The organism is Cohnella sp. WQ 127256, from assembly GCF_024519285.1.
In the GTDB taxonomy this organism is placed as follows: Bacteria; Bacillota; Bacilli; order Paenibacillales; family Paenibacillaceae; genus Cohnella.
In genome coordinates, this window is sequence record NZ_JAMZCY010000001.1 from 922742 (window position 1) to 1153427 (window position 230686).

Below are 230686 nucleotides of genomic sequence, written 5' to 3' on the forward strand. Positions count from 1 at the left end.
TGAGGAGAACCTGAATGTTCAGGAGCAGTTTATTGCCCATATCGTTGGTCAGGTGCTGAGTAATTGCAAAGCTGAGCTGACGGTGCTGGAGCGCGATATATCCGCATTGGAGAGCGTGATGCCACCCTTCCCACGTATCACTTACGATAAGGCGCTCGACTTGCTGAAGGAGATCGGGATGGAGCTACCGTGGGGCGAAGATTTTGGTGCGCCGCATGAAACAGCGATTGCCGAGAAATTCGACCGTCCTGTATTCATCACTCACTACCCAGCGAGCTTTAAGGCTTTCTATATGAAGCCTGATCCGAATCGTCCAGAGGTCGTTCTGTGTGCGGACATGATTGCTCCTGAAGGCTATGGGGAGATCATTGGGGGATCACAAAGGATCGATGATCCAGAATTACTGGAGCAGCGTTTCGCGGAGCACGAGCTATCCGAGGAAGCCTATGGCTGGTATATGGACTTACGTAGATATGGTACAGTGCCGCATTCTGGTTTTGGCTTAGGTTTGGAGCGGGCTGTTGCATGGATTTGCGGGTTAGATCATGTACGTGAGACAATTGCGTTTCCGCGTACACTATATCGATTATATCCGTAGAGTTAGTGTTAATTGGATTATTTATTGGGGAAAGAAAGCAGGTGAATTCAAGGAATGAATGATCGTAATTCACTGGCTAGAGGAATGGCGGAGGCGTTCATGGATGGCTCCGTCAGTATTCCTTACGCATTACTTCGAACTTATCGAGCACTCAAGCTTAACGATACAGAGGGAATGCTGTTGCTTCATCTTATTGCTTATCGCCAGCTGGAGCAGAATGAATTTCCAACGATCGAGCAGCTTCAGGAGAGACTTGGATGTTCACCAGTGATAGTGGGGCAAACTCTACAGAAGCTGTTGAAGCTTAGCTTTATTACCATTGATGAAGTGTTCGATCCTCAGACGGGTGTACAGTCTGAGAAATACAATTTATCCGGTCTGTTTCAGAAGATTGGGGAATTGCTCGCCGCAGGTGAGCTGCCAACTCGAAGCGGTAACACACAAGACGATGATCAACAGTACTCTCCCGAGCCTCCACGAATTGCTCCGGTGTTGAATGCTGCAGGCACTCATAATTTGTTTATTCTGTTCGAACAGGAATTTGGTCGTCCGCTAACGCCAATGGAATATGAGACGATTAACGGTTGGTTGGATCAAGATCAATATGCCGAGGAGCTCATCCGATTCGCGCTTAAGGAATCCGTGTTTGCTGGTAAGCTTCATTTCCGTTACATTGACCGTATTCTTTTAGAGTGGAGCCGCAATCGCGTAACTAACGTCGAGGAAGCCCGCCAACATGCACAGAAATTCCGCGCCGGTCGATAGATCCGGTCCAATGTAGGTGAGTTCATGAGCCTTAACATCAAACCGCTACTTAACCCTTTAGAGGCTCCATACGAACTCTTATTGCTAGCGGATCCTTCCAGAAGATTGGTTGAGGAATACATCAAAAGAGGCGATTGTTTTGTTGCTTATAGCGGGGATGAACCCGTAGGTGAATTTGTTCTAATCCGTACACACCCTCAAACCGTCGAGATTGTGAACATCGCAGTGAAGGAACACTATCAAGGACAAGGTATTGGACAGACACTAATTGCAAGAGCAATTGAAGAAGCGAAGAGGATGGATGCGAGAACGCTTGAGATTGGCACAGGGAATTCAAGCTTTATGCAGCTCAAGCTATACCAGAAATGCGGCTTTAGGATATTTGCAGTAGATATTGATTTTTTCATTCGGAATTATGAGGCAGAGATATTTGAGGACGGTATCCAGGTTAAGGATATGATCCGGCTTAGAATGGATTTGTGAGTTGTAAGCTGGGGTGTTTAGGAGATTAATGAGACTAGGTAAAAATATGAGGATTTTCCATCTGAGTGATGGGGAGTCTCTTTTTTGTTTTCCATATTCTAGGATTTGTTGATAGAATGAGAGGGTGGTGGATAGGGGTGGAATTTATGCTGGGGAAAGATATTGATTATTGCTCATCCTTATAAGTAGCAACTGGTCATTATTAGATCATTTATTCGTGGTGTAGTTCAGTAATTCTGTATTGAATCTAGTATTTTTGAACTACACAAACATCACATTAGTACTGGTATTTGTGAAGTTCGCAGAAGAGAAGTTATATGAAACCGGCGAAGAGCTATACAAACCAAACAATTTAACTAAAAGGATGATGAGTATGACGCAATATACAGTTGCTGATATGATGCGTGCGTATGCAGAAGATGCTTTAGATCTCGCAAACCAGTTAAATATTGAATTGAATTTTTCCGAAGAGAGCTTAACTAAATTAGATCAGATTCTCGAAAAATATCATCAAGGTATCCCTAAGGGATTCAAAAAAATCTTCACTAAAGGACCATCTGAAGAACAAATCAATCAAATGGCAAAGATTTGGGGAGGATATTTAGGGGAAACAATAATTAAACAATTAGGCGGAGAATGGGCAATGAGCAATGCATTTAAAAATGCAATTGCAATAAAAATAGGAGAAACTGAAATATACCCACCTGCAAAAATATATAAAAGAATCATGAATGGATCAGAAGACAATGTAAATACATATTTCAAAGTATTCAAACAAGATTTAGCTAGTTAAATCGAGAAGTCGCCGGCAACATATAACACCATATTCACGCATCGAGCCATTCGGCTCTCGGTCCGGCAGAAGTCAGAAGTGGATTCAGGGGGTAATGGGCAGTAGCAGGGAAGCGGAATCAGCCGGACACATCCGCACCGACTAACTGCGTAAGCGCAGCCGGCGACTTTGTCGCCTTAAGTCGGTGGGACGTCGTGAACACATGAACGTTATCTGAAATTCCCTTTAGTGCTGGGTAGACCTTGTTCAATTATCAAGGAGATGAGGAGATGAGTGTATGATTATCAAACCAAATGCCCAAGAGTTAACTAATACCAGTAGCAATTTAGGTATAGAAGTATTTGTGTTGGATGACAGAGCCTCAAAAAAATTCATTAGAAGAGCAATCGAAAAATTTAAACCAAATAAAGTCACAGGGCACTTATCAATTGGAAGAGATTCAATAACTATCCCTTTGGAGAAATACGAGTTTACATACTCTAAGTCATTATACAGTGAGTCTGCTTTCATTTTCTTTGATCAAGAAAGTGGTGATAGGAATACAGTTGTAGAAGTGAAGGATGCTAGATTAATTGGTGATCTAATGGAAAACTCATATGGTATGGAGTACTTTATATCCAATAATAATCTGGATTACCTAATTGCGATAAATTGGTATGTGATAGAAGTTTCGGGATCTATTATTAAATTCTTTTCAAAAATTAATGAAGTCTAATAGGTCAAGAGCAGGGAACTTCAGATAACACCATGTTCACGCTTCGGCGGTCAAGCCGCCTCGGTCCGGCAGGAGTCCGAAGTGGATTCGGAGAAGTAATTGGCAGTAGCAGGGAAGCGTAGTCAGCCGGACACATCCAACTCCCTAACCGCATCGCGGCCGCCCTCCGGGCTTAAGGGAGTTGGACGTCGTGAACACATTAACGTTAGATGAAATTATTGCAAAGAGTGGTGATAACATGCTTTTGTTTTCGGATTCAGTATCAAACATATTCATCCCTTTTTATTGTGATGAATATTCAATAAGTGATTTTGAAATCTGGACATATTCATCTCCAACCATAGAGACAGAATTACAAAATAATTACATAGATTTAATTTCCTTTGATTTCAATAGTAAGGATGCAAAGTATAGGTTAAAGAAATTAATAAAGAATATATACCGAAATCATCAGATAGCCATTGAAGAAGAGATTGTTTATTGGCTGGTAGTTAATATGTCAAATGATGAGTTCGACTTAATTACCGGATGTGAACGGCTCGCAAGATTAGCACTAAACGACATTTCGGATTATGATTTCAGTTTCATACCCAGAGAATATATAGGCTTAGAAAGTCTAATAGAAGATCTAGGCTTTTACTACAATCCTAAAGATCAAAATGATGTTATCGAAAAGACAAAATTAATAGAAGACTATAGGAATCAGATTAAAGATCTCAATAAGGAGTTTTTTCTGAAGCTGATTCGAAGAAGGCAATAACTTCATCTAACACCATATTCACGCATCGGGGCGTTGCCCCTCGGTCCGGCAGGGGCTGAGGAGGATTCGACTGGAGCGAACTCAGGTTACAGGGAAGCAGAATCAGCCGGACACATCCAACTCCCTAACCGCGTCGCGGCCGCCCTCTGGGCTTAAGGGAGTTGAACGTCGTGAATACAAAACGTTAGCCGAAAGAAGTTCTTAGTTTAGGAGGAATCTATATGATATTAGAAAAAGTTATAAATAGAATTGTAATACAAAGTGAATATAAGGATTTTGTTGATAAGTATATAGATAATATACTTACCGAATTTAAAGGTAAGATTCATAGCATTTATATGTGTGGCTCGATTCCAAAAGGAACTGCTAAACCTTTTAAGTCAGATGCAGACTTTACTATTGTATGTGTAAACCCCAAAGATGTTGATTACGAAAGATTGTCAAATATTAAAGACAGGCTTTTGGAAGAATATCCAGTAGTAACTAAAATTGATACGATAATTTGCTCGATTGACGATGTATTAAGTAAACCGAATGAGTGGGGTTTTTGGGTTAAGATAATTTGTGTTTGCATATATGGTCATGACATTGGTGAAAAAGTACCACCGATAATTATTTCTCCAGAGTTCATTTTAGACTTAAATACAGAGACCAAGGAGGAAGTAGATCGTATACATAGTTTACTTTCTAATGCTAGTGATAACACAATGAAAACTAGATATATTAAAGGTTATTCTAAGAGATTAATTCGTGCATTATACTCATTGGTTTTAGAAGATACAGGTGTATGGCAAGATGACATTATTAAGATGAAGAATGCCATATTAAACTATTGCGAGATTGACTCCGCTTTAGTTGATTATCTGTATGCTTGTTACTTGGATAGTAATGTATTTGTTGAAGAGTTTCTGGGAATTGCGGATGAAGTATATAGCTATTTTGAGAACGCCTTAAATACAATGGCTGCTTCCAGAACTTCCTTCGGCTAACATCATATCCACGCTTTGGGGCCTTCGGCTCCTCGATCCGCCCGAAGAGGATTAAGCTGGGAAGTGGAATTAGGCGGACAAATCTGCACCGACTAACCGCATCGCGGCCACTCCCCTTGGTCGTTTAAGTCGGTGGGACGTCGTGGATACGGGAACGTTATCTGAAAGATTGACAATAGCATAAATTACATAAAGATTGAGGGTGTTTGTCATATCTGTTGAACTCAAACATCTGGAGATATCAAATAACGGACACATTGAAGCATATGAAATAGCACTCAATGATGAAGTATTAAGCCCAGAAGATCATGTTAGTATTGAACTCACTATTCATGGTGAACAATTCTTATGCATACAAGTGAACTATTTTGAAGCACTATTAGAATTAAGATCCAAACTAGAACCAAAGGGAATTCAAATATTATGTAACGGGGCAGGCCTTAATGTATATCCTTCTAGAATGCAATTAAATATGGGGTATGGTGACACTGCTTATAAATTGAATAAAGGCAAGCAAGGTAATTTAGCTGGTATTATTAATATCTTTGATCAAGATAAGGACATTGAATTTGTAGATGTAATGAGACAAGAGAAATTCTATGAAGAATGGTTAAAGAGCTTATAAATAAAGAGACTTTGTAAGTAACTCGGAGAAGCGTCAATCCTTCAGATAACACCATATTCACGCATCGGGGCATTCGCCCTTTGGTCCGGCAGAGGCAGAAGAGGATTCGACTGAAGTGAATTCAGACACAGGGAAGCGTAATCAGCCGGACACATCCAACTCCCTAACCGCATCGCGGCCGCCCTTCGGGCTTAAGGAAGTTGGACGTCGTGAATACAAGAACGTTATCAGAAATCAATGCAAAGGAGAATAACATGGGATCAAGAGTAATGCACTACTGTATCGCTGAGCTTCTAGCGAAAGAATTAGAAATAGAAGACGATCAATTCATCTTAGGTGGTATTGCACCCGATGTTCATAAAAATATGAATGAACCAAAAAGTAAATCCCATTTTGTAAGAACAAATTCTGGTGGCACATTTTTTGCGGATTACTTTGGATTCCATGAAAAGTACCTCAATCACATGAAAGATCCTTTTTACTTAGGATACTTTTATCATTTGATATCTGATGTGATATGGGTAGAAGAAATTTATAACAAGAAGATTAAGTGGTTGCCTCAGCCAGAAAAGAAGGAAGCTCAACAAAAATATTATAGAGATTTTTGGAGATTGAATGGAAAACTAATAGACCATTATTCCTTAGTTATTAAGCCGATGCAGGTTAGAACAATTCATATAGATGAAATCAATTATAGATTTCTACCAGAATTAATAAATGATTTAGAGAACGATTTTGAATTAAAGGATGAAGCGAAAGAACAAGAACTTGAAATTCTTGAATTTGATGAAGTAATTGAAATTCTTGAAAGATCAGTTAGGGAATGTGCAGCAATTTCAAAGAAGGCATAGATATCTGATAACACCATATTCACGCTTCGTGGCTTCGCCACTCGGTCCGGACCGATGTAGAAAAGACGTAGGTATATTCAGCCTGACACACCCGCACAACCTAACCGCATCGCGGCCGCCACTTCGTGGCTTAAGGCGGAGGGATGTCGTGAACACGGAAACGTTATATGCAATCGGGTAACCATTCAAAACCAAACCAGTGGGAGGTTTCATCGATGCATTCAATAACTCAAAAACCAGTAAAAGATGATATTAGGAAGCTGCACAAGGATTTATATGGGCTATCAAATAAAAGTAAAGAAATAAGGATTTTGAAAATCCCAACTATGAAATACATAACCTCAGTTGGAATTTTAAGAGGAAACTTTTATAACATCAGGAGCATTGAAGAATGTAATATGATTTTTGTTTGTAACAATAGAATTAGGTCATACACCGTAAAGGAACAGAACAAAAACTTTGTTATGAGTCCTTTTGAATTAGAGTGGGGCAAGCAGACTGAACAGGGAAGAGAAATGAAGGTTAGTTTATGGGTTCCGGATTATGTTACTCAGTCCGAGCTGAAAATAGCAATGCTTGATTGTCTTGGAAGTAGTGAACACCCCCTTTACTTGGAACAAAGTACAGAAGGATTATGCGGTCAATTATTACATACAGGTTCATATGATGAAATTAGTCAGACCATAGATAGAATTAAGGAATACATAGAGGAACAAGGATATAAAGCTAATACCAATCAATACAAGGAAATTCATTTAAGTCATGTAAGTATTGGATGGCCAGAAAAGACAAATATGATAATTAGAATACCAATCATGTAGTTGATCTTGAGGGTCATTTCTAGGAAGACCCGACAGCATATAACACCATATTCGCCCCTCGGTCCGGCCGAGGGATTTCGAAGAAGCGGAATCAGCCGGACACATCCATTCCCCTAAGATAAGAGATATCTAAGGGGAATGGACGTGGCGAATACAAGAACGTTAGCTGAAAAAGTTGCAAAAACTAAAGGAGTGAAAAAATATGCAACTCTATGCCGTTAAGTTCGGCGAATCTTCTTTGAACTCTAAATATATCTATCGTGATGTATTTTCTGAAGATTTAATACGCATCTCATGGTCATACTACATTACTAAATATAATAATAAAACGATATTATTTGATGTTGGATTTCGTGACCCCGTTATCGCAAAAAATTGGGGCATAGATCTTTTTAATGTCGATAAAGAAATTAAGCATATATTTAACTTTAATCATGTTGATGTTGTTTTTATTACTCATAGCCATTTTGATCACATTGATAATCTTGATTTGTTTCCTGACTCACAAATAGTTATTGGTTACGATGAGTATCTACATGCCTTAAAAAATGGGAGCTCATCTGTAAAGGAAAGACTTCTCAAAGAAAATGTAGTTACAGTTAAAGATGAAATAATATTTGATAATAAATTTAATTTCAAAGTCATAGGGGGCCATACAATCGGATCATCAGTAATCTACTTTGAACACAATGAAAAGAACTTTGTAATTACTGGAGATGAATGCTACAAGTGCGATAATCTGATAACGAAAAAACCAATTGGCATCTATTCGAATACCGAAAAAAACGAATCTTTTATCAACGATGCTTTTAATAAGGGATGTATTCCATTGCCGTATCATGACTTAACAATTTTTCAAACTTACAAGGAAATTTCAAGAAATATTGTTCAGATCATATAGGAGTAAACATGATGAACATTAAAATAAGAAATATGATTTTGTTTTTTATAGTAATTGTCGGGGTTGTTATAACAATAACTTGGAGAATTGGATTGCTTGGTTTATGGAATGAAGGGATGTCATATATAGTTAATAACACAAAGGATTATAGCGATAAAGATGGCCGTATAATTCAAGAAAATTATACTATTTCGATTAATCTTTCAGATCTAAAAAGTAATATTGGAAAAGTTTTATACGATGATGGAAATCATAAGATTTATATAGCATGGGTTAGCAATTCAGGCAATATAAACTCAGGGGGCTATAGCATTGGTTTTAGATCAAGCGGTCAATATTCATTGTCAGGTGCTACACTGATTTCTGGAGTACATCATATTACATTAGGGGATCATTCATTCACTTCAGAAATGTCAGCACAAATGACGGCAGAATATAAATCTAAGAAATACTCCAGTTCTACATCTGGCATAAGTGGTTTGAACTACAAAGATGGGGATGACTTTTCATTTTATATTTTTCCGTTAACGGCATATGAAACAAATGAAGTATCATTAAATGAAACAGGAGAAGTGAATATTACAATATCCAACCTCTTTAAAAATATCTGGATTAAAAGTTAAAATTGTAACTGACGAAGGATTTAGCCAAAGAAATTTATGATATTTCTTATTGGATAGGCGAATTTATTTTAAGATCGGGAAAAGTCTCGAAAGAATATTTTTACAGAAAAGAACATCCTTAAACAAATTTACCTTGAACTAGTGGGGATATGGTAAAATGTTCCTTAGAAGTGTAGTGTGAACTCCTATTAGAAATGTCATTTCGGCCTTTATGGTTCCCGACTCGTAAACAGATGAATCCAGTCCGGCAAAAGCGGTCAACTGTTTAACGGAAGGGAACCTTTTTATATGTCCGCCGTTACGAAGTCTTTTGGAGAAAGTAGAATTGGAGGTGTTACGATGAAGAGAATTAGTACTTTACCGTTCATTATTATACTAATCGTAATCTGTTTAATTGGATGTACTAACGGAGTTGACACAATATTAGATGAAGTAAAACAACAAAAACTGAACAAAGATGTTCAGACCTTTATAAACAATACCCAAGATAGTAATGGTTTATATCTTTATTCTCCAGTAAATGAAAATCAATTTATAATTGTTAAGTATTCAAATGTACTTCAAGGAGAAGAGGCAAAGTTTCTTAATTCTATAACGGGAAAGTTAACAGATAAAACCATGATGATTAATATTGAAGAACTTGGAACCCATAATTACCATGACAAAAGATTAAAAGACATAAGAATATTCAAATTAGGAAGTGCTCAAGATTATGAGAAAATACAGATATTCAAGAATGGTGAAGAGATAAATTTTGAATTAGTGAGCGGATGAAGAGGGTCTTAAACTTCTGATATTTGATGAGAAGTTTAGAGCGGTGCTCTAGTAGCCATAACCCTTATACATTTGTACATGAACATTTTGAGAGGAGAATTGTATGTTTATTAGACTTAAGGAAGAAGATTTGCAACAAGACAATCTTAGCTGGGTATGTATTGAACCTATGTTACTTTCAGTACGTGGAAAGAATTTGGACGAGAAATCAGCGGTGTATAATCAATTAAATGAGGGGCAAAAAGCATTATATTTGTTTTATGCTTATAGTAATCATGTACATACCATCTCGGAGTTCTATTGGTTTTCTACCTATTTTATAAGTGAACTTAAGGCGTGGAATGGTTTGAAGTCTGGAGTTCGCTTTTTCAAGGGTCATGAATTATTAAATATATTAGAACATACGGAAAGAGTAATAGAAAACAAGAATAAAGTTGCTGAAGGGATATGGAAAGATGCATCACCCTCCGATCTTGAAACAGATAATGAATTACTTGAGTCGATAAAGCCTTTGTTCAACGCTTATCAAGGTTTAGTACAAGAATTAATTCGAGAGATGAACTCTTATATAAGGAACAATAAAGAAGAGTTTTTAGAAATTGAGAGTTAAATTAGTCCGTGGAGAGTGAGGAGAAGGGCATAGAAGGAGAAAACATGACTTCAACGTTGTTCCACGGTTTTATCCTCTCTTTGGGTTTAATAATCCCTTTAGGTGTTCAGAACATGTTCATCTTTTCACAAGGAGCAGTTAGCAAAAAGTTTAGATATGTACTACCGATAGTTATAACAGCAGCTATTTGTGATTCTCTTCTCATTTTGTTTGCGGTATTAGGTGTGTCGGTAATTGTATTTAGTTTCCTGTGGATGAAGACGGTGTTAATCGTATTTGGTTCATTGTTTCTGATCTATATGGGTTTAATAACATGGAAGGCAAAAACAGAGAGTAATCCTGAACAAGTTAAAGACAGCGGTATGAACACTAGCAAAGTCGTAAGCTATACGATAATGATATCCATCCTTAACCCACATGCTATTTTAGACACGGTCGGCGTAATCGGAACCAATTCATTGAACTATCAAGGGTACAGTAAATTCATTTTTACATGTGCTTGCATTTTGATTTCATGGGCTTGGTTTTTTCTGCTGGCATTGTTAGGGCATTATGTGGGGAGTAAAGATAAATCAGGCTATTTTACAGGCTACATTAATAAAATATCGGCAGTCATCATGTGGGGCGTGTCTATTTACTTGATTAGTTCGTTATGATGAATCTCTAACTAGTTTATAGTCGAAAGGAGAATTGAAATGGACGAACAATTAGGCGATAAAGGTGTTAAACTCGGTACAACAATTCAAGTACGCTTGGTGACAGACCTCAAGAAATCGCAGCTATTTTATCGTGATGTTCTCGGATGTAAGATAGATGACTGGGGACATGCGGAACGTGACGGAATGGTTTTTATTTTGCAACAAGCAGCTAATGCTGAGGATGTACGACCAAATGCTCCCTCCCAAAAACGATCAGATTATCCAACGGAATGGGAAGGCCCTGAATACGGATGGGATACCTTTGTTCATGTGGACTGGAATGACTTTGACTCAATAATGGAAGAGATTCAAAGCAAGCTAGGTAGTGTTGCAATAGAGGTGCTTACTGGCTCTCACGGTAATTGGGAGTTTATGAACGCCTATATTCAGGATCCTGATAAATATAATATTGTGTTGGGTGCCATGCGGCAGGTGAAAATACAAATCTAATCCTACAAAGAGGTTAACTATGAGCATAGAAATAGTCACCCCAAGATTAATACTAAAGTCTATTGATGAATCTAAAGTGGATCAAGTACTTGATTATGTATTGCGGAATAAGGTTTTTTTAGAAGAGTGGGAAATCAGTAGAACAAGCGATTATTTTACAGTAGAAATGCAGAGGGAAATGCTAGTAAGTGATAACTTTAATATCGAAAATGGACAATTACTTAAAGTTTGGATGTATAAAATAAACGAGCCAGATAGAATTATTGGAACCATTACTTTAAATAACATTGTAAGGGGAGCCTTCCTATCTTGTCATCTTGGATATCGATTAGATCTTGAAGAGCGGAACAAAGGCTATGTGACAGAAGGATTATCACAGGTGATCGACTTTGCTTTTAAACAATTACAATTGCACCGAATTGAAGCTAATATCATGCCAAGAAATGCAGCCTCCATTCAAGTTGTGGAGAAGCTTGGATTTTTGAATGAGGGACTTGCAAGGAAGTATTTAAAGATTAATGGCAAATGGGAAGACCATTTCCATATGGTATTGCTTAATGAGGGGCTGGAATAGGAGATTAGGAGACATATACGATGATTTTTATCAAAAAACATGAAATATCGATTAGAACACTAGAGCCCGAAGACGCAGAATTACTTGTAAAATGGCTCTCGGATCCAACCGTGCTGGAGTATTATGAGGGTCGTGACAGACCGCATGATTTGGAGCTCGTAATAAAGCATTTTTATGAAGATAGAGAGGGAATAACCCAGTGCATTATTCAATACAAGGAAGTTGATATTGGGTTTATTCAGTTTTATTTAATTGGTGATGAGGAATTAGAAATCTTTGATTACAAAGAGTACCCAGGCAAGATCTATGGTATGGATCAGTTCATAGGGGAACCGAGTTATTGGAACCAAGGAATTGGATCACGATTAATCCAAGAAATAGTTAGCTATCTAGTTGACCAACAAGGTGCCAACAAAATTGTGATGGATCCTCAAGCATGGAATTCAAGAGCAATTAGGGTTTATGAGAAAAATGGATTCAAAAAGAAGAAATACCTTGAGAAACATGAAATGCATGAAGGAGAATTGAGGGATTGCTGGCTAATTGAGTTTGACGTGGAATCGGGGGTTAACTGAGGTATGGAACATTTACGTTTTCCTATGGGTCATTTCGTTCCGAATCTCAATCCAACTATTGAAGAGCGAACAACTTCCAAAAATCAAATTCCTGATATTGTGAATACTCTTAGAGTGATGTTGAAGGATCTCACTTCCGAGCAATTGGAAGTTCCCTATCGTCCGGATGGATGGACCATTCAACAAATCATACATCATTTAGCGGATAACGATATGAACGCTTATTTACGTTTTAAACGGGCACTAACGGAAGATGAACCTTTGTCGGATTCCTATCGTGAGGATTTATGGGGGGAACTTAACGATTACAAGGATGTCCCGATTAAAACCTCAATTTTACTTCTAGAAATGCTCCACAGTCGCTTTCTCATTCTACTAAATGGGTTGAAACCAGGCGATTTTAATAGAAAATTAAAAACCCAAGTATTAGGCAAGATATCTCTTGATACTGCTCTGCAAAGGTTTGTTTGGCATAATCAACATCATATTTCGCAAATCAAATCATTAATAGAACGTAAGGGTTGGTAGGGGGGATGTCTATGGGATATATTATGGAATTGCGGAAGGTTGTTGGAACGAAACCGTTAATTATGGCTGGATCTTGTGTATTAGTATTTAATTCTGCAGGACATCTATTACTCCAAAGACGGACGGATAGTCTCGATTGGGGAACAATCGGTGGAGCGTTAGAACCAGGAGAGTCATTAGAAGAAGCGGCAGAACGCGAGCTTTATGAAGAGGCTGGATTAAGCGCAAAGTCATTCAAATTTATTACTGTTTTATCTGGAAAAGAAATGTATTACAAGTATCCTCATGGTGATGAAGTCTATAATGTAATGGCAATTTACGAGGCCAAGGATGTAAAGGGCCAACCAACCATTAATGATGATGAAGGACTTGGACTTCTATATTTTTCATTGGCGGAACCAATCCCAAATTTAAATCCATTCACAGAACTTGTTCTAAGGAAAGCTGGATACATTCTATGGTGAATAAAGTAACTAAAGGAATAATCGGATTATGACTAGGTTAGGAAAGTGACAAAAATTTTAACGACAATTTCGATAGCGCTCTTAATCTTTCCGATTTGGATGAATTAAAAAACCACTCTCGAGCTGCCATGGGGCAAATTCGAAGAGTGGTCTTTTTGGTTCTAAGCACTACTTGCGGTTCTTGAGTAATTCCCACCGGTACACGTATTCAAACAAAAATTCGAATGCTTCGAGATGACGTTTGGCTTCGAAAGCATCACGCCCCCAAGCGTAGATACCGTGCTTGCGAAGCAGAATGCCCGGAATGCGGTCTGCTATGCGCTCCGCGATCTCGGGTACTATACGTGGAACTTCGGTGAAGTTAGACAATATCGGAATGTTGATCACAGCTTCTTCTTCCCAAATGTTCAAGCCTTTGATAAGCTCTACGCCTTCAACCGGCACTGCACGTTGCTCCCAGAACAATTCCGAAACAAGGCTGTTGAAAATAGAATGGATGTGAAAAATAGCGCCGCAGCCCGTCAAGCGATAGATCTCGTTGTGGATGACGGTTTCCGCGGACGGTTTAAGCGTTGTCGCTTCACAAGGTTTCCCGTTCTGATCAACGAATAGGAAATCCTCCGGCGTCGATTTGGATTTATCCTTGCCACTGGCCGTTACGGCGAAGTAGAACTGCTCCGGCGAATAATCTCCAACACGCATGGACAGGTTCCCGCTTGTGCCAGGGAAAAATCCCCGAGCTGCGAAATCCGCCTTAACCGTGGAAAGCTCACTGATCACATGCTGCTTCTGTTCAGTAGTAATGGTAGCAAAACTCAAGATTGCTGACCTCCTTGATTGAGATGTCGGATAATATCGTGGAAGGTTTCAAACGCGATATGCGGAAGACCTAGTTCTTGGCATTTCTCCGTTAAGTGGGAGCGGGAGAATACAAGATCAACAAGCTTAGCCCCAGCAAAATCAGTGATGCTATCCCCGATCAGAATGCGGTAAAAGTTGTCCGAAGGGAACCTGCGAATAACAGCTGTCTTGCACATCCCGCAGCCGCCATGGTTACAATCGTCATCACAAGGGTGTGGCCAAGTGATCTTGATGTTGTTACCGCTAAAGTCGCTGCCATTACAATAAATATGATCCATTGGGATGCCGAACGGCTCTAACAAAGGATAGATGAAGAAATCAATTCCTCCGCTTGTTACGTAGAAAGGAACTTCATGCGTCTTGCACCATTCAAGCAACTCGGGAAAACCAGGGCGAATCCCTGCATTGTTCACGATAAAGGCAGTAATTTCCTCCTTTTGCGAAGAAGGGAGGAGCGCGAACATATCGCCTACGCCTTGTTTAATGGATTTTTTTTCACTAATAATATCCTTGATAATGGCTTCACAGCCTGGTGGGTTGAAATGAGTCATTAAAGCGACAATGTTGTCTTCGAGAGTGATGGTCCCGTCGAAGTCGCAGAATAGAACGGGTTTACGTGGAAACTGTGATGTCGTATTGCTCAAGATGTGCGTACCCCCCAGCGTTCGATGGCAATGCGTAATTGTTCATGATCTGTTGCGTATTGTTCAAGTGTCAATCCAGCTTTAACTGCATCAACGGCTTGTCTGAAAGCACGTCCTCCATCAGCAGATCCTCCAGGATGTCCATGTACGCCACCTCCGGCATTAACGACCACCTCTGGTCCGAAGTCACCCATGATCAAAGGAACTAGTCCAGGGTGAATGCCCGCAGATGGAACAGGGAATGATGGCTTTTGCGGAAGTGATGGGGTTAACAAGGCTTCCATAACCGCAAGATTCTCATCTCTAGGCATGACAACGGAGCCGTAAGGAGAAGGGAAGAGGGAGAGATCCGCTCCGGCAATTCTCATTAGCTTCCCAAGTAATAGTGGTGCAGATATCCCGTGATGCAAGGAAGGGTATAATGCACCAGCCATAGCTGGATGTGCGGCAATTGGAACATTAATTTCCGGATCCGCCGCTAGCTCGGCAAGAGCGTCGAAGCCATAAGCAAGGACGTTAAACAACAAACCGTTAGCACCTGCAGCAATTGCACGTTTAGCATTTGCTTTTAGCTGGAAGGTAGATCCGGTTAGGTTAGTGAAATAAAGTAGCTTCTGACCCGTTATTTGCTCCGCCTCGCGCGCTGCACTCATACAGGCTTTAACACGTTCTTCTAGTGGTGTGAGAGGGTTCTCGAATAGAATTTCATCATCTTTAATAAGATCTACTCCACCAAGCGCTTGCTGAAGAAACTGTTCGCGTAGGTTGGTGATATCATGACCAATGACAGATTTGAAAATACTCATTACGAGCGGACGATCATGCACTCCTAGTAAATCACGAACGCCCTGCACACCGAATTTAGGACCAGGGAAAGCACTTAGAAAGTCTGCAGAAGGAGCAATATCTAATAGCTTGATTTTACCATCCATAGATAACTTACCGAATGCCGTCACAAGGAAAGCGGGGATATCACGGCTAAAGTTAACATCTGGATAAGCGATTGTAATATCGGCATAACGTTCACCAGGCTGAACACCTTCAGGTTCATGGACTTCCACAGAAACAACTTGTCCTAGATGCTTCTGCATTTGTTCTTTAGCAGCTTCCGGTAATTCAGTCCAGCTACCCACGGTTAGTCCAACCGCAATTCCTTGAGCTTTCTTCTGAAAATCAGCATTATCATCGTATAGACGGTAAGTCGCATTGCTATAGGAACCGGTCAAGTGTATACCCTTCTTTCTATCTTTGAGCCTAAGTAATGTGCTCTAATCATTATTCAGCTTTGATGGCTTCAGCGCGGATCGCGTCGCCCATTTCCCGTGCTCTCTCTGCACAACGAACGATTGCTTTGTTCATGCCTTCCTGGAAGGAAAACTCGTCCAGTGTCTCGATCGCAGCTTGAGTCGTTCCATTCGGAGAAGTCACCTTCCGGCGAAGCTCTCCAGGGTTCTCGCCTGTAGAGAATACCATTTCCGCGGCGCCACGAACGGTTTGTACAGTAAGATCCTTAGCGGCCTCGGGGGTAAGCCCGAGTTGAACGCCGGCATTGATCATGGCTTCCATTAAGTAATAGACATAAGCCGGGCCGCTTCCAGATACACCATTAACCGCTTCGATTAGCGGCTCTTCAACAACAGCTGTTAATCCTATGGCGTTAAACATCGCAAGGGAAAGCTCGCGTTGCTCTGAAGTTACAGCTTCAGAGTAGCTGATACCTGTTGCGCCAAGACCAATCGTGCTCGATGTATTAGGCATCGTGCGAACGACTGGCTGGTCGCGACCAAGCAACTGATGAATCGTGGATATGGATAATCCCGCAATAATAGAGATGACAAGCTGTTCCGGGCGAAGGAACGGCTGCAACGCTTTAATGGCGTTGGCAGAATCCTTCGGCTTCATGCTAAGAATAACAACGTCAGAGGATGCTAAGGCTGAATGTTTCATCGCCTCTGTTGTTGCTGGCACAACCCCATATTGTTGTTCTAGCTGGAGGAGGCGGTCCGCATTTTGTCGGTTTAACACTGTTATATTTTTAGGATTCGTAAGCTGAGCTTCTACTAGGCCTCGTAAGATTGCCTCTGCCATAGAACCGGCACCGTAGAAGCAAAGAGATACGCCTGCGAGTGAAGAGTTTGAAGTTGTGTTGTTGTCAATCATCGTTAGCACACTCCTAGGATCTGATTTGACCTGAGCCGACAACGCGATATTTGGTCGACGTTAAAGCTGGGAGCCCCATAGGACCACGCGCATGTAATTTCTGTGTGCTGATCCCGATCTCTGCTCCAAAGCCGAATTCGAATCCGTCGGTAAAGCGAGTAGAAGCATTGTGATACACGGCAGCCGCATCGATTTCTTGAAGGAAGCGACTTGCGTTATCTTGATTTTCTGTGACAATACATTCCGAATGCTTCGTTCCAAACCGGCTAATATGTTTCAGAGCTTCATCTAGATCTTTTACAACTTTAAGGTTAAGAATGTAATCATTATATTCCGTAGCGTAATCTTCATCGCTGGCAGCCTTCACCCAAGATACCATTTCACGAGTGCGGTCACACCCTCTAAGCTCAACGTCAATGCTACGGAACTTATCCGCAATCGCGTTAAGATGCTTCTGGGCAAATGATTCATGAATCAATAACGTTTCCATAGAGTTGCATACGGAAGGGCGCTGCGCTTTAGCATTAACAGCAATCGCTTCTGCCATTGCATATTCGCCAGTCTCATCGATATAAGTGTGGCAAACGCCCGCGCCCGTTTCGATAACAGGTACAGTTGCATTCATGACTACATTTTGAATGAGGGAGGCTCCACCTCTTGGAATGATAACGTCTAATAGCCCATTAAGCTTGAGCATTTCGTCGACGGAGCTGCGGTTGGAATCCTCGATGAGCTGTAGCGCATCCGCAGGAATTGCAGAAGCGGATAACGCATCCCGCAATACAGCGATAATGCTGCGATTGGAGGAAATAGCTGCAGATCCTCCACGTAGCACAACGGCATTACCTGACTTGAGACATAATGTCGCGGCATCTACGGTTACGTTAGGCCGTGCTTCATAGATGATGCCGATTACACCAAGAGGGACGCGTCTCTTCTCAATAAATAGGCCGTTAGGACGGTGATCGGAATCAAGAAGATCCCCAACTGGATCAGGTAATTCAACGATTTGCTTGACGGCGTCAGAGATATCCTTCAATCTTGCTGGCGTCAGCTTCAAGCGATCCAATAAGGAAGATGAGGTGCCGAGTTCCTTACCGCGGGTAAGGTCCTCCTCATTAGCAACTAAGATTTGGTCCTGATGGGTAATTAACGCTTCTGCCATTAGAAGTAAAGCATCATTTTTCTCAGCTGTTGTTAATCGATTAAGGACGGTTGCGGCTTCTTTGGCTGCACTGGCTTTGGTTACAACTTCACTCATGAATGATTGCCTCCTTAAGGTTTGTTGTGCTTACCCATTCATCACGATGGATAACTTCTACACGGTTGACTTCGACACGTTTCATAACCTCTTCACTTGATAACCCGGCAACTGCAATAATCTGCCATGCGGCATAGTGTGTTATTCCCCGACCAAGAATGCGTCCTTCCACATTCACGACCTCAATGACTTCTCCAGGATGGAATTCACCTTCGACAGTAACGATTCCTGCGGGGAGTAGGCTACGCCCACGGTTTAATAAGGCATTCTCTGCACCAGCATCGACAATGATTCGTCCTTGAGGAACGGCGAGAAAACCAAGCCAATGCTTCTTAGCGGACATTGAATGGAGAGAGGAAGCAAAATAAGTACCTTTACCCGTTCCATTCACTGCAGCTTGTAGATCTCCTGGCTCGGTTACTTGACCCACAAAGAGTGGAACACCACCTTGCATGGCGATATGTGCTGCATCAATCTTGGAGCGCATGCCGCCTGTCCCTACGGATGACCCAGCGCCACCTGCAACTCGATATAATTCCTCAGTGAGAACCTCAACTCGTTCAATGCGAACGGCATCGGGAACTTTGCGAGGATCTCCGGTGTAGACTCCGTCCATATCCGTCAGAATGTATAATCCGTCGGCTTTAACAAGATTGGCGACCAATGCGGATAAAGAGTCATTTTCTCCGAATTTGATTTCGTCGACTGCGACAGTATCATTCTCGTTAATAATAGGAACGGCATGCTGCTTCAGTAATTCATCGATTGTTCTAGTTGCATTCTGCGCACGTCCACGATTACTGAAATCCGGACGAGTAAGCAGAATCTGCGCTGCAGTAATTCCTTTGGCGATCAGTGTCTCCTGATAAGCTTCCATTAGTAATGCCTGCCCAACGGCGGCCGCAGCCTGCTTCTCATGAACGAGCTTAGGTCTACTTGTATAGCCAAGTCTACGGAATCCCGCCGCGATTGCCCCAGAAGTAACGAGCAGAACTTGATGTCCGCTTGCATGTAAGGAGGCGATTTCGCCAGCGAAGAAACGTACCTGCTCGCGATTGAGTCCACCTTCTTCTGAAGTAAGTGAGCTGCTTCCAATTTTTACAACGATCCGTTTTGCCATAAGTCCAACCTCCCATCAAGCCATAAAAAAAACTCCCGCCCTCATAAAGGACGGGAGATTAACTTCCGCGGTGCCACCTTAATTGACGGCGCCTATAGGTTATAGGCAATCCGTCCGCTCATGGTCCTGATAACAGCAGGAACTGTACGGCTCTTCACCGTCCGCTCAAGGATAGGGGAGGCGGGGGACAGGGTAAATTCTCTCAGCCTGGAAATTTACTCTCTGGTCATGTCCGAATCCGCTTCGTTTCCCGTCATTGCGTTCATATGGTTGCGCCGAATCAAATCTGATCGGCGTCGAATTATCCTAAGAATACCATGCGTCAAAAGGCTTGTAAAGGAATGAAATACGTGTAAATGCATCTTTAGAACAGTCCTAATCGACCTATTCGTGCCGCGACCTCGCGTAACCTATCTTCGGTAGTCAGTAAGCCGAGTCGAACATACCCTTCACCACTCGTTCCGAAGCCGGAGCCTGGCGCAACGACGACATCAGCTTGCTCTAGTAGTAGATCCGCGAAGGACATGGAAGTATATCCCTCGGGAACAGGAAGCCAGCAGAAGAAGGAGCCTGCAGGCTTGTCCGCTTTCCAGCCAATCTCGTCCAGCGCGTCATAAAGGGCATTGCGTCTGCTTTCATAAGTAGCCACGAGATCATACACGGATTGCTGGGAGCCCGTAAGTGCTTCTGCCGCCGCTTCTTGAATTCCACCAAATAAGCTGCAATACATATGGTCCTGAATCAAGTTAATCATTTCAATGATTTGCGGATTACCGATCGCGAAGCCAACGCGCCATCCGGCCATGTTATAGGATTTGGACAATGTGTAGAACTCGACACCAACATCTTTGGCACCTTCGGTTTCCATGAAGCTGATCGGATGCTTGCCATCAAATCCAATGGCACCGTATGCGAAGTCACTGGCGACAACAATCCCATTCTCTTTAGCGAAAGCAACGGTTTGCTCGTAAAACTCAGATGTCGCAGTCGCAGCAGTTGGATTGTTCGGATAGTTCAAGAACATGAGCTTAGCGCGACTAAGCTCATCCGATGTAATAGCTGCATAATCGGGAAGAAAATCGTTCTCTTCCTTCAGAGACATGAAAGTCATCTCTGCACCAGCAAGTGCAACACCTGACCAATAATCTGGATAACCAGGGTCTGGAACGAGACACACATCACCAGGATTCAGTAACACTTGACTAATCTCGATTAAACCCGATTTTCCACCGAATAAGACGGCCACTTCCGTATCTGGATTCAATTCGACGCCATAATCTTCTTTATAACGCTGTGCTACAGCTTTTTTCAGGAAAGGGAATCCACGAAAGGGTGGATATTTGTGATAAAGCGGATTTTCTGCGGCCTGTTTAAGTCTTTCTACAATCGCTGGAGGCGTTGGTAGATCCGGATTGCCTTGTCCAAGATTGATAACATCGTGGCCCATGGCTATACGCGCATTGGCTTTAGCGACGAGTTTAGCGAAAAATTGTTCAGGTAAAGATTGCAACCGCTTAGCCGGAGTTATATTAAAAGACATGCGAATCGTTCACGCTCCATCATACGTAAAATTAGGATAGGATGAATGTAGCATAATGAAACAGACTCGGCAACGGATTGGACGTATGTTTTGAAAATAAACAGGGTAAATAGGTAGGAATAATGAGCTGCAAGCCTTTTGTTGCCGGAAAAGGTGCGATGAAGTACGATATATAGCATGTTATGTGACGCATAGGAGTGGATCATTATGACAACCCCATTACGTATTGCACTCATTCAAATGAATATAGAGGCTGGAAATCCAGAAGCCAATTTTGCGAAAATGGAAGCTAAGTTAGCTGAGGCAGCGGCTCTTGAGCCAAAGCCTGATCTGCTTGTCCTGCCAGAAATGTGGAACACGGGTTATGCCCTGACGGAAATTCAAACCCTCGCGGACCCAGATGGTGAACGTACGAAGTCCGTTATATCCGCATTTTGTCGAGAGCAGGGGATTGCAGTCCTTGCAGGCTCTATTGCGCAATTGCGTGGAGAAGTGGTTACGAACACCGTACATATCTTTGATCGGACAGGAGCAGAAATTGCCGAGTATAGCAAAATCCATCTCTTCCAATTGATGAATGAGCATTTGTATTTGGAAGCGGGCGATGTGCCCGGTATCTTTGATCTGAATGGGGTTCCAGCGGCGGTTATGATTTGCTATGACATTCGGTTCCCTGAGCTTGCCCGCAAGCTAGCGCTTGATGGCGCCCAAATCTTATTCGTTCCCGCGGAGTGGCCACATCCTCGTTTGCATCATTGGCGGACACTGCTACAAGCCCGGGCAATTGAGAATCAAATGTATGTAGTGTCTTGTAATACCGTCGGAGAGAGCGGGGGTTCAAGCTTCTTCGGACATTCTATGGTTATCGATCCTTGGGGTGAAGTGCTGGTGGAGGCTGGGGAAGAGGAAACGATTCTCGTAGCGGAAGTTTCTCTTCCGCTAGTCGATGAAGTGAGAGGCCGCATCCCTGTGTTTGCGGATCGCAGACCTCACCTATACGATTAAACGCCAATCTTCTCGATGATCTCACGAAACGTAGAGATGAAAGCCTCTGCGGCATTAGACAGGTACCGTCCTTTGCGATAGGCAATGACTAACTTTCTAGTCGGGTTTCCTTCCAAGGTTAAATAAACGGGAGCGCGGCCTTGCCAATCGTTACGAGTGACCATTTTCGGTAAGAAGGCAATGCCCATTCCAGCGGCGACAAGGGATTGTACAGTCTCGATATTCCCACTTTCGAACACGACTCGCGGATCGTAACCGGCGGATTGGCAAATATCATGAGCAATCGCTCTGAAGCCCTGTCCCTTCTTTAATAGAATGAACGGTTCCTCCTGTAACCGAGAGATAGGGATGATGGTATCCTTGTATTTCGGATCCGCGAGCTCGTGATCGGGCGGGACAGCAAGGCAGATTCCTTCTTCGATAAGCGGCAAATAGGCGAGTGATGGCTCAATGAGTGGAAGCGACAATAGGCTGACATCCGTACCTCCGTTTGCGGTCAACTGCTCTAATCGCTTAGTGGATTCTTCTATAAGTACAATTTCGATATTGGGATAAGACTCACGGAAGACAGGGAGAACATGTGGAAGGACGTGGGAGCCGGTCATAGGTAAGCTTCCGACGACCAAGCGTCCTTTACGCATATCGGCAATATCCTCCATTTCCCTGCGGAGCTGGTCGGTCATATCCACGATTTGCTGGGCTTTCTCCACGAAGACAGAACCCGCGTACGTAAGCTCAACGGAATTCGTACTTCTCTTAAATAGTAGCACTCCTAACTCTTTCTCAAGCTTAGCGAGCTGCTGGCTAAGAGACGGCTGTGCGATATGCAGCTTCTCGGCAGCGCGCGAGAAGTTTCTCTCGGTTGCAATTTGTATCGTATATAATAGTTGGCGAAATTCCATGTGAATACCAACCTCTCTTCATAGTTTTGAACTATTAACCTTATAGATATTATATCTTGGAACAATGAAAGAGTACATGTTAAGATGAATGAAAGTTAATAGAAGTCCTATTGGGGTGAATGAGACATGAGTAAACAAACAATGTTCGAGAAAATTTGGAACAACCACGTCATCGTCGCTGAACAAGGTAAGCCTAGCATCCTTTACATCGACCTGCACCTGGTACATGAAGTAACATCTCCACAAGCTTTTGAAGGTCTACGCTTGTCCGGACGTAAAGTTAGACGTCCAGAGCTGACATTTGCAACGATGGATCACAACGTACCAACGAAAGACCGCTACAACATTTCTGATCCGATTTCCAAGCAGCAAGTTGACACATTGACAACCAACTGTCAGGAATTCGGCGTAAAGCTCTATGACTTGAACACGATTGATCAAGGTGTTGTTCACGTTATGGGACCTGAGCTGGGCTTGACTCATCCAGGTAAAACAATCGTTTGTGGCGATAGCCATACTTCCACGCACGGCGCTTTCGGAGCATTGGCTTTCGGAATCGGTACAAGCGAGGTTGAACATGTACTAGCTACACAATGCTTACAGCAATCAAAAGCGAAGACAATGATCATTCGCTTCAACGGCAAACGTAAGCCGGGCATTACAGCCAAAGATATGATTCTCGGCTTGATCGCTCAATACGGCACAGATTTCGGAACTGGCTACGTTATGGAGTACACAGGTGAAGCTATCCGTTCGCTTACGATGGAAGAGCGTATGACGGTATGTAACATGTCGATCGAAGCGGGTGCTCGTGCTGGCTTGATCGCTCCTGACGAAACAACCTTCGAATATTTACGCGGACGTGAATATGCTCCACAGGGTGCTGCATACGACGCTGCTGTAGAACAATGGAAAGCATTGTGCTCTGATGAAGGCGCAGAATATGATACTACGCTTGACTTCGACGTAGATTCCTTGATTCCTCAAGTTACTTGGGGCACAAGCCCAGGAATGGGAACGGGTATCACTTCCACTGTTCCGGTACCGGAAGAGCTTCCAACTGAGAACGAACGTAAAGCTGCGACTAACGCATTAGACTATATGGATCTTAAGCCAGGCACTCCGATGACCGATATCGAGATTGATTATGTCTTTATCGGTTCTTGCACGAATGGTCGGATCGAAGATTTGAGAGCGGCTGCTTCTGTGGCTCGTGGACACAAGGTTAGCTCTAGAGTAACGGCTATTGTCGTTCCTGGTTCCGGTCGTGTTAAAATTCAAGCGGAAAAAGAAGGCTTGGACAAAGTATTCACAGAAGCGGGATTCGAATGGCGTGAAGCGGGATGCAGCATGTGCTTAGCGATGAACCCAGACGTTCTTCAACCTGGCCAACGTTGTGCATCGACGTCCAACCGTAACTTCGAAGGTCGTCAAGGCCGTGGTGGACGTACACATCTAGTGTCTCCGGAAATGGCAGCAGCAGCAGCTGTTCAAGGTCGTTTCGTTGATGTTCGCACATGGGATTTCAAATCCGAAGTGAAAGCGTAAGAGGAGGATTAACCAACATGGAAGCATTTGTTAAGTTAAATGGACTTGTCGCCCCGGTTGACCGGGTTAACGTAGATACGGACGCAATCATTCCTAAACAATTTTTGAAAAGAATCGAGAGAAGTGGATTCGGTCAGTTTCTATTCTTCGAATGGAGATGGGATGAGCAAGGAAACGTCATTCCTGAGTTCAATTTGAACAAACCACGTTATCAAGGCGCTTCCGTCTTGCTATCTCGTGCCAACTTTGGCTGTGGTTCTTCTCGTGAGCATGCTCCATGGGCGATTGGCGACTATGGCTTCCGCTGCATTATCGCTCCATCTTTTGCAGATATTTTTTACAACAACTGCTTTAAAAACAGCATCCTACCTATTAAATTAAGTGAAGAGCAAGTGGATGATTTGTTTAAGCGTACCGAAGCTAAAGAAGGCTACACCCTGAATGTTGATCTTGAAAACAAGGTGATCACAGACGGAGAAGGCCTGCACATTCCGTTTGACTTAGACGAGCATCGCCGTCAATTTTTACTTCAAGGTTTAGATGATATTGGTCTAACGCTTCAGCATGAAGCATCGATTACAGCATTCGAAGCGAAACGTGCTGCAAATGCTTCTGCATAACCTTGATATACCCTTTGTGTAGCTGTTTATGCAGCTAGGAAGACCCTTTGTACCCGATTCGGCAAATTTCGGGACGAAGGGTCTTTTTTTCCTTACATACGCAACTTTTCCTCGTTTTTTACGTCTAATGATTTGTGAATAGGCAGTCGTCTACTACATAATTTGACAGCGTTCACAAATTTATTTTTACATCGAGGTGAAGCATGAAGAAGTGGTTGCTCTTGTTGTCCGTCGTTGCGTGCATGTTTTCAGTCCTAACTTGCATGCTGTTCCTGAATGCGGATATCGCTAGCGCCGCCAAAACAGAAGTTCAAACCCCTAGACTAGTCGTGGATGGCCATGTTTTACAGCCTAAAGTTCCACCGGTCATCATTAAGAGCACGACGATGATCCCTGTACGGATCGCGGCTGAGAATTTGGGCTACAAGGTTGATTACAACAACAAACAAAAACAGGTCACTGTATCGAAAGGTACGAAGCAGCTTGTCATGACTTTGGACAAGTCTACTGCGTATCTCGATAAAGAGCCTTTGCAGATGGTCTTGCCCCCTATGGAAAAATCCAGTACTACTCTTGTACCCTTAAGATTCCTAAGTGACGCATTTGGCGTTCAAGTGGTCTGGGATAACAAAAGTAAATCTGCATTTCTCTTCTCTAACAGTGACACTGACAGTAAACCAACAGAACCTTCAAAGCCACCAACTGGTGGAGATGATATTGGTATTGTCGATGGTACGGATAATACTGATGGTGGAGGTACGGGCTCTGTCCCTCCTACGGATAACACCGAGGTGCCACTTCCGCCTGTTAATCCAGTGGTGACAGGAAATCTATATGAAGTGAATTATAGTATGGACACCGTTGTTATCAGGTATGAAGGAACGATTGCTCCCAAAGTATTTAAGCTGAATAGTCCTAATCGGATTGTCGTTGATTTCCCTAATACTCAGTACAGAAGCAATTTCTTTCCTGCTATTGATTTCACGAGCGTAAATGAAGGTAAACTTCTTGTTTCTGAGAATGCTGCTTTGACATCCATCCGTTATTCGATGTTTGGAGAAGCCTTGAACAAAGCACCACGGTTTGTGTTAGACCTGAATCAGCCTTGGGATTACGAGGTTGTTGATGACGCTACTGTCGGAGAACTTAGAATATTATTGAAGCAGCCCCTACCTGATAAATCTTTGTTCACTGTCGTTCTTGACGCAGGTCATGGAGGTAGTGATCCGGGAGCGGTCAGCATCACTAAGAAGGCTGAGAAAGTCTTTAATCTATCAGTGATTCTGAAGGTAAGAGATTTACTAGCAGGGGACGAGCGTCTCAAGCTTGTGCTTACCCGTGAAGATGATTCTTTTCCAACTCTAGCAGACCGATATAAGCTAGCAAATGCTATTCAGGCAGATCTATTCGTATCTGTTCATGCTAACAGCTATAATCCTGACACGAATGGTACAGAAACCTACTATTCCAGAGATGATAGCAAAGCATTTGCTGACTTGATGCACTCCGTATTCGCACCATCTACTGGGCTCAAGGATAACGGTGTTCGTAAGAAGAGTCTTGCAGTTACGAGGGAAACTGTCATGCCAGCGATATTACTAGAAGCAGGTTATCTATCTAGTAAAATCGATGAACCGCAGCTATGGACGGAAGATTTCCAGAATCGAGTTGCACAAGCTATCGCAACGGGTATTAAGCTTCAGTTGAAATTATATTAAGAAGTTATAGTAAACCATCCGGCCCTCTTTATGGGGGTCGGTATATGTGTATATTGGGGAGGGGACCATATGTCGATGAATAAAAGTTCAAAAGTATTAACAGGGATATTGGTAGCATCGATGATTGGGACAGTTGGAACATGGACATCGTCCACAGCGTCTGCGGCTTCACCTTTTAGAGATGTTAAGACGAATTATTGGGCAGAGAAGCATATTACAAAGCTTGCTTTGCAAGGGATCTTAAAGGGTGGTACTGGAGCTTCAGCGGGAACATTTAGCCCAGGCAACGCCATTACACGTCAAGAAGCAGTCATTATTGCCATTCGATTCATGGGTATTGAAGATGAAGTGATGCCTTCGAATGTCCTTGTATTTCCAAGTGACTTGGTCATTAAAGAAGATTATAAGCCATACATAAAGTTAGCTACGCAGAAAAAGATATTGAACCTCGAGGAAGAACAATTGTTAGTTGCAAGTGAAAAGGGCAAGGAGTGGGGAAGCAGCCCTGCGACTCGGGAATGGATGACTCGTCTACTTGTTCGCGCGATAGGTAAAGATGCAGAAGCTAAGCTAGCTGCTTCGCAAGCAACCACATTTGGTGATGATGCACAGATCAAATCCCAATATAAAGGCTACGTAAATGTAGCACTATCCTCCTCATTGGTAACCGGTGTATCAGCGACTAAGTTTGACCCTTCTGCAACTGTTACACGTGAGATGGCTTCCACACTATTTAGCCGTGCTGAGTCCTATATGACTGGGGTTGCTTATTCGGGTCAAGTAAAAGGTGCACTCATAGCCATCGATGCTAATAAACTGACTGTCCTTCATTCGGATGGCGTACAGAAAGAATATAACTTATCGCCAACTGCTGCGATTTACGCCTATCAGTCTGAGCTAGCTTCATCAGTTGCTAGTTTGAAGCAGTATGGTGAAGTTCTTATGATTAGCAATACCGATGGAACTATTGGTTACGTAGAGCAAACAAGTGATACTGCTAAAGTGAATAACTATGAAGGTACGTTAACTAGTGTAGTGGAAGCAGAGCAGAAAATAACAGTCCAAGTCGGTGCGGAAAGCAAGACGTTCTATTATGATGCTCTGAAGCTGCCTACGATCAAAGATGCTAGCGGGCAAACATTAACGATAGCCAATCTTCCGGTTAACGTTCCTGTGAAGCTGAGTGTTGATGCATTTAGACCTGATGGCAAAGTACTGTCCCTCACAGTAAACCAGGTTGTCGTCAACAAAACGGGTGCAGGCACGATCGAGGCATGGACGCCTACGACTTTGTCACTTCAAGTTAAAGATGCAGCAGGCAAATCGGAAACTTATTCGGTATCCGATAAGCTCACGATTAAACAAAACGATGTGATTTTAACTCAAGATCAGCTTTTGGTTGGTGATGTCATCTCCTATGAAATTAAAAATGGAGTCTTAGTAAGCATGATTATTACGAAGAAGGTCATTCCTCCGATTAACGGTGTGCTTAGCTTAGTTGACAAAGTAGGGAAAACGATTCAATATACGACGGGCAACAACGAATTAGGCGCCAAATATATGGCCGATAACGTTGTCGTGAAGATCGAAGGACTAGCAGATGTGTCTCTGGATGATATTTTCAAAGGAGATTCCGTATCCTTAACGCTTAACGAAAGCGGGAAAGTTTCAGTCATTACTGTTCAGGGCAGATCAGTGAACTTCCTTACGGGTGTGACTGTTTTCTCTGCTGGGATGACGGACGATATTCTAATCGTAACGGATACAGCAGGCAAAAAGGTTCCGTTAATCATTAACGAGTCCACAAGGTTTGATTTGAATGGCGCGAAGATTACTAAGGTAGAAGCCGCTCAATATGTAATCAAAGGCAAAAAAATCAATGTTGGGTATACAGGATCCAATGTCGCTTATATTTCCATCGTATCTCAATACACAGGAACTGTGCTTGAGAATAATACGACGGCAAGAACATTGAAATTGGCTTTGGATGTTTCTAATTCCATCACACTTCCGTATAGTACGTATGCGCCTGCAGTTGATATCTATGGGCAGAATGGTGCATCGTATTTAGACATTCGTGTTGGGGATCGTGTTACAGCGATTATGGATCCGAATAAGCAAGAGCAAATCATCGTTGTTAATGTTCAGAAAACGCTCCAACTTGAACTCGTATCCGTAGATCTAGCGCAATACAAATTGCGTGCCAAACGTGCGGATGGCTATGTAGATGAATGGAGCATGAATACTTATTCTTCCCCAGTTGCTCTACAGGATGAGAACGGGACATCGATCAGCTTAAACTCGCTTAATCAAACAACGAACAATACCGTTCTTAATGTAACATTCAAAGGAAAAACACCGACAATAATCAAAGTTATTCCTACGACTTACGGAAGAGTTTCGTCTATTAATGCGTCCAACTCCTCGATTGATATCGTAACCGGAACTGGTGCTGTCGTGACGAAAACTTTCCTCACACCTCCGATTGTCGTTCGTGACAATGTTACATTGGGCTCGCTATCATCACTTAAGGCAGATGATCGCGTTGAAGTCCGTAGGGATGAGAATGATCGTGTAATCATTCAGATTATTCCAGCATTAACGAAAACCGTTCAGTACACGGATAGCGTTAAGAAAACATTGAACGTATTTAAATCATCGATCAATGATACTACGCCTAATTCGTTTACACTCGATTCTCAAGTTTATATTCATCAAGGGATAACGACATTAACGTTGTCCAACTTAAAGACAGATGACGTAGTCACTTTGTACGTCCTCCGTGGCAAGCTTATTGAAATTGTTAAGTAAATTAGAGTAGGCATAAGAGCAGCACCCTAGTCATTGGACTGGGGTGCTGTTTTATGGTGGAATCAAGCCCTAGCTATAAACTAAAAGGCGTATAACCTTGATCGTGCAGTGCCTCGGCGATAACTTGATATCCACGCGCATTCGGATGAAGATGATCGATCCATAAGAGCGCGCGCTCTCTTCCTTTAAAGGAGTTAAAAATATTTGCGACCTTCATATTCCCATCCTCGAAGCTCTCGAGATGCTGATTAAACCGTTTGACCCAGTAATCCGATTCCGGTAAGGAGGGAGATGGATTATATAGATCGACAGCTCTTATTAGATAGGGATTGCGGCCGGATTTTAATTGTCTAATCGTCGATAGAATACCAGCGAAATTATGCTTACAATTCACAAGTGCTTGTCTGAAGGGTTCGTCGTTCTGCTGAACGGCAAAAGCTTTGGCAGCATCAACGAGATCGTTGCCACCAACCGTTAAGGTAATAATATCTGCATGCTGTAGAATATCCCTTACCTTATTATCGCTACGGATGACAGTTAGAATATAGGCTGATCTTGCTCCTGGAAATCCAATTTTGTCGTAGGTAACTGGCTGCTGAATGGCTTCTTGAATGTACCGACCATATTTCGGAACAAATCCGCCACCAAACAGATCTCCCACACCTGCGGTCAGAGAGTCTCCAATTGCAGCATAACGAATCACTATCGCATCTCCACCTTTCCGTGGACTTATTTCTATTGTCAACATATGATTTCAATAAGCTTTCAGTGCCGCACATATTGCCGCAAAATCAAACTTCCGGTAAACTTGTAATGAATTTCGGAAAATGAAGGAGCGCCTATGAACGCTGTAACGATAAGGCACGTGTTGGACACGATGGCTGAGATGTTTCCCGATGCTCATTGTGAGCTTAATCACCGCAATCCGTTTGAGTTGACGATAGCAGTCCTGCTCTCCGCGCAATGCACGGATGAAACAGTCAATAAAGTGACTGTTTCATTATTCGATAAATACCGCACACCTCAAGATTATTTGAACGTTCCCTTAGAGGAACTGCAAAATGATATTCGCAGAATTGGCCTCTTTCGCAATAAGGCGGCGAATATTCAAAAGCTATGTACACTTGTCATTGATAAGTTTGGCGGTGAAATTCCCCGTAAGCACGAGCAATTGATAGAGCTACCTGGAGTCGGAAGGAAGACGGCTAACGTCGTTATGTCTAATGCCTTCGATGTACCCGCGATCGCAGTGGATACCCATGTCGAACGTGTCTCGAAGCGGCTTGGTATTGCTAAAGCTGACGATTCCGTTCTTGAAGTTGAGAAGAAGCTCATGCGCAAGGTTCCACGTGAGGAGTGGACGATTACTCACCATCGTCTTATTTTTTTTGGAAGATACCATTGTAAAGCCCAAAACCCTAAATGTGATGTGTGTCCCATACTAGAGCATTGTAAGGAAGGTAAAGCTCGTATGAAGGCAGCCTTAAAGAAAAGGAGCGTTACCTCGTGAGTCCAATTGACGTTAGTGCTCCAATGATGAAAGATCAGCAAGCATCCGATATCCCTTTATTTCTTAATTCCTTAGAACAGATGAGCTTGCGTGTGGCAGCCCATCAGGATTCCCTGCAAGGGGAGAAGTTCAGAGAGCTGTCCGAGAAGCTTCGAATCGGTCGATTGACAGTCGCATTCTGTGGTCATTTCTCTGCGGGGAAATCAACGCTAGTCAACACACTATGTGGAGCTTCTTTGCTCCCGGCTTCTCCTATTCCGACTAGTGCTAATGTTGTAACTGTTGTGAATGGCGAACCTTCAGCGGAAACGATATTCAGAGATGCGGAAGGTACGGTATTTCCAGCGCGCCAAATTCCGGTGGAGCAGCTACATGATTTTGCCGTAGACGGCGAGGGCGTAACCTCTATTCAGGTATCCTATCCGATACCGTTGCTTGGCGACCGGATGGCCATTGTAGATACCCCTGGAGTGGACTCGACAGATGGGGCTCACCGTGCTGCAACGGAGTCTGCGCTTCATCTGGCGGATGTGGTTTTCTATGTCACGGACTATAATCATGTTCAATCTGAGGTGAACTTCCGATTCTTGCGTAGCATGGCGAGATGGGGCAAGCCAACGTACTTAATTGTTAATCAAGTGGATAAGCACCGTGAGGAGCAAATTGCTTTTACAGAATTCCGTGACAGCCTAGGGCAAGCTCTTCGCAATTGGGATATTGAGCCAGCGGCTACGTTATTCTTATCGCTTAGAGATCCGAGCCATCCCCTATCTCAGTGGGAGCAGCTGCTACAGCTCATTAGAGATCTTCAACCTTTGGCTGAACCCTTAATGCTGCGAAGTGCAGAACGTTCTGCACATCATCTCGCAGAGCAGTACAAGGATACCCTACATCAGCGCAACGAGGATAAGAGAGAGTTGCTAGCTAATAAACTAGGTGAAGACGGCGAAGCGGATCAACGGCTGGCTTTGAGAAGCTCACTTGAGCAGAAACTGTCAGAAATCGAATCGACTGGAGATAGGCGCAGACAGCGAGTCAGAACTGAATTGGATAAGCTGCTCAATAATGCGAATCTGACGCCAGCGGAAACTCGTGAGAAAGCAAGAGAAGTGCTTGTGGCTATGCAACCGGGATATAAGTCGGGTTGGCTGGCTAGCGCGGCTAAAACGGATGCAGAGAAGCTAGCGCGGTTAGGGCGGCTTGAGGATGACTTCAACCGTCAAGTATCGGCACACGTCACAGGGCATTTGAAGGAGATATTGCGTAAAGAAGCTGAGGGCTCTGGTTTGGATGGCGAGCACTTAGAGTTAATCTTATCGGCATGCTTCAAGCCTATTACGTCGGATTGGCTTAAGGATCAAGTAAAAACAGGTGCGGGTGCAGATGGTCAAGTGACTTTGCATTATTCAGCTGAAATAAGCGCTGAGCTGAAATCGAACTATCGTAAAGCTGCACTCCAGTGGGTTGATGAAACTCAGCTTAGATTCCAACCGGAACTAGATACACAATTGCAGGCTCTGCAACATCAATTAGCAGCGCTATCCGTGAAGGATGAAGCGGCTAGAGCGATCGAACGGCTTGAGGAGGAGGAACGATCTGAAGAGTTAGAATTGCTCTCTTTATTGCCTGCTACGATAAGCCATTCGATGCTTGTATTGCCATCTCCCGTTGCGGTATCTGATGAACGGATAAATAGCATAACGATCCGATCCCAAGAAGATCAATTGAAATCTTCTTTATCGTTAAAATCCCTAGAGCTACAATCCACATTAGCAGGTATGACAGAATCGGATTCGTCTTCAGTGTCCGAAACGTCGCAGCAGTTAGAGCAGCTTGGTGCGCCACGTGGAGCTGCGGACATGCTGGAGCGCTCTGCGGCATTGCTGTCAACGGTACCCGCACTACGTAGCGTCGCTAACGGGCTACAAGCGAAAGCGGAGCGGTTTAAGAACAGAAGCTTCACAATTGCTTTGTTCGGAGCTTTCAGCGCGGGTAAATCCTCCTTTGCGAACGCTCTTGTTGGGAAGTCTGTATTACCGGTGTCTCCTAATCCAACAACAGCTACGATAAACCGGATTGTCGCTCCGACAGGCGAATATGAAGATGGAACCGCGCTCGTCACGATGAAGTCTGCAGATGACTTCTGTGAAGATATCCGTCATTCGCTGAAGCGAATCGGTGTTAGCAAGGAGAAGATAACGGACGTTGGAAATGATATCCCTCGGTTACTTGCCCTTAAAGATCCTATTTCCGCTAGTGAGCTTCATCCCCGTGGTCGTCCGCATTTAGCCTTCCTGTCGGCTGCGACTAAGGGCTGGGACTTCTATGGCCAATTGCTTGGTCAGAAGCTTAAGGTGGAAGAGGAGGAGTATCGTCGGTTCGCAGCAGAAGAGCAAGCGTCCTGCTTTGTGGCGGAAATTGACTTATTCGTAGATTCTCCAATTACACGGAGCGGTGCCGTACTTGTGGATACTCCGGGGGCTGACTCTATTAACGCGCGTCATACCGGTGTCGCCTTCCAATATATTAAAAATGCGGACGCGGTCTTGTTCGTGACCTATTACAATCACGCGTTTACAGAGGCAGATCGGGAGTTCTTGAATCAGCTGGGTAGTGTGAAGGATGTATTCGAGCTCGATAAAATGTTCTTCATCATTAATGCTGCGGATCTTGCATCATCGGAAAGCGAATTGGATGGGGTACGTACCCATGTGGGAGATCAACTCCTTAAGCATGGTATTCGTAAGCCTAGGTTGTTCGCGGTTTCTAGCTTGAACGGTTTACAGGCGAAGCAAGCCAATAGCTTGGAATCACTTCGGTCATCCGGTGTTGCAGCCTTTGAAGGGGCCTTCCGTACGTTCTCTGAGGAGGAGCTCGGCGGATTGGCGCTTGCCTCGGCGAACAAGGAATTGGATCGCGTAGAGAAGCTGCTGGAAAGCTGGCTACAGTCGGCTAATGCAGATGCAGCTACGAGAGAGTTGAAAGCACAACGTCTAAGGGAACAAGCGCAGCGATGGAGCAATGAAGGCTCAGACAACGTTCCAGCGGCGACAGTCCAGCCACTGCATCAAGAAATTAGTGAGCAGCTGTACCATTTACGCCAAAGGCTTAATTTCAGGTTTAAGGAGCATTTTCAATCTGCGTTCCATTCTTCAGTGCTTCAGGACGATGGACGGGATCTGAAGAAGCTGCTGCAAGCTTGCGGAGAGGACCTTAAGCGTTCTCTCCATGAGGATCTCCTTCAAGAGCTTCGCGCAGCAGGCTTGCGCTTGGAAGGCACGATTCACACGATGGCGCAGAAGGCACTTAACGCGTTATCAGGATTATCAGAGATGGAGCAGGAAGGCTTCACGCCGGAGTCGATCGACAGAGTGTTGTTGGAGCTACCTTTACCTGAGGTGTTCGCTAATGGCCCTGCCATCGAGACAAGGCAGCTATGGAGCATGTTCCGTTCTCCGAAGCATTTCTTCGAGAAGGAAGGCGCGGCATCCCTGCGAGAGGTTCTGAGCGAGCTTCTCTTCGGAACAATGGATACCGAGCTGGAACGGTTAAGACAGCAATGGGATTCCATTGGCGAGGCCACACTCCAGAATACGGTGCAATCAGCAGCCCATCAATGGTCCGAACAATTAGCCTCCTTCGCGTTAAGTATGAGTCAAACTCTTCTTGAGCCAGGCGAGGAACGGTTGTTGTCGAATTTACAAGAACAATGGCGAATAATAAGGCAATAATTCTCAAAATCAGCCTTCTTCCATCATCTTCGTGATGGAAGGAGGCTTTTGCTTATAATGTCTTAATTTCCCTCCCATAAGCATATCAACTTGGGGATATCGGGTATGTAAATCGACGATTTAGGAGATATACGGTGCATGCGACGTACTCATGGCTCTAGCTTCCACATGAGGGTCAAATAGGAGCAAATTGCGTTGTTGCTGGGTGGATATGATTGCGCTAAACTGCCGTAGAAAGCAGAGAGGGGAGGACCATTTTTGGATATTTTTCGGGAATTGAAATCGTACTACTGGCAAGATAAGGGGTTTCTTTGGGGGTCCGTTATAGGACTTGCGATTGCAACTGCACTCGGATTGGTATACCCTCTACTGCTGAAAACGCTAATCGATGACATGATTAATCCTGGTAAGTATGAAGGAGTTCTCGGTCTGTCATTAGCGGCGATGGGCATTATTATCGTTAAAGCCTCATTTCAGTATGTTCACGGATTTTGCGGAGGGAGACTAGGTAACCGTCTGGCGTATCGGTTACGCAACGGATGCTACGAGAAGTTACAGCAATTATCCTTTTCGTATTATGACACTGCAAAAACAGGGGACTTGATGTCGCGGTTAACAGCTGATATCGAGGGAATGCGTAACTTCATCGGTTTCGGCTTCGCCCAATTGCTAAATACGGCATTCCTGCTCGTATTTGGATTCTCAATGATGATGTTCATTGATTGGCAGCTAACGCTAATGACGATCGCGATTATTCCGGTTATCGGATATGTTGCGATTCGTTTCGAGCAGAACATCCATCCCGTATTTCGTTCCATACGTTCAGCTGTCGGACGTTTAACCGTGCGAGTGCAAGAAAATATTACAGGCGTAAGAACCGTCAAATCGTTCGCTCGTGAGCCTTTCGAAATTAATAAATTCGTAAAGGAAAATGTAGATTATCGAGATAATCACCTCCATCTGGCTGTCGTGTGGGCGAAATATTTTCCACTGATCGAATTTATCGCTAACTTGAGCGTTGCGGCATTGCTGTTAGTTGGTGGATGGCGAGTCATTAATGGGACTTTAACTTTAGGTGATTTGGTTGCGCTCTCAGGGATGCTTGGCCTAATCGTTGCACCCCTATGGAATCTAGGTTTCCAAATTAATAACTACACACAATCAAAGGCATCTGGAGAACGTTTGCTTGAATTATTGAATCAACCTATCTCAGTAAAGAGCGTTAAGAATAGCCTTGAGCTTGATGAGAAGGTCGTGAAAGGTCATATTCGTTTCGAAGACGTCAGCTTCCGTTATACGAACCGAGATGATTTGCCATCAGCATTGCTAGGCTTTAATTTGAATGCTCCTACGGGTTCAGTAATTGGCTTGCTTGGGGGCACCGGTTCTGGAAAATCGACAGCAGTTGGCTTGCTACTTAGGGCATATGATGTAGGTGAAGGCTCGCTTACTTTAGATGGGGTGGATGTTCGTAACATCGAGTTGTCCAGCTTGCGGAGTCAGATGGCAATCGTCTTTCAGGAGTCCTTCCTATTCTCTGCAACCATTAAAGAGAACATTAGCTACGGCTGCCCGGATGCAACGATGGAACAAATAGAAGAAGCTGCACGTTTAGCTCAAGCGGCGGGATTTATTGGCGAGCTTCCTCTGGGCTACGATACGATCGTTGGAGAACGAGGGATGGGGCTATCGGGAGGTCAGAAGCAAAGGGTCGCCATTGCTCGTGCCTTGCTGAGTAAGCCGAAAATTCTTATTCTTGATGATGCGACGAGCGCCTTAGATATGGAAACGGAGCATGAGATCCAAACCGCGATTAGAACGGTTATGGCGGATCGGACAGTATTCATGATCGCGCATCGAATCTCAACACTTCGCCATGCGGATGAGATCATCGTTTTGGATCGGGGACATACGATTCAAAGAGGAACTCATGATAAGCTCGTGCGTCAACCAGGCTTGTATCGTGAAACCTATCAGATTCAATATGCCGACCGACCTGAGGAGTTGGGCTCACAACTCGATGGGTCCAATAGCACGACAGAAAGACGGGTGACGGGATGAGTCGGAAGTTCGTATATCAAGATGACGAATTGATTGAAAAGCCGTTTAACTGGAAGCAAATCGGCAGATTGTTCACTTACGTTAAACCTTATCAAAAAGCAGTAACTAAGGTCACGTTCGTTATGACGGTATTCGGAATGCTATCGCGACTTGCGATCCCGTTCCTGATGAGTTTAGCGATTGACCGTGCAATACACCCCGCAGACGGGAATAGCAGCGTATCCCTGCTCGTAAGCCTTGTAGCTGCTATGCTCGTTATGTATGGTATGCGATGGTGGGCTCAGAAGTACACGATAATGAAGACGAATGAGATAGGTCAGAAGGTTATTTTCGATCTTAGGGCTTCGTTATTCCGTCATATTCAATCGTTATCGTTTCGTTTTTTTGACAAACGTCCTGCGGGCTCCGTACTCGTTAGAGTAACGAATGACGTTAACTCCTTACAGGACTTGTTCACTAACGGAGTTATTAACTCCGCCATTGACATCGTACAATTAATCGGAATTACGATCATTTTACTTGTGATGGAGCCGAAGCTGGGACTTGCCATAATGATTACGGTACCCCTTATGATCATCGTGTCGTCCGCTTTACGCAAAAAGATAAGGATGGCTTGGCAGGTCGTACGGATTAAGCAATCTCGGATTAATGCTCACTTGAATGAAAGTATACAAGGGATCCGGGTTACGCAAGCTTATGCTCAAGAAAAAGAAAATATTGGCTTCTTCGATAAAATGAATACGAGTAATATCCGTTCATGGAACATGGCTTCTGCATTGAATCATCTATTCGGGCCTGTTATCGAAATCACGTCCGCAATAGGAACGTTGATCCTGCTCCTCTATGGAACCTATCTCATTCAGTCTGGTGTCATGACTGTCGGTATTCTCGTCGCATTCATAACTTATGTAGGTAGCTTCTGGGAACCGATCAATAGATTAGGGAATATGTATTCTCAATTACTGATTTCGATGTCTTCAGCAGAACGAATCTTTGAATTCATGGATGAGAAGCCTGCTGTTCCGGAGAAGGACAAAGCGATACGGCTTCCTGAGCTAGAAGGAAGTGTAAAGCTCGAGAACGTAACCTTTGGTTACGAATCTGATCGTCCAGCGCTTAAGGGAATTAATCTCGATGTGAAAGCAGGCTTATCGGTCGCATTGGTCGGTCATACTGGCTCGGGGAAAAGCACAATCGTGAACCTACTCTGCCGATTCTATGATACGGTAGAGGGACGCGTGTTATTAGATGGGATAGATGTTCGAGATGTTACGATTGAAAGCTTACGCTCACAAATCGGAATCGTGCTACAGGATACGTTTATCTTCTCGGGTACGATCAGAGATAATATCCGTTACGGTCGAGCTGGGGCAACGGATGCCGATGTAGAGGCAGCAGCGCGCGCAGTTCGTGCACATGAATTTATTGTTAATCTACCGAACGGCTATGATACGGAAGTAGAGGAGCGTGGGAATGCACTTTCCGTTGGTCAACGTCAGCTGTTGAGCTTCGCCCGTGCATTGCTCGCCAATCCACGCATTCTCGTACTGGATGAAGCAACGGCAAGTATTGATACTGAGACAGAGCTGCGGATTCAAGAGGCGCTTGCAACGTTATTGAAGGGGCGAACCTCCTTCATCGTCGCCCATCGCTTGTCTACAATTCGTCATGCCGATTGTATCGTTGTGCTGGATCATGGACAAATCGTGGATCAAGGAAGTCACGATGAACTGATGAAGCGTCCAGGTCATTATCGTAATCTTGTCGATGCGCAGTATCGGTTTTTATCGGCGTAATTGTGTAGAATATAGTCATAAAATAACCGTTCAATTGGCGAAGGATTCGCTGATTGGACGGTTTTTGAACATATCAGAAAGGTTAAAATTCTCGATACTTTTCTGATAGGTCTCCGACATATACGTTCCCCCGCCATCCCTAAGGACGGCAGTAGCCGTTTATGCTTGCGATGGGATATTTGAAAAATTTCGCCAGAAACGTTATCGTTGCTAGTAGTAGGTAAAATCCGGTGCTTGACATCGGAGGATCCGGAATGGGGGAAATCACATGAAGTCATCTTCCTGGTTGTGGAAAATATTAGGTTGGACCACGCTTATATGCCTTGTCGTTATGATAACCGGATTTGGTTGGGCGTTGAAAGATACGTGGTTTCCTAAGGATGGACTTGCTTTGCCGGAGGCTTCTAAACCTGAAGCGGCGACAGGCGGGGACTGGAGTGCTAAGAATGAGCTGTTCATCACCACTCTAGGAGATTCGCTAACTAAGGGAACAGGGGATGCAACGGGTGAAGGGTATGTGAATAGAGTCGTAAAGAGTCTATCGAAGCAGCTAGACAAGCCGATAAATTTAGTCAATAACATGGCCATTAACGGGCTAACCGCAGAAAAATTAGTAGATCGCTTGGACGAAAGTGGCTTCAAAAACGCGATCGCTAAAGCCGATATCATCCTCATGACAATTGGTGGCAACGATCTGTTCCAGATTGCTCAGAGTGGCGGTTCTTTGGCTGAGGGCGGAGATTTATCTCCTGAGCTCGTGTTAGAGCAGTTACCGCAAGCGCAACCAAATCTTAAGGCTGTTTTCCATAAGATCAGGGAGCTGAATCCCCAAGCGCGAATCCTTTACGTCGGATTATATAATGCTTTCTATGATTTGCCCGAAATGAGACAGGTTAGCACAGCGGTGGCGGAATGGAATGATTATGCTTTTAGCTTAGCGAAGTCGGATGGTAACGCGACGGTTGTTCCCACCTATGATCTGTTTGAGTTCAACGTTAAGGCGTACCTTTCATCCGACCATTTTCACCCGAATGCACAAGGTTATACTCGAATATCAGACAGAATCGTTCAAGCGCTTCAATAATACGGCTGGAGGGGGGAGGGGTAAGCATTATGGCTATGGCCAAAGAAACCGTATTGTCTGTTCAGGGACTTAAGAAAACGATCGGTCGCAAGCCTATTATTCATGAAGTATCATTTGAAGTTTACGTAGGGGAAATATTCGGATTCCTCGGACCTAACGGTTCAGGTAAAACAACAACAATCCGTATGCTGGTCGATCTCATTAAACCTTCGGCGGGTAAAATTACCGTGTGCGGGGAAGATATCGGGATTCATCCGGAACGAGCGCTTGCTCATATCGGATGTATCGTGGAAAATCCTGAAATGTACGGCTTCATGACTGGCTGGGAAAATCTTGAGCACTTCGCTCGTATGCAGGATGGAATTACCAAAGACAGAATTACGGAAGTTGTTGAAATCGTAGGTTTAGACCAGAGAATCCATGACAAGGTGAAAACCTACTCCCTAGGCATGAGACAACGGCTGGGTATTGCTCAAGCGTTATTGGGTAAGCCGAAGCTATTAATACTGGATGAGCCTACGAATGGACTTGATCCCAAAGGGATTAAGGAGCTGCGCGAATTCATACGTAAGCTTGCGGAAAGCGGAATGAGCTTGTTCATTTCCAGCCATCTCTTAAGCGAAATTCAGCTCATGTGTGATCGTGTTGCGATTATTGCGCACGGGGCAGTTATTGCAGTCGGAGAAGTAGATGAATTGGTGTCGCAAGCAGCTACATACACGGTGTGGCAGGTGAATCTCCCTCAGGATGCAAGAGTTATGCTTGCAAATCATTCCGACATATTAGTGATAACGGATAACGAGCATCAAATAGACGAGTCCTTATTGACAACCCTTCATGATCCCATCATTACGATAATGGATGAGAGTCTTATTAGCACAATGGTTAACAAGTTCGTAGCTTCTGGTATTTCTATTCATTCCGTTCAACGCGTTGCTCCTTCCCTGGAAGAGCTATTCTTGAAGCTGACGGAGGGTGATAAGATTGACTAATATGCTAGCTTTGATTCAGAATGAGATGCTAAAGGTTTGGAAAAAGAAGCGTTTTGCTGTCGTCGTGCTTATATTGCTTATCCTTATTCCTATCTTTGTCTATGCTCAGATGAAAATCGCTCAGAATACCACAGAGAAATTCAACGCAGATTGGCGCTCAGAGCTACAAAGTCGGATAACGGATAATACAAACGCCCTTAGCAGTGATCGAATTCCGGAAGAGTGGAAGAAGTGGCGGCGTGCGCTTGTACAGCAGCTGCAATATTATCTGGATCATGATATTAATCCGCAGACTCCGAACGCTGTAACCTTCACAAGAACGTTTATGGATAACTCCGTATCGCTATTCATCCCTTTGATGGTGCTCGCCATTGCTTCGGATTTAGTGTCCTCGGAGCGATCGACAGGTACAATTAAGATGCTGCTAACCCGTCCGGTGCGAAGATGGCGAATATTATTCGCCAAGCTATCTGCCCTGACCTTATATGTCTCGCTCATCGTTATTACGACAGCGCTGCTCTGTTATTTGATTTCTGGCTTAGTGTTTGGCTACAAGGGCTGGGAAGAGCCGGTGTTCGTCGGGTTTATGGTGCAGGGGGCTGATGTGGACACAACGGGAGTACATGCGGTTACTCAAGGTGTATATTTGCTTATGCAGTCAGGGCTTATCTGGTTTTCGGCTATGATCGTTGCGATTATCGCATTGATGATATCTGTTCTCGTTCGAAGCACAGCGGCTAGCTTTGTGACGATGATGGCGACCATTATTGCGGGAACGATATTATCGAGCATGGCTTCATCTTGGACAAGCGCTAAGTATTTATTCAATGTTAACTTGGAATTATCATCCTACTTGCGAGGAACGCCGCCTCCAGTTGAAGGCATGTCGCTAGGATTTTCACTAGTGATATTAGGGCTTTGGGGTGTTGCTGCGCTTATCGTTTCATTCACTGTCTTTACGAAGCAAGACATATTGAATTAGAATGTCCCGAATCTCCAATGCCCTTACTGGCACTAGGTATTCGGGACAGCGATTTAGAAATATCACATAATATCTCACAATTCAATAGTTATGCACAGATTTTTTGGTTTTTTTGTCACCCAGACGAGCTTCCACATCTGCCACACTAAAACCATTGGATAATAAAAAAGTTGCATGAGCATGACGTATGCCGTGAAGAGTGGACAGTGGAAGTTCACTCTTTTTATTATCTTTCAAAAAATGATCGGAAACCATTCTGAGTGAGTAGAAATCACCAAAGTTATCGAAAACTCATAATGCTCCAGGTAAATGTATTTCACGATGAGCTTTCAATGCATCAATCACATACTGTGGTAAGGTGATCGTTCTTCTGCTGTTTTGTTTTTTTAGTAAAGGATACGAATGTACCCTTTACAACAGTGTACTTGATATACTTATTGACGGCTAAACGAGAGTTGTCAAAATCTATGTCAGGCCATTGTAAAGCTAACATCTCACCTCTACGCATTCCTGTAGCCTCTGCAAGCGTGTATAAGGCGTGAAATTCATTTCCAGCAGTAACTCTTGAGGAAGTAATCTGTTTGCTGTGGAGTCCATATAACCTTCTCAGGAGGGGTGTAGAATGATCTGTCCACGAGATTCATTGGATTCTCTTATATCTTTCGATTTTTCAGGCAACAATTGAAGAACTTATTTAGGATCATATTTATCGAGGATATCATCATTTATACGATCAACAAAATGGTGTCCGATGTGTGGGATAATATACTGATAAGCAATACGCCACTGGTTTAGGATATGTTGTCTCAGAAACTTACTCTTTGACAACCCTCTGGAAATACTCGGTCATATAATCTTTTAGCTTTACAGAGTTAAAGCTACGCCCCTTTTCAACCTGTTCCTTAATCTTCTCGGCATAAGAACGAGCTTGATGTGCATGTTCGAACTTTTTTCCTCGATCATCTTTACTGAATGTCTTCTGATCACGATCCCCGTCAGAACCTACATCTATGACAAATAACCAGACATCATGGTATAATTTGGGTTAAAACCACGGAATGAGGAATATTATGAAGAAGATTATCATTTCATTTGTTATGGGTGCGGTATTAGCAACGGCAGGTTCTGTATATGCGGAAGATATTAAGAGTTTAATAGGCAAATCTGTACAAGATGAAGTGAATGTTAAGGTGGATGGCGCACTTCTTGATAAAAAAGCAGTCGTCATAGACGGCTTAAGTTATCTTCCAGTACGCGCAATTGGAGATGCACTAGATATGAATGTTAGCTATAGTGCTAAAACAGGTGTCGAATTAAAGCCAAAGGTGACTAAGAAGGTGGAACAACCACAAACGGAACCGACAATTGATTTTCCAAAAACGATGACACCAGAAGATATCGTGAATATTAAAACTTCAGAAGAACAAATTATCATTTCGGAAAAAGGAATTCTGAAGTATACAGAAAAGATAAAAGAACTAGAAGTGGAACTAAAGGTTGCTGAAACTAAACTAAGCGTAGCAGCTGATCAATATGAAAAGCAAACGGCTGAGATGAACGTGTTGAGTATTAAGGAGTCTATTAAAGGAGCTAAAATCTCTCTGCAATCAGCTAAAGATGATATTCCACTCCAACAAGCATTCATCGAGAAGATAAAGAAGAAGTACGAGGAGACAAAGGAGGAACCCATTGCTACAGAAACTCTAAAAGAACTAAAAACAATGACACCAGCAGATGCAGAATATATAAAAGGAATAGAAAAACAGATTGAAATAGCTCAAAATAGGATTAATGAACAATTAACGAATATACGTGAATATGAATTATCACTAACATCCGTGGAAAAGAGCCTATCTACTGCAGCAAATCAAGCTAATAGTGAAGCATATACTCGTAACATAATTGAGTTAAAAAAATTAATTGCTCTTAAAAAAAATCTTATATTGGTTGATCAATCCGTCATCGACTCAAGTAAAGAAACTATCACTAAGATAAAAGCTAAGTACGAATAGAACATAAATAAAGAGACGCCTTCGCGGGCGTCTTTATTTTGAAAATTTTTAGAAAAACAATCTAACAATAGAGGCAATTGCCCTTGGTAAATTACCCCTAAATCAATATTATTGTTTTGGCACAACTGGTTAAGAGGTGCAAGAGCAGGGTGGAAAGGTACGAATGTCGACGGGATTGAGACACAGTATGACCTGGGCGAGAGCATACAACAACACTTTAGGTGAACAAGCGAAACTGAGGGCTTTGAATGAAGGGAATTGAGGAGATAAGGAATTGATTGCTAAATATATTCGTGAAGCTGATGACAATATAATGAAACTGGCTGACGAATACGGTAGATATTCCACTTTCCAAGACAACAACGCTATTTCAAAAGGACTTGTAGCGCTCAAAAAAGGTATGAACTTGAAAAAAGGATTTCGGTATGGGAGATCTTGTCCTAAAGTATCCAAAAACTCCTGGCGCTCTATTGCACAGGGCTTTGGAATATTATTAAGAAAAGTAGTTAGATCAGGATTACATAGGGATGTTGGTTCTAAAGGGAGAATCATTTTATTGGGCAGAAAACTACCGCAGTGATATTCAATACCTCCTATCCAAACTAGAGATAGCAGAGAAGGCTCTGTTGGAGTTTTCAGGATTTAACGGTAAATATCCTGACGGTTACGAATGCGGAAATATAGCCAAGCAAGCTCTCCAACAAATACGCGAATAAAAAAGGGGCAGCTCACACCGTCCCTATATTTGCATATGGATCTCTTCCAGGTGCTTCTATTATATGTCTGGTTCTCACGATCGAATCCTCAATCAGAAACTCTCCACACAGTGTATCTAATGTAACGATCAAAGGTCGATAAACTTTGGAAAGGCAATTCAAACAAATTAAGGGTATATGGAATCTTTGGACAACAATTATATTTTGAATTAGAATAAACAGAGTGCGTTCTGCAAATGTAGGCGCAAGAGATCAGCAAGGGGGTCCATTCGTGGCCGAAGAAATCGATTTGTTCACTGAGAGTGCATCAATTGCTGGAAGTGAATATAGTGCAGACGATATTCAGATTCTGGAAGGCTTAACCGCGGTCCGCAAAAGGCCGGGGATGTATATTGGGAGCACGACGGCATCAGGTCTACATCATCTGCTATGGGAGATCGTGGATAACGCTGTCGATGAGCACTTGGCTAAATTCTGCTCGCGAATTGATGTCATCGTTCATAACGACAATTCCATTACGGTAATCGATAACGGGCGAGGTATTCCGACTGGGATGCACAAAAGCGGCATACCGACTCCTCAAGTCGTCTATACGATCCTGCATGCAGGGGGTAAATTCGGTGGTGGAGGCTACAAGAAATCCGGTGGCTTGCATGGGGTAGGCGCATCTGTAACGAATGCCCTTTCCGAGTGGCTCGAGGTTGAGATTTACCGTGAAGGTAAAATACATAAGATGAGATTCGAGACATGGGTTGACGACAAAGGTTTAGAGCATGTCGGTGAGCCTGTTACGGGTCTTGAAGTGATCGGCAACACGAATAGAACCGGCACGAAAGTAACATTTAAGCCGGATACTAAGGTGTTCCATGGTCACATCAGCATGAACTATGATACACTTTCGGAACGACTTCAGGAGATCGCATTCCTTAATTCGGGGTTCAAGGTTAACATTAAGGACGAGCGTAGCGGTAAAGCAGACACGTATCATTACGAAGGCGGAGCACGTCAATTCGTGCAGTTCTTGAATGAGGGCAAATCGGTATTGCATGACGCTATCCACTTCTCTTCCGAGAAGGACGATATCGAGGTCGAAGTGGCTTTGCAGTACAACGACGGCTATACAGAGACGATCGCTTCTTTCGTCAACGCGATTCCGACTCGTGGCGGTGGTACGCATGAGACTGGCTTTAAGACCGCTTATACACGGGTATTGAATGAATATGCACGCAAGACCGCCCAGCTCAAGGAGAAAGAAAAGAACCTTGAAGGAAATGATCTTCGTGAAGGCTTAATGGCTGTTATTAATATTAAAATGTCAGAAGTAGAATTTGTTGGCCAGACGAAGGATCAGCTCGGAAGCGCATCTGCTCGTAGCGTGGTCGACGCGATCGTTGCGGATAAAATGACCGTATTTCTGGAGGAAAACCCCCAAGTCGGTCAGCAGCTTATTCGCAAATCCATTCAAGCTTCGAAAGCACGTGAAGCGGCGCGGAAAGCCCGTGAAGAAATTCGCAGTGGGAAAAAGCGGAGTGAGAGTGCGAGTCTCGGTGGAAAGCTATCTCCAGCACAGTCCAAGGATAGCTCACGTAATGAGCTGTTTATCGTGGAAGGGGACTCAGCGGGCGGTTCTGCCAAGCAAGGACGGGATTCCAAATATCAGGCGATATTGCCGCTTAAGGGTAAGCCGATGAATCCCGAGAAATCTAAGCTTGCTGATATTCTGAAGAACGACGAGTACAAAGCAATCATCGCAGCGATTGGTGCAGGTATCGGATCGGAATTTGATGTAGAGGAATGTAACTATTCTAAGATTATCATCATGACGGATGCGGACACGGACGGTGCACATATCCAAGTGCTTCTGTTAACCTTCTTCTACAGGTACATGAAGCCATTGATCGACGCGGGTAAAGTTTTCATTGCACAGCCACCATTGTATAAACTGACGAGGAAATCCGGTAAGCTAGTAACGGTGCGATATGCTTGGACGGATGACCAATTAAATAATTATTTGAAGGAAATCGGCAAAGGCTCGGAGCTGCAACGGTACAAAGGATTGGGCGAGATGAATCCGGATCAGCTTTGGGAAACGACGATGAACTACGAGACACGTACGCTGCTTCAGGTACAGATCGAAGATGCAGCTAAAGCTGAACGTCGCGTATCTACATTGATGGGCGATAAGGTTGATCCTCGTAAGCGTTGGATAATTGAGAACGTGGATTTCACGGAGCTTGAGGAGTAAATAGGGCTTGGTGCGCTGTAGGTGCGGAGGGAAAGGATTGCCCCTGGAAAGTTTACGTCCGCCTTTAAAATCAAGTTGCCACCTCAAAAATATAATAAAGGCAATCTTGATTTTAACAGCGGTGGAAGGGGTAACCTTTTTCGTAGTACCGGATTTCGCGCTAGCCATCATTTAGGGGGGAACGGAGTTGGGCCTACTTGAACAGTTTTTACCGGCATTTCTGGAGGAGGTCGTAGGCGACCGCTTCGGACGTTATTCTAAATATATTATCCAGGACCGCGCGATTCCCGATGTACGCGACGGTCTGAAGCCGGTTCAACGCCGGATTCTATATGCCATGTACGATTCGGGTAACACACCGGACAAGCCTTACCGTAAGTCCGCTAAGACGGTTGGGGACGTCATGGGTAACTATCACCCACACGGTGACTCATCCATCTATGAGGGTATGGCACGTATGGCACAGCCTTGGAAAATGGCGCATATGCTTGTCGATGGTCATGGGAACTGGGGTTCCATGGACGATGATCCACCAGCAGCGATGCGTTATACAGAGGCCCGTTTGTCTACAATTGCGATGGAGTTATTGCGCGATATCGAGAAACGGACTGTTCTGTTCAAGGATAATTTCGATAATACGACGAAAGAGCCTGTCGTTCTTCCTGCACGCTATCCTAATCTGCTAGTTAACGGCGTATCGGGTATTTCTGCCGGCTTTGCAACCGAAATTCCGACGCATAATCTGCGTGAAATTATCGATGCCTGTGTCGCTGTCATGAATAAACCGGATATGAGCGTTCTAGAGCTGATGGAAATCGTTAAAGGTCCTGATTTTCCTACTGGCGGTCTCATTATGGGCGGAGAAGGTATTCGCGAGGCTTATGAAACCGGCAAGGGCAAAATTTATATCCGATCAAAAACAGCTATAGAAGATATGCGTGGTGGCAAGCAGCAGATCGTCATTACTGAGGTTCCGTATCAGGTCGTCAAGTCTAAGCTCGTAAATGCCATCGATAACCTCCGTATGGAGAAGAAGGTGGAAGGCATTGCTGAGGTTCGCGATGAGAGTGGACGGAACGGACTTCGCATCGTCGTAGAGCTGAAGAAAGATGTAGACGCTGAAGGTATTCTGGCGTATTTGCTCAAGAAAACGGATCTTCAGACGGCTTATAACTTCAATATGGTTGCTATTGTGAGTAAAGCTCCTCGCCAACTGGGTATTAAACAGATCCTAGAGGCGTACATTGCCCACCAGAAGGAAGTTGTGACGAATCGTACCCAGTATGACCTGGAGAAGCTGGAAGACCGTGCACACGTACTTGAAGGCCTCGTTAAAGCACTGAATTTATTGGATCAAATTATCGAAACGATTAAAGCCTCCAATAATCGGATGGACGCTCAGAATAACCTGGTGGCCAAATACGGATTCTCAGAGCGTCAAGCAGATGCGATTCTGACCTTGCAATTATATCGTCTAACCAACTTAGAGATTACACAGTTAGAGAAAGAGCATGCCGATGCACTGAAGAAAATTGCCCTTCTTAAGGCGATTCTCGAAAGTCCGCGTAAGCTGATGAATGTGATCAAGGAAGAGCTGCTGGAAATCCGCAATAAATATGGGATCGACCGTCGTTCTATCATTCAAGGTGAAGTGGAAGAGATCAAGGTTAATCTTGAGGTCACAGTACCGGCGGAAGAAGTACTTGTCACGCTTAGTCGTGAGGGTTACGTCAAGCGGACTAGCTTGCTATCCTTTACACGCTCTGGTGGGGAAATTGGAAGCGCTGGTGTGAAGGATGGCGATGTTATCCGCTGGAGTATGGGGCTAAACACGTTAGATCCATTACTGCTGTTCACTCAGAAAGGTTCCTACTTCTTGTTGCCTGTCCATCAGATTCCAGAGTTTAAATGGAAGGATACGGGGACGGCAATCGTGAATCTACTGCCACTTGCTAAGGATGATCGAATTGTGGGTGTGATTCCGGCTAAAACAGTCGAGTTAACCCCTCCGACATCTGAAGAAGATCCAAGCGGAAATGCGGGTCCAATGCTAGTCTTTATTACAAAGCGTGGACAAGTGAAACGAACGGCTCTCATTGACTATGCGACGTCACGTAGCATGGCGATCGCGGCATGTAAAGTGTCGGATGGCGATGAGATTATTAAAGTGTTCAGAGCGGACCAAGAGGATGATCTGCTGCTTGTGACGGAGCAAGGCATGAGTATTCGCTTTAATCAAAGCGAGGTAAGTGCGCAGGGCAGAGTTGCGGGCGGGGTTAAAGGAATCACGCTTAAAGAGGGCGACCAACTGGCCGATGCCGTTCCTGTTCAAGGGGATGAAGGGGAAATTATCGTTCTATCTGATTACGGCTATGCGAAGCGTACATTATTGCTGGATTATCCTCAGCAGGGTAGAGGCGGTAAAGGGATCCAGACGTTCGAGTTCAAGGAAGGCAAACGGGTTCGCCCGAATGGAACGAAGCTTGTCGCCGCGTTCCATGTCAGGGAAGCCGTTAGCTTGCTCACTTTAACGACGAGCGGCTCCTTGTCTGAATTCTCCTCTGAGAATGCTCCATTAGATGATCGCAAAGGTCAAGGTAAGCTGATGACTGCGGTTGACCGTGGAGATGTGCTTGCTGAAGCGTTCATTAAGCCTCTGTCAACTTAACTAAATGGGGCTTAAGTAAAAGCATCCTTTTTATTCAATCAAAGGGGCGACCGTTACCAGATTCTGTTTGGTCAATCCATCGTAACAATAAATCTAATACGACCCATAGTGGCACCGGTTCATTGAGCCGTTCTAGCCATTGTGGGTCTTCTATTAGGCCGGCATCCTGTGCCATTTGACCAATCATTTTAATTTTTTGTTCTGAAGGGGTCATGAGCCTCGCCTCCTTGATACGCTTCATTCTCCGCATTTACCCATTTTTCGTAACCAGTATATGTCATCAATTGTCACAACGTTCGCTTTTATGAAGGCCTCTGTCGGAAATATTTAATCGCATTAATCTATCTTTCGACATAGGGTCTGAGTATAATTAAGGAGAAGGCAATGTTCGGGATAAGGAGGCTAACCAATGGATAATGCGGCGGATTTTGTGAAAAGCTGGACAAAGCTCACTAAGGAATGGAACGCGCAAATGGAAGCGGAGTTAGCTCCGCAATTAACGGTTGGTCAGTTAGAAGTACTTGAGCTCATGCAGGCGTATGAGCCGATGAAGCCTTCGGATCTGCTTCCCCATCTAGAGACGACACCTGCAGCGATCACGACGTTATTAGATCGCATGGAACGCGCAGGCTTAGTCGAGAGGAACAGAGATGAGGGTGACCGACGTATTGTGTGGGTTACGATGACGGCGCTAGGACGCTCGGAGGTAGAGCGTGGCGTTGAAGTGCGAAGTGTGATTGTGAATCGCTCTCTGGAGCATGTATCGAGTCATAACAGGCAGCTGCTCGTCTACTTGATTGGTAAGGTAGCGGGTACGAGGGAGCCGCAGTCAAGCGCAGCGACTGAACGAAAGACAACCGAGACTGAGGCAACAAGTGGCGCTCAAGAAAGCAATGTTGAATCTTCGGCAATCTAATTCTAATGAACAAGAGAACGCCCCTCACAGTATCCATATCCTGTGAGGGGCGTTCTCTTTATCTTGCCTATTATTAGGTTTTCGTTTGAAGCTTCACGAGATGCTTGTTAATCCCGTTCAAGAGAGTTTTCATTTTACTGTAGTCCTTAGCGGTTAAGCCAGGTATATTTTGCTCGGATAAGGCAGCTTTCATAGGGATTATCGTATAATAGCGCTTTTGCTTTTTCCACAGGATATGCACCCAAGTGGGCTCAGTCGTGATTTTGTCCCACTCTGTAGAATAGGAGCCATCAGGGAGCCGAGTTTTGACCAAGTGTACTCCGAAAATTAATCCAACATCCTTCCAATCTTCCGTTTGGTTGGATATGAAATTTCCTAGCGAGTAGATCACTACACCTCGATGCGGCGCACCGTTATAGCTCTCAGACGCAGGGATGTTGATCTCTTCGTAAGGTTGTACAACGTGGGGGTGAGAGCCAAGAATAATATCGGCTCCAGCTTTCACGAGCTCATGAGCTAACTTCGTTTGTTGCTCATTGGGTAAGCGTTGATACTCTACTCCAAAATGTAAGGATACCGTTACAACGTCCACTTCAGCTTCGCGAAGGCGAGCAATATCCTTCTTAATCACTTCAGGATCGATTAAGTTAACAGCAAAGGCTTTGTCCTTCGGTACAGGGATTCCATTCGTTCCATAAGTGTATGCTAAGAAGCCCATTCGGATCCCGTTTCTTTCCTCAATGACCATTCGCTGCTGCTCTTTGGCGGTGGCAGATGAACCAATGGGAACGAGTCCGGCTTTCTTCACATTCGCAAGTGTTCGCTCCACGCCTGGAAATGCCCGGTCCATCGTGTGATTGTTAGCCGTAGAAACCAATTGGACGCCTGCATCGACAACAGCTTCCGCTAACTCATAAGGAGCATTAAATCTTGGAAATCCCGTGTATTTCAAATCTTGACCTGCAATGGGTGCCTCAAGGTTACCAATGACCCAATCTCCTTGCTCGAGAATCGGCTTTACTTGTGAGAACCAAGGCTTGAAGTTATAGCCTTTGCTAGTGCTATTATAATAAGCCGGGAGCTGTGGCATATGGACCATGATGTCGCCTATCGCAATTAGGGTTGCTTCACGTTGCTCAGGTTCAGCAGGAAGTGATGGTGAGGGCTCAGGACTTTCAGATACAGACGGGCTAGGTGATGGACTAAGCTGTGATTCCGTAGGCACCGGCTTTGGTAAAGAAGGTGTAGCAGATGATGAATCATTCAAACAGGCTGTTAGCATTAATGCTAACAACCCTAAGCTTAGTAAAAGAGAAGCCTGCCGTTTCATTTATCCAGTACACATCCCTATAGTGGTGAATAGTCGATTAAGATTCACTTTCCCAGCGGCCGTATATCCCGCAAGGTAAGGTCATTCCGCTTCGAGTAATCGGCAAACCGATTTCTCCACAGTCCAGAGTGCCTCCGAATTTGCGACGAAAGGAAAGGTTCAACAGGTTGCTTAGAACAGTAGGGGATAGCCCCGTTGTATAGGAGTTTACTAGCACGAACAAAGGCTTGTCAGAGAGAATGGCCATACACGATTCCAAGAACGGGAACAGGTTCTCCTCCAGCTTCCACATTTCGCCATTAGGGCCACGTCCATAGGAGGGGGGATCCATAATGATAGCCTCATATTGACGACCGCGTCGCTCTTCGCGCTGTACGAACTTGAACACGTCATCTGTGATATAACGAATGGGGGCTGAACCCAGTCCGGAAAGCTCGGCGTTTTCCTTAGCCCACTGCACCATTCCCTTTGCAGCATCTACATGGACGACATCTGCGCCTGCGGATGCAGCCGCTACTGTTGCTCCACCTGTATAGGCAAATAAATTAAGCACGCGTATAGGGCGGTCTGCCTCGCGAATTTTATTCATCATCCAGCTCCAGTTAACGGCTTGCTCAGGGAATAACCCGGTGTGCTTGAAGCTAGTCGGCTTAATGTGGAACTTCAATGGACCGTAGGCAATATTCCATCGCTCTGGAAGGGTATTCTTATAGGTCCATTGTCCACCGCCGCTGCCACTCCGGTGATAATGAGCATCAGCTTGTTTCCAGTCTGCATTCTCAGCTTTAAGCGGCCAAATAATTTGCGGATCAGGACGACGTAAGATGATGTTTCCCCAACGTTCGAGCTTTTCACCGTTTCCTGTATCAATTAATTCGTAATCTTGCCAATCTTGAGCTTGTTGCATCATTGTCTTATCGTCCTTTTTATCGTCAATTTAGGGTTGAGCAATTGTTTCTTCGCAGTTGTTTGTTGGACAGAACCTGTATCCGAAGCCTCGAACGGTTTGCACCCAGCGTGGGCGAGTAGGATCCATCTCCAGTTTTTTTCTCAAGTTGCTAATATGTACCATCAGGGTACGGGTGTCACCCATACTATCCGATTGCCACACTCGTCGATAGAGTTCCTCCAACGGGAACACCCGATTTGGATGACGAGCGAGAACACTTAACAACTCGAACTCCTTGGCGGACAAGGCAATATGCTCTTCATTCAAGCGCACCTCTAAACGATGGAAGTCAATCTCAAGACCAGAGAAGCTTAAAGAAACAGCTTGTTCATCCACTATTCTTTCTCGTGTTCTGCGTCTACGGATATGAGCTTGTATTCTTGCCACGAGCTGACTAGGGCTGAATGGCTTCGTAATATAATCGTCTCCGCCTTCAGATAAGCCGCGAATAATATCGCGATCTTCAGATTTGCAGCTTAGAAAGAGGATAGGGACATCCGCACAAGCTCCCTGCCGCAAGGATTGACATACTTCGACTCCATCCATCCGACCAAGCGAAACATCCAATACGATTAAATCTGGAATTATCGATTCAGCGATATGAAGGGCATGAACGCCATTATCAGATGTGTGAACTGTGAACCCTTCTCTTTCTAAGTATAGGGTTATTAATTCTGTGATTTCGAGCTCGTCATCAACGACAAGAATTGTACCCTCCGAGCTGTTCATTTCTAACGATTCCCCCCTCCAACTTGAAGAGTCTTAAAACCTTATTATAACGAAAGCGTTGACGACTAATCAATGCACCGTTACAATGACGTTCGAATACATATTTTGCGGAATCGATTTAAGGTGAGCGGGGGAGAGGGAAAGTGGTGTCCCGAAACGCGTTGAAGCCATTGTGGAATAGGCGTATGGGAATAAAAATAAGTATGATTCTCTTCTTTCTTGTGGTTGTTGCAAGCGGGTGTTCAGCCACTTCTAAAGAAAATCATCTTGTTCCCAAAGCTGAGCGGGGGGTCATTGATCTACAACAGTGGTCATGGGTTGAGGATGGAATCGTTCCATTAGATGGACAATGGAATTTCGAGTGGCGTATTCCTTCTGGGGTGGACAATCAAGAGTTCAGCTTTGAATCTTCGACACTGGATGTGCCAGGAACCTGGGGCAAACTGAAATCAGGCAAAGGGACTTCTCTAGATGATCAAGGCTTGGGAATATATCGCTTAACAATCTTACATCAAGCACAGAGAGATATGATGGCGATACGATTGCCGAACATTTCCACGGCTTTTGAATTTGCAATAGATGGAAAAGTTGTTCTCACCAGAGGAAAGCTGGACAAACAGACTTTGCAGGTCACACCTTTTCAATTGCCTGCTACGGTGTACTTTACTGCAGATGGAACGAAGACAAATCTCGTACTAACTGTGGCTAATTATGACCACAGACACGGTGGCGTTCGAACCGCAATTGTGATGGGTAACGCCGATCACATTCAGAAGCTTCAGATTAGGCATGCTGCGCAAGAATTGATCCTATTAGGTTGTTTTATCATGATTGGATTTTACCATCTGGGGCTATTTCTGCTAAGACGCAAAGAGATTGCGAATGTATTATTTGCCTTGCTCTGTCTATTTGTAGGTCTTCGGATGGGGTTAATTGGAGAAGGGTTTATTGTACAATGGGTCGAGTTCATTAATTGGGATTTGGCGATCCGAATTGAATATATAGCCTTTGTGATGAGCGGATGGGCGGGGTTTGCTTATTTTCAATCGATGTATCCACTTGAGATCAGACGGGTATGGTTCAAGATTTCAAGCACAATAGCCGCGCTGTTAATCCTGTGCGTAATCTTTAAGGAGCCTTTGCAATTTACTTCGTGGATCCTTGCCTTTCAAATTTACATTTTATTTTTTAGTGCTAGGGCTCTCATTGGTTTAGTTCAATCCGCTCTTCGTAAGAGAGAAGGAGCTATTCTGGCGCTTATAGGCGTAGCAGGTTTTGTCTTAACGATTGTGAATGACATGCTATTCTATAACGGCTGGTGGCGTTCCTTCGACTTGTTACCCTTTGGCCTACTGTTTCTTATCGTGATGAATTCCTTTATTATTTCATTACGATTCTCTTTAACCTATGAACGTGCGGAGCAAATGTCTGAGGAACTCATGGAATGGAACAATTCATTGGAGGAACGGATTTCGGAACGGACGATTGAGCTGCAACGGATGGAACAATCGCGCGCCCAGCTCATCAGTGATATTTCACATGACCTGAGAACACCTATTACTTTGCTCCAAGGATATCTAGAAGCATTAAGGGATAATGTGATATCTGAGCCGTCTCGACGAGATCGCACCATCCGTTCGATGCTTACGAAAGTAGAGGGGCTAAATTCCTTAATTCAGGACTTGTTCGATTTATCCGTTCTAGAAGCAAGGAAAGTTGAATTATCGCTTGAGGATATTCCACTCGAAGGTTGGAAAGAAAGATTAACAGTACAATATAGCTTGGAAATGCAAACAAAGGGAATTTCTTTCGTATGTAAGCTTGAAGATGAATCAGCCATACAAGCTATGGTGAATATTGATATTCGTCGAATGGACCGAGTATTTGCTAATTTGTTATATAATGCACTCAGATACACACCCGAGGGTGGAGCCATTACCATTACAATGAGAACGCAGATAAACAACCCTATTGCTGAGGTTCTTGTTGCCGACAATGGAATAGGAATTGAACCTGATGACTTGCCTTTCATTTTCGATCGCTTCTACAAGAAAGAGAAATCACGTAATTCTTCCACCGGAGGCAGCGGATTAGGACTTTCGATTGCGAAGGAAGTTGTAGAACTGCATGGTGGTCAAATCAATGTGTATAATTCAACAGAGGGTGGTAGTGTTTTTCGGATTCAGTTGCCTGTAAAATGGAGCTGATAAATCATATTGCTAGCCACTGCCGTTCACTCTTCGCTCAGTAAGCATGTAATCCGTAATCAGAGAAATCGTTTTCGTTCTTTGTTCTTGACTCATATGCTGAAACAAGCTCAGGATTTCCCGTGTATCCGTCGTGACAGATAACTCAACCTTGGCAACAGGAAGAGTCCCCCCGATGATGTAGTCTAAGGAAACGTCGAAGTATGCGGCTAGTTTAATCAAGGTTTCATATACCGGTTGCCTATTGTTAATCTCGTAATGACTATAAGCCGAACGGGTAATACCGATATGTCGTGCGACTTCTTCCTGCGATATTTTGCGGCGAAGGCGCAATTCTCGCAGGCGTTCTCCCATTTTCATAAGTTATATCTCCTTGACACTAGATAGAGTATCTATTAGTAATTTATGATACAAAATGTATCGTGTCAAGAGAATGTTGTTTAATATTAATAATTTATTAATAAATTTCTATCGAGAAACAAAGAAGTATTGCATTATTTAGATACGAAACGTATCCTATTTCAAGGGGGTGAAGGTGTGAAGGTGAATATCATTAGCGCAAAAATGAGCCAAAGTGAGGATGCGGGCTTCGTTGGTCATGTTCAATTTGAAGTGGATCAGCACAAGCAACCGTACGAGGTTACGATACAGAGTAATAACGGCAGGAACAATTGGAGTTATGCACTGAATTTCAGTAGCCAGCCTGGAAGTGAAGAAGAAATTCAAGCCGTTGATGAGCAGCTTGAAGAAGATGATGCTTTTTTTGAACAATTTGTAGTCGCAGCATATACAAAGCTGGAAAAGTAGTGCGTAGCATTACATAATAAGCAATACAAACAAGGGGCAGTTCATGGAAGATCAATAATGATCTTTTATGAACTGCCCCTTATTGAATCCTATCAAGTTAATCTTTGTTCCGGTAATCAATCTCCAGAAATGAATCAACTTCCACAATCCATCGTTCATTTACAAACTTCTCATGTAGTGGATGGACGTTATACGCTTCGTAATCGTTCTCATTAGCAAATTCCATCGAAAATCCGAAATCGAAATCATTTTTTGGACTGACCTGCTGGTAGACTCTGAAATTTTGGACAACAGGAATTGATGAGAGTATAGATCGGCCGTCCTCTATGAAACGAACTTCTTCAATAGAGCCCTGTTCGTGCTTAAGTTTAAAGATGACTGAATGAATAATGGACTGATTATCCATTGCATTTCCCTCCTTATAAATCATTTCATTAATGAATAGAAGTCAGTTATTTCAAAAATTGAAAAGAGCTTAGTTTAATTCCGTCCTTAAGCACCAAGCAAACACTTCGGCTACCGTCAATCAGCTCGACTTCGCCATTTATTGTCTGCCACGCCCCTGATGGTGTTCCAGGAACAGCGCAGCAACCCGCTAGAGGACCTTCAGGGCCATCTAAGCGTATCTCTATAGTGTGATCCACTGGAGATGAGATACGGACCTCGATAGCCTTAATATCCGCACTTAGAGCCATATCATCAAAGCGAATCCATGCAGTTGGGGCTGATGCGATAACACTATCGCCACCTTCTGTATTTTCACCGATAATCACACCTTCGTAATCATCGTAATTAACAGCCTTCGTGAGTTGAAGTGGAAGACGTGCTGGAATGGTCTCCCCGATGACCATTATCGTACGATTCATATGAATGTTTGAGGAGGAGGAACCAATCATAAGCGTACATTGGCCATTTTCCAAACAGAATTTCTCACGTGTAACATCCCAGAAAACGAGATCGCTAGCGTTCAGCTCAAAAGTAACCTCTGCCGCTTCACCAGCCGCTAGCGCTAGTCGCTTAAAGCCTTGGAGCTGTCTAAGCGGACGTTTAACACGAGAGGAGTCTGTATGAGTATACAGCTGAACTACTTCTTCACCATTGATATTTCCGGTATTTTTTACGCATAATCGGACAACGATTTGTCCACCCTCAGAGATTTGATCCGTATCCAGTTGAAGATTATCGTATTTGAATGTCGTATAGGAAAGCCCATGACCAAAAGAATACAGAGGCTTGCCAGCAAAATATTGATACGTGCTTTCGCTCTTAATAATGTCATAATCCATAAAATCACCAAGTTGATCAACTGATTGGTACCAGGTCATGTTTAAGCGTCCTGCAGGGTTGTAATTGCCGAACAGAACATCTGTAAGCGCGGTACCGATCTCATGACCTGCGTGAGAACAATAAACTACGGCAGGAATATACTCGTTAACCCAGTTAATCGCATAGGGGTAGCTACCGATAATTACGACGATCGTATTGGGATTGGCAGCAAACACCTCCTTGATAAGTCGCTCTTGGGAAGCTGCAAGTGTGAGGTCAGGGCGGTCGATCGTTTCTTTCCCATTAATCAAAGGATGATTGCCGACGAATACGATAGCTACCTCTGCTTCACGAGCAGCATCTACGGCATCAGTTAATCCATCTATAACCTTCTCGAATTGGAAGGAGCTTGCATCGTTAGTCTTTCCATCCTGAACGTTAAGAGCACCTGTGTGGGCATCCACAGTGACAGGACGGTCATTCCAGGTCGTCAACCTTGCTGCATTGTTGTCGTAACGAACATGGAATACTTCCTTCGTGAACCACTCCCAAATATGTTCTGATGAGGCGGTTACCTGTGTGTCATCTGTTGTTACATAACGTTCATTCGAATTGGCGATCAAAGTGTGGCTATCCCAGCCCCAGTCGGACACTTCGAAGATCGTCGCATGATCGGAGGATTGCTGATCGGCTACAAGTGGCTGTTTATCTTCCTTCGAAAGTGACACATAATTACCGTTAGAAACAGCTTTCATTTTAACGTGATCACAGCCACTAGCGAATCGTACAGCTTGTCCCTCTGCAGAAAGCTGCTTAATGATCCCGTCTAGCGGTGTAATTGCATAAGGGAGAGAACCACTGTACCAGTCCCGATAAACTTTGCCACCGAGTGGTCCAATTACGGCGACCTTTTTCAATTTATCTTTTTGAAGTGGAAGAGCGCCATCATTCTTAAGCAGGACAACGCTTTTCCTCACGGCTTCGAGGGATAGGGCAATATGATCGGGCTGCAAAATGACGGATTCGTCAATATGTGCATAGGGATTACGAGAATCCGGATCGAACTCCCCAAGGCGGAAACGAACGCGGAACGTGTTGGTGAGTGCAAGATCCAGATCCTTCTCGGACAATAAATCCTCTGCGAGAGCATCGCGAATCGCTTGCTTCGAAATATCATGATCATCCGTAATACTATCAACGCCGGCTTTAATCGTTAGAGCGACGGCTTCTTTGTAGGTTTCAACAAATTTATGCTCATTAACTGTACCGAGAACGTCACCCGCATCACTAACAACAAACCCATCCATGCCCCATTCTTGCTTCACAATCCGGTTTACGTCAGGGTTCAGGTTAGCGGGAACCCCATTCACAGAATTGTAGGCGGTCATCATCGATTGGGCTTTGCCTTCCTTGAATGGAATTTCAAAAGCTTTCAAATAGTATTCTTTCATGTTTCTAGGGTCGATGCTGACAGAGCATTCCCCGCGGTCAATCTCATTGTTATTTCCAATGAAATGCTTCAATGATGCTACGGCCTTCAAATAGAAGGGATCATCACCCTGTAAGCCGCGAATGAGCGCGGAAGAAAGCTTACCTGTCAAATGAGGGTCTTCACCATAAGCCTCTTCCGTACGACCCCAACGAGGATCGCGCTCCATATCCACTGTTGGTGCCCATAGGCTGAGACCGTTAATGGCGGGATTTTTCTTATAAAACCCTCGAGCTTCATCTCCGATTACATTCCCAATCTGATGCAAGAGCTCAGTGTCCCAAGTGCAAGCTAGTCCGATGGGTTGGGGAAAGGAGGTTGCTTCCCCTAGCCAAGCCATACCATGCGCAGCTTCTGTTCCATGCTTATAAGCTTTAATGCCTAAGCGAGGGACTTCATCTTGATACTGGCACATGAGATTAATTTTCTCATCAAGGGTTAACAGAGAGATTAGATTACTTACTCGCTCTGCGAGTGATAGGTCGGGATTTTGGAATGGGAATTCGATTTTATGTGACAATATATTCAGCTCCTATTCAGGTTTAAATGGCCTGTTTTCTTGATTCTAACATGAGATAATTAGCAAATATACCCGTTTATCGAATAAAATAAAACGTTTTCTATTTTATCTATTTCCTTTACAATGTGTATATCTGAATGAATGATTATCCAGGAAGGTGAGTAGCGAACAATGTCGATTCATAACGAGGAATGGAAGCTGTGGTACAAGCAGCCTGCATCCGTTTGGGAAGAAGCTTTGCCTATTGGAAATGGAAGATTGGGTGGAATGGTATTCGGAGGAACGGATGTCGAAAGAATTGCCTTGAATGAAGATACGCTATGGGCTGGATTTCCCCGTGATACGATGAATTATGAAGCGCGTCGACATCTCAATCGTGCAAGAGCGCTAATCTTCGAAGGCGAGAATGTGGAAGCCCAGAAGCTGATTGAGGCGAAGATGCTTGGTCGTGATTGCGAGCCTTATCTCCCCCTTGGCGACCTTATGATGGCCAGAGTTGACTCAAGCGGCACCAGAACAAACGAAGCCTATTCGGATTATAGACGTGAGCTAACCTTGAAAGATGGAATGGCAGCGGTTACTTTTCTTTCGGGGCAGGTGCAAGTGAAGGGTGAGTATTTCGCAAGCGTTCCTGATCAAGTGATTTGCATTCACTATGTGTCCCAAGAAGGACAATTAAACTATGATATTTCGCTAGAGTCCCCTCTGCGAAATAACATTGAAGTTATAAACAATAAGCTAGTTATGACTGGGCGTGCTCCTAGTCACATTTCGGATAACTATCAAGGGGATCACCCTGCTTCAGTACTCTATGAGGATAATTTTGGCCTGCCATTTGAGGCCCAAGTATGGGTTGATACGGATGGGCTTCTCCGCATGGGAGACGGTAAGCTGGAATTGAGAGAGGCTGGTTTCGTTACCGTTTATTTGGCTGCAGCGACCGGATTTGTTGATTTTCAAACCTCACCGGAAAGTCGTGAGATGTCGGACCGTTGCACGATGCAATTGTCTGCTGCGGTTGAACTCGGTTATGAGAAGCTAAAGCAAAACCACAGCGCCGAACATCAGCAATTATTTAATCGAGTGGATCTACGATTAGGTTCTAATGAGGGTGTAGATGGTGTCAATTTGCCAACTGATTTACGACTAAGCGCGTATAAAGAGACAAAAAACGACCCAGGGCTAGAAGCGTTATTTTTCCATTATGGACGTTATTTGCTCATGGCTAGCTCAAGACCAGGGACAGAGCCTGCGAATCTCCAAGGCATATGGAATGCACATGTTCAGCCGCCATGGAATAGCGATTATACAGTGAATATTAATACGGAGATGAACTATTGGCTCGCAGAGGTTTGTAACTTAAGCGAGTGTCATGAGCCATTGTTTGATATGCTGGACGACTTGAGTGTGAGCGGAAGCAGAACGGCTGAAATTCATTACGGCTGCCGAGGTTGGACAACAAATCATAATGTAGATTTATGGAGAATGACGACTCCGACTGGAGGGAGTGCTTGTTGGGCTTTCTGGCCGCTTGGGGGCGCTTGGATGGTTCGCCATCTATGGGACCGCTATTTGTTCGACCTAGATATTCAATTTTTACGTGAGCGTGCCTATCCGATCATGAAGGGAGCGGCTCTATTTTGCCTAGATTGGTTAGTTGAAGGACCGGACGGGCAATGGGTAACGAATCCATCTACTTCACCCGAGAATGCTTTTCTAACCGCGGATGGCCAGTCGTGCAGCGTGACGCTAGCTTCAACGATGGATATTGCGATTATTCGTGAGTTGTTTACTAATTGTCAGGCAGCTATTCGAATATTAGACAAAGATGAAGCATTTGATTTGGAGCTTAAGAAAGCTTTGGAGAAATTGCCAAATTACCAAATCGGTCGCTTCGGACAAATCCAAGAGTGGGTTGAGGATTATGAGGAAGCGGAGCCAGGGCATCGACATATTTCTCATCTGTATGGTCTTCATCCAAGTGATCAGATTCATGAGGGTACACCAGAGTTATTCAGAGCTGCAGCAGTTACACTTGAGCGTCGTCTTGCACATGGTGGAGGACATACGGGCTGGAGCTGCGCTTGGCTGATCAACCAGTTTGCTCGGCTTAAGGATGCAAGTCAAGCCTATAGTAGTGTTCAAACCTTACTATCCAAATCCACTTACTCCAATTTATTCGATGCTCATCCACCGTTTCAAATCGATGGGAATTTCGGAGGAACAGCGGGGATTGCTGAGATGCTGCTGCAAAGTCATTTGGGATATATTGAGCTGTTACCTGCGCTTCCACAAGCTTGGAAGGAAGGTAGCGTGAGCGGAATTAAGGCAAGAGGTGGGTTCACTATCGCTATGACATGGCAACAGCAACAGTTAGATGAGGCCATTGTATTAAGCGAACGTGGTGGGAAGTGCACGCTAAGCTACGCTAAGTCGGATCTTGTCATAACGAGCGAGCAAGGAACTCTTGTAGATGTGGTTGAAGGACAGTTTGAAGCGACAGCAGGAATCAAATACATTGTAAGGGTTAAATGATCTCTGAAACATAATCGACGACATTTACGTTAATAAATGGAAGTCGAATAGGTCAGGGGAGATACAGTTGAAAAAAATAGTAAATTTACTAGTCATCTTTACCGCATTCGTATGCTCCAGTTGTCAGAATGGAAATACTGTAGAGTCAGTCGAGCATCAACGAGAATATACGTTGGCCGATCTTGATACGCGAATAGTTGAAGCCTCGAATCGATTTGGTCTTACTCTATTCAGTGAATTGTCGAAGCAGAAATCAGACGATAATGTGTTCATATCGCCTCTGAGTATTTCATCTGCTCTTTCATTAGTCAATGAGGGTGCAACTGGGGAAACAACTAAGGCGTTGATGAAAACGCTTGAATTAGGCACGATGTCCAAGGAGGAAGTCGGTCAAGGATACCGTATGCTGCTTGATTTGTTGAGGAGCTCAGAGGATCGTGATGTAGAGCTTAATGTCGCTAACTCCATATGGATGCGCGAAGGTCAAAAGTTTCACGAAGCATTCGTGCAACGTAGTCGCACCTCCTACCATGCGGAAACCAACCAGCTTGATTTCAATAGCCCCTCAGCGGTCAAGAAAATGAACAACTGGGTGGATCAACAAACGAATGGGAAAATTAAAGAAATGGTGAAAGTCATTCATGCCCGATCTATCTTATATGTTTTGAATGCTGTGTATTTTAAGGGGGCATGGTCGCAGCCTTTTCAGCCTCAGGCTACGTCCGAGGGTAAATTTCATGTGCCGGACTCAGAAGCGGTTTCCATTGAATTGATGTCTAAGAGCGGACACTTTGAATACACCAAACAGCCCGAATATGAGGCGATTCGCATTCCTTTTGGCAAAAAGGAGTCAGCATCCATGGTCATCTTCCTCCCTGAAGCAGCAGAGGGATCGGTTAACCAAGTTCTTCAGAAGCTAACCGCTGATTCGGAGCTGATAACCAAGCCTTTCGAGCTGCGCCAAGGTAGGGTGGACTTACCCAAGGTTAAGTTTGACTATTCAATAAGCTTAAATGACGCGCTTCAGGCAATGGGTATGGGTGAAGCATTCGACGAGGTCCGGGCGGACTTCTCCCTTATGGCCCCACAGCCTCCCAATATATTCATTAGTAAAGTCGATCATAAGACAACACTAGAAATTAATGAACAGGGAACGGAGGCAGCCGCAGCGACTAAAGTAGAGATGCTTGCTGGAAGCTCGGAGCCTAGTGATCCCTTCCATATGACGATTGACCGGCCTTTCATCGTTGCTATTGTTGATCAAGTCACGAATAGCATTCTGTTTATTGGAACAGTTGTGAATCCGAATCCAAAACATATTGGATAGAAAATGCAAAGGGGTGCCCCAGAGAGTTATAAATGGGACACCCCTTTTTGACGCATTGTGACAATGCCAGATACCAGTTTACTTGATTAGCCTTCAGAATCTTTATCCAAGAACAAGGATTGTTCATATTCTTCAGGGGTATTCACATTGATGACAAAGTTTGTATCTATTTGGTTATCCAGAAAGGTTGATTTCTCCACGCTAAGATGCGGAATGATATCTAAGAAGCCCCCGACTCGATATTGTCCTTTATTTAATAGACTCGGAATCAGGTTAACACTCCTTTTATCGTAGATGCCATGAAGCGGATGAAGCCGACCATCGATGTAAGGAATGACTGCGTCGTTGTCTGATTGTCGTTTCAAGTCTAACATGAATTGAGCAGCACGAGCGGAAAGGAATGGCATGTCGCAACCGACTAGCCACACATCGGGATATTGGGCTAAGGATAGTCCGGCATGTATGCCAGCAAGCGGACCCTTGTCGCAATAATAATCAGTAATGATTCTAACATCTGAATCTATTAAGGGTAAAAATGTTTTAGGCTCGTTCGTTACAAGAATGATCTCATCGCAAATCTGCTTCAATTGACGAATTTGTCGATGTATCAGTCTCTCATTTTGAAATAGAAGCAAGGCTTTATGGGATCCGCCCATTCTCCGATTTTTACCGCCGGCAATAATGACCCCCGACAGCATAGACGGCTCCTCAGTACGTACCAGCTTGGCTATGTCCATCATCTTAGGCCCCCACATCATCATTGAAATAGTTGCATGGCTTAATTATAACTTGATTATCGCTCCAACGCTCCTCTAGCTCTATGATCAATCTCACAGCTATCACTTAAAGTTCATATTGTTGTCATTGTGATGACGATCACATTTATTGTTCACCATGACGCACCAATGTGAGACTGATCACATTTCTACAGGAACTGCTTTTGTTATAATGACTCCAATGGATAAGGAGGTGCCTGAGATGGAAGCTGTCCGTAATTTGCCAGAGGACTCACAAATTCGGAATTCCTCCTACTTCACGAGTGGGAATTTAGAGAAGATGAAACAGATTATGTATTCCTATAAATTCAATTTGGATACAGCCGTCTTCCATGAGGGAGATGCTGCCGATAAGCTGTATTTCATCCTTTCTGGAAGGGTTAAAGTAACGAAGTTTTCCGAAGAAGGCAAGGAATATATTATGTCCGTCTATCATGCGGGTGATTTTTTTGGGCAACTAGATCCTTTTCACGAATCCAAGCATAGCTTTACTGCACTTACGATGGAAAAATGTGAAATTGGTATTATTCAAAGAAGTGATCTAGAAATTCTCATATGGCAGTACGGAGATTTGGCTATCGAGTTCATGAATTGGATGGGTTACATGCAACGATTATCGCAATCGAAATTTCGTGATCTCATTATGTATGGCAAACCAGGGGCGCTCTGTTCAACGCTCATTCGATTGTCGAATAGTTACGGCTCTGTTGACGAGAATGGGATCCATATTTCACTGAAGCTGACGAACTCTGAATTGGCGGATTACATCGGTAGCGCGCGAGAAAGCGTGAATCGTATGTTAGGTGATTTGAAAAAAGCGGGCGTGATTTCCATGAACGATGGAACCATTACGATTTTGAATTTGAAATATCTACAGAGTGTATGTAAGTGTGAACAATGTCCTAAAGAATTGTGCAGAATCTAATTTGAAAATCAAAAAGTACTAGGGGCTCCTGACTGCATCTGAGGATGTAAAAGGGAGCCTTTACTTGTTTAAATGGCCATGAGGATGCAATTGGCATTCCCTCTTTTGGTGATTATTGTCACATTATGTTTGGTATCCTTGTGATAAAGTTAGCCACGTATAAAAATTTGGAAAATATGAGGGGTTTTGTGAAAGTCGGTTCTGTAAGAGACATCCTGATTACTAGATGAAGTTAGTGTACACGACCAAAATTTCTAAATCTGGATGAGGGGGAATTCATGTGAAATTAGGAATTACTGGGAAAATATCGCTCATAACCTTATCCATTGTTTTAGTTAGTATCGGGTTGGTCACGACTGTTAGTTATTTTACAAGCTACAATCAGGTGAAGGAAGCAGCAGGAGTTGAATTAATCGGCTGCGCTAATATCACTACTGGGCTTATTAATGCTGGAGAAATTGCTAAGCTGGCGAATGGGGACATGTCGAATGTTACCAAGGTGGAAAATGAGATCAGTAAGACGGTTTCCAAAAAGCCGATTTTCGAAAGTCATTACATAATCTCATTGGACGGAAAAATTTTGGCAGCGGACAAGTCATTACAAGCGGAGGGGTATAAAGCAGGAGATAGCTTCTATATCGATACAAATGCTCTTGAGATGATTGTTAAAATGAAACACCCGGAATATACGGATGTGTATGAATATGGTGACATCAAGAGAATGACTGGGTACGCTCCGATCTATGAGGATAATGATTCCAATAAAAATTTAATTGCATTAAATGCTATTAATTTCGATGCAAGTATCTTAAAAGAACGAACTTGGCAAATGGTCAAAGCAACGATAATCATTGGCAGTTTGCTTCCATTTCTAGCTGCATTAATTACGTTCCTGGTCGTTAAAGCCATTATGCATCCGATCAGAAGAATGAATGAGCATGTCAATCGAGTAGCTAACGGGGATCTAAGTGTCGTTTCATTGGATGTTAGAAGCAAGGACGAGATCGGACAGCTGTCGGCCAACTTCAATAAAATGGTCAACAATTTATCGATGCTGATTAAGCAAATGAAGTTGAGCTCTGATCAGCTTAGTCGCAATAACAATGATCTTACTAGAATAGCTGAACAAACTGGGGCATCTGCTCATTCGATTACGATGGCAACCGATGAAGTAGCCAGTGGCGCGACTCAACAAGCGGGCATAGCCGGAAATATGCTGAGTTTAATTGAAGATACGATGCGCAATGTCATTTCTGGGGATAGCAAGGCTAGGGTGGCACTTGAGATTGCAAGTGGATCAACGAAACAAGCTCACCGAGGAGAAGAAGCCGTCAAGAGTGCAATTGATCATTTGAGTACAGTGATTCATACGAACTCGTTAGCTGCCGATTCCGTACAAGTTCTGAACACACGATCGACTGAAATTGGTGCAATGATTATTGTGATATCAGAAATATCTTATCAAACCAATATTCTTTCACTGAATGCAGCAATTGAAGCCGCTCGTGCAGGCAACATGGGAAAGGGGTTTGCGGTCGTTGCTGAGGAAGTACGCAAATTAGCTATTAAATCTAGTAAGGCAACGGAACAAGTTACAGCGTTAATCAATCAAATACAAGAAGATATCGAGAATATGACTATAAATATGGACAGCAACTTAATTGCAGTTAATCAGCAGGCGGAGAAAATTCAAGAAGGAAATGATGCATTAGGAAAAATTGTTGAGCAAGTCGTTCGTACTGAACATAGTGTGAAAGAGATGCAGATGCTCTTTGGTGAAGTAGCTACGCTGTCAAAAAGTGTACTGTCGGGGATCGAAACTGTGGCGAGCATCACTCAACAATCGGCCGCATCAACAGAAGAGGTATCTGCTTCAGCTCATGAACAGTCCTCACATGTCGATAACATGATCCATCATTTCCAGTTGATTTCAGACATCATTAATCGCCTTCGTGAAGAGGTTAATCATTTTAAAGTTCAGTAGGGTAGTTTGCGACTTGGAAGGTAGGGAATGAGCGGGGAAGAAGCGGACACGACGATTGTTGGAACGGTGGGTTTAATGTCGGAAGTGTCCGCTAATCCACCAAGCTACTTGGGGACGATTAAATTAATCTTGGTTCCTTGGCCGGGCTCGGAAATAATGGTGAATTGACCCCCAACACTGCGGGCCCGTTCCTCCATGCTAAACAAGCCAACGCCACGTAAATCTGCAACACGAGTAAACCCTTTACCATCGTCTTCAATGCTTGCTTTTACGTGAGTATCGAATTCGTGTAAGGTAACTCGCGCCTCAGCCACATCTGCATATTTCCCAATATTCGTAAGCGCTTCTTGAATGATACGGTATATTGTCGTTTCCTTCGTCGAATCTAGTCGCTTGCGTAAGTTACAATCGAAATAAACTTGAATGCCGTAATGTTCGGCATAATTCTCGATATAAGAGCGGATAGCTGGAACAACACCTAAGTCGTCCAGAACAGAGGGACGAAGCTCCCAAGCCATACCACGTACTTCTTCGATAATTAAAGCAACATTGCTTCGAATCGTTTCAAGCTCCTTAAGCTTCGTATCACTGATTACTCGATCCATTTGGATTAATAAAGAAAATAAGCTCTGGCCGATACCATCATGAAGCTCTCGCGAGAATCTTCTGCGCTCTTCCTCTTGAATGTTCATGACATTCGTCATCATCTGCTGTAACTCGACTTCAACCTTCTTAAGCTGGGTAACCTCATTTCGGATGGCTAAATATTGATAGGGACGTTTGAACTCATCAAGAAAAGGCACGATGGTCGTATTCACCCAATAGAATGAACCATCCCTTGCCTTGTTTTTGATTTCACCATGCCAAACACTACCAGAGGAAATGGTGTCCCAAAGCTTCTCCATAAACTCCTTGCTATGGTAACCAGAATTAATGATACGGTGATCCCGTCCTATTAATTCATTCCGATCATATTGAGATATTTGGCAAAATTTGTCGTTCACATATTGAATGCGCCCACGGTGATCGGTTACAGCCACAATTGAAGATTCATCTAAGGCAAATTTAACGTCTGTGAGCTCTCTTAAAGACTGCTTTAATTCGTCGCGAAATACCGAGTCGATGATATGCTCATCGATTTGTTCCTGTAGACGGGTAATATTGTGGCCAATGCCTTCAGGATACGCCTTATCGGTTTCGTTATTCAAAGCTCAACAATCCTTTCTTTAAGGCGTATTTGACTAGATCGGGTCTTGTTTTGAGACCAAGCTTGCCCATCAGATTGCTTTTGTGTGACTCGACAGTTTTAACGCTAAGTATCAGTTGCTCGGAAATTTCCTTGTTGCTATACCCTTTGGCGATAAGAGCCAATACTTCCTTCTCTCGGTCGGAAAGCGTTTCGTAAGTGCTTGGAGTCTCACCTTTTTTAATTTTCTCTATATATTCTGTCATAAGTCTTTTCGTTGCAATAGGGTAGAGGTAGGCGTTGCCAGTTGCTACAGATTGAATCGCGGTTACCAATTCTTCATGGGGAGCGCTTTTTAATATATAACCTGAAGCACCGGCATGAATGGCGCGAAATAAATACTCATCATCATCGTGCATCGTTAATACGAGAACAGCAACATCCGGAAGAAGCTTCTTAAGCTCCGTTGTTGCGGTTAGACCATCTTTGCCATGTGGCATATTTAAGTCCATTAATACAACATCTGGCCGCAATTCCATTGCAGTCTGAATCGCTTCGTCTCCATCAGCGGCTTCACCGATTACAGACATGTCGTTCTTGCCATCAAGAAGCAATTTAAGCCCCGATCGGACGACTGCGTGATCGTCTACCAATAATATCTTGACCATGGGTATGCCCCTTTCATTTACATCATCTATCCTATCATACCAAATAAAAAAGAATCCCGACAATCACTGTCATAGGATTCACTTATTCGAATTCATTTGTAAGCGATATAGAGTCTAGTTCATCTTGTATAGCGTGGATATCACTAGATTCATAGGGGAGTGGTGATCGACGTGCAACAAGTAAAATAGCCTGTATTTGTTCACCCATTGTGAGAGGGAAGGCAGCGGCACAACGAAGTTGCTCAGCCATCATTAACGGACATTCTTTACGGAATCCAGTAATAGGCGGCGAGCGATCATCCCAATTGATTACTTTTCCAATCCTTAAAGCTAATCCTGCAGGACCCGAACCTGGCTTCAAAGTCATCTGCCTATATTTCTCGCTTCGACAGCCAACTGCATAAGTCCAGCGATAGCAGTGTTCAGTAGATCGAGTAATCGCGAGGGCGGAAAAATCACTACAGGATAGTAGGCGGAAATTTTCCAGTACTTGTGTAATATTGCGATGTATCAATGACATCTGGATATTCCCCTTCCCTATGTTCTCTGAATGATAAACCTGCCACATTACTATTGTAGTGGTTTTGTGCGAATTTGTAATTCAGGGAACCCCCCTAAATTGAGGATCAGGGAATTCCCTATGTGACATTGATGAACCGGGAATAGTTATTCTTTTTTTATTGTTTGATGATGTTGAGGCTATAGGATAATGTTATAATTCGTGGGAATTCATTTTCTAATATTTGCTAAGAGGAGTACTTACAAAATGCGGATTTTGACAACTGTGGTTTTGATGTGTTTAATGCTTATTGGCTGTGCAACGGGTGATAAAGGGGATTCACAGTATACTGACTATATTGAGAAGGGGAAAGACGCGTACATCAATAATGATTTTGAACTCGCAATTTCCTTATTCGGTGAGGCGAAGAAAATAAATCCAACAAGCGAGGCGAATGACTTATTAAATAAAGCGATTGATAGCCATGCGAAAGAGAACAAGAAGGCTACTACCGTTAACACAGCTGAGGCTACCGAGTTATCCAATAAGCTGCTTGGAGAATGGGGACAGGTTCCGAGCTCCAATAAGGGCTATTATTATATTAACATTCAGAATAAAGATGCGGACTCGGTAAATATTGAAATGATATTTACACAAGATCCTCCTGCGAGCAGATATGCTTCCATTGAAGTAGAAGCCGTGTTCTCTAATGGAGCCTATCATTTTGAATATGAGGATGATGGATGGGGCAACAAGGGAAATGGAGCAGTGAAGTGGATTTCAGAGGATGAAATTAAGGTGGATATTAATCAAACCTATAGAAATCCTGAAGCGAATTGGTCACTAAATACGAGTGATTCGTGGCCCAAAATTACAGAACAAATGAAAAAGCAAGCCGCATTAGCGGAATCAACATTGGAACACGCGGATACTCCTTCGGAACTCATTCCTAAAGATTCACTGGGGCTGACAATAGAGCAATTCACTGAAGCCTTTAATCAATACGCGGACATCGGTGGAATGGAATCAAGAATAAGCGATGTTTCACTATCTGATCAACTAGGAAACTCACAAAAGTCTTTTGTCCTTCTGCTAACTGATTCACTATCGATTATTGGAACTTTGAATACGACGAATGATCTCATTAAAGAAGTAGTCATCGGAAATCCAATAAGCTATAAGAGTGCTGAGGATAATAGTGAATTTTTCTTAGCTAAGGCTTCGATGGTTGGAGCCGCAAATCCAGAGCTCCCTTCTGATCAAATCAGTGAAGTACTTACGGATCTAGGCTTGTATGAGGCGATCCAAAGTGAAGATAAATCAGAGGCGAAAGTCATTCGTGGAAGTGTGAAGTACCAATATTATTTTCAAGATGAACATTTGATCTTGATTGCTTCGCCAAACAAATAGAAGTCAACATATTTTCACCTCAAATAAGACGTATAAATTAAGGCTCAAAGCCTTCTTGGCTCACATAAAGCTGATCTTCGGAAAAAACCTGTTTCAATCGCTCATAGACTAGACGATAGGCAGACGGGTGATACCATTCCTCTAAGCCTAACTTTGTATACAAATTCTGGATGCCTAAACTACGCGTTCTTTTGCCTCCGCTGCCGTCTCCCATGAAATAATCATCCACACACACTCGATTGACGAGTGGATGCAGTATTTCCGCAAACCCCTCACTGCTTGGCAGCATTGGAGCAATCGCAACCTGTGTAGGCACGCCTGCTTCAGCCAATAATTGAAGTGTCTTTAATCTTGAGGCTATGGGGGGAGCGTCGGGAGCAAAATGCTTGCGGATCTCTTCAAGGTCTGTCTCTATCGTCATACTGACACGCACTTTATCCTTTAAGTGTACGAATAAATCAATATCTCTACGAACAAGCGGGCTTCGGGTTTGGACAAGCAAGAAATCGGGAGGGTGTTGAGCCATGACTTCCAGTAATGAACGGGTTATTTGCTCTTTATATTCAATGGGTTGATAAGGATCAGTACTCGATGACATGAAGATGGTTACGGGACCTTTGGTCTTGGCACGAAGAAGCTCCTTGCGGAAAATATCCGATGCCTCTTTCTTAATGTCAACCCAAGAACCCCATTCTGCGTTACGGAATGTTGAGACAGGCATACGCCGTACATAGCAATACGAACAGCCAAAAGTGCATCCCGTATAAGGATTTAACGAATGACTATAGCCTGAGAGGAAACCTGTACCTTTATTTAAGAGCGTTTTCGGAGTTTTGTAGAGGTACTCTATTTTTCTTGACATCGTAGATCACACCCCCTTGAACAGTATAACCCCAGTCGTGAATGTTTGTACGTTTTCTTGAATGTAATCGCAAGATAACGACAAAAAAAGATCAATGCCCCTATTCTAAAAGGAGCATTGATCTCTTCATTTAAAATGGCTATTATTTAAACACTTTCAAACGATCATCTAGCGGTTGGAATGTTTTTTCGCCTGCAGGCATTGTAGCTTTACCAAATGGCATTTGCGCGATCAATTTCCAACTGAATGGTGCATTCCATTCTTTAGCGACCTGCTCATCAATAAGCGGATTATAATGCTGCAAGGATGCCCCGTAGCCTTCGGTTGCTAGTGCTGTCCATATTACGTGCTGCAGCATCCCAGTAGAATGAAGGGACCACAATGGGAAGTTTTCTTGATATAGAGGGAATTGCTCTTGAAGTCCTTGAACGACGGATTGATCCTCGAAAAATAACACTGTGCCATAGCCACTGCGGAATGCTGCCATTTTCTGAGCTGTAGGTTCAAAGCTGTCCGCAGGGACAATTTTTTTAAGCGTCTCTTGAGTAAGATCCCATAGCTTGTTGTGTTGTTCGTTCAAGAGCAAGATCACTCGTGCGCTTTGGGAGTTGAAGGATGACGGTGTGTGTAGTACAGCTTCACCGATCAAAGCCTCAAGTTTCTCATCGGACAGAATTTCTTCTTTACTAATTGCATATATACTGCGGCGTTTCTTCACTGCATCCAAAAATTCGTTACTCACGTTGTCCATCTCCTTATGATCGATCTTCTTGGTGAAAACTTCTGTTGCATCAAGTAGTTTTCCCTGAGGGCAACGTATAATAACAAAGCCCGTCTTAAACGATTATGCAACAACTACTTACAATTTGTAAGTAGGAACATTAATGTGCTATAGTATCAAAAAGTATACTGTAAGGAAAGAAGTGTATGACAATGAGTCCAAATGACGAGCTTAATCCAAGTCAATGCAAGGTTGTTGTGGCGCTTGATGCAATTGTTGGCAAATGGAAGCCAATCCTATTGTTGCAGCTCATGACAGGGGGCACCAAACGATTCAGCGAATTAAGGAAACTTATACCCAACATCACGCAGAGGATGCTAACCTCACAGCTTCGTGATCTGGAGGAACAGGATTTAATTCAGCGTGTCATCTATGCTCAAATCCCGCCAAAAGTGGAATACTCCATAACTGATTATGGGAAAACGCTAATGCCTTTACTTCATGAGATGCACAAGTGGGGAGTAGCACATCTAGAACATATGGATGAGAAGGGGCTGGAAGATTCGATTCCAATTGGAGATGCGTAGTTGATATTACGAGGTGAGCGAAAAGGAATTCATGATACGGGGTGGAACTATTTGTAACACAATTGTGAAAATTGACCGACAAGACATTCCGAAAGCTGCGAGCGTTCTAGCTCAAGTATTCGCGAAGGACGACCCGTTGTATGCTCATATTTTGCCCGATGAGAAGACAAGACTGCGCGTGCTGAATATTTTTTTCCATCGTTATATTGAAATGATGTATCCGTATTCAGATTTATTGACGACGTCAGATCGCCATGAAGCGGTGGCACTGGTGTTCCATTCGGAACGAGAAGCGGGGACATTACGCTCGAAGATCAAGTATATGACTCGTGTTGTACTAGCGATTATCAAATCATCGCCAATCTGCACAATCATTGGAGTACGGGGATTTATTCGAGGGATATCCATTCTTCATAGCATGAGCTCATCGTGGCTGTCCATGCTTGGAGATCGTGAATATATGCATTTAGATATGCTAGTTGTACAGGAGCAGTTTCGCGGACAGGGTTACGTGTCTAAGGTAATCAAGCCACTGCTTGCGGAATGTCGCACTAAAAATATCGTATGTACATTAGAGACACAGACGTTGAGCAATTTACCAATCTATGAACATTATGAGTACCGCACGGAGAAGATCATACCGCTGACAAACAGCTCGCTCGAACAGTATTGTATGGTGTACAAACCGGAAATATAAAATTTTAATCGTATTTCGAAGACGTTGGGCTTACCGCCTAGCGTCTTTTTTTATGCTCCTTGTCATAAGTCTGACACAAGTTTAACTAATGGCTACTATGTTAACTGTAGCAACTAACAAAAATATCCCTGGCGGTTTCTATGTACTGAGACCAATAGTCATACGAACGGAGTTTATAACATAAATTTGCTTCAATGAGGTTATAAAATTGTCCTTGTAATCATCCAAAGGAGAGGAGTATATCTCTTGGAAAATAAGATTAGGACGCAAGCAATGAATGAAGACATACCGCAACCCATTAGAAGTGTAGATGGAGCAGGAGCGACGGATTTTGGACCTCGTGACGTCATGCGAGATAAAGAAAACCCTAACCTGCTAGTTCCGCCAATTACGGACTCTGGCTTGATCCCAAATTTGAAATTTTCATTCTCGGATACACATATGCAATTAAATCAAGGTGGCTGGTCTAGAGAAATCACAGTTAGAGAGCTTCCAATTGCGACCAGTCTTGCGGGAGTAAATATGCGCTTAACTCCGGGGGGTGTTCGTGAGCTCCACTGGCATCAACAAGCAGAATGGGCTTATATGCTACTGGGTCAGGCACGTATTACCTCGGTTGACCAAGAGGGGCGAAATTTCATTGCTGATGTTGGTCCCGGAGATCTCTGGTACTTCCCACCGGGACTCCCACATTCGATTCAAGGGTTGGAAGAGGGCTGCGAATTCCTGCTTGTATTCGATGATGGACATTTTTCAGACTTGAATACATTATCAATTTCAGATTGGTTTGCGCATACACCCAAAGACGTTCTATCCGCTAATTTTGGCGTTCCTGAGAGTGCTTTTGACAGTATACCAAAAGATCAGCTTTATATTTTTCAGGACAAGGTGCCTGGCCCGATAGCAAGTCAGAAGGTTCAATCCCCTTATGGTACGATTCCCCAAACCTTTAAGCATCAACTCCTAGGGCAAGTACCGATTAGAACGCCTGGTGGAAGCGTGCGAATCGTAGATTCAACGAACTTTCCTATTTCCCAAACCATTGCAGCTGCATTAGTTGAGATTGAACCCGGTGCAATGAGAGAGCTACATTGGCATCCTAATAATGACGAGTGGCAATACTATCTTACAGGACAAGGACGTATGACGGTTTTTGCTGGTAACGGCACAGCACGCACATTTGATTACAGAGCCGGTGATGTCGGTTATGTCCCGTTTGCTTATGGTCATTATATTCAGAATACAGGCAATCAAACCTTGTGGTTTCTGGAAATGTTCAAGAGCAACCGGTTTGTCGATGTGTCCTTGAACCAATGGATGGCACTCACTCCACGTGATCTGGTTCGAGATAATTTGCATGTTGGACCGGAATTGTTAGACGCGCTGCGTAAAGAGAAATGGCCGGTCGTTAAATATAGTCATGTGAATGAAAATGATACATAAATAGGGGAAAGGAGCCATCTACATCGATGGCTCCTTTGTTTTTTGCATTCCAAGGAATGAAAGTTCACCGTTATGTTCTAATGTGAAATCACATTCCCAATCCTGCCAGATATGATGGAATTTCGTCTCCGAAATGGGGTAGAAGGGAATGACTGCTTCATCGTTCCAAATAAAATACAATTGATCTTCATTTCGACTAACTATGGCTTTACAGCCATAGCCTTCATACGTTCCCATGTAACTTGCATATGTGCTTTCTTGGAGAGCGCAGGATGGCGGACGAGTGGGAACAATGATATTTTCTCCAAACAATAATCCGGACAATGCTTCAGTAAGCTTTGTCACAGGCACAAAATCATAATTTGTTAACATAATTATGGTCGTGTGTTCATCTGGATATCGGTGCATTTCGCTACGGAAACCACGGTAAGCTCCCCCATGATAAATTCTTCTGCGATTATATCGTTGATCAAGAAACCAACCAAAACCGTAATTGAAGTCATTTGACGTAAAAGCCATTTCCATTGTGCTTGTTGAAACGAGTGTATCTGAATATAAAGCTTGATCCCATTTATACAAATCATCGATTGTTGAATACATTGCGCCCGCTGCAAAGATGGAGCTCATATCCATGTACTCACATTGAACGAACTCTTCCCAACTGGAGTGGTAAGAAGCTGCCATCTTTGGTACTACTCTTTTGTTATCGTCGATACCGGTATTTACCATTCCGAGAGGTTTTAATATGTTATTCGTTATATAATTCGCAAATGGTAACCCCGTAATATTCTCAATAATCATACCAAGCAAATAATAACCTGAATTGTTGTATGCAAAAGAAGTCCCTGGCTTACTAGATAGTGGTTTATCCATGAACAGGTTAAGTACTTTTTGATGAGTGAGCTTCAACTTGTTTAATGTTTTATTGTAGTCAGGGGTGCTGGTGTAATTGATAAGCCCAGAAGTGTGATTGAGTAAGTGTGTGATCGAAATATGTTCGAAATGTTTAAGCTCGGGCAGGTAAGTCCCAATACGATCTTCGAAACGAAGAAGGTTTTGTTCATAGAGCATCATAATGGCCAACGCGGTAAATGACTTCGTTAAGGACCAAATTCTAAACTTAGTATCAATTGAATTTGTTATTTGGTGCTCAATACTTGCATAACCGAATGCTTTTCTTAAAATGACTTCTCCATTTCGAGCTACTAATATTGCGCCACTTAGTGGCCAATTGTTTTCATATTTGGTTAAGTATTTATCCAAACTTAGAGTGAGATCATTCATGGATAAGACCTTTCGACTTTACATATTTTCACTTTATAGTTCTGGTACCAGTCTTGTTTACCTTTTTCTTGCGCAACGAGGTGAGCTTGATTTTGCTTCCAATTACTAATCGCCTCAAGACTCTCCCAATAGGAAATGGTTATGCCAGATCCGGAAGCATCTCTGACACTTTCCACCCCAATGAAACCGGGCTGCCGGGATGCAAGCTGCTCCATTTTATCAGCCATGACACCATAGCCATTATCTCCTTCAGTTCGTTGACTTGAAAATATGACAGCATAATATGATCCTATAGGTTCGTGAACCATTTCAGTCAGCTCCTTTAAATCATTAAGTAAACATATTACCTAGATTATACTATTGTATAGTTATTGCTAGTGGCATTATTTGATATTCTTTCGCAACAATCAGCCTGAAATGGCTAAAACATTCAATCGACTATTCACAAAATGAGACAGGTGCATTAATATGATAATGATAATCAGTATCATTAATTGGACTGTTAAGAATGTAATATCTACATAGCGTTTAAGTTTTGAATTGTTTAGAAGGAGTGAGTTGTTAGGAAGGAGAAACGGTTTCCGTAGTACAAATAGGGTCGAAAGCATTATATGTGTTAGCCGCAAAAGGCGGAAATTATGGCAGTGCGACGATCTATCAAATGCTAGGATTAAAGCCAACAGAGAAGGCATTAAACATGGCAGAAGGATTTGAGAATATTTCACTTGAGGTATTAGCTGAGTATCTGGGTGATCATACATTCGTATATGTGAATTCTAAAGAAGATGCCGAGCAGATTTATAACAGCGCGATATGGAAGGGAGCTTCATCGGTTAAGAAGGGTAATGTTTATTATTATGGTGAATTCGGCGACGAATTTGTAATGGAGGATCCCTATTCACTTGAGCTTCAATTAGATACTATCGTTAATGTTTTACTGGAAAATCAGAAGTAGAAACAAGCGCTATGATCGGTTACTTAACGTTTTGACATCGTATTTTGAAATTTTTCTTAACTCTCCCATTTAATTATTGATATTGATAATCATTATCAATTATAATGGTTATTGAAGTAGGGAGAGGGGAGGAAGATACGATCATTGTAGATGACCATATATTACTATGGAGTCAAGCTTCCATTAAGGTGCTGGATATACGCCATACGATGATGAGAACAGGCGATGCCTTGTATTCATACAGATTGCCGACCAGTATGTTTCTTCTGGCGACACGCGGAGGCGCCCAAGTATTGCTGGACGGCATGGAGATTATCTTAGACCGATTTCAAGTGATACATAGCGGCAAAGGAGCGCAGTTGGACATTTTTCCAACAGAAGAGTTATTCGAATATTATATGATCTTCTATAAAGCATCCATTCCGCTTCCGAGTCGCCAGGAAATCATTAGACTAATGGAGCGAAGTAATCCGTTTCAAATGCAATATAATTTGTTGCCGAACGATCCCATCTCACTTTTTCATAAAGTCAAATTAATGGATCAGGAATGGAGACTGTCTGGGTCTCTAGAGCGATTTCAGGTTAAATCGTTGTTTTATCAATTTGTTTACAGTATTTTGCAGCAACTTCATAGGCAAGGAATTGATATGAAAGAACCGGATCTTGCTGCTCAAGCGATCTCGTACATAGAGGAGCATTATGCGAAATCAGTAAATTTAGAATCGCTAGCGGAAAGTCTGAATTACAGTATTCCACATTTGTCGGCATTGTTTAAGAAGTGTACCGGATACAGTCCAATCGATTATCTCATTCGGATACGGATCGATAAGGCGGCCAGCCTTCTGTCGGAAACGAACGCTAATATTCGAGAAATTGCCGCCAGCGTGGGGTATAACGATCCTTATTATTTTGGAAGACTGTTCAAAAAGATTAAGGGCGTTTCACCTGATCGGTTTAGAGCCAAGGAATGGGTGCAGCTTGAAGCAGAAGATAATCCCTCTAAATTCATTCGATCCTCCATTGTTTCGAAGAGGATTCGACGTTATATTGATAGTGATAATCATTATCAATATAAAAATAGAGGAGAATCACAGATGTACACACATTCCAAATCGACCGCTGCAGCAACATTGTTGCTTAGCTTTGCGCTGTTGCTCAGCGCTTGTTCCGGAGGCACTTCGACCACAAGAACTGCAACCGAGGGGACTCCGTCACCTTCAAGCTCGATATCGGTATCGCAAAGCTCAGCCCAATCGAATTCTGGACAGACCACTGCAGACCTGCAAACCAAAGTCATATCGACGATCAACGGTGATGTCACAATCCCGAAAAATCCTCAACGCATTGTAGCCGATCAATATTTAGGCAGTATCATTGCGCTTGGTATCACTCCGATTGGAACACCCGGACTACACCGAAAAAATCCTTATTTAGCTGAAGCTCTCAAGGAAGTTGAGGATGTTGGTGATGTGAATGGCTCTTTGGAAAAGGTAATCGATTTACAGCCCGATTTAATTGTGACCGGAGCATCAGAAGATGAAGGAAGATATCAGCAATTATCCAAGATTGCCCCAACTATTTCGATTCCTTATGGGGAATTGAAGAATGCGCATGAGGAGTTGACCTTCTTTGGTAAGCTCTTCGGCAAAGAAAAGGAAGCGGAGGCTTGGCTTGCCGATTATGATCGTCGGATTGCAGTTGCACGAGAAAGTGTAGAAAAGGTAATCCCACCCGATGCGACATTTACTATCTTTGAGATGGCGGACAAAGTTACCTATGTTTATGGAGACAATTTTGGTCGGGGGGGTCAGGCCGTCTACCAAGCGCTTGGTTTTAAACCGCCTGCTCCTATCGCAGCTGAGATTCTAGAAAAGCAGTGGGCTGAGCTGTCTAATGAAGTGCTGTCAAAATATGCGGGCGACTATATCATCCTGACGTCTAACGTGCGCACTTTGGAAGATGTTAAAGCTGACCCGATCTGGTCTACGCTTGATGCAGTTAAAAACAATCACGTGTACGTATGGAAAGAGGAACGCTCATGGTACTATGATCCGATTGCCGTTCTATCGCAGACCGAGGAAATTGCTGCTTGGCTTACAGGACAGCAGTAAAGGTTTTTATTCGTGTTGCTACAGTTGGAAAGGCGAAATAATTGATAAAACCGCAGGAGAAGTTTTCCTGCGGATTTTAACATAATTTCAGGTAAGGAGGATATCCATGCTTCGTCGTTTTTTTGTTTATTATCGTCCTTATAAAAATTTGTTTATTCTGGATTTTTCCTGCGCGATATTGGCTGCTTTGTTGGAACTGGCATTTCCTCTAGCCGTGAATAAAGTGGTGGACGACTTACTTCCAAGTGGTAACTGGAAGTGGATTTTATATTCATGCCTCGGCCTGCTTGGTATTTATATTATCAGCGCTGCTCTTCATTTTGTGGTGACCTATTGGGGGCATAAGCTGGGCATTAGCATTGAGTCGGATATGCGTAAGAAGCTGTTTGACCGTGTGCAAAAGCTATCCTTTCGTTTTTTCGATAACAATAAGACGGGTCATCTTGTGTCCCGGATGACAAACGATTTGATGGATATTGGAGAAATTGCCCATCATGGACCAGAGGATTTGTTTATTGCGGTGATGACACTCGCAGGAGCATTTGGTATCATGCTCAGCATTAATTGGCAGCTAGCAGTGATGACCTTTATCATCGTCCCGCTGATGATTTATTTGTCACTTTATTTCAGCCGTAAGATGTCGGCAGCCTTCAAACGTATGTTCGCGGATATTGCAGACTATAATGCGCGAGTTGAAAACAATGTCAGTGGAATCCGCGTCGTTCAAGCGTTCTCCAATGAAAAGTATGAAATTTCCCGGTTTGCTGACAATAACAACCGCTTTCGAATGACCAAGTTGATCACTTATCGGATCATGGCATGGAACTCGTCGCTCAGTTTTATTCTGATGAAATGTGTTTCCTTGTTTGTGCTTGTATGCGGGACGTGGTTTGTTATCCAGGGTCAAATGTCATATGGGGAGTTTATCGCCTTTGTCATGCTGTCCAATGTGTTTCTGGGTCCCATTCAGCAAATTAATTCCGTGATTGAAACCTACCCGAAAGGGATCGCAGGATTTAGAAGGTACCTGGAGCTGTTAGAAACGGTGCCGGATGTTGAGGACGCACCGAATGCTCTCTCGATAAAGCAAGTACAAGGAGATATTAAATTTACTGGGGTAACCTTCGGTTATGAGAATAAAGAGAAGGTACTAAATGAAGTAAGCCTATCCATTCGGGCTGGTGAAACTGTCGCTCTCGTCGGTCCTTCCGGTGCAGGCAAGACGACGTTGTGCTCATTATTGCCGAGATTTTACGATGTCGACGATGGTTCGATTTCAATAGATGGCATAGATATTCGAAGATTAACCTTAGAATCTCTGCGTTCGCATATTGGCATCGTGCAGCAGGATGTATTTCTGTTTGACGGCACCATTAGGGAGAACATCGCCTATGGCAAGCTAGATGCGTCTGACTCCGAAATATGGCAGGCTGCGCGACGTGCGCAACTAGAGGAACTGATTAAGTCACAACCGGATGGGCTTGGTACGTTTATTGGTGAAAGAGGCGTGAAGCTATCTGGTGGTCAGAAGCAGCGGCTCTCCATAGCACGAATGTTCTTGAAAAATCCGCCTATTCTCATTCTGGATGAAGCCACATCGGCTTTGGATACTGAAACGGAAGCTGCCATCCAACTAGCTCTGTCAGAGCTTTCACAAGGACGTACAACCCTTGTGATCGCACATCGATTGGCAACCATTAAGAATGCAGATCGAATTATTGTCGTTGCTGATCAAGGGATATCTGAGCAAGGCAAGCATGAGGAATTGATTGCAGCTGAGGGGATATATAGCCGTTTGCACAGGGCCCAGTTTGGCAACTAATCGTTAAAAATAGAAAAAGAATGTGGAGGTACATGATGAACGAACAACTGGAGCTTTATGACGTCACGATTATTGGTGGAGGCCCTGCAGGGCTATATACGACTTTTTACAGTGGAATGCGCGAGTTGAAGACAAAGCTGATAGAGGCACAGGATCAATTAGGGGGGAGGTTGCTCACCTATCCTGAGAAGATCATATGGGATGTCGGGGGAGTGACGCCGATCCGCTGTGAGAAATTAATAGCTCAATTGATCGAACAAGCAGGGACCTTCGAACCGACGATTGTACTAGGCCAGCAGATCACAGACTTTGAGCGACAGCCTGATGATACCTTTATTCTGTCTACGTTAAGTGGTGAACGGCACCATACTAGAACAGTCATCTTGACGATCGGTTATGGCATTCGCAAGATGGCGAAGCTTGAGATCGAAGGGGCAGACAGCTACGAAGTGACGAATTTGTATTATACGGTGCAGGAACTGGAAGTATTTCGTGGCAAGAGGGTATTGATTTCAGGCGGTGGTGATTCTGCGGTGGACTGGGCGAATGAGTTGGAAGCCATTGCTGAAAGTGTAACGGTTGTACATAGAAGAGATAGCTTTGGGGGCCATGAGCGAAACGTGTCCCGGATGAAGCAATCGTCGGTTGACGTACGTACACCCTATGCGGTGCAAGCACTCCATAGTAAGAATGGGAAAGATATTGATCTAGTGACTATTGAGCATATGGAAACCAAGGAGCAGGAATTTTTGGAGGTCGATGCTGTCATCGTAAATCACGGGATGAGGAGTGATTTTGGTCCGATTCGTAATTGGGATCTCAACTTAGGCGAGTGGAATGCGACTGTAGGTGAGAAGATGGCGACCAACATTCCCGGTATATTCGGTGCAGGAGATTTCGTATCTTATGGCAGTAAAGTTGGACTCATTGCTGGAACGTTTACGGACGGTGTGCTGGCGCTCAATAGCGCTAAGCTCTACTTGGATCCGGAAGCGCCAACTATGGCATACGTTTCCTCTCATAATCAACGGTTTAAAGAAAAGAACAAGCAGTTCGGCATAGAGGATAATCAAGCACAATAATTCATGTAGTTAATGAAGGTGGCACATATGAATCAACATGCTAGTTCCATTCCTCAAGAAACCTCAGTAAAAGCAGTCAAATTCCGTTCCCGACCATGGGTCGCCACTCTGATCCTAACCGGTGGGTTAGTCGCATTGGTATTTGGAATAGCCTTGTCTGTTTCATTTGGGGCGGCGGATATTAAATTTTCTGTCGTATGGGAAGCCGTTTTTAGCTTTAATCCTGATGTTACTCAGCACCAGATTATTCAGGAACTCCGCTTACCGCGTGTGCTTGGCGGAGCGATGGTCGGGGCGTGCTTCGCCGTTGCTGGAGCGATCATGCAGGGCATGACACGCAATCCGCTAGCCGATTCCGGGCTGCTCGGGCTAAATGCTGGAGCCGGATTTATGCTGGCGATTTGTTTCGCATTTCTACCTGGACTGCCATTCATGTATCTCATCATGTATTCCTTCTTAGGTGCAGCAGTTGGGGCTGGGCTTGTATACGGTATTGGCTCCTTGGCAAAAGGGGGATTGACGCCATTACGGTTAATATTAGCTGGTGCGGCTTTAAGTGCGCTACTATCCGCTCTTAGCGAAGGGGTTGCACTCTATTTCCACATCGGTCAGGACCTGGCTTTCTGGTATGCCGGTGGTGTAGCAGGAACGAAATGGATCCAGCTAAAAATTATGTTTCCATGGATTGCTGCAGCGATCATCGGTGCGATTGCGCTGTCGAGATCCATTACGATGCTTAGTCTTGGAGAAGATGTAGCCAAAGGACTTGGTCAACGTACTGCCTTAGTAAAGCTAGCGGGAGTTGTCATTGTATTAATTCTAGCTGGAGCAGCGGTTTCCGTTGTTGGAGCAGTCGCTTTTGTTGGATTAATTATTCCACACCTGACTCGATATTTGGTCGGCGTCGATTACCGCTGGATCATTCCGTGCTCGGCGGTACTTGGCAGTCTGTTAGTTGTCATTGCTGACTTAGCAGCAAGAATGGTTAACCCTCCCTATGAGACACCGATGGGAGCACTCATCGCTCTCATCGGTGTTCCGTTCTTCCTTTACTTGGCACGTAAAGAAAGGAGGGAGTTATAAATATGGAAATCCGAACACTCTCTCTTGATGATCTCCGTAAAAGGAATAAGAACGTTATGGTATTATCCGTACTGGGACTTTTGATTGTTATTGTTTTTATAATCAGTATGAATACTGGCTATATTCGGCTGCCACCAATGGATTTGATGAAAACTCTATTTGGAATGGGAACAAAGAAGCAATCGCTAATCCTATTCGACTTCCGATTGCCACGAATTGTGATATCTGTATTAATCGGTGCAGGGCTCGCAGTTTCGGGCTGTATCTTGCAGGGGATTTCCCGTAACGCATTAGCCGACCCAGGCATATTGGGTATTAATGCGGGAGCGGGTTTGACGGTGATGCTGTTTATTTCTTTTTATCCGACAACAGCAGCTGCCCCGGTATTTCTTCTTCCCGTGCTAGCTTTAATTGGAGCAGGATTGACTGCTGCACTTATTTATTCCTTGTCCTACAAGCGACATGAAGGTATATCTCCAACCCGATTGCTGCTGACCGGAATAGCGGTGGCTGCTGGAATCAGCGCGGCGACTATTGTATTGACTCTTAGGCTCAGCCCGGAAAAATATCAATTTGTCGCGACTTGGATGGCGGGAAGCATCTGGGGTACCAATTGGAAGTTTGTACTAGCACTATTGCCGTGGATTGTTGTTCTACTTCCTTTTGTATACTACAAGGCACGCGTAATAAATGTAATGAACTTGGGAGAGCATATCGCGACCGGCTTGGGGACCTCTGTTGAGAAAGAACGGTTGTTGCTGTTAGCTGCTGCGGTTGGTCTTGCTGGCTCTTGCGTAGCGGTGAGCGGCGGTATCGGATTTGTCGGCTTAATCGGCCCTCATCTTGCGCGTCGTCTAGTGGGTTCTAAGCATCAAATTCTACTGCCGACCACAGCTTTAGTTGGATCGCTTCTAGTCGTTATAGCCGATACACTCGGTCGTTGGGTTTTGCAGCCCTCAGAGATACCTACAGGCATCGTAGTGGCTGTGATTGGAGCGCCTTATTTCCTATTCTTGCTAGCCAAATCAAGGGCATGAACCTTTTTCTATCTATTATGTTTAATTGCAATTAACAAAAAGAAACCATCCTTTGTAAAATGGTAGTGTCGAGCTGCCATTAAAAGAAGGAGTGGTTTCTTTGTTTATTCAAAATATTTGGGATTCAAATTATAATTACTTGAAGATTGTGCATGATAAATAAACTTTAGTTTCAAAAATGTTTCAACTTTATATTTTATAATCGTATGTAGGAAGCTTTAATATAGAAAAAGCTTTAATATAGAAGTATGCGAGTAATAGTTTAATTTTTATAATCGTGAGAGAGGATGAATTATTAATTATGCAAGTTCAGAAAAATGGCCTTATGTTATGGATATCCACGGCAGCAGTGCTGCTTAATGTCGTCATTTTTACACTTACCCGATGGTTTGATCCGTTCGGTCATGATATGGGGATGCACGGTGAAGTGTCTGAGATGAGCAGTCATATCCAATGGGCTGGAAATTTCCTTTTCATATTACCAATTGTAGGCCTGGGGCTTAACATCTATTGGTTTAAGAGAAATAAGGAGCATCGTTGGTTACCTTGGATAAACACTTTAACATTAACTTTATCTAGTATTGCCATTATAAGTGGTAGCGGAGGTGGTGTTGAGTTTCATTTCTCTATCTTTATGGTCATTGCAGCTTCAGCATACTATGACAATACTAAATTAATATATATGATGACGGGCTTGTTTGCCATTCAACATATTGCCGGATATTTGTTCGTTCCTGAACTTATATTCGGGGTGGATACATATTCATTCCTCATGGTAGCTATTCATGCTGGTTTTCTTATATTAACTTCGAGTGCTACGGTATTACAAATCAATTCCAAACACAAAATTACGAGTCAATTGGAAGCGGAGAAAAGAAGCAAGGATGATAAAGTATTGGAATTGCTAGAGCATGTTCGTTCTCTGTCCGCTCAAATCGGTTCCACCTCCAGTATTGTGTCCGGGAAATCAGAATCAAATGTCCGGAGTAATCAAGAAATGAGTACGGCATTTTCAGAGGTGGCAATTGGGCTCGGAGATCAAGCACTGTCCATTGAACAGATGGAAATGAAGCTAAGTCATATTAATCATTCGATTCAAACGGCGCTAATCTCATCTGAGGAAATGAAAAAAAATGCTGAAACAACGGGGCAGTCAGTCGAAGCGAGTCATCAGAAGATCAAGTTATTAAGTGAGCATATGATTCATATTTCAGAATCGGTTAATGCTGTAGCAGAAACGATGATATCACTGAAGCATTCTTCGACTCGCGCTGAGAGCATGGTCAGCACGGTACGTCAGGTAGCTAACCAAACGAATCTACTTGCATTAAATGCTTCTATTGAAGCCGCAAGAGCAGGGGAACATGGTAGGGGATTCGCCGTTGTTGCGAGTGAAATACAGAAGCTGGCGAATCAAAGCAGGCTCGCTGCTGAGGAGATTCAAGAGGTTATGGCTGAGATCCGAGCGGAAAGTGATGTGACCTTTGCTGGCGTTGAAAGTGGACAAGCTGTGATTCAGCAAGCAGTGTCCCATGTGGGAGAGTTCGCTGCCCAATTCGAGCAAGTACAACAAACGATGCATCATTTACTAGAATTCATAATATCGATGAATCAGATGATGATGACGTTTCGGCAGGATTCGATGGGGGTGACTGAGGACATGACTCGGATCTCCGTAGTTATTGAAGAGGGTATGGCATCCATGGAGCAGCTTACGGCGATATGTGATAATCAGATCGAATCCGCTAAGCAAGTCGATACGGAAATTGGTCAGTTGGGTAAGCTTAGTGAATCGATGCAGCAACGGTTTTCTGTTTGATTGAGAGTTTAGATTATAGGTTGTATCAGGGCAAAAAGAGCTTTAGCTGCTGCTAAGGCTCTTTTTGCATGGTGTATTTAGCAGTGTCAATCTTCGTCTTCAACAATTTCAAGCGTAACGATATTGGAAAATACTATCACCACCTAGTATCGTTGGGACAGTTAAAGAAAGTGTTACATCATTAGGTGAGAAGACATCCAAGACAAGCTGCCCGTTTAAAGAAAAAGTTCCAATTATTTATTCGAGCTTAGGGGCTAGCAAATTTCGTAAGGGTAAAATATCGTTGTGATACACAACTGCAAGTATCCATCCGACTGGAAAAAGAGTGGAAGGGATTTGGCCAGCTATATACGTACCCTCCGCTGCGGCTCATACGTGTTCTGTTACATTTGCAGAGTGTATATAACCTATTGATGCACCAACAGTAATATCATCAACACTGGTAGCGAAAAGGTGATAGGTTTATTAATAACATTCCTAACATCTTGATAGCCATCCTTGGAGTAACCGCTCCTTATGAGCTCCGCATAAAGGACAGATGAACCGGGCGGCAGTCGAAGGATCACGCATGAGGTGTTCAATCGAATCTGGTTTGTCGTTCCAGCTGAAATTGAGCCGAATTCGAACGCTGGATTAAGTGTTTTGAACGTCCCGATCCTTCCAACCGCTCCTGGGACTCCAGTAATGATCCCGTTACCGGAAAGACCAAGCGTATTTCCGGTCGACATGAACGACAAAGTTCTAATGATGAGCTCAAAACCTCCTCGAGAGTGAAGGTGGTTTTTTTTATGGGCTTACACATTATTCAATGAAAAAAGGCTTGAGTACAAGCGATAGCAACGCACGATTCATGTACTAGTAATCATTAGAGCATAGAGGGGCTATTCGAATGTATAATCACTCCAAAATGAACAAAGCACTCTCAGCATGCACTCGAAGCGGTTGTTCATGTTCTAGCTCTGTAAGTTGTGATGGAATCTCTCCTAAGAAAGGTATCACTGGCCCCACTGGCCCCACTGGCCCTACTGGCCCCACTGGCCCCACTGGCCCTACTGGCCCAACGGGACCAACTGGGTCAACCGGAGAAACTGGAGCAACAGGGCCAACGGGAGCAACAGGGGCAACTGGTCCAACAGGTCCAACTGGGGAAACAGGAGCAACAGGGGCAACTGGTCCAACAGGTCCAACTGGGGAAACAGGAGCAACAGGTGCAACCGGAGTAACAGGAGTCACGGGAGTAACTGGAGTAACAGGAGTCACGGGAGTAACAGGGGCAACTGGAGGTACAGGAGTAACGGGATTCACGGGGCCAACGGGGGCAACTGGAGGTACAGGATTAACAGGAGTAACAGGAGCAACGGGAGCAACAGGCGCAACAGGGCCAACCGGAGTAACAGGAGTAACAGGGGCAACCGGAGCAACAGGAGTCACGGGGGCAACTGGAGGTACAGGAGCCACGGGAGTAACAGGCCCAACAGGACCAACAGGAGCAACAGGAGTAACAGGAGTAACAGGAGCAACGGGAGCAACAGGCGCAACAGGGCCAACCGGAGTAACTGGAGTCACAGGACCAACGGGGCAAACCGGAGTAACTGGAGTCACAGGACCAACGGGAGTAATAGGAGTCACGGGGGCAACTGGAGGTACAGGAGCCACGGGACCAACAGGAGTAACGGGAGAAACAGGAGTAACAGGAGTAACAGGAGTAACAGGAGTAACAGGAGGTACAGGGGTAACAGGGGTAACAGGGGTAACAGGGGCAACCGGTGTAACAGGAGCCACGGGGGCAACTGGAGGTACAGGAGCCACGGGAGTAACTAGCCCAACGGGACAAACCGGAGTAACTGGAATAACTGGGGCAACAGGACCAACAGGGGCAACTGGTCAAACAGGCCCAACGGGGCCAACCGGAGTAACAGGAGTCACAGGGGCAACTGGAGGTACAGGAGCCACGGGAGTAATAGGCCCAACGGGGCCAACCGGAGTAACTGGAATAACAGGACCAACGGGAGTCACGGGTGCAACAGGAGCCACAGGACCAACAGGACCAACAGGAGTTACGGGTCCCAATTTTGCTACTGAAGGATTTTCCGCGTTTTTATCTACACTGACGATTTCAGCTAGTACGCAGATTACCAACTGGTCCATAGCCAATCCTTATTATGGCCATGCAAATTTTAATCAAACGACAGGTAATTTCACAATCCCTGCTACGGGAAGGTACTCTATTTTTGCGACAATAAATTATGTCACTACGACAGCTCTTGCTGCAAGTCTCGGTGCTGGAGTCAATCCCTTTTTTGTGGTCCAAAGAACATCACCTACAGTCACGAGTTTGGTCAATGGACTTCTACCTATTTTAAATGTAAACATTGCACTACTTTTAACAGTAAGAGCTGTTCTCGGTAATGGAGTAGTCACTTTGGCTGGCGAGGTTACACTTACAGCGGGGGATGTTATTGGTCTTTATTATAATGCGAACGGTCTTACAATCTCCATTAATGTAGGTAGTAGTTCCTCAAACGGCGTAGTTTGGTCTGTACATGAAATCACTTAAAATTTATGAATGACAATATGTTTTAATTTGAAATAAATGCTGATATCGAATAACCATATGCCATAAATAATCATTTAATATAAGTAAATACAACATAAACGATTTTCTAAAGAGGTTGAGAATGCGGAAGAGGAGAAGGTGTTCAAAGAGAGCGGCCTTAATAACATTGATGGTCAATATCAAGGTGGAATCCTCTAGTATTCATAAGAATAAACCAAAATCAAAATGTCTAATAAAGAAAAGACGTTGTAGACCAAGTGGGAGAAAGAAAAGGTGCTTCCCTATATTTCCCACTCCCCCCAAACGTTGTTGTAGACACAAACGAAAGCCAAGACCAGTTCACTGCGTATGCCCAATTCTACCTATACCTCCCCTAAATCCAGTCGATCCAGTCGATCCGGTTGTGCCAGTCGATCCAGTCACCCCAGTGCTACAGCCACAAAAATTAGTCGTAGAAAGGGAATGTTGCGGAAATATATTATTAGAAGGAAACCAACCCGGATTCTTAATTTGGGAATCCGATGTTCAATCTAATGTGACAGTAACTCAGATTAGCGTATATTGTGATTCATCGAGCACAGATTCTCTGCAGCTGGAAATTGATGGTGAAGAAAAGAGGAATATGTATGTACCGGTGGGCAATACAGCCAATTTCATAGGTCAAGGCGTCCATACCATCAGTATATCCTCTAAAGGGAATACAACAATGTCCCTTGTGGAAGGAAAATATGTCATTACTACAACTCTTCAACTAAAAGAAAATAACCATTTAGGAAATGAAAATAAAAATGGTGGTTCTTCATTAGAATGAACGAACCACCATTATTTTTAGATGCTATATCGAACTGTGATACAAAATTCACCTTGTGCAGCTGCTGCTGTAGAGGTTAATGAAATGGTATTAAATCGTGACACAGTAAACGATGAGCTACCTCCAGCAGGAATCACTATGGTTTTAATTGCAGCAACGATTCCCGTCTTGAAGAAGTTTACCGTCACAGTTCCAGTACCTGTTTCAAACTTTACATATCCAGTAGCATTTATGGTTTGGGCTATGTTGTCACTAAAAATGGTTTGCGTTCCAATAGTAGCAATTAGCCAATTGGTGCAAACTTTATCTTGCATAATGTTCTTATCTGAGCAACAACTAAGTGCGGTATCACACATAAAGAAGTATCCCTCCTTCGGTATTTTTTATTGGACAGGATAACGTGTAGTTATACAGAACTCGCCTTGATAAGTACCTGCTGTTGCTGCTGGAAGCTTTACCTGTATAACACTGAAGCGTCGATAAGTAAAAGCCAAACTTGTTCCTGGGGTAATTGTAATTGGAGCTGCGGTAATCGAAGCTCCTGTGCTGTCAAGAAATTCTAAAGTGATATCCGCTGGTCCGATGTCAAACTGCAAATACCCTGTACCTACAATGTTCTGATTGATGTTATTTGTAAAATTGATAACTAGAACTTCAGTAGCAACAACTGTGCCACTCCATGGTGTGCATACTTTATCTTGCACAAAAGTTTTGTCTGTACAACAAGTTAGCGCAGTGCCAGTCGAATTGCATGCCAAGGTTGCATACCTCCTAATATAAATTCTAAACTAATTAATGCATACAACTACCTACTCGCTTGGACATCCGCCTGATGTTTCAGTTTTAAAATTTGAAAATGGGTGGGACAGGGGATATTCCTGTGCCACCCATTTCGTATATTTAATCAATAGCTAATCTTTCTCAGGAATTCCCCTTATTCCGACTCATTAACCATAGGATGGACCAAATAAGGATAAAGCCGATGAGCTGTCCAATGGTCAGCTTCTGACCAAATACGATCCAGTTCATGAATACACCAACTGCAGGGAAAGCAAGCTCAGCTAGTGTTGCAAAGAACGCTTTTGTCGAAGACAAACCTTTGTAATAGAGAAGCATGCTGACCACTCCTGGGATGAAGGCCTGGAACAGAAGATTTACTGCAATAAGCGTAAGTTCGCCACTAGATCCACTAACTTTCCAGACATCACCACTCATTAGCAATACAATTGATAACAACGGAATAGCCAATAAAAACCGGAGTGAAGTGACGACAGAGGTATCTAATTTCTTTTGGAGGAGGAACTTGCCCATGACTGTCGAGCCACCCCATAAGACTGCCGCCAGAATTGAAAATAAGCAGCTTATTGTTCCTAAATCCTTCAAGCCCATCTCGGGAGAATTAAATCCAAAAGTTAATAAATAAGTACCTAGAAGTGCAATCAAAATGTATGCAGGAAATTTAGAAGGCAAAGTTTCTTTGAGCAGCACACGAGCCAGTATGATGGCGAACAAGGGCTGCAATTTCTGTAGAAGAAGGACTGCGTTTGCACTACCGTGAGCAAAAGCTGAAGTGAACAGTATGGTAGCTATTGCCGACCCACCCCACGATATGAATAGGAGTGCGCCAATGACTGCTAGCGTTAACTTGCCTGCAAGTGTCCTTCGATACTTAATCAACACGGGTATTGCATAACAAGCCAATAAGAGATGCTCTATAAACACGATTTGTGCAGAGGTAAAATCCTTCAACAATAGGATTCGAAAGAGAGGGTCCAGCCCCCAAAGTGTAGCTCCTAGTGCGACATACCAAATCCCGCTGATGCCACTGGTGCGTGATGAATCCCAATTCTGTCGCTTACTATCTAGCTTTAATGCATTTGCCAATTCAAAAACCTCCTGAGGAATGTTATGAATTGAACCCTCTGAAAGAGACGATGCCCCCGTGAAAAATCAACGGGGGCATCGACAAACAGACCTGTAAAAATTCAATTTTTACCAAGTTGTCCTTCACCTTCTCTCATCCGGACTATACCGTCGGCCTTGGAATTACACCAAGTCAGTCCCAACCAATTAAGGCCGGGAGTCGCGGGCTTAGATACGCGATAGTATCCTCACCGCCGGTAGGGAATTTCACCCTGCCCCGAAGGTTCATATTCTGTTAGATTGACTAATATTAGCACGGTACTGATGGACTGGCAACTGTTTACCGAGGGTGGGTTGAACGGAGCAATAATAATTGCAAGTAGAAAATTGCTTAAACTATAGGTAATTTCATGAGCTGAACTTACAAATTATTATATTTGTAAGTTGTAAGTGTGAGTGGTAAGCTGTGAACCTGTGATCAGTGCTGGGAGGAACTCGTTCCCATGGAAGGTGAGAGACATGGTTGAAAAAGCTTTAAACGTGGGAGTTATTTTGGATTCAGCGGAAAAAGAACTATAAAATACAGTTGGAATAGGACAACCCTTGTTAGCATTGCCAAATCTCTCGATGTGAGCCATGCTGCATTGTATTCCTATTTTCGCAGCAAGGTAGAATTGAGAGATGCCATACTAGAAAGATGGTTGCTCAAATATTCGAATGCATTAGATTCCATTACCAAGAAAGACGGCAGTGCAAAGGATATTTTGTACGACTGGTTCTTCCTATTATTTAATCTCAAAAAAAATGAGCTTTTTGAGAAAGAGGAAATGTTTACTCTAAACACTTCATTGATTCAACAAAATACGCGAGTGACTCAGAAGCATGAAGATAGGTTGATCAATCAGCTAGAAACGATAATCAAACGCGAAATATTGAACAAAACGATCAGGGAGCAGGATAGCTTCTTATTAGCGCGTACTCTTTTTGGACTGATGTCAGCTTTTTATCATCCAGCCTTTTCTGATCAGTGGAGAGATGAGAATATTAACGATAAATTCAGCAAGTCATGGGAAATCGTATCCCGTGGGCTATTTCAACTTTGATTATCTATATCATCTGGAGGAATTTTGCATCATAAATAAGGAAAAGTTGTGGACCAAAAATTTTATCATGATCTCGTTATCCAATTTCTTTTTATTTTTAGGGTTCCAAATGTTATTACCGACCATTCCGATCTACGTAAAAAGTTTGGGGGCACTGGACGGTACAGTGGGTATCGTTGCTTCTATAATAAGTATTAGTGGTATTCTAACTCGTTTTGGTACTGGTAGTTTGATGGACACAACGAAACGAAAAACTTTATTTATATTTAGCCAAGTGATATTACTAATCGTATTCGGAGCCTACTATTTTGCCGGCACGGTTATTGTTGTGGCCCTTATTCGTTTTTTGCACGGTATTGGGTGGGGAATTGCGACAACTGTAAATGGTGCTAGTGTGGGGAGCTTTTTACCAGCATCTCGTCGTGGCGAGGGTTTTGGTTATTATGGATTGAGTACAACCTTGGCTATAGCAGTAGGCCCTTTTCTAGCTTTGGAATTAGCCCAAACCAATAATTATAAAATGGTATTTGGTTTAGCTTTTGTAACAACCCTCATTTCTGTTAGTCTTTCATATTTTGTAGATAGACCTAATGGTAAGAGAGTATATGGGGAGCAGACTAAAGGTGCTAGACCCTATCTCGATAAGGCATTGCTTTTCCCTTGCTTTTTACTGCTACTTGTAACGATTTCATACTCTGGTATATTAAGCTTTATCTCGTTGTATGAAGGAGAGAAGGGGTTTTTAGGGGTTAGCCTATTTTTTGTTATTAATGCATTAAGCGCATTTGTCGCGCAGCTGTTTGCAGGACGAATTTTTGACGCAAAGGGACCCGCTTGGATTTTAGTTCCAGCAGGGCTTTCGTTGACGATAGCGTTAATTCTCTTATGGATTGCTCATTCTATTCATTTTGTTTGGCTTGCAGGTGTATTCTTTGGACTTGGAATTGGCTCGGTTTTCCCAACCATACAATCATGGGTCAATAGTATAGCGGGTCCGAATAGAGGTGGGATGGCCAATATGGCTTACTTCAATGCTTTCGATATCGGACTTGGATTCGGTAGTTTAGCGCTTAGTGTTATAGCAGGCTTAACCAGTTATACAGAAATGTATGGTTTCACAATTGTTCTAACCCTCCTATTTACAATCAGCATATTGGTTCAATCTAATAAAAAAGCAAAGCAACAAAAGTCAACATTATCCATTGATTAAACCGTTAATAATATGATTTTTTTGGATTGAAACAAGCACCGATAGATCCTATTCATATTCATCCCAAAGATGGGTATCGCTTCTATTTTTGTCTCTATTCTAAAATATTTTATGAGACTTCCGGTCCATATAAGGACCGGAGTTTTTTTTGTACAATATAAATTGGATGATTTTTCATTTTTATTATGAGTTATGCATTTTAGGGGAGAGCATACTTTGTCTCACACAACAGGAGGAAGAACATGAGGTCCGTAAGAACAAAGCTTCTCGGTTCATTTTTGATTGTTTTAGTGTTTGTTGTTGTGCTGGGCTATAACGGATTATCGCAAGTCAAGAAAATGAGTGACTTCACTAATGAAGTTACAACCAATTGGATGTTCGGAATTGAAGCCGTTAGTGAGGTTAATCTGAATATCGAGCAATTTCTTGGTAATTATTATCAAACCTTAAACACCAAGGATCAGGAGCTATTGAAGAAGTTAAATGTGGTAAGCCTATCTTTAGTCGCTTCGATTGATAATGGTATTAATAATTACTCTTTAACGGTTGGTAATGGGGACGAAAAAGACTTTGAAGCTCTTCAGGAAGCATGGGGAAGGTTCCAGACTAGTCTTGCTGATTCTTCATCGACCACAATAAGTGCAGAACAAAAAGCTCAGGCTACAATTGATGTAGGTAAAGCTTTCACCGACGTACGGATGTCAGTAGATGCATTAATTGCGTTTAATCATGAAGGCGCTGTGAATAGTCAGAAGGAAAGCGATGATCTGTACGAGACCACTTCATCGATAATCTTCTTTTTAGGAATCGCAATATTAATTATTGTTGTGATCCTTGCGTGGGCTCTCATCGTTAATCTGACTAGACCACTGAAAGCGACTACTGCTATTATGAATCGAATTGCTGTCGGTGATCTTAAGATAGAACCAATGGTTATTAACCGTAAAGACGAATTCGGAGTTATGATGGAGTCTGTGAATAAAACATTGATTAGCTTACAGCTGTCTGTCAAACAAATGCAAGAAGCCTCAACATCCGTGGCTACGGCTTCCGTTCAATTGTATGCAAGCTCCGAACAAAATTCAGGGGCTGCAAGACATGTAACAGAATCAATTGAACTTGTGGCTACTGGTTCAGAGGAACAAGCCAACTCTGCTTCCGAGGTTGGGCGTGTCATTGACGAGATGGCGGAAGGTGTTCAGCGAATTGCCGAAACGACAGGTGAAGTTTCAGAATTGTCTCAACAAGCAACCGTAAATGCAAACAGTGGGTTGGAGAAGGTTGAAGACGTTACGGATAGAATGCATAGAGTGTATAAATCCGTAGAACGATCCAGCCAAACGATTCAGAAGCTTGAAAATCAATCAGAGCAAATTAGTGAAATCTCTGCTCTAATTAGCGATATTGCAGCGCAAACAAATTTGCTGGCACTAAATGCGGCCATCGAAGCAGCTCGTGCTGGAGAGCATGGTAAAGGATTTGCAGTTGTGGCTGGGGAAGTTCGGAAATTAGCATCCCAAAGCGATGTGTCCTCACAGGGTATTATTGAATTGATTGCATCCATTCAGAAGGACACCTTATACGCTGCAGATACGATGAAGAAAAGCCTTGCTGACGTACAAGAAGGCGTTAGAGCTGTTGAACAAGCGGAAATTGCTTTCAAGGAAATTGTTAGCTCCACAGGCGAAGTTTCTAGCCGGGTACAAGAAGCGGCAGCAGCAGCGGAACAGCTTGCTGCTAGCTCAGAGGAAGTGGCAGCATCCATTGCGAATATGGGACATATCGCTAGGCAAACAGCGGGAATGACTCAGCAGGTCGCAGCATCGACAGAGGAGCAATTGGCTTCAAGTGAAGAAATGACGAAATCTTCTCAGACTTTGTCGGGGATAGCCAAGGATTTGCAAACCATCGTCAGGAAATTTACTTTGTAGAATTCTCTTAATCGTTAATAAAAGTTAAGAGCCCGGCAGATGTCAAAAAGACATCGATCATCGAAAAGAATAGCTAGTGAAGCAAAAGGCTGCATACAGAACGGACTGTATGCAGCTTTTGCATGGGTACGCCGAGTATGTCAAAGAAGCAGTAGCTAGTGGAGTCAGAGAGTCGCTAGCTTCTGAAGCGGTAGCAAGGATGTTCCATGCCTAGTTGGAGTGCACGGTGAAGCCCAGCATATGTGGCGTTGTCTTCGGACAGGAGTTCGACTCCCCCTCGCCTCCACCATGTAAATCCACGTTTATCCTCAATCTGATGTTGATTTTTGCTATTATACGATTAAAGAGGGGATCGAGTGAGAGGGGGAGAAAGTATGGATTGGGAAGTCCATATCGAACGGTGGAGCCGAACTGCCGTTAGATTGCTAGATATTCGACAGTATCGTGTGGAAAATGGAACTGTACCTGATCGCTATGTGGCGCATACCGGCTTTTTCGTAGTTACTACCCATGGAGAGGCGAGAGTGAATCTATCGGGAACGGTCTACCGGACCCGTGCACTTCACATTCTGCACGGAGGAAAGGGATCGGAGCTAGGCTTTATGCCGCTGGGAAACGACTTTGCCTGCTATTTGATTCTATATAATGCCGACTGCGCCTCGCCGGAGGACCGGGAGAGCTTCCATATGTCGTATGCATTCACTCCTTATACGTTGCTGCCTCTGCAGGAAAAGTGTCAAGCGATGGATCGCCTGTGGCAGCAATCCACCCCAATGGACAAGCTGCAGGCGCAGTCTGCCTTTCTACCGTTTGTGTATGAGGTCATGCGACAAATCCGCACGTCAGCAACGGAAAGCAGCAAACTGAATTTGGTAACCGAAGCGATTCACTATATTCATGAGCATTACAAGAAGTCGATTACAGCCGAGGAATTGGCCGGGATTTATAGTTGCAGCGCGAGCTCCTTGTCTCGCTTGTTCAAAAGCCAAATAGGAGTAGGTCCGATTGAATACCTGATTCATGTACGTATTCATAAATCGAAGCAGTTCCTGCTGAGATCGGAGGCTCGTGTCCAGGAAATAGCGAGCAACGTTGGCTATGCGGATGTCTATTATTTCAGTCGCTTGTTCAAGAAGCATACCGGTTGCTCTCCGCTTCAGTTTCGGGAGGACAATCGGCAGACTGTTCAGTATAATCCATTACATCTGTTAAAATCGTCTATTGTATCGCAAAAGACTGTTCCCCATAATGAGAATGAGAATTATTATCATTACATTAGAGAAGGGGACACATCCATGTTCAGATTTTCAAGACCAGCGTTCGGAGCCATGATGCTATTATGCACATCCTTGATTCTGAGTGCATGTCAGGCAGGGAACAATACAGGGACGCCGACCTCCTTGCCTGCTTCAACAGATACCGCTACGGATAGCACAGCTGTGGAAACGCGTATTTACGAGCATTTGAAAGGTCAAACAGAAATTCCTGTGAAGCCTCAGCGTGTGGTCAGCCTCTTCCACCTGGGCGAACTGATGGCGCTTGGGGTGAAGCCGGTAGGCTCAACTACCTTCATTCTGAAGAATCCGCTCTTAAGCGATACTTCCGATATTGCAGATGTTGGAGTCCCACCTAATGCGGAGAAGATTCTGACGCTGGAGCCTGATCTGATTGTTACTACGGCACCATTTGCGGAGGCGTTTGAGGGCGGATACGAAGCTCTGAGCAAAATCGCACCAACGATTGTTGTGGAGCAGTACAACGATCCAGTCAAGGATGTCGAAATGTTTGGCGATATTCTTGGCAAGCAGGAGGAAGCGCAGCAATGGAATGAGACATTTGCGACAAAAATTGCCGAATACAGGGAGAAAATTAACCCATTCATTGGGGCTGATGAAACCTTCTCGATTTTGAATGTGCGTTCCGGTGCGCTTTATATTTACGGTGATACCAATATGGGAGGCAACATTATCTACAAATATCTAGGCTTGAAGCCAACGGAAAAAGTAGAGACTGACGTCATCAAAGGAGAAACATGGGAAATATCTGCTGAGGTAATCCCCGATTTCATAGGCGATCGGTTATTTCTGGCTGTGAATGAAGGGGCAGAGAAAGAAATGAAGGAAGTGGAGAAGCTTATTCAAAATTCTCCAGCAGGGAAAGCGGGATGGATCTACAAAATCGATTTCGATAAATTTCTTCCCAGTGATCCGATTTCTGTAGAACAACAGTTGGATATCATCGTTAATTTGCTGGTTGAAAGCAACAAATAAAAAAATAAATGGCATCTCGCAATAGTGTATGGAGGCGAATTGTAGTTTTGGTAAGCTACGGTTCACCTCAACCATGAAAATTCACAACCAAATGAGGTTGTGGATTTTCTCTATTAATAGCCTAAATTGAAAAGCTGAGGATTCAGCATTTCTCTTGTTGTTACTTCATTCGAGGGCAATCCAGCCAGTAAAAATCGCCCCACTTAACGGTGAACGATTATCGGCGGTGAGATCACCATTGTGAGCTCGAATGATTCGCCTTGCTATAGTAAGTCCCAGCCCTGTTCCTCCGCTTTCTGGGTTCCTGGAATCATCAGATCGGTAAAAAGCCTCGAAAATGTGAGGCAGAGCCTGCTCCGAGATGCCAAGACCGGTATCTTCGATGGAGAAGAACATTCTCGTCTTCTCTAGACGCCAATGTATTGAGATTTTACCTGATCGTGGGGTATGTCGAAGAGCATTGTCTATTAGATTACCTAATGCGCGCCTCAGTAAATGAGGATCTCCTAGGATTATAGAACTCTCTCTTGGACGATCAAATTCTAATTCTATCCCCTTTTCTTTACTAGTAGGACGGTAATCCTCAATGATTTCCGCGAGAAGAACGTCGAACTCTACAATCTCAGAACGCATGGCTTGCTCTAATGATTCCAACTTAGCGTAAGCGAATAGGTCGGACACAAGTCGATCGATCTGTTCCGTCTTCTTACTACATATCGCAATATATCTTGAGGCTTTCTCCGGATTGCTTGTCATTCCCCGTTCCAGCCGCGACAAAAACCCCCTTAAAGTAAATAATGGCGTTCTAAAGTCATGAGCAATCGCACTAATAAAAAAACGTCGCGCCTCTTCTAGCTCGGATTGTCTGGTTATAGATTCACGTAGTCCGCTTCCCATGGCTTGGAAGGCGGATCGAACGTCCGCGACCTCCCGGACGGTAGTATCGGGCAGGTGAAAATCAAGTTCCCCACTGGCGATTCGTCTGGCTGCAGCGCTCATGGCTTCAAGAGGCTTAACCACAACGCGTCCAATCTGCCAACCGATAAAAAGAATAGCGCACGCCGTGGCGAATATGGCAAACAAATTCGCAAGCGTGCTGTTTGGTTTTGGGGCAAAGAAGAGGGCGCTGCCTTGTAATTGACCTTGCTCTATGAAGTCCATCTGTCGGAAGGCCATTTTCTCGGAGCCGGATGGAACGGAATGAAACACTTCTTGATTGGAAGCATCGAGCAAAATAATACCGACATGCGAGGATGAGGCAACTTTTCCGAGGGAGTTCTGCCAATTTGTCTCACGCCAATGAGATACATCTACTTTGCTAACCTCTTTAATAGCCTCATTCAAGTCGGCTTGTTGCTGGGAATGGAGCGCCCGCTCGAATAGATAGTGATCGAGCAGACCCGGGATCTCATAGAACAATCTAGGGATGACGAGGACCATTAACATGCCGATAAACATCCATTGACGAATCCTTAATGATCTCATCTGCGGACTCCTTCAAATCGATAACCGACTCCCCATACATTGGTTATAAGTGTGGGTTTTCTATGATCTACCTCTATCTTCTCGCGGATCCTTCCAATCTGGACAGTGACGGAATGTTTGTCGCCGATCCCCTCCCAGAAACGCTGAAGGAGTTGATCATAAGTGAATACTTGACGTGGATATTCCGCGAACAAGCTAAGTAATTCGAATTCTTTAGGAGAAAAAGCGACCGGACTCCCATCGATTCTTGCTTCATGTGCCTTAACATCCAATACGAGCCTACCGAAATCTAACTCAAGCTTGAGTTCCGTATCGCTCTTTCCGTAACGACGGAGTACGGCTTTGATACGGGCAACAACTTCTTCGGGAGTCGCGGTTTTGACAATATAATCGTCGCCCCCTAGACTCAACCCTCTTATTTTGTCCATATCCTCATCTCGTGCACTAAGGAACAGAATAGGCGTATCCTGCGTTCTTCGAATATGACGGCACAGTTCTAAACCGCTCTGTCCAGGCATCATGACGTCTAGTAACATACAGTCGATTCTATTACGCTCCAACACCTCTAAAGCTTGAACGGCGTTATAGGCTTCCAACACTTCGAACTGCTCATCCTCCAGGTAATCCCTCATCAATTCCACGATTTCTTTATCATCATCCACGAGCAAAACCGTGCGATTATTATTCATGGAATTCTCCTCCAACAACATAGTGAAAGCGATTTTGAAAATATTGTAGCATACGAACTGGAGTATACGGTCGGAATGATCAAAATGAAACCTTTTGTTGATTGTTTTGTGACTTTTTAACGCAGTGCTTCGTGAGATTCAGGGGTTATTGTAAGAAAGGGGATGAACCTGAATTTCTAGGGAAGGAGATTAAACATGAGAGTTGCGAGGCGCATTTATACAATTATTGCGTGGGTGTTCTTGGTTTGTATTGTGATTCAAATCTTTATTGCGGGGTTGGCGACTTTCTCTGATTCAACGAATTGGGAGGCACATCGGACATTCGTGAAGTTTTTTGCCTTAACTCCTCTAATCATGTTCCTGCTTACCTTTGTCGGAGGGATCAAGGGACGGGGACGTTGGATTAGTCTTGGTTTATTCTTGTTAATTGTGCTGCAGTTTCAAACCGTTCAGCTATTCTCTTCGATAGGCGCGATCGCTGCGCTTCACCCGGTGATCGCCATGCTGCTGTTCTGGGGAGCGGTAACGACTGTGAAAAAATCAAATAACGGGGGAACAACCAATGAATGAACAATTAGAACCAACTCAGAACCCGCACTTGGTGAAGCTTGTTCAGACGCAGCATCCCGAGAAGCTATTAAGCTTCGCTCGGAATCTCGATGACAATGCGATAGCGGCTATATATGGAATGGATTCGATTACGTATCGGGCCATCAAGGATCAATTCGTCTTGCTTGCGAGAGGTGCGGCAAAGCAATTACTAGAAGATCAGGCGTTCGCCGACAAGGTCGATCACTTGCCCTTCAAACCGAGGGAAACCGTAATCGGAGTCGGGGAAAGCACCACGGACGACCTTCTTTCCTGGTTCGAGATTTTACGTCAATTAATTGACATCCGGAGACCTCAGGACGGTATTCGTTTCATCAACGAAGGGATATCCGGTAACACATCCTCTCAAGTCCTCGGTCGCTTCAGCGGAATTATTGCCAAAGAGCCGGATTGGATTATGTGCATGCTAGGGGGCAACGATGTATTACGCGTAGGGCCAGAACCGACGAAGACGTTAGTCACCGCGGATGAGACCGCTCAGAATTTGGCTGCCATCCGGCAGATTGCTGCAGCACGGTCCAAGGCAGAGTGGGTGTGGATAACACCGCCAACCTTCGTGGAAGAGCGAGTTGCCGCTTTCTCCTATTTTCAGCAAGCCTATTTAAGTTGGAGAAATTCTGACATCCTCTTGATCGGTGACATCATCCGCAGCTTGCCTGATCGGGTTGTTGATACACAAGAGAGGTTTGGAGCACCCGCGTCATCCTTATGGGTAGGTCCGGACGGACTTCATCCTATCCTTGCCGGACATCAAGCGATCGTAACATGGCTTGTTGAAGAACTAGCGAAAGATAAAAAGTTATGAAGATCGTCGTCATTGGAGCTACGGGCGGTACAGGTCGTCAAGTCGTTATGCAGGCACTTGAGATTGGACATGAGGTTACAGCCATCGTAAGAAGCCCGGAAAAGGTAGATATTCGACATAAACGCCTCGAAGTGATCAAAGGGGATGTCTTGGAACCTTCCTCGATCGCTCAAACGATCGTCGGCAAAGATGCGATCATTTCCGCACTTGGCGTATCGCACCGCAAGCCGACGTCGGTTTACTCGGACGGAACGAATTATGTAATGAAAGCCATGCATGCAACGGGGGTGCGGCGCTTGATTTGTTTATCTTCGGCAGGTTTGGAAATACCGACAGATACCCCCATGCTTCAGCGTCTCGTAATAAAGCATATCATTCAGAAGATGTATAAAAACGCCTACGAAGATATGGAGCGTATGGAGGCTAAAGTACAGATTTCCAAGTTTGATTGGACGATTATTCGTCCTCCGCGCCTGACGAACGGTGCGAAAACGGGAACATACCGAACAGCAATCAACGAGTCTTTACCGCATGCGCAAGGAATATCACGTGCCGACCTGGCTGACTATATGGTTAGATCTCTTACGGATCAATCCTCCTATCATGCCGTTGTCGAAATTTCTAATTAATATGGGAACGCGAAGAAATCGTATCGGATGGCGTTTCATTGTTGTGCTTACCCTAGGTGCTGCCGGGTTTGCCGTGGCTCCTTATGTTTTAATCGATCCGGCGTACAGCCGGGTGCAGCTCGACTCTTCGTTTAAACTACATTTTCCATTACTTCTAGTTCATATTTTCTCGTCATTCCTTGCTCTCCTCGTGGGTTGGTTGCAATTTCTACCTGGATTAAGGAGCACACATTCGCACATTCATCGTTTAGTTGGAAGGATATATTTGAGTTGTGTCGCTATAGGCGGAGTAACGGGACTAATCGTAGGTGGGTATACGGAAAGCTATATTCGACAAGTGGCGTTCCTGACATTGGCTATCTTGTGGTTGTATACGGGGTGGAAGGGATACAAGTCGGCAAGGGAAAAACAGTTTGAGGCACATAGGCTATGGATGATTCGCAATTATGCATTCACGTTAGTTGCGGCATCTGCGCGTATTGTCACTCCCATTTGTATATTGATTTACTTAGCGGGGCACAGAGGACAGATGGATGGGAGCGTTGAAGCAGTATTGAGGCAGGTGCTTGAGGTCAACATTTGGTTGGGTACTGTGTTGAATGTGGTGATTTCGGAATGGATCATCGTGAAACGGTTCAAAAAAGGTACTTAACAATTGGATACTGCCCTCACCCCAACCTATACCAAGAGATAGAGCGCCTTATCGGGTGCTCTTTTTGCTTTAATGATCTTGTATTCCTACACATATTCACAACATTCATCAAGGCTGGTAAAATGAAATGCTTGATAGAGAAGTTATAATTGAAGTTTCGATTACCTAGTTAACGTATTGAGGAGAATCCACGATGAACAGCATTGAATCTATAGAAACTGTGGTTGCAATGATTCCAATCTTAAAGACGGCAGTTCCTGCTGAATTATCGATTGCTATTTGTGATACTGAGAAATTTATTGCATATTGGCCTGGAGAAAATATTGATTTACAAATACGAGTCGGTCAACTCTTGCATCACGAGGAACCGTTAACGCAGGCGATTCGGAACAATGTAGCGCTAAAGTCAGAGGTGCCAGCCACATTTTATGGTTTTGAATTTACAGGAACGGCTACACCGCTCCACGACTCCAAAGGAAATGTAATCGGTGGCATAGCCATTCAGCTTCGTAAACAAAGTGAATTAATAGCTATTGCCGATCAAATTTCGCTTTCACTAACCCAAGCCAACAATCAGCTCTCGCAAGTCGCGGAGGGTTCGGATGTACTGGCGGATTCTGCCCAGCAGCTTCTTGCACTGGCCCAACAGACGGTAGAACAGGTAAATGAAACGGATAAAGTTGTATCGATGGTTAGAAGAGTAGCGGACCAAACGAATTTATTAGGTATTAATGCGGCAATTGAAGCGGCTCATGCAGGGGATCGAGGAAGAGGATTCGGTATTGTAGCCAACGAGATACGGAAACTATCCAATGAAACGGTTACTTCAACGAACGCGATTCAGCATACATTGAAAACATTCGAAAAGGACATAGGAGAAATGCGTGTATCCATTGAACGTATGACGGCAATCGTTGAACAGCAGGCGACGTCGTCTCGGCAGGTTTCGGACTTTATTGAAGAGGTTCATCGGATGTCGGAGCAGTTGAATACATTCGCAAAGAGATTATAACTCAACTCTACGGGGGCGATCCTCGGATGACATCAAAACTGTGCCTACACCGGTAGAAGCACATGCGGTGTGATCTTCGGACAGGGGGCCAAATCCCCTCGGTCCACCATGCAAATCCACAACTGCACGAGGTTGTGGATTTGCGCTATTTCCTCGACTCTTTAGTGTGTGTTTTTCGATGCACGGAGTAGTTACATGAACAGCATTATCCAATATAATTACTGTGAATAACATTGGGAAGGGGGATTATAGTTGGATTACTTTCAACGGACTCAGAGATTTATTGATTATATTGAAGATCATCTTGATGAGGAAATCGATATTGATGAAGCTGTGAGTAAATCCTATATTTCCAAGTTTCACTTTTACCGATTATTTAAAGCTATTGTTGGTATAAGCGTTCACGAATATATAAAAAGAAGAAAACTTAGTAAGGCAGCGGAGCATCTTCGCAACACAAATGATGACATCTTAATGACGGCTGTAAAGTATGGTTTTAATTCACAAGAAGTATTTACACGTAATTTCAAGAAGCTATTTCACTATCCCCCTGCTAAGTTCCGAAGCATGAATGAGTATAACTGGCGTTCACGCAGGACAAATAAAATTAATGTAGATGCTCTTAAGCTGAAAATAAAAAACTTTAGCGGAAAAATTATAGTTCATGAGAAGGTTGAGATCATAAAAGATTTACGGCTGGTGGGCATTGAAAGAGTAACCAACGATAATAACAGCTTCACAGTGATTGAAGCCATGGAGCATTTTATACAAGAGGCTGAGCGAATACCAAATATCGTGAATGAAACCATTTATCGTGTTTGTTATGATATTGATCAGTCAGAAGAGATTGCTCAATATAAAGAGTTAATTGCTGTGGAGGTTACGGATCACTCTGACTTGCCGTTAGGAATGACAGCGAAGCGTATAGAATACGCGAAAGTGGTTACCTATACCCATGAAGGTAGGCTATTTGCAGGTGAAGAAGAGAAAATTATTAATACCTATCAGTTCCTATATAGTTATCGTATCCCTTATTTAGCGTACGAACTAACCAATGAGTTGTTGCTTGAAAAGTATGGCGCGGATTTTAAGGGGCCGTATCAAGAAGACTCAAAAATGGAGATCTCATTTTCAATTCGATAATAACAATAAAAGTAGCAATAAGAATCAAAAAATAAGATGAGCGTTCTGGTATTTTTAAGTTAACGAGAAGTTGGCTTGGAAATCTAGAGAGCTTATTTTATTGGAGGGATTTCTTATGTGTACTACATTTACGCTTCAAAATAAGGTATCCATTTTACTGGGACAAAACTATGATTTTTATTATGGGCATGGCTTAATTGTAGTCAGTAAGAGAGACCTGCTGAAGGAATCTCTTAAGGAAGAAGGCAAAAAAGGAGTAACATGGACATCTAAATACGGAAGTGTTACCTTCACGCAGTTTGGACGTGAGTTACCGATGAGTGGAATGAACGAAAAAGGCTTGGCTATTGCTATGATGTATCATGAAGATGGGCAATATCCGGAAGAAGACAACAGACCTGCTCTAAATGAGCTGCAATGGATTCAATATCAATTAGACCAGTATGCTTCGGTAGAAGAAGTGGTCAATCATCTAGATAACATACGATTAGAAAAATCAATGTATGAGCTGCACTATACGGTTTCAGATGCCTCAGGCCATACCGTCATCATTGAATTTGTTGCTGGAAAGCCGCAGGTGATCAAGGATGCACAGTACTTTGTGGTAACGAATACCAGCTTCGATAAGTCACTACAACATGCGAATCAATTCAAAGAAACCTCTATATCGAAGCTGTCGAAGCGAGTGAATTCTCTGGACCGGTTCACACTTGCTTATCGCATAGTGGAGAATAAGAGTCTAAGGTATGCATCTTCGCAAATTCCGATCAAGGAGGCATTTGCCGTACTAGAAGAAGTGTCAGTAAAGCCCTCTCTCGGAAGCATCTGGAGATGGGTTGGGAACAAGATTCCGCCTACCTTTACGTATTGGAGTATCGTATTCGATATGAAGAACTTAACGATTCATTATCGAGATTATCGCAATAAGGCCATACGATCAATTGAACTGCAGAACTTTAACTTTTCTAAAGTTGAGCCCGTAGTATCCTTGCAACTGGATAATCAATTAAGGGGTGGAATAGAGTCTGATTTCAAACCCTACACCGTCCAAGATAATGAACGAATTATCCGATTAAGCTATAAACCGATTACGGATATTTTTTCGATAGAAGATCAGTTAGAGCTAGCGAAATATCCCGATACATTCAAGTAAGGGCTTATTAATTTAAGAATGGTAGTATTAAAGGGAATAGAGTAGAGAGAGAAGAAATGTGGATTTACTAATCCATGGTTCACCTCCATCATCATCAAAACCAGCCGCAAGAGGCTGGCTTTTTTGTGGTGCGCCACGCATGGCGATTAACTAGGTGGTGAAAGTCCACTGTGGGGGCTTGTAGTTGCCAACCACTAGCCAAGAGCAAGGGTGTCCATCGCGAGGTGGAATCTGAAGGAAGCTGGAGGCAAAATTCCGACCCGAGGAACACGAACATCATAAGATATAGGATATGGGACGAGTTTGCCATACAAAACGAAGTCCAATTAACTACACGGACATACCTATGTAGATGATGCGGGTGAGGTCGGCTACTCAACTAATGGGTAGCCTCCTACCCGATTTAACAGTGTATTACGTAGCGATATCCGCCCATACTTCATCTTCAACGTCTAATTGAATTTGTGAAGGGTAGACACGAAGTTGGTATTCGTTCAATACGTAGCGCATAATCGCTTCTTTAATATTGGCTTCAATGAGATAACGGCTGCGACCTTGAATCCACACTTCTGCGCTAAAGCCTTGATCTTCCTCATAGAAGAGCTCAACTTCAACCGAAGTAATCGGAACCTCATGACGCTCTGCCATGTTTAAGCAGACGGCGTTGACGATCTGATCCATAGTTAGGCGCATCATCGATTACCAGCGACGATTGTTCGGATTTTGGTTTTGCCTGCGGCGTTTTATCGCATCGTATATTCCTCTGAAAATCATGAACAAGACGAACAAGGCGAGAACGTTAACGAGTAAGCCCATCATGTTTCCGAAAAATCCAGAGCCGAACATGCCGCCGAACATTAAACCGGCTAACCCACCAATCATCATGCCCTTCATAAAGCTACCGCCACTAAACAGTCCTCGTTTCGTAGAAGTGCCGGTTCCAGATGTAGCCGAAGATTTATTTGTAGTGGAGCTTTTGCTAACTCCGTCTTGGGATTGTGCTGGTGTTTTGTTGAAGGACTTCTTACCTGAACTGAACGAGCGTGGTCTTGCATCTGCACTATCGACCGGTATAGTTACGGCAATAGTGAAAGCGAATAAGCTGAGTACTAATAATGTTTTTTTCCACATGATGTTAATTACCCTCCTGCATTTGTCGTAATTGTCTTACGAGTATGTTATACGTGCGTAGACTTCGCAGGTTTCACTTAAAGTGGTGATGCTCATAAATCATTTTTGAGGTATGCTACCACTAACGGGTTTGTTGATTAAGGAAAGGGGCATAGTGAAGATGCAAAAAACGATAGATTATCCCGATGAGTACATTCAATATTTAGTAGAATATAACGGTTCTCGCGATTATTTCGAATGTCATGAAATTATGGAAGAGTATTGGAAGGAACATCCGGATTCAGAATATAAGACATGCTGGTTAGTCCTAATTCGGATTTCAGTATGTATGTATCATTCGAGGAGAGGAAATTGGGCGGGGGCTATTAAGCTCATGGGCAAAGCTGCTGAAGAAGCAGAAGCTCATCAATTCGACAAGCTTGGTCTAGATGGAACGAAGCTTGTTGAATTGATGAGGCAAGCGGCTCTTGATTGGACGCAACCTAACCGAACCTATGTAGATCTCCAATTACCAATTATAGATCACAAGCTGCAGGACGCTGCTCGGCAACGTTGTAATGAGCTTGGTTATATATGGGGAATTCATGGACAGGAGGCAGGGGACCCGATCATTCATCGTCATCTTACGCGGGATAGGAGCGATGTTGTACTTGAAAGAGCTGAATCAGCCAAGCGCAAAGCGTTTAGTCGGCAGGTTCCGAATGAAGATAACCGTCTGTAACAACTTCTAATGCACCAGTATCGGGATGAATAATTAGTCCGTGTACTGGAGTGTTAGGAGGAAGCAAAGGGTGGTTTCTAACAATCTCAACGCTGTTCTCTACGCTTTCTCTTACGTTATCGAAGCCAGTCAACCAACGGTTTAGATTGATTCCTGAGTGTCGCAAAGTATGAATGACATGCTCTTCAATACCACGTTCTTTCATATGTGCCACAACATTGTCCGGATTGATCCCTGTCATTCCGCAATTATGATGACCGATTATAAATACTTCATTTGCGTTTAGCTCGTACAATGCAACTAATATACTCCGCATAATATTACCGAATGGCAAGGTTACAATACCACCTGCATTCTTGATGAGCTTGGCATCTCCATTGCGGAGGTTCATTGCTTTAGGAAGCAGCTCAGTGAGGCGAGCATCCATGCAGGAGACGATAACGACACGTTTCTCGTTATGTTTGTTAGTTAAATATTGTTCAAATCCTTTATCTTGCACGAATTGCTTATTATAACTTAAGATTTCATCCATTTTACGCACTGCTTATTCCTCCTATCAATTTATAGCGCTTGTATGTTCGTACGTTTGTCTACAATCTTGAATCGATTACTATAGATTTGGCCATCGCTAGCTAATTTGAAGGCGCGATGCTCGGGTTGATAAGTAATGCGCATATGATCGTCGAAGAACACCTCATGACGTTTTTCATACCAGATCTCGAAGTGATTACTCTCGGCATGTAGATCGTCGCTCAGAGGCGCACTGATCGCCCATATCGTGGCAACACCATCCACCGAGCAGCCGCATCCCTCTGAATCGAATACGAGCTTCAAATCCTTTGTATCTTCACCGAATTTTGCTTGAACTTCTTGGATCGCTTGTTCGCTCCATTGTATGTTCATAGGCAATGTTCTCCTCTCCAAAAACTTCATCCAATCTTACCTGATTATGTTTCAAGTAAGTTGATTATAAATTTTACGGAGAGTATGATCAAGAAGACAATATCTACTCTGGAAAGGTCGTGCCCTTATGAGTACCGTAGATCAAGCTTTTTCTCCTTCTTTGAAGCGATTTCGGGAATTGACAAATCAAATTAAGCAATACGAAGAAATATTGGGAGTCGTTTACTGGGACATGAGGACAGGTGCGCCGCGCAAAGGGCTAGAGCAACGTTCCGAGGCCGTCGGTGCTCTGTCTTCAGAGTCGTTCAGATTAGCAACATCTAGTGAGATGGGAGAGTTGCTAGCTAAGCTGAATGAGTCGGAAGAACAAAACCAGCTTAATGAAATCAATCGCAGATTAGTCGAGGAAACGACGAAGGAATATGAACGCAATCGGAAAATTCCTCCTGAAATGTATCGTGAATATGTTGTCTTAACCTCACAGGCGGAATCCGCTTGGGAGATTGCTAAGGATAAGAACGATTTTCCAGGCTTTGTCCCATACTTAGAGAAGATTATTGCATTCAACCGCAAATTTATTGAAATATGGGGAGTAAAGGATACTCCTTACGATACGCTGTTAGATATGCATGAACAGGGACTTACAACTGTTGAATTGGATCGCTTGTTCGGTGAACTCAGAGCACGACTCGTGCCTCTTGCTGAGAAAATAGCGAACTCCAAACATAAGCCAGATACATCGTTCTTAGAAGGAACCTTTGACATAGAAAAGCAGAAGAAGTTTAGTTTGTTTATTTTGAATGAAATGGGTTACGATTTCGACGCAGGAAGACTGGATGAGAGTGTACATCCTTTCGCGACAGGATTAAGCCCAGGTGATGTGCGAATTACGACGAGATACTTAACTGATGACATTATGAGTGCGTTATTCGGTACGCTTCATGAAGGTGGACATGCTCTTTATGAACAAAATATTAAACCCGAGCTTATTGGAACTTCTTTATGCACAGGAACTTCGATGGGAATTCATGAATCGCAATCGCGACTGTGGGAAAATATGGTCGGACGCAGTTTAAGCTTCTGGGAACGCTATTTACCAGACCTCAAGGCTCATTTTCCAGGACAATTGGATGGAGTCACGGCAGAACAGTTCTATAAGGGAATTAATGTCGTACAGCCATCACTCATTCGGATTGAAGCGGATGAACTGACCTATAATCTGCATATCATGATCCGCTATGAAATTGAGAAAATGCTATTTAACGAAGATTTGGACCCACGCGATTTACCGGAAGTATGGAACAAGAAATATACGGAAGCGTTGGGGGTTACACCTCCAAATGATGCACAAGGTGTATTGCAGGATGTTCACTGGTCAGGCGGAGCATTTGGCTATTTCCCTTCTTACTCGTTAGGCAATATGTATGGTGCCCAGATGATGAACATTGCTCGTCAGAAGCTTCCTGATCTAGAACAGCAAGTCGCTTCAGGACAATTGCTTCCGCTTAAGGAATGGTTAACGGATCTGGTTTATCAACACGGAAAGCTACTTAACCCGTCAGAGATCATTGAACGGATAAGCGGTGAACCGTTGCAATCTTCTTATCTGTGCGATTACTTAGAAAATAAATATCGAGAAATTTATCGTTTGGAATAATAGGTGTGGGGGCGGAGAGAAGACAACTCTCTTACGCCTCTTTTTACTTGGATCATGCCGGGAGGATATCAGATGGGTTTTCGCGTCATCAAAACTGCGGTAGCCACACTCACCGCAATTTATACCGCCTATCTCTTAGGCGTAGATAACCCGTTATCTGCAGGCTTGCTGGCCATCTTAGGCGTGGAGACAACACGCTGGCGGGGTATCAAATCTGTATTTGCTCGGTTCATGGCTTCCATATTGGGATTGGCGCTAGCTTCGATCTTATTTGATTTCATTGGATTTCATATTTGGGTGTTAGCTATCTATATCCTTCTCGCCTATCCCCTGCTATCGCGGGTAGGCTTTAAGGATGGAATAATAACGGGTTCCGTTATCGTATTTCATTTGTTCGCCCGTGGTGAAGTTACCCTTCATGCATTACTAACTGAATTAGAGCTTCTTGTCATTGGTCTTGGATGGGCAACGGTGTTTAATCTTATCTACATGCCTAAAGAAAACAAGACGCTAGCGGCTTTGCGCAAGAAGACGGAGGAAGGCTTCTCTAGTATTTTCTTTCACTTAGCTGTCCACTTGCGTAATCCCGGCTTCGTGTGGGGTGGGGAGGAAGTTTTGAAAACGGAATCCGCTATTGAGGAAGGGATTGAGGTAGCCAGGCGTGCGCGTGAAAATCGGCTAATTCCACAGGACGAGCCGTGGCAGCATTACTTTCAAATGCGACGTCAGCAACTGGAATCTATTGAATTGATGATGGAGTCTGTTGCTTTCGTATCCAGTAAAGTCCCACAGGCTGAATTGATTGCGGTTCTGTTCGACCGTCTTATAGAAGATGTGAAGTCGGAATTCTATGAGGGAGAAACGGAGCGGATGCTGGATGCGTTGGAGAAAAGCTTCGAGGAAATGCCATTGCCAGCTTCAAGAGACGAATTCGAAACCCGCTCTGCACTCTTCCATCTTTCGCGTGAATTGAGGCGTTATTTAAGTATTGCAAGCCGTGAAAAAAAACAAAAGTCAACTTCTGCCCAAGCGATCATACAATGAAAGGTAAAGTCTATTCCGCCAACCGACTGCAACTAATGAAGTGGGTAACGGTTGCAGGCTGCAACAATACATTTTTGTCACTCTAGACGAATGTCCTGCATAGACTTTAAGTGACTTGATCGTATGGAGGAGGTCATCTGTAATGGCTATTGCGGATAAACGGCTGCAACGCAGGGAAATCATCACGAAAGCAGTTTGCGGCAAAGGCCGTAAGTTCTCAACGATTACCCACACCGTAACGCCGCCGCACCACCCGACCAGCATTCTGGGGGCGTGGATCATCAATCATCAATATGAAGCGGTGAAATCAGGAGACGGAATCGAAGTAATCGGGTCTTATGATATTAACATCTGGTATTCCTACAACAAGAATTCGCAAACCGATGTTGCGAAAGAGACGATCTCGTATGTGGATCTCGTTCCTCTCTCGTATGTAGACCCGAAACATCGCTCCTCTACAGAAGAGGTATCTGCGGATGCAACGCAGGAACCTAACTGTGTGGAAGCGACGATCAGTTCTAATGGTTCTTCAGTGCTCATCCGCGTCGAACGGGAATTCGCCGTGGAGATGGTAGCGGAAACGAAGGTGTGTGTCGTAGTGGATCCTAACGGATGCGACGACGATGGGAAAGAAGTTGACTTCGGTCTGGGTGATGATGGAGATTTCGAGGATCTCGATTCCGATTTACTGGAAGACGATTTGTAATCGGTTCGGTCATCGGCCGGTACTTAAGTCTATGCAGAGACGGTACATTAGTCGAGGGCGAATGCCCTGTCGGAGCATCGGGATAAGCCTGATTGTAGCAAAGGTAAACATAGGGAAGGGTCATTCGGCTTCGGCGCTTACACGCCGCCTGCGGGAAGGCCCTTCCCGTGTTTCGTAGGGGGAATCCGCATGGACAGTCGATCGGGGACAGTGTGGTTGTATGCTGAGGGGTTAAAAGGGAGCGTCACCAGCATGGAGCGAGCGGGTGTTCCTTTGATTCGAAACCTTGCGATGGCTAAGTCGAATGATTGCGTCATGATGATAGGAACTCGTGGAACAGCGATTCGATCTGCGCATGCTTTATCCTCTATACTCCCTAAGGCGATATCCCCTTGGCTTATGAATGAAGTTGCGAGGAGTGTATCCGCACTAGAACCTGCTGAACTGGAAAGGCGTTTGCGCAGGGAAGGCCTGCCTGCACGAATTGGAGAATCAGATTGGAATAGTACGCCTATCTCCGTTACGGTTTGGGGTTATGAAGCAGTTGAGATGAGGCGTTCATTCCCAACTTTACATAAAGTTAATGGAGTTAAATATAAAGCTGGCTTATGGCGCGAGAGGATGTTCATAGCGAGTGATCATGCGATATGGAAGCCCGCTGAGAAAATGGCCATACGTAGCTTATATTTACTAGGACTTGACTTCGGTCAGGTTGAATTACTGTTGAATAGCAAAGGGAAGCTCAGTGTTACGGGCATTTCACATGAAATGGACCTGCAGAGCAAGGAAGGCGAGCGTAAGCTAAAAGCCAAGCTTCAAGAATTCTCAGCCACATGGGCTTCCGAAACGTCTCTTGGCGTTCAGGCTAAGCTTGGAGCAGATCCAGAATTTGTACTGATGTCAACGGAAGGTCGGATCATTCCAGCTTCACGCTACTTCTTGCCCGAAGGGGATGCAGGATGTGACTCCGTTAGAATTCGTGGGGAGAAGCGTTGGCCGCTTGTTGAGCTGCGACCCAAGCCGTTCATGGAACCAATCCAACTGACGGCTGATGTGCGTAGACTGCTACACGTTGCAGCTCATCGTACAGAAGGAGCCTCTCTCTCCTGGCGTGCTGGAGCTTTACCTGTACCCGGTTTACCTCTTGGGGGTCATATTCATCTGAGCGGTGTTGCTTTGATTGGAGAACGCTTGCGTGCACTTGATAACGCGGTGGCACTGCCCCTACGAATGCTTGAGCCGTTTGCGGCGGCACGTAGGCGACCACGCTATGGCTCTCTTGGAGATGTGCGGCGCCAGAGCCATGGGGGGTTCGAATATCGAACACCCCCGAGCTGGCTCGTATCTCCTCGTTTGACTCTGGCAGCGTTCGCACTTGCTAAAGTTGCAGCTGAGCATTCAAGAGAACTGTCCGCGGATCGTCCGCTGGATAGTGATGATTGTCGGGATGCGTTCTATGAAGGCGATCGGACGTCACTCCTGCCTGCAGTTGAACGAGTGTATGCCGCGATATCAGCGACTGAAGCCTATCAAGTTTATCGTGAACCTATCGATTTTGTATTCGATGCAATCAGACGTAATCGGAGCTGGGATGAGAGCACAGACTTTCGAGTAAAGTGGCGTATTCCGATTTCTTAAGTTTTGGCTTGGAACTGTCCCCGCGCAATTCATTTTTGTTATAATGAGTTATTGAACGGAACATTAGAGTTCAAATAGTCAGGTTTTCAGCACCGGAATGCCCGGTTGAATTCAAGGAGGAACACCATGGCCGGATATACCCCGATGATGGAGCAGTATTTATCAGTGAAGGCGACAGCAACTGACGCCATTTTGTTTTTCCGTCTAGGCGATTTTTATGAGATGTTTTTCGAGGATGCAATTACGGCCTCTCGTGAATTAGAGATTACATTGACGGGACGCGGAGCAGGTCAAGAGGAACGGATTCCAATGTGCGGTGTTCCTCATCATGCCGCGGAAGGTTATATTGCAAGACTTATCGATAAAGGCTACAAAGTCGCAGTTTGCGAACAGGTCGAAGATCCGGCCAGTGCGAAAGGCGTAGTTCGACGCGAGATTGTGCGGATTGTGACTCCAGGAACGGTTATGGATTCGAAGTCAGTTGGTGACACATCGAATAACTTTATTGTTGGGGCGGCGCATCAATCTGGACGCTTCGGAATTGCCGCATGCGATTTGACGACCGGAGAGCTATATGTGACGTCCTCATCAGACTCTCATGAAACGGTTAAGAATATTCTTAATGTCTACCGACCGTCTGAGGCAGTTGGAGATGAAGCATCGATAGTTGCCATTCAATCCGATAGGAATGCGACTGCACGAGCGATACTAACAACCGTTAGGGATGAGGTTGATCTGACTAAGCTTGCTGATCAATTCCCTGATGAGCAATGGAACAGCCATGAGCTTGTAAGACAGCAGGCAGTTGCTCGTTTGATTGCTTATTTGGATGAGACACAGAAAAGATCACTGACCCATCTGCGCTCAGTGAAGGCTTACGATTCAGAATCATTTATGTCGTTAGACGCATTCACTCGACGCAATCTTGAGCTAACGGAAACCGTACGGGATCGTTCTCGTAAAGGCTCTTTATTGTCTTTACTTGATCGGACACGTACAGCTATGGGCGCTAGATTACTTAAGCGCTGGATTGACCAGCCGTTGTTAAACCGTAATGAAGCTGAGAGAAGATTGGATGCGGTAGAAGCGCTCAATCAAGATTGGATTAAACGCAAGGAGCTACGGGACGAGCTCGGTGAGGTATATGATCTTGAAAGGCTTGCGGGACGAATTGCTTATGGAACCGCTAATGCCCGAGATTTGAATGCTCTCAAAAACTCACTGAAACGCATACCAGCTATCCAGGAGCTATGCCAAACGCTAGATGTGGTCTCCTTAAATGCACTTGCTGAACGCATGGATGCTTGTTCAGATATTGCGGATGCGATTGAACGAGCCATTGCGGACGAGCCACCTGTAACCTTAAAGGACGGGGGCATAATCCGCACAGGCTATGATAGCAAACTGGATGAATTGCGTGAAGCAAGTCAGAATGGAAAGCAATGGATTGCCGAGCTAGAGCGCCAGGAGCGGGAAGCGACAGGAATCAAATCTTTGAAAATCGGCTTCAACAAAGTATTCGGATATTACTTGGAAGTTACACGCGCAAATGTAGTTCATCTGCCTGAAGGTAGATATGAACGGAAGCAGACGCTGGCGAATGCGGAGAGATATGTTACCCCTGAGCTGAAGGAGAAGGAAGCACTTATTCTGGAAGCGGAGGATCGCATGTTCGATCTGGAATACGAGCGTTTCATAGCCTTACGTGAAGAGATTGCAGGGCAAATGGCAAGACTGCAGCGTCTGGCGGAAAGCGTTGCAGCTTTGGACGTGCTTCAAGCTTTCGCGGAAGCGAGTGCGGAGCGCAGATACAGCCGTCCTAGCTGGACCGATGGCGATGGGTATGATCTGACGATTGAAGAGGGCCGTCATCCGGTCGTGGAATCCGTTAACGAGAATGGTGTATTCATTGCAAACGAAACGACGTTAACCGCATCTGAAGGTGCAATTTTACTCATTACAGGACCTAATATGGCTGGTAAAAGCACCTATATGCGTCAGGTAGCAATGATCTGCCTCATGGCGCAGATTGGCTGCTTCGTCCCAGCACGTCGAGCGGTACTGCCGTTCGTAGATCGCATCTTTACTCGAATAGGGGCAGCTGATGATCTGGTTGGCGGTCAAAGTACGTTCATGGTTGAGATGAAGGACATTCAGGTGATGACCGAGCAAGCAACCAAGAGAAGCTTGATTATCATCGATGAGTTAGGTCGAGGGACTTCAACGGATGAGGGAATGGCGATTGCTCAATCTGTTATTGAATATGTACATAATCATATTGGATGCAAGGCGCTTGTCTCAACCCATTTTCACGAATTGGCACATCTGGAAAGCTCACTATCCGGTCTTCGAAATGGTTGTATGGCGGTTAAGGAAGGCGCAGATGGCGTTACTTTCCTTCGTAAGCTAGTACCAGGTGCAGCCGATTCGAGCTACGGGATTTACTGCGCCCAGCTTGCTGGGTTACCGGAAACGATCGTATCACGTGCTTACACCCTGCTCAACGAGCATAGCTCGTTTGACACAAGTGGTTTCAACAGCATTGCGAATAGCCTTGTCATCAAGGAAGTGGCGACAGCTACAGCCTATAGCGAGCCTGTAAGCCAAGAGTTAGGTTCTCAACCTGTAATTCCTACGAATGACGCTATCCAACTGTCTATGTTCGTAGATGCTGCTCCCTCCGTTAAGCCTGCGAAGCCAACCGTCAATGACAAGCTGCTCGACAAGCTTCGGAAGCTTGATGTCATGAGAATGACACCGATGCAAGCGTTAGAATGGTTAAACGACGCGAGAAATCAATTGACGGAAAGTGGGGATCATTGATGAACCGATATAAGAAATTTCGGATTACGGTTGCACTGCTATTATCGTTAGCTCTATTCGGATTATGGACACCAGCTGTTCTTGGAGCGACCGTCAAACAGGTCCAGGAAGTTCGTGAGCTTCTCGAGGAATACCATCTGAGTAAACCAAGTAATGAGGATTTATCCGATTCTGGCATCGAAGCGATGGTTGGTTCTTTGAATGATCCCTATACGAAATATTTTGATGATGAGCAATGGGAAGCCTTTAATTCTTCATTGGAGCAAACATTCGTTGGCGTTGGGATCGTTATGGCCGAAGAACAAGGAACTGTATATGTCGAGGATGTCATTCCTGGAAGTCCTGCTCAATTAGCAGGCGTTCAACCAGGTGATGCACTCGTAGAGGCAGACGGGAAATCTCTTAAAGGAAAAACGACAGCTCAAATACAGAAAGTGTTACTCGGTGTAGAAGGTGAGGAAGTTGCCCTCAGTGTTTCACGTAATGGCAAAGCACTAAAGTTCAAAATCATACGTAAGTCTGTTCAGATTCCAGTTGTAACTATTCGAATGCTGGATGAGGGCATTGGTTATTTGGCTTTATCAGGATTTAGCTCGGATGCGGGGAAGGAAGTCGGACGCGAATTAGCGGTATTGGAGAAAAATGGGCTTACCTCGCTTGTCCTAGATCTACGCAATAATGGCGGAGGATATGTGAATGCCGCGCAGGAAATCGCTGGCATGTTCGTTAAAGAGGGTGTGTTAGCTCATATGCGCGATCGAGATGGGGTTGATCATCCACTCACGATTAGTGGCTCCGTTAAACCTTATCCGGTTATTATTCTTGTAAACGGCAATTCTGCTAGTGCTTCTGAGCTACTCTCAGGTGCTCTTCAAGATTATGGTGTTGCGAAGCTTGTAGGGACTAAAACATATGGTAAAGGCGTTGTCCAGTCGATTATTCCTGTTCAGAGTGGCGGTATGCTGAAGGTTACGATAGAAGAATACTATACACCTACAGGGAAAAAGGTAGATAAAGTGGGGCTTGTACCTAATCTCGTACTCAATGGGGCGGCAGAGCAGCTGATTGGTGCCTTTCGCTTAGCTGGGGGACAGAAGGTGACGGCAACTTCTGGTAAAGGTGTATTGACGGTTAATGGAGTTCGAATTGCTCAGCCGAATGCAGCATGGAAAGAGAAAACGGTTTGGTATGTTAATCTTAAATTCGCAAGCTCCTTAATTGATTCCAAGCTATTATATAACGCCAAAAATCATACCCTTTCTCTTACTAAGGGAGCGCAGGTTCAGACGATCAAGACGAATGACTCTCATATCAGGATGAAGGATGGTCAATCGTATATCGATGTTAGATTGTTGAAAAAATGGTTTTCTAATTTCACCTACTCTCCAGTAGGAGATACGATCAAATTTACGGCTAGTTAAATAAGGAAGTCAAACTCGATGATAAGGAGTGAGTCGGCATGGGAATCATTCGCCCCCTCGATGAACATTTAGCGAATCAGATCGCGGCTGGTGAAGTGGTTGAAAGGCCGGCCTCCGTATTGAAGGAATTAATCGAGAATGCGGTTGACGCCAATGCAACCCGAATTCATGTATCTGCCGAAGAAGGGGGACTCAACCTTCTTCGGGTAGCGGACGATGGAAATGGCATTCAACCAGATGATATATTGCTTGCATTTCAACGACATGCGACGAGTAAGATAGCAACGGGCAAGGATCTGTTTCAGATTCTCACCTTGGGATTTAGAGGAGAGGCTTTGCCAAGTATTGCAGCTGTTGCCAAGGTGAAATGTGTGAGCGCGACTGATGACAGTGGCTTAGGTCGTTTACTTGAGATCGAGGGTGGGGCGATTTTAGCAGATCGCGACACGAATGCACCTAAAGGAACGGAAATGGTCGTCAAAGATTTATTCTATAACACGCCTGCACGCCTGAAATATATGAAAACAATTCAGACGGAGCTTGGTCATCTCTCTGATGTTGTATACCGTCAAGCGCTCGCACGACCAGATATTGCGTTCACGTTCATTCATAACGGGAATACGCTTCTTCGTACACCCGGGAATGGAGATTTGCGACAGGTGGTCGCGGCGATCTATGGGACTTCTTCCGCGAAAGCGATGATTGAAGTGAAGGAAGAGAGTCCTGATTATTCAATCATAGGTCTTACAGCATTACCCATTGAAACAAGAGCGAATCGCAATGCTGTAACCGTCCTAGTAAATGGTCGTTACGTTCGCAGTCAGGCGGTTGTTCAGCCACTTATGCAGGCTTATCACACTTTGCTTCCCTTGCATCGTTATCCACTTACTGTGCTTGATTTGAAGATGCATCCGACATTGGTGGATGTGAACGTCCATCCTGCGAAGCTGGAGGTGCGGTTCAGTAAGGAAAATGAACTGCGGGCTTTTGTTGAAGATGCGATCAAGAAAGCATTGAGTACGGAAGCCTATATCCCGTCTGGAGCAGCAGTTCGAACGCCGAAGGTTAATGCTTGGGTTCAGGATCAAATCCGCTTTCAAGTGCCAGCAGTTGATACTGCGAAGGACGAGCTGGCGGCTTCCGTTCTAGCAGCGATGGAATTCGATTCCAGACCAACCGTTGCTGAGAACAAGTCGAATTACGCGCCAACACCCTCAGAGCCTGTAAACAAGTTAGCTTCTCATGAAGGATGGTCAGCACCTCCACCTCTGAAGGAGCGTTCGAGTTATTCTTCTTCTGAGCGTTCATCATCATCTTCATGGACGGAAAAACCAGTAGGGGAGAAAATTCCAGAGCAGGTGTGGAAGTCCGCATTTGCTGTGCCGGAAGTCAAGCCTCAGGTTCCTGAGTTTCCGGAATTAAGCTGGGTAGGGCAACTACACGGGACATATATCGTGGCCCAGAATACGAATGGCTTATATTTAATTGATCAGCATGCTGCCCATGAGCGTATTCATTATGAATATTATTACGATAAATTTGGTCGTCCTGAAGAGGCTAGTCAGGAACTATTGCTTCCTGTCACTCTGGAGTTCGCACCGGATGAAAGTACGGTGCTTCGCGGGAGATTAGCTGCATTTGAAAGTGCCGGTGTGTATATGGAGGATTTCGGTGGGAATACCTTTATCATTCGAGCTGTACCCCATTGGTTTCCAGGTGGGGACGAGGCGGCTATCGTTCGCGAGATGGCCGAATGGATCATTGAGGAACGTAGTGTAGACCTTCATGTTCTGCGTGAGAGAGCAGCGATTATGTGCTCATGTAAAGCGTCAATTAAAGCGAACCAAGCTTTAACAAGGGAATCCGGAGAGAAGCTGCTTGAGCGGCTTGGCGCTTGTCAACAGCCCTATACTTGTCCACATGGTCGGCCAATCGTCATTAGCTTTAGCACGTATGAGCTTGAGAAAATGTTTAAGCGGGTGACATCTTGATCGTTACGACGTCGGAACGTCCGCCTGTCGAAACCATCGAACACGCGATGAGCATAGCAACTGAGCTTGAAGTATCCTATGCCCCTCGTTCTAACAAAACAATCCGTGCCCTGCAGACGAAATGGGAAGAAGAGGCTATTGTTGTCGTCAGTCCTCAAGAAATTCGTCTTATGCAGGAGGGGCAGCAGCCGTTCTATTTTCACCCTAGTATGGCTCTCGTTCGGCTTAAGAGACTAAGATCAGGCGGTAACGATACGTTAATTTCCGTCTCTGGCGCTGTAACGGGTGACACGGTGTTGGATTGCACAGCGGGCTTGTGCTCGGACTCGCTTGTGTTCAAATATGTGGTTGGAGAACAAGGTAAGGTTGTCGCTATGGAAGCTTCTCGGACTCTTCACGTGATTGTAAGAGAAGGACTGCAAACCTACAAGACGGGTTTAGCGGATATTGATCAGGCAATGCGTGGGATTCAGACTGTACAGGGACAGCATCAAGAGCTTCTGTCTCGAATGGAGGATAACAGTGCAGATATCGTTTACTTCGATCCGATGTTTGAGAAGCCGGTGACGACGTCCAACTCGATGGTTCCGATTAGATCCCAAGCCGTTCGTGAGTCGCTGACAAGAGAAGCAGTTAAAGATGCGATTCGCATTGCGCGCAAGAAAGTTGTACTTAAAGATCATCGCGATAGCGGTCAGTTCGAGCGACTGGGCTTCCGCCTTGCTCGGGTGTCAGCTTCAGCGGTAGCTTACGGGGTGATAGAGATTGATGGATGAATCAGCAGACAACCGCCCACCTTTGCTTGTACTGGTTGGTCCCACCGCAGTTGGAAAAACGGCGTTGAGCCTACAACTGGCCAAAGCCTTAAACGCAGAAATCATCAGTGGGGATTCAATGCAAGTGTATCGTCGAATGGACATTGGGACAGCCAAGCTTATGCCGGTGGATAGAGAGGGTATTCCTCATCATCTTATCGACATTTGTGAGCCGGAATATCCATTCTCAGTTTCAGAGTTTCAAAGCTTATGTACGGAGAAAATTAGTGAAATTCATAGCCGCGGCCGATTACCCTTTATTGTAGGGGGGACGGGCCTATATGTAGAATCAGTATGCTACGGATTTCAGTTCCAGGATATTGGCGCAGATGAGTCCTTCAGAGGGGAAATGAGAACCTTTGCTCAAGAGCACGGGGCTCAAGCATTGCATGACCGTCTGCAGGGTGTTGACTCTGTATCAGCAAATAAGCTACACCCGAACGATGAGGGCAGAGTTATTCGAGCACTTGAAGTCTTTCATCTGACAGGTAAACCGCTATCAGAATTGCAGGACCAATCTCGCGGAGATGACAAGAAGTCCCCTTATCGCTTATGTATTATCGGATTAACGATGGACCGAGCGGATCTCTATAGTCGAATAGAGCAGCGTGTGGATGAAATGCTTGCATTGGGATTAGTAGATGAAGTGCGTTCACTCCTGCGTGAGGGCGTTCCGCGAGACGCTGTATCTATGCGAGGACTCGGCTATAAGGAAATTGTAGCGAGCTTAGCGGGGGAGATGAGTGATGCGGAAGCGGTAGACATTCTTAAGAGGGACACGAGACATTTTGCCAAACGTCAACTGAGTTGGTTTAGGCATATGAAAGCCCTAGAATGGGTCGATGTTGGCAACGATGCAAAAAACAGCACACTTTTCGCTGAGATCTGTGCTATAATAGCAGGAAAGTTTCAGATTGATATTGAATATATTTGATCATAAATATGTGTTGCGATGGGAGTTTACGGCCAATGAACAAATCCATTAACATCCAGGATACATTTCTAAATCAACTTCGTAAGGACAGCATTCCGGTCACTGTATACTTAACTAACGGTTTCCAAATTCGTGGCGTTGTTCGTGCCTTCGACAACTTCACCATAGTGATTGATAGTGAGGGACGTCAACAAATGGTTTACAAGCATGCGATAAGCACGTTTATGCCACAACGTAACGTATCACTTATGCAACAAGATAGTGGATCTGATAACTGATCCAGGGTCCTAGACACCGGGTTAGTGAAACTTTTAGTTTGTAACTTGCGTCTAACACAATAGGTCGGCACCTGAGCAACCCGCTAACCGGGTTGTTCTTTCTTTATGGAGGTTGTAGACGTAGTTTGGGTTAAGTCGCAATTGTTGGGTAAATTAGAGACTAGAGAGAGTAAGGATAGAAGGAGAGAACAAAATGAATCAACCTGATGTTCATAGTGATACGGGCAATAACGGTAGGGGGAAAAACAACGGTAAGACTAAGGGCAAAGGGAAAGGTAAAGGTCCTCGTAAAGGTAGAAAAAAATCAGCACTTATATGGTTGTTCTTCGTAGTATTGTTTGGCATCGTCTGTGCAGTTGTCGGATATTTGTTAATCATATTAAATGGCGAACGAATATTGAGCGCCAATATTAATAAATTGAATTTAAATCAAGCATCCATCGTCTACGATAGAAATGATAAAGAAATAGCTAAGCTAGTTGTGGCTGAAGGGAATCGTGAATTAGTACACTTCGCCGATATTCCAAAGCTCATGCAGGATGCGTTCATCGCAACAGAAGACAAACGCTTCTATGAGCATAGTGGCGTTGACTTGCTCGGCATCGGCCGGGCGCTCGTGAAGGATGTCATTGCGAGAAGCGCCGTGGAAGGTGCAAGTACAATTACGCAGCAGCTTGCGAAAAACCTATTCCTTAATGCGGATAAGACGATTTTCCGTAAGGGGACAGAGGCTTCGATTGCTCTGGCATTAGAACAGCAGAAGAGTAAGCAGGAAATTCTTGAGCTCTACTTGAACCGGATTTACTTCGGTAAAGGGCAATATGGAGTGAAAACAGCAGCTAAATATTATTTCGGTAAGTCAGATCTTAATGAATTGAAGATATGGCAAATTGCTACTTTAGCGGGTATACCTAAGTCTCCTGGAGCCTATAATCCGGTTTCTAACCCGGAGAGATCGATGGAGCGTCGCGCTGTTGTGTTGAAGCTGATGTTTGATCAAGGGCTTATAACGGAAGCTGAGAAGGAAGAAGCAGCTAAGGTCGTCTATAAACCCATCGCTTCAAGTAATAAAGACACGAAGTATATGACGTATATTGATTATGTGATTGATGAAGCAGTAGAAAGAACAGGGAAAACAGAAGAAGAACTAAGAAGTGCGGGATACAAGATTACAACGACAATTAATACAAAAGCTCAGACGGTAATGGAGAAGGAATTCGCTAACGACGCTAGATTTGAGAAAAGCGTTGACGATAGGATTGTACAAGGCGCGATGGTCATCATGGATCAACACGATGGTTCTTTAATCGCCATGGTTGGTGGACGCAATTACGAGATGTCAGGCACGAATCGTGTGGTTGGGAAGCGACAGCCCGGCTCATCTTTTAAGCCGATCATGGATTATGGTCCTGCGATTGAAACGGGTGACTACTTCCCGTGGTCAACTGTACAGGACGTGAAGAAATGCTATGGGGATTACTGTCCAAGCAATTCCAATGGGAATTATCTTGGAACCATTCCGATGACACAAGCTGTTAAAGAGTCGCGAAATGCATCTGCTGTTTGGTTGCTGAATGAAATTGGCATTAGTAATGGATTGAAGTTCGCAGAGAATCTTGGCATTAAGCTTGAGAAGGAAGATCGCAACCTTGCTGTTGGTTTAGGGGGTCTGACTCGCGGAGTTACCCCAGTGGAGATGGTCCGTGCTTACGGTGCTTTCGCTAATGGTGGCAAGCTACAAGATCCTCATAGCATTCTGAAAATTGTGGACAATAAAGGCAAACCCGTATATGAATTCGATGCACCTAAAGGTAATCAGGTCATGAGCGAATACACTTCCTATTATGTGACGGAGTTGTTGAAGGGTGTCGTTCAGAAGGGTGGAACTGGAGTAAAGGCTAGCATTAGTGGTCGTACAGTTGCAGGTAAAACAGGTACGACACAAGCCGGTATTCCGGGACTTAAAACAAGCAAAAACCGCGATGTGTGGTTTGTGGGTTATACCCCTGAGTGGACAGCGGCAGTATGGTTCGGTTATGACAAAACCGACAAGGAGCATTTATTGTCTAAAACGCAAAGTAGTGGTCAAGCAGCTGCTTTGTTCTCCGCTGTTATGTCTAAGGGGCTTGAAGGCGTGGAACGTAAATCGTTCCCTAAGCCATCTGGTCTGCAAGTGGAACAAAAGCTTCCTGGAGTAGCAGGATTTATGGCAGCATACTCGCCTGAGCTCGTATCCGTTGAATTAACTTGGGGTGCAGTTGAAGGTGAAAATGTTACCTATAAGGTTTACCGCAAAGAAGATGGGGAAGCGGAATTTAAACTTCTTGCAGAAATTCCAGATCCTGCGTATGACGATTTTGCGATATTGCCGGATCAGACCTTCACATACTATGTGACGGCGTATTATGGGGATAAGAAACAGGAGAGCGAGCCGTCGGAAAAACTATCGATAACGATCACTACCGGAATGGAGGTCACCCCCACTCCCGGAGAAGAAGGGGATGGTGATTTCCCAGATGATAACGAAAATCCGGGATCTTCTGAGCCACCGATTGAAATTGTAGTGCCGGGCGAAACTCCGTCACCAACACCATCGGAACCTCCAACATCATCGGAGAGCCCTTCCCAACCTCCGTTGGAAGGTGTGCCACCGGTTCAGGTACCCAATGAAGAAGCTAACACTACACCTTAAGAACGTAATAATCTTAAGTGTAGCGTTGAATAGATTGTTAAGAAGCAGCTGAGCTCGTATCTCGTATACGCTCAGCTGCTTTTTGTCATGGCAGGACGGTTCTCAACTGGTTCGTAAAGGCAAGTTGTGGTAAGCTTTGAGTATATTGAGTTGCCCTGATGGCAATGAGGATCACCACACTAACGTTGGACAGACGGAAAGGAAAGTCGCAATGAAACGTAAATTTTCGGATCGAGCGAATTGGCGGCGAATATTAAAGAAAAGTTATGCTTGTATCCCGATGGATGAGCCTCATTTTAGAGGCTTCGTTACATTGTATCGGATACATGAGCTACGGGATCCGTTATGGAAGGAATACAATGGACGGAGAATGTGTTTAGCGGATCGTGGATATTTGTGGATGCAGCATTTTCCACGCGGTGAGCACTTCGTAGTGACAACGATGTTCGATGACAAAGGACAGGTCGTGCAGTGGTATATCGACATTTGTAAAATCCAAGGCTTAACGGATCAGCAAGTTCCTTGGTTCGACGATTTGTTTCTAGACATCGTTGTATTGCCGACGGGTGAGAAGCTGCTTCTAGACGAAGATGAATTAGAGGAAGCATTGGATGAGGGTCAGATTACACTACGTGATTCAGCCATGGCGCAGAAGACTGCTGGGCGGTTAATGGAGCTTATTAATCAGAATAAATTCCCCTATTTCGACATGAGCTTAAACCACAGACGTACATTGCTGGAAAAGCTGGGTTGGGAGAAAGGTAACTCTTGATGCAGAGTACTTTATTAACTCAGGAGCCGAAACGTCGTTCCAAATGGCTTCGGATGTTGCTACGATTATTCGCGATCGGATTGATTGCGCTGCTGGCTTGGTGCGGCATGCTTTATTATTGGATCACGAGCTTCGAGGGTGTTCCTAAATCGGGAAATCCAAGTCCTGCTGATGTAGGAATCGTACTTGGTGCAACTTTATGGAATAATGAGCCGAGCCCAGGCTTGCGGGAGCGACTGGATCATGCGCTCGCTCTCTATCGTTCTGGGGCGTTCAAGAGCTTCATTGTAACCGGTGGTCTTGATAGTAACGGGGCAACATTAACGGAAGCGGAAGGCATGAGAAATTACTTAATCGAGCAAGGTGTCTCTCGGCAATCGATCTATATGGATTCTCTTTCCAGAAGCACCTATGAGAACTTAGATTTTGCACAAGAAATCATGACTCAGAACGAGTGGGATACGGCTATCATCGTTACACATAGTTATCACGGATCAAGAGCAGCTAATATTGCCAAGAAGCTTGGCTTTAACCCCGTTCAGGTCAGTGTCACCGATTCCAAAGTATTGAAAATGTCTTATCATGAAACGCGTGAAGTGTTAGCTTATACGAAATGGCTCGTTACTAAGATCTTCCTATGACTAGTGTAAGGACGAACGGAATACATTGGTATTGCGGCATATTCGTCGACACAAGCCATATGGGGTGAAGCTTGATGAATGCTAAAGCGAATGCATCTGAGTCAATTGAAGCTTCGACCGCGCAGAAGAGACCCTCTAGACAGATTAACGTCATCCTGCGCAGTGCGGATCCTGATTACTCAACCGGAAATACGGGTGCAGCTGAGTCCTCAGGTACTCCTAAATTGCTGCCACAATCTGGTCCATGGGTGGAGTGGCAGAAGGAACTTGACCGTATGACAGGTCTAGATGACATCAAGGAGCTCGTTTATGAAATATACGCCTTACTGCAGATTATGCAGTATCGCAGCGAAGCAAGCTTGCAGGCTCAAGCGCATGTCTATCATATGATCTTTAAAGGGAATCCCGGAACTGGAAAAACGACGGTGGCGCGATTGCTTGCGAAGCTATTCCAAAGCATGGGCTTGCTTGCTAAAGGCCACCTCGTGGAAGTGGAACGAGCCGATCTCGTGGGGGAGTACATCGGACATACGGCCCAGAAAACGAGAGAATTGGTGAAGAAATCTCTTGGGGGCGTATTATTCGTTGATGAAGCTTATAGCCTTGCCCGTGGAGGGGAGAAGGATTTCGGTAAAGAAGCGATCGATACGTTAGTAAAGGCAATGGAAGACTATAAAAATCAGTTTGTGCTCATATTAGCGGGGTACACTCTTGAGATCGACAACTTCTTGATGACCAATCCAGGATTACCTTCAAGATTTCCAATACAAATGGAATTTCCTGATTATACGGTCGATCAGCTCGTCCAAATCGCAGAAGGCATGACTAAGGAGAGGGACTACACATTACTCCCACAAACCGTATATAAATTGCGACAGCTGCTTGTACAAGAAAAGCTGGAATCGGTATTCGACTTCAGCAATGCAAGATATGTACGTAATGTTCTGGAGCGGGCAATCCGTTATCAAGCGGTACGATTATTATCCCAGCATCCGACGGTATCACCAGGACGGCAGGAGCTTATGGCGTTGCGTCCCGAAGATATTCGGAGCTTATGAAGATCTATTAGAAAGTAGGATATGAATGAGACAAAGTACATACGACACAGGAACCGATGAACTGGAGAAAGCTTTGCTCATTAGTCTTGTAACCGATAAAGTGAAAAGATCGGGAGCAGACCCACAGCACTCCATTGATGAACTCGCATCGCTAGCCGAAACGGCTGGCGTTGCGGTTGTCGATACCATCATGCAAAATCTTGAAGTTCCAGACAAAAAGTATTTCGTAGGTAAAGGTAAAGTGCAAGAGGTGCTAGAACTGGCTGAGAAGACCGGTGCGACAACTGCGATATTTGATCAAGAGCTGTCAGGCTCGCAGGTGAGAAATCTCGAACAAGCTTTGGATATGAAGATCATCGACCGCACGCAGCTCATCTTGGATATATTCGCTGGCCGCGCCAAAACTCGGGAAGGTATTCTACAGGTGGAATTGGCGCAGCTGTCTTATTTGCTTCCTAGACTTTCTGGCCATGGTGTAAATTTATCGCGTCTTGGCGGGGGCATCGGTACACGAGGACCTGGTGAAACGAAGCTAGAGACAGACCGTCGTCACATTCGTGACCGAATAACGGAGCTCAAGCGTCAATTAGAAACGGTAACCGCTCACCGCAGCTTGCATCGCGAGCGCCGTCGTAAAGTGGGGGCGGTTCAAGTTGCTCTTGTGGGTTATACGAATGCAGGAAAGTCGACATTGCTTAGGCAATTGACAGAAGCGGATGTGCTTGTGGAAGATAAGCTTTTCGCTACCTTGGATCCAACGTCCCGCAGCCTGGAGTTGCCAAGCGGCAAAGAGATCATTATTACAGACACGGTCGGATTTATACAGAACCTTCCCCATGATTTGGTCGCTGCGTTTCGTGCGACATTGGAGGAGGCTGGCGAAGCTGACTTACTCTTGCACGTCGTGGATACATCGTCACCAATGCGTGAAAGACAGATGAAAGTCGTTGAAGAGGTGCTTCAACAGCTTGGTGCAGGTGGCAAGCCGACGCTGATTGTCTATAACAAAATCGATCTTAGCTCAGAGGATGCTTTGTCTCTGTTGACCGGTGGGCCGGACACGATTCGCGTGAACGCCTTCATCGAACAAGACATGACGCAATTGCGTGAAGCTATTGAGGATCGTATTCTCGGTGATACAATACAATTCCGCATTCCGGCATCCCGGGGTGATTTGGCGGCATTAGTGTACCGTGTAGGAGAAGTAATGGATCAGGATACAGAGGAGGACTTCCTCCTTTTCAATGTTAGGCTTAACCCAACGGATATGGAGAAATCAGGTCGCACACTCGAGCCTTATCGGGTCGAACAGTAATTGCGAGCTGCTTATACGAAAAGGAGAACATCATGCAGGACCCTACACAGATTAACTTTGAGCAGCAATGGGAGAAGTGGGCAGATGCGGCTGAAGATCTAGCAGCACCACAGTTCCGACTTCTAGATCGAATTGTAGAGCGTAATCAATGGAAAGTAATCCAAGCATTTCAGAAGCATAGAGTTAGTGATTTTCACTTTGCGTCGTCGACAGGTTATGGATACAACGACACTGGACGTGAAGTACTTGATTTGGTATATGCCGATGTATTCGGAGCCGAGTCAGCTATCGTAAGACCTCATCTGGTATCGGGGACTCATACGATCTCCGTGGCATTGTTCGGATGCTTGCGTCCGGGGGACGAGCTTCTGTTCGTGACCGGCAAACCTTATGATACTTTGCATAAGGTAATCGGTAAGCCAGGGGACGGACTAGGATCCTTAGCAGACTTTGGTGTACAGACCAAGATTGTACCTTTAAATGAAGATGGAAGCGTAGATTGGGACGGTGTTCAGGCAGCGGTTACGGATCGTACGAAGGTTTTCGCTATTCAGCGTTCAAGAGGCTACGAATGGAGACCATCGTTCACGGTAGATCAGATCGGGGAAATGGTAACACGCATCAAAGCAATCAAACCGGATGGCATTGTATTCGTCGATAATTGCTATGGAGAGTTCACTGAGGAAAGAGAACCAACTGAGGTGGGCGTCGATCTGATCGCGGGCTCCTTGATTAAGAATCCTGGTGGTGGCTTGGCCACTAGTGGGGGATATATTGCGGGTAAACAAAGCTTGGTGGAGCTTGCTGCTTATCGACTGACCGCACCTGGTATCGGTGGAGAAGTGGGTGCCATGTTAGGGACGACGCGTTCGATCTATCAGGGATTGTTTATGGCTCCTTTGCTTGTAGGTCAAGCGGTTAAAGGGAGTGTATTCGCTTCTGCGATATTTGGAAAGCTTGGTTTTGAAACTCAACCAAAGTGGAACGATCCACGGACCGATTTAATACAAGCCATTCGGTTTAAAGCAGAGGATCCCCTTATCCATTTCGTACAGGCGATTCAGAAAGCGGCAGCTGTGGATGCGCATGTCGTACCTGTTCCTTGGGATATGCCAGGATATGAACATCCTGTTATCATGGCTGCAGGAACCTTTATCCAAGGCGGAAGCTTGGAGTTGTCAGCAGATGCTCCGGTTCGAGAACCTTATATTGCCTATATGCAAGGTGGATTAACCTATGCTCATGTGAAGTTTGCCGTTAAGAAGGCATTAATGGAGTTTCAAGCGCAGGGATATTTGTGAATTGTAAGCCTTGTTGTTATAAACCTTACATTGCTTGACATGTTTTTGGGTCGAGGTTACAATGAAAGTGATTACACAATAACAACAAGTTAAGTTGGAAGGTTGGTATGATATGGGCGAAGAGATTCGCAGGAATATGGCGTTGTTTCCGATTGGCATCGTAATGAAGCTGACCGACCTGACCGCCCGCCAAATCCGTTATTATGAGCAGCATGATTTAATCCAGCCAGCTCGAACAGACGGTAACCAACGATTGTTTTCTTTCAATGATGTTGAGCGACTAATGGAAATCAAATCATTGATCGAGAAGGGTGTTAATATTGCTGGCATTAAGCAAGTAATGAACCCCGTTGGGCAAGATGAGAACGATGGAACGATTATTAATGAAGTTTCTGAGGTTAAGCGTCGGGAGATGAGTGATTCTCAGCTTCACCGTATGCTGAAGCAAGAGCTGATGACTGGCAAACGACCGGGACAAGTATCCTTGATTCAAGGAGAGCTTACTCGTTTTTTCAAGAACAAATAATTCAATATAGAAGAGTATCCTAGGAGGCTACCATGTCTTATACTCGTGAAGATATTATTCAGATTGCTAAAGATCAGAACGTTCGATTCATTCGATTGCAGTTTACGGATTTACTCGGTTCGATTAAGAACGTTGAAATTCCATTTAGTCAATTGGAGAAAGCTTTGGATAATAAGATGATGTTTGACGGTTCTTCTATCGAAGGATACGTTCGCATCGAAGAGTCAGATATGTACTTATATCCAGATTTAAGCACATGGGTTATTTTCCCTTGGGTTACAGATAACAAAATCGCTCGTTTGATCTGTGATATCTACATGCCGGACGGTACACCGTTCGCTGGAGATCCTCGTGGTATTCTGAAGCGTGCGCTTCAGGAAGCAGAGGAAATGGGTTACTCTACGATGAATGTAGGCCCAGAGCCGGAATTTTTCTTATTCCAAACCGATGAAAAAGGTAATCCAACTATGGAGCTTAACGACCAAGGTGGATACTTTGATTTGGCACCGACAGACTTAGGTGAGAATTGCCGCCGTGATATCGTATTAATGCTAGAAGAGATGGGCTTTGAAATCGAAGCCTCACATCACGAAGTAGCGCCTGGACAGCATGAAATCGACTTTAAATATGCACCAGCGATTAAAGCAGCGGATCAAATTCAAACCTTTAAGCTTGTAGTTAAGACAATTGCTCGCCAGCATGGTTTACATGCAACGTTCATGCCTAAGCCTTTGTTCGGAATGAATGGCTCAGGTATGCATTGTCACCAATCGTTGTTCACGGGTAAAGAAAATGCTTTCTATGATGCTAATGATAAGCTTGGTTTGAGTGTCGTAGCACGTCAATATATGGCCGGTGTACTTAAGCATGCTCGGGGCATCGCAGCAATTACGAATCCAACAGTCAATTCTTACAAACGACTTGTGCCAGGATATGAAGCACCATGTTACGTGGCTTGGTCAGCAAGTAACCGTAGTCCAATGATCCGGATTCCGGCTTCCCGAGGTCTTAGCACTCGGATTGAAGTTCGTAATCCAGACCCGGCAGCAAATCCATACTTAGCTCTTGCTGTTATGCTTAAAGCAGGCTTAGACGGAATTAACAACAAAATGTCGATCCCAGCTCCTGTTGATCGTAACATCTATGTAATGAGCGAAGAAGAACGTCAAGATTCTGGTATTCCAAGCTTACCGATTAACCTTAAAGAAGCTTTGGCAGAGCTATTACGTGATGATGTCATTTGCGAAGCCTTAGGCGATCACGCATTAAGCCATTTCTACGAGCTTAAGGAAATCGAGTGGGATATGTACCGCACGCAAGTTCACCAATGGGAACGCGATCAGTACTTGACGATGTATTAAACGAGGATTTATCAAATAAAAAGGCTGCCTTTCAGACCAATGTCTGAGTGGCAGCCTTTTTGGGTTTGAATCATTTAATTAAAAGAACGAATTAATCCGATGACCTTACCAAGAATGCTCACATTGTGTAACCGGATAGGCTCCATGCTTGCGTTTTCTGGCTGTAGTCGAATGTGATCCTTTTCCTTGTAAAAGGTTTTTACAGTTGCTTCGTTCTCTTCCGTCATCGCAACTACGATATCACCGTTAGTAGCGGTAGGTTGCTGACGGACAATAACATAATCTCCATTATGAATGCCAGCTTCGATCATACTGTCTCCCATTATGGAAAGCATGAATGCGGGTTGATCGCCAACCATACCAACCGGTATTGGATAATATTCTTCGATATTTTCCATTGCTGTGATCGGAATGCCCGCAGTAACTTTCCCGAGTAGAGGGATTTGGCGGACGGAGGACGATATTCTGTAGACGTTATCTTCATCGCTTCCGAGAATCTCGATTGCACGTGGTTTAGTAGGATCGCGGCGAATCAAGCCCTTCTTCTCCAGTCGATCCAGATGACCATGTACAGTTGAACTGGAAGCAAGTCCTACGGCTTCACCAATCTCACGTACAGAAGGGGGATACCCTTTCTCTCTAACTTCGTTCTTAATGAATTCTAGTATGGAATTCTGGCGATTAGACATCTTTGACACGCCAAACCCTCCCTATGTATTAGCTCATGATGACAAATTATAGCACAGAACTCGAGTTCGCACAAACATTCGTTCGACAGAACAGATGTTCTTTTTTTGTTGACTTGAACATATGTTCGTGTTAGGATGAAACCAGAACAAATGTTTGGGGTGACGATAATGGTGCATTCATGGGTAACGGCTAGTTCTGCTCCTGTTTCTTCTATACGTAAATCTGCTACTTTTAAGTCAGGAAGTACTTTTAAGAAGCTTGCGTCTATACGGCATCAATTGAAGCTTGCTAGAGGCGTATTTTTCATAATCGCATTTCTTATCTTATTCAGTGGATTTACGATTGTACATACATTCGCTTCTTCTGATGAGGTCACTCCTGCAACGGGTAACGAGCTGGTTATTTCCGTTGATAGCGGGGACACATTATGGGAAGTTGCAAGAGCGCATAAGAAGGATTCTATGGATACTCGTCAAGCTGTTCATGCAATACAACAACGCAATGGGCTAACAACGTCCGAGGTGACGGTTGGTCAGACCCTTATTATTCCAAGTCGCTTGATGCCATAGCCTATATCTTACAATATTACCAGACCGGTCACTCCCGGTCTTTTTTTGCTTGTCTGCTTTTCTTGACAACCTATTAGCGAAAATGGCAAAGTAGAGGTTGTAATGAAAGGGGAGTGAAACGGACATGGAAATGGAACAAATCATTAAAAGAATTAATGAGTTATCTCGTAAAAATAAAACCGATGGATTGAGCGAGAGCGAAGTGGAAGAACGTGATACTCTCCGTCGGCAATATATTGCAATTTTCAAACAAAATTTCCGCTCTGAATTAGATCGTATTGAGATCGTGGACGAACCAACCATTAAGCACTAATAACAAGTCGCAGCGCTGGCATTGTAAGAATTATTTCACAATGCTGGCGTTGCACCATTTGTTACATAGAGTTGACAACAAATCGCTACTCAGATGTAGAACGGTTGTTGCATAAAGAGGAGGAAGCTTATGTCCCGCTCATGGGAACGTATGGTGTTGAAAAATTCTAAAACAATTAACAAGCGTCGCAAGAAAGATGGCAAAAAGGGGATTAGTCCTAACGCTCCGCAAATTGACCGGTTCAAAGGTCGGAATTTTATCGTCCCAATATTGCTGCTCGCGTTAATCATTTTTTACGTGACATTAGCCCAACCTTGGTCAGATAATTTCCTGCAGGATCCAACGCTATTTTGGGTGACGATCTGTTGTTATGTCGTGCTCGCATTGTTCTATTATTTACGTCGACCTTATCTCGCTGTTTCACGTGATACGCTTGAAACTCGTAAATTCACTGGCTACAAAACATTACGACCAACTGATATTCGCAAATTTACGATTCAACCTGGTTATGTTATCGTTGAGTCCGTTAAAGGTGCAAACTGGGTGTTCTCACGAGTCATGAATCGGTATCCGATTGAAGCTATGACGGAAAGATTAAAGACGTACTCCGAATTACACAATGTCGAATTCGAAGTAAAGGTAAAGTGAGGAGAAAGCACAATGTCGGTCAAAGCCGTTCTATTTGATTTAGATGATACATTGTTATGGGATGATCGCAGCGTGAACGAGGCATTTAAATTGACATGCCAAATGGCTGCACAAACTACAGGAGTAAATGAAGATGAGCTTGAAGCATCGGTACGCCGCGAAGCTAGAGCTATTTACGAAACGTATGAAACCTATGAGTTTACGAAGATGATTGGGATCAACCCGTTTGAAGCTTTATGGGGTAAGTTCGAACGCGGTGAGCATCCGATGTTCCGCAAGCTGCAGCAATTAGCTCCAGAATATCGAGTGAATGCATGGACTAGAGGATTAGCCGCTCTAGGTATTGATAAACCGCAGCTTGGTCAGGAGCTGGCGGAATTTTTCCCAGCACAACGTCGCAAGCTAAAGTATGTATATGAGGAAACGTTCTCCGTGTTAGATGAGCTTAAGGGCTCTTACAAGCTCCTTCTTCTGACGAATGGCTCTCCGGACCTGCAGCAGGAAAAGCTGGATGGGATGCCTGATCTTATTCCTTACTTCGATTCGATTGTCATCTCCGGTAATTTCGGAGAAGGAAAGCCTTCCTCCAATTTGTTCGCGCACGCTCTTGAACAAATCGGTATCTCAAAAGAAGAGGGTATAATGGTGGGGGACAAGCTTACGACTGACATTCTTGGTGCGAACACCATCGGGATGACTTCCGTCTGGATTAATCGTCATGATGCAGTTCGCAATGATGAGATTATTCCATCGTACGAAATCAAGAGCTTGACTGAGCTTCCTGAACTTCTTAATAAATTGAAATAACAACTATAGCTATTGAGAGGCTTTCCAAAAGTGAAATAAGCTTTTGGGAAGCCTCTTTGTAAATTTTATCGATTTTGTTTTTTAAGAGTAAATATATGATTCATTTCTGTCACATTTGTTGTGAAATTAATCACATACCAGACGTATAACTTAATATAAACTAAAAATAGAACAGGAGGCGACTTAAATGATTGAAACGAGACAGAGAGCTACGGCGAAAGAAGGGAATAAACAATCTTTGGCGTATCTTATCAACCATATTATGCTCGAGCACCATCTTTTTCTAAGAATCGAGCTTCCGTACTTAAGTGAGTGCATCACGAAAATTGTTCAAATACATGGACATCGGGATAAGCAACTCATTGACTTACACCGATTATATCAGCTCATGAAGAATGAGTTAGAACAGCATTTATACGAAGAAGAGGAACAGATCTTTCCCACGATCGTAGATTATGAAAAAACAAATTCATCTGAATTTCTAAAACAAGCTAAACAATCCATTGATAGATTAGTTGCAGCACATAGTTATTTTATATTTGTTCTTAAACAAATACGATTGACCACAGCCAATTACACATTGCCTCCACATGCCTGCCAAACTTATGTTTTAACATACAATAAGCTTAGGCAGCTGGAGACTCGAATGTTTGCACATATCCAGATAGAGAACAACGTTTTATTTCCACGTATTTACGAAAAGTGATCGATATGAATAACAAAGAAGACACCTCGCTAGATAAAGGTGTCTTCTTTGTTGTACGTATTCATTATACTTGGTGAAATCCTTACAGCAATTACTTCACAAAGCTGGAATCTTCAAACGGATCAGCAACCCAGCCAGCTGGCTCGATGAAGAGGCGCACAGCAACGATTGCCTTATTATCCATTAAAGTAAAGAAGTGTGGTTGGCCTTCGGGTACGGAGATAACATCTCCGGCACTCAGTTCAACATCGAAGTATCCGGTTTGCTCGTCACCTTTAATGATGAAGATCCCGCGTCCTGCAGTAATTGCACGCACTTCATCCTCTGTGTGTGTATGCACCTGCTCGAATTTTTTCAAGATGTCCGGCAAATTTGGAGTCGCTTCGGAAAGGGCAACGATATCCCAAACCTTGTATCCACGTCTACCCGCAAGATCACGAATTTCGGTATCAAAGGTAGAGAGAAGCAAGCTCTTATCGTCGTCTGAAAGTGTAAAATGGTTATTAAGGTGCTCAGGAAGCTTGCTCATATCCCAGTGTTCGTACAGTACGTTTTGTTTTGTTAGAAAGGAAAGAACTTCCTCCTGATTCGAAATACGTTCGTCAGTATTGCGGATACGAATTTCTGCCATCGTCAATTCCTCATTTCCCAATATGAATTATTGTATTAATTATAGAACAATTCCACAAAGCTGTCGATCCATACCTTTTCGTTCTGTGAGAGTTCTGGTACTATAAAGTTTAATGATTTGACAGATAGGGGAAGAGATCTAGTTATGACTTTATCGCATATTAAACCGTCTCTGCAAGAGGCTTTGAATTCTAGAATATTAATTATGGACGGCGCTATGGGCACGATGATCCAACAAGCAGATTTAACAGCTGACGATTTCGGCTCCGATGATCTCGATGGCTGTAATGAAATCCTTGTTCTCACTCGACCTGATGTTATCTCAGGCATACATGAAGCTTACCTAGAAGCAGGCGCAGATATCATCGAGACGAACACTTTCGGTGCGACTGCTGTTGTTCTTATGGAATATGATATCCCGGAGAAAGCAAGAGAGATCAATCTTGTGGCGGCCAAGCTTGCACGTGAAGCGTGTGATAAATACTCAACACCAGACAAACCTCGATTCGTAGCAGGTGCATTAGGACCAACGACGAAAACCCTATCGGTAACCGGTGGCGTTACTTTTGACCAGCTGATTCTAGACTATGAGGAGCAAGTCGTTGCACTCATGGAAGGCGGAGTCGATTGTATTCTAATTGAGACTTGTCAGGATACACTTAATGTTAAAGCTGCGAGCATAGGTGTTCGCCAAGCCTTTACAAAAATGGGCCAAGAGCTTCCTATCATGATCAGCGGTACGATAGAACCGATGGGAACGACGCTAGCTGGTCAGAATATCGAATCCTTCTATATTTCACTAGAGCATCTAAATCCAATTTCAATTGGGCTGAACTGTGCAACTGGACCTGAATTCATGCGCGATCATATCCGGACGTTATCTGGCATTGCCAACTCTGCGGTAAGCTGTTACCCGAATGCGGGTCTTCCGGATGAGAATGGTAACTACCACGAGTCTCCGGAATCGCTCGCCTTGAAGATGAAGGGCTTCGCAGAGCAGGGGTGGATTAACGTTGCTGGCGGCTGCTGCGGTACAACGCCAGCGCATATTGCTGCAATGGCTGCAGTGATGAATGACATAGCACCTCGTAAAATTGAAGGTGAGCATCCTCCAGCAGTTTCAGGTATTGAGACGGTTTACATTGAAGAGGATAATCGTCCAATCATGATCGGGGAAAGAACGAACATTTCGGGCTCCCGGAAGTTCAAGCGTCTCATTCAGGAAGGGAAGTTCGACGAAGCTTCCGATATCGCTCGTGCCCAAGTTAAAGGTGGGGCGCATGTCATCGATATTAACTTGCAGGATACGGATATCGACGAAGCTTATGCGGTTAATCAGTTCCTTCCGATGGTGACGAAGAAGATTAAAGTCCCACTTATGCTCGATTCCACGTATGATCATATCATTGAGCTGGGTCTTAAATTTTCGCAAGGAAAAGCAATTATTAACTCTATTAACCTTGAGGACGGGGAGTCTAAATTCGAGCAAATTCTCCCGCTGATTCATCGTTATGGAGCTGCGGTCGTTTGTATACTGATCGATGAACGCGGTCAGGCCGTGTCCAGGGAAGCTAAGATGGAAGTCGCAACCCGTTCCTATGAGCTGCTCGTTAATAAATACGGCATGAATCCCGATGATATTATTTTTGACCCTAACATGTTTCCAGTTGGCTCGGGTGACCCGCAATATATAGGTTCAGCGGTGGAAACAATTGAAGGTATCCGCATGATTAAGGAGAAGTATCCGCGTGCCAAGACGATACTTGGACTTAGTAACATTTCGTTCGGATTGCCTGATGCCGGTCGGGAAGTTCTAAACTCCGTGTATTTGTATCATAGTACGAAGGCGGGACTGGACTACGCCATCGTTAATACTGAGAAGCTGGAACGTTATGCTTCAATTCCAGAAGAAGAACGCCGTTTGGCCGAGAATCTGATTTATAATACAAACGACGAGACACTAGCTGAATTCGTTGCCGCATTCCGGGATAAGAAGATCCAGAAGAAAGAGAAGCTGACCAACCTTACTCTGGAAGAGCGTCTTTCCGGATATGTAGTAGAAGGGTCCAAGGATGGACTGATCGCAGATCTCGACGAAGCTCTAAGTAAATATGCACCGCTGGATATCATTAATGGACCTCTTATGACGGGTATGTCAGAGGTAGGTCGGTTATTCAACAACAATGAGCTAATCGTAGCAGAGGTATTACAGAGCGCAGAGGTTATGAAAGCGTCAGTGTCACAGCTGGAACCGCATATGCAGAAAAATGAATCGGCGGTTAAAGGTAAAATCATGCTCGCGACGGTAAAAGGTGATGTCCATGACATCGGTAAAAACCTGGTCGAGATCATTCTGTCTAATAATGGCTACAAAATCATAAATCTTGGAATCAAAGTACCGCCTGATCAAATTATCGAAGCCGCCCGCAGAGAAAATCCAGATGCAATTGGATTATCAGGTTTACTCGTGAAATCTGCACAGCAGATGGTTATTACAGCACAAGATCTTCGCGCAGCGGGAATCGATGCACCGATCCTCGTTGGGGGAGCAGCGCTCACACGTAAATTTACTAAAAATCGTATCGCTCCCGAGTATGACGGAGTTGTGTTATATGCAAAGGATGCAATGGATGGACTAGATATCGCGAACAAATTAAGTGATCCAGGACATCGTGCTCGTATTATCGAAGAACATTGGGCTGCGCAAGCACAATTGGCTGAAGAAGCGGATAAACCGGCGAAGGAGCTTCCTGAGTTAGTTAGAGCACGTAGCTCGAAGATTTCAGCGGATGCCCCTGTATTTACACCACCGGATTACGACAGGCATGTCCTGCGTGATTATCCTATCTCTCACGTTATCCCATATGTGAACATGCAGATGCTGCTTGGTCATCACCTTGGATTAAAAGGAAACGTAGAAGAGCTTCTTGCAGCGGGTGACGAGAGGACGGTTAATCTGAAGGAAACGGTTGACGATATTCTCATGCAATCGAAAGAGCAGGGATGGTTGAATCCTCAGGCCATGTATCGATACTTCCCAGCTCAATCGGATGGCAATGATATTATCATCTATGATCCCAAGGATGTTACTCGCGAGTTGAAACGCTTCTCGTTCCCTCGTCAGCAAGTGGAGCCGTTCCTCTGTTTATCGGACTTCCTGAAATCCGTAGAGAGCGGAATTATGGACAGTGTTGGATTTCTCGTCGTAACTGCAGGTCAAGGAGCGCGTGAGCAAGGGGAGAAATGGAAGGAAAACGGTGATTACCTTCGCTCCCATGCATTGCTAGCTACTGCATTGGAAGTCGCAGAAGGCCTCGCTGAACGTGTACATCAAATCATGAGAGATAACTGGGGCTTTCCAGATCCAGCGGACATGACGATGAAGAAACGTTTTGGTGCTCGTTATCAAGGCATACGGGTATCGTTCGGTTACCCTGCTTGTCCAGACTTGGAGGATCAGGGCCCATTGTTCGAGATTATGCAGCCAGAGGATATCGGAATTGAGCTGACTGAGGGATTCATGATGGAGCCCGAAGCATCCGTATCGGCAATGGTATTCGCACATCCGGAAGCGCAATATTTCAACGTTGAGAAAGTGTAATTAGATATGTAAAATCCCCGAGTGAATAACCGAGTAGGTTTGTTCATTCGGGGATTTTTTTATGGGGATACAGGAACTACTCTTGAACGTTAGCTTCGTCTTCGATTTCACTTTTTAAGCTTGATATTGCTTCGCGGCGCTTTTCATTTTTATTAGTGAGTGTTTGAGTTTCCTGAGGGCTTAGCTCCACGGAATGCTCGTCAAGATAATGCTCGGATTCCCCAAGGTTTTCAATCGTATTCTGAACAGCATCTTGAAGCTTCGCTACATTGTCCGAGCGGTCGTCTGGTTTTGCCATGTATATCACTCCTAGTCCAATTATTTAGAGCCCACTAACACGTCGAGTAGTATGGTTCCAAATCAAGCTCTCTATGCGCAGAGGCAGAAAAAGATTATATTCCAGTGATGATGACAGCTGATTATTTGGGTAATAATTAATTCCCGGGAAAGCGCAGGAGCCGACACCAATTGTCGCAATGGGCCCTATTGTTGCGAATTGTCAGAATATTTAAAACGGGATAGCGAGGATTTGTCGAATGGCGATTCTGAACTCCCGTTGCCGTACGAACATGTATTCTGTACAATAAGAGTATTACGAATTTAGGAGAACTGCCATGAACCCGTGGACTGAAAAAACGGAATCGGTAGATGAGTGGCTTGAGCTGCTGAGAAGTAAACCAGAGTTGATGGAAAACGTGACACACTGGCATACGCAGCCAGCTCGTCCGGCGCGCACAGCTCAGTTACCTGAGGGCGTGCATCCGAAGCTTGCTCATGCGCTACAACAGAAAGGGATTACGGATTTATACACACATCAAGCGGCATCCTACAAAGCAGTTGCTGCAGGTCACCATGTTGTAACAGTGACACCAACCGCATCAGGTAAAACCCTTTGTTATAACCTACCTGTTATTCAAAAGCTATTAGAGGATGAGAGTGCCAGGGCATTATATTTATTTCCTACGAAGGCATTGGCTCAGGATCAGGTGGCGGAACTGCAGGAGCTGGCTAACCTCATGGAAGTCGACATTAAGACGCATACCTATGACGGGGATACACCGCCAACCGTACGTCAAGCGATTCGCAATGCAGGACATATAGTGGTCACAAACCCAGATATGCTGCATTCCGCGATATTGCCGCATCATACGAAATGGGTTAAGCTATTCGAAAATATAAAGTTTATTATCATAGATGAATTACACGCCTATCGCGGCGTATTTGGTAGTCATGTAGCGAATGTTATTCGGAGATTGAAGCGGATCTGTCGATTCTATGGCAGCGAGCCGCAATTTCTGTGTGCCTCCGCGACCATTCGCAATCCGCAGGAGCATGCGGAGCGTCTGATTGGGGAGAACGTTGCTCTAGTCGATGATAATGGAGCTCCAACTGGTGAGCGACATATGGTGTTCTACAACCCTCCGGTTGTAAACAAGCAGCTTGGTATTCGCCGTAGCAGCGTGCTAGAGTCTCAGAAGCTGGCGACGATGCTACTGAAAAGCGGTATACAGACGATCGTGTTTGCTCGTAGCCGTGTAAGAGTGGAGATTCTGCTCACTTACTTGCAAGATTCTATTAAGAAAGAATTAGGCACGAAATCTATCCGTGGCTATCGGGGCGGTTATTTACCAAAGCTGCGTCGAGAGATTGAGCGTGGCTTACGAAACGGCGAAATCCGCGGGGTCGTTAGCACGAACGCGCTTGAGCTGGGAATTGATATTGGGCAGCTTCAAGCTTGCGTCCTGAACGGGTACCCAGGAACGATTGCGAGCACGTGGCAGCAATCGGGACGCGCAGGGCGAAGACTGGGTAGCTCCGTAACGTTCTTAGTTGCGAGCAGCAATCCACTTGATCAATATTTGATTCAGAACCCGGACTATTTCCTTGGGCGTCCTCCTGAAGAAGCACGAATTCATCCCGATAATCTACTTATCTTACTCGACCATCTGAAATGTGCGGCATATGAGCTTCCCTTTGAAGCACATGATACATTCGGCGGGGAGAAGCTAACGGATCTGCTCGAATTTCTCGCTGAAGAGAAGGTTCTGCATCGCGTCGGCAATCGGTGGTATTGGATGGAACAAGCTTTTCCGGCTCACAACATCTCGCTGCGTTCAGCGGCTCAGGAGAATTTCGTCATTATCGATCAGACGGAAGGCCACAGGGTCATCGGTGAGGTAGATCGATTCAGCGCGCCAACCCTAATCCATGAAGAGGCGATATACCTTCACGAAGGAGTACAATATCAGGTAGAGAAGCTGGACTATCCGGAGAAAAAAGCCTATGTACGCAAAGTGAATGTGGATTATTTCACGGATGCGAGCATGGCGGTGGAATTGAAAGTCCTGCACGTAGATCTGGAATCAACATCTGGTCCTTTGGAGCGGCAATACGGGGAAGTTACGGTCATGGCCAAACCCACGATTTTCAAAAAAATTCGCTTAAGAACGCATGAAAATGTAGGCTCAGGACCGATCCATCTGCCGGAAGAAATTTTGCATACAAGTGGCTATTGGTTTTCTTTTTCCGGGGATGAGTCGGGTAAGAGAAGTGCAAATGATATGCAAATGGCTTTGCTTGGTCTCGCTAACGTCCTCATTCATCTTGCACCGCTCCATCTGATGTGTGATCCGCTCGATATTCGCGTCGTGCCGCAAGTAAAGGCGTTACACACGAAGCGGCCCACGATTTATTTCTATGATCGATATCCTGGCGGTATTGGACTTAGCCAACGCTTGTACGAGAAGCATGACGAATTGCTAGCAGAAGCGCAGCGATTAATTGTGGGCTGCGGCTGTTTGAGCGGCTGTCCCGCTTGTGTAGGGCCGATAGAAGAGGTTGGGTTACTCGGTAAGGATTTGGCGTTATCTCTGCTGCAAGTGACGAGGGAGAGCTCATGAGTGGACTTAGGGAGAGGCTTAGTAGACTTCGGGCAACGGAATCCGTAGAGCAGGTTACTTCGGATGCTCCTCAACAATCTGTTGGAGATGAACCGGTGCTGTCGCCCGACTTTCTTCACATTGGGGTTGAGCTGCAGCATAATGAGAGTGGGCAGTTTCTATTGAGGCGAATAGAGTACCCGCTGCCCTATCAATATGGGAAATACGATCTGAAGAATTTGCTCTCTTGTGCTTCTTATCTGCAGCCGATTACTTTACGTCAGAATCAGCAAACCCAGAGCCCCGAGGATAAGATTGATCCCTACCGGCTGTTGTTCCTAGATACGGAAACGACAGGTTTAGGAGTTGGCACGGGCAACGTCCCCTTCATGATCGGATTTGGTTATTATACCGAGCAAGCTTTCGTCGTCGAACAAACTCTTATTCGTCACCCCGGCGAGGAGAAAGCGATGCTGACCTATTTACTTGGCCATATGCAAGACAAGACGCATCTGGTTACCTATAATGGAAGAACATTCGATTGGCCGGTGTTAGTGAATCGGTTTATCTTGAATGGCTGGCGTCGAAGCAGTCAGGAGCCAAGACATCTCGATTTTCTTCATCCTTCTCGTGCGTTATGGCGCAATACCCTGCCTTCTTGTCGGCTCAGTGTCGTTGAAGAAGCAAGATTAGGCATTCAGAGAGGCGAAGATGTGCCGGGATCGTTAGCGCCGGCTTTATATTTTCAATATTTGAGTGATGGTAACGCGAGTCATTTGCATGGGGTGTATTCCCACAATGAGAAAGACATTCTTACTTTAGCTTCGCTTTCGGTGCATTTTGGATTATTGCTTAGCGAAATGATGAGTCGTGAAGCGATAGAGGCACAAGAAGGAGAGGAGCTATTCCGAACCGCTTGCTGGTTAGAGCAGCATGGGAACACGGAATATGCAGAACAATTATTCTCTGTACTAAGCGATATGGAGGATTCCAGCGAAGGCGAAGGATGGAGCCTGGCACTGGCAGCGAGATACAAGCGGTCAGGTCAGCATGAGCGGGCGCTTCCGATATGGAGAAGATCAGCCGTCAAAGCGGAAAAGTCCTCAACACCCAAAATAGCTGCCCATGTGGAATTGGCTATTTACTACGAACATCGAGACAAACAGTTGTTAACCGCATTAAATTATGCAGAGAAAGCGCTGGAACTCGTATTTCGAAGAGCTAGGTTAATGAGTGACTTAGCAAAGCGTAAAGAAGAGAAAGAAGCGATCCAGCACAGAGTCGCTAGGCTTCGTCATAAAGTGTCTCGCGAAAAGGAGTAAGCGCATCATGACCATGCACCTTAATTCGATTAAGGAACACCCAGCACCTGAAGCGTTATTGTTCGACCTGGATGGAACGCTGTATCTTGGCAATGAAAAGATTCCGGGGGCAGATCGCTTAATTGAAGGATTACAGCGTCAAGGAATACCTTGTCTTTTCGTAACGAACAATTCAACTCGAACACCGATTGAAGTGGTGGAGCACTTGTCCATAATGGGAATACCGGCAAGTGAAGAAGCAATCGTCACATCCGCTGTGGCAGCCGCCTATTATGTTAAGTCGCGACATCCGGGAACCGATACTTATGTTATTGGAGAGAAAGGCTTGCATGAAGCTCTGACGAATGCAGGTCTGAATGTTCTAGACGAGAATACCAATGAGCAACCGGCTGAGCTAGTTGTGCAGGGTCTGGATCGCAAGCTGACATATGAACAAATCCGTATTGCCGTGAAGCATCTATTAAACGGAGCCGTCTTTGTTCAGACGAATCCAGATCGTCTTCTTCCGGTAGACGGAGGATTTCTTCCTGGAGCCGGGAGCATCGGAGCCTCACTGCAAGCGGCTACAGGTGTAGAGCCGATCATTATCGGAAAGCCTTCTACTATCATCATGGATTATTCACTAAAGCTTAGTGGTACTTCGCCAGCTAGAACTTGGGTGATTGGTGATAACCCGTATACAGATTTAGCGGCTGCACGGAACTCGGGTTGTGTGTCAATACTTGTTCTAACGGGCTTATGTACGGAAAGCAACTGGCAGGAGCACTGCGCTGCGGCCGGAGTAACACCGGATGCGATTTGTGCTGGGCCGGAACAATTGGAGCAATTACTGAATGAATTTCTTCACAAAGAAAACTTTTGAGCTAGAGGAAGGGAAGATCATAAATGCCTGAGTTACCAGAAATGGAGCATTACCGCTCACAATTATCCCCGCTATTATGCGGACAGAAAATAACCGGAGTGACTGTAAATCGTGCTGCTTCAATTAATGAGCCGATTGATGAATTTACGGCTGCACTCGTTAATCGTATTGTCTTGTTTGTGGAGCGTAGAGGCAAGAATCTCTTATTCCATCTAGATGATGGTCATCGTCTGTTACTTCATCTTATGCTTGGCGGTTGGCTAGCCTATGGTGAAGAGGGTCCGAAGAAGGACAGCCATTTTCAAGTAATCCTAACATTCGGAGATGGATTGTCTTTATATTTCGGCGGGCTACGTCTCGGATATCTTCATCGGATTACCGCGAAAGCAGCTATTGAGCAATTGAAGGAGTTAGGTCCAGATCCATATGATGCGCGGTTGACACTGGAAGCGTTCCAGAAACGACTTGGACAGAAAAAAGGTAAGCTGAAAACAACACTAACAGATCAACGGTTTCTAGCCGGTATTGGCAACTGTTACAGTGATGAAATTTGTTTTCATGCTAAGCTGCACCCTGCGATAGCAGCGAACACTCTTGATGCTACGGCAACTGAGCGTCTCTATCATTCGATTCGTCATGTCCTCACAGAAGCAAAGGAAGCGGGAGGCTACATGGAGCACCCCCTTACTGCTGAAGATACGTTAACCGGCGGATACAATAATCTCTGCAAGGTGTATGATCGTATGGACGAAGCTTGTTATGAATGTGGTACTCCTATTAAGTTTGAAACGTTAACCGGCCGCAAAATGTTTTTCTGTCCACAATGTCAAAAGGATAGCTAAATGACAACAATCGGAAGCCATGTGAGCACGAGATATGGTTATCGCAAGGCAGCGGAACATGCGGTTGCCCTTGGCGGGCAAGCTTTTCAATATTTTCCGAAAAATCCTCGCACACTTGAGCTTAAGGCTTTCAATAGATCCGATGCTGAGAATTGTGCCAAGTGGTGCAGAGAAAATGATGTTGTCTCTATCGCGCATGGGCCTTATTTGGTCAATCCGGCAACAGAGGGAGAAGCAGCTCAGCGAATGGCATTATGCACGCTTAATGATTTGGAAATCGCCGAAGCTTGTGGATCCATCGGGGTCATCGTCCATTTTGGTCATTACAAAGGGAAAGACCCGTTACAGGGCTATCGAAATATAATACAATGGATCAATAACGTAACTTCCCTGTGGGAAGGGAATGCGCTGATTTTGCTGGAAAATCAAGCGGGGGATCATGGGCCGATGGGAACGACGCCTGAGGAGCTGCTGCAAATCCGTTCCTTAATCCAACAACCCGAGAAGGTGGGGTTTTGTTTGGATACCTGTCATTTGTTCGCTAGCGGAGAATGGAGGCAAGGGGAGTGGACATCATTTGCAGAGCGTGCTAGAGGTTTAGGCTTCTGGGATCATGTACAAGCGATTCACCTAAATGATTCTCGTTATCCGTCAGGCTCTTGCAAAGATCGGCATGCCGCAATTGCGGAGGGCTGGATCGGGCGTGATGGTTTTATAGAGTTTATGGCTACACCGGAAATGGGCCAACTGCCGCTCGTATTAGAAACGCCAACAGGAGAAAGCGGGACTCATCGAGAACAAATCCAACTTTTGCGGCAATTGTCGGGGGAGGCGCAGAGATGATTAATGTATTTTTAGATGATGTACGACCTTGTCCAAGCGGATTTGTTGTGGCTCGTTCAGCGGAAGAGTGCTTGTTGCTCTTGTCCGTGAGTGAGGTTAATATCCTTTCACTCGACTTTGAGCTTGGTCTTGGCGAGCCGAATGGTCTTGCTGTCGTACAAGGGATCATTGTGAGTGGAAAGTACCCCAAGGAAGTATTCGTTCATTCCTCAAGCATGCTGGGGAGAGCTCAGATGGTACAGGCACTGAGAGGGGCTAATCCTCCGGGTGTTAAGATACACGACGGACCGATGCCTTCTCATGTTCTCGAAGCTGCCGCAGGAGATAGTCGTAATGCGTGAATGGGAAGCAACAGAATGGAAACGAGAATGGACCTTCACGCAAGCACCGTTCGCACTATTCATACATACGCCATTATGTGGAACCTGTTTAGCAGCGAAGCGAATGCTGGCAGTAGCAACGGAAATCGTACCAGAAATTCAGCTAATGTCTGCTAATATTAATGTCATGCCTGATCTAGCACAGATGTTCCAGATCGAAAGTGTGCCTTGTCTTCTCATGAAGCATAAGGATGGCACGTGGAATAAACATTATCGGTTCCCCTCTGTAACGGAGCTGGTGGAACAATTGAGAATTGCGAGGGATAGGCAATGATTCATTTACAAGGTTTGACCTTTCGCCGTGGCGAGCGTGATATACTTCGCGGAGTCGATTTGAACGTAAAACCTGGCGAGCATTGGGCAATACTTGGCCGGAATGGCTGTGGGAAGTCCACGGTTCTAGAAATGATAATGGGATATTTATACCCAACTTCAGGTAAGATTGACGTACTTGGTAACCGCTACGGTCAAGTAGACTTAAGGGAAATACGAAAGAAAATTGGATACATCAGTCCTTCCTTAATCGAGAAAATGACGCTTCGGGATCCGCTATGGGAGATCGTAGCGAGCGGAGCTTTTGCTTATTTGCGATTTTACGAGGAAGTGGAGGATGAGGTTCGCGAGCGTGCTTATCTGGAGTTGGAGCGGGTTGGATTACGATCACTTGCTGAGCTACCTTTCTCAACCCTTTCACAAGGTGAACGTAAAAAAGCGCTATTAGCTCGCACGATGATGGCATCTCCTCAGCTTATTATCCTGGATGAGCCGTGCGCAGGATTGGATTTATTCGAACGCGAGAAGTTTCTTCATTCTTTATCCGAGCTAGCTTCGACTAATTTATCCATTCTATATGTTACACATCATATCGAAGAAATTGTTCCTCTCTTTACGCATGTTGCTCTTATGTCACAAGGTCAGTTAGTTGCATCTGGTCTTAAGCATGATGTGCTAACTCCGGACAAGCTGCAAGAGGCTTACGACCTTCCCCTTGAGATCAAGTGGAAGGATGATCGACCGTGGATCGAAGTCGGGAAGGGGCATGGACTATGATCACCTATGTCGGAACTGCCAATCCCGGATTCGCACCCTACGCAATGGAAGAGCTGCGTAGGCGTATTCAAGGCACCAAAGTATCTGGACTTGCGCCGGGAGAAACATTCTTGTTCACGACTGGAGATTTCGACCCGGATCCGCTTCTTACAGATTTGCGTCGCAATGAGCCGACTTTCCTAAGACATATGTTCCCGATAGATGAAGAAACTGATGTTACGGAAAGTCCGGAGCAATCCGCAGAGATGCTGAATCAGTATGCAGCTACTTTGGCAGAACGTATCAAAGGCAAGAAAGTTGCGATTCAGGTTCGTAAAGAGCAGAGTAGTCCATTTCCTTATTCCTCGGCTGAGGGAAGAGATGTTATAGCTCCGATCATTCAGGAGCTAGGTGGCGAGGTCGTAGCCCGTGACTCTGATTGGATCATATCTATCTATGCATCGAAGAAAAAGCTGTATATGGGATGCTCACTCCCGCGCAATAACTTGTCTGACTGGCCGGGTGGTGCCGTTAGGTTTCGTAAAGATGAAGGACTTATCTCTCGTGCGGCCTTCAAGCTGCTGGAAGCTGAACGGGCGTTTAAATTGCCTTTAGACCAATTCTCGAATGCTTTGGATTTGGGTGCAGCCCCTGGTGGATGGACTTCAGTCCTTCTGGAGAGAGGTTTAAAGGTTACTGCGGTTGATCCGGCTGAGATGGACCCAGCCTTGGAATATCATCCTAGGCTTCGGCATTTGAGACAGAATTCGGCGGATGTATCCTTTGCTCCTGGCTCATTCGATCTCTTAGTATGTGATATGAGCTGGGATCCGCGTCACACCTGTCGTATCGTCTCGGAGCTCGCTTCTTCCCTATCTGCTGGAGGATCAGGGATCATTACGTTAAAGCTTATGCATCGTAAACCCTTTCAGAGCATTCAGGATATTACGGAAAGCTATAGCCGAGTATTTGACATTCGCCAAGTTAAGCAGTTGTTTCATAACCGTGAAGAAGTTACAATGTGGGTGAAACGTAAATAAAGGATCCGTTGACGGGAAAGCATCCCGCATCCGGGTGAAGCCTAGTAAGTTCAGGGCTTCGCTCTGTGGTGCGGTTTTTTTATGTTCAAATTGGAGAGGGGTATGACGATGCAGGATCAACGACATTTAGGGATGGAGCTTATTCCAGGACAATTATTTGGAGAACGATATCGCATTGTGATGCCCATAGGTAAGGGAGGGATGGGGCGTGTATATTTGGCTGAGGATGTTCGACTTGGTGGGAAAGTCAGAGCATTGAAGCTGACTAGACCGCTCCCGGACGAACGTCGTTCCTTCCTGCCAGAAGCGCAGGTGATGAGTGAATTAGATCATCCTCATCTGCCTGCGATCGTGGACTATTATCCTCCTAACGATGAGGGTGTCGCTTGTATTGTGATGGACTATATCGCGGGCGATACTCTTGCGGAGAGGTTTGTGCGATACGAGCTTAAGCTATCATTTTCTTTCGTCCTCGGGGTGATGATCGATCTGTGTGAGGTGCTAATCTATTTACACGCACAAAATCCTTCTATTGTTTTCCGTGATCTTAAGCCTGCTAACGTGTTATTAGACCGGCATAATAAAGCGATCCTCGTTGATTTCGGAATCGCTCGTCGTTATGAGGAGAATAGGCTTAGTGATACTTTACAACTCGGTACTCCTGGATTTGCAGCTCCAGAGCAGCTTCGAGGGGAGCAATCCGACAGTCGTACCGATTTGTACGGGCTAGGAGCGCTCGTCTACCATCTGTTGTCTGGTGGGCAATTTGCAATCAGGCATCGAGGTTCGTTGAAGCGAGTTCTCCAGGATGATGTACCTACCGAATTTTTGGATTTATTAGAGCAATTATTAGCGATTCATGCTGATGAACGGCCACAATCAGCGCATCAATTATACTCCGAGCTCAAGCTGATCCAACAGGCAACGGAGGGAATCAGCGTGAATTTTTATGATCGTAATACACGTATTGGTGATGATTACGATCTTCAATCTTATGGGAATAAAGATACAGTTACGGTTATCGCACTCACATCTGCTTATTCAGGTGCTGGAGCGACTTTTGTCTCTGTTGCCTTGTCAGCGTCTTTAGCACGTCATGGCATTGCCCATGCATTAGTTGAATGTCCAGGAAGCGACTCAGAGCTATTTGCGCTCCTTAATGGAGCTAGAAGAATGCCCAAGGGAGCTGTTTATGCTCATGCCCATGGTCAACAAGCGGCTGTTCCAGCATGGCGCAATGGCAAAGCAACTTATTATCCTTCAGATCCTAATGAATGGTTGAGTCAGAAGCCAAGTACTGCGTTTGCGAGCTGGCTAAGAAATCTAGGCGCCCCAATTGTACTTCTTGATGTTTCAAGTCGATGGGATGAGCCGGAAATGATGGATTGGCTAACTAGGTCGGTGGATCAACTTGTGATGGTAGTGGATTGCTATCCGGTAAAATGGTCACCCCGTAGACAAAACTCGTGCATGGAACTGCAGCTGCAGGCTAAGAAACGTCATACGGAAAGTGTGTGGCTAGCAAATCGAGACCAACCCTTTCCTGATCGGCAGCAATGGCTTTCTTTATTTCCAACTAAGCCGGAGGTGTATTTTCCTGATCTTTCTGGAGTGTCCATGCTGAACGCGTTGTGGCGCGGTGATGGGATACCGGGGGAACAACAATGTATAAACGCTGTGGATAAGGGGCTTCGCAAATGGATTTCTTCATGGACTAGATAACGATAATCAAGCGGATTTGATTTTAATGATCTGCATTAATCGACCGATTTTCCAACACTTTGACACTCATGTTACAATGGACATGGGAGATTGCATTTAGCAAGGAAGAAAATCCTATCGGATATTTTCGACTGTTATAATTTCTATTTACTTTCACTGCTTATTTAGGCGCTGTATCCGCTTCCGGTATGGAGGGGTATATTAGAGCCATCATTATATTGGTTTTCATTTTTCTCCCATCCTTTGTGGTTAGGTGCTGGGGTTATGCCTTTTTGGTCTCGATTACGAATTCATACACGGATAAGAGCAGTATTAAGTGTTAGAGCTGAATGATTGAACAATACTTTTATTTACGAGGTGACTTGAATGAACAATGAAAATATATTAATCATCGAAGACGAGGATTCTATTGCTCGTATCCTGCAATTAGAGCTTGAACATGAAGGCTATGGCGTCGGAAGAGCTGCGGATGGCCGCAAAGGCTTGGAGATGGCAATTTCAGGGGAGTGGGATCTTATCCTCCTTGACGTAATGCTTCCAGAGCTTAATGGGGTGGAAGTGCTACGTCGATTAAGGCAGAACGATGGGGCGGTTCCAGTTATTCTATTAACAGCTAGAGACACAGTTCCAGATAAAGTGAGTGGTTTCGAGCATGGAGCCAACGACTACATTACGAAGCCTTTTGCAATGGAAGAGCTATTAGCACGAGTGCGGAATTTATTGCGGATATTCAAGGCATCCCGTGAAGGTGAGAATGAAGATGTATTGCGTATCGGGGATTTGTCTATCGAGCTCTTAACGCGTAAGGTTTACCGGAAAGATCATTCTATTGACCTGACCCCGCGAGAATTTGAATTGCTGCTGTACTTAGCCAAACATAAGAATGGCGAGAAAACCAGGGATGAAATTTTATCCGATGTGTGGGGTTATGAGTACATCGGGGATACGAACGTCGTAGATGTGTACATTCGTTACTTAAGACAGAAGATGGATAAAGGCTACCGCCACAAGCTGCTTCATACGGTGCGAGGCGTTGGTTACATGCTGAAGGAGCCGGATGCATGACCTTAAGATCAAGATTCACCTTATTTACGGTTTTTTGGTTAATCTTTATTTTGATTTTGTACAATATTTTTGTGTATTTCTTCGTTATTCGTGTCACGACACGCGGGGAGTTACAACTCCTTACGAATAAGGCGGATTTGGTTATTGAGAATCTACGCAAGCAAGGGATGCGTGGGTTCGAGGATCCTAAGCTGCTGAGCGACATGTACAACTACAACGAGATGATGAGAATCGTCACAGGTGATGTTCGTATTGTTAACCATGTTGGTACGGACGAGCAGCTCCTTTCTATTCCACCGCAGATGCAAGTCTATAATCAATCCGAAACAAGACAAATTAACGGTCAACGTGTGCTTTATTTATCTATGCCGTTTTTTGATCAAGGACATTTGATTGGTACTGTGGAGGCGGCTCGTCGTCTTACGGTATTAGACAGCTATTTGCAAATCTTAGTTGGGGCATTAAGTATAACGACCATTGGTGCGATTGTATTCGCGATATTCGGCACGTATTGGTTTACTTCGCGTTTGACAGGTCCTATCGGTCAGATGGTCCAAACAATGCGGGAAATTGATCGAAGCGGTAAGCTATATCGAGTGAAGCTGAATGGTCGAGAGGAATCGGTAGAGCTTCAGCAAATGGTCAGAGCCTTTAACCAGATGATCGATCGCATTGATCGTACACTCGAGCATCAGAAGCATTTCGTAGCGGATGCTTCACATGAGCTAAAGACGCCACTGACGGTTATTTCAAGTTACGCAGACATGTTGAAGCGCTGGGGAAGAGATAAACCAGAAGTGCGAGATGAAGCAATTGAAGCGATCTCCAGAGAAGCTGAACGGCTGCAGAATTTGATTCGCTCCATGCTTACATTAGCAGAGGCGGAGCAAGATGATTGGTTGAGTGTATCAAGATTTGATGTGACAATTGTGGTTAAGGAGCTTTCCGGGGTTCTCGGTAAAACCTTCCAGCGGGAAATTCGGGTGCATTCCCCCAATTCACCTGTTCATATTAAAGGGGATAAAGATAAAATCCGACAGCTTTTGCTTATTTTGATCGATAATGCGATCAAGTACAGTAAGGAGCCGATCGATGTTCGTATTCGCCAACAGAAGAACGGGATTAAGCTAGAGGTGAGTGATTACGGCATCGGTATCGTTGAAAGTGAAATTCCCTATATGTTTGAACGCTTCTACAGAGTGGATGAAGCAAGGCATCGTTCAACGGGAGGCAGTGGTCTAGGGCTTTCGATTGCGAAGAAAATTATAGACATCCATGAAGGGGATGTGGAAGTGTATAGTAAACCGGGTACGGGAACGACGATCTCCATTTATTTGCCCCGCAAATTTAATCAACATAACGGCAATACATGATAATGAAGCCTTGCAAAAGAGTTGAAAAAAACGGCAGTTCGGAATTTCCCGAATTTGCCGTTTTTTGATTGCAACTTTCTTCAAAGCCTGAACGTTAATTGTTATTGTAGAGAGGTTACAGAACGCGACGTGCGGTCACGTAATGAGACTTCCAATAGCTTGAGTTAATTGAAGAATAGGTCACTCCTGGCGCTCCATAAGTATGCAGCATTTTATTGTTACCTACATAGACACCCACATGTCCGATCTTATTGCCAGTACGTGCGACTTTGAAAAATACGAGATCCCCCTTCTTCAAGTTTGCCTTTGCCACTTTATAGCCTTTAGTTGCCTGAGTGCTGGATACACGAGGAAGCTTCACGCCGTATTTGCCATAAATATATTGTGTGAAGCTGGAGCAGTCGAATGCGGAAGTTGAGCCAGAAGGTGCTCCAAATCGATATTTAACGCCTATGTATTTTTTTCCGAGCGTTATGATTTTGTCCGCTTTAGATGTAGCTGCGGAAGCTTGCTGAACATTCCCCAAGCCGATACCGGTAAATCCAATGACAGCGCAAAGGCTTACGCTGACCACTTTTCGTACGAGTGTGATTTTAAAGCTCATGCTGATATCCCTCCATCGCGCACCAATTGCAGGTGCTACCATGAAAGTATATCAAAACACCATTCCCCTAAATCCTACCAAAAAGAAAGAAAAAGTTGGCGTCGGAACACTTTGGAGTACTTTCTTAGAATAATATGAGGATTTTCTCATTTTTTACATATAACCTCCTGTTCCACGTTTTATAACGATAATTAACTTGATTCAGGGTTGCCCCATGCGGAATACTTCCTTTAATATAGGAAGTGAGTAAGGGGTATTTTGTCATGGTTTTGGAAGGGAATTGAGTAAAGGAGATGGATAGGTGTTTAAGCAATTAAGGATACCGGATGGCGATCGAATGCTACCGGTGACAATACGAAAATATGATAGGGGGGATTTCACGGACTTAATCGCTTTACAGCAATTAAGCTTTCCTCCGCCATACCCTTCAGAGTTATGGTGGAATGAAGCTCAATTAACGGAGCATATTACACGTTTTCCCGAAGGGGCTCTTTGTGTAGAAATCAATGGACGTATTGTTGGCTCTATGACGGCATTACGGACAACAATAGATGATCTAAAACCCCATAACTGGTCTACGGCTACTGACGATGGTTACATTCGCAACCACGAGTCTAATGGGGATACCGTCTATGTGGCAGACCTATGTGTTGCCCCAGAGTATCGCAAGCTTGGATTAGGTAAGTGGTTATTGCAGTCTATGTATGAGACTGTCGTTCATCTGGATTGTCTTCGCTTGCTTGGTGTCGGTCGGATGCCTGGCTACTATAGGTATATGGACACATTGACACCAGAGCTGTATGTCGAGCGTGTAACGAATGGAATGTTATTCGATCCAGTCATCACTTTTATGCTACGGTGTGGAAGATTGCCGATTGGTATCGTTCCCCATTATTTAGAAGATGAAGACTCCGCTCATTATGGCGTGTTAATGGAATGGAAAAACCCCTTTAAGAGGAGTGAATGGAATGGAGTACATTCGAGTAAGATCAATTGACGATCCTCATTTTGCAGCTATGCATCGTCTAATGAGCACGATATTTCCGCCAGAGGAGGTTCTTGAATTCGATTTATGGAAGGAACCTATCGAGGATCCCGACATTCACGTTTACGTCGCTGTACATCAAGATAATGTTGTGGGGGCGACGGAATACCGCTATTATCCTGATATGCGAGTGGCGATGACTGATTTTACGATTATTGGTGTAATGGGGTTAGGTGTCGGCCGTTTCTTATTTGTTCAGCGAGCCAAGGATATCCAGCACCTTCAACACGTTAGTGGGACACAATCGCTTGGGATGTTCGCAGAAATATATAAGCCCCACACCGTTTCCTATTTGACATTTGGCAACGTGCTTCCGATGCATCCAGCGGTCCGACGTGAAGTGTTATCTCACATTGGGTATAAGAAGCTTGATTTCTCGTATGTACATCCGTCATGGGATCACGAAGGCAAAGCGGTATCAGAACTGGATTTGGGCTTTTGTCCGGTTGATGAGGATTTGCTAGAGCTTCCTGCAAATCTCGTCACTCAATTTCTTAAGCAATATTATTCTGCTTTGCCTAATAAACCGAAGGAATGGGTGGAGATGATTTCTCAATTGGACACCCTCTCGGAAATCCATCTGTCAGCTTTATAACTTCTACTGTTGGACAAATGAAGGGGATTTACGATGCGAATTACATTTCTTGGTCAAGGCGACTCGATGGGGACGCCAAGAGTTTATTGTGAATGCACGGTTTGCGAGGAATCTCGTACGACCGGAGCAAATATACGTCTACGCTCTTCTCTGTTGCTAGAAACTGAGGGGTTATCTCCTCTGCTATTGGATTGTGGGCCAGACTGGCGTGTTCAAATGGAGAGACAGGGCTTACGTCACATCCAACAAGCGCTAGTGACTCACGCTCATTTTGACCACATTGGTGGTTTGACCGAGTGGGCTGATGCTTGCAGGTGGCGGGAAGAAAAGGCAGAAGTATTTGCTCCACGTGAGGTGTTAAGCGAGATCCGCCAGCGGTTTCCGTGGATTGAAAGACAGTTTACAATGACGGAAAATGATTCTGGATTGAACTATGGACTTTGGCGAGTTACGCCTTGGAAAGTGAATCATGGGAAAAATGGCTACTCCTATGCTTACCGCTTCGATCATAAGGAGCGTAACATAAGCTGGGCTTACTGTTCGGATTCGATCCAGTTGACGGAAACACAGAAAGCACCATTAGCCGGCTTGGCATTAATGGTGCTAGGTACAAATTATGTGGAAGAACAGTATCCTATGGATACACGATCTGTTTACGATATGAGGGAAGGCTTACAGCTTGCAGAGGAAATGAAGCCTGAAAGGGTAATTTTTACTCATCTTTCACACGATGTGGATGTGCGAAGCGACTATGAATTACCGTCACATGTGAAGCTCGCAACAACGGGGATGATTGTAACTGTTTAATCTCGGCTACGAATAACGAGAAGCAGTCCGTCAGATATGGACACCGTACCCTGGACGTCTTCGAGCACGTTGCTGATCCCGAGAGACCATCCTAACTTTAATGTGGCATCCTTTAATGGATACCGAAAGCCAACAAGAGTAACTCCAGTCACTTCGAGCGTTAGCGGTAGAAGCGACGTATAGGGAAAATGTGAATTCGCTTCTAACCGAAGACTGTCGGTGCAGAGGCGAATTTCATTATGTTCATCGATCAACGTCAAATTACAGCCTTGTTCAGAAGCTTGGCGCAGTAAATGGACATTGCCTAATCCATGATCGAAGCGGGTACCTAGTGCTCCTAAGACAATGACTTCGTGATAGCCTCTACTTATTGCTTCTCTTACAGCGAGCTCCGTATCGGTCCAATCCTTGTCGATCGCATCGCAAGTCAGCAGTTCACTAGTGATACTCGCAATATGCTGCAATTGTCCAGGGGTGATGGAATCGAAATCACCTAATGCCAAATGGGGAGTAACACCGTTAGCGATAAGAAATTCAGCACCACGATCGGCACCAATGATGTAATCTTTAGAATCTATACAATCTAATGCCCATGGGCCGAGATTACCTCCGGTATAGATGAGCGCGCGAGTATGGGAAAGCTTGGACAGCATATTGAACCTCCTAATGTTCGGTCAAGCTAGTTATTTTCTTAGTATAACGGGAAAATGATCGTTGCGGAACACCTGGGCTTCCCGCTACAATGAGTAAGAATTCATAAGAATCGACAAACATTGCGAATGAAACGGTTGAAGGCGATAGTGCGGGGGAGAGTTTAGTTTGGAATGGGAATTTCATGTTTTTAGCCTCATAGGTACAATCGCATTCGCTGTAAGTGGAGCTATCGTTGCAATGGAAGAGGAATACGATATTTTAGGTGTGTTTGTATTAGGATTAGTTACTGCATTTGGCGGCGGAATTATTCGTAATTTGCTCATCGGCGTACCGGTCACGACGTTGTGGAATCAAGGGTTATTTCTCAAGACCGCAGGGGTTGCCATCCTTATCGTATTCATCCTTCCAATTGATTGGATTCATCATTGGAAAAAAGGAGAGGCATTCTTCGATGCGATTGGCCTTGCGGCATTCGCCATTCAAGGAGCTTCATTCGCCGTTAAAGCAAATCTACCGTTAAGTGCCGTCATGGTTGCCGCAATGCTCACCGGAATTGGTGGAGGAATGATTCGGGATATTATGGCCGGACGAAAGCCGCTCGTTCTTCGTGATGAGATCTATGCAATGTGGGCCATAGCGGCTGGGTTCGTAATGGGTATAATGAACATTAATATGCCTTGGGAGCTATTCACATTGTTCCTATTAATCGTCGTGTTCAGAATGTTATCCGTATTTTACAAATGGAAGCTACCGCGTCGCAAAATACATATCGCGGGTGGTCAGAACCAATCAGGAGGTCAGTCATGAGTTATTCCGTATTGTTTGTCTGTCTAGGAAATATATGTCGCTCGCCAATGGCGGAGGCAGTGTTTCGTGATTTGGTTAAAAGTGAAGGGATGGAGAGCATAATTACCGTCGACTCGGCGGGTACAGGAGATTGGCATCTCGGTCATCCTCCTCATGAGGGTACGCGTAAGCTTCTGGATCAGAATTCGATTTCCTACGATGGTATGAAAGCTAGACAGCTTCAGGATACAGATGGAGGGAGCTTTGATCTCATCGTAGCTATGGATACAAAAAATGAACGTGATATTCAAGAACGTTTAGGGCATTCGACTCGCTCCAAGGTCGTTCGTTTTCTTTCTTTTCTACCAGAGAAAGGAATAGACGATGTTCCTGACCCTTACTACACGGGCAATTTCGATGAAGTGTACGAGATGGTTAAGGACGGCTGCATGAAAATATTAAAACAGATCAAAACGGAACTATAGCTATGGGAGAAGTTGTTGAAAGCTCGGACGATACTCCTACAGCTTCGTTCCCCTTATCGTTTAAGCAGCTTAGATTCGTTACTCAGGATGAGCTTACTCGGCGCATGGAGTCGATTAAAGTGTTGAAGGAAGACACCACTGAGCTGTATCGGATTATTAAGGACACGGAAATGGGCGAGCATTATTTGCATTATGCCGTTTTTCATCTTCATGTCGCAGGCGGTGGGGTCGAGGAGGAATATCATCATTTACTCCCCTTGGAGCATGATGACGTTATTGCGCTGGCGCTTGACTCTCCAATATTTGAGTACCCTCAGCAATGGGACCGTCCATATTTGCGCAATGGTCCGCAGGGTGGGTTTGTTTGGTATGATCCTGAGGGTTTGTCTGAAGAGGAAACTTACGCGGAGACGGAAGCATATATCCGTGCGCAGCTAATCGCCTTTCACAAGCAGTCGGATCAAGGGGAAGATGAGGTAAAACGATTGTTTGACAAGATGGATGAGCAGTTGCCTCCCAGAAAGAATGACGATTAAGGATATTAAGGGCTGTCGTGAGAAATGTTATACGACAACCCTTAATATTTATGGGTTAAAGAAATGATTTTGGGCCTAGGAATGCGGCTAGCGCTCCAGGTATCTCATTTTGCCAAAAACCCCATTTATGCTCTCCGTCTTTTTCCAAGTAATGAACAGCGGCTCCTTTATCCTCCAATAGCTTAAATGCACTTCGATTCAAAGCCACGAAATCGAACGTCCCTCGATCTGTTGCGAACTCATTTTCCTGAAGTCCGACCAGCATCCAAATTCTCATTTTGTCTAAAGAAGAGGCTTGTTCAATCTGCTCGACATAACAATCATAAAATGCGCCAGAAAGAGATAGGATTCGGTTAAACAGGCTAGGATAGGTGAGGGCGAGTGACAATGACACGGCTCCTCCTAAGGAGTCACCGGCTAGAAGCCTTTGTTCAGGAACATCACGCACGGGATAATGGGATTCCACCCAAGGAATTAATTCATCTGCGAAAAATTGGGTATATAAACGATAGCGAGCCCCATCAGGTGTATATTCCGAAGTGCGAAGACTTTTGTCCACCTCAACTCCGACAATAATAAATGGCTCCCAATCCTCCTCAAGAATAAGTCTCTGAGTATGGGTCGCAATTCGTCCGAAGTTGAAAAAATCTTCGCCATCCTGACAATAAACGACAGGGTAACTGATCCATTGCTGAAAACCAGGTGGCAAATAGACTCGAATTGTGCGGCTTCCTTCAGGTAAAATATGACTTGGAACTTCATGCTTATGAATCGTTCGTTTAAATAGTGGGTTGTCGCTCATGTGTGACAAACCTCCTTGACAAGTATGGGAAAACTCAAGCTTGGGCAAACCAATTGAATGCGATTAAAGGTGAATTGTATTAAGCTGTTATACAAATTATATAACACTGTTATACAAACATGAATTAGAAAGAAGCTAGATAATTAAAGGAAATTTCGAGTTTTTCTTTGACCAAACCATACAAACAGGGATATAATAATAATATAACAGAAAGCCCTCTTCCACAATTAAAGATGAGGTGAACCTTATGAGTAAAGTATCCACTGAAGCTCCGGTAATCAAATCCGGCACAAAAAATTCGCACGAAGTTTGGTCAGAAGATGTCACACCATTGCAAGTGTTGTCATTAGAAGGCGATGTCGTCAATCCTGAACGTATGCCTAAGCTGTCTGACGATCAACTGAAAGAAATTATGTATCGCATGGTTTTCACGCGTACATGGGATGATCGGGCAATTAATTTAGGTCGTCAAGGCCGTCTAGGCTTCTATGCTCCTGTATCCGGACAAGAAGCGACAATGGTTGGAAGCGAGTATGCATTGGTGAAGGAAGATTTCATTTGCCCTGGCTACCGCGATATGCCACAGCTAGTCTGGCATGGACTTCCGCTTTATCAAGCTTTCCTGTATTCGCGTGGTCACCAGCATGGGGGTCAAATCCCAGAAGACGTTAACGTCTTGATGCCACAAATTATTATCGGCGCGCAAGTGCTGCATGCAACAGGTATCGCTATGGCCTTTAAGCTTAAAGGCGAGAAACGCGTTGCGATTACTTATACAGGTGATGGCGGTTCTTCCGAAGGTGATTTCTACGAAGGCATGAACTTCGCAGGCGCATTCAAGTTGCCAGTTGTTTATTTTGTACAAAATAACGGCTATGCGATTACAACTCCATTCGCTAAACAAACGGCTGCCCAATCGATCGCTCACAAAGCGCTTGCTGCAGGTATTCGTGGTCAACAAATTGACGGCATGGATGTACTGGCGGTTATTTCAGCAGTTCAAGAAGCAGCAGAAATCGGCCGTAACGGCGGTGGCGCTACTCTAATTGAGGCATTGACTTATCGTTATCGTCCACATTCCATGGCAGATGATACTTCGAAATATCGGACTAAAGAAGAAGAGCAAGAGTGGAGCTTGAGGGATCCACTTGTGCGCTTTGGTAAGTTCCTGGAGAAGAAGGGCCTATGGACGGAAGAAGATACTGCTCGTGTTAAAGAAGAAGCGAAAAATACGGTGAACGAGCATATCAAGAAAGCGGAGCAAACGGAGAAAATGACCGTTGCAGGTTTGATCGATTCGATGTTCGAAACGACACCAGCGCATCTTGAAGAGCAAAAAGCCGATTTCCAATAATAAATTTGCTGATTAAAATAGAGACGACCTGCGGTGATGTTCCAACATCTTCCGCAGTAGATCGCTCTTAGACGGGAGAGTTTAACAGCATGGCTCAAATGAATATGAAAGAAGCGATTCGCGACGCAATGCGCGTTGAGCTGAAACGCGACCCTAACGTAGTCCTCTTTGGAGAAGACGTGGGTAATGTGGGTGGAGTGTTCCGTGTATCGGAAGGCTTGCAAAAGGAATTCGGTGAGTCTCGTGTATTCGATACACCGCTTGCTGAATCCGCAATTGGCGGATTGGCTGTTGGTCTTGGAACGCAAGGCTTTCGTCCAATTGCTGAAATTCAGTTCGTAGGCTTTATCTATGAAGCGTTGGATCAAATGTTCATCCAAGCAGCGCGCTTACGTTACCGTTCCGGCGGACGTTACCACGCACCAATTGTATTTCGTACTCCTTTCGGCGGCGGTGTTAAAGCTGCAGAATTGCATACAGATTCCCTTGAGGGCTTGGCTATCCAAACTCCGGGAATTAAAGTTGTTATTCCTTCTAACCCATACGATGCTAAAGGTCTAATGATCTCAGCTATTCGCGATAATGATCCTGTATTTTTCATGGAGCATTTGAACTTATACCATGCATTCCGTGATGAAGTACCAGAAGAGGATTACACAGTTCCCATCGGTAAAGCTAAAGTTGTTCGTGAAGGTAAAGATATTACCATTCTTTCTTATGGCCTAATGGTGCATACTTCCATGAAAGCTGCAGAAGAATTGGAGAAGAACGGTATTTCTGCTGAAGTAATCGATCTTCGTACACTTATGCCGCTTGATATCGATACAATCGTGGCTTCCATTCAGAAAACAAACCGTGCTATGGTTGTGCAGGAAGCTCAGAAAACTTCTGGAGCAGCTGCAGAAATTATTGCACAAATTAACGAAAAAGCTATCTTGCACTTGGAAGCACCCGTGCTTCGTTGCGCAGGACCTGATACCGTGTATCCGTTCGCGCAAGTCGAGGATGCCTGGTTGCCTAGTATCGCTCGTATCGTGAAAACAGCAAATCAGGTTCTTCAGTTCTAATTGAGGAGGTCTCCATGTGACGAGATTCGAATATCGGTTCCCGGAGCTAGGCGAAGGCTTGCATGAAGGCGAAATCGTCAAAATGCATATTACGCCTGGTCAGATGATTACAGACGAAGATATTATTATGGAAGTTCAGAACGATAAAGCAATCGTAGAAGTGCCATGTCCAGTTAACGGTAAAGTCGTTGAAGTGCGTGCCAAAGACGGACAGGTTATGCATATTGGCGAAGTTGTTGCGATCATCGAGGCAGAAGGCGATGTACCAGATCAAGAGCCTTCAGTTGAAGATCAAGCACAAGCTGTTGGCGGAGCTAGCGGCAACAGTGCGGTTGGTGGCGCGGATACAAAAGGTGAGCCAGCTCAACAGCCGGCGACTGAAGCAGCTGCACCAGCGGCAGCAGTTGAAGCGAAGCCTGCATCCGGAGCTTTAGTCTTGGCAACGCCAAGCGTTCGCAAGCTTGCTCGCGAAAAAGGCGTAGTGATTGCTGAAGTATCGGGCAGTGGTAAAAACGGTCGCATTACTCGCGATGATGTTCTAGGTTTTGCAACCGGTGGAGCACCAAAAGCGGCAGCGGCAGTTGAAGCGAGTACTGAAGCTCCAGCAGCTACAGCTGCTAGTGCAGCAGCGCCGAAAGCTACTGTAAGTGGACCAGGCGTTGAAGAGCGAGTTCCATTCAAAGGAATCCGTAAAGCAATTGCTAATGCCATGGTTAAATCCGTGTATACAGCTCCTCATGTCACTTTAATGGATGAAGTGGACGTTACAGGTCTTGTTGCGCTTCGCACAAGAGCTAAGCCTGTAGCAGAGAAGAAGGGCGTCAAGCTTACTTATTTGCCATTCATCGTTAAGGCTCTCGTTGCAGCGTGTCGCGAATTCCCGGCGCTTAATGCTACGATTGATGAAGTTGCTAATGAGATCGTCTATAAGAAATACTACAATATAGGTATCGCTACGGACACGGATAACGGCTTGATCGTTCCTGTCATTCACGATGCGGATCGCAAGAATGTTTGGTCCGTCGCCAATGAAATCCGCGACCTTGCAATCCGTGGACGCGATGGTAAATTGGCTCCGAACGAAATGAGAGGCAGCACGATTTCAATTACGAATATCGGCTCCGCTGGTGGTATGTTCTTCACGCCAGTCATTAATTTCCCTGAGGTTGCTATCCTCGGTACGGGTCGCATAACGGAGAAAGCCGTTGTTAAGAACGGCGAGATCGTTATCGCTCCTGTAATGGCTCTATCCCTAAGCTTTGACCACCGTATTATCGATGGTGCAACTGCACAGAACTTCTTAAATTACATTAAACAGCTGCTCAGTGATCCTGAACTGCTAGTTATGGAGGTGTAATCCATGGTCGTAGGAGACGCTTCTCTAGACATCGACTTGCTCGTCGTTGGTGCCGGTCCTGGTGGTTACGTAGCCGCAATTCGTGCTGCACAATTAGGTCAGAAAGTTATTATCGCGGACAAAGCTAAATTTGGTGGGGTCTGCTTGAACGTAGGTTGTATTCCTTCAAAAGCGTTGATTAATGCCGCTCACCATTTCGAGTCGATGCAGCATGCATCCGATTTTGGATTGTCAGCGGAAAACGTAAGCGTGGATTTTGGTAAAGTTCAGGAGTACAAATCATCCGTCGTTAACAAAATGACAGGTGGAGTGGAAATGCTACTGAAAGCAAACAAGGTTCAAATGTTCAATGGTGAAGTTATGTTCATCAATGAAAACGAAGCTCGTTTGTTCAATGACCAAGAAGCGCCACGTTACCGTTTCAAGAACTGTATTATCGCGACGGGCTCCCGTCCTATCGAGCTTAAGCCTTTCCCATTCGGCGGACGTATTCTGTCCTCCACCGAAGCGTTATCTCTGCCTGAATTGCCGAAGAGCCTAATCGTTATCGGTGGTGGATATATTGGAATCGAGCTTGGTCAAATGTACGCGAAATTTGGAACGAAAGTAACTGTACTTGAAGGTGCAGATACAGTTCTTCCAGGCTTCGATAAAGACATGAGCCAGCTTGTTGTGAAGAAGCTTAAGAAATCTAACGTAGATATCGTTAACGGCGCACTTGCTAAGGGTGCTGAGCAAACGGATAAAGACGTTACGGTTACTTATGAGGTGGGTGGAGAGCAAAAGTCGGTTACAGCTGATTACTTGCTCGTTACTGTAGGTCGTCGTCCGAATACGGATGGTGAGCTTGGCCTTGATCTGATCGGCGTTAAAGTTGGCGAGCGTGGCTTGATCGAAGTTGATGATCAATGCCGCACAAACATCAAGCATATTTTCGCGATTGGTGATATCGTACCGGGTGCTGCACTTGCACACAAAGCTTCTTACGAAGCGAAGGTCGCTGCTGAAGCGATTGCCGGATTGCCATCCAAAGTTGATTATAAATGTATTCCAGCTGTTGCTTTCTCTGATCCTGAATGCGCAAGCGTTGGGTATACTGAGAAGGAAGCGAAGGAAAAAGGCTATAATGTGAAGTCCAGCAAGTTCCCGTTCGGCGGTAATGGTCGTGCGGTAACGTTGAACGGCTCTGACGGCTTCCTGAAGCTCATTCACGACGTGGACAATGGTCTTGTGCTTGGTGCACAAATCGCCGGCGTAGAAGCGTCTAACATGATCGCTGAGATCGGTCTTGCAATCGAGATGGGCGCTACGATCGAAGATATCGCTCTTACGATCCATGCTCATCCGACATTAGCGGAAATTACGATGGACGCTGCTGAACTAGCCATGGGTCATCCGATCCACACTTTAGCTCCTAAATCATAATTTTTCAACAAATAAACCTTTATGAGGACTTCACGACATTTCGTTGTGATTGACCTTCATAAAGGTTTATTTTCCTTTAGCGACCGTCCGACTGTACGATTTCATCTGAATAGAGCTCTGTCAGTTCAAAGGTATGAACGTGCAGAATATATTGTTCTAAAGTGTTAACCGCAATTGGTGGATAAAGGAGAGAGCCCTAAATGAATGAAGAAACAAGGCCGGTGAGTCGATCCCGTTCGATTATGACAGAGCTAGTTTTTCCTACAGACACGAATCATCATGGGACGATGTTCGGTGGAACACTGATGAAATATATCGACAAAATCAGTGCAATAGCAGCCATGCGCCACTGTAGTAAGCCTGTTGTTACGGCATCATCGGATAGTCTCGATTTTCTGTCACCCATACGGATGGGGGAGGCGGTGGAGCTTGAGGCATTCGTTACCTCAACGCATCGTAGCTCCATGGAAGTGTATGTCGTTGTCCGAGCAGAGAATTTGTTTACAGGCGAGCGTAGAGTGACTTGTACCGCATTCTCTACCTTTGTCGCTGTTGACGAGAAGGGTAAACCTGTAGCCGTTCCCCCCGTGAAACCGGAAAATGAAGCGGAGCAAAAATTGTTCGATAGTGCCCCAGAACGTTACGAGTTTCGTAAGAAGCGCCGAGCGGAGAGGTATTCCTCCACAGACTGACGACTGACAAGCGGGGGAGTACATGTTACAATTAACAACAAAATCTTACGTCGAGGTGTATTCTCCTTGCGCAATTATCTAGACTTACTTCAAGAGGTACTTAATAACGGAGCAGTGAAAGAAGATCGAACAGGGACAGGGACGTTATCTGTGTTCGGCAGACAGCTTCGATTTGACTTATCAGAAGGTTTCCCACTTGTGACAACGAAACGGATTCATCTCAAATCGGTCGTGCATGAGCTGCTATGGTTTCTGAGAGGTGATACCAATATTCACTATTTGAAAGAGAATGGCGTTCGAATCTGGGACGAATGGGCAGATGAGAACGGGGATCTAGGACCCGTATACGGCTCTCAGTGGCGTGCTTGGGAGACGCCGGATGGCCGTACGATCGATCAGATTCAGCAGGTGGTTGATGGGATTAAAAATAACCCAGACTCCCGCAGACATCTTGTGAGCGCGTGGAACGTCTCTGTTATAGATCAAATGAAGCTGCCGCCCTGTCATTTCGTCTTTCAATTTTACGTGGCACAAGGGAAATTATCTTGCATGTTAACGATGCGTTCCGTGGATACGTTCCTCGGACTTCCGTTTAACATCGCTTCTTACGCCCTATTAACTCATATGATTGCACAGCAATGCGGTCTTGAGGTTGGGGAATTTATTTGGTCTGGAGGGGATGTTCATATTTACAGCAACCACCTAGAGCAAGTGAAGGAGCAACTGACTAGAGATCCGTTGCCACTCCCTAAACTTAATATTTTGCGTAAGCCTGATTCGATATTTGATTATACATTCGAAGATTTCGAATTTGCCAATTATGAGTACCATCCAGCTATTAAAGCTCCAGTAGCCGTGTGAGCAAGGGCTTTCCCGCTGACCCGACTATTCGATCGAAAGGAAAATGACAATGACTGTAACCTTTATAGCTGCTGTCGCCTCTAATGGAGTCATCGGCTTGGATAATAAATTGCCTTGGCGACTACCTGCTGATATGAAATATTTTGCGAAGCATACGACCGGAAAGCCCGTTCTTATGGGTCGCAAAACGTATGAATCATTGGGACGCCCGTTGAAGGATCGGACTAATATTATTTTGTCGCGAACTCTTGAGGAAGCCCCAGAGGGCTGTCAATTAGTCCATTCCATCTCCGAAGCCATATCCCAATATGGGGATGAGGAGTTAATGGTCATTGGTGGTGCTGACATCTATGCACAAATGCTAGAGGTGGCGGATCGCTTGCAATTAACAGAGATCGGACAGCCGTTCGAGGGAGATACTTATTTTCCCGACTTTGATCGGAAGGAATGGAATTTAGTATCGCGAGACGAGGGTGTTCTAGACGACAAAAACCTACTTCCACATGCATTTTGCGTATATGAACGCTCAACTATGAAATAGTACAAACAATATTACGGATAATCCATTCTGACTGGCGTGTGCTTTTGATAGGATATTTTATCATCGACTATAAAATGTTGAATAAGTGCACTATCGAAGATACAGACAGACGGAGGAGAAGAAGATGTCGACACCTACGGGGTTTATGGAATATAAACGGGAGCTGCATAGCGACCGTGATCCGTTGGAACGCATCAAGGACTGGAATGAATTCCACCGGATGCTCTCTGAGGAGCAGCTTCGCACGCAAGGCGCACGCTGCATGGATTGTGGTACACCATTTTGTCATACAGGGATTGAGATTGGTGGGAGCGTATCCGGCTGCCCAGTAAACAACTTGATACCTGAGTGGAATAACCTGATTTATCGTGGGCTCTGGAGAGAAGCTTATGATCGGCTTAGCAAAACGAATAATTTCCCTGAGTTCACAGGACGTGTCTGTCCAGCGCCATGCGAAGGCTCTTGTACAGTGGGACTTATCGGCGAACCTGTAACGATTAAGTCCATAGAGCAAGCGATCATTGACCGTGCATTCGAGGAAGGTTGGGTTGTACCGCAACCTCCTAAAGTTCGTACAGGTAAGAAAGTCGCAGTCGTGGGCTCCGGACCTGCTGGGCTAGCCGCTGCGGCGCAGTTAAACAAAGCGGGACATTCGGTTACCGTGTTCGAGAGAGCAGATCGTCTCGGAGGCCTCCTAACCTATGGTATTCCTTCGATGAAGCTGGAGAAGGATATCGTTCAACGCCGTGTGGATATTCTTGCAGCTGAGGGCGTGCAGTTCATCGTAAATACGGAAATCGGCAAACATATTTCCTCGAATGATTTACTTGAGCAGTACGATTCCGTTGTGCTCTGTGGCGGTGCTACAAAGCCTCGTCCGATTGGCAATGTAGAAGGTCATGAGCTTAAAGGCATCTACCAAGCTATGGATTACTTGAACAGCACAATCAAGAGCTACTTGGATAATGGGCTTCAGCTCCCAGATGGCACTTATATATCCGGACATAAGAAGCATGTCATCGTCATCGGCGGTGGAGATACAGGAACTGACTGCGTGGCAACTGCAGTTCGTCATGGCTGTGAGAGTGTGACACAATTCGGTACGCATGCTAAGGCACCGCTAGAGCGTGACTCAAGCAATAATCCTTGGCCAGAATATCCGAACGTCTATACGCTTGATTACGCGCATGAGGAAGCGAGAGCGTTGTACGGAGAAGATCCACGTGCTTTCTCTGTCTTAACGAAGAAATTCGTTGGGGATGAGCAGGGTAACGTCAAGGAGCTTCACACAGTACAAATTCGTCGTTACGTGGACGAGCAAGGTCGCAAAATCTATGAAGAAATTCCAGGAACAGAGAAAGTATGGCCTGCGGATCTTGTACTTGTTGCTGTTGGCTTCGAAGGACCGGAACGCACGATCATCGATCAATTGGGTCTGGATACAGATCGCCGTACGAATGTTAAAGCTCGTTATGGCAAATATACAACCAACGTGGATAAGGTATTCGCGGCTGGAGATATGAGACGTGGTCAAAGCTTAATCGTTTGGGCGATTAATGAAGGTCGGGAAGCCGCTCGTGAAGTCGATAAATTCCTTATGGGGAGCACATTGCTACCTTAACGGATATGGTTTAATGTAGAAGAGGTCGTTCCGCTTGACTGGGAACGGCCTCTTTTTTGAACGAATAGAATACTTATAACCTAGGATAAGGGGAGTATTGAAGTGATCCGTTACAGTAACGAACAATGGGACGAGCTCAAATTTAAGAGCTTTCAATATGAAGTAGAGAAACGAGATCATCAGTGGGTGGATGTCACCTTGACCGTGGAGACGGAGGAAGACACCCCGCTGCCGCTAGAGCTGAATGATTTCAAAATTATGGCGATTTGTACGCATCAAGGACATCCGCTACAACTGGTTACCCTCGACGAAGACTGTGATAGCGAATACCAACTGACTGAATGGGAGAAGGATCAAATAAATGAATTTATTCGTTCCAAACCCGTTCAACAAGCGATTATTAACGCAGCATTAACAGTCGAATAAGCAGGCATTCTTTCGTTAAATCTCGCTCCAGCACGCATCATGTCTACAAATAGTTCGTTGGACAGGGCTTCCCCCAAATCTTTCCTCTATGATAAACTATGAATGTGTATATTTGGGAATGGGGAGGCGAAGTCATGGAAAGCGTAGCACTGCTGTCACCGACAGATGTGAATACGATCCGTCGTTATGTGCATACGAAATATGCGCCGCTTCCGGGCAATCGTCGTGCAGAGATCGTCGCTGACGCGATACGCCGCACTCTACAAACGAGGCTACCCAATATCCCGACTGAAATGAAAAATCAGATTGTCGATCAGTTAATCACTCGCTGTTTGGTAAGTGAACGTAGAGATATTAAGTCAGATGATGTGCTCGATGTATGCGCCGAGCTCGATTATGATGATGAGCAGCTCCGGGATCAGCTCATGCAGCCGATTCTGAGCTGGATGAATGAGCGTTCACCAGGCAGATGGAGTGCCGAGCAGATCGCTTCCCGCTTGAATAGGGGAAAGATTGACTCATTAGCAGTGATTCAGCAAATCGCAGGGAATGTTGAACTGGAAAAGCATCGTTGGGGTATCCATCGCTTGGGATGGGGAGTTAGGCAGTTGCTGCGCAATCGGTATTGGACTGCTGCTACTCTTGGTATTTTAACGGTAGTTATCGTTAGTGCTGTTGGGGTAGCTGTGTTCCTTAACCAGCCAGCAGTAAAGCAGCCAGTTATCGCTGTCACGCCGATCGCGATCGTTCAAGCACCGCAACAGTTGCCTGATATCGGAATGCCAGAGCATTTGAAATATGCGGATATCGATGTTGCCGCTCTTAAAACATACTTAAAGAGTCGAGATTCCTTACTTGTAGAAGAGCCATATTTTGGAGCCATAGTAGACACGGCTCGTGAATACGATATTAATCCTTTGTTGTTATTCGCAATTACGGGTCAGGAGCAAGGCTTTGTACCGAAGAAGGGCAAAGATGCTAAGACCATAGCGAACAATCCGTTTAACGTAGGTCATAGTTGGATGGACTACAATACCGATATTCACAACTCCGTAGGTATTGCTTCAAGATTGATTGTTAAGCTAGCGAAGAGTCGTCCGGAAGGGCATGACCCTTTCAGTTGGTTTAACAAAACTTACGCCGAGGATCCGTTATGGTCCGATGGGGTTAGGAAAATTTTCAATAAGTTAAATAGTTTACCCCCAGTACCTTGAAAAATAGGAGCTGCCTCCGAAGGTTTAGATCAACCTTCTAGAGACAGCTCCTATTTTTTAACCCAATACGTTCATCTTTCCTTCATTCAAGTACTCTAGGATGGCAGGAGGGACTTGGGGGAGCTCTGTAAGCGTCAATAAGGCTCCGCTAGGCTTGGCGTCAATCGGAATGACGTTATAGGTCCATTCGGTTTCCTGCTTCAAATAAACAGCATTGATCCCACAATGAAGAGCGGGGAGAACATCCGTTCTCACGGAGTTGCCGATCATCCATGTGTTTGCTCGATCAAAGCTACCCTCGGATAAGATTTGCTCCAAGGCATCCGTGTTTTTGTGTTGTCTAACGTAGATTCGATTTTGGAAATAACGCTCAAGCTTCATGCTCTCTATTTTGCGGTTTTGAATGAGTGTGTCTCCCCCAGTGTAGAGGTGGAGCTCATGGCCACGGCTTGCTAGGGAATCTAAAGTTTCCTCCATCATCGGATAAGGCTCGATATCAAGCTCGTAGACGCTAATCCCAAGCTTCCAAAGGGAATCCTCCTCCAGCTTGGAACCTTTTCGTCCAGTTAAGTTCTGAAAATATCGGTAAGTGTCTATTAATGATTCTGGGAAATGCTCGCTCTTGAAGCCAAGGATTTGTACACCGGCAATATCAATCTCGGTTTGTTTCGCCGTAATCGTATCACGAGCAATGCCATAAGGACCAAACCAAGTTGTCATCTCGTCCGCAAATTGATCGAGGATGAAATGAAAATACTTATTGCAATAGACTAATGTATCATCTAGGTCAAACATGATTTTTTGGCTCATTGGGGTTGCTGTTCTCCTAACTCTGTTGCGAAGTCCGACTCCAATCAGATTATCCTGAGATCGGTCATAATGTGTCGGCAGCATCGTTTCTTTTTTGTGTTCTTTATTATTATGGCGTTAGAAAAAGGGTTTGTAAATGAGAGGAAATAGGAACACTACAAAGAAACCCTTCGATTGTCGAAGGGCTGGGGGGTGAAAACATATGGCAAAAAAGAATAGTCAGAAGATGGGCGAGCAAGGTGCCAACTCCAGAGCCAGAAATAGAGAAGAAGATGTTCAAATTAATAAGATGAAACAGTATCCGCCAAGTTTGAATGGGATCAATAAAAATCTACCCTAATAAAACGTAGAAGCGGATTGCCTTCTCATCAGCGTCTGCCTTACGCATATTTAAGTATTTTCTCTGCAAGGTTGCGCTTAATGAAACGCATGCGTTGTCGAACATAGAAGTCGTAGCTGCCCCCGCTTAACTCGCGGGGGTTCATTGTATCCCCTGTGTCGTTATCAATGATGACGAGCTTCCCGTCGCTGTAGAATTTGAAAGTTAAGTCTCGAGACGGCCTGGGTCCTCTAGGAGGTTCCAGGTAACGGAGATGTTCACAGTTCACCATCCATTATCCCACCTATAGAAACATAATATAGAACGTTTGTTCTTGTTTTAATTATACCAAACACTTGTTCGTATGGCAAGTGTTAACATTATGCCTTAAACTAGATTTATATTGGATTGAAGGGATAGATCAGCTATGATCGTAATTTCGGGGTTAACTCGCAAAATTCCCGAGGGGAAAACTATACTAGATCACGTGAACACTCGCTTAGAGCCAGGCACCTTTATTGCTGTTGTTGGTTCAAGTGGAAGTGGTAAATCCGCACTCTTAAAGGCATTGGCTCTAAAGGAAGTTTGGACTTCTGGTGAATATAGGGTGGATGGCAAGGACTTAATGGAAGCTGGTTTTCTTGCTAAAATGCGCTTTCGCAGGCAGGTTGCTTTCTTGGAACAGAAGCCATTATTATTTGAGAAAAAAACCGCGCTCAAGAATGTACTCATAGGTGCTGCTGAACAGACACCTCTGTGGCGCAGAATAACGGGCTCAGTGCGCAGCGATGATCATATGGGTGCAATGGACATGCTAGAGCACGTTGGACTGATGGAAAGAGCACAGCAGTCTGTGGAGAAGATGAGTGGAGGCGAGCGCCAACGTATCGCGATCGCTCGCGCTTTAGTTCATGGAGCTAGGCTTGTGCTCGCGGACGAACCGGTATCTGGATTAGATCCGCACTCTTCGGAAGAAATGATGAGAACGCTTAAGAAGCTTTGCCACGAGAAAGGGACGACAATCGTAGCCGCATTACACCGCGTTGAATTAGCCGAGAAATTTGCGGATGAAATTTGGGGCATGCAGGACGGGCGACTGGTCGTCAATATTAGAGGTAGAAGATTAACGGCTTCTGAGAAGCTTCGTTTGACCTAGACCCTGATCGAAGGAAAATCTGACGCCACAACCAGTCGTTTAGCTTAATTGATGAGCGACTGAGATGACGTCAGTTTCTTTTCGCCGTAATTACGAGGTCGGATCTGCCTTACTTGCAGAATTTGAATCATTGGCCAGATCGTGCAGGGAAGTTATTTTGCCATGCGGCTGCGGGTTGTGCTTCCGGTTTTTCCATGCGCTCTCTCTACGTCGTTTGGAAGTCGGCATAGTGTTCCACCTTTCGAACAGCGATGTGTTACATGCCTTATCGTGGCGTTTGTCGTCAGACCTTATACATAAGTTTCGAAGAATGCTGTGAAGGAGTATTGAGAAGATGGGTGAACTCGTAACAATACCCAAATACCCGTTACTATCCTTGAATATTGGTAAGGTCCAGATAGGTACATATAAAGGCAAAGAAGCGAAATCAGGTATTGATAAAAATAGTGTTGAGCACGTGGTAGCGGTGTCTGAGCTAGGTTTTACGGGTGACGAGCAAGCTGATCTTGTGAATCATGGTGGCGTTGACAAGGCGATATGCGTATATAACTTTGATTACTATCCCCACTGGGAAGCCGTTCTTAATCGTACCCTGCCCTATGGGACCTTCGGTGAAAACTTCACTGTTGCGCGTATGAGCGAAAAGGATGTACATGTTGGCGATATTTTCCACGTGGGTTCTGCTGTCGTTCAAATCAGTCAGCCACGTCAGCCGTGCTGGAAGCTCGCGATGCGCTGGGGATTGGATGATCTCCCGCTGCTCGTAACGGAGAGTGGGGAGACGGGGTTCTATTTCCGTGTCCTTCAGAACGGTGAAGTGAAGACAGGGGACGAATTGAGGCTACAGCAATTTCACCCAGCCGGAATATCTGTTGCGGAAGCAAACCGGGTCATGCATAAAGATAAAAATGATCTCGAAGGAATCCGTCGGGTCCTCGCGGTAGATGCCTTGTCCGCTAGCTGGGTGAAGACATTTACGAGTAGATTGGAAAGGCTTCAGGCAGAACAATAGAAAGTGCTATTTGGTTTGGCAGCCGTCTGTCCTGAACGAAGAGGATACCGTCAAAGGTGGGATCGACCGATCTATTTACATTGGAACCTACGGATGCTAAAGTGGTCTTAGTTATGATTTGGAAGGGGAATTCAACTGTATGCCAGCTATCTTGTAATTGGAGTTTCCGAAGATGTATGAAAAACCTGTTCAGATTAACGGGATTTTTGTGCCCTTTTGACCCATTACAAGTACTTTAGCGAGAATTGAATTTACTTGCGGAGTGCCTATTTGGGGCACTCCGCTTCTTTTTATTTAAATAACAGCTTTCGAGGAGCGAATAATAGATGAGCAGATCCCATCGTTTTGACACGAATGAATTAACCCTTAGACCATTTACTAAAGAAGATGCTTCAGCTTTGTTTGAACTGACACGACAGACAGAAATAACAGATATCCTTCCAGACTGGAATATGACCGAGCAACAATTAGATGATTTTCTCGACTTTGTTATTTCATCTTATGAAACCTTCAATCCAGGTGATGTGAGAATACTACTAGCTATGGAACATAGAGAGGATAAGCAGTTAATCGGATGGTGCGGTGTGTTTCCTAACGATATGTTAAATGAAGCTGATAGAGAAGTCGCCTATGCTCTTTCTAAGGATTACAGAAACCAAGGATTTGCAACGGAAGCGGTAATAGGTATGGTTTCTCATATATTAAATCACTCATTGCTTGAGCAAATCGTTGCCATTGTTAAGCCATTCAATAAAGCATCAATTAGAGTGATCGAGAAGGCAGGTTTTAAGAAGCTAAGGCGCATTACGTTATCTGACAAAGCGGATTATGATTACTTTACTTTAGTGAGAAACCCTATCAAACCAGTCAGCTTGGCAGAAATTGACCCCTATTTAGACCTAATGGCAGAGGTGGAGCACACCCAATTAGACAGAAGGAACCCGAGTCATGAGCGTTGGTTGCGTAATCGAATTCGTAGTTACTATGACAGAGGCGCAGAGATTTTTGTTTATCATGATTCGCAAAATGAGGAACGATTTGGGATCATTGCGATTTTGCACGAAGAAGCACCAGAAGGGATTGATGCGTTAGGCGCTAGAGCAGAGGTCCTTCATATTGGTGTTAGTATGGCGGCTAGACGACATGGAGTCGGTTCTATCCTACTCAAGTATGCAGAGGACTTCGCGAAGGTAAGGGGAGTTTATTGCTTGTTCATGATGACATACGCAGAGGATTATGATGTTATCGCTTTCTATGGGAAGAATGGCTTTATCCCTGTCGCTACGCTTCCGGATGTATATGGGCCAAGCTTTGAAGGAAATGTTTTTCTGCGTAAAATCATTCGTTAAAAACGATTAAAAATGAATAAAGCGATATGCGGCGGTTATCCGTTCGGATATCGCTTTATTTGTCTAGAGGAAAGATACCTCACAAAGCTAGACAACTAGAGTCAATCCATGATCAATTTGAACATACAATAGGTGTAGGGAGGCGATAGAATGTGAACACTGCACAGCGTTTGGGGTATGGAAAAGAGGAAAAGTTAATAATCATAAATGCCGACGATTATGGGCTTTGTGAAAGTGTGAATGAGACAGTCGCTGAGCTGCTATCGGACAAGGCGATTAGCTCTACCACCATCATGATGAACTGTCCTTGGTCTGCGGATGCGGCAGCACGAATTGTAAATACCATTCCTGACGCGGATGTCGGTGTTCATTGGACATTAACGAGTGAATGGCCTAAATATAAATGGGGTCCGCTATGTAGAGGGAAATCAACTCTTTCACTGACCCATGCAGATGGATGGTTCCCGGAAACGATTGTTGAAGTAGAGAGGAAAGCCGACCCAGATGAGGTTCGTTATGAATTGATCGCCCAGACGGAAGCCGCACTTCATGCAGGCTTATCCTTAACGCACGCAGACAATCATATGGGGAGCTTATACGGATTTCATTCGGGGAGGGATTTGCTTCCGATTGTATTCGATATTTGCGCACGATATGGATTGCCATTCCGCCTGCCTCGCAAGTTAATGCCAGTAGGGGGCAGAATGATTCCAACTGAACTGGAACAACGTGCGAAGATCAGAGTCCGTCAAGCGGATGATCGTGGGATTATTTTGCCCGACTACGTTATAGGACCGGAATTCGATCTGAATGCTGGTGGAACGTATGAGGATGTGAAAATGGAAGGTGTTGAGCTGTTACGAAATTTACTTACGGGAGTTACAGAATGGATTTCACATCCTTCGCGGCTAACGGATGAACTATGTTCCTTCCACGGTCATCCTGAGAAACGGGCGATGGAGCTGCGCTTCTGGAAAGATCCAGATGTAAAAAACGTATTAGCGGATGAACAGATCAGATTAATAGGGTGGAAAGAACTACAAAAACTGCAATCGAGCTTATCCCTATGAGAAAGATAACAAAAATTGTTGGTTTTACACATCTATAGGAGGAATTCTTCGATATACTGGCGAAATAATTAATGTTTATGTATTGCCAATTTTCAGAATTTTCCTCCACTAGAGTGCGAAAGGGGATTACTCACGACATGGTCATACTGCCTAAGGTAAACGAGCTCGGCTTTTTTGAAATTCGTCTGGAGTCCATCGGTGGGCTAGGTGCCAACCTGGCAGGCAAAATGCTGGCGGAAGCGGGAGTGATGGGAGCCGGTTTGAACGGGGTAAGCTTCAGCTCCTATGGCTCGGAGAAGAAAGGTTCTCCGGTTAAGGCGCATATTCGATTCTGCGATATTAATACGCGGATTCGGGATACTTCTCCTGTTGAAAGACCGCATGTCATCGGCATTTTTCATGAAAACCTATCCAAGACGATCAACGTTATTTCCGGAATGCACGAAGATAGCATCGTGCTAGTCAACTCCAAGAAATCGACAGACCAACTCAAAGACCAGCTTAAGCTGAAGGGCGGCATCATTGCGGTTGTTGACGCGACAGGAATCTCTATGGATGAGAACAATCGCGTGAACATGGCCATGTTAGGCGGACTGTTCCGCTTATGTCCTTTTCTAGATGTGGAGTTCATGAAGGGTGTTATTCGTAAATCACTCGAGAAAAAATATCCAGCCTCTGTGCAACCAGCTTTAAATACATTCCAGCGCGGGTATGACGAGGTCCAATTCCAAACGTATTCGTTAACTGAGGGAGACTCTATGCCATCTTATACACGGATGGACACCCCTACGCTAGGTTACGAGACTCAGCCAATCGGTGGCATCGTGGTAAATCCAGGTAACAGTATCTTGAAGGACCTAAGTATTTCTCGTGCGGGAATGATGCCTCACTTCGCAGATGATAAGTGTATTCACTGTGCAGCTTGCGACAATGTTTGTCCTGATTTCTGCTTCGTATGGGAGGAACAAGAGGATAAGAAGGGTCGCCCGCAAATGTTCCTACAGGGCATTGATTATCAATATTGCAAAGGCTGTCTAAAGTGCGTTCAAGCTTGTCCGACGGATGCTCTTTCTTCGGAGTTAGAAGAAGATGGATATGCCGACGGGAATCGCGTTCCACATAAATTTCACTTAGCTATTTAAGAGATGGATTTAATTTCGATCAACGAGAAACGATAGGGAAGGTGGACTCTGAAATGTCGATCGACATGCGCAAGGAAACAGGCTCGCAAGGCACTGTGGAGCAACGAATCGTCTATGAATCAGGCAACGAGATGGCCGCTTATGCCGCACACCAGATTAACTATCATGTCATGGGGTATTTCCCGATTTCACCATCGACGGAAGTGGCTCAATTTCTCGATCTCATGAAAGCGAATGGTCAGCACGATATTGTCTTAATCCCTGCGGATGGAGAGCATGGCTCAGCGGGTGTATGTTATGGGGCCTCAACTGCAGGCGGGCGCGTATTTAATGCGACTTCTGCAAACGGTTACTTGTACATGTTGGAGCAGATGCCTGTCCAATCGGGTACACGTTTCCCGATGGTTATGAATCTCGTATGCCGCTCCGTATCCGGACCCTTGGATATTCACGGAGATCATTCGGATTTATATTTTGCACTTAATACAGGCTGGCCGATCGTGCTTTGCCGTGATCCCCAAGCCGTATACGATATGAACATCATCGCGCTTAAGCTTGCAGAGGACCCTGAAGTCAGACTGCCCGTTCTAGTCGCATCTGACGGATACTTCACAAGCCATCAGAAGCGTCGTGTCATGACCTTCACGCATAAGGAGGATGTTCAGAAGTTCGTCGGTGAACGCCCTCCGGAAGGCTTCAAGCATGTGCTTGACCGTAACAATCCAATTACCGTTGGACCGTACATGAATGAACCGGATTATATTAACAACTGTTACCAGCAGAGCTTAGCCATGTATCGTGCAGAAGGTGTATTTGACCGGATTCAGAAGGAATATGCAGCGCTTACCGGCAGAGAGTATCCGATTCTGGAGCTTTATCAAATGGAAGATGCAGAGGTCGCTGTATTCCTACTGAATTCTTCATCGGAGATCATTAAGGATGTCGTCGATCAGCTACGTGCTCAAGGGATTAAAGCGGGAGCGATCTCTCCGAATATTATTCGACCGTTCCCTGCCAAAGCGATTACAGAAGCGCTGAAGAACGTGAAGGCTGTCACTGTCGGTGATCGTTCAGATTCTTACGGCGGTCATGGCGGTAACATGGTCATGGAGGTTCGTGCTGCGTTACAACAGTATGGGAACTCCACGACATTGGTCATTAGCCGGATCTATGGTCTAGGTGGCAAAGACTTCTATGCGGAGGATGGCTTGGCCATGTTCGAGTTCGCTATCGATGCGATGGAGAAGGGCTTTGTTGAGAAGCCTTATGATTATCATGGCATTACGGCGGGAGATCCGGACAAGGCACCTAAGCGGGTGCTTGAGCCGATGAAATACGAGGACTTGAAAACAGGACTCATAACCGTTACTCCGGATGAGGCAACAGGTAAAATCAATGTGCGGATTCCACCTCTTCGTTCCTTGACCAAGAAGCCGAAGAGGATTGCACCGGGTCATGGTGCATGTCCTGGGTGTGGTATTTTCTCTGGCTTGGAGCTATTTTTCAAGGGAATCGAGGGTGACATCGTTGCCTTGTTCCATACCGGTTGTGCAATGGTCGTTACGACTGGATATCCTTACTCGGCGCATAAAGCCACATACATCCATAACCTTTTCCAGAATGGTGCAGCAACGATGTCTGGTGTCGTTGAGATGTTCCATGAGCGTAAACGTCGCGGAGAGCTGGACGAATATGGCTTAAAGGACGACTTCACCTTCGTGATGATCACGGGCGACGGTGGGATGGATATCGGAATGGGGCCTGCGATCGGAGCAGCGCTTCGTAACCATAAGATGATCATTCTGGAGTACGATAACGAAGGCTATATGAACACAGGTGCACAACTCTCTTATTCCACTCCGATGGGTCACCGGACTTCGACATCTAACGTTGGTAAAAATCAGGGCGGTAAAGTGTTCCACCACAAGGACACGGCGCAGATTATGGCGGCAACAAACATTCCGTACGTGTTTACGGGAAGCGAAGCAAGTCCACAGGATCTCGTACGTAAAGGCGCAAAAGCCCAATGGTACGCACAGAACATCGGATTGGTGTATGGTAAGATCCTGATCACTTGTCCATTAAACTGGCTTTCCGAGGATAAGGACGGCGCTGATATTATCGATAATGCGGTTAATAGCTGCTTCTTCCCGCTCTATGAAGTGGAGAAAGGAATAACAACAATCACGTATAACCCTGAAGATAAGGGGAAACGAGTGCCTGTCGTGGATTGGTTGAAGATGATGGGCAAGACGAAGCATCTAACAAAGCCAGAGTATACGGAAACGCTTCGGGAGTTTGAAAATGAGATCGAACGTCGTTGGAATAAGCTTAAAGCGAAGCACGAAAATCCTTATTTATAAGAATGGGGGTTGGGAGCCGTGCCTTATGTGATAAAGCATGCAACGAGTGGTACGATACTCTCCTGCGTTCAGAGAAATGGTTATAAGCTGGCCTATTACGGAATTCTGTTATGGGAGCAGCAGTTGCCCGGTCCTCGTGAGATTAGCGAGGCTTTGGCGGAAGCGGGCATTACTCCTAGTGATGAAGCGGGAAATGTGAGCGATTGGGAGCCATTGGAGCTGTCGGAGCATGAGGTGAAAATGGCTAACGTTAAGCTTCGCAACGATCAGCGAAGAGTGGTGTACTATCGGGATGGGGTTATTGGGGTAGTTGAATAGATTCGAAGGTAGTCATAAAACAAGCGTCTCGGGATGTTTATACCCTAGGACGCTTGTTTTTAGTTCATCTCGATTCCTACGAATTGCTTGAACAGCCGATAGGGGAGAAACGTGTGCTTGTATAATGTACTAGCAAAGGTGACGATCAACTCATGCTCGGGAATGACGAAGATATACTGTCCTCCGTAGCCCATAGCGAAGTAAATAGCAGGGGAGATCGGTTTGTCATCGCTTGCCATGATCCACCAGTGATACCCATAGGAGCCAATGTGATCGTAGGTATGATGGTGTGCTGTCGTACTCTTCGTCACCCAATGCTCCGGCACGAGTTGTTCGTTATTCCATCTTCCTTTATGTAGCATCAGTTGTCCGATTTTCATGAGATCAGGCGCTTTCAGCTCCAGTCCAAAGCCTCCAATAGAGATGCCTTTGGCGTCGGAATGCCACCGATACTGCTCGATTCCTAGTGGCTTGAATAAATACTTCTCCGCATAATCCGCAGTTGTCATCCCCGATATTTTCTGCACAATCGCGCTTAAGAGGTGTGAACTTCCCGAATCATAGAACATTCGCTTGCCTGGAGAATATTTCATTGGACGCGATAAAATATATTTAACCCAATCAGGACTATTGATCATCGGTTTCGGAAGACCGCCCCAGTCGCCCATCTCCGGCCAATCCCAACCCGGCGTCATGGTGAGGAGATTCTCAATCGTGACATCCTCTTTGGATTCCTCTAAGGCTTCAGGGAAGTACTGTGCTATCGAGGTTTGAATACTGGGAAGCTCTCCACGTTCGATGGCAATTCCGATGAGAAGGGAGAGCACGCTTTTCGTAATGGAATTGATTTTGTGCAGATTATCTTTGGATTGCGCATTCCGTTCATGCGTGAAAATGACCTGATCACGAAGACGAACCTCGCAGTAGTCGATTTTTGATGTGTTCACTTTCTGGGTTAACAGATCAAGGTTCAATGATGAGAGTTGGAAGGTAGAGTTCGTCATGTAAGGCTCCAATCTGTAAGTAGAAGCAGATGAGATCGGTTGTTTGTGTACTATTGTCTCATGATCAGTCTAACCTAATCCAAGATGATTTTGAACTAGAGGGGCAAATCGTGATTTGTCACGTAAGCCGACGAGAAAGGCTGACAGCAAGTAACGCAACACTGATCACTGCAGCAATTAATGCGATGGTGTGCAAGCCTGCAGTCGTTACTGTACCGCTGAAGACGAGTCCGAGTAAGCTCGTAGATAAAATGCTACCTAACGAACGGAACGTTTGGAATAGTCCGAAGGCTGCTCCAGTATGTTCAGGTTTCGTGTTGCTGTACAGAGCCGTCTGCAATCCCATATTGTTAAATCCGTTGGGAATGCCGATGACAGCAGCAACTATGAGAATGAATGCTACGGGTGAACCTGGTTCGAGGAGGAGCAAGAGAAGCGTTCCTAAAACCAGAACAATATTACCGATGACGATAGATTGTCGATGGCCTGACTTCTTAATGATTCGAACAGCTAACGGAGTGGTCAATATTCCAATTCCGGCGAAGGGAAGCATCAATAAACCTGAATATTGGGGTTCATATCCCCTGACCTGCTCTAACCACATCGGTAAACTAAAGAACAGAGAGTAGAAGACGATATTTAAGCAAGCGAACTGAGCAAAGACGGAAACCATCCGTCGATTAGACGCTAGCATTCTAACATTAATAAAGGGCTTGTCCGTATGCAACTCTCGGTAAATCAAGAGTGCACCGACGATTGGAACAGCGATCAGCCAACCCCATTGTGGACTGTCAGATAACGATAAAAGAAAAAACATAAGACTTGTAAGTAATCCACTGAATAACACGATCCCTGGTAAATCTATAAGATGGAGCATTCCTTTACCCTTACGATTGTCCTCTGAAGAATTGAGTTGATCGGCAGGAAGCCACTTCAAAGCAATAATTAATGCCATTAATACAATCGGTACGTTAACCCAGAAGATGGCTTGCCAGCCTGCCATAGCAACCAAGAAACCACCAAGAACAGGTCCGAGTGCAGCAGTTACGTTAGAACAAATTGAGATGATGCCTAGTGCCGAAGCAGAAGCCTTAACTTGTCCATCATTAAGAGTTTGGTCCATTGAGCGAATAATCGATAACCCAGCTGGATAAGCAGCAGATGCACCCAACGCTTGTACGACCCGCAAAGCGAGCAGCCAACCGAAGGAGGGGACCCAAGGGGAAAGTAAGCTACTAATCCCTACTAGCGCTAATCCAATAACAAAAATACGACGGGGACCGAACAAGTCGGCAAGTCTACCCATTAGGGGCTGACCGATTGCTGCAGCTAAGAAATAAGTCGAAATGAGCCACGTCACGGTTGAAATACTGATTTCGAAGCCCGAACCGATGCGTAATAGTGCAACTGCGATCATAGAGGAGTTTAGTGGATTTAGAAGTATACCGAGTGCGACAATCCATGGAATCCTCTGAATGTTTCTGGTTGTGGTAGCTATGACAAATGCCTCCTTGTGCGTGCATAGTGTTATCCGAATTGTTCATTTTCACTATCGAATCAAAGTCACTTCCCTAGTGTAAGTTTAAAGTCTCATTAATAAAAATATATATATTGATATATAATGATAATGATTTAGATATAAGAGGAGGTTAGATCCCCTAATGGATTTACTACATCTCCAATATTTCCAGACCGTTGCCCGATTGGAGCATATGACGAATGCAGCGAATGAGCTTCATGTTGCGCAACCCGCATTAAGCTTGACAATCGCACGGCTAGAGAAGGAAATTGGAGTACCTTTATTCGACCGCAATGGGCGACAGATCCGACTTAATGCGTATGGAAAAGCTTATTTAGAGAAAGTAAATATAGCGCTGACTGCATTAGATGAAGGAAAACGTGAAGCTTTGGATATGGCGGGAATGGAGCGTGGAAGCATTTCATTAGTCGTGACGACTTTATCGAAATTTTCCGAGCTGCTTGAACCATTTGTTTCTATTCATCCTCATGTTCGCTTCCACATCACACAAACATCGACCGAAGAAGTGAAGCTGCAGCAAATAAAAAGTGGTGAGGTTGATTTTTGCTTTACGACATCAACACCTGATATGGAAGCGGTTCTTGGTGGGTTACCTTTGCTTAATGAAGAGATTTTATTGGCTGTCCCATCCCAGCATCGACTGTCAGGCCGCAACAGCATTCACTTGGATGAGGTTGCACATGAATCTTTCATTAGCCTAAAAGCAGGGAATAGCTTGCGTGAGTTGAGCGATTCGTTTTGTAGGCAAGCGGGGTTTAATCCGAATATTGTTTGTGAGAGCGACGAGCCATCGACAATAGGAAGCTTGGTTCGAACGGGGCTTGGCGTTGCTTTTCTTCCAGCATCTGCAAAGTACGATAATTCTTCACTTCAACTGCTGCATATTGAGGAGCCTGTCTGTGAATGGACCTTACAAATGGTATGGTTGAAAAAGCGCTACCTGTCAAAGGCAGCGCGTACGTTTCGTGATTATGTTGTCGAACATTATACTAAAGCTCAGGCAAGATAGAAGCTTCTTTAAGACCATTCGTAAACATTAACTCCGTTACCTTCTGCAGCCTCAAAATTTCGTTAGGCTTGAGCTCGCGCTGGAAATACCCATACATATATGCGGCTTCGAGGAAAACGAGACTTGGATAACAGACGACCTGCTGATGGGAGAAAGGGTTATCGAGTAGGATTTGCCATTCTCCATCTCTGCGAGAAGCTGGAATTTTATCCAACACTTCATTTTTGCAAGTAAAGATCAAATCAAATTCGTCCCAGATTGCGAATAGAGATGGACTGAAACGCTCTGGAGTGGGGAACAGAGTACGTGCATGATCCAGCTTCAAACGATAGATAGCTTGGTGATCATCGGAGTAGGTTTTCAATCCCATACGGAAATCTTCTATAAAAGTGTAAAAGGTGAAATAACCTGCAGCTTCTATTGCGGTTTTGAACGTAAGTTCAGATTGTTCCTGTGTGATCTGCATATAATGGTCAAAGGTTAACTCAGACATCCCTGACAGCCCCTTAACAGAGATAATTTGGAAACATTCTTCGAATATTATACCGTATGGTGTGGCATTACTCCCAGTTTTTTATGATATAATGAGAAACAATGCGTAAGACAGTGGATAGCTTTATGGGAGGGAAACACTTAAGATGAGTCGGCGTTTTGTCATTGAGGCTGTTATGATCGCCATCTACGGGCAACTGCTTCTGCCGAAACGTCCTGTCGAATACAGGATACCCTATACATCGGTGATGGAGCTCTATGATATGAAGGATAGTCCCGAGCCGGTTATGCCGGAGGCGGAGGACGATGCCTATGTGAAAACTAAGATTGGTGAGATGATCAGTTATTTCGAAGATCCATTTAATAAAAAGAAGCTAGAACGTGCGCTCATGGCCCCGTGGAGAGAAAGTCCTCCTCTGCCCATTAATGAGAATGTCACGATAGTTATTGTGAATGCAGCAGAGAACATGCAATATGGAGAGCTGTTTGATCCGATAGAAACAGAAATCATTCTATTGTCACTACGCTTACAATGTCCAGTATTGACCGATCAAGTAGAATTTCAAGATAAAGTCATACAAAGCGCGATTCCGGTACAATTATTCGACATTGATGATTTCGAATTTGCTATCGAAGAGGATATAGAGACTCCGGGTGAGTACACGGAATAATGAAGCTGCCGAGAGTCTCGGCAGCTTTTGCGTCAATTGGAGGAGATGCCTTTGGTTAACTCATTTGCCCGTTGGATGGCAAAAAGACTGCATAAACAGCAGAAGCTGCAGCAATCTCTTCGTTGGTACGAAAGATGGGGCATCACTAAGATGTCTTTGGACGAACGGGTTGAATATGCAGGTCTTCTTCACGATAGTGGGAAATCCTTGCAAGCTGTCGAAGTACTGACGGAATTGTTAAAGCATGCGAATCATCCACATGCTTATGAAAGAAGAGCACATATTTACAATGAGTTAGGGAATGAAGAGGAAGCAATAGCTGATCTAGATGCAGCTATACAGCTTGATGCTGAGCCTTATATTTATTGGTATACAAGAGCAATCACCCATCATGACCGAGGGGAGTACGAGCTTGCAGTACATGATTTCAAGGAAGCTTTAAGAAGGCGAGAAGATTCCAAGGCTTCGACGAATTACGAGCTGGGTAATGTCTATATGAAGCAAGGTAACTTCATCGAAGCGGAAGCTTGCTACCGAGAATCGACCTCGAACCCGGCGAAGGCGATTCCGCATTATTATTATCGTAGAGCTCAAGCATTGGAACAATTGAACCGATTGGATGAAGCTCATGCTGTTCTCTCCGTAGGTATAGAGCTACAGGAGCAATGGCTGAAGCTAGGTGATCTGGGCTCGGCTAATCTTAAGGAACGGACGAATTATTCGCTTGCCGCAGTTGCCAGCTTCATCCAAGGAGCGCAAGAGGAATTCGGATTCCGATTATTTGAATCTAAGCTATACGAAGCTAACGGTGAAATCGACGAAGCACTAGCTTCGATTAATAGTGCCATTCAGCTGTTTCCAGCTGCACCTGAGCTACAGCTGCGCAAAGGCAGCCTGCTGAAGCAGCTTGAACGGTACCCTGAGGCCACGGATGCTCTTACACACTTAATGGATAATCATCCGGAATGGCTTCCAGCCTATATGGAGCTTAGCTCGATTTACCGAATTCAAGGTTTGTACGACGAAGCTATTCGAGTCCTTCAAGCAGCTAAGAAGCTTTTTCCGGAACATACCGTTGTTCGTTTCTGGTTAGTAGATGCCCTCAGAGAGTCTGGGCATGGTGATGAAGCACGTCTGGAAAATGAACAATTGACGGAGATGGAGCCTGATGATCCGTTAAATTGGAAGCAATGTGCAGAAATCGCTATAGATGAGGATCGATATACGGATGCGGATAAAGCCTACACAACAGCGATTGAGCTAGGTGAAACTGCAGATTTCTATATGCGTCGTAGCTTCTCCCGTTACATGGAGGATCGTTATGAAGAAGCGATGATTGATATTCAATCGGCGATGAAGCTAGATGAGAGTTTAATTAAGGAAAGCAAGACCGCTTATGCACTTGGAGAGCTCTATGTTGGGATGGGCAATTGGGATTTTGCTGAAGCTGAATATTCACGAGCATTAGGGATGGAGCCGGATAACCCGCAAATCTATGACCGAAGGGCTCGTTGTCGTTTTGCGGCCGATAGGCTAACTGAGGCATTAGAGGATTGTAATCGGGGGCTACAGCTTAATTCAAGTAATGCACGTTTGACATGGTTAAGAGGGTTAATTCAATATCGATTGGATGATCATGAGGCAGCGCTTGTGGATTCGCTCACGTATTCCGAGCTGATGCCGGAGGATTCGCAAGGGTATTACAATTTGGGTTTGATCTATAAGCATCTCGACCGTCATGATGATGCAATGTCCTCTTTCACAAAAGTGATCGAGCTAAGTCCGTTCGATGCTCCAGCGTATCTGGAGCGAGCCTCGATATGGTATCACCATTCATTTGACAGAACAAGAGCGTCAGATGATTTAGCTCAGTGGTTGCTGTATGCTGGAGGAGAGAAGCCGCAAGGGGATCGATTTGCTCTGTTAAATGACATTCGCGGCTTCGATGACGAAATGCGGGAACGTGCGAAGAAGCAATTTCTGCTCGTATATGGGAACAGCCAATATTTATCTTGAGGAGGAAAAGAAATGAAATATAGAATGTTGGGAAAAACAGGATTGAAAGTATCTGTCGTCGGAATTGGAACCTGGCAGTTCGGCGGTGAATGGGGAAGAACCTATGAACAGCATGAGGTTGATGCAATTCTTGACCGCGGGAAAGAGCTAGGAATCAATCTCATCGATACGGCGGAATGTTACGGAGATCACTTGTCGGAATCGTTAATTGGCGAATCCATTCAATCGAGCCGACAAGATTGGATCGTGGCAACGAAGTTTGGTCATCATTTTCATAGTAATTTTGATCGTACAGATGTCTTTGATCCTAAGGGTGTGGTCAAGCAATTGGAACAATCTCTTCGGGCATTAAAGACCGATTATATCGATTTGTACCAATTTCATTCTGGACCGGATTCCTCCTTCGATCAGGATGAATTATGGGATACATTGAACAAGCAAGTGGAAGCTGGGAAAATACGTCATCTTGGGATTTCTATCGGCTCAAATGAGAACATTCACCAGACATCGCAATCGACTAAGTTACATTCGGAAGCGATTCAAGTCGTCTATAATCGTTTAGACCGTAAGCCTGAGTTGGAAGTGTTTCCGTCTTGTATCGAACAAAACATAGGCGTATTGGCTCGCGTTCCGCTAGCAAGTGGATTGCTGAGTGGCAAATATAAGCCTGGTGCTAAGTTTGCATCCAATGATGTGAGATCAAGAAGAGATGCTGCTCAGCTTGATCAGATGATGATGGAAGTTGAAGTGATCGGACGAGAAGAGGTTCCAGCGGGTACAGATATGGCTGCTTGGGCACTTGCTTGGTGCTTGAAGCATCCTGCGGTAACATCCGTTATTCCTGGCTGTAAGGATCCCGCGCAAGTAGAAGCGAATGCTGCAGCGGTAGAGCTAGTTGAAGCAGGACATCCTCAAGAGGCGTAACGTTAGCATGAGCATGAGCATGAGCAACGCCTCTCCGAACAATTGGAGAGGCGTTGCTATAGGGTTTATATAGGAGGCGCTTGGCAGCATGAATCACAAGGTTATACCTGTATATGTACTTGCCGGATTTCTCGGCAGCGGCAAATCAACATTATTAAATCTATTGCTTGAAGATGCCAAGTTAAAGGGCTGGAAACCAGCGATTCTGATGAATGAAGTTGGAGACGTAAATGTGGAAGGTCAATTAATCGAGAAAGACATTCCAATGGCGGAAATGCTTGGTGGCTGCATCTGCTGTACGATTCGTGCTGATCTTGGCATGGAGCTCGTTAAGCTTGCTCAGGAGCATCGCCCAGATGTGATCTGGATCGAGTCCACTGGTATTGCCCAGCCGCTGGAAATTATGGATGCTGTGACTGAGGCATCGCTGTATGAAAAGCTGGAGTTGAAAGGTGTCGTGACGGTCGTAGACAGTCGTCACTTGCTTGATCGTGTTCGCATCGGATCAGGTAAAACGTTCAAGCTCATGAAGGAGCAAATCCATTCTGCGAGTGTGCTCGTATTAAATAAAACAGACCTCGTCGGGAAAGCAGAGCAGGCGGAGCTTGAACAATTGCTAGGAGACTGGAACCCTCATGCTCTATTAGTAACGTCAGTTAAGGCTCAAATGGATGCTGAGGTAATATATAGCCTTGATGGGCAAAGGAATGGGTATGAGCACCCTCATGGACATTCGACGTGTTCGAGTGATTGTGAGCAGGATCATGAACACAAGCACGATCATGAGCATATACACGATACACGACATGACCATGTGAACACCTTAACGTATTATGTACCTGAATCTATGGACAGCCATGAGTTCGAAGCCTTCGTTCGGCAATTGCCTGAAGGGATATATCGGGCTAAGGGGATCGTTACTTTTCATGATACAGCTAGCCGTTTTCTATTCCAGTACGCCTATCGAGAAAGCGATTATTTGCGCATAACCCCCCAGAAGATTGTTCATGATGTTGTTGTTTTTATCGGTGAAGGATTTTCCAAGCAGGAGCTGTTGGAGCAACTAGAATCATTGACGAAGAGGGAAATGTGATTCCATTATAACAATGAGTAATTTCATAGAATCGCTCAAAAACCGCTGAATAAGGCGGTTTTTCTTGTTGTCGGACGCTTGTGCCAAAATGTGGTGAGGACAAATTCGTTGAACAACGTTACTTACTCCGTTATGCTAAAAGATGATTATTCTCATAGAAAGCCTGGGATAGAAATCTAATAGTAAAGGTAGGTTTTCAAAATGATGAGAGTTGTACGAGTAGAATCAGTAGATCAGTTGCGGCAAGCACTAGACATCCGCCTTGAAGTTTTTGTGCAAGAGCAAGGGGTTTCCCCCGACCTAGAAGTCGATGAATACGATGAATCACCAGCTGCTAGCTATCATTTTATCGTGCTCGATGAGGAGCAACCGATTGCAGCTGGAAGAATAAAGACCTATGAAGCCGGTGTTGCCAAGATGCAGCGGATCGCTGTGCGAGCAGCTTATCGTGGATTGGGTGTTGGTAAGCTTCTAATGCAAGGAATGGAAGAGGCAGCCAAGCAGATCGGGTATGAAGCGGCTGTATTGGACGCACAATGCACCGCCGAAGCCTTCTATAACAAGCTAGGTTATGCGACAGAATCTGTAACTCCGTTCCTTGATGCAGGGATCTTACATGTGCGAATGCGCAAAAGCTTGTCATCCAATAACTAGACCATCAACTAGATTAGAAGGAGCTCGTAATGAATAAAAAGTTTAAGCAATTATTTCTATCCACACTATTGATATGTTCAATTCAATCACCGCTTCAGGAAGCTTATGCTGCTGTTAGTGATGAGGGTAAGGAATCTCTTGTTCTGATTCAAGGCTCGAATAAGATGTTACATAACGGGGTTAATGTGACAGCGACTCAGCCACTAACCGAGATTAAAGGTGTGACTTATGTTGCAGCTAGGTCATTCATGAATGAGATTAATGGCACCATCGATTACGTTTCGAAGAGCAAGACGTTTATCTTAAGCAGTGGAGAGAACAAGCTCATTTTTAAGACGGGGACTTCATCTTATACCTTAAATGGAGTCGCGAAAAATAATGCAGCGGGTGCACCTTATGAACTCAAGGGATCATTAATGATCCCAGTGCGTACGGTAGCTCAAAACTTCGGTATGACGTTGATCTACAACTCCCAACAAAAGAAAATTGAGTTGAAGTGGGGAACGGCAACGACTCCGGTCAAACCGCCAAATCAACCGCCAGTAGCCTTGTTTAGTACGGAGAAAGATACGTATAAAATGGGTGAATTGATTACTTATCAGGATCAAAGTACAGATGACTTGAACAAGATTACGAGTCGGAAGTGGAATAATAATGAGAGTGTGTTTTTCGAACCTGGACCGCAAATCGTAACCTTGACGGTTACCGACGATAACGGATCGATTAGTGAGTATTCGAGAACGATCACGATTACGGATGAAACTCTGTATTCAAAGGACGAATTCAATCTTCTGTATACGGATATTGGTGATAAATTTGGGTTCAGTGGACCTTCCGTATTAACATTCCCGAAGGTGAACTTCAGTATTGAAGATCGTGAGCAAACGTTGATCAAATCAAATAGTCCCGAAATGATTATGGATGAAGGAATTTATTACGAAGATATGATTTCAGGAAAAGTAAGATTCATTATTCATAATCAGAATGGCCGGACTGCTCCCGTTAAAGTGTATATTTTGCTAACGAATGAGAATTCGGAGACAGCTACTGTAAGGACGGGGGCTGTAGGGATGGCCGGACCGAATCCGATAGTGTCTACGACTGGAAGAGCGGCTACGGGAAGGTACCTAGAATCCTTGTTGAATCCTAAATATACGTATACGAATATTCCTGCTGGTGAGAGCCGCCTTATCTTTACTGATTACAGTAGCAAAAATGTTAGACCTGGAGATGTGTATTCCATGTTCGGGGATGTTCAGTTGAGTGCAAATCTCAAATTGCAGGTAGTCGTTGTGGATGCCAACCGAGATATGATGAGTTCGGTTCCGAATTTACAGCTGTTGCCTAACGATGCTTTTCACATTCGCGGCAAGTTCGAGGATGCCAATCGCACGATATACGTCAATCAACCTCTTGGTAGCGAGAAAAGCCGGATGATTCTTGTCGACAATGTCGTCGATCCTGGACTTACAGGAGTCGATAATACAACTGGGAAACCAGTCGTTAATATGGGCAATTACGGTGTCTTGTACACGGTAAGATTAAATAAAGTACAGCCTAATACTGCGATTGTCCTCAATTCTCGTGGTGGTCATTATGCTGGAGCTTTTACTGTGAATGGCAAAGTCGTGTATATGACGAATAGTAGTATTCTTACGAGCCCAAATGAAGTGGGAATGCTCTATAAGACAGGCGACTCCACGGAATCGGTTACTGTAACATTCACGCCTGCTTCAGGTAGTATGCTGCCTATTAACCTCTTATTTTTGCCAATGCCAGCGAAAAACTAGAATGATAGATTTAAGATGAGCCGTTCTTACACATGAAAGTGTGTAGGGAGCGGCTTTTTTATAGGTACAGCGCTGTCCTTTATCGTTAATTTGTTTGACATTGATAATCATTATCATTTAAGATGGACTTAATCCCAATGTAAGCGGAGTAAAGGAGTTGGAATTGCACGATGCAAATCTCTACAAACCCTGGTGGGCTTGTATTTCATTTTTCCTCCATTAAGAGGTTATCGTCAGATGTGCTAGTGGCAGCTCCACTTGGACAAGGTATCGTACATAAGAAGCAATTATCGGACGAATGGGTAGAGAACAATGAAGGTTTACCTGATCGGACTCATATTAATCGTCTACAGGTATATGAGGATCAATTGTATGCCTGTTCGAATAAAGGGCTTTTTTCGTGCAAGGATGAGCAGTGGAGTACGACTGAGCTAGCTGTTAGCTGTTATCAATATAAGAAATATAACGAGGTTGGAGTAGCAGGGACTTCATGTGGGTTATGGTACACCGAGGGTGCGGAATGGAATCTCATGATGCGTTCAGATGTAATCGTATATGACTTCTTGTATTTGCCTCAGTATGTGGTATTGGGGACAAATGAAGGACTATCCATTCTTGACCGCTTAACGACGAGCTGGATGCACTTTAAGATTGGCTCATCAGTGACCAGCTTGGCTGTTCATCATGGTCGGATCATCGGTGCAACGGAGCATGGAGAACTGTTCGTTGGCAATCAACGTGGGAAGTTCGAACGTTACCTCATCGGTAAAATGTTTATTTTCTCTATTGTGACTCGAGGGAATGAGGTGTTCGCTTGCACGGATCGAGGCTTATACCGATTGAGCTACATTGGCAACCAAATTTCTTTAATGGCATTAAAAATTGGTTGCCAAGTCACTGATGTAGATATGGACGATCGTTTCTTTTATATTGCTACTCTATTTGATGGGGTGCAACAGCTGAATCGCCTGTAAATGGAAAATATGCACGGAATAAGCTGCCTTCTCCAAGGCGGCTTTCTACGGATAATGTGCCACCATGTAGTTCGACCAGTGATCGGGTGATCGATAGGCCTAGACCAGCTCCGCCATGTCTACGTGCCCGTGAGGAGTCAATCCGATAAAATCGGTCGAACAGATGGGGCAGATGATCTTCTGGAATCCCTGTTCCGTTATCTTGGATCGTCAGCTCTACACCATGATCTACTGTGCTTAAGGCAATCTGAATGACACCTTCTTGTGAATCCGTATGCTGAACAGCGTTCTGAAATAAATTTAACAATACCTGTTTGATTTTATCTTTGTCCAATGAGAGCTCTACCCTCGAATTCATCTCCATCGTAATGTGCCTTTGTCCCGCCAAAATCCGTAATTGTGGCTCCATCTCCTCGATCAGTAGAGCCAGGTCACAAGCCTTAAGCCAAGCTTCTGGTGCTCGATCTAGCTTAGCCAACTGCAATAAATCCAACACTAGCTTATTGATCCGCTCTGATTCTCCGTGCATGCTCTTCAAAGCTTTGTCCAGTTGGACAGAGTCGGATGCAGCGCCCCTCAGCAATACTTCAAGAAAGCCATGAATGGAAGTCAGCGGCGTACGCAATTCATGTGAGGCATCGGAGACGAAACGCCGCATCCGCTCCTTCGCTTCTTGCTCTGCCTGGAATGAAGCACCAAGACGCTCGAGCATGAGATTAAAGGAATGGGACAGACGTTCGATTTCCATAGGTTGATCGTTAGTCGGCAATCGTTCATTTAATTTGCCGGAATCGATCTTTTCTACGGTTGCCACCATTCGGGACAAAGGGGTTAATGTTCTACGAATAGCAGGCAAGAACGCAAGCAATCCACCTATCAAAGCCGTAAAGGCTAGTGCTAGGAAAAGCATGAAATGCCGATAAAGATCACTCTTCAGCGGCTTTGTGCTCATACTGACCTGGACGACACCTTTTATCCCATTAAAGCTTCGCACCGATTGTAAAATAACCAATTGTTCCCCATTAGCCATATGGTTCACAATTCTAAACGTGGCTTTGTTACGTCTCGGCGGCTTTAATGCATCCTTATATACTTGCTTATCTAATCTTGGAATAGACTCGGATGAAGAAGAGTTGAATGAAGTAACTTCTTTGAAATGTCCTTCCATGTCGATAAAAGCAACAGAGGATCCAGGGAAGAAAATAAATGGCTCCGCAGGGCCCCGTGGCTTTTGAGTTGAACCATTTAATCGTTCCCACATTTCTCCGGGTACAGATTGAATCTGCCTTTGAATGCTCGCTGCTTTATTCTGATAGAGGAATCGTTCCATCAATATATATTGCAATACACCAATGACGAGTAGCAGCACTGCGAGAATGATTAATATGCGCGATAAGAGCTGGTAACGAAGAGATCGAGGGAAGATCATTCGACGAACGGTATCCAATGGAATTGTCCAACGGCTTATCACAAATCCACCCGGTATCCGGCACCACGAATCGTACGAATAACCCGATGTTCACGATCCTGCAACTTGTCGCGCAACGAACGAATATAAACTTCGACAATGTTCTCTTCCCCACCGAAATCATATCCCCACACTTGATCAAGAATGACGCTCTTACTCAACACATGTCCATGTTTATAAATTAAGTACTTCAGCAACTCGTACTCCGTAGGAGATAAATCTAACACTCGTTGATGGTAACGAAGCTCTTTGCGTGCAGCATCAATGGAAAATGGACCTATCGTGATCTCGTTCAGAAGATGGGGGAATTGATTGCGAACTCTTGCTTGAATTCTAGCTAGAAGCTCACCAAAGCCGAAGGGCTTGGACATATAATCATCTGCACCCAAGGTCAGTCCTTTGACACGATCTTCGATTTCTTCTTTCGCTGTGAGTAGGATAACAGCAACAGGCTTCATCCCTTTCAAGGCAGTGCAAACTTCATAGCCATCCATTCCCGGCATCATCACATCCAAGATGACGACATGAGGACAGAATTGTTCGGAGATTGCGATCGCTTCTGCGCCGTCTTGCGCCGTCTGGACTTGATAGCCCTCATTGACTAGGCCAAGCTCAATAAATTGTAATATATTCGGTTCATCATCTACGACTAAGACTTTAATTCCATTCAATTGTTGCTGCGCCATATGTATTCCTCCAACTCATGTCTAATCTCATAGGGTCTTAGCTCTTATTATTTACTATTATGAGCGATTTTCCTTAACATTGGCTGAGAGAAAACTGAAAGAATGCTGAAAGCGCCGTTCAGAAAACATTCAGTTAGCATTCATGTTGAGCTAAGGTTCGTCTTCCATAATGTGCTCATGACAATAGAAAAGCGAAGGTGAACATTACGAATGAAGAAGAAAATGGTTTGGTCAGTTGCCTTAGTCATTGTATTGGCAGCGGGAACATGGGGAGGAATTCAGCTATACAATAAAAAGGATACACAGCTAGTGGCAAGCTACATAACGACTCAAGTTCGCAAAGGGACGATTGAAGTAAAGGTAAGCGGGACGGGCAGTATTCAACCGATCGCTCGGAAAACACTTAAGGCAGCGGCATCAGGAACGGCGCTTAAAGTTAATTATAAGGAAGGAGATACCGTCAAGAAAGGTGATATTCTCATTACTTATGAGCAAGAGGACGTTACAGACAGCATTCGTAGTAAAACAATTGACTTGAAGAAGAAGCAGCTGGAGCTTAATGATTTGCAGACAAAATATAAAGAAGCATTAGACGATGAGGCTCGTAAGCCATTGGTATTAAGTATTCAGAAGCAGCAGTTGGATATTGAGATGGCTCAATCAGATATATCTACATTAAAGACAGGCAAGATTATTGATCCAATCGTTGCGCCTATTGATGGAGTGCTGGCTACATTTGATGTTGTTGCTGGTGATTCGATTAATCCAAATGGGGAGCTTGGTGAAATCGTTAATTTTGCTCAGCTGCAAATGGTAGTGGGGATTGACGAATTGGATATTTCAAAGGTAAAGCTTGAGCAGGAGACCGAAATTCTTGTGGAGGCTTTGCCTGAGGAGAAATTTACAGGCAAGGTTGTATCTATTGCGGATGAAGGAACGACAAGCAATGGTGTTGCCTCATTTGATGTCACGATTGTACTGACAGACGCTAAGGCTTTGAAGGTTGGAATGTCTGCGGAGGCGAGCATTATGACGGATAAGAAAACAGATGCCTTGTATGTACCCGTTGAAGCTGTACAGTCCTCGCAAGGGAAATATTTCGTTATGGTACCGGGGAGTTCGGGATCAGGAACAGGTGCTGGCACGGGGACGAATTCAGGTTCAAGTACAAAAACACCTCCTGCTCAAGGAACAAATGGAGATGTAGGGGCACCAGGACCACAGGGTGGACAAACCGGTCAAGCAGGTCAATCTGGTCAAGCCGGACAGGCACCAGGTGGAAACTCCGATCGCTTCCAGAACATGTCTGAAGAAGAGAGAACGGCCATGCGTGAGCAATTTGCGGCCAATCGTGGCTCGGGAGGCACGAATGCGAACGCTGGTGTGGGCGTAACCTCTACAACTCGCGTTGAAGTAAAGGTTGGTATTAACAATGAAGATAATATCGAAATTTTGTCTGGACTTAAGGAAGGCGATTCCGTTGTACTCCCAACAGTCGCAAGCTCAAGCTCTAGTGCAAACATGCAAGGTGGATTCCCTGGCATGGGAGTTGGCGGATTTACAAGCGGAGGAGGAGGGGGCTTCCCTGGTGGCGGAGGTGGCATGTCTGGTGGTGGCACCCGTCAATCCACTGGCGGTGGAGCAGGTGGTGCACGTTGATGACCACATTGGCTAAAGTTGAACCTTTGATCCGTATTAAGGAATTGAGCAAACAATATCGTATGGGTGGAGAAACATTAAATGCATTGGATAAGGTTTCATTAACCGTCGAGAAGGGAGACTTTCTAGCGATTATCGGCCCTTCTGGTTCAGGGAAATCAACATTAATGAATGTGATAGGTTGCCTCGATGCACCGACCTCAGGTGAGTATTGGCTTGACGGGGCTGAGGTGAGCCGATTAAAGGAAAACAAATTAGCAGATATTCGCAATCAGAAGATAGGCTTTATATTTCAAGGCTTCAATCTGTTGACGAAATTAACTGCGATCGAGAATGTAGAGCTCCCGCTAATTTATCGTGGAATTCCCGCGAAGCAACGGAAGCAGCAAGCGATAGAGGCGCTCAAGAAGGTTGGTCTAGAGGAGAGAATTCATCATCGCCCAGTTGAATTGTCAGGAGGGCAGCAGCAACGGGTAGCGATCGCTCGTGCTCTCGCAGGAAACCCTCCGATTTTACTCGCGGATGAGCCAACCGGTGCGCTAGATACGAAGACAGGTAAAGAAGTGATGGGATTTATTAAGGAACTGAATGCACTTGGTCATACGATTATACTGATCACACATGATATTGAGATTTCCCATCAGGCGAAGCGAGTCGTCAAAATAATGGACGGGAAATTGAACGAAGAGGGTGGCGGGCAGGATGAACTTCATACAAGCATTTAAGATGGCGCTCATGAGCATTCTGTCCAATAAGCTACGCTCCTTATTGACGATGCTCGGGATCATTATTGGCGTAACAGCTGTAATCGCACTAGTTGCTCTAGGACAAGGAGCAACGAAGTCAGTCACTGAGCAAGTGGAGAGCCTGGGAACGAACTTACTGACGGTTAACATCTTGGGTCGTGGCACGACGAGTACCCTGAAAGTAACCGAGGCTGTTGCGATTGCGGACAAGGTAGAAGGTATCAAGTATATCGCACCTGCGAACTCCCAAAGTACATCGGTTAAGTATGGAACGAATACGAAGACGGTAAGCATCGTAGGTACGAATGCGGATTATGCACTCGTAAAAGATTATAAAGTCGCAACAGGACGTTTTCTCGCGCAGATCGATCTGGATGTGTATCAGAAGGTGGCCGTTATAGGCTCGACTACAGCGACGGATTTGTTCGGTTTTGGGAGTCCGCTTGGAGAGTATATTCTCATTCAGGGCACTAGATTTAAAGTCGTTGGAGTTCTGGAGGAGAAGGGTGATTCTACAACAGGCTCTAATGACGAAGTCGTTATGATTCCGGAAACGTCCGCGGAACGCCTCTTTAAATCCAAGGGAGTTCGCACCATCTATGTCCAAGCAGAGACTCCTGAAGTGATCGACTCTGTTGTTACGGGCTTGGAAGCTGAGCTAAGCGACCACTTCCGAGGAAACACGGACAGCTACAGAGTGTTTAACCAAAGTGATGCGTTATCCGCATTAACCTCGGTATCGGATACGTTAACGCTTGCCTTGGCCGGTATTGCAGGAATTTCTCTATTGGTTGGTGGGATAGGGATCATGAATATTATGCTTGTATCCGTGACCGAGAGAACGAGAGAAATTGGTATTCGTAAAGCTATAGGCGCGAAGAAGAGGGATATCTTAATTCAATTCCTTATTGAATCTATGATGTTAAGTGGGCTAGGCGGGGTACTAGGAATTGGAATTGGAATCGGTGCGGCTAAAGGTGCTTCCACCGTTTTTAATATGGATATTCAATTCTCGATCAACATCATCATGGTTGCTTTCTTCTTCTCTGTATTTATTGGTGTATTGTTTGGGATGTTCCCAGCTAATAAAGCTGCGAAGCTTAAACCGATTGACGCACTGCGGTACGAATAAGCTCTAATAAAGAAGCTTGTTGACTTAATTAAGAAAGGAGGGGAATCGCATCGGGATCATTCCGGAATATGAGAAGCTGGTCACACCGCATTTGGACGAATTACGTAAATATTGCTTCTATCTTACAAAGTCGAAATGGGATGGAGAGGATTTGTTTCAGGACACGCTGTTGAAATCGTTAGTTTTCTTCCTTCATACCGAGCCTTATCTGGATGTAAAGCCGTTCCTTGTTCGGGTTGCCAGAAACCTATGGATCGATGATTGCCGCAAAACAAATAGACGAAGGCGGACGCTCATAGACCAACCGAAGCTCTATTATACGGACAATGATTACGTGGAAGTACGCAACGCTATCGAATGGTTAGCCGAGCGGTTCCCCAGACGTAATATTGAGATGTGGCTATTAGCAAATTATTTTGGTTATTCGATGCTTGAAATCGCAGTAGCAATGGGTTGCTCGGTGTCTGCGGTTAAATCCATCTTATACCGAACTCGTGAATTGCTTCGTAATCGAGATGAAATGCTTGAATCCCGCAAAGTTATTCATTTAGACGTGGAGCGATGGTCGCGTGCGATCATGCAGGATAGACCTCAATGTATTCTTTCAGAAGGATGAAGTGCATGCGATGGGAACCAAATCCCACAATCTCTCGTACTAGAAATGGAACACTAGCATACGGGAGGTTAAATCGATATGCCCAACATTCTGATTGTCGATGACGACCCGGACATTCTTGAACTTATTCGATTTTATTTGCATAGAGACGGCTTTAAGGTTTCGAATGCATGCAACGGATTAGAAGCGATGGATGTCGCGGAGAAGACGAAAGTCGATCTGGCGATCATAGACGTGATGATGCCTCATATGGACGGCTGGGAGTTATGCCACCATCTGCGGGAAGATTACCCCGAGATGCCAATCCTGATGGTGACCGCTAAAGGCGAGACCAATCACAAGATTAAAGGCTTTAATCTGGGCGCAGACGATTACCTGGTTAAGCCCTTCGATCCGTTGGAGCTGGTTGCACGGGTCAAGCTGTTACTTAAGCGTTACAAGATTCACAATGCGATGAAGCTTCAGATTGGAAACGTCCTACTCGATAAGCACCGGTATGAGGCGGTCATCGATAATGCTCAGTTTTCCTTGCCGTTGAGGGAATTCGATCTCTTATTCAAGCTTGCCAGCTTTCCCGGTCAGATCTTTACACGAAATGATTTGATCGAGCAAGTATGGGGGGCGGATTTTGCCGGCGATGATCGTACGGTAGATGTTCATATTAAGCGCATCAGAGATCGGTTTGCAGAGTTGAACTCGGCATTCATGATCGAAACAAAGCGGGGGCTTGGTTACAAGCTCGAGGTTATGGAATGATTAAGACTTTATATGTACGAGTCGTGCTCTCGTATTTGTTAGCCGTAATTATTGGATTGGTCAGTACATATTATTTAACTCTTTTGGTATTGAGCTCGATTGGCGATAGGTACGCAGACAGGCTTCAGAGAGAGCTGGTTCAAGACGGTAGAAGCATCCAGGAGCTTTTTCGGGTTAACGGTATCGACCAAGCGGAAGATGCACTAAGAGACGAAAGCTATGCGAAGAAGTACGAGGTTAGGGTGTACGACAAAAACGGAAACCTGATGCCTAGAAATGGAGTGGAGCCCTCCGAACTCTTTATTCTCTCCGACCAAGTTGTTCGTTCCGTGCTGAACGGGGAGTCCTACAGGGGCATGGACGTTTCTCAGACTGAGCTCATCGTCGGCTTGCCTTATGAGGAAGATGGCGAGCATTATGCTCTCTTTATTCAAATATCCGAAGGCATCGTAATTTCTTTTACTTCGAAATTGCTCATTTTAGCTTTAGCGATTAATTTGCTAGTGGGATGTTTGATCATTATCGTAGGGGCCCGTTATTTGGTTAAACCTCTTCGAGGCATGAAGGCAGCAGCCGAGCGGATGGCCAAGGGTGAATTTGACATCGAACTCAAATGGGGGAAGAGGAAGGATGAGCTAGGACAGCTTGCGAAGAGCTTCAATTACATGGCAAGCCAGATGAAGCAGCTCGAATCGATGAGACAGAACTTTGTCTCCAACGTATCCCATGAAATCCAGTCACCATTGACCTCTATCTCGGGATTCTCCAAAGCGCTTCAGCAAAGTGATCTTTCCGATGAGGATAGGATCCGGTATCTCACAATTATTCAGAACGAGAGCGAAAGACTTTCCAGACTCAGTGATAATTTGTTGAAGTTGGCATCTCTGGATTCGAATCGTCATCCGTTCGAACCGCATGTGTTCGATTTGGATGAGCAGCTCCGCAAGGCTATCGTGAACAGTGAGCCTCTATGGTCCGCGAAGTCGTTAGATTGGAGTTTGGATTTGCCCAGAACAAAAATTAATGCCGATGAAGACCAATTGAATCAGGTGTGGATCAATCTGATCGGCAACTGCATCAAGTTTACTCCTCCGGGCGGCAAGATTAGCATCCGTATCGTCAAGCAGATGGATTTGATCGAGGTGTTCATAGCGGATACCGGAATCGGCATCCCACCGGAAGATCAAGGGAAAGTATTCGAAAGGTTCTATAAATCGGATCAATCACACAACAAGAATCAGTCAGGTAGCGGATTGGGGCTTGCGATCGTCAAGAAAATCGTGACAAGGCATAGGGGAACTATCGTGTTGAACAACAACCCGGGCGGGGGAACCCTTGTTACTATTACGTTGCCGCATCGTATTTTATAATTATTGTTTAAGCCAATGAAGAGGGGGATTACCCCTTTTCATTGGCTTTTTTGTCGTATTAGGGAACAAATACCTGTTGCATGCCCATGTACGTCATACTTTATTCATAATTCTGTTGTAAGCTAGTGCCAAGCATGGGAGAAAGGAAAGCTTTCCCAGACGAATAGATGAAATAACGAATCGAGTTTGCAGGAGGGTTATACCTGTTGAAGGCGCTAATCCAGTTTTCCATGAACAAAGTAGCGGCAATGTTCATCTTGATCGCTATCGTACTAGGTGCGGGAAGTTTTGCGGGCAACTCACTTAAAGTAGAGAACATGCCCGATATTTCATTTCCGTTTGTCGTGATCTATACCCAGTATCAGGCTTCACCTCAAGACGTGATGAGCTTGGTTACTAAACCGATCGAAGACAAAATATCTAACGTTGCCGGCTTAAAGATGATAAGCTCGTCCTCAAGCGACGGTTTCTCATCGATAAACCTAGAATTCAATGAAAAGGTAAACGTTGAGAAGACGAAGCAAGACCTTGAAAGCCTCGTCCAGGAAGTGGGTCTTCCAAAAGAGGCCGGCAGACCGAAAGTAGCGACCATCGGGTACGCTTCGTTCCCTTCTTACTATTTGGCGGTTCACGCAAAGGAGACGATGTCTCAGACCGAGCTGGATGAATTGTACGATAAGGAATTGAAGCCCGGCTTTGAATCTATTAACGGGATTGATCACATTGATACGATAGGCGCACGCAAATCTTCCCTCGATATTCGGTTAGACGGGGGAGCACTATCCGCCTACAGAATGACTCCTATTATGGTTACGAGTGCCATACAGGCTGCAATGACTAACGGTTCTGTAGGTATCGTCAAGTTCAACGGCAATACGCAGATCGCACGGGTCAAGGGTGAGATGAACAGCCTTTTTGATCTGGAGAACCTAGAGATCGTAACGCCGACAGGTCAGACGCTTCTCTTGAAGGACCTATCGGAAATCGAAGCGGTCAATGAATCGAACTTTATAGCTCGCATGGATGATAAGCCTGCGATCGGTATTCACCTGTACATGTCGAGTGGAACAAACGCCGTCGATTTCTCCAATGAAGCCCAAGCTAAGATACGAGTGTGGGAACAATCGAACCCGGGAATTGCGTTTAACACGGTTTACGATAGTGCAGACGAAGTCAGGGAATCCATTAGTGGATTGTTAAGGGAAGGCCTGTTCGGAATTATTTTGGCATCCTTGATGATATTAGTCTTCTTACGGAACTTAAGAATGACGCTTATCGTCGTCGTATCGATTCCACTATCTATTTTGCTTACGTTAGTCGTGATGAATTACATGCATATTACGCTAAACATTATGTCCCTTGGAGGCATGTTCATTGCCGTCGGTCGAATTGTGGACGATAGCATCGTCGTCATTGAGAGTATTTATGCCAATCTGCAAAAAGCGCAAAAAAGGAATGAGTCGGTCATCCTGTTAGCCGTGAAGCAAGTGGCTATGGCCATCAGCTCGTCTACATTCGTTACGGTTGGCGTATTCCTTCCAATCGCTTTCGTAACTGGTATTATAGGTGCGTTGTTCCGTCCGTTCGCGGTTACAGTGTCCGTCGCCTTATTGGCTTCCTTGCTCGTCTCCTTGACCGTCATCCCGATGATGGCGAAGCTGATGGTGCTACGCAGCGCCAAAGCTATGAACGTGAAGGAGCATGAAGGAGGGAAATGGGTATCGTTATATGAACGAACATTAGTATGGTGCTTAACCCACCGAATGAAGACGTTGCTGCTTTCGGGGTTGATGCTCATCTTGACAATCTTGTTTACCGTGCCCAATCTACCTAAAGGCTTTATACCGGACGGCCCGCCTCAAAAACAGATCAATTATTCAATCAAACTGCCTTACGAAACCTCGTTTGACAGCACGGATTTGCAGGCAAAGCAGATCGAAGCGATACTGCGGGAAGCGAAGGACGAGAACGATAAACCGTTGTTTAAGTTCGTAGAATCGTTAGTTGGTTATGCTTGGGCTGAAGATCGTGTTCCTTATACGATTGAGATTATTACGGAAGTCCAGGATAACGTAAACCCTAAAGCCGTCAAGGATCGATACAGCAGTTTCATAGCGGAGCAGCTACCTAAAGGCTCGGAAGTTATGCCGGGGTCGCTAGCTGGTGGCAGCGGGTCATCCTCTATTGATTTTACGTACGTGATTTACGGAGAGGATCAATTGATCCTTGAGCAGGCCGCGTCAACGATCAAGAGCAAGATGAAGGAATTCCCGGAATTGCTAGAGATTAAGGATAGTCTTGGAGACGCGAAGAAAGAAGTGCAAATTACGGTTAATCCTTTGAAAGCTAGACAATTCGGATTGGGTGTTTCGGAGGTTCATGATTATGCTGCGGGATGGATAGCGAAATACGAATTAGGAAATGTCCGTTTGGACAATACCGTATATCGCTCAGCGGTCGAGCTAGCTCCCAAAGATAAAAACTCGCTTGAACTGCTAGGTCAAATGCCGATACAGATAGCAGACGGAACCGTCGTTCACCTGAATGAGATCGCTAAGCTTGAGGAAGTCAACGCGCCAATTTCCTTACAGCGTGAGAGTCAGAAGCTGATGGTGAGTATGACTGCGAAGATTGATTCGAATAACAAAGCTGCGATCAGCGAGAAAGTATCAAACACGCTTGGTGCACTCGAACTTCCTTCGGGGGTGACGACCACGACCCGCGGAGTGAGCATGGATATGGCGGAAGGCTTCGCCCAGATGTTCGCGGCCATGGGCGCGGCCATCGCGATCGTCTACCTAATCATGGTTCTATGCTTCGGGAATGCAGGTACGCCGTTCGCTATTCTATTTTCCTTGCCATTAGCGGTCATCGGCGGGTTACTGGGATTATGGGTTGCACGGGAGTCCATTAATATCACCTCCCTAATCGGCTTCCTGATGCTCATCGGGATTGTCGTCACGAATGCAATCGTCTTCCTCGATCGGACACAGCAATTGAGAAAAGAAGGCTATCTCGTTCGCCACGCGTTGATAGAGTCCGGCAAAGTAAGGCTGCGTCCGATCATTATGACAGCCGGAGCGACGATTGCGGCCATGATTCCTCTAGCACTGGGTTTATCGCATGGAACGCTAATATCTAAGGGGCTTGCCGTTGTCGTCATTGGGGGGCTCATCACGTCCACGATACTGACGTTAGTCGTTGTTCCGATCATCTATGAGTTGATCGAATCATTAAAAGCGAGAATGAGCCGCATCTTCAATCGAGATAACCGATCGAGCCATGGTGAGGATATTAGCTTATAAAAATCGGAAAAGGAGTTTCGGCATATGAGGAATCGAATGATACGCAAATCGTCGCAAAGCAAGGTGAAATACATCGCTCTGTTGATTTTCTTTACCGTCTATATTGCAGGATGTTCGACATCTGCTAGCAATGCGGATGAACCGTTAGCGACGAGTAACCAATCTAAGTCATTCGTCAAGGTTGAAGCGATCGGGAAGCATAGCATGGGAGAACCGCGGGAGCAGGTAGCTGAAGTCAGTGCTGCGACAGCAGTAGATATTACAGCGGATGCCGGGGGTTTGCTGCTGCGACTGGTGAAGAGGAACGGTGACAAGGTTATGGCAGGTGACGTGATTGCCGTAATCGATAACAAAAATGCCTTCATTGAGAAGGAAAGAGCAGAGGCGGCATTGAAGAGCGCGCAATCATCGCTACTTAGTTCTTCTGCAGAGTTATCTGCCAGACGGTTAGAATTGAATAACACGATAGATTTGATGAAGGATAAGTTAAAATTGCAGTCAAGGGAAGGTACAGAAGCGGAGCTTGAAGAAACGAAGAGAAGCCTTGGCGTGGCCATGAAGCAGTTGGAAGCCTTACAAGGAACACAAGCAACCGCTGCTTTGGAGGCGAATGTGGAAACGTCGCGATTAGTTCTGGAGCAAGCGGAGAAGTCGTGGGGAAATGGACAAATTAAAGCTCCGGCAAGCGGGGTACTGACCGATGTGAAGGCGGATGCTGGCATGAACATTCAAGCCGGAGGCACATTCGGAGTCGTTCAAAACACGGAAAAGGTTAAGCTCAAGGCGCAATTAACCGAGACGGCAGCCCAATTAGCTCGGAACAAACTTGAACTCGTATTTAAAGATTCAAAGGGTGATGACAAGCTGAGAAAAGCAAAGGTCATTTATTTGTCCGAATTACCTGATGTAAGCACAAAATTATATCCTATAGAACTCGTGGTTGATAATGGGGATAGATCACTTAAGCCGGGTAGCCGCGTTCAAATCCAGCTCACGACCCCCGAGGAAGAGAACGTCGTAGCGATTCCATCAATCAGCATCATTAGAGAAGGTAAGGAGACGTATACTTTCTTACAAAATGGAAGCAAAGCGGAGAAACGCAGGATCGTGCTTGGACGGGTCAATGGTCCATATCAAGAGGTGTTGGAAGGACTGAAAATAGGTGATCAATTGATCATATCGGGCCAACATGCCCTGACAGATGGGCAAACCATTGAGACTGCACCGAATAAATAAAGGAATGGAAAGGAATGGGGGATGCACGACATGGATTTCAATACGATATATGATACATGGATAGCTCCCCATCTCGTTGATCTGAAGAAGTATTGTCTCTATATAACGAAGTCAAAATGGGATGCGGATGATCTGCTACAAGATGCCTTGCTTAAGTCATTGGTATTCTTTAACCATACCGAGCCGTACTTCGATGTGAAGCTATTTCTGTTCAGGGTTGCCAAAAATACGTGGATCGACGATTGCCGAAAGAAGCAGAGAAGAAAGATGACTCTAACCGATACCACGAAAGCTTATTATACAGATAATGATTACGTAGAGGTTCGCGGTGCAATCGAATGGTTGTCCGAGAGGTTCCCGCGACGGAACATCGAAATGTGGCTGTTGTTTAACTATTTCGGCTATTCGATGCAAGAGATTGCTAACGATATGGAATGTACCTTATCGACCGTTAAATCTGTACTTTTTCGTACGCGGGATATGCTTCGCAAACGTCATGATTTAACGCAGAATCGCAAAATCCTATTTTTTGACGTAGATCGATGGTCGCACGCGATCATGCAAGATCGACCGCAAGGCATCCTCTCTCAAGGCTGATAGAAAGGACCCTTAACTATTTCTGTTAAGGGTTCTTTCTATGCTATAATTTACACAGTAACTAATAGAATAGAGAGTGTTGGGAGAATGCTGCGCTGATGAAAATAACATCCCGTATGATCGTATTGTTCACTTTTCTGATTGTCGTTTATTCAAGCATCAATTATTATATCGGATGGCACTTGACGGATTGGCTTGACGCAGTCGGAATCACTTATACCCCATGGTTGTTTTGGTTGCCTTTTGGAATTATCGTTTACGGCTATATTCTCGGTCGGTTTCCGATGCCGAATCTTGCTAAACCCGTAATAAGACTGCTGAAAGTGATCGGATCCTATTATATTTTTATTATGGAAGCTGGATTACTGTTATTTATTGCAGCGGATTTGGTTCACCTCCTCCTGAAGTTATTCGGTGTAACGGTAGAAGACTATTCACTTTATTCAGGTAGCATCGTTATAGCATTAATTATCGTTCTGTTAGTGGTCGGATCCCGTAATGCTTGGAGTCCGATCATACGTCAATATGATATCGAAATACTTAAGCCCCCGGGTTCAGGCGGACAGCGCGAATGGACGATTGCAATGGCATCGGATATTCATCTAGGGAACACGGTAGGCCGTAGACATCTGGCTAAGCTCGTTAATCGGGTAAATGAAATGAAACCTGACTTAGTATTGCTGCCTGGCGACGTGATCGACGATTCGATCGAACCGTTCTTGCGTAATAAAATGGGCGATGTATTACAGAAATTAAAGGCTAGACGCGGCGTTTATGCGGTACTTGGTAATCATGAGTATTTTGGTGGACATATTGAGCAATATGTCGCCGAAATGAATTTAATCGGCATCAAGGTTCTTAGGGATGAAACAGTGGATATCGGTGGAGAGCTATACGTGGTTGGTCGTAAAGATAAAACCGCAGAGTCCACGGAAAGCTCGAGACAGAGTGTAGCTGAGCTCGTTCGTCCTTTGGATCATAGCAGGCCAATCCTCCTTATGGATCACCAACCGACTAAGTTTGCGCAAGCATCCGAAGCTGGAGCTGATGTGATGCTGAGCGGTCACACGCATCGTGGTCAATTCACTCCTAACCACCTGTTCACCAAGCGGTTGTTCGAGCTAGATTGGGGTTATATGAAGAAGGGTGCTATGCACGTCATTGTATCCTCTGGCTTCGGAACTTGGGGTCCACCGATCCGACTCGGAAGTCGAAGTGAAATTATCCAACTGAATATTAAGCTTCAATCTTAACGAAGATTGTGATCTGAACCTTGCTACAGCGGTTATGCCGATGCTGTAGTAAGGTTTTTTGATTATGATTTTTAAAAAATGAAAAAAATATGCGGATTAATAAGATGTATTGTTGCATAAATGTGTCGTATTAATGATGTACATTGTTTTATGTTGTGTCATAATAGTAAATATGTTATACATTATATATGGACTTTATTGTTAATTGGAGGGTTTTATATGGAGAGAGAGCTTTCTTTAGAAGTCGTGCGCGTTACAGAATTAGCAGCTTTGGCATCTGCTCCTTGGATGGGCCGTGGAGATAAAATAAATGCAGATGGTGCTGCAACATCCGCGATGAGAGCGATGTTCGACACCGTTTCTATTAGGGGTACAGTTGTTATCGGCGAAGGGGAAATGGACGAGGCTCCGATGCTTTACATTGGAGAGCAAGTGGGAAGTATGAATGGACCTGAGGTTGATGTAGCTGTTGATCCACTCGAAGGCACTGAGATCGTCGCTAAAGGCTTGAACAATGCAATGTCTGTTATCGCAATCGCGCAAAAGGGCAATCTGCTGCACGCTCCAGACATGTACATGGAGAAGCTTGCTGTTGGTCCTCAATTAGTCGGCAGATTGAGTATTACGGATCCACTAGAGGTGACCTTGAATAAGGCAGCGGATATATTAGATAAGAAAGTATCCGAGCTCACAGTCATGGTATTAGACAGAGTAAGGCATGAAACGGTCATTAATACGTTGCGTAAAGTCGGCGTAAGAATTAAATTTTTGTCTGATGGAGATGTGGCTGGGGCGATGGCACCTGCTTTCTCTGAAGCAGGTATCGATTTGTATGTGGGCTCGGGAGGCGCACCAGAGGGAGTCCTTGCAGCAGCAGCCCTGAAATGTCTAGGTGGAGAAATCCAAGGGAGGTTAATGCCATCGGATGCCAAAGAATATGCCCGTTGTATCCAAATGGGCATTGAAGACCCTTATAAGGTGCTGACGATGGAGGACATGATCGGTAATGATGATGTTATTTTCGCAGCGACAGGGGTAACACCTGGGGAGTTTCTAGGTGGCGTACGTTATTTGCCGGATGATCGCGCTGAAACGCACTCGATTGTGATGCGTGCGAAAACAAAGACGATCCGTTTCATAAGAACGCTACATTACCTGCCTAATAAATCCTTTATTTAAACCTTCAAATTCAAAGAGCGATCCACAAATGTGGGTCGTTTTTTTATTTGTTTGTGTTTGAATTTACTGTATTCAAACACAAACGGGTGTGTTAAGATGAAACAAACACAAATAAACAAAACATTCGGAGGTATCATCATGGTACAAAGCTTGTGGGAATCATCGAAAGCATCTGAGCAACAAAACGGTTTAGATCAACTCGTATATCGTTCTAATATCATTGGTACGGATCGTCGCGTATGTAACTTCGGTGGCGGTAACACATCCACGAAAACAATCGTTAAAGATTTCCGTGGCCGCGATACAGAAGTGATGTATGTGAAAGGTAGCGGTTCTGACCTTGCATCGATGAAAGCTAGCAATTTCACAGGTTTGCGTATGGATGATATTCGTCCGTTATTCGAGAAATCGGAAATGCCTGATGAAGAAATGGTCGCTTATCTTGCGAACTGCATGATTGATGCTAAGCATCCACGTGCTTCGATTGAAACATTACTTCACGCATTCCTTCCGTATAAGCATGTTGACCACACGCATCCAGATTCGATCATCAGCCTGTGCTGTGCAGATAACGGTAAAGCACTTGCTCAAGAAATTTTCGGTGACCGTTTCGTATGGGTTCCTTATATCCGTCCTGGCTTTACATTGTCCAAGATGATCGCAGAAGGAGTACTGAACAATCCTAAAGCAGAACTCGTACTTATGGAGAAGCACGGTTTAGTTACTTGGGGCGATACTTCTGAAGAGTGCTATGCGCAAACGATCAAGATCATCACAGAAGCAGAAGAATTCATCGAAGCTCGCGTAAATGCAGCGAAAGTATTCGGCGGCGTTAAACATCCAACACTGGATGCAGAAGCTCGTAGGAGTGTTGCAGCTCAAGTTATGCCAACGATTCGTGGAGCGGTAAGCGATGCGAAGAAAATGATTCTTTCCTTCGACGATGCAGACGATGTTCTGGAATTCGTAGGCGGAACTGATTCTGCGACGTTGTCCCAAGTGGGCGCGGCTTGCCCGGATCATCTCGTACACACAAAGGTTGTTCCGTTGTTTATCGACTGGACTCCGAACGTTGAAGATATTGAAGGCCTTAAAGCGAAGCTTAAAGAAGGCGTTGCAGCTTATAAAGAAATGTACAAAGCTTACTTCGAGCGCAATAAGAATGAAGGGGACGTCATGTTCGAAGCGGCTCCTCGCGTTATCCTCATTCCAGGCGTAGGGATGATCAACACAGGTAAGAGTTGGGCAATGTCTCAAGTAAGTGGAGCTTTGTACCATCGTGCTATCGCAGTTATGAGAGGCGCTACTGCTCTTGGTAACTTCGTATCCTTGGTAGAAAACGAATCCTACAACGTAGAATACTGGCCTCTTGAGCTTTACAAATTGTCCCTAGCACCAGCTGAAGCTGAGTTCTCCCGTAAGGTTGCATTCATCACAGGTGGAGCTGGCGGTATCGGTAGCGAAACAGCACGTAAACTCGTATCTGAAGGCGCGCATGTCGTACTAGCTGATCTTAACTTGGAAGGCGCACAGAAAGTCGCTGCTGAAATCAATGCGAAGTATGGCGAAAACCGTGCGATTGCCGTTAAAGTAGATGTAACAAATGAAGAGTTGGTACAGGCTGCTTATGCAGAAACTGCGCTTAACTACGGCGGCGTAGACATCATCGTTAACAATGCAGGTCTAGCGACTTCAAGCCCATTCGATGAAACATCCCTTAAAGAATGGAATTTGAACATGGCTGTACTTGGAACAGGTTATTTCTTAGTTGCCCGCGAAGCGTTCAAGCTTATGAAAGCTCAAGCAATTGGCGGTAACATGGTATTCATCGGCTCCAAAAACTCTGTATACGCAGGTAAGAATGCATCCGCTTATAGCTCGGTTAAAGCACTGGAAGCACATCTTGCTCGTTGTATCGCTGCTGAAGGCGGAGAATTCGGAATCCGCGTGAACACGATTCTACCGGATGCGATTCTACAAGGCTCTGCGATCTGGAACGGAAGCTGGAGAAACGAACGTGCGGCTGCATATGGCATTGAGCCAGATCAATTGGAAGAATACTACCGCAAACGTACAACCTTGCTTGTTAACATTTACCCAAGAGACATTGCGGAAGGCATTGCGTTCTTCGCATCTTCCAAATCAGACAAAACAACAGGCTGTATGCTAACGATCGATGGTGGCGTACCCGCAGCATTTACTCGATAATTCGGAGGTTTCGTACATGTTTAAGCCACGTGGGGAAATGCTCTGGTACATTCCAGACGGCTATATCCCGGAGATTAGTTCTGGTCAGCTAACGAGCCATGAATCCATCTGCGTGCTGAACACCGCATCAGAGGATGCGCTGCTGAGAATTACGATCTTCTTCGAGGATCGTAATCCGATGGAGGATATTATGGTCGTTGTCCCAGCAAGACGTACTAAGCATATTAGAACGAGTACACTCCAGCAGGAAGGGACGCTGATTCCGATCGGCGTTCCTTATGCCATAGAGGTACAGAGTGATATACCTATCATTGTGCAATACAGCCGGTTGGATTCAACGCAGGCAGAGAATACACTGATGTCCGTAATGGCGCATCCAGTTACTTAGCTCATACAAGGGGGAACAGGCGTGCAACACAATGTGAAGAGCAATTATGAAGCGGCTAAAGAATTATATGCAAAACATGGGATCGATGTGGAACAAGTATTAAGTCGTCTTGAGAATATCAAAATTTCCATGCATTGCTGGCAGGGAGACGATGTTCGGGGCTTCTTGAACAAGGGCCAGGATTTAACTGGAGGGATTGCAGTAACGGGTGATTATCCTGGTGCAGCGAATACACCTGACGAATTACGCTCTGATCTGGAGAAGGCATTTTCCTTAATACCCGGTAAACATAAAGTAAATCTACATGCGATCTACGCGGATACAGATGAGAAGGTTGAACTAGACAAGATTGAACCAAAGCACTTCCAGAAATGGGTGGATTGGGCTAAGGAACAAGGTCTAGGTATGGATTTCAACCCGACTTGCTTCTCTCATGAGAATTCGAAGGATGGGTTCACATTAAGCCATCAGGATGGCGAAATTCGTCGGTTCTGGATTGACCACTGCAAAGCCTCGCGCAAAATCGGTGCTTATTTCGGTGAACAGCTTGGGCAAACCTGTGTAACAAACGTATGGGTTCCCGATGGCTTTAAGGATGTTCCTGTCGATCGCTTGTCGCCAAGACAGCGTTTGAAGGACTCCTTGGATGAAGTGTTCGCAGAACCATTGAATCCGGCACATAATTTGGATGCAGTAGAGAGCAAGGTGTTCGGTATCGGATCGGAAGCTTATGTTGTCGGTTCCCATGAATTCTACATGGGTTATGGCATACAGAATAATAAGCTGATCTGTCTGGATGCAGGTCACTTCCACCCAACAGAAGTCATTTCGAATAAATTGTCTTCCCTTGCACTGTTCTCGGAAGGGATCCTGCTTCACGTTAGCCGTCCAATGAGATGGGACAGCGACCATGTGGTCACAATGGACGATGAGTTGATCGAAATCGGCAGAGAGCTTGTCCGTGGTGATCTACTAACTAAGACGCACATCGGCCTTGATTTCTTCGATGCGAGCATCAACAGGATCGCTGCATGGGTCATCGGCACGCGTAATACGATCAAAGCGCTACTTCGTGGGATGCTTGATCCTATCGAGGCTTTGAAGAAGGCTGAGCTTGAAGGCGACTATACAACTAGACTTGCTCTAACTGAGGAATTCAAGTCTTATCCATTCGGAGCAGTATGGGACTACTATTGCGAGAAGATGGGTGTTCCTGTTCGTGAAGAGTGGCTTACAGAAGTAAAAACATACGAGCAAGAAGTGCTGTTGAAACGCGGCGTTTAACATAAGATAAGGGTGATACAAGTTGTCGAATATTCTCGCGTTTGATCTCGGGGCGAGCAGCGGTAGGGCGCTGCTTGGTCGACTTGTGGACGGCAAGATCGAAGTAGAAGAAATTCATCGTTTTCCTAATGATCCAGTGCAGGTGGGAGATCGTCTGCACTGGGACATCTTACGACTCTATCATGAGATTAAACAAGGACTATTGAAAGCCAAGCATCAAGGAATCGAGCTACAAAGTATGGCGATCGATTCTTGGGCAGTTGATTTCGGTTTTATTGGTAAGGATGGCGAACTCGTTGGCAATCCCTATCATTACCGAGATCGTCATACCGAAGGAGCAATGGAGAGCTTACTTGCCGAGATTCCGGCTTCAGTTGTTTTCGCTAGGACAGGAATTCAGTTTCTGCCCTTCAATACGATCTATCAGCTGTACGCGCTTAAACAAGCAAACTCACCTTTACTTAAAGAGGGCAACCGGTTTCTGATGATTCCGGATTTACTAAGATACTTCTTAACTGGACAAATGCATAATGAATTCTCGAATGCGACTACGACCCAATTGTTCAATCCGAATACGGGAACATGGGATACCGAATTGCTACGAATGCTCGATCTGCCCAAATCCTGGTTCGGCGATATTTTGAAGCCTGGGGATCAAGCAGGGATGTTACGTGCATCCGTTTGTGAAGAGCTAAGTATTCCGTCTATTCCTGTCTACGCAGTTGCAGAACACGATACTGGCTCTGCGGTTGCAGCAGTTCCAGCTACTGAGAAATCATTCGCTTACCTAAGCTGTGGTACTTGGTCTCTCATGGGAACTGAAGTGAACAAACCTGTTATTCATGATCTCGCGCAGAAGTTAAACTTCACCAACGAGGGTGGAGTCGGGGACACTTACCGTTTGTTGAAAAACATAATGGGCTTGTGGATCCTTCAGGAATGCCGGAGAGAATGGGAGAGAGCAGGAAAATCTTACTCCTTCCCCGAATTAGTACAAATGGCAGCGGATGCGAAGCCATTGACTATTTTCATCGATCCGGATGACGCTGTGTTCCTTCCACCTGGGGATATGCCAGCGCGAATTGCTCAATATTGCACACAGACAGGTCAACAAGCTCCAGCAACAGTAGGAGAATTTGTCCGTTGTATATTGGAAAGCTTAGCTATGAAATACCGTCACGTATTCGAATTAACGGAACGGCTGTCAGATCAACCGTTTAACGGTTTGCATATGGTAGGTGGCGGAATTCAGAATACACTTCTGTGTCAGTGGACTGCCAATGCCATTGGCAAACCCGTATGGGCGGGGCCTTCAGAAGGCAGTGCCATTGGGAATTTGGTCGTACAATGGATTGCACAGGGCAAATTCGCAGATATATGGGAAGCTCGTCGTGCCATTCGTGATTCCTTCCCGGTGGTTGTATATGAACCAGAAGATCAGACGGCATGGAAAGAGTCATATGTGAGATTCTGCAAGTTGACTGGTCTAGCGGAATAATTGGTTGTTGAAAAGAGGGAAGACATGCTGGTTGCGGAACGCTATGAGAAAATTGTAAGCCTAGTTAACGATAGAGGAAGCATTCGCGTTTCCATGCTAAGCGAGCTGTGCAATGTAACAGAGGAGACCATCCGCCGTGATTTGGATCGCCTAGAGCAAGCGGGTCGCCTACGTCGTTCTCATGGTGGTGCAGTTAGCATTAAGGATATGCCGCAGCATCCGGAAATTCCTTACTCCGTTCGTGAGATCATGAACGCAGATGAGAAAAAACGGATTGCACTTGAGGCGATCAAGCGGATTGCTCCAAAGGATCGTATTCTTCTGGATGCAAGCTCGACGACTTGGTATATGGCTGCTGATGTTCCTGATGTTGCACTTACCGTGCTTACCAATTCGATCAAAGTTGCGACGGAGCTTAGCAATAAGGAAAAGATCGAAGTGATCTCAACCGGTGGGATTCTCGCTCATCGATCGCTATCCTATGTTGGACCTTTAGCGGAACGCTCCTTGGATGCCTACCACGTGGACAAAGTATTCTTATCTTGCAAGGGAGTTCATCTGGATCGCGGAATTAGTGAGTCTAATGAATTACAAGCACGAATTAAGGAACGCATGATTGGTATGGCGGACGAGGTCATTTTATTAGTGGATTCTAGTAAATTTGGGGTTCAAGCCTTCACGCATGTTGCCGATCTGTCGGCCGTGCATGTGATCATCACCGATCGTAATATGCCAACGGACACCATTGAACAATTGGAAAGCCGTGGGATTACCGTGATTACGGTTTAATTAACGACTATTGCCAGTCCTTAGTGACTGGCATAGCCGTTTTATTTATTCCAACTTGTCTGATAACCTGATAATATTAACATTAGAAGAAGCGGAAGAGAGGTGCCATAATGAAAGTTTCATTATTTGTTACTTGCTTAAGTGATGCGATTTATCCCCGTGTTTCGGAAGCGATGGTTAGATTGCTAGCCAGATATGGTGTGGAGGTTTCATTCCCAAAAGTTCAAACCTGCTGCGGACAGCCCGCTTTCAATAGTGGGTATTGGGATGATGCTCGCACCACTGCCAAAACAATTATTGAAGCGTTTGATGATTGCGACTTTGTGATCGCACCCTCGGGCTCTTGTACTTACATGATCCATCACTATCCGAAGCTATTCGAGGACGATAAGGTGCTACATGAGAAAGCCATTAAACTTCAAAATAAATCCTATGAGTTTACTCAATTTCTAATTCATGTCCTTGGTGTGTCAGATGTTGGGGCCACTTTCCCACATAAAGTCACTTATCATCCTTCCTGTCATGGAAGTCGACTTCTCGGAATTCAAGATGAACCGCATGCGCTTATGAGCAAGGTTAAGGGCTTGGAGTTCGTTCCTCTCCCGTTCGCAGAAGACTGCTGTGGGTTTGGAGGTACTTTCGCAATTAAGATGTCGGAAATATCTGGTGCGATGGTTTCTGAGAAGGTCGATCATGTCAAAGAAACAGAAGCAGAAGTACTAGTCGGCTTGGATATGGCGTGTCTAATGAATATTGCGGGTAACTTGCGTTATCGTAATGAGCCGGTTCGAGTAATGCACTTGGCAGAGCTTCTATATGAAGGAGTGAAGCAGGCATGAGCGGAGCATCAGGTCACTCTAAGGGATCAAGTGTGAAGGATCGTGCAGACCTTGCGCTGAACAACGAGTTTCTGCGTAAAGCAGTCAAGTACACGACGGAGAAGCTAAAGGGCGGCAAGCTTAAAGCCATGGAAGAGCATGGAAACTGGGAAGAGTGGCGGGAAAGAGGCAAGCAAATTCGTCTTCATACGATTGCTCATCTGGATTACTATTTGAATCTCTTTGTTGATAATGCGCGGGCTAATGGGGTACATGTTCATTTTGCCAATACGGCGGAAGAAGCGGTTCATATCTCGTTATCTATTGCGGAACGTAAAAATGCGAAGTCAGTCGTGAAATCCAAATCGATGGTTACGGAGGAGCTACACCTTAATCATGCGCTTGAATCGATTGGTGTAGAGCCTGTGGAGACAGATTTGGGTGAATATATTATCCAACTTGCGGGGGAAACTCCTTCCCATATTATCATTCCAGCCATTCATAAAAACCGGTATCAAATTGCGGATCTATTATCTGCAGATGCGGGTGAAACCCTTGAACCCGATACTAAAGTGCTAGCGGGTTATGTCCGTAAGAAGCTACGCGAGAAATTTCTCGAAGCCGATATCGGGATGACGGGCTGTAACTTCGCAATCGCGGAGACAGGCTCAATGGTGTTGTTCGAGAATGAAGGAAATGCTCGAATGGTAACAACTGTTCCCGAAACTCAGATTACACTCATGGGTATGGAACGGATTATTCCTTCTTGGGCCGATCTCGAAGTCATGGCTACATTGCTTCCTCGTTCGGCTACCGGACAGAAACTGACTGTCTATATGTCTGGAATCACAGGGCCGCGCAGATCAGAAGATGCTGACGGACCGGAAGAAATGCACATTATCATCGTAGATAACGGACGCTCCTTACAGCTTGGAGATCCTGAGTTCCAAGAATTGCTCAATTGTATTCGCTGCGGCGCGTGCTTGAATGCATGTCCGGTCTATCGCCATATTGGCGGTCATGCTTATGGGGGGACTTATAGCGGTCCTATCGGTGCCGTACTCACGCCTTCCTTGCAAAAAAATATTGCCGAGTGGGACGATATCGCGAATGCGTCCAGTCTATGCGGAGCTTGTTACGAAGCTTGCCCGGTTAAGATTCCATTACATGAAATGCTCGTATATCTCCGTAGACGTAAAGTTGAGGCAGGACACGGCAACAAGCTAGAATCAGCAGGAATGATTGGCTTCTCCAAGATCATGTCTAATTCCGCAAGATTCAAGGCTATTCTGAAGCTAGGGAAGATGGGACAGAAGCTTGTCGCGCGTAACGGAGAAATTCGCTTGAAGGTTGGTCCGCTTAAAGGCTGGAATAGCCATCGTGTAACACCGAGCCTACCTAAGAAATCGTTCCGTGATCAGTGGGGGACTATGGAAGCTGAAATTCGCAATGGTTTACAGGAGATGGCACCAGATATGAAAAACCGCATGGAGCAAATCGTAAAAAATCGGGAGAAAGGAGGCGGCAATGGACATGGGCACAGCTAATCAATCACATCAGGAATGGCTTAAGGAAATGGAAGCAGCGTCGCGTGCTAAACAGACGAGTTTTATTGATGGAATATCTGCTAAGCTGAGACGACCAATGGTTACAGAGCCCCCTCGTCATCCCTTCAGGGGAGCGCCTGACTTCTGGAACGCTTATGAGTGGGGCGAACAAGAGCGTATCGATCGGTTCACTGCGAACTTCCTGAGTGTTGGCGGCCATGTAGAGCGTCTAGCTACGATGGAGGATGCGCAACGCTTCATCACAGATAAGGCTAACGAATTAAGTGCTAAATATATCGTTCGGCAAAATCAGCCAGAGCTTGAAGCTTTGAATCTAGAAGGAGCTCTACCCGATGCCCAAGTATCGGTATGGAATAGTGATCCGGAGCAATTCTGGAAAGCTCGCGCAGCGGAAGCGGATATAGGAGTAGTCATTGCAGATTATGCTGCAGCTTATACAGGCTCCATTACCGTGCTTTCCTCCAAGGATAAAGGACGTTCCGTGAGCTTATTGCCTACAGTTCTAATGGCGATAATCCCCGTGGAGCGATTGAAAACGCGCCTTGGTGAAATTATGGTCCATTTCGATGAAGGTGGACGTGCAAGCCTGCCAGCAGGCATTCACTTCATCTCCGGTCCAAGTCGTTCAGCTGATATCGAAAATGATCTGACGATCGGCGTGCACGGACCTGGGGTTGTATATGCCCTGATTGTTGGCTGAAACGGAGGCATGTCGAATAATGAATATGACCCGGTTAACGAAACGGAATCATTATGAAGAAATCAAAGATCAGCTACTACAAATGATCTTGGACGGGAAGCTTAAGGTCGGTGATAAGCTTCCATCGACGAAGGAAATGTCTGAGAGCTTTGGGGTTGGGCGTTCTACGACAAGGGAAGCTTTAAGCGCCTTGAAGGCGATGGGACTCATTGAGATTCGACAAGGTGGAGGCTGCCGGGTCATCCATACCGTGCCTACGGAGTTCGCGATACCAGAGTTAGATTCATTACGGATTAACAGGAATACTTTATTGGAGCTGCTGGAAGCACGGCAATCCCTAGAAGTGTCCAATGCCTCCATTGCGGCAATGAAGCGAACAGATGCGGATTTAGCGGAATTCGAGACGCTGATTAAAGCGATGGAAAGATCAATCGGGCAAGATCTGGAGGGAGAACGAACTGACCTCTTATTTCACCTCACACTAGCGAAGGCTACGCATAATTCGATTATGGTCCGTTTATTCGAATCCATAGCGAATCAGCTAGAAACGGCCATTCATGAGGTTCGCAGGGTTGAGCTGTATGCCAACCAGAAGGTTGCAGAGCAGCTTTACTTGGAGCATTCTGCTATTTACGAGGCGGTTCGTAAGCAAGATTCAGAGCTTGCTGCGAAGAGAATGAAGAAGCATTTGCAGCATGTGGAGAATATCCTGACGAAGTATATTTAAACCTTTAGAGCGAGCATGGGAGATGACCCTGCTCGTTCTTTTTGTGTGAATTGTTAAAAAGATCTGGTTAGAAAATGCCAAGCTATGAATTTCCCCCAGAAATCCCTATAATAATATCATTATCGTTTTTACAAGAGAGGATTTTTCCGATGAATTTCGCCAGCAAGCTTGTTCAGAAGGTCAAAGATCGTTTCGTGCAGCATAAACTTAAATCTTATACAGACAAGCTACGAGAGATCAGCAGCTTTAATGTGCAATCGTGGGACGACGGACGGCTGCAAGCTGAGTCATTAAATTTAAAGAAGAAAGCTCAAAGCGGAGTATCCTTGGATGAATTACTCGTGGAAGCTTATGCAATAGCCGGAGAAGCAGCCTATCGAGTGCTTGGAATGCGTCCCTTTGACGTGCAATATCAAGCAGGAGCAGCTCTGCACGAAGGTAATTTGGTTGAAATGCAGACGGGTGAAGGTAAGACACTTGCTGCAGTTATGCCAGCTTACTTGAATGCCCTGCAGGGAAAAGGTGTACACGTTCTGACGTTTAACGATTATTTGGCTGGTCGCGATGCTGGTTGGATGGGACCGGTTTATCGTTTTCTTGGCTTGACGGTAGGCTTCGTTAAGGATGGAATGACGACAGAGGAGAGACAGCAGGCATATGCGGCTGACATCACCTATGTGACGGCGAAAGAAGCTGGATTCGATTATTTACGCGATACGATTGCGATGAAGACGAGTGATATCGTCCATCGTCCGTTTAATTATACGATTGTGGATGAAGCCGATTCGCTCTTAATCGATGAGGCACGTGTACCCCTCGTCATCGCAGGGGAAGTTGCCTCCACCGGAGGCGATGGAAGCCGGATGGCAAATCTGGCTAGAGAGCTTACATTAGGCGAGGATTATGATTTCGACGAGAATAAGCGGAATGTGTTCCTCACGGAAGCTGGCGCTGAGAAAGCCGAGCAGAAGCTACGAAGCGGCAATCTGTACGAGTCTCATAATAGTCATTTGTTAACGTCATTAAATTGTGCGCTACATGCAGAATCTCTCTTAAAGAGAGATGTCGATTACATGATTCGTGACGGTAAGCTGGAGCTTATTGATTTATACACGGGTCGTGTCGCAGAAAATAGACATTGGCCGGATGGACTACAAGCTGCAGTTGAAGCTAAGGAAGGCATGGTATCGAAGTCATCCGGTAAAATATTGGGTACAATAACTTTACAGCATTTGTTGAGCTTATATCCGAAGATTAGTGGGATGACGGCAACAGCTCAAGATTCCGCTGATGAATTCGAGGAAACGTACGGACTAAGCGTCGTTGAAATCCCACCGAATCGTCCACGGATTAGAGTTGATTACGAGAGCCGCATCTATACGCATAAAGAAGCAAGACTCAAAGCGTTGGTGAAAGAAATCGCGGAGGTTCATACTACGAAACGACCGATCCTCATTGGAACAAGTAGTGTGGAGGAATCGGATCAGCTCGCAGAGCAATTGAAGAAAGCGAATGTTCCGTGTCACGTTCTGAATGCCAAGAACGATGAGAAGGAAGCCGAGATCATCTCTAAAGCAGGAGAGCTTGGTGCAGTTACTGTATCTACGAATATGGCGGGACGTGGCGTCGATATTCGCCTTGGTGGCGGCGAGGTGAAGCAAGCGGATGAGGTTGCTCGTCTTGGTGGGTTATATGTGATCGGTACGCATATGAATGAGAGTGCCCGCATCGACAATCAATTAAGAGGGCGCGCCGGACGTCAGGGAGATCCAGGGTCATCGCGATTCTATGTGTGCTTAGAGGATGAGCTCATCAACAGGTTTGGAATAGAGAAGGCAATTCCTGCGTCCTATCGAACGAAAAAGCAGGACGAGCAGTTGGAAGCGTCTGTGTTCCATAAGAAGATGGATCATATTCAACGTGTAGTTATGGGACAGAACTTCGAAATGCGCAAAACCTTAAACAAATATTCGGATATGGTTGAGGAGCAACGTCGTATTCAGCATGAGCAACGTGAATCGGTATTAAACAATGTTGATTCCTTGAGCTCTACGGAAAGATACGTCAGGCTGTATCATATGGATCGAAGCTGGTCTGACCATCTGGCTTATGTTTCTTACATTCGAGAAGGCATCCATTTGGAAAGCTTAGCGAATCGAAACCCAGTCGACGAGTTTCATCATCGGATCATTCATGCGTTCGAGCAGTTACCAGAAAAAATTGAGAAGGAAACTGCCAAAACACTAACTAAATTGAATACAAGCGACTCTAAAGAGCAGATTGATTGGGAGAAGGAGGGGCTTAAACCTCCGGCCAGAACTTGGACTTATCTCATCCAGGACCAATTCATGGAGAAGAAGACGAATATTTTCGGGTTATAGAAATGAGGTTGGCTCATGAACGTACGAAAGATGAGATTGTTCGATACCGAGAACATCCACTCCGGCGAAGACCGTGATGAATATGAGAAGGATTATGCCAGATTGATTCAGTCTCCTGCGTTCAGAAGACTGCAAGGAAAGTCGCAAGTATTCGGCGCGGGCTCTGGGGATTATTACCGAACAAGATTAACCCACTCGCTCGAGGTTTCCCAGATTGCCAGAGAAGTTGCGCGGCGCTTGGGTAAACAGTATTCCTTCTTAGCAAAGAAGGAGCATCCTGGATTAATGATCGATCCGGAGGTCGTAGAATGCGCATCGCTTGCGCACGATCTAGGACATCCACCATTCGGACATAAAGGGGAGGAGGTACTAAACCGCCTCCTTCAGGAAGAGCACGGCTTGAAGTATGAAGGGAATGCGCAAAATTTCCGGATTCTCATGTTTCTGGAGAAGCGTGCTGGAAGTGATAGCGGCTTAGATTTGACCGCTTCGGTATTGCTTGCGATCAACAAATATCCTTATTGCATCGATGAACCGGGAAAGCTTAAGGGCGTATACCGTAAAGAGTGGGAAGGTATTGATTTTCTTCGCCAAGCTTGGGGAATGCCTGGAAGCTCTGCTACTCTTGAAGCACAGCTGATGGATCTATGTGATGATATTGCCTATTCCACACATGATCTGGAGGACGGAATTCGCGCAGGGAAAATTCAGATGGATCGCGGATTTTTCGAGGACGACCGGTTAGTCACGCATGTGATTCAGGAAATCATTGATGATCCAAGCTATTCCGAAGCCAATTGGGAGAACATCGACCAAGCGGCTATGGTGAAGCAAGTGCTCATGAATTATCTCGAACAGTGGGAAACCATCTACGCAGAATGCGATCGCGAGCCTTCGCGAACTCGAAGAGAGATGAAGGCGCGGTGGGTAAGGAAGTTCGCCAATGAGGTTGGCATTATCGATGATCCTATTACGGGGTGGAAGAAGATCACTTTAGTTCGTGATGGCCAGCAGAACGTGGAATTAATGCGTACAATTGAGATCCTGAAAAAGCTCGCTTGGGTAACGCTTATTAAGGATTTCCGGGTACAACGGCTACATAAGCGAAGCGAGGTCATGATCGAAAGATTATGGGGGAGCTTCAAGAACTATGAGACGGGACGACTGATCATTCCACCGGACTGGTTGGGAAGCTACGAAGCGCAGAAGGATACATGGTCATGGGAGCGGCTCGCAGCAGATTATATCTCTGGGATGACTGACGCCTATGCTGAGAAGGTGTATGCTGAATTTTTTGCTAGCCGCTCTGGCTCGATCTACGAAAGAGATTAAAATTTTGGACTTGACCCTGACACTAGTGTCAGGGTTTATACTGGATTTGTATCGATCGGCGGGGGGAATAGGAATGAGAATCGGGGAGCTATCCACGCGTACAGGAGTCAGCATCCGCTCACTACGCTATTACGAGCAACAGAAGCTGCTAACGTCTGTCCGTGAGGCAAACGGTTATCGGGAATATTCTCCCTTGGCAGAAGAGCAAGTGCGGACAATCCAGTTTTATTTGACTCTGGGTTTATCGACGGAGCAAATCGCCAGTTTCCTTACTTGTGTATTGAAGAACAAGGAAGCATTTTGCGAAGAAGTCCTTCCAATCTACGAGCAGAAGCTAAAGGAAATTGACGATCAAATTCATCAACTCACGCAAATCAAATCGAATTTGGAGGACCGTATCCGATCCATACAGATAAGTTAATCTATCCCGTATTGGAGGAGTTACAGTGAATATGCTTGCGGTTAATGACACTACCTTTCGAAGTCACATCAAGCAAGAAGGTGTTACTATGGTGGATTTCGGCACACATTGGTGTCCTCCGTGTAAAGTGTTAAAGCCTATCCTAGATGAGCTTGGTAGCGAATATGGTGAGAAGCTAGCAGTGCTTGAAGTGAACTGTGATGAGTCTCCAGCAGTGGCATCCGAGTACGGGGTGATGTCGATGCCGACCGTAATCGTTTTCCATAACGGCGTTCCCGTTGATAAGTTGATCGGATTACGTCCGAAGTCGGTGTACGAAAGCTTGTTAACGAAATATGTGTAAGTAGTCTCTAACTCGTGAAAAAAGCCGCAAGATTGCGGCTTTTTTGTTGTTTTTTAAGCAAAAGTTGCCTATCATGGAGAAGACACATGAAAAGAGGAGCGCTACGATGCATATCGATTTAACCAATAAAACTGTTCTTATAACAGGAGCAACGGGTCAATTAGGTCGAGTAATGGCAAGAACACTTGCGAAATGTGGAGCAAATATTGCCATTCATTATCGGAGTAATGAAGCACAAGCGCATGCCCTACAGGACGAGATTCAAGCGATCGGAAGCCGGACTACAATTGTACAAGCAGATATCACAAATTCAGATTCCGTCCAAGCGATGAAAGAAATCATCCACCAGCAGTTGGGTACAGTGGATATCGTCGTTGCTAACGCGGTTATTCAATACGAATGGACAAGTATTCTCGAGCAATCTCCGGAGGATTATGAAAGCCAATTTGATTCTTCTGTGATGCAGAGTGTATATCTAGCTAAAGCGTTCGCACCCGCCATGATTCAGCAAAAATGGGGCAGGTTCATCGGAATTAATACAGAGTGCGTGATGCAGAACTTTCCAACACAATCTGCATATGTTGCTGGTAAACGTGGGATGGACGGCATTTATCGGGTATTGGCTAAAGAAATCGGTGAACATCAGATTACTGTTAATCAGGTGGCGCCAGGCTGGACGATCAGTGAACGTGATCGTGAGAACAACACAGAGCATAGTGAGGCTTATGAGCAGACAGTGCCGTTGAAGCGCAGAGGCACCGATCAGGAGATCGCGAACGCAGTGGCTTTCTTAGCATCAGATTTAGCTAGCTTCATCACAGGCGCTTATCTCCCAGTTAGTGGCGGTAACGTCATGCCCTCGATCTAACCAGTCTGTGTCATAACTAGACTTTCGTCTAAGGTTATAACTTGACTCCTAACCATTTAAACAATTTGTGCGTTAAGGTAGCATATATAGATAATGACATAGAATGGAGAGAGAGGCGTCCTCAAGAGAAAGCAATCCTGCAAGAATGGATAGGAGTAAATAGATATGTTTAAGAACGTAATCGATTTTCTAATGGACTTTGGTGCATGGGGATTGTTTATTCATTCTTTTGCCGACGCAGTTTTTTTTCCGATTCCTGCTTTTTTTCTGCAAGTCCCCTTGAGCTTACTTAATCCGTCCAATGCGCTTTGGTTAGCTACCGTAGGATACATTGCTTGTTTACTTGGCACGCCATTCGGCTATTTGATCGGTAAAGTGCTTGGTCATTCTATTTTGTATAAAGTGCTAAAGAAATCATGGGTTGACTCTGCTAATGAATTGTTTAAGAAAAACGGACATTCAGCGATATTGATTGGGTCGTTCACACCTATTCCTTTCAAGGTTTTTACGATATTGTCTGGCTGCATGAATTTTCCTCTATGGCGATTACTCGCTTACGCTGCTCTCGGTCGTGCCGTTAAGTTCTATGCAGTTGGTATATTGTTCTATTTCTATGGTAAGACAGCAGAAGGTATGGTTAAGGACGTTTCCTTATATATATTTGTTATTGGGGTACCGCTCATATTATTGTTCTTATGGATTAATCGAAGGTACAAAAAGAAAAAGGAACTCGCGACTAAAGAGGGATAATTTACTCATCTCCAACAACAACAGGAGCTAACTTACTAGGTCTGTATTGACCTAATGAGTTAGCTCCTTTGTTGTGTTTGAAGCTTATTTAACCCTGCTAAATGATTTAGAAGCCTTTATATTGAGGTTCTTCATTTTCTAATTGTTGAACTCTGTTCTCAACCTGATCCAGAATTTGCTGTGTTTGGCCAGCTGCATTTGTGTAAAGTGTTTTTGCTTCTTGATTCTGAGTTTCTAATGCAAAGGACTCAAGACTCGCTTGAACACTCTTGAGTGAGGCAACACATGTTTTTACTTGAGAAGCTACTGTCAATGATCTCACCTCCTGATTAAAGTACTTTTTATTATCATGTCAACGATCGTTTTTTATGAGTGTAAGAAATCGACTTGTGTTACCTGTAATGGTTAAACATTCCTAGTGCGAGATTTTCATAATATGGGTCGGTTAAACAAACAATTTATATCATGAGGATGCCAAAAGGATAAGAGGAGGACCTAACTTGCCAGCATGGTATGAAATTGTATATCGAACCTTATTAGCGGTTGTTGCTCTCTTTATTTTCACTAAGCTGTTGGGGAAGAGACAAGTGTCACAGATGTCGATGTTTGAATACATTACGGGGATTACAATCGGTAACTTGGTCGGCTACATATCCTTGGATACGGACATGAAATGGTACTTGGGTTTAATCGCTATCCTTGTTTGGGTTATTGTTTCATTAGGAATTGAGTATTTGCAAATGAAAAGTAAAAAAGCCAGAGATTTTATTGATAGTAAAGGAAGAGTGCTCGTAAAAGATGGGAAAATACTGGAGGATAACTTAAAGCGCGAACGGTTGACCTCTGATGAGCTGATGGAGCAGCTAAGGAAGAAAATGGCGTTTAAGGTTGCAGATGTAGAATTCGCAATTATGGAGCCAAGTGGTGACATTAATGTGCTGTTAACAAGAGAAAATCAGCCCCTTACACCGAAGCATCTTGGGATCAAAGTAGGTCCAGAGCAGGAGCCGCAATGTGTCATTATGGACGGGAAAATTATGGACGAGCCACTCGCAACATTAGGCTTAAGTCGGGGTTGGTTAAATACGGAATTGGAAAAGGTTGGTGCGGCAATAGAAAATGTGTATCTCGGTCAAGTCGACTCCTATGGGGAATTGTATGTAGATTTGTTTGACGATCAGCTCAAAGTACCTCTTCCGCAGAAGAAGGCTGCACTGTTCGCGACATTGAAAAAGTGCGAAGCGGATCTCATGTTATTTGGGTTAACAACGAAAAATAAAAAAGCAAAAGACATGTACGAGCAATGCGTAAATCAGATGGAAACGATCATCGAAGATCTAAAGCCCATACTTCATCGATAGAGAAGGGGGATTATTGTGTCAAATAGTAAGAAAAAGAAATTAACACCTACTCAGCAGGAATATCAAGAAATGGCCAAAAAGCGAGAGCCCGCGAGAGCGATATTAAAAAATTGCTTTCGTGCTTTTATATCTGGGGGGACCATTTGTCTGATCGGTCAAGCGATTACAGATATGTTCATCCATTGGGGTGGCTTTGATAAGGAGAAAGCAGCGAATCCCACAGTTGCTGTATTAATTATCATTTCTGTTATTTTAACCAGTATGGGTGTATACGATAAAATTTCACAATGGGCGGGTGCTGGGTCAGCTGTTCCTGTAACTGGGTTTGCTAATTCGATGGCTTCATCCGCGATAGAGCACCGCAGCGAAGGCCTTGTACTTGGTGTTGGGGGTAAAATGTTCGAGCTTGCCGGATCAGTTATTGTTTTTGGTACAGTTGCAGCCTTTATTATTGGTATTCTGCATCTCATATTCAATCCGAGCAGTGTGGGAGGATGATCGCGAATGCTTAAAGGACATCAAAGCTGGTTGTTTGAAAATCGTCCAAGGATTAAAGGTGAGGCTACGGTTGTAGGGCCGTTCGAAGGCCAGGGACCTCTTGCGAATGACTTTGATATTATCCACGGTGATTTAACGATAGGACAAGATAGCTGGGAAAAGGCAGAAAGGACATTGTTGGAGGAAGCATCCAAGCTTGCTATTGAGAATGCTGGATTGACGCAGGAACAAGTTAACTTTTTTGTCGGCGGGGATTTAATGAATCAGATCATCAGCAGTAGCTTCGCTGCAAGGACATTAGCCATTCCTTATCTGGGCGTTTTTGGTGCTTGTTCTACATCGATGGAGAGCTTAGCTATCGCTGCTAATCTCGTCAATTCACGATCGGCTAAATTTGTACTGGCTAGTGCCTGTAGCCATAATGCAGCCGTGGAGAAGCAATTCCGCTATCCAACAGAATATGGCTCACAGAAACCTCCTACCGCACAATTTACGGTAACCGGTGCAGGTGCATCCATTGTTTCACATGATGGTGAGGGATTGGCAGTGACTTCGGCTACTATTGGACGGATTGTGGATATGGGATTAACGGATCCGTTTAATATGGGGGCCGCTATGGCTCCTGCTGCCGTCGACACCATCCAAGCACATTTCCGTGATATGAGAATTGAACCTGGGTATTATGACTTGATTGTGACTGGGGATCTAGCCAAGGTCGGTTACGAAATTGCCTGTGACTTATTCGATAAGCATAAGATCCCAATGAATCAAACTCAGTATTTCGACTGTGGCATGATGATTTACGATTACGACAAACAGTCGGTACAGTCAGGGGCAAGTGGATGTGGATGTTCGGCGGTTGTTACTTATGGGCATCTCCTTAAACGATTGCGTAGAGGGGAATTGAAGAGAATCCTTGTTGTCGCGACGGGTGCCTTGTTATCACCGCTTTCCTTTCAACAAGGAGAAAGCATTCCTTGTGTTGCCCATGCGGTATCTATCGAAAGTGGGGATATATTATGACCTATTTGTGGGCTTTTGTTATTGGCGGAGCCATCTGTATTATTGGACAAGTTTGTTTCGATGTGTTTAAGCTAACTCCTGCACATACGATGTCATCCTTAGTTGTTATTGGAGCCATCTTAGATGGGGTCGGTTTGTATGAGCCATTTATTGATTTTGCAGGGGCGGGGGCAACCGTTCCCATTACGAGCTTCGGGAATGCGCTTGTTCATGGCGCTCTGAAGGAATTGGAGAAGGATGGGTGGATCGGTATTATTACGGGGATCTTTAAAGTGACTAGTGCAGGCATTTCGGCTGCGATCATCTTCTCGTTTCTCGCAGCCTTGGTCGTCAGGCCTAAAGGTTAAATGTAGGTTAGAATGCTATTCTTGGATTGGACCACAGGCAATTCGATCACCCGAATTGCCAGAAGGGTCCGTTACATAATCATCTTCTTTGTCGTGGATGACTAGAGCAGTTCCACCTGGCTTTAGCAAGGAGTTGGGTGCACCGGTCATCAGTGTGACATTTTTGCTTTTCATCTTTACGTCAACGGTTCCGTCTGATCCCACCTGAATATTCAGGAGATCACCAGAATGAAAGCCTTTGGGATTATTAAAGCCGTGCTGCTTTTGATTAGGGTTCAAGTGTGCACCTGCGGATTTAAAGTCAGGTGTTTCACATTTGCCGACCTCATGGAAGTGTACTCCATGTATTCCCGGTGTAAGATTTTTCGCAGTAATGTGGATTTGCACGGCACCTGTATGCTGAGTGAGCATAGCGGTTCCCACATGCTCTCCCGAGGTGTTGATAATCTTTACCATCACTTGCTTTACTTTTACGGTCACTTTTGAAGCTGCATTGGCGATAGGGCTAACGATTACTGCTGCTAATAGAAAAATACTGAGCAAAATCTTACAGACAAAAATTGTTATCTTTTTCATTGTAGGTTCCGTCCTTCTGGAAGTTGTTTTTTTGATTTTTGCCTATCTTTATTAAAGATCCTTATTTCACTTTGATGATAAGGGATTGATCGACTTCTTGTATGCAACTTCGCCCAGAAATGGCTAACTGAAGCTCCGTTTCGGCGATCAGATTCTGAATCACCTCTTGCACTCCAATCTCCCCAGCTACGGCTAGGGCGTAGGCATAAGGACGTCCCACAAGAACAGCAGTAGCGCCAAGAGCGATAGCTTTGAGAATATCCGCTCCTCTTCGAATGCCACTATCCATGAGAATCGGAATTTTTCCTTGAATCGCTTCGTAAATCAACGGCAGGGATTCTAAGGTTGCGATAGCACCGTCGAGCTGACGACCACCGTGATTGGAAACTATGATTCCGTCAACCCCATGAGCCATAGCCATTAGCGCATCGCTTGGGTGGGTAATCCCTTTAATAAGCAGAGGCAGCTTCGTTTGTCCACGGATAAAGTCTAGCTCTGCCCATGTAAAGCAGGTGTTATTCCCTTCTTCTAAGGCTTTCAATACGGCTGCTTTACTATTTTTATCCGGTGGTTCTTGAAGCATTGAGCAAAATACAGGATCTGTAAAATAATTCCCCATTCCCTGACCTGTTAGAAAGGGCAAATAGGCATTTTGCAAATCCGTCTCACGCCATCCAAGGAGGGTGGAGTCCACTGTGACCACAATAGCCGAGTATCCTGCTGCTTCCGCACGTTGTAGAAAGCTAATCGTCAGGTCATGGTCTTTAGGCGGATAAAGCTGGAACCATCGAATGGCATTGCCCATTGCTTCCGCTACTTTCTCCATAGGAATGCTTGAAACGTTGCTTAGAATATAGGGAACTCCAAGCTTCGCAGCGGCTTTGGCAGGAGCCACCTCTCCGTCGGAATGTAGAATCGTGTTTACGCCAATTGGTGCTAATAAGAAGGGGACTGGAAGCTGAGCACCAAAAAGATTTGTCGACAGTTCACATTTGGAAATGTCACAGCAAATCCGCGGGCGAAGACGGTAGGCCTGGAATGCATCTACATTACCTTGATGGGTATGCCCTGCACCAGCAGCGCCATAAACATAACCAAACGAGGAGGCCGATAGATGCTTCTTTGCACGGGTTTCCCACTCCTCGAAGGATACTGGCAAGAGCCTTGCAGATTCGTCCCCAGATTGATAAATACTCATCTGTATATCTTCACTATGAATCGTCAAATGGTACCCTCCATAAGTGAGCTTTCACCGAAAATGGTTTACACGATTACTTAACAGTCCGTATAATCGTGTCCTTGTTTCAACCTTTATAAACCAGCCCCTATGTAAAGTGTATGAGATTTTGGACAAGGTGGGCATTCGAGATTATCGTTATCATCCGCCAACGATGGAAGAATAAGATTCATTTATCTGACACATAAGTCATAATTCAGGATATATAACGCATGTGACTGTGCTAAAGCTTAAAAGAACGGGTATTATCCTCATCTATTGTTAGCTTTGCGCTCGTATGCTCCCATACGGGCTATTTTCTTCTTTCTATGACTTTGTCTAATCATAATAATTCCTATACTATTAATGTATGTATTAAATAAACAATGTTTTTAATAGCTCACCTAAGAAGGAAGGTCGACATGGCACTAAATATTTTGTTAATCGCAATACTTCTGATTTTAACCGCTTTCTTCGTTGCGACGGAGTTCGCAATCATTAAGCTTCGGGGTAGCCGGGTTGATCAGATGGTGCTTGAAGGCAAGAAAAATGCTGCAGCTGTTCTTAAAGTGACATCCAACCTGGATGGATACTTATCCGCGTGTCAATTGGGTATTACGATTACAGCACTTGGATTGGGCTGGCTGGGCGAACCTACGATTGAAATCATACTCCATCCTTTGTTTGACCAGATGAACATGGGAGAGGGTTTATCCCACGCTCTCTCGATGATTATCGCATTAGCGATGATGACCTACTTACACGTAGTTCTTGGTGAATTGGCACCTAAGTCACTAGCGATTCAGAAAGCCGAACAAATAACTATACTTGTTGCTCCACTAATTATTGTGTTCTACAAAGTGATGTACCCGTTTATTTGGATTCTCAATGGATCCGCTAATTTGCTCCTTCGGATGTTCGGTATGAAATCCGTGGGTGAGCATGAAGATGCGCATTCAGAAGAAGAAATTCGTATTATTTTGTCGGAGAGCTATCAGAGCGGTAAAATTAATAAAGCAGAGTACGGTTATGTGAATCGAATTTTTGCGTTCGACGAGCTACTCGCACGCGAAATCATGATTCCGCGGACAGATATGGTTTGTTTGTATGCAAATAATACGGTGGAACAGAACTTGGCCATCATCAAGAAAGAGCAGTATACGCGATTTCCTGTCGCACACGAAAGTAAAGATCATATCATTGGGATTATAAATACGAAGAAATTTTTCTTAAGCTACGATGTTAACACGGGGTTTGATTTCAAAAAGCTCCTACAGCCGATCATGACTGTACCAGAGGTTATGCCCGTTAATGCATTGCTTAAGAAGATGCAGCTTGAACGAGTACACATTGCATTATTGCTGGATGAGTATGGTGGGACATCAGGATTAATTACAATCGAGGACATTATTGAAGAAATTGTTGGAG

The 230686-nt window shown here is 44.7% G+C and carries 219 protein-coding genes, 1 pseudogene and 1 riboswitch (2 of these 221 cut by a window edge); of the genes and pseudogenes, 168 read left to right on the forward strand and 52 right to left on the reverse strand.

The window, feature by feature from the left end; translation table 11 throughout:
* From asnS to M1K58_RS03945, 12 genes are all read left to right on the forward strand, one after another.
* Nucleotides 1-598, forward strand: partial view of an asparagine--tRNA ligase gene (asnS, locus tag M1K58_RS03890; RefSeq protein ID WP_256758227.1) — the end only. 695 nt of this gene lie to the left of the window's left edge; 598 of the gene's 1293 nt are visible here — the last part of the coding sequence; the start codon falls outside the window, past its left edge; its stop codon occupies nucleotides 596-598.
* Nucleotides 599-652: 54 nt separating this feature from the next.
* Nucleotides 653-1363, forward strand: a complete 711-nt coding sequence (locus tag M1K58_RS03895; protein WP_256757353.1) for a DnaD domain-containing protein — start codon at nucleotides 653-655, stop codon at nucleotides 1361-1363.
* A 24-nt stretch (nucleotides 1364-1387) separates the two neighbouring features.
* Nucleotides 1388-1846: a GNAT family N-acetyltransferase gene (locus tag M1K58_RS03900; protein WP_256757354.1), complete on the forward strand. Its 459-nt coding sequence runs from the start codon at nucleotides 1388-1390 to the stop codon at nucleotides 1844-1846.
* Between the two features lie 373 nt (nucleotides 1847-2219).
* On the forward strand, nucleotides 2220-2639 hold the full coding sequence (locus M1K58_RS03905; protein WP_256757355.1) for a hypothetical protein: 420 nt from the start codon (nucleotides 2220-2222) through the stop codon (nucleotides 2637-2639).
* 277 nt (nucleotides 2640-2916) lie between these two features.
* Nucleotides 2917-3354, forward strand: a complete 438-nt coding sequence (locus M1K58_RS03910) for a hypothetical protein (RefSeq protein WP_256757356.1) — start codon at nucleotides 2917-2919, stop codon at nucleotides 3352-3354.
* 190 nt (nucleotides 3355-3544) lie between these two features.
* Complete coding sequence (locus M1K58_RS03915) at nucleotides 3545-4114, forward strand: hypothetical protein (RefSeq protein ID WP_256757357.1); 570 nt, start codon at nucleotides 3545-3547, stop codon at nucleotides 4112-4114.
* A gap of 221 nt (nucleotides 4115-4335) precedes the next feature.
* Nucleotides 4336-5103: a nucleotidyltransferase domain-containing protein gene (locus M1K58_RS03920; protein WP_256757358.1), complete on the forward strand. Its 768-nt coding sequence runs from the start codon at nucleotides 4336-4338 to the stop codon at nucleotides 5101-5103.
* A 202-nt stretch (nucleotides 5104-5305) separates the two neighbouring features.
* Nucleotides 5306-5728, forward strand: coding sequence for a hypothetical protein (locus tag M1K58_RS03925; protein ID WP_256757359.1), 423 nt, complete (start codon nucleotides 5306-5308; stop codon nucleotides 5726-5728).
* A gap of 209 nt (nucleotides 5729-5937) precedes the next feature.
* Nucleotides 5938-6579, forward strand: coding sequence for a hypothetical protein (locus M1K58_RS03930; protein ID WP_256757360.1), 642 nt, complete (start codon nucleotides 5938-5940; stop codon nucleotides 6577-6579).
* Nucleotides 6580-6794: 215 nt separating this feature from the next.
* A complete protein-coding gene (locus M1K58_RS03935) occupies nucleotides 6795-7400 on the forward strand; it encodes a hypothetical protein (protein WP_256757361.1) in 606 nt (201 codons plus the stop codon).
* 202 nt (nucleotides 7401-7602) lie between these two features.
* Entirely contained in the window at nucleotides 7603-8301 is a 699-nt protein-coding gene (locus M1K58_RS03940; RefSeq protein WP_256757362.1) for an MBL fold metallo-hydrolase, read from the forward strand.
* A gap of 8 nt (nucleotides 8302-8309) precedes the next feature.
* Nucleotides 8310-8924: a hypothetical protein gene (locus M1K58_RS03945; protein ID WP_256757363.1), complete on the forward strand. Its 615-nt coding sequence runs from the start codon at nucleotides 8310-8312 to the stop codon at nucleotides 8922-8924.
* A gap of 203 nt (nucleotides 8925-9127) precedes the next feature.
* Here the strand turns inward: M1K58_RS03945 and M1K58_RS29830 are convergent.
* Nucleotides 9128-9218 (reverse strand): annotated as a pseudogene (locus M1K58_RS29830) (transposase); the annotation flags it as partial.
* Nucleotides 9219-9263: 45 nt separating this feature from the next.
* Between M1K58_RS29830 and M1K58_RS03955 the strand changes: the two are divergent.
* From M1K58_RS03955 to M1K58_RS03990, 8 genes are all read left to right on the forward strand, one after another.
* Nucleotides 9264-9698, forward strand: a complete 435-nt coding sequence (locus tag M1K58_RS03955) for a hypothetical protein (RefSeq protein WP_256757364.1) — start codon at nucleotides 9264-9266, stop codon at nucleotides 9696-9698.
* Nucleotides 9699-9801: 103 nt separating this feature from the next.
* Nucleotides 9802-10308 carry a hypothetical protein gene (locus M1K58_RS03960; protein WP_256757365.1) on the forward strand — a complete coding sequence of 169 codons (507 nt, stop codon included), beginning with the start codon at nucleotides 9802-9804 and terminating at the stop codon, nucleotides 10306-10308.
* A gap of 44 nt (nucleotides 10309-10352) precedes the next feature.
* Nucleotides 10353-10964, forward strand: coding sequence for a LysE/ArgO family amino acid transporter (locus tag M1K58_RS03965; RefSeq protein ID WP_256757366.1), 612 nt, complete (start codon nucleotides 10353-10355; stop codon nucleotides 10962-10964).
* 39 nt (nucleotides 10965-11003) lie between these two features.
* Nucleotides 11004-11456: a VOC family protein gene (locus M1K58_RS03970; RefSeq protein WP_256757367.1), complete on the forward strand. Its 453-nt coding sequence runs from the start codon at nucleotides 11004-11006 to the stop codon at nucleotides 11454-11456.
* Nucleotides 11457-11475: 19 nt separating this feature from the next.
* Complete coding sequence (locus M1K58_RS03975; protein ID WP_256757368.1) at nucleotides 11476-12030, forward strand: GNAT family N-acetyltransferase; 555 nt, start codon at nucleotides 11476-11478, stop codon at nucleotides 12028-12030.
* Between the two features lie 20 nt (nucleotides 12031-12050).
* A complete protein-coding gene (locus M1K58_RS03980; protein ID WP_256757369.1) occupies nucleotides 12051-12605 on the forward strand; it encodes a GNAT family N-acetyltransferase in 555 nt (184 codons plus the stop codon).
* 3 nt (nucleotides 12606-12608) lie between these two features.
* A complete protein-coding gene (locus M1K58_RS03985; RefSeq protein ID WP_256757370.1) occupies nucleotides 12609-13133 on the forward strand; it encodes a YfiT family bacillithiol transferase in 525 nt (174 codons plus the stop codon).
* 11 nt (nucleotides 13134-13144) lie between these two features.
* Nucleotides 13145-13597 (forward strand): NUDIX hydrolase, encoded by a 453-nt coding sequence (locus tag M1K58_RS03990; RefSeq protein WP_256757371.1) that lies wholly within the window; start codon nucleotides 13145-13147, stop codon nucleotides 13595-13597.
* A gap of 168 nt (nucleotides 13598-13765) precedes the next feature.
* Here M1K58_RS03990 and mtnB read toward each other — a convergent pair whose 3' ends face one another.
* The 7 genes from mtnB to M1K58_RS04025 form a co-directional block, all read right to left on the reverse strand.
* Nucleotides 13766-14416, reverse strand: coding sequence for a methylthioribulose 1-phosphate dehydratase (gene mtnB / locus M1K58_RS03995; protein WP_256757372.1), 651 nt, complete (start codon nucleotides 14414-14416; stop codon nucleotides 13766-13768).
* Nucleotides 14413-15102, reverse strand: coding sequence for a 2-hydroxy-3-keto-5-methylthiopentenyl-1-phosphate phosphatase (locus M1K58_RS04000; RefSeq protein WP_256757373.1), 690 nt, complete (start codon nucleotides 15100-15102; stop codon nucleotides 14413-14415). Before M1K58_RS04000 ends, mtnB begins: the two co-directional genes overlap by 4 nt.
* Nucleotides 15099-16328: a 2,3-diketo-5-methylthiopentyl-1-phosphate enolase gene (locus M1K58_RS04005; protein ID WP_256757374.1), complete on the reverse strand. Its 1230-nt coding sequence runs from the start codon at nucleotides 16326-16328 to the stop codon at nucleotides 15099-15101. Before M1K58_RS04005 ends, M1K58_RS04000 begins: the two co-directional genes overlap by 4 nt.
* Nucleotides 16329-16377: 49 nt before the next feature.
* Nucleotides 16378-17262, reverse strand: coding sequence for a pyrroline-5-carboxylate reductase (gene proC / locus M1K58_RS04010; RefSeq protein ID WP_256757375.1), 885 nt, complete (start codon nucleotides 17260-17262; stop codon nucleotides 16378-16380).
* Between the two features lie 13 nt (nucleotides 17263-17275).
* Complete coding sequence (locus M1K58_RS04015) at nucleotides 17276-18523, reverse strand: glutamate-5-semialdehyde dehydrogenase (protein ID WP_256757376.1); 1248 nt, start codon at nucleotides 18521-18523, stop codon at nucleotides 17276-17278.
* Entirely contained in the window at nucleotides 18516-19643 is a 1128-nt protein-coding gene (proB, locus tag M1K58_RS04020) for a glutamate 5-kinase (RefSeq protein ID WP_256757377.1), read from the reverse strand. The genes M1K58_RS04015 and proB overlap by 8 nt, the downstream gene beginning before the upstream one ends.
* A 364-nt stretch (nucleotides 19644-20007) precedes the next feature.
* Entirely contained in the window at nucleotides 20008-21183 is a 1176-nt protein-coding gene (locus M1K58_RS04025) for a pyridoxal phosphate-dependent aminotransferase (RefSeq protein WP_256757378.1), read from the reverse strand.
* A gap of 207 nt (nucleotides 21184-21390) precedes the next feature.
* On the opposite strand from M1K58_RS04025, the gene M1K58_RS04030 reads away from it, so the two are divergent.
* Nucleotides 21391-22188 (forward strand): carbon-nitrogen family hydrolase, encoded by a 798-nt coding sequence (locus tag M1K58_RS04030; RefSeq protein WP_256757379.1) that lies wholly within the window; start codon nucleotides 21391-21393, stop codon nucleotides 22186-22188.
* Here M1K58_RS04030 and M1K58_RS04035 read toward each other — a convergent pair.
* Nucleotides 22185-23090 carry a LysR family transcriptional regulator gene (locus M1K58_RS04035; RefSeq protein ID WP_256757380.1) on the reverse strand — a complete coding sequence of 302 codons (906 nt, stop codon included), beginning with the start codon at nucleotides 23088-23090 and terminating at the stop codon, nucleotides 22185-22187. The two genes, M1K58_RS04030 and M1K58_RS04035, sit on opposite strands and share 4 nt — an antisense overlap.
* 126 nt (nucleotides 23091-23216) lie before the next feature.
* Between M1K58_RS04035 and leuC the strand changes: the two genes are divergently transcribed.
* The 4 genes from leuC (at nucleotide 23217) to M1K58_RS04055 (ending at nucleotide 29787) form a co-directional block, all read left to right on the forward strand.
* Nucleotides 23217-24638: a 3-isopropylmalate dehydratase large subunit gene (leuC, locus tag M1K58_RS04040; protein ID WP_256757381.1), complete on the forward strand. Its 1422-nt coding sequence runs from the start codon at nucleotides 23217-23219 to the stop codon at nucleotides 24636-24638.
* A gap of 17 nt (nucleotides 24639-24655) precedes the next feature.
* Nucleotides 24656-25258: a 3-isopropylmalate dehydratase small subunit gene (leuD, locus tag M1K58_RS04045; protein WP_256757382.1), complete on the forward strand. Its 603-nt coding sequence runs from the start codon at nucleotides 24656-24658 to the stop codon at nucleotides 25256-25258.
* Between the two features lie 203 nt (nucleotides 25259-25461).
* Nucleotides 25462-26976 (forward strand): N-acetylmuramoyl-L-alanine amidase family protein, encoded by a 1515-nt coding sequence (locus M1K58_RS04050; RefSeq protein WP_256757383.1) that lies wholly within the window; start codon nucleotides 25462-25464, stop codon nucleotides 26974-26976.
* 69 nt (nucleotides 26977-27045) lie between these two features.
* Nucleotides 27046-29787 carry an S-layer homology domain-containing protein gene (locus M1K58_RS04055; RefSeq protein ID WP_256757384.1) on the forward strand — a complete coding sequence of 914 codons (2742 nt, stop codon included), beginning with the start codon at nucleotides 27046-27048 and terminating at the stop codon, nucleotides 29785-29787.
* A 73-nt stretch (nucleotides 29788-29860) separates the two neighbouring features.
* Here M1K58_RS04055 and M1K58_RS04060 read toward each other — a convergent pair whose 3' ends face one another.
* Nucleotides 29861-30490, reverse strand: a complete 630-nt coding sequence (locus M1K58_RS04060; RefSeq protein ID WP_256757385.1) for a GDSL-type esterase/lipase family protein — start codon at nucleotides 30488-30490, stop codon at nucleotides 29861-29863.
* 138 nt (nucleotides 30491-30628) lie between these two features.
* On the opposite strand from M1K58_RS04060, the gene nth reads away from it, so the two are divergent.
* From nth to M1K58_RS04095, 7 genes are all read left to right on the forward strand, one after another.
* Complete coding sequence (gene nth / locus M1K58_RS04065; protein WP_256757386.1) at nucleotides 30629-31297, forward strand: endonuclease III; 669 nt, start codon at nucleotides 30629-30631, stop codon at nucleotides 31295-31297.
* Nucleotides 31294-35028, forward strand: coding sequence for a dynamin family protein (locus M1K58_RS04070; RefSeq protein WP_256757387.1), 3735 nt, complete (start codon nucleotides 31294-31296; stop codon nucleotides 35026-35028). The genes nth and M1K58_RS04070 overlap by 4 nt, the downstream gene beginning before the upstream one ends.
* Nucleotides 35029-35286: 258 nt before the next feature.
* On the forward strand, nucleotides 35287-37089 hold the full coding sequence (locus tag M1K58_RS04075; RefSeq protein ID WP_256757388.1) for an ABC transporter ATP-binding protein: 1803 nt from the start codon (nucleotides 35287-35289) through the stop codon (nucleotides 37087-37089).
* Entirely contained in the window at nucleotides 37086-38885 is a 1800-nt protein-coding gene (locus M1K58_RS04080) for an ABC transporter ATP-binding protein (protein WP_256757389.1), read from the forward strand. The genes M1K58_RS04075 and M1K58_RS04080 overlap by 4 nt, the downstream gene beginning before the upstream one ends.
* A gap of 268 nt (nucleotides 38886-39153) precedes the next feature.
* Nucleotides 39154-39969: a GDSL-type esterase/lipase family protein gene (locus M1K58_RS04085; protein ID WP_256757391.1), complete on the forward strand. Its 816-nt coding sequence runs from the start codon at nucleotides 39154-39156 to the stop codon at nucleotides 39967-39969.
* Between the two features lie 29 nt (nucleotides 39970-39998).
* On the forward strand, nucleotides 39999-40961 hold the full coding sequence (locus M1K58_RS04090) for an ABC transporter ATP-binding protein (protein WP_372339098.1): 963 nt from the start codon (nucleotides 39999-40001) through the stop codon (nucleotides 40959-40961).
* A complete protein-coding gene (locus M1K58_RS04095; RefSeq protein ID WP_256757392.1) occupies nucleotides 40954-41943 on the forward strand; it encodes an ABC transporter permease in 990 nt (329 codons plus the stop codon). Before M1K58_RS04090 ends, M1K58_RS04095 begins: the two co-directional genes overlap by 8 nt.
* Before the next feature lie 337 nt (nucleotides 41944-42280).
* Here the strand turns inward: M1K58_RS04095 and M1K58_RS29835 are convergent, their stop codons facing one another.
* Complete coding sequence (locus tag M1K58_RS29835; RefSeq protein WP_483862586.1) at nucleotides 42281-42451, reverse strand: hypothetical protein; 171 nt, start codon at nucleotides 42449-42451, stop codon at nucleotides 42281-42283.
* 562 nt (nucleotides 42452-43013) lie between these two features.
* Between M1K58_RS29835 and M1K58_RS04100 the strand changes: the two genes are divergently transcribed.
* The 4 genes from M1K58_RS04100 (at nucleotide 43014) to gyrA (ending at nucleotide 49584) form a co-directional block, all read left to right on the forward strand.
* Nucleotides 43014-43955, forward strand: coding sequence for a hypothetical protein (locus M1K58_RS04100; RefSeq protein WP_256757393.1), 942 nt, complete (start codon nucleotides 43014-43016; stop codon nucleotides 43953-43955).
* Nucleotides 43956-44229: 274 nt separating this feature from the next.
* A complete protein-coding gene (locus M1K58_RS04105; RefSeq protein ID WP_256757394.1) occupies nucleotides 44230-44535 on the forward strand; it encodes a hypothetical protein in 306 nt (101 codons plus the stop codon).
* 407 nt (nucleotides 44536-44942) lie between these two features.
* Entirely contained in the window at nucleotides 44943-46916 is a 1974-nt protein-coding gene (gene parE, locus M1K58_RS04110) for a DNA topoisomerase IV subunit B (protein ID WP_372339099.1), read from the forward strand.
* Between the two features lie 187 nt (nucleotides 46917-47103).
* Entirely contained in the window at nucleotides 47104-49584 is a 2481-nt protein-coding gene (gyrA, locus tag M1K58_RS04115; RefSeq protein ID WP_256757395.1) for a DNA gyrase subunit A, read from the forward strand.
* A 34-nt stretch (nucleotides 49585-49618) separates the two neighbouring features.
* On the opposite strand, the gene M1K58_RS04120 is transcribed toward gyrA, so the two are convergent.
* Entirely contained in the window at nucleotides 49619-49798 is a 180-nt protein-coding gene (locus tag M1K58_RS04120; protein WP_256757396.1) for a hypothetical protein, read from the reverse strand.
* A 195-nt stretch (nucleotides 49799-49993) separates the two neighbouring features.
* Here M1K58_RS04120 and M1K58_RS04125 point away from each other — a divergent pair, with 195 nt between their 5' ends.
* The gene (locus M1K58_RS04125; RefSeq protein ID WP_256757397.1) at nucleotides 49994-50500 is read left to right on the forward strand and encodes a MarR family winged helix-turn-helix transcriptional regulator; all 507 of its coding nucleotides are present in this window, start codon (nucleotides 49994-49996) and stop codon (nucleotides 50498-50500) included.
* Nucleotides 50501-50573: 73 nt separating this feature from the next.
* On the opposite strand, the gene M1K58_RS04130 is transcribed toward M1K58_RS04125, so the two are convergent.
* Genes M1K58_RS04130 through M1K58_RS04140 form a run of 3 tightly spaced genes read right to left on the reverse strand, consistent with a single transcriptional unit; the run spans nucleotide 50574 to nucleotide 53508 of the window.
* On the reverse strand, nucleotides 50574-51830 hold the full coding sequence (locus M1K58_RS04130) for a CapA family protein (RefSeq protein WP_256757398.1): 1257 nt from the start codon (nucleotides 51828-51830) through the stop codon (nucleotides 50574-50576).
* 37 nt (nucleotides 51831-51867) lie between these two features.
* Nucleotides 51868-52737: a class I SAM-dependent methyltransferase gene (locus M1K58_RS04135; RefSeq protein WP_256758232.1), complete on the reverse strand. Its 870-nt coding sequence runs from the start codon at nucleotides 52735-52737 to the stop codon at nucleotides 51868-51870.
* A 30-nt stretch (nucleotides 52738-52767) separates the two neighbouring features.
* Nucleotides 52768-53508 carry a response regulator transcription factor gene (locus tag M1K58_RS04140; RefSeq protein WP_256757399.1) on the reverse strand — a complete coding sequence of 247 codons (741 nt, stop codon included), beginning with the start codon at nucleotides 53506-53508 and terminating at the stop codon, nucleotides 52768-52770.
* Between the two features lie 146 nt (nucleotides 53509-53654).
* On the opposite strand from M1K58_RS04140, the gene M1K58_RS04145 reads away from it, so the two are divergent.
* Nucleotides 53655-55715: a sensor histidine kinase gene (locus tag M1K58_RS04145; RefSeq protein ID WP_256757400.1), complete on the forward strand. Its 2061-nt coding sequence runs from the start codon at nucleotides 53655-53657 to the stop codon at nucleotides 55713-55715.
* Nucleotides 55716-55727: 12 nt separating this feature from the next.
* Here the strand turns inward: M1K58_RS04145 and M1K58_RS04150 are convergent, their stop codons facing one another.
* Nucleotides 55728-56075: a helix-turn-helix domain-containing protein gene (locus tag M1K58_RS04150; protein ID WP_256757401.1), complete on the reverse strand. Its 348-nt coding sequence runs from the start codon at nucleotides 56073-56075 to the stop codon at nucleotides 55728-55730.
* Between the two features lie 177 nt (nucleotides 56076-56252).
* Between M1K58_RS04150 and M1K58_RS04155 the strand changes: the two genes are divergently transcribed.
* Nucleotides 56253-56522: a hypothetical protein gene (locus tag M1K58_RS04155; protein WP_256757402.1), complete on the forward strand. Its 270-nt coding sequence runs from the start codon at nucleotides 56253-56255 to the stop codon at nucleotides 56520-56522.
* Between the two features lie 97 nt (nucleotides 56523-56619).
* Here the strand turns inward: M1K58_RS04155 and M1K58_RS04160 are convergent, their stop codons facing one another.
* Complete coding sequence (locus M1K58_RS04160; protein WP_256757403.1) at nucleotides 56620-56928, reverse strand: Dabb family protein; 309 nt, start codon at nucleotides 56926-56928, stop codon at nucleotides 56620-56622.
* 46 nt (nucleotides 56929-56974) lie between these two features.
* Nucleotides 56975-59797, reverse strand: coding sequence for a glycoside hydrolase family 3 protein (locus M1K58_RS04165; RefSeq protein WP_256757404.1), 2823 nt, complete (start codon nucleotides 59795-59797; stop codon nucleotides 56975-56977).
* Nucleotides 59798-59968: 171 nt separating this feature from the next.
* Here M1K58_RS04165 and M1K58_RS04170 point away from each other — a divergent pair, with 171 nt between their 5' ends.
* Entirely contained in the window at nucleotides 59969-62332 is a 2364-nt protein-coding gene (locus M1K58_RS04170) for a glycoside hydrolase family 95 protein (protein ID WP_256757405.1), read from the forward strand.
* Nucleotides 62333-62399: 67 nt separating this feature from the next.
* The gene (locus M1K58_RS04175) at nucleotides 62400-63659 is read left to right on the forward strand and encodes a serpin family protein (protein ID WP_256757406.1); all 1260 of its coding nucleotides are present in this window, start codon (nucleotides 62400-62402) and stop codon (nucleotides 63657-63659) included.
* Nucleotides 63660-63745: 86 nt separating this feature from the next.
* Here the strand turns inward: M1K58_RS04175 and mobA are convergent, their stop codons facing one another.
* Nucleotides 63746-64399: a molybdenum cofactor guanylyltransferase gene (gene mobA, locus M1K58_RS04180; RefSeq protein ID WP_256757407.1), complete on the reverse strand. Its 654-nt coding sequence runs from the start codon at nucleotides 64397-64399 to the stop codon at nucleotides 63746-63748.
* A gap of 238 nt (nucleotides 64400-64637) precedes the next feature.
* Here mobA and M1K58_RS04185 point away from each other — a divergent pair, with 238 nt between their 5' ends.
* Nucleotides 64638-65360 (forward strand): Crp/Fnr family transcriptional regulator, encoded by a 723-nt coding sequence (locus M1K58_RS04185; protein ID WP_256757408.1) that lies wholly within the window; start codon nucleotides 64638-64640, stop codon nucleotides 65358-65360.
* 280 nt (nucleotides 65361-65640) lie between these two features.
* Nucleotides 65641-67344: a methyl-accepting chemotaxis protein gene (locus tag M1K58_RS04190; protein ID WP_256757409.1), complete on the forward strand. Its 1704-nt coding sequence runs from the start codon at nucleotides 65641-65643 to the stop codon at nucleotides 67342-67344.
* Between the two features lie 104 nt (nucleotides 67345-67448).
* Here the strand turns inward: M1K58_RS04190 and M1K58_RS04195 are convergent, their stop codons facing one another.
* The 3 genes from M1K58_RS04195 to M1K58_RS04205 form a co-directional block, all read right to left on the reverse strand.
* Nucleotides 67449-68552: a PAS domain-containing sensor histidine kinase gene (locus tag M1K58_RS04195; protein ID WP_306220142.1), complete on the reverse strand. Its 1104-nt coding sequence runs from the start codon at nucleotides 68550-68552 to the stop codon at nucleotides 67449-67451.
* A complete protein-coding gene (locus M1K58_RS04200; RefSeq protein ID WP_256757410.1) occupies nucleotides 68545-69198 on the reverse strand; it encodes a response regulator transcription factor in 654 nt (217 codons plus the stop codon). Before M1K58_RS04200 ends, M1K58_RS04195 begins: the two co-directional genes overlap by 8 nt.
* Before the next feature lie 82 nt (nucleotides 69199-69280).
* Entirely contained in the window at nucleotides 69281-69718 is a 438-nt protein-coding gene (locus M1K58_RS04205) for a GAF domain-containing protein (protein WP_256757411.1), read from the reverse strand.
* A 246-nt stretch (nucleotides 69719-69964) separates the two neighbouring features.
* Here M1K58_RS04205 and M1K58_RS04210 point away from each other — a divergent pair, with 246 nt between their 5' ends.
* Nucleotides 69965-71107, forward strand: a complete 1143-nt coding sequence (locus M1K58_RS04210) for an outer membrane protein assembly factor BamD (protein ID WP_256757412.1) — start codon at nucleotides 69965-69967, stop codon at nucleotides 71105-71107.
* 37 nt (nucleotides 71108-71144) lie between these two features.
* Here the strand turns inward: M1K58_RS04210 and M1K58_RS04215 are convergent, their stop codons facing one another.
* Together M1K58_RS04215 and M1K58_RS04220 are read right to left on the reverse strand one after the other, a co-directional pair.
* Nucleotides 71145-71969: an SPL family radical SAM protein gene (locus tag M1K58_RS04215; protein WP_256757414.1), complete on the reverse strand. Its 825-nt coding sequence runs from the start codon at nucleotides 71967-71969 to the stop codon at nucleotides 71145-71147.
* A gap of 142 nt (nucleotides 71970-72111) precedes the next feature.
* Nucleotides 72112-72720, reverse strand: coding sequence for a nitroreductase family protein (locus M1K58_RS04220; RefSeq protein ID WP_256757415.1), 609 nt, complete (start codon nucleotides 72718-72720; stop codon nucleotides 72112-72114).
* A 176-nt stretch (nucleotides 72721-72896) separates the two neighbouring features.
* Between M1K58_RS04220 and M1K58_RS04225 the strand changes: the two genes are divergently transcribed.
* From M1K58_RS04225 to M1K58_RS04235, 3 genes are all read left to right on the forward strand, one after another.
* Complete coding sequence (locus M1K58_RS04225) at nucleotides 72897-73277, forward strand: winged helix-turn-helix transcriptional regulator (RefSeq protein ID WP_256757416.1); 381 nt, start codon at nucleotides 72897-72899, stop codon at nucleotides 73275-73277.
* Nucleotides 73278-73308: 31 nt separating this feature from the next.
* The gene (locus M1K58_RS04230; protein WP_256757417.1) at nucleotides 73309-73974 is read left to right on the forward strand and encodes a GNAT family N-acetyltransferase; all 666 of its coding nucleotides are present in this window, start codon (nucleotides 73309-73311) and stop codon (nucleotides 73972-73974) included.
* 273 nt (nucleotides 73975-74247) lie between these two features.
* A complete protein-coding gene (locus tag M1K58_RS04235) occupies nucleotides 74248-75417 on the forward strand; it encodes an oxalate decarboxylase family bicupin (protein ID WP_256758234.1) in 1170 nt (389 codons plus the stop codon).
* An 18-nt stretch (nucleotides 75418-75435) separates the two neighbouring features.
* Here the strand turns inward: M1K58_RS04235 and M1K58_RS04240 are convergent, their stop codons facing one another.
* Together M1K58_RS04240 and M1K58_RS04245 are read right to left on the reverse strand one after the other, a co-directional pair.
* Nucleotides 75436-76701, reverse strand: coding sequence for a serine hydrolase domain-containing protein (locus M1K58_RS04240; protein WP_256757418.1), 1266 nt, complete (start codon nucleotides 76699-76701; stop codon nucleotides 75436-75438).
* The gene (locus tag M1K58_RS04245; RefSeq protein WP_256757419.1) at nucleotides 76698-77009 is read right to left on the reverse strand and encodes an antibiotic biosynthesis monooxygenase family protein; all 312 of its coding nucleotides are present in this window, start codon (nucleotides 77007-77009) and stop codon (nucleotides 76698-76700) included. Before M1K58_RS04245 ends, M1K58_RS04240 begins: the two co-directional genes overlap by 4 nt.
* Before the next feature lie 305 nt (nucleotides 77010-77314).
* Here M1K58_RS04245 and M1K58_RS04250 point away from each other — a divergent pair, with 305 nt between their 5' ends.
* The 7 genes from M1K58_RS04250 to M1K58_RS04280 all read left to right on the forward strand — a co-directional run bounded on the left by M1K58_RS04250 (nucleotide 77315) and on the right by M1K58_RS04280 (nucleotide 86610).
* Nucleotides 77315-77656 carry a TroA family protein gene (locus M1K58_RS04250; protein ID WP_256757420.1) on the forward strand — a complete coding sequence of 114 codons (342 nt, stop codon included), beginning with the start codon at nucleotides 77315-77317 and terminating at the stop codon, nucleotides 77654-77656.
* Nucleotides 77657-77760: 104 nt separating this feature from the next.
* Nucleotides 77761-79767: an AraC family transcriptional regulator gene (locus M1K58_RS04255; RefSeq protein WP_256757421.1), complete on the forward strand. Its 2007-nt coding sequence runs from the start codon at nucleotides 77761-77763 to the stop codon at nucleotides 79765-79767.
* A gap of 106 nt (nucleotides 79768-79873) precedes the next feature.
* On the forward strand, nucleotides 79874-81589 hold the full coding sequence (locus M1K58_RS04260; protein WP_256757422.1) for an ABC transporter ATP-binding protein: 1716 nt from the start codon (nucleotides 79874-79876) through the stop codon (nucleotides 81587-81589).
* A gap of 35 nt (nucleotides 81590-81624) precedes the next feature.
* Nucleotides 81625-82671, forward strand: coding sequence for an NAD(P)/FAD-dependent oxidoreductase (locus tag M1K58_RS04265; RefSeq protein WP_256758235.1), 1047 nt, complete (start codon nucleotides 81625-81627; stop codon nucleotides 82669-82671).
* A 27-nt stretch (nucleotides 82672-82698) separates the two neighbouring features.
* Nucleotides 82699-83754, forward strand: a complete 1056-nt coding sequence (locus M1K58_RS04270; RefSeq protein WP_256757423.1) for a FecCD family ABC transporter permease — start codon at nucleotides 82699-82701, stop codon at nucleotides 83752-83754.
* Nucleotides 83755-83756: 2 nt separating this feature from the next.
* Entirely contained in the window at nucleotides 83757-84791 is a 1035-nt protein-coding gene (locus M1K58_RS04275) for a FecCD family ABC transporter permease (protein ID WP_256757424.1), read from the forward strand.
* A gap of 301 nt (nucleotides 84792-85092) precedes the next feature.
* Nucleotides 85093-86610, forward strand: a complete 1518-nt coding sequence (locus tag M1K58_RS04280) for a methyl-accepting chemotaxis protein (protein WP_256757425.1) — start codon at nucleotides 85093-85095, stop codon at nucleotides 86608-86610.
* A 407-nt stretch (nucleotides 86611-87017) separates the two neighbouring features.
* Here the strand turns inward: M1K58_RS04280 and M1K58_RS04285 are convergent, their stop codons facing one another.
* Nucleotides 87018-87338 (reverse strand): hypothetical protein, encoded by a 321-nt coding sequence (locus tag M1K58_RS04285; RefSeq protein ID WP_256757426.1) that lies wholly within the window; start codon nucleotides 87336-87338, stop codon nucleotides 87018-87020.
* Between the two features lie 161 nt (nucleotides 87339-87499).
* Here M1K58_RS04285 and M1K58_RS29410 point away from each other — a divergent pair, with 161 nt between their 5' ends.
* Together M1K58_RS29410 and M1K58_RS04295 are read left to right on the forward strand one after the other, a co-directional pair.
* Nucleotides 87500-89167 (forward strand): hypothetical protein, encoded by a 1668-nt coding sequence (locus M1K58_RS29410; RefSeq protein ID WP_306220144.1) that lies wholly within the window; start codon nucleotides 87500-87502, stop codon nucleotides 89165-89167.
* 403 nt (nucleotides 89168-89570) lie between these two features.
* Nucleotides 89571-89978, forward strand: a complete 408-nt coding sequence (locus M1K58_RS04295; protein WP_256758287.1) for an S-Ena type endospore appendage — start codon at nucleotides 89571-89573, stop codon at nucleotides 89976-89978.
* A gap of 17 nt (nucleotides 89979-89995) precedes the next feature.
* Here the strand turns inward: M1K58_RS04295 and M1K58_RS04300 are convergent, their stop codons facing one another.
* From M1K58_RS04300 to M1K58_RS04310, 3 genes are all read right to left on the reverse strand, one after another.
* The gene (locus tag M1K58_RS04300) at nucleotides 89996-90334 is read right to left on the reverse strand and encodes a DUF3992 domain-containing protein (RefSeq protein WP_256757427.1); all 339 of its coding nucleotides are present in this window, start codon (nucleotides 90332-90334) and stop codon (nucleotides 89996-89998) included.
* Nucleotides 90335-90361: 27 nt separating this feature from the next.
* On the reverse strand, nucleotides 90362-90736 hold the full coding sequence (locus M1K58_RS04305; protein ID WP_256757429.1) for a DUF3992 domain-containing protein: 375 nt from the start codon (nucleotides 90734-90736) through the stop codon (nucleotides 90362-90364).
* Between the two features lie 163 nt (nucleotides 90737-90899).
* On the reverse strand, nucleotides 90900-91862 hold the full coding sequence (locus M1K58_RS04310) for a DMT family transporter (RefSeq protein ID WP_256757430.1): 963 nt from the start codon (nucleotides 91860-91862) through the stop codon (nucleotides 90900-90902).
* Between the two features lie 121 nt (nucleotides 91863-91983).
* Nucleotides 91984-92130, reverse strand: a riboswitch (FMN riboswitch).
* A gap of 355 nt (nucleotides 92131-92485) precedes the next feature.
* On the opposite strand from M1K58_RS04310, the gene M1K58_RS04315 reads away from it, so the two are divergent.
* The 5 genes from M1K58_RS04315 to M1K58_RS04335 all read left to right on the forward strand — a co-directional run bounded on the left by M1K58_RS04315 (nucleotide 92486) and on the right by M1K58_RS04335 (nucleotide 98355).
* Nucleotides 92486-92944, forward strand: coding sequence for a TetR/AcrR family transcriptional regulator (locus M1K58_RS04315; protein ID WP_256758237.1), 459 nt, complete (start codon nucleotides 92486-92488; stop codon nucleotides 92942-92944).
* Nucleotides 92925-94154, forward strand: coding sequence for an MFS transporter (locus tag M1K58_RS04320; RefSeq protein WP_256757431.1), 1230 nt, complete (start codon nucleotides 92925-92927; stop codon nucleotides 94152-94154). The genes M1K58_RS04315 and M1K58_RS04320 overlap by 20 nt, the downstream gene beginning before the upstream one ends.
* A gap of 242 nt (nucleotides 94155-94396) precedes the next feature.
* Nucleotides 94397-96085 (forward strand): methyl-accepting chemotaxis protein, encoded by a 1689-nt coding sequence (locus M1K58_RS04325; protein WP_256757432.1) that lies wholly within the window; start codon nucleotides 94397-94399, stop codon nucleotides 96083-96085.
* A 76-nt stretch (nucleotides 96086-96161) separates the two neighbouring features.
* Nucleotides 96162-96299, forward strand: a complete 138-nt coding sequence (locus M1K58_RS04330; protein WP_256757433.1) for a hypothetical protein — start codon at nucleotides 96162-96164, stop codon at nucleotides 96297-96299.
* A 160-nt stretch (nucleotides 96300-96459) separates the two neighbouring features.
* Nucleotides 96460-98355: a helix-turn-helix domain-containing protein gene (locus M1K58_RS04335; RefSeq protein ID WP_256757434.1), complete on the forward strand. Its 1896-nt coding sequence runs from the start codon at nucleotides 96460-96462 to the stop codon at nucleotides 98353-98355.
* Between the two features lie 165 nt (nucleotides 98356-98520).
* Here M1K58_RS04335 and M1K58_RS04340 read toward each other — a convergent pair whose 3' ends face one another.
* Both M1K58_RS04340 and M1K58_RS04345 read right to left on the reverse strand, forming a co-directional pair.
* A complete protein-coding gene (locus M1K58_RS04340) occupies nucleotides 98521-99840 on the reverse strand; it encodes a sensor histidine kinase (protein ID WP_256757435.1) in 1320 nt (439 codons plus the stop codon).
* Complete coding sequence (locus M1K58_RS04345; protein WP_256757436.1) at nucleotides 99837-100529, reverse strand: response regulator transcription factor; 693 nt, start codon at nucleotides 100527-100529, stop codon at nucleotides 99837-99839. The genes M1K58_RS04340 and M1K58_RS04345 overlap by 4 nt, the downstream gene beginning before the upstream one ends.
* Nucleotides 100530-100724: 195 nt before the next feature.
* Here M1K58_RS04345 and M1K58_RS04350 point away from each other — a divergent pair, with 195 nt between their 5' ends.
* The 7 genes from M1K58_RS04350 (at nucleotide 100725) to M1K58_RS04380 (ending at nucleotide 106532) form a co-directional block, all read left to right on the forward strand.
* Nucleotides 100725-101099: a DUF6220 domain-containing protein gene (locus M1K58_RS04350; RefSeq protein ID WP_256757437.1), complete on the forward strand. Its 375-nt coding sequence runs from the start codon at nucleotides 100725-100727 to the stop codon at nucleotides 101097-101099.
* Nucleotides 101092-101943, forward strand: coding sequence for an SGNH/GDSL hydrolase family protein (locus tag M1K58_RS04355; protein ID WP_256757438.1), 852 nt, complete (start codon nucleotides 101092-101094; stop codon nucleotides 101941-101943). The genes M1K58_RS04350 and M1K58_RS04355 overlap by 8 nt, the downstream gene beginning before the upstream one ends.
* On the forward strand, nucleotides 101940-102572 hold the full coding sequence (locus M1K58_RS04360) for an NAD(P)-dependent oxidoreductase (protein ID WP_256757439.1): 633 nt from the start codon (nucleotides 101940-101942) through the stop codon (nucleotides 102570-102572). Before M1K58_RS04355 ends, M1K58_RS04360 begins: the two co-directional genes overlap by 4 nt.
* Entirely contained in the window at nucleotides 102547-103224 is a 678-nt protein-coding gene (locus M1K58_RS04365; RefSeq protein WP_256757440.1) for a DUF2306 domain-containing protein, read from the forward strand. The genes M1K58_RS04360 and M1K58_RS04365 overlap by 26 nt, the downstream gene beginning before the upstream one ends.
* Nucleotides 103225-103417: 193 nt before the next feature.
* Nucleotides 103418-104236 carry a methyl-accepting chemotaxis protein gene (locus tag M1K58_RS04370; RefSeq protein ID WP_306220145.1) on the forward strand — a complete coding sequence of 273 codons (819 nt, stop codon included), beginning with the start codon at nucleotides 103418-103420 and terminating at the stop codon, nucleotides 104234-104236.
* Nucleotides 104237-104488: 252 nt separating this feature from the next.
* A complete protein-coding gene (locus M1K58_RS04375; protein WP_256757441.1) occupies nucleotides 104489-105379 on the forward strand; it encodes an AraC family transcriptional regulator in 891 nt (296 codons plus the stop codon).
* Nucleotides 105380-105494: 115 nt separating this feature from the next.
* Entirely contained in the window at nucleotides 105495-106532 is a 1038-nt protein-coding gene (locus tag M1K58_RS04380) for a linear amide C-N hydrolase (protein ID WP_256757442.1), read from the forward strand.
* A gap of 414 nt (nucleotides 106533-106946) precedes the next feature.
* Here M1K58_RS04380 and M1K58_RS04385 read toward each other — a convergent pair whose 3' ends face one another.
* Both M1K58_RS04385 and M1K58_RS04390 read right to left on the reverse strand, forming a co-directional pair.
* A complete protein-coding gene (locus M1K58_RS04385; RefSeq protein WP_306220146.1) occupies nucleotides 106947-107213 on the reverse strand; it encodes a DUF2653 family protein in 267 nt (88 codons plus the stop codon).
* 18 nt (nucleotides 107214-107231) lie between these two features.
* The gene (locus M1K58_RS04390; protein ID WP_256757443.1) at nucleotides 107232-107663 is read right to left on the reverse strand and encodes a hypothetical protein; all 432 of its coding nucleotides are present in this window, start codon (nucleotides 107661-107663) and stop codon (nucleotides 107232-107234) included.
* Between the two features lie 160 nt (nucleotides 107664-107823).
* Here M1K58_RS04390 and M1K58_RS04395 point away from each other — a divergent pair, with 160 nt between their 5' ends.
* Nucleotides 107824-108384 carry a DUF309 domain-containing protein gene (locus M1K58_RS04395; protein WP_256757444.1) on the forward strand — a complete coding sequence of 187 codons (561 nt, stop codon included), beginning with the start codon at nucleotides 107824-107826 and terminating at the stop codon, nucleotides 108382-108384.
* Here M1K58_RS04395 and M1K58_RS04400 read toward each other — a convergent pair.
* Together M1K58_RS04400 and M1K58_RS04405 are read right to left on the reverse strand one after the other, a co-directional pair.
* On the reverse strand, nucleotides 108347-108925 hold the full coding sequence (locus tag M1K58_RS04400) for a beta-class carbonic anhydrase (protein WP_256757445.1): 579 nt from the start codon (nucleotides 108923-108925) through the stop codon (nucleotides 108347-108349). The genes M1K58_RS04395 and M1K58_RS04400 overlap by 38 nt on opposite strands.
* A 20-nt stretch (nucleotides 108926-108945) precedes the next feature.
* On the reverse strand, nucleotides 108946-109287 hold the full coding sequence (locus M1K58_RS04405; protein ID WP_256757446.1) for an iron-sulfur cluster biosynthesis family protein: 342 nt from the start codon (nucleotides 109285-109287) through the stop codon (nucleotides 108946-108948).
* A gap of 127 nt (nucleotides 109288-109414) precedes the next feature.
* On the opposite strand from M1K58_RS04405, the gene M1K58_RS04410 reads away from it, so the two are divergent.
* From M1K58_RS04410 to glnA, 18 genes are all read left to right on the forward strand, one after another.
* Nucleotides 109415-110944 carry a carboxypeptidase M32 gene (locus tag M1K58_RS04410; RefSeq protein WP_256757447.1) on the forward strand — a complete coding sequence of 510 codons (1530 nt, stop codon included), beginning with the start codon at nucleotides 109415-109417 and terminating at the stop codon, nucleotides 110942-110944.
* Between the two features lie 72 nt (nucleotides 110945-111016).
* Nucleotides 111017-111988: an aromatic acid exporter family protein gene (locus tag M1K58_RS04415; RefSeq protein WP_256757448.1), complete on the forward strand. Its 972-nt coding sequence runs from the start codon at nucleotides 111017-111019 to the stop codon at nucleotides 111986-111988.
* A 142-nt stretch (nucleotides 111989-112130) separates the two neighbouring features.
* Complete coding sequence (locus M1K58_RS04420; RefSeq protein ID WP_256757449.1) at nucleotides 112131-112694, forward strand: outer spore coat protein CotE; 564 nt, start codon at nucleotides 112131-112133, stop codon at nucleotides 112692-112694.
* 189 nt (nucleotides 112695-112883) lie between these two features.
* Nucleotides 112884-114332, forward strand: a complete 1449-nt coding sequence (locus tag M1K58_RS04425) for a putative amidoligase domain-containing protein (RefSeq protein WP_256757450.1) — start codon at nucleotides 112884-112886, stop codon at nucleotides 114330-114332.
* 126 nt (nucleotides 114333-114458) lie between these two features.
* Nucleotides 114459-117155, forward strand: a complete 2697-nt coding sequence (gene mutS, locus M1K58_RS04430; RefSeq protein ID WP_256757451.1) for a DNA mismatch repair protein MutS — start codon at nucleotides 114459-114461, stop codon at nucleotides 117153-117155.
* Nucleotides 117155-118576: a S41 family peptidase gene (locus M1K58_RS04435; protein WP_256757452.1), complete on the forward strand. Its 1422-nt coding sequence runs from the start codon at nucleotides 117155-117157 to the stop codon at nucleotides 118574-118576. Before mutS ends, M1K58_RS04435 begins: the two co-directional genes overlap by 1 nt.
* A gap of 38 nt (nucleotides 118577-118614) precedes the next feature.
* Entirely contained in the window at nucleotides 118615-120567 is a 1953-nt protein-coding gene (gene mutL / locus M1K58_RS04440; protein ID WP_256757453.1) for a DNA mismatch repair endonuclease MutL, read from the forward strand.
* Entirely contained in the window at nucleotides 120564-121343 is a 780-nt protein-coding gene (locus M1K58_RS04445; protein ID WP_256757454.1) for a class I SAM-dependent methyltransferase, read from the forward strand. The genes mutL and M1K58_RS04445 overlap by 4 nt, the downstream gene beginning before the upstream one ends.
* Nucleotides 121336-122316, forward strand: a complete 981-nt coding sequence (miaA, locus tag M1K58_RS04450) for a tRNA (adenosine(37)-N6)-dimethylallyltransferase MiaA (RefSeq protein WP_256757455.1) — start codon at nucleotides 121336-121338, stop codon at nucleotides 122314-122316. Before M1K58_RS04445 ends, miaA begins: the two co-directional genes overlap by 8 nt.
* A gap of 35 nt (nucleotides 122317-122351) precedes the next feature.
* Nucleotides 122352-122594 (forward strand): RNA chaperone Hfq, encoded by a 243-nt coding sequence (gene hfq, locus M1K58_RS04455; protein ID WP_115993032.1) that lies wholly within the window; start codon nucleotides 122352-122354, stop codon nucleotides 122592-122594.
* 193 nt (nucleotides 122595-122787) lie between these two features.
* Nucleotides 122788-125286, forward strand: coding sequence for a PBP1A family penicillin-binding protein (locus M1K58_RS04460; protein WP_256757456.1), 2499 nt, complete (start codon nucleotides 122788-122790; stop codon nucleotides 125284-125286).
* A gap of 211 nt (nucleotides 125287-125497) precedes the next feature.
* Nucleotides 125498-126058 carry a ribonuclease FAU-1 family protein gene (locus M1K58_RS04465; RefSeq protein ID WP_256757457.1) on the forward strand — a complete coding sequence of 187 codons (561 nt, stop codon included), beginning with the start codon at nucleotides 125498-125500 and terminating at the stop codon, nucleotides 126056-126058.
* Nucleotides 126058-126699, forward strand: coding sequence for a SanA/YdcF family protein (locus M1K58_RS04470; protein WP_256758240.1), 642 nt, complete (start codon nucleotides 126058-126060; stop codon nucleotides 126697-126699). The genes M1K58_RS04465 and M1K58_RS04470 overlap by 1 nt, the downstream gene beginning before the upstream one ends.
* Before the next feature lie 74 nt (nucleotides 126700-126773).
* Nucleotides 126774-127757: an AAA family ATPase gene (locus M1K58_RS04475; protein WP_256757458.1), complete on the forward strand. Its 984-nt coding sequence runs from the start codon at nucleotides 126774-126776 to the stop codon at nucleotides 127755-127757.
* A gap of 25 nt (nucleotides 127758-127782) precedes the next feature.
* Entirely contained in the window at nucleotides 127783-129072 is a 1290-nt protein-coding gene (hflX, locus tag M1K58_RS04480; RefSeq protein WP_256757459.1) for a GTPase HflX, read from the forward strand.
* A 32-nt stretch (nucleotides 129073-129104) separates the two neighbouring features.
* Entirely contained in the window at nucleotides 129105-130373 is a 1269-nt protein-coding gene (locus M1K58_RS04485; protein WP_256757460.1) for a methionine gamma-lyase family protein, read from the forward strand.
* 112 nt (nucleotides 130374-130485) lie between these two features.
* Nucleotides 130486-130899 carry a MerR family transcriptional regulator gene (locus tag M1K58_RS04490; RefSeq protein ID WP_256757461.1) on the forward strand — a complete coding sequence of 138 codons (414 nt, stop codon included), beginning with the start codon at nucleotides 130486-130488 and terminating at the stop codon, nucleotides 130897-130899.
* A gap of 32 nt (nucleotides 130900-130931) precedes the next feature.
* Nucleotides 130932-132260, forward strand: coding sequence for a type I glutamate--ammonia ligase (gene glnA, locus M1K58_RS04495; RefSeq protein WP_256757462.1), 1329 nt, complete (start codon nucleotides 130932-130934; stop codon nucleotides 132258-132260).
* 74 nt (nucleotides 132261-132334) lie between these two features.
* Here the strand turns inward: glnA and lexA are convergent, their stop codons facing one another.
* On the reverse strand, nucleotides 132335-132958 hold the full coding sequence (gene lexA / locus M1K58_RS04500; RefSeq protein WP_256757463.1) for a transcriptional repressor LexA: 624 nt from the start codon (nucleotides 132956-132958) through the stop codon (nucleotides 132335-132337).
* A 159-nt stretch (nucleotides 132959-133117) separates the two neighbouring features.
* Between lexA and yneA the strand changes: the two genes are divergently transcribed.
* The 5 genes from yneA (at nucleotide 133118) to M1K58_RS04525 (ending at nucleotide 135993) form a co-directional block, all read left to right on the forward strand.
* A complete protein-coding gene (gene yneA, locus M1K58_RS04505; RefSeq protein WP_256757464.1) occupies nucleotides 133118-133519 on the forward strand; it encodes a cell division suppressor protein YneA in 402 nt (133 codons plus the stop codon).
* 124 nt (nucleotides 133520-133643) lie between these two features.
* Nucleotides 133644-133832: a DUF896 domain-containing protein gene (locus M1K58_RS04510; RefSeq protein ID WP_306220149.1), complete on the forward strand. Its 189-nt coding sequence runs from the start codon at nucleotides 133644-133646 to the stop codon at nucleotides 133830-133832.
* Nucleotides 133833-133961: 129 nt separating this feature from the next.
* Entirely contained in the window at nucleotides 133962-134480 is a 519-nt protein-coding gene (locus M1K58_RS04515) for a hypothetical protein (protein ID WP_256757465.1), read from the forward strand.
* Between the two features lie 12 nt (nucleotides 134481-134492).
* A complete protein-coding gene (locus tag M1K58_RS04520; protein ID WP_256757466.1) occupies nucleotides 134493-135287 on the forward strand; it encodes an HAD family hydrolase in 795 nt (264 codons plus the stop codon).
* A gap of 187 nt (nucleotides 135288-135474) precedes the next feature.
* Nucleotides 135475-135993 carry a hemerythrin domain-containing protein gene (locus M1K58_RS04525; RefSeq protein ID WP_256757467.1) on the forward strand — a complete coding sequence of 173 codons (519 nt, stop codon included), beginning with the start codon at nucleotides 135475-135477 and terminating at the stop codon, nucleotides 135991-135993.
* Between the two features lie 91 nt (nucleotides 135994-136084).
* Here the strand turns inward: M1K58_RS04525 and M1K58_RS04530 are convergent, their stop codons facing one another.
* Entirely contained in the window at nucleotides 136085-136624 is a 540-nt protein-coding gene (locus M1K58_RS04530; RefSeq protein ID WP_256757468.1) for a cupin domain-containing protein, read from the reverse strand.
* 144 nt (nucleotides 136625-136768) lie between these two features.
* Between M1K58_RS04530 and metH the strand changes: the two genes are divergently transcribed.
* A complete protein-coding gene (gene metH, locus M1K58_RS04535; RefSeq protein ID WP_256757469.1) occupies nucleotides 136769-140224 on the forward strand; it encodes a methionine synthase in 3456 nt (1151 codons plus the stop codon).
* 76 nt (nucleotides 140225-140300) lie between these two features.
* Here metH and tlp read toward each other — a convergent pair whose 3' ends face one another.
* Complete coding sequence (gene tlp / locus M1K58_RS04540) at nucleotides 140301-140522, reverse strand: small acid-soluble spore protein Tlp (RefSeq protein WP_306220151.1); 222 nt, start codon at nucleotides 140520-140522, stop codon at nucleotides 140301-140303.
* Between the two features lie 316 nt (nucleotides 140523-140838).
* Here tlp and M1K58_RS04545 point away from each other — a divergent pair, with 316 nt between their 5' ends.
* From M1K58_RS04545 to M1K58_RS04600, 12 genes are all read left to right on the forward strand, one after another.
* On the forward strand, nucleotides 140839-143124 hold the full coding sequence (locus tag M1K58_RS04545) for a DEAD/DEAH box helicase (protein WP_306220153.1): 2286 nt from the start codon (nucleotides 140839-140841) through the stop codon (nucleotides 143122-143124).
* The gene (locus M1K58_RS04550) at nucleotides 143121-144425 is read left to right on the forward strand and encodes a ribonuclease H-like domain-containing protein (protein ID WP_256757470.1); all 1305 of its coding nucleotides are present in this window, start codon (nucleotides 143121-143123) and stop codon (nucleotides 144423-144425) included. The genes M1K58_RS04545 and M1K58_RS04550 overlap by 4 nt, the downstream gene beginning before the upstream one ends.
* Before the next feature lie 7 nt (nucleotides 144426-144432).
* A complete protein-coding gene (locus tag M1K58_RS04555; protein WP_256757471.1) occupies nucleotides 144433-145287 on the forward strand; it encodes an HAD-IIA family hydrolase in 855 nt (284 codons plus the stop codon).
* Between the two features lie 23 nt (nucleotides 145288-145310).
* Complete coding sequence (gene mutM, locus M1K58_RS04560) at nucleotides 145311-146129, forward strand: bifunctional DNA-formamidopyrimidine glycosylase/DNA-(apurinic or apyrimidinic site) lyase (RefSeq protein WP_256757472.1); 819 nt, start codon at nucleotides 145311-145313, stop codon at nucleotides 146127-146129.
* Nucleotides 146130-146972 (forward strand): deoxyribonuclease IV, encoded by an 843-nt coding sequence (locus M1K58_RS04565; protein WP_256757473.1) that lies wholly within the window; start codon nucleotides 146130-146132, stop codon nucleotides 146970-146972.
* On the forward strand, nucleotides 146969-147313 hold the full coding sequence (locus tag M1K58_RS04570; RefSeq protein ID WP_256757474.1) for a cyclic-phosphate processing receiver domain-containing protein: 345 nt from the start codon (nucleotides 146969-146971) through the stop codon (nucleotides 147311-147313). The genes M1K58_RS04565 and M1K58_RS04570 overlap by 4 nt, the downstream gene beginning before the upstream one ends.
* On the forward strand, nucleotides 147306-147626 hold the full coding sequence (locus tag M1K58_RS04575; RefSeq protein ID WP_256757475.1) for a thioredoxin family protein: 321 nt from the start codon (nucleotides 147306-147308) through the stop codon (nucleotides 147624-147626). Before M1K58_RS04570 ends, M1K58_RS04575 begins: the two co-directional genes overlap by 8 nt.
* A complete protein-coding gene (locus tag M1K58_RS04580; protein ID WP_256757476.1) occupies nucleotides 147623-148402 on the forward strand; it encodes an ABC transporter ATP-binding protein in 780 nt (259 codons plus the stop codon). Before M1K58_RS04575 ends, M1K58_RS04580 begins: the two co-directional genes overlap by 4 nt.
* Nucleotides 148369-149421 carry a 23S rRNA (cytidine(2498)-2'-O)-methyltransferase RlmM gene (locus M1K58_RS04585; RefSeq protein ID WP_256757477.1) on the forward strand — a complete coding sequence of 351 codons (1053 nt, stop codon included), beginning with the start codon at nucleotides 148369-148371 and terminating at the stop codon, nucleotides 149419-149421. Before M1K58_RS04580 ends, M1K58_RS04585 begins: the two co-directional genes overlap by 34 nt.
* Nucleotides 149422-149529: 108 nt before the next feature.
* Complete coding sequence (locus M1K58_RS04590) at nucleotides 149530-151143, forward strand: serine/threonine protein kinase (protein WP_256757478.1); 1614 nt, start codon at nucleotides 149530-149532, stop codon at nucleotides 151141-151143.
* A gap of 366 nt (nucleotides 151144-151509) precedes the next feature.
* Nucleotides 151510-152208, forward strand: coding sequence for a response regulator transcription factor (locus M1K58_RS04595; RefSeq protein ID WP_256757479.1), 699 nt, complete (start codon nucleotides 151510-151512; stop codon nucleotides 152206-152208).
* On the forward strand, nucleotides 152205-153581 hold the full coding sequence (locus M1K58_RS04600) for a sensor histidine kinase (RefSeq protein ID WP_256757480.1): 1377 nt from the start codon (nucleotides 152205-152207) through the stop codon (nucleotides 153579-153581). The genes M1K58_RS04595 and M1K58_RS04600 overlap by 4 nt, the downstream gene beginning before the upstream one ends.
* A 115-nt stretch (nucleotides 153582-153696) precedes the next feature.
* Here M1K58_RS04600 and M1K58_RS04605 read toward each other — a convergent pair whose 3' ends face one another.
* A complete protein-coding gene (locus M1K58_RS04605; RefSeq protein ID WP_256757481.1) occupies nucleotides 153697-154185 on the reverse strand; it encodes a C40 family peptidase in 489 nt (162 codons plus the stop codon).
* A 337-nt stretch (nucleotides 154186-154522) separates the two neighbouring features.
* Here M1K58_RS04605 and M1K58_RS04610 point away from each other — a divergent pair, with 337 nt between their 5' ends.
* Genes M1K58_RS04610 through M1K58_RS04620 form a run of 3 tightly spaced genes read left to right on the forward strand, consistent with a single transcriptional unit; the run spans nucleotide 154523 to nucleotide 156632 of the window.
* Nucleotides 154523-155182, forward strand: coding sequence for a GNAT family N-acetyltransferase (locus tag M1K58_RS04610; RefSeq protein ID WP_306220248.1), 660 nt, complete (start codon nucleotides 154523-154525; stop codon nucleotides 155180-155182).
* A complete protein-coding gene (locus M1K58_RS04615; protein ID WP_256757483.1) occupies nucleotides 155154-155825 on the forward strand; it encodes a GNAT family protein in 672 nt (223 codons plus the stop codon). The genes M1K58_RS04610 and M1K58_RS04615 overlap by 29 nt, the downstream gene beginning before the upstream one ends.
* Before the next feature lie 33 nt (nucleotides 155826-155858).
* A complete protein-coding gene (locus tag M1K58_RS04620) occupies nucleotides 155859-156632 on the forward strand; it encodes an MBL fold metallo-hydrolase (RefSeq protein ID WP_256757484.1) in 774 nt (257 codons plus the stop codon).
* Here M1K58_RS04620 and M1K58_RS04625 read toward each other — a convergent pair.
* The gene (locus M1K58_RS04625) at nucleotides 156629-157285 is read right to left on the reverse strand and encodes a thiamine diphosphokinase (protein ID WP_256757485.1); all 657 of its coding nucleotides are present in this window, start codon (nucleotides 157283-157285) and stop codon (nucleotides 156629-156631) included. The two genes, M1K58_RS04620 and M1K58_RS04625, sit on opposite strands and share 4 nt — an antisense overlap.
* Before the next feature lie 166 nt (nucleotides 157286-157451).
* On the opposite strand from M1K58_RS04625, the gene M1K58_RS04630 reads away from it, so the two are divergent.
* Genes M1K58_RS04630 through M1K58_RS04640 form a run of 3 tightly spaced genes read left to right on the forward strand, consistent with a single transcriptional unit; the run spans nucleotide 157452 to nucleotide 159093 of the window.
* Nucleotides 157452-158093 (forward strand): trimeric intracellular cation channel family protein, encoded by a 642-nt coding sequence (locus M1K58_RS04630; protein WP_256757486.1) that lies wholly within the window; start codon nucleotides 157452-157454, stop codon nucleotides 158091-158093.
* Entirely contained in the window at nucleotides 158090-158557 is a 468-nt protein-coding gene (locus tag M1K58_RS04635; protein WP_256757487.1) for a low molecular weight protein-tyrosine-phosphatase, read from the forward strand. The genes M1K58_RS04630 and M1K58_RS04635 overlap by 4 nt, the downstream gene beginning before the upstream one ends.
* Nucleotides 158558-158559: 2 nt before the next feature.
* Nucleotides 158560-159093, forward strand: coding sequence for a hypothetical protein (locus M1K58_RS04640; RefSeq protein WP_256757488.1), 534 nt, complete (start codon nucleotides 158560-158562; stop codon nucleotides 159091-159093).
* A gap of 55 nt (nucleotides 159094-159148) precedes the next feature.
* Here M1K58_RS04640 and M1K58_RS04645 read toward each other — a convergent pair whose 3' ends face one another.
* Nucleotides 159149-159895: an alpha/beta hydrolase gene (locus M1K58_RS04645; protein WP_256757489.1), complete on the reverse strand. Its 747-nt coding sequence runs from the start codon at nucleotides 159893-159895 to the stop codon at nucleotides 159149-159151.
* Nucleotides 159896-160142: 247 nt separating this feature from the next.
* On the opposite strand from M1K58_RS04645, the gene pdhA reads away from it, so the two are divergent.
* From pdhA to M1K58_RS04695, 10 genes are all read left to right on the forward strand, one after another.
* Complete coding sequence (gene pdhA / locus M1K58_RS04650; protein WP_256757490.1) at nucleotides 160143-161249, forward strand: pyruvate dehydrogenase (acetyl-transferring) E1 component subunit alpha; 1107 nt, start codon at nucleotides 160143-160145, stop codon at nucleotides 161247-161249.
* Nucleotides 161250-161338: 89 nt separating this feature from the next.
* Nucleotides 161339-162316, forward strand: a complete 978-nt coding sequence (locus tag M1K58_RS04655) for an alpha-ketoacid dehydrogenase subunit beta (protein WP_256757491.1) — start codon at nucleotides 161339-161341, stop codon at nucleotides 162314-162316.
* A 16-nt stretch (nucleotides 162317-162332) separates the two neighbouring features.
* Nucleotides 162333-163673 carry a dihydrolipoamide acetyltransferase family protein gene (locus M1K58_RS04660; RefSeq protein WP_256757492.1) on the forward strand — a complete coding sequence of 447 codons (1341 nt, stop codon included), beginning with the start codon at nucleotides 162333-162335 and terminating at the stop codon, nucleotides 163671-163673.
* Nucleotides 163674-163676: 3 nt separating this feature from the next.
* A complete protein-coding gene (lpdA, locus tag M1K58_RS04665) occupies nucleotides 163677-165098 on the forward strand; it encodes a dihydrolipoyl dehydrogenase (RefSeq protein WP_256757493.1) in 1422 nt (473 codons plus the stop codon).
* Between the two features lie 200 nt (nucleotides 165099-165298).
* Complete coding sequence (locus tag M1K58_RS04670) at nucleotides 165299-165790, forward strand: acyl-CoA thioesterase (RefSeq protein ID WP_256757494.1); 492 nt, start codon at nucleotides 165299-165301, stop codon at nucleotides 165788-165790.
* A 66-nt stretch (nucleotides 165791-165856) separates the two neighbouring features.
* Nucleotides 165857-166651 (forward strand): thymidylate synthase, encoded by a 795-nt coding sequence (gene thyA / locus M1K58_RS04675; RefSeq protein WP_256757495.1) that lies wholly within the window; start codon nucleotides 165857-165859, stop codon nucleotides 166649-166651.
* A 49-nt stretch (nucleotides 166652-166700) separates the two neighbouring features.
* Entirely contained in the window at nucleotides 166701-167192 is a 492-nt protein-coding gene (locus M1K58_RS04680; RefSeq protein WP_256757496.1) for a dihydrofolate reductase, read from the forward strand.
* A gap of 124 nt (nucleotides 167193-167316) precedes the next feature.
* Nucleotides 167317-168813 carry a glutamate synthase subunit beta gene (locus M1K58_RS04685; RefSeq protein ID WP_256757497.1) on the forward strand — a complete coding sequence of 499 codons (1497 nt, stop codon included), beginning with the start codon at nucleotides 167317-167319 and terminating at the stop codon, nucleotides 168811-168813.
* Between the two features lie 102 nt (nucleotides 168814-168915).
* Complete coding sequence (locus M1K58_RS04690) at nucleotides 168916-169239, forward strand: hypothetical protein (RefSeq protein WP_256757498.1); 324 nt, start codon at nucleotides 168916-168918, stop codon at nucleotides 169237-169239.
* Between the two features lie 134 nt (nucleotides 169240-169373).
* Nucleotides 169374-170453 carry a hypothetical protein gene (locus M1K58_RS04695; RefSeq protein ID WP_256757499.1) on the forward strand — a complete coding sequence of 360 codons (1080 nt, stop codon included), beginning with the start codon at nucleotides 169374-169376 and terminating at the stop codon, nucleotides 170451-170453.
* A gap of 57 nt (nucleotides 170454-170510) precedes the next feature.
* On the opposite strand, the gene M1K58_RS04700 is transcribed toward M1K58_RS04695, so the two are convergent.
* Complete coding sequence (locus tag M1K58_RS04700) at nucleotides 170511-171263, reverse strand: HAD family hydrolase (RefSeq protein ID WP_256757500.1); 753 nt, start codon at nucleotides 171261-171263, stop codon at nucleotides 170511-170513.
* A 202-nt stretch (nucleotides 171264-171465) separates the two neighbouring features.
* Here M1K58_RS04700 and M1K58_RS04705 point away from each other — a divergent pair, with 202 nt between their 5' ends.
* A complete protein-coding gene (locus M1K58_RS04705; RefSeq protein WP_256757501.1) occupies nucleotides 171466-171603 on the forward strand; it encodes a hypothetical protein in 138 nt (45 codons plus the stop codon).
* Between the two features lie 406 nt (nucleotides 171604-172009).
* Nucleotides 172010-172738 (forward strand): phosphonate ABC transporter ATP-binding protein, encoded by a 729-nt coding sequence (locus M1K58_RS04710; protein WP_256757502.1) that lies wholly within the window; start codon nucleotides 172010-172012, stop codon nucleotides 172736-172738.
* A 90-nt stretch (nucleotides 172739-172828) separates the two neighbouring features.
* On the opposite strand, the gene M1K58_RS04715 is transcribed toward M1K58_RS04710, so the two are convergent.
* Nucleotides 172829-172966, reverse strand: a complete 138-nt coding sequence (locus M1K58_RS04715; protein ID WP_256757503.1) for a DUF6254 family protein — start codon at nucleotides 172964-172966, stop codon at nucleotides 172829-172831.
* A 106-nt stretch (nucleotides 172967-173072) separates the two neighbouring features.
* Between M1K58_RS04715 and M1K58_RS04720 the strand changes: the two genes are divergently transcribed.
* From M1K58_RS04720 to M1K58_RS04745, 6 genes are all read left to right on the forward strand, one after another.
* Nucleotides 173073-173750 carry an MOSC domain-containing protein gene (locus M1K58_RS04720; RefSeq protein WP_256757504.1) on the forward strand — a complete coding sequence of 226 codons (678 nt, stop codon included), beginning with the start codon at nucleotides 173073-173075 and terminating at the stop codon, nucleotides 173748-173750.
* A gap of 326 nt (nucleotides 173751-174076) precedes the next feature.
* On the forward strand, nucleotides 174077-175099 hold the full coding sequence (locus M1K58_RS04725; RefSeq protein WP_256757505.1) for a GNAT family N-acetyltransferase: 1023 nt from the start codon (nucleotides 174077-174079) through the stop codon (nucleotides 175097-175099).
* Between the two features lie 152 nt (nucleotides 175100-175251).
* Nucleotides 175252-176169 (forward strand): polysaccharide deacetylase family protein, encoded by a 918-nt coding sequence (locus M1K58_RS04730; RefSeq protein WP_256757506.1) that lies wholly within the window; start codon nucleotides 175252-175254, stop codon nucleotides 176167-176169.
* Between the two features lie 137 nt (nucleotides 176170-176306).
* Nucleotides 176307-177311, forward strand: coding sequence for a 2-oxoacid:acceptor oxidoreductase family protein (locus tag M1K58_RS04735; RefSeq protein ID WP_256757507.1), 1005 nt, complete (start codon nucleotides 176307-176309; stop codon nucleotides 177309-177311).
* Between the two features lie 53 nt (nucleotides 177312-177364).
* A complete protein-coding gene (locus M1K58_RS04740; RefSeq protein WP_256757508.1) occupies nucleotides 177365-179674 on the forward strand; it encodes a thiamine pyrophosphate-dependent enzyme in 2310 nt (769 codons plus the stop codon).
* An 18-nt stretch (nucleotides 179675-179692) separates the two neighbouring features.
* A complete protein-coding gene (locus tag M1K58_RS04745; protein ID WP_256757509.1) occupies nucleotides 179693-179992 on the forward strand; it encodes a hypothetical protein in 300 nt (99 codons plus the stop codon).
* Nucleotides 179993-180051: 59 nt separating this feature from the next.
* Here M1K58_RS04745 and M1K58_RS04750 read toward each other — a convergent pair whose 3' ends face one another.
* Together M1K58_RS04750 and M1K58_RS04755 are read right to left on the reverse strand one after the other, a co-directional pair.
* Entirely contained in the window at nucleotides 180052-180996 is a 945-nt protein-coding gene (locus M1K58_RS04750; protein WP_256757510.1) for a serine hydrolase domain-containing protein, read from the reverse strand.
* Nucleotides 180997-181114: 118 nt separating this feature from the next.
* Nucleotides 181115-182533 (reverse strand): MFS transporter, encoded by a 1419-nt coding sequence (locus M1K58_RS04755; RefSeq protein ID WP_372339129.1) that lies wholly within the window; start codon nucleotides 182531-182533, stop codon nucleotides 181115-181117.
* Nucleotides 182534-182657: 124 nt separating this feature from the next.
* On the opposite strand from M1K58_RS04755, the gene M1K58_RS04760 reads away from it, so the two are divergent.
* Nucleotides 182658-183545, forward strand: coding sequence for a LysR family transcriptional regulator (locus M1K58_RS04760; RefSeq protein WP_256757511.1), 888 nt, complete (start codon nucleotides 182658-182660; stop codon nucleotides 183543-183545).
* Here M1K58_RS04760 and M1K58_RS04765 read toward each other — a convergent pair.
* Entirely contained in the window at nucleotides 183526-184038 is a 513-nt protein-coding gene (locus tag M1K58_RS04765; protein WP_256757512.1) for a hypothetical protein, read from the reverse strand. The genes M1K58_RS04760 and M1K58_RS04765 overlap by 20 nt on opposite strands.
* Nucleotides 184039-184183: 145 nt before the next feature.
* Between M1K58_RS04765 and M1K58_RS04770 the strand changes: the two genes are divergently transcribed.
* From M1K58_RS04770 to M1K58_RS04800, 7 genes are all read left to right on the forward strand, one after another.
* Nucleotides 184184-184708 carry an ADP-heptose synthase gene (locus M1K58_RS04770; RefSeq protein WP_256757513.1) on the forward strand — a complete coding sequence of 175 codons (525 nt, stop codon included), beginning with the start codon at nucleotides 184184-184186 and terminating at the stop codon, nucleotides 184706-184708.
* Between the two features lie 51 nt (nucleotides 184709-184759).
* Nucleotides 184760-186724 carry a tetratricopeptide repeat protein gene (locus M1K58_RS04775; protein WP_256757514.1) on the forward strand — a complete coding sequence of 655 codons (1965 nt, stop codon included), beginning with the start codon at nucleotides 184760-184762 and terminating at the stop codon, nucleotides 186722-186724.
* 12 nt (nucleotides 186725-186736) lie between these two features.
* Nucleotides 186737-187648, forward strand: a complete 912-nt coding sequence (locus M1K58_RS04780) for an aldo/keto reductase (protein WP_256757515.1) — start codon at nucleotides 186737-186739, stop codon at nucleotides 187646-187648.
* Between the two features lie 88 nt (nucleotides 187649-187736).
* Nucleotides 187737-188741 (forward strand): CobW family GTP-binding protein, encoded by a 1005-nt coding sequence (locus tag M1K58_RS04785; protein WP_256757516.1) that lies wholly within the window; start codon nucleotides 187737-187739, stop codon nucleotides 188739-188741.
* Nucleotides 188742-188942: 201 nt separating this feature from the next.
* Nucleotides 188943-189395, forward strand: coding sequence for a GNAT family N-acetyltransferase (locus M1K58_RS04790; RefSeq protein WP_306220155.1), 453 nt, complete (start codon nucleotides 188943-188945; stop codon nucleotides 189393-189395).
* A 29-nt stretch (nucleotides 189396-189424) separates the two neighbouring features.
* Nucleotides 189425-191185 (forward strand): stalk domain-containing protein, encoded by a 1761-nt coding sequence (locus M1K58_RS04795; RefSeq protein WP_256757517.1) that lies wholly within the window; start codon nucleotides 189425-189427, stop codon nucleotides 191183-191185.
* Between the two features lie 170 nt (nucleotides 191186-191355).
* Nucleotides 191356-192159, forward strand: a complete 804-nt coding sequence (locus M1K58_RS04800) for a hypothetical protein (RefSeq protein WP_256757518.1) — start codon at nucleotides 191356-191358, stop codon at nucleotides 192157-192159.
* Here the strand turns inward: M1K58_RS04800 and M1K58_RS04805 are convergent.
* Both M1K58_RS04805 and M1K58_RS04810 read right to left on the reverse strand, forming a co-directional pair.
* Nucleotides 192119-193630, reverse strand: a complete 1512-nt coding sequence (locus M1K58_RS04805) for a sensor histidine kinase (protein WP_372339100.1) — start codon at nucleotides 193628-193630, stop codon at nucleotides 192119-192121. The genes M1K58_RS04800 and M1K58_RS04805 overlap by 41 nt on opposite strands.
* Nucleotides 193627-194313, reverse strand: coding sequence for a response regulator transcription factor (locus tag M1K58_RS04810; protein WP_256757519.1), 687 nt, complete (start codon nucleotides 194311-194313; stop codon nucleotides 193627-193629). The genes M1K58_RS04805 and M1K58_RS04810 overlap by 4 nt, the downstream gene beginning before the upstream one ends.
* 210 nt (nucleotides 194314-194523) lie before the next feature.
* Here M1K58_RS04810 and M1K58_RS04815 point away from each other — a divergent pair, with 210 nt between their 5' ends.
* From M1K58_RS04815 to M1K58_RS04940, 26 genes are all read left to right on the forward strand, one after another.
* The gene (locus tag M1K58_RS04815) at nucleotides 194524-195972 is read left to right on the forward strand and encodes an efflux RND transporter periplasmic adaptor subunit (protein WP_256757520.1); all 1449 of its coding nucleotides are present in this window, start codon (nucleotides 194524-194526) and stop codon (nucleotides 195970-195972) included.
* On the forward strand, nucleotides 195972-196697 hold the full coding sequence (locus tag M1K58_RS04820; RefSeq protein WP_306220157.1) for an ABC transporter ATP-binding protein: 726 nt from the start codon (nucleotides 195972-195974) through the stop codon (nucleotides 196695-196697). The genes M1K58_RS04815 and M1K58_RS04820 overlap by 1 nt, the downstream gene beginning before the upstream one ends.
* On the forward strand, nucleotides 196675-197850 hold the full coding sequence (locus tag M1K58_RS04825; protein WP_256757521.1) for an ABC transporter permease: 1176 nt from the start codon (nucleotides 196675-196677) through the stop codon (nucleotides 197848-197850). Before M1K58_RS04820 ends, M1K58_RS04825 begins: the two co-directional genes overlap by 23 nt.
* 76 nt (nucleotides 197851-197926) lie before the next feature.
* Nucleotides 197927-198466: an RNA polymerase sigma factor gene (locus M1K58_RS04830; protein ID WP_256758248.1), complete on the forward strand. Its 540-nt coding sequence runs from the start codon at nucleotides 197927-197929 to the stop codon at nucleotides 198464-198466.
* 78 nt (nucleotides 198467-198544) lie between these two features.
* The gene (locus M1K58_RS04835) at nucleotides 198545-199222 is read left to right on the forward strand and encodes a response regulator transcription factor (RefSeq protein ID WP_256757522.1); all 678 of its coding nucleotides are present in this window, start codon (nucleotides 198545-198547) and stop codon (nucleotides 199220-199222) included.
* Nucleotides 199219-200592, forward strand: a complete 1374-nt coding sequence (locus tag M1K58_RS04840) for a sensor histidine kinase (protein WP_256757523.1) — start codon at nucleotides 199219-199221, stop codon at nucleotides 200590-200592. The genes M1K58_RS04835 and M1K58_RS04840 overlap by 4 nt, the downstream gene beginning before the upstream one ends.
* 206 nt (nucleotides 200593-200798) lie before the next feature.
* Nucleotides 200799-203897: an efflux RND transporter permease subunit gene (locus tag M1K58_RS04845; protein WP_256757524.1), complete on the forward strand. Its 3099-nt coding sequence runs from the start codon at nucleotides 200799-200801 to the stop codon at nucleotides 203895-203897.
* 24 nt (nucleotides 203898-203921) lie between these two features.
* On the forward strand, nucleotides 203922-205133 hold the full coding sequence (locus tag M1K58_RS04850; protein ID WP_256757525.1) for an efflux RND transporter periplasmic adaptor subunit: 1212 nt from the start codon (nucleotides 203922-203924) through the stop codon (nucleotides 205131-205133).
* A gap of 30 nt (nucleotides 205134-205163) precedes the next feature.
* Complete coding sequence (locus M1K58_RS04855; RefSeq protein ID WP_256757526.1) at nucleotides 205164-205730, forward strand: RNA polymerase sigma factor; 567 nt, start codon at nucleotides 205164-205166, stop codon at nucleotides 205728-205730.
* A gap of 98 nt (nucleotides 205731-205828) precedes the next feature.
* Nucleotides 205829-206983, forward strand: coding sequence for a metallophosphoesterase (locus M1K58_RS04860; protein ID WP_256757527.1), 1155 nt, complete (start codon nucleotides 205829-205831; stop codon nucleotides 206981-206983).
* Between the two features lie 219 nt (nucleotides 206984-207202).
* The gene (gene glpX, locus M1K58_RS04865) at nucleotides 207203-208162 is read left to right on the forward strand and encodes a class II fructose-bisphosphatase (RefSeq protein ID WP_256757528.1); all 960 of its coding nucleotides are present in this window, start codon (nucleotides 207203-207205) and stop codon (nucleotides 208160-208162) included.
* Between the two features lie 138 nt (nucleotides 208163-208300).
* A complete protein-coding gene (locus M1K58_RS04870; protein ID WP_256757529.1) occupies nucleotides 208301-210370 on the forward strand; it encodes a bifunctional aldolase/short-chain dehydrogenase in 2070 nt (689 codons plus the stop codon).
* A 16-nt stretch (nucleotides 210371-210386) separates the two neighbouring features.
* Nucleotides 210387-210758, forward strand: coding sequence for a sensory rhodopsin transducer (locus M1K58_RS04875; RefSeq protein ID WP_256757530.1), 372 nt, complete (start codon nucleotides 210387-210389; stop codon nucleotides 210756-210758).
* Between the two features lie 21 nt (nucleotides 210759-210779).
* Nucleotides 210780-212042, forward strand: coding sequence for an L-rhamnose isomerase (gene rhaA / locus M1K58_RS04880; RefSeq protein WP_256757531.1), 1263 nt, complete (start codon nucleotides 210780-210782; stop codon nucleotides 212040-212042).
* A 22-nt stretch (nucleotides 212043-212064) separates the two neighbouring features.
* The gene (locus M1K58_RS04885; RefSeq protein ID WP_256757532.1) at nucleotides 212065-213540 is read left to right on the forward strand and encodes a rhamnulokinase; all 1476 of its coding nucleotides are present in this window, start codon (nucleotides 212065-212067) and stop codon (nucleotides 213538-213540) included.
* Nucleotides 213541-213564: 24 nt separating this feature from the next.
* The gene (locus M1K58_RS04890) at nucleotides 213565-214329 is read left to right on the forward strand and encodes a DeoR/GlpR family DNA-binding transcription regulator (protein ID WP_256757533.1); all 765 of its coding nucleotides are present in this window, start codon (nucleotides 213565-213567) and stop codon (nucleotides 214327-214329) included.
* 110 nt (nucleotides 214330-214439) lie between these two features.
* A complete protein-coding gene (locus M1K58_RS04895) occupies nucleotides 214440-215168 on the forward strand; it encodes a (Fe-S)-binding protein (RefSeq protein ID WP_256757534.1) in 729 nt (242 codons plus the stop codon).
* Entirely contained in the window at nucleotides 215165-216694 is a 1530-nt protein-coding gene (locus tag M1K58_RS04900; RefSeq protein ID WP_256757535.1) for a LutB/LldF family L-lactate oxidation iron-sulfur protein, read from the forward strand. Before M1K58_RS04895 ends, M1K58_RS04900 begins: the two co-directional genes overlap by 4 nt.
* Complete coding sequence (locus M1K58_RS04905; protein WP_256757536.1) at nucleotides 216675-217415, forward strand: LutC/YkgG family protein; 741 nt, start codon at nucleotides 216675-216677, stop codon at nucleotides 217413-217415. The genes M1K58_RS04900 and M1K58_RS04905 overlap by 20 nt, the downstream gene beginning before the upstream one ends.
* 19 nt (nucleotides 217416-217434) lie before the next feature.
* Nucleotides 217435-218142, forward strand: coding sequence for a FadR/GntR family transcriptional regulator (locus M1K58_RS04910; protein WP_256757537.1), 708 nt, complete (start codon nucleotides 217435-217437; stop codon nucleotides 218140-218142).
* 149 nt (nucleotides 218143-218291) lie between these two features.
* Entirely contained in the window at nucleotides 218292-220523 is a 2232-nt protein-coding gene (locus M1K58_RS04915) for a preprotein translocase subunit SecA (RefSeq protein WP_256757538.1), read from the forward strand.
* 15 nt (nucleotides 220524-220538) lie between these two features.
* Nucleotides 220539-221855 (forward strand): deoxyguanosinetriphosphate triphosphohydrolase family protein, encoded by a 1317-nt coding sequence (locus M1K58_RS04920; protein ID WP_256757539.1) that lies wholly within the window; start codon nucleotides 220539-220541, stop codon nucleotides 221853-221855.
* 73 nt (nucleotides 221856-221928) lie between these two features.
* Nucleotides 221929-222276 carry a MerR family transcriptional regulator gene (locus M1K58_RS04925; protein ID WP_256757540.1) on the forward strand — a complete coding sequence of 116 codons (348 nt, stop codon included), beginning with the start codon at nucleotides 221929-221931 and terminating at the stop codon, nucleotides 222274-222276.
* Nucleotides 222277-222301: 25 nt separating this feature from the next.
* The gene (locus M1K58_RS04930) at nucleotides 222302-222619 is read left to right on the forward strand and encodes a thioredoxin family protein (RefSeq protein ID WP_256757541.1); all 318 of its coding nucleotides are present in this window, start codon (nucleotides 222302-222304) and stop codon (nucleotides 222617-222619) included.
* Nucleotides 222620-222725: 106 nt separating this feature from the next.
* On the forward strand, nucleotides 222726-223487 hold the full coding sequence (locus M1K58_RS04935) for an SDR family NAD(P)-dependent oxidoreductase (RefSeq protein ID WP_256757542.1): 762 nt from the start codon (nucleotides 222726-222728) through the stop codon (nucleotides 223485-223487).
* Between the two features lie 165 nt (nucleotides 223488-223652).
* Nucleotides 223653-224237: a YqaA family protein gene (locus M1K58_RS04940; protein ID WP_256757543.1), complete on the forward strand. Its 585-nt coding sequence runs from the start codon at nucleotides 223653-223655 to the stop codon at nucleotides 224235-224237.
* Between the two features lie 106 nt (nucleotides 224238-224343).
* Here M1K58_RS04940 and M1K58_RS04945 read toward each other — a convergent pair whose 3' ends face one another.
* Nucleotides 224344-224550, reverse strand: coding sequence for a DUF1657 domain-containing protein (locus M1K58_RS04945; protein WP_256757544.1), 207 nt, complete (start codon nucleotides 224548-224550; stop codon nucleotides 224344-224346).
* Between the two features lie 187 nt (nucleotides 224551-224737).
* Here M1K58_RS04945 and M1K58_RS04950 point away from each other — a divergent pair, with 187 nt between their 5' ends.
* From M1K58_RS04950 to spoVAE, 4 genes are read left to right on the forward strand one after another with little or no spacing between them, the layout of a single operon-like run.
* Nucleotides 224738-225598, forward strand: a complete 861-nt coding sequence (locus M1K58_RS04950; RefSeq protein WP_256757546.1) for a DUF421 domain-containing protein — start codon at nucleotides 224738-224740, stop codon at nucleotides 225596-225598.
* Nucleotides 225599-225613: 15 nt separating this feature from the next.
* Entirely contained in the window at nucleotides 225614-226096 is a 483-nt protein-coding gene (gene spoVAC, locus M1K58_RS04955) for a stage V sporulation protein AC (protein WP_256757547.1), read from the forward strand.
* A gap of 6 nt (nucleotides 226097-226102) precedes the next feature.
* On the forward strand, nucleotides 226103-227119 hold the full coding sequence (gene spoVAD / locus M1K58_RS04960) for a stage V sporulation protein AD (RefSeq protein ID WP_256757548.1): 1017 nt from the start codon (nucleotides 226103-226105) through the stop codon (nucleotides 227117-227119).
* Nucleotides 227116-227466, forward strand: a complete 351-nt coding sequence (gene spoVAE / locus M1K58_RS04965) for a stage V sporulation protein AE (protein ID WP_256757549.1) — start codon at nucleotides 227116-227118, stop codon at nucleotides 227464-227466. Before spoVAD ends, spoVAE begins: the two co-directional genes overlap by 4 nt.
* Nucleotides 227467-227481: 15 nt before the next feature.
* On the opposite strand, the gene M1K58_RS04970 is transcribed toward spoVAE, so the two are convergent.
* Both M1K58_RS04970 and M1K58_RS04975 read right to left on the reverse strand, forming a co-directional pair.
* On the reverse strand, nucleotides 227482-228042 hold the full coding sequence (locus M1K58_RS04970) for a superoxide dismutase family protein (RefSeq protein ID WP_256757550.1): 561 nt from the start codon (nucleotides 228040-228042) through the stop codon (nucleotides 227482-227484).
* A gap of 61 nt (nucleotides 228043-228103) precedes the next feature.
* A complete protein-coding gene (locus M1K58_RS04975) occupies nucleotides 228104-229267 on the reverse strand; it encodes an alpha-hydroxy-acid oxidizing protein (RefSeq protein WP_256757551.1) in 1164 nt (387 codons plus the stop codon).
* A 413-nt stretch (nucleotides 229268-229680) separates the two neighbouring features.
* On the opposite strand from M1K58_RS04975, the gene M1K58_RS04980 reads away from it, so the two are divergent.
* Nucleotides 229681-230686, forward strand: the 5' portion of a protein-coding gene (locus tag M1K58_RS04980; protein ID WP_256757552.1) for a hemolysin family protein. 320 nt of this gene lie beyond the right edge of the window; the window shows 1006 of its 1326 coding nt (coding positions 1-1006); it begins with the start codon at nucleotides 229681-229683; its stop codon lies beyond the right edge, outside the window.

What these genes read in the sequence shown, in the direction of transcription:
- M1K58_RS04340 (WP_256757435.1), bottom strand. Translation starts at nt 99,840, where the DNA reads ATGAGATCATTAAGGATTCGTCAATGGATGTTTATCGGCATGTTAATG.
- M1K58_RS04485 (WP_256757460.1), top strand. Translation starts at nt 129,105, where the DNA reads ATGCAGGACCCTACACAGATTAACTTTGAGCAGCAATGGGAGAAGTGG.
- M1K58_RS04860 (WP_256757527.1), top strand. Translation starts at nt 205,829, where the DNA reads ATGAAAATAACATCCCGTATGATCGTATTGTTCACTTTTCTGATTGTC.
- M1K58_RS04725 (WP_256757505.1), top strand. Translation starts at nt 174,077, where the DNA reads ATGAGCAGATCCCATCGTTTTGACACGAATGAATTAACCCTTAGACCA.
- M1K58_RS04795 (WP_256757517.1), top strand. Translation starts at nt 189,425, where the DNA reads ATGAATAAAAAGTTTAAGCAATTATTTCTATCCACACTATTGATATGT.
- M1K58_RS04365 (WP_256757440.1), top strand. Translation starts at nt 102,547, where the DNA reads ATGCCGTTGTCGAAATTTCTAATTAATATGGGAACGCGAAGAAATCGT.
- M1K58_RS04810 (WP_256757519.1), bottom strand. Translation starts at nt 194,313, where the DNA reads ATGGCGCAGCAACAATTGAATGGAATTAAAGTCTTAGTCGTAGATGAT.
- M1K58_RS04605 (WP_256757481.1), bottom strand. Translation starts at nt 154,185, where the DNA reads ATGAGCTTTAAAATCACACTCGTACGAAAAGTGGTCAGCGTAAGCCTT.
- M1K58_RS04800 (WP_256757518.1), top strand. Translation starts at nt 191,356, where the DNA reads ATGCAAATCTCTACAAACCCTGGTGGGCTTGTATTTCATTTTTCCTCC.
- M1K58_RS04520 (WP_256757466.1), top strand. Translation starts at nt 134,493, where the DNA reads ATGTCGGTCAAAGCCGTTCTATTTGATTTAGATGATACATTGTTATGG.
- M1K58_RS04415 (WP_256757448.1), top strand. Translation starts at nt 111,017, where the DNA reads ATGGGTTTTCGCGTCATCAAAACTGCGGTAGCCACACTCACCGCAATT.
- M1K58_RS04735 (WP_256757507.1), top strand. Translation starts at nt 176,307, where the DNA reads ATGGTCATACTGCCTAAGGTAAACGAGCTCGGCTTTTTTGAAATTCGT.
- M1K58_RS04435 (WP_256757452.1), top strand. Translation starts at nt 117,155, where the DNA reads ATGAACCGATATAAGAAATTTCGGATTACGGTTGCACTGCTATTATCG.
- glpX (WP_256757528.1), top strand. Translation starts at nt 207,203, where the DNA reads ATGGAGAGAGAGCTTTCTTTAGAAGTCGTGCGCGTTACAGAATTAGCA.
- M1K58_RS04100 (WP_256757393.1), top strand. Translation starts at nt 43,014, where the DNA reads ATGAAGAAGATTATCATTTCATTTGTTATGGGTGCGGTATTAGCAACG.
- M1K58_RS04640 (WP_256757488.1), top strand. Translation starts at nt 158,560, where the DNA reads ATGGGAGAAGTTGTTGAAAGCTCGGACGATACTCCTACAGCTTCGTTC.
- M1K58_RS04140 (WP_256757399.1), bottom strand. Translation starts at nt 53,508, where the DNA reads ATGAACAGCTCGGAGGGTACAATTCTTGTCGTTGATGACGAGCTCGAA.
- M1K58_RS29410 (WP_306220144.1), top strand. Translation starts at nt 87,500, where the DNA reads ATGTATAATCACTCCAAAATGAACAAAGCACTCTCAGCATGCACTCGA.
- M1K58_RS04870 (WP_256757529.1), top strand. Translation starts at nt 208,301, where the DNA reads ATGGTACAAAGCTTGTGGGAATCATCGAAAGCATCTGAGCAACAAAAC.
- M1K58_RS04840 (WP_256757523.1), top strand. Translation starts at nt 199,219, where the DNA reads ATGATTAAGACTTTATATGTACGAGTCGTGCTCTCGTATTTGTTAGCC.
- glnA (WP_256757462.1), top strand. Translation starts at nt 130,932, where the DNA reads ATGTCTTATACTCGTGAAGATATTATTCAGATTGCTAAAGATCAGAAC.
- M1K58_RS04670 (WP_256757494.1), top strand. Translation starts at nt 165,299, where the DNA reads ATGAATGAAGAAACAAGGCCGGTGAGTCGATCCCGTTCGATTATGACA.
- M1K58_RS04770 (WP_256757513.1), top strand. Translation starts at nt 184,184, where the DNA reads ATGAGTCGGCGTTTTGTCATTGAGGCTGTTATGATCGCCATCTACGGG.
- M1K58_RS04420 (WP_256757449.1), top strand. Translation starts at nt 112,131, where the DNA reads ATGGCTATTGCGGATAAACGGCTGCAACGCAGGGAAATCATCACGAAA.
- M1K58_RS04280 (WP_256757425.1), top strand. Translation starts at nt 85,093, where the DNA reads ATGCAAGTTCAGAAAAATGGCCTTATGTTATGGATATCCACGGCAGCA.
- M1K58_RS03955 (WP_256757364.1), top strand. Translation starts at nt 9,264, where the DNA reads ATGAAGAGAATTAGTACTTTACCGTTCATTATTATACTAATCGTAATC.
- M1K58_RS04580 (WP_256757476.1), top strand. Translation starts at nt 147,623, where the DNA reads ATGATTCATTTACAAGGTTTGACCTTTCGCCGTGGCGAGCGTGATATA.
- M1K58_RS03980 (WP_256757369.1), top strand. Translation starts at nt 12,051, where the DNA reads ATGATTTTTATCAAAAAACATGAAATATCGATTAGAACACTAGAGCCC.
- M1K58_RS04790 (WP_306220155.1), top strand. Translation starts at nt 188,943, where the DNA reads ATGATGAGAGTTGTACGAGTAGAATCAGTAGATCAGTTGCGGCAAGCA.
- hfq (WP_115993032.1), top strand. Translation starts at nt 122,352, where the DNA reads ATGAACAAATCCATTAACATCCAGGATACATTTCTAAATCAACTTCGT.
- M1K58_RS03895 (WP_256757353.1), top strand. Translation starts at nt 653, where the DNA reads ATGAATGATCGTAATTCACTGGCTAGAGGAATGGCGGAGGCGTTCATG.
- M1K58_RS04380 (WP_256757442.1), top strand. Translation starts at nt 105,495, where the DNA reads ATGTGTACTACATTTACGCTTCAAAATAAGGTATCCATTTTACTGGGA.
- M1K58_RS04705 (WP_256757501.1), top strand. Translation starts at nt 171,466, where the DNA reads ATGGCAAAAAAGAATAGTCAGAAGATGGGCGAGCAAGGTGCCAACTCC.
- M1K58_RS03960 (WP_256757365.1), top strand. Translation starts at nt 9,802, where the DNA reads ATGTTTATTAGACTTAAGGAAGAAGATTTGCAACAAGACAATCTTAGC.
- M1K58_RS04300 (WP_256757427.1), bottom strand. Translation starts at nt 90,334, where the DNA reads ATGTGTGATACCGCACTTAGTTGTTGCTCAGATAAGAACATTATGCAA.
- M1K58_RS04920 (WP_256757539.1), top strand. Translation starts at nt 220,539, where the DNA reads ATGAACGTACGAAAGATGAGATTGTTCGATACCGAGAACATCCACTCC.
- M1K58_RS04150 (WP_256757401.1), bottom strand. Translation starts at nt 56,075, where the DNA reads ATGAAAATGGGAGAACGCCTGCGAGAATTGCGCCTTCGCCGCAAAATA.
- M1K58_RS04620 (WP_256757484.1), top strand. Translation starts at nt 155,859, where the DNA reads ATGCGAATTACATTTCTTGGTCAAGGCGACTCGATGGGGACGCCAAGA.
- M1K58_RS04700 (WP_256757500.1), bottom strand. Translation starts at nt 171,263, where the DNA reads ATGAGCCAAAAAATCATGTTTGACCTAGATGATACATTAGTCTATTGC.
- mutL (WP_256757453.1), top strand. Translation starts at nt 118,615, where the DNA reads ATGGGAATCATTCGCCCCCTCGATGAACATTTAGCGAATCAGATCGCG.
- M1K58_RS04205 (WP_256757411.1), bottom strand. Translation starts at nt 69,718, where the DNA reads ATGTCATTGATACATCGCAATATTACACAAGTACTGGAAAATTTCCGC.
- M1K58_RS03920 (WP_256757358.1), top strand. Translation starts at nt 4,336, where the DNA reads ATGATATTAGAAAAAGTTATAAATAGAATTGTAATACAAAGTGAATAT.
- tlp (WP_306220151.1), bottom strand. Translation starts at nt 140,522, where the DNA reads ATGGCAAAACCAGACGACCGCTCGGACAATGTAGCGAAGCTTCAAGAT.
- leuC (WP_256757381.1), top strand. Translation starts at nt 23,217, where the DNA reads ATGAGTAAACAAACAATGTTCGAGAAAATTTGGAACAACCACGTCATC.
- M1K58_RS03970 (WP_256757367.1), top strand. Translation starts at nt 11,004, where the DNA reads ATGGACGAACAATTAGGCGATAAAGGTGTTAAACTCGGTACAACAATT.
- M1K58_RS03985 (WP_256757370.1), top strand. Translation starts at nt 12,609, where the DNA reads ATGGAACATTTACGTTTTCCTATGGGTCATTTCGTTCCGAATCTCAAT.
- M1K58_RS04360 (WP_256757439.1), top strand. Translation starts at nt 101,940, where the DNA reads ATGAAGATCGTCGTCATTGGAGCTACGGGCGGTACAGGTCGTCAAGTC.
- M1K58_RS04350 (WP_256757437.1), top strand. Translation starts at nt 100,725, where the DNA reads ATGAGAGTTGCGAGGCGCATTTATACAATTATTGCGTGGGTGTTCTTG.
- M1K58_RS04235 (WP_256758234.1), top strand. Translation starts at nt 74,248, where the DNA reads ATGAATGAAGACATACCGCAACCCATTAGAAGTGTAGATGGAGCAGGA.
- M1K58_RS03940 (WP_256757362.1), top strand. Translation starts at nt 7,603, where the DNA reads ATGCAACTCTATGCCGTTAAGTTCGGCGAATCTTCTTTGAACTCTAAA.
- M1K58_RS04130 (WP_256757398.1), bottom strand. Translation starts at nt 51,830, where the DNA reads ATGAAACGGCAGGCTTCTCTTTTACTAAGCTTAGGGTTGTTAGCATTA.
- M1K58_RS04525 (WP_256757467.1), top strand. Translation starts at nt 135,475, where the DNA reads ATGATTGAAACGAGACAGAGAGCTACGGCGAAAGAAGGGAATAAACAA.
- M1K58_RS04835 (WP_256757522.1), top strand. Translation starts at nt 198,545, where the DNA reads ATGCCCAACATTCTGATTGTCGATGACGACCCGGACATTCTTGAACTT.
- M1K58_RS04090 (WP_372339098.1), top strand. Translation starts at nt 39,999, where the DNA reads ATGGCTATGGCCAAAGAAACCGTATTGTCTGTTCAGGGACTTAAGAAA.
- M1K58_RS04875 (WP_256757530.1), top strand. Translation starts at nt 210,387, where the DNA reads ATGTTTAAGCCACGTGGGGAAATGCTCTGGTACATTCCAGACGGCTAT.
- M1K58_RS04600 (WP_256757480.1), top strand. Translation starts at nt 152,205, where the DNA reads ATGACCTTAAGATCAAGATTCACCTTATTTACGGTTTTTTGGTTAATC.
- M1K58_RS04555 (WP_256757471.1), top strand. Translation starts at nt 144,433, where the DNA reads ATGACCATGCACCTTAATTCGATTAAGGAACACCCAGCACCTGAAGCG.
- M1K58_RS04825 (WP_256757521.1), top strand. Translation starts at nt 196,675, where the DNA reads ATGAACTTCATACAAGCATTTAAGATGGCGCTCATGAGCATTCTGTCC.
- nth (WP_256757386.1), top strand. Translation starts at nt 30,629, where the DNA reads ATGAACGCTGTAACGATAAGGCACGTGTTGGACACGATGGCTGAGATG.
- M1K58_RS04765 (WP_256757512.1), bottom strand. Translation starts at nt 184,038, where the DNA reads ATGTCTGAGTTAACCTTTGACCATTATATGCAGATCACACAGGAACAA.
- M1K58_RS04025 (WP_256757378.1), bottom strand. Translation starts at nt 21,183, where the DNA reads ATGTCTTTTAATATAACTCCGGCTAAGCGGTTGCAATCTTTACCTGAA.
- M1K58_RS04270 (WP_256757423.1), top strand. Translation starts at nt 82,699, where the DNA reads ATGAATCAACATGCTAGTTCCATTCCTCAAGAAACCTCAGTAAAAGCA.
- M1K58_RS04890 (WP_256757533.1), top strand. Translation starts at nt 213,565, where the DNA reads ATGCTGGTTGCGGAACGCTATGAGAAAATTGTAAGCCTAGTTAACGAT.
- M1K58_RS04720 (WP_256757504.1), top strand. Translation starts at nt 173,073, where the DNA reads ATGGGTGAACTCGTAACAATACCCAAATACCCGTTACTATCCTTGAAT.
- proC (WP_256757375.1), bottom strand. Translation starts at nt 17,262, where the DNA reads ATGATTGACAACAACACAACTTCAAACTCTTCACTCGCAGGCGTATCT.
- M1K58_RS04935 (WP_256757542.1), top strand. Translation starts at nt 222,726, where the DNA reads ATGCATATCGATTTAACCAATAAAACTGTTCTTATAACAGGAGCAACG.
- M1K58_RS03910 (WP_256757356.1), top strand. Translation starts at nt 2,917, where the DNA reads ATGATTATCAAACCAAATGCCCAAGAGTTAACTAATACCAGTAGCAAT.
- M1K58_RS04465 (WP_256757457.1), top strand. Translation starts at nt 125,498, where the DNA reads ATGAAACGTAAATTTTCGGATCGAGCGAATTGGCGGCGAATATTAAAG.
- M1K58_RS04940 (WP_256757543.1), top strand. Translation starts at nt 223,653, where the DNA reads ATGTTTAAGAACGTAATCGATTTTCTAATGGACTTTGGTGCATGGGGA.
- M1K58_RS04645 (WP_256757489.1), bottom strand. Translation starts at nt 159,895, where the DNA reads ATGAGCGACAACCCACTATTTAAACGAACGATTCATAAGCATGAAGTT.
- M1K58_RS04285 (WP_256757426.1), bottom strand. Translation starts at nt 87,338, where the DNA reads ATGTCGACCGGAAATACGCTTGGTCTTTCCGGTAACGGGATCATTACT.
- M1K58_RS04335 (WP_256757434.1), top strand. Translation starts at nt 96,460, where the DNA reads ATGGATTGGGAAGTCCATATCGAACGGTGGAGCCGAACTGCCGTTAGA.
- M1K58_RS04610 (WP_306220248.1), top strand. Translation starts at nt 154,523, where the DNA reads ATGCTACCGGTGACAATACGAAAATATGATAGGGGGGATTTCACGGAC.
- M1K58_RS04220 (WP_256757415.1), bottom strand. Translation starts at nt 72,720, where the DNA reads ATGGACAACGTGAGTAACGAATTTTTGGATGCAGTGAAGAAACGCCGC.
- M1K58_RS04785 (WP_256757516.1), top strand. Translation starts at nt 187,737, where the DNA reads ATGAATCACAAGGTTATACCTGTATATGTACTTGCCGGATTTCTCGGC.
- mutM (WP_256757472.1), top strand. Translation starts at nt 145,311, where the DNA reads ATGCCTGAGTTACCAGAAATGGAGCATTACCGCTCACAATTATCCCCG.
- M1K58_RS04970 (WP_256757550.1), bottom strand. Translation starts at nt 228,042, where the DNA reads ATGAAAAAGATAACAATTTTTGTCTGTAAGATTTTGCTCAGTATTTTT.
- M1K58_RS04275 (WP_256757424.1), top strand. Translation starts at nt 83,757, where the DNA reads ATGGAAATCCGAACACTCTCTCTTGATGATCTCCGTAAAAGGAATAAG.
- M1K58_RS04390 (WP_256757443.1), bottom strand. Translation starts at nt 107,663, where the DNA reads ATGTGGAAAAAAACATTATTAGTACTCAGCTTATTCGCTTTCACTATT.
- M1K58_RS04015 (WP_256757376.1), bottom strand. Translation starts at nt 18,523, where the DNA reads ATGAGTGAAGTTGTAACCAAAGCCAGTGCAGCCAAAGAAGCCGCAACC.
- M1K58_RS04385 (WP_306220146.1), bottom strand. Translation starts at nt 107,213, where the DNA reads ATGGATCAGATCGTCAACGCCGTCTGCTTAAACATGGCAGAGCGTCAT.
- M1K58_RS04120 (WP_256757396.1), bottom strand. Translation starts at nt 49,798, where the DNA reads ATGACCCCTTCAGAACAAAAAATTAAAATGATTGGTCAAATGGCACAG.
- M1K58_RS04260 (WP_256757422.1), top strand. Translation starts at nt 79,874, where the DNA reads ATGCTTCGTCGTTTTTTTGTTTATTATCGTCCTTATAAAAATTTGTTT.
- M1K58_RS03900 (WP_256757354.1), top strand. Translation starts at nt 1,388, where the DNA reads ATGAGCCTTAACATCAAACCGCTACTTAACCCTTTAGAGGCTCCATAC.
- M1K58_RS04410 (WP_256757447.1), top strand. Translation starts at nt 109,415, where the DNA reads ATGAGTACCGTAGATCAAGCTTTTTCTCCTTCTTTGAAGCGATTTCGG.
- M1K58_RS04925 (WP_256757540.1), top strand. Translation starts at nt 221,929, where the DNA reads ATGAGAATCGGGGAGCTATCCACGCGTACAGGAGTCAGCATCCGCTCA.
- metH (WP_256757469.1), top strand. Translation starts at nt 136,769, where the DNA reads ATGACTTTATCGCATATTAAACCGTCTCTGCAAGAGGCTTTGAATTCT.
- M1K58_RS04550 (WP_256757470.1), top strand. Translation starts at nt 143,121, where the DNA reads ATGAGTGGACTTAGGGAGAGGCTTAGTAGACTTCGGGCAACGGAATCC.
- spoVAE (WP_256757549.1), top strand. Translation starts at nt 227,116, where the DNA reads ATGACCTATTTGTGGGCTTTTGTTATTGGCGGAGCCATCTGTATTATT.
- M1K58_RS04760 (WP_256757511.1), top strand. Translation starts at nt 182,658, where the DNA reads ATGGATTTACTACATCTCCAATATTTCCAGACCGTTGCCCGATTGGAG.
- M1K58_RS03990 (WP_256757371.1), top strand. Translation starts at nt 13,145, where the DNA reads ATGGGATATATTATGGAATTGCGGAAGGTTGTTGGAACGAAACCGTTA.
- M1K58_RS04265 (WP_256758235.1), top strand. Translation starts at nt 81,625, where the DNA reads ATGAACGAACAACTGGAGCTTTATGACGTCACGATTATTGGTGGAGGC.
- M1K58_RS04135 (WP_256758232.1), bottom strand. Translation starts at nt 52,737, where the DNA reads ATGCAACAAGCTCAAGATTGGCAAGATTACGAATTAATTGATACAGGA.
- M1K58_RS04820 (WP_306220157.1), top strand. Translation starts at nt 195,972, where the DNA reads ATGACCACATTGGCTAAAGTTGAACCTTTGATCCGTATTAAGGAATTG.
- M1K58_RS04370 (WP_306220145.1), top strand. Translation starts at nt 103,418, where the DNA reads ATGAACAGCATTGAATCTATAGAAACTGTGGTTGCAATGATTCCAATC.
- M1K58_RS04215 (WP_256757414.1), bottom strand. Translation starts at nt 71,969, where the DNA reads ATGTCAAGAAAAATAGAGTACCTCTACAAAACTCCGAAAACGCTCTTA.
- M1K58_RS04210 (WP_256757412.1), top strand. Translation starts at nt 69,965, where the DNA reads ATGCGGATTTTGACAACTGTGGTTTTGATGTGTTTAATGCTTATTGGC.
- M1K58_RS04905 (WP_256757536.1), top strand. Translation starts at nt 216,675, where the DNA reads ATGGACATGGGCACAGCTAATCAATCACATCAGGAATGGCTTAAGGAA.
- M1K58_RS04680 (WP_256757496.1), top strand. Translation starts at nt 166,701, where the DNA reads ATGACTGTAACCTTTATAGCTGCTGTCGCCTCTAATGGAGTCATCGGC.
- M1K58_RS04575 (WP_256757475.1), top strand. Translation starts at nt 147,306, where the DNA reads ATGCGTGAATGGGAAGCAACAGAATGGAAACGAGAATGGACCTTCACG.
- M1K58_RS04780 (WP_256757515.1), top strand. Translation starts at nt 186,737, where the DNA reads ATGAAATATAGAATGTTGGGAAAAACAGGATTGAAAGTATCTGTCGTC.
- M1K58_RS04225 (WP_256757416.1), top strand. Translation starts at nt 72,897, where the DNA reads ATGACAATGAGTCCAAATGACGAGCTTAATCCAAGTCAATGCAAGGTT.
- M1K58_RS04510 (WP_306220149.1), top strand. Translation starts at nt 133,644, where the DNA reads ATGGAAATGGAACAAATCATTAAAAGAATTAATGAGTTATCTCGTAAA.
- M1K58_RS04625 (WP_256757485.1), bottom strand. Translation starts at nt 157,285, where the DNA reads ATGCTGTCCAAGCTTTCCCATACTCGCGCGCTCATCTATACCGGAGGT.
- M1K58_RS04915 (WP_256757538.1), top strand. Translation starts at nt 218,292, where the DNA reads ATGAATTTCGCCAGCAAGCTTGTTCAGAAGGTCAAAGATCGTTTCGTG.
- M1K58_RS04815 (WP_256757520.1), top strand. Translation starts at nt 194,524, where the DNA reads ATGAAGAAGAAAATGGTTTGGTCAGTTGCCTTAGTCATTGTATTGGCA.
- M1K58_RS04750 (WP_256757510.1), bottom strand. Translation starts at nt 180,996, where the DNA reads ATGACGAACTCTACCTTCCAACTCTCATCATTGAACCTTGATCTGTTA.
- M1K58_RS04325 (WP_256757432.1), top strand. Translation starts at nt 94,397, where the DNA reads ATGAGGTCCGTAAGAACAAAGCTTCTCGGTTCATTTTTGATTGTTTTA.
- M1K58_RS04695 (WP_256757499.1), top strand. Translation starts at nt 169,374, where the DNA reads ATGGAAAGCGTAGCACTGCTGTCACCGACAGATGTGAATACGATCCGT.
- M1K58_RS04530 (WP_256757468.1), bottom strand. Translation starts at nt 136,624, where the DNA reads ATGGCAGAAATTCGTATCCGCAATACTGACGAACGTATTTCGAATCAG.
- yneA (WP_256757464.1), top strand. Translation starts at nt 133,118, where the DNA reads ATGGTGCATTCATGGGTAACGGCTAGTTCTGCTCCTGTTTCTTCTATA.
- M1K58_RS04545 (WP_306220153.1), top strand. Translation starts at nt 140,839, where the DNA reads ATGAACCCGTGGACTGAAAAAACGGAATCGGTAGATGAGTGGCTTGAG.
- M1K58_RS04230 (WP_256757417.1), top strand. Translation starts at nt 73,309, where the DNA reads ATGATACGGGGTGGAACTATTTGTAACACAATTGTGAAAATTGACCGA.
- M1K58_RS04900 (WP_256757535.1), top strand. Translation starts at nt 215,165, where the DNA reads ATGAGCGGAGCATCAGGTCACTCTAAGGGATCAAGTGTGAAGGATCGT.
- proB (WP_256757377.1), bottom strand. Translation starts at nt 19,643, where the DNA reads ATGGCAAAACGGATCGTTGTAAAAATTGGAAGCAGCTCACTTACTTCA.
- M1K58_RS04590 (WP_256757478.1), top strand. Translation starts at nt 149,530, where the DNA reads ATGCAGGATCAACGACATTTAGGGATGGAGCTTATTCCAGGACAATTA.
- M1K58_RS04405 (WP_256757446.1), bottom strand. Translation starts at nt 109,287, where the DNA reads ATGAACATACAATGGAGCGAACAAGCGATCCAAGAAGTTCAAGCAAAA.
- M1K58_RS29835 (WP_483862586.1), bottom strand. Translation starts at nt 42,451, where the DNA reads ATGCGTAGAGGTGAGATGTTAGCTTTACAATGGCCTGACATAGATTTT.
- M1K58_RS04740 (WP_256757508.1), top strand. Translation starts at nt 177,365, where the DNA reads ATGTCGATCGACATGCGCAAGGAAACAGGCTCGCAAGGCACTGTGGAG.
- M1K58_RS04570 (WP_256757474.1), top strand. Translation starts at nt 146,969, where the DNA reads ATGATTAATGTATTTTTAGATGATGTACGACCTTGTCCAAGCGGATTT.
- mobA (WP_256757407.1), bottom strand. Translation starts at nt 64,399, where the DNA reads ATGATGGACATAGCCAAGCTGGTACGTACTGAGGAGCCGTCTATGCTG.
- M1K58_RS04855 (WP_256757526.1), top strand. Translation starts at nt 205,164, where the DNA reads ATGGATTTCAATACGATATATGATACATGGATAGCTCCCCATCTCGTT.
- M1K58_RS03945 (WP_256757363.1), top strand. Translation starts at nt 8,310, where the DNA reads ATGATGAACATTAAAATAAGAAATATGATTTTGTTTTTTATAGTAATT.
- M1K58_RS04515 (WP_256757465.1), top strand. Translation starts at nt 133,962, where the DNA reads ATGTCCCGCTCATGGGAACGTATGGTGTTGAAAAATTCTAAAACAATT.
- M1K58_RS03975 (WP_256757368.1), top strand. Translation starts at nt 11,476, where the DNA reads ATGAGCATAGAAATAGTCACCCCAAGATTAATACTAAAGTCTATTGAT.
- M1K58_RS04170 (WP_256757405.1), top strand. Translation starts at nt 59,969, where the DNA reads ATGTCGATTCATAACGAGGAATGGAAGCTGTGGTACAAGCAGCCTGCA.
- M1K58_RS03905 (WP_256757355.1), top strand. Translation starts at nt 2,220, where the DNA reads ATGACGCAATATACAGTTGCTGATATGATGCGTGCGTATGCAGAAGAT.
- pdhA (WP_256757490.1), top strand. Translation starts at nt 160,143, where the DNA reads ATGAGTAAAGTATCCACTGAAGCTCCGGTAATCAAATCCGGCACAAAA.
- M1K58_RS04080 (WP_256757389.1), top strand. Translation starts at nt 37,086, where the DNA reads ATGAGTCGGAAGTTCGTATATCAAGATGACGAATTGATTGAAAAGCCG.
- M1K58_RS03965 (WP_256757366.1), top strand. Translation starts at nt 10,353, where the DNA reads ATGACTTCAACGTTGTTCCACGGTTTTATCCTCTCTTTGGGTTTAATA.
- M1K58_RS04345 (WP_256757436.1), bottom strand. Translation starts at nt 100,529, where the DNA reads ATGAATAATAATCGCACGGTTTTGCTCGTGGATGATGATAAAGAAATC.
- M1K58_RS04595 (WP_256757479.1), top strand. Translation starts at nt 151,510, where the DNA reads ATGAACAATGAAAATATATTAATCATCGAAGACGAGGATTCTATTGCT.
- M1K58_RS04715 (WP_256757503.1), bottom strand. Translation starts at nt 172,966, where the DNA reads ATGCCGACTTCCAAACGACGTAGAGAGAGCGCATGGAAAAACCGGAAG.
- M1K58_RS04490 (WP_256757461.1), top strand. Translation starts at nt 130,486, where the DNA reads ATGGGCGAAGAGATTCGCAGGAATATGGCGTTGTTTCCGATTGGCATC.
- M1K58_RS04240 (WP_256757418.1), bottom strand. Translation starts at nt 76,701, where the DNA reads ATGAATGATCTCACTCTAAGTTTGGATAAATACTTAACCAAATATGAA.
- M1K58_RS04425 (WP_256757450.1), top strand. Translation starts at nt 112,884, where the DNA reads ATGGACAGTCGATCGGGGACAGTGTGGTTGTATGCTGAGGGGTTAAAA.
- miaA (WP_256757455.1), top strand. Translation starts at nt 121,336, where the DNA reads ATGGATGAATCAGCAGACAACCGCCCACCTTTGCTTGTACTGGTTGGT.
- M1K58_RS04355 (WP_256757438.1), top strand. Translation starts at nt 101,092, where the DNA reads ATGAATGAACAATTAGAACCAACTCAGAACCCGCACTTGGTGAAGCTT.
- hflX (WP_256757459.1), top strand. Translation starts at nt 127,783, where the DNA reads ATGAGACAAAGTACATACGACACAGGAACCGATGAACTGGAGAAAGCT.
- M1K58_RS04055 (WP_256757384.1), top strand. Translation starts at nt 27,046, where the DNA reads ATGTCGATGAATAAAAGTTCAAAAGTATTAACAGGGATATTGGTAGCA.
- M1K58_RS04895 (WP_256757534.1), top strand. Translation starts at nt 214,440, where the DNA reads ATGAAAGTTTCATTATTTGTTACTTGCTTAAGTGATGCGATTTATCCC.
- M1K58_RS04125 (WP_256757397.1), top strand. Translation starts at nt 49,994, where the DNA reads ATGGATAATGCGGCGGATTTTGTGAAAAGCTGGACAAAGCTCACTAAG.
- M1K58_RS04635 (WP_256757487.1), top strand. Translation starts at nt 158,090, where the DNA reads ATGAGTTATTCCGTATTGTTTGTCTGTCTAGGAAATATATGTCGCTCG.
- M1K58_RS04255 (WP_256757421.1), top strand. Translation starts at nt 77,761, where the DNA reads ATGGTTATTGAAGTAGGGAGAGGGGAGGAAGATACGATCATTGTAGAT.
- lpdA (WP_256757493.1), top strand. Translation starts at nt 163,677, where the DNA reads ATGGTCGTAGGAGACGCTTCTCTAGACATCGACTTGCTCGTCGTTGGT.
- M1K58_RS04565 (WP_256757473.1), top strand. Translation starts at nt 146,130, where the DNA reads ATGACAACAATCGGAAGCCATGTGAGCACGAGATATGGTTATCGCAAG.
- M1K58_RS04470 (WP_256758240.1), top strand. Translation starts at nt 126,058, where the DNA reads ATGCAGAGTACTTTATTAACTCAGGAGCCGAAACGTCGTTCCAAATGG.
- M1K58_RS04035 (WP_256757380.1), bottom strand. Translation starts at nt 23,090, where the DNA reads ATGGAATTTCGCCAACTATTATATACGATACAAATTGCAACCGAGAGA.
- M1K58_RS04085 (WP_256757391.1), top strand. Translation starts at nt 39,154, where the DNA reads ATGAAGTCATCTTCCTGGTTGTGGAAAATATTAGGTTGGACCACGCTT.
- M1K58_RS04910 (WP_256757537.1), top strand. Translation starts at nt 217,435, where the DNA reads ATGAATATGACCCGGTTAACGAAACGGAATCATTATGAAGAAATCAAA.
- M1K58_RS04460 (WP_256757456.1), top strand. Translation starts at nt 122,788, where the DNA reads ATGAATCAACCTGATGTTCATAGTGATACGGGCAATAACGGTAGGGGG.
- M1K58_RS04050 (WP_256757383.1), top strand. Translation starts at nt 25,462, where the DNA reads ATGAAGAAGTGGTTGCTCTTGTTGTCCGTCGTTGCGTGCATGTTTTCA.
- M1K58_RS04245 (WP_256757419.1), bottom strand. Translation starts at nt 77,009, where the DNA reads ATGGTTCACGAACCTATAGGATCATATTATGCTGTCATATTTTCAAGT.
- leuD (WP_256757382.1), top strand. Translation starts at nt 24,656, where the DNA reads ATGGAAGCATTTGTTAAGTTAAATGGACTTGTCGCCCCGGTTGACCGG.
- spoVAD (WP_256757548.1), top strand. Translation starts at nt 226,103, where the DNA reads ATGCTTAAAGGACATCAAAGCTGGTTGTTTGAAAATCGTCCAAGGATT.
- M1K58_RS04030 (WP_256757379.1), top strand. Translation starts at nt 21,391, where the DNA reads ATGACAACCCCATTACGTATTGCACTCATTCAAATGAATATAGAGGCT.
- M1K58_RS04710 (WP_256757502.1), top strand. Translation starts at nt 172,010, where the DNA reads ATGATCGTAATTTCGGGGTTAACTCGCAAAATTCCCGAGGGGAAAACT.
- mutS (WP_256757451.1), top strand. Translation starts at nt 114,459, where the DNA reads ATGGCCGGATATACCCCGATGATGGAGCAGTATTTATCAGTGAAGGCG.
- M1K58_RS04160 (WP_256757403.1), bottom strand. Translation starts at nt 56,928, where the DNA reads ATGGATAATCAGTCCATTATTCATTCAGTCATCTTTAAACTTAAGCAC.
- M1K58_RS04395 (WP_256757444.1), top strand. Translation starts at nt 107,824, where the DNA reads ATGCAAAAAACGATAGATTATCCCGATGAGTACATTCAATATTTAGTA.
- M1K58_RS04850 (WP_256757525.1), top strand. Translation starts at nt 203,922, where the DNA reads ATGAGGAATCGAATGATACGCAAATCGTCGCAAAGCAAGGTGAAATAC.
- M1K58_RS04615 (WP_256757483.1), top strand. Translation starts at nt 155,154, where the DNA reads ATGGAGTACATTCGAGTAAGATCAATTGACGATCCTCATTTTGCAGCT.
- M1K58_RS03935 (WP_256757361.1), top strand. Translation starts at nt 6,795, where the DNA reads ATGCATTCAATAACTCAAAAACCAGTAAAAGATGATATTAGGAAGCTG.
- M1K58_RS04685 (WP_256757497.1), top strand. Translation starts at nt 167,317, where the DNA reads ATGTCGACACCTACGGGGTTTATGGAATATAAACGGGAGCTGCATAGC.
- M1K58_RS04475 (WP_256757458.1), top strand. Translation starts at nt 126,774, where the DNA reads ATGAATGCTAAAGCGAATGCATCTGAGTCAATTGAAGCTTCGACCGCG.
- M1K58_RS04185 (WP_256757408.1), top strand. Translation starts at nt 64,638, where the DNA reads ATGGAAGCTGTCCGTAATTTGCCAGAGGACTCACAAATTCGGAATTCC.
- M1K58_RS04200 (WP_256757410.1), bottom strand. Translation starts at nt 69,198, where the DNA reads ATGGTCAAGATATTATTGGTAGACGATCACGCAGTCGTCCGATCGGGG.
- M1K58_RS04655 (WP_256757491.1), top strand. Translation starts at nt 161,339, where the DNA reads ATGGCTCAAATGAATATGAAAGAAGCGATTCGCGACGCAATGCGCGTT.